Below are 226423 nucleotides of genomic sequence, written 5' to 3'. Positions count from 1 at the left end.
CTTGTCCATCCCGGCGTCCGCGCCGCCCAGCGCGACGCCGGTCCCGTCGCTGCCGTCGGCCCCGCCGAGGACCAGCCGCCAGCGCCGCAGCCGCTCCTCGTCGGTGCCGGGCTCCACCTCGATCCCCGTGCCGGTGCCCGGCCCCACGTCGGTCCCGGTGCCGATTCCCGTGTCGCTCATACGCCCGCGCCCTCCCCCAGCAACAGCCTCACCGTCTCCAGCACCGCGTCCGCCCGCTCCGCGTCGAGCCCCTGGCCGAAGCCCGTGCCCGCCATGCTCCCGCCCGGCACGGCCCGCACGGCTGACGGGCGGCGCACCAGCTCGCCCAGCGAACGGCGCACCCCCGGCTCGTACTCCGCGAACGTGCGCCGCAGCAGCGGCAGGACATCCGTGAACGCGTCGCCCGGCACGCCCGACAGCCAGCCGTCCACCAGCGCGAGCAGCCGCTCGTCGTGGAGGAGGAGCATGCCGCCGCCCGCGAGGAAGCCCTCGATCCACGCCGCCGCGTCGGCGGTCGGCGTGCCCGGCGAGAGGACGAGGCCCATCAGCCGCGCCGCCTCGTCGTCGCTCAACTGTCCGTCGTCCAGCAGCAGCCGCGCGCAGCGGCCACGGAGCAGCCCCGGCATCAGATCGCGCCGCGCCAGCCCGCGCAGCATCGCGCGCCACCGCTCCATCAGCCCGGCGGCCGTCCCCTCGGCGCCGTCCTGTCCGCCCGTCTCCTCATCCGCGCCCGCGCCCGCACCCTCGCTCTCGCCCTCGCCCGTACGCTCGCGGGCGAGCAGGCCCACCGCCTGGTGGGCGGCGTCGAGATGGGCGCGCATGTCGCGCGCGCCCTCGTCGTCCAGGCCGACGCAGGCGGGCGGGAGGCCCACGCACACCCGCTCGGCGAGGCCCTCGGCGACCCTGCCGAGCGCCCGCGCGTCGGTGCCCCGCACATCCCCGTACCGCACGGTGCGGACGAGGGCCGGGAGCGCCTGGGCGAGCCTGCCGACGTCCGACTCCAGGGCCGCGCGGTCGGCGAGGACGCGCATGACGTCCGGCAGCGCCTCGGGCAGCTCCGCGAGCAGGCACAGCTCCGCGAGAGCGGTGACCTCGGCCAGCGGCGGATCCGACTCCAGCACCTGGGAACGGGCCTTGGCGACGGCCGCCTCGTGCACGGTCGTCCCCCAGACGCCCGCCTCCGCGACCCGCACGGACAGCTCCGGCTCCCAGCGCAGCCGCCAGCTCTCGCGGAACGTGCCCGTGCTCTCCGTGCGCGAACGCGACGGCTCGCCCCAGTCGACCCCGAGCAGCCGCAGCCGGTGCAGCAGCCTGCTGCGCGCGGCGTCGGTCTCCTTGCGCAGGTCGAGGTCCAGCTCGCGCTCGGCGGCCTCCGGCTTGAGCCGCACGGAGCGCTGCTGGCGGGCCAGATCGCGCTGGAGCGGCACGGCCGGAGCGGCGTCCGGGACCTCGCCGAGCACATCGCCGACGATCAGCCGGTCCTGGATCAGGCCGAGCGGGACGTCGGAGCCCTCGCACATCACCGCACGGATCGCGTCGGTGGTCTCGGTGAGCCCGGCGAGGGGGCGCCCGCGCATCGCCGCCAGGGTGTCCGCCAGCCGCACGGCCTCGATGACATGGGCCGAGGAGACGCCCCGGTCCTCCTCCCTCAGCAGGCCCGCCACCTTGGTCATCCACCGCTCGACCGGGCGGTCGGGCGCGGAGAACAGATGGCTGTACCAGCCCGGGGAGACGATGCCCGCCCCGTACCCCGAACGGCGCGCGAGGCGGCGGTGCGTCCAGGGCACCCAGGTGATCTCCGCCTTCACCTTGGGGAGGCCCTTGAGGAGCTGCCGGTCGGCCGTCGCCGTCGTACGCGCCGTGAGCGCGGGGACGTGCCAGGCGCCGCAGACGACCGCCGTCGCCGCGTCGCCGAACTCCTTGCGCGCCTCCCGCAGCCGGAGCCGCATATGGGCCTCGCGCACCAGGTCCCGCCGGTGCCCGCCGTCGCCGTGCGCCTCGCGCAGCGCCCCCATCGCCTCACCCAGCGCCGCGAACGGGGCGACGGGGTCCGCCCGTCCCACGCCCCGGTGCTCGACGACGTCCTCCCACCAGCGCTCCGGGTCGTCGTACCCGGCGGTCTCGGCGAGCACCGCGATGGGGTCGATACGGACGGCGTCCTCCGCGCCCTCCTCCGGCTCCGCGCCCTCCTCCGGCTCCGCGCCCGCCTCCGGCTCCAGGTCCGCGTCCGTCAGCGCCAGGGCGTGGGCCGCGGGCAGGTCCATGAAGCGGACCGGCACCCCGCGCTCCAGGGCCCAGCGGATCGCGACCCACTCCGGGGAGAACTCGGCGAGCGGCCAGAAGGCGGCCTTCCCCGGCTCGTTGACCGCGTGGGCCAGCAGCGCCACCGGGGGCACCATCTGCTCGTCGGCCGCGAGCTGGACCACGGCGTCCGCCTCGGGCGGGCCTTCCACGAGGAGGACCTCCGGCTCGCGCGCGGCGAGCGCGGCGCGCACCGCGCGGGCCGAGCCCGGGCCGTGGTGCCGGACGCCCAGCAGCAGCGGGCCGCCCCCGTCCTTCTCCGCCGCCGCTGCCGTCATCCGGTCACCTCACGGCACGCGCGGTAGAAGTCCTTCCAGCCGTCGCGCTCGCGCACGACCGCCTCCAGATACTCCTGCCAGACCACCTTGTCGGCCGCCGGGTCGCGGACGACGGCGCCGAGGATGCCCGCCGCGACATCGCTCGCGCGCAGCACGCCGTCCCCGAAGTGCGCGGCCAGGGCGAGGCCTCCGGTGACGACGGAGATCGCCTCGGCCGTCGAGAGCGTCCCGGAGGGCGACTTGACCTTGGTGCGGCCGTCGGTCGTGACCCCGTCGCGCAGCTCGCGGAAGACGGTGACCACGCGCCGGATCTCGTCGAACCCCTCGGGCACCGCGGGCAGATCGAGCGAGCTGCCGAGCTGGTCGACCCGCCGGGAGACGATCTCGACCTCGGCCTCGGCCGTCTCGGGCAGGGGCAGCACGACGGTGTTGAAGCGGCGGCGCAGGGCGCTCGACAGCTCGTTGACCCCCCGGTCGCGGTCGTTCGCCGTCGCGATCAGGTTGAACCCCCTCACCGCCTGGACCTCTTGGCCCAGCTCCGGGATCGGGAGTGTCTTCTCGGACAGGACGGTGATCAGCGTGTCCTGGACGTCCGCCGGGATACGGGTCAGCTCCTCGACGCGCGCGGTCATCCCGTCCCGCATCGCGCGCATCACGGGGCTCGGCACCATCGCGTCGCGGCTGGGGCCGTGGGCGAGCAGCTGTGCGTAGTCCCACCCGTAGCGGATGGCTTCCTCGGCGGTGCCCGCCGTGCCCTGCACCAGCAGCGTCGAGTCACCGCTGACGGCGGCGGCCAGGTGCTCGGAGACCCAGGTCTTCGCGGTGCCCGGCACGCCGAGCAGCAGCAGCGCCCGGTCCGTGGCGAGCGTCGTCACCGCGACCTCGACGATGCGGCGCGGGCCCACGTACTTGGGCGAGATCACCGTGCCGTCGCTCAGCTCGCCGCCGAGCAGATACGTCGCCACGGCCCACGGCGACAGCTTCCAGCGCTCGGGGCGCGGGCGGTCGTCGGCCGCCGCAAGCGCCTTCAGCTCCTCGGCGAAGGCGTCCTCGGCGTGCGGCCGCAGCGCGGCGGCCTGGTCAGCGACAGGACTCTCGGTCACAACTCCCCCTCTGAGCATGGCGAATGGAGGCGGACCGGCCGAGGGAACCCCCTCGTGGCCCGGCATCGGCCGATCCGTGGAATCCACCATGCACCCCGCCACTGACAATCGCCCTGACCTGCGCCGACGCCCTTGCGGGGGCATACGCAACGGCTTGCGGAGGGCCGTTGTCAGTGGCGCCTCCTACCGTTCTTGTCATGGGTGGACACGCAGTCCGCTGGACAGCGGAGCAGGTAATGGCGCTGGCGCCTGACGATGCGTCACGCCGCGCGGGGAGCAAGCTGTCAGCGCCCGGTCCCTGGTCGGAGGCGGGGACGGGCATCGGAGCGGTGTGGGGGCTGTGCAAGGGCAGCGGCAAGAAGCCGTACCAGACGATCGTCGATCTCGACGGCGGCCAGGGCCCCGGGTACAAGTGCTCGTGCCCCAGCAGGAAGTTCCCGTGCAAGCACGCGGTGGGGCTGTTGCTCCTGTGGGCGGGCGGGGACGCGACCGTGGCCGAGGAGGAGAAGGCGCCGGAGTGGGCCGACGGCTGGCTCAGCGGGCGCCGTGAGCGCACGACGCGCAGAGCGTCCCGTGCCGGGGAGGGCACGGACGGAGGGGAAGCGGACGGCGGCGGAGGCGCCCCATCCGAGCAGCAGCGGGCCGCGGCCCGGCAGCGCGCCGAGCGGCGGCACGCGCGGATCGCCGCGGGCGCCGAGGAGTTGGAGCAGCGCCTCGCCGACCTGCTGCGCGGCGGCCTCGCGGGCGCGGGCCAGGCGGGGTACGCGTCGTGGGACGAGATGGCAGCGCGCATGGTCGACGCGCAGGCGCCCGGCCTCGCCTCCCGCACCCGCGAGCTGGGCGCGATCCCGGCCTCGGGCGACGGCTGGCCGGGGCGGCTGCTCGCCGAGTGCGCACTGCTGCACCTGCTCGACCAGGGGTTCCTGCGCCTCGACGAGCTGCCGGAGCCGCTGGCGGCCACCGTGCGCGGCAGGGTGGGCCTCACCGTGGACGCGGCGGACCTGCTGGCCGACGAGAGCGCGCGGACACGGGACGAGTGGCTGGTCCTCGCCCAGCGGGACAGCGAGGAGGGCCGGCTCACGGCCCGCCGCATATGGCTGTACGGACGCGGGACGGGGCAGCACGCGCTGCTCCTCTCCTTCGGCGCGGCCGGGCGCGCGCCCGAACTGGCCCTGCCGGTGGGCGCCTCGGTCGACGCCGACGTGGCGTACTACCCGGGGGCGCGCCCGCTGCGCGCCGCGCTGGGCGAGCGGCACGGGCCGCCCGTGCCCGGCTTCGTCCCCGAGGGAGGCGCGGTGCCGGACGCCCTCGCGGCATACGCGTCGGCGCTGGCCGCCGACCCCTGGCTGGACTCGTGGCCGTACGTGCTGCGGGACGTGGTCCCGGTGCCTCCGGCGGAGGACCGCGGCGGCTGGACGCTGGCCGCCGCCGACGAGGACCTGGCCCTGCCCCTCGCCCCCGGCACGACCGACACCGCCCTGTGGAAGCTCGCCGCGATCTCCGGCGGAGCCCCCCTCACGGTCTTCGGCACCTGCGGCCACCAGGGGTTCGCGCCCCGCACGGCCTGGAGCGAGGACCGGGCGGTGCCGCTGTGACGGGGAACGTGACGGACGCGACGGCACGGAAAGGGGAGCCGAACGTGGCGGAGGGGACGATGAACACGGCCGGAAAGCCGAGCGCACCCGAGAACCCGGGTACGCCCGGTACGCCCGGTACGGCGTACGCGTGGGACGACTTGGTGAGTGCGGCCCTGCTCGGGGCCGAGCGCAGGACGTTGCCCGGGGGCGGGGTGAAGGGGCTGCTGGACGCGGCCGCGCTGCAGACCGTGCGGCGGCGGGCCGGGGTCCGGGCCGCCGTGCCGGGGCCGCGGCTGGACCCGGCGCCGCCGGACGAGCGTCCGGCGTTGCCCGAGGACGCCGAGTGGCGGCTGACGACGCTGCTGGCCAACCGTTCGCCGGCCGGGGGCTCGTCGGGCGGGCGGCGCGGGCCGGGCCCCGACCTGGGAGAGTTGCTGCCCCAGTGGCTGGCGGCGGCGAACGAGCGGGGGTACCGGGCGCCGTCAGCGGTCCTCCCGGCGCTCCTCGACGCGGCGCGGGCGCGTACCGATCTGCGGGCCGAGACGCTCACGTTCGCGGGGCCGCGCGCCCTGTGGCTGGCGCGGCTGAACCCGGACTGGAAGTTCGCGCTGCGCGACGGCGTACGGCGCAGGGCGCCGGAGGTCGAGTCCGACGAGGCCCGGCGGCTCTGGGAGGAGGGTCTCTTCGCGGAGCGCGTCGCGCTGCTGGGCGCGCTGCGGCAGCGCGACCCGGCCGCCGGGCTGGCGCTGCTGGAGTCGACGTGGAAGACGGAGCGGGCCGAGGACCGGCTGATGTTCCTGGACTCGCTGCGGCAGGGGCTCGGCCCGGACGACGAGCCGTTCCTCGACCAGGCGCTGGCCGACCGCAGCCGCACCGTACGGGCGACCGCGGCCGAGCTGCTCGCGGGGCTGCCGGACTCGGCGCTGGCCCGGCGGATGGCCGAGCGGGCGCGTACCTGCGTCAGCCTCGACCCGATGAGCGGCGCCCGCCCCCGCGTCACCGTGGAGGCGCCGCACGAGTGCGACGCCGCGATGCAGCGCGACGGCGTGATACCGAAGCCCCCGGCGGGCCGGGGCGAACGGTCGTGGTGGCTGGGCCAGTTGGCGGAGGCCGCGCCGCTGGACGTATGGCGGGAGCGGTTCGGCGGGCGTACGCCGGAGGAGATCGTGGCGCTGCCGGTCGCCGACGGCTGGCGCGAGGACCTGCACGCCGCGTGGTGCCGCGCCGCCGTCCGCCAGCGGGCCGAGGAGTGGGCCCGCGCGCTGATGGGCCCGCCGACGGCGCCGTTCGGCGAGGGCCCCGGCGACCCGGCGAAGCTGCTGTCGGTGCTGCCGGGCGAGGAGCGCGGCGCGTGGGCGGCGCGCTTCATCGCGGCGCACGGGCTGTCGGAGGCGTTCCGGATCCTGGGGGTGTGCGCGGTGCCGTGGTCGCTGCCGCTGGGCCGCGCGGTGGTCGACGCACTGGAGATCGCCCGCGACGCGGGCAGCTATCCGTGGAGCTTCAGCGGGGTGATGGGCCTGGCCGAGCGGTGCCTGGACCCGGCGGACGCCGAGCGCCTGGCACCACTGGCCGCGGTTCCCGACGAGGTGGAGGGCGGTTCACCCGGCGCGGGGGCGTACTGGGCGGAGGCGTTCCAACGGCTCGTCGCCACCCTCCGGTTGCGCGAGGCGATGCTCCGCGAGCTGGACGGCGGTCATGCCGGAGGGGAGGTCCCGGCCGGCGCCGCCTCGATCAGGGAGTAGGGGTCGGGGGCGGGGAGCGGGGTGACCGAGGTGACCTCGAAGCCCGCGCCGTGGCACAGCGCCTCGTACTCGGCGCGGGTCCGTTCCCTGCCGCCGTACGTCAGCAGCATGTTGACGTCGGTGAGGTACGGCACCGCACTGGCTTCTCCCTGAACGGTGGGCGGCAGCACCGTCTCGACGACGAGCAGCCGCCCGCCGTCCGCCATCGCCCTCCGGATGTTGCGGAGGATCACGCCGCACCGCTCGTCGTCCCAGTCGTGCAGGACGCTCTTGAGGAGGTAGAGGTCCCCGCCCGCCGGGGCCGCCGCGAAGAAGTCGCCGGGCTCCAGCGCGCAGCGCCCCGTGAGCCCGGCGTCGGCCATCCGGACCCGGGCCCGCGCGAGCCCCTCGGCCGTGTCGTACAGCACGCCGCGCGTCCCGGGGTACGCGCGCAGCACGGCGCTCAGCAGCGTGCCGTCCCCGCCGCCCACGTCGACGACGGTCGCGAACCGTCCGAAGTCGTAGTGCACCGGCACGTCTGCGGCGGCCTGCCGGGCGCTTCCGCCCATCGCCGCGTGGTACTCGGCGGCCAGCCCGGGCCGGTCACGCAGATACGTGAAGATGTCGGCGCCGTACGTCGCCGCGAAGGTGGACCCACCGGTCCTGAGCGCGTCGTCCAGATGCTCCCAGTGCCGCACCAGCCCGGGATCGGTGACCAGCCGGAACACCGCGTGCAGCGACTCCGGCAGATCGGTGCGCAGTTGAGCACCCATCTCCGTGAGCGCGAAAACGGCGTGCGCGACCTCGCCGGGCGCCGTCTCGGCGGACGCCGTCCCAGCGGGCTCTGTCCCCGCGCGCGCCGTCTCGGTCAGTGTCCCCAGTGCGGTCAGGGCGCGCAGCAGGCGGAGGGTCGCGCCGGGGTCGGTGTCCAGTTCGCGGGCCACCTCGTCCGCCGTGCGGGCGCCGTCACCGAGCAGGTCGATGACACCCGTCCGGGTGGCGGTGCCCAGCACCTCCGCGGCGAGCCGTCCGTTGGCGAGTCGCGCCAGTACGGCGCGTGCCGCGGCCCGGCCGGTCCCGTCGTGCTGTTCCTGCGTGTCGTCCCTCGTCCGTGATGCCACGTCGGATCCTCCGTACGCGTCCCGGCCCCTGGGTTACTTAGGTAAGCCTAAGTTGACCCGCCGGGCGGCGCAACGGGCGACAGCGCACGGGAGTTGCCCCGTACGGGAGTCGTACGGGAGCCGCACGGAAGACGTACGCCCTACGCGGCCACCGGGCCCACATGGGTGCGGATCCACTCGACGACCTCGTTCGTCGTCGCGCCGGGGGTGAAGATCTCCGCGACGCCCTGGTCCTTCAGCGGCGCGATGTCGCCCTCGGGGATGATCCCGCCGCCGAAGACCTTGATGTCCACGGCGTCCCGCTCGCGCAGCAGTTCCAGGACCCGCGCGAACAGGGTGTTGTGCGCACCGGAGAGGATCGAGAGGCCGATCGCGTCGGCGTCCTCCTGGATCGCGGTGTCCACGATCTGCTCCGGCGTCTGGTGCAGGCCGGTGTAGATGACCTCCATGCCCGCGTCGCGCAGCGCACGGGCGATGACCTTGGCCCCGCGATCGTGACCGTCGAGCCCCGGCTTGGCGACCACGACGCGGATCGGACCCGACACACCCATCCCTGCCTCCAACTCACACACCTCAGACGGCCCACAACGGCGAAGTGAACGCACGTTATCCCCAGGATCCCGCACCCAGCCGTTTCGCGCTCGGAAGGGAGGGGGAAATCACACCCAGGACAACACGTACGTCTCGCGCCGTATCCGCACTCTTCACCCGGAATCGGCGTGACAGGGGAGAGCCGCACGGTCCGTGAGCGCCGCCGCGCCTTCCTCTCGCGCACCTCGGGAGGTGGCCGCATGCGCGTACCGACCATTCCGTCCCTCCTGCCCCTCCCGCTGTCCCTCCCCCTCCCCCTGCGCGCCACCGCCGTCGACGCGCTGGTCCTCGCCGGGCATCTGCTGCTCTATCCCACCGGGGTGCTCGCGGAGCGCACGCCCGAAGAGCCCACCGGGACCCCGGCCTCGCACCCGCACCCGCGCCCGCATCCCCATCCCACCGACCGCCCGCCGGTGCTGCTCCTGCACGGCTTCTGCGACAACCGTTCCGCGTACGTCCTGCTGCGCCGCTCCCTGCTGCGGCACGGCTGGCGGCACGTCGTCGCGCTCAACCACTCCCCGCTCACCGGCGATGTGCGCGCCGCGGCCCGCCGGTTGGCGGGGCAGGTCGAGGAGGTGCTGGCGCGCACCGGGCACGAGCGGGTCGACCTGGTCGGGCACAGCCTGGGCGGACTGATCGCCCGCTATTACGTTCAACGCCTGGGCGGCGACGCGCGCACCCGCACCGTGATCACCCTCGGGACCCCGCACTCCGGCACGCGGGCTGCGCCCGCACTCCCGGCTCACCCGGTCGCGCGCCAGATGTGCCCCGGCTCGCCGCTGCTCGCGGAGTTGGCGGAGCCGGTCCCCGGGGGATGCCGGACGCGGTTCGTGAGTTTCTGGAGCGACTCGGACGCGATCATGATCCCGCGGGAAACCGCCCGGCTCGACCATTCCGACCTGCGTGTACGCAATATCGCCGTGCGTGGTGTCGGACATATGACGCTGCCTGTCGACTGCGTCGTTTCCGCCCGGATCCGCGCGGAGTTGGGGGCGCGGAGCGGTGCGCGCCCGGCGTCCCCGGGCGCTCCGGCGGATGTCGCCTGAGCCGTAATTCCCCTCGAACTAATTTCGAACTCCGAGCCGACTACCGGTCCGTAGTCCGCCGAAAGGCGGCCGATTGCCCTTTTCTTGAACCCCTAAAACCCCGGGAAGATTGTCGCCGTCGCATACCGCCGGGTACAGTCGCCGCACTGCTCCGCCCCTGTCGCCTAGGCGAAAGAGAAGTTGGTGGTGAACGACCGTCATCCGTCGGGAGTCCCGAGTCCCGACGACCCCGGTTCCGACTTCTCGTACACGGCGTATTCCACCGACTACGGACAGTCGAATTACGGTGCGCCCGCGTATGGCGACGGCGACCCGCTCTTCGGCGCGATGCCGGGCAGTTACGACCCGTACGACCCGCAGGCGGCCGGAGGCCAGTCCGCCGCCTACGCCGAGACGTCCGGTTACGGCTATCCCGTCGTGGACGACGGCACGGGCCAGTGGAACTTCGGCGTGCAGGAGACGACGTCCTGGGGCACCGGCACCTGGGCGGCCTCCCCCTGGGGCGCCGACCAGGCGGGTCAGCCGGGCCAGCCAGGTCAGCCGGGCCAGGCGGCCACCGGCGCGTACGGCTACGAGGGCCAGGGCGGTTACGAGACCGCGTACACGGGCTACGAGCAGCCCTACACGAACCAGGACACCTACGGCGGCGCCGGGTACGACGTCTACGCGGCGGCCACGTACAGCCAGGACGCCTCCGGGCAGTGGAACTTCAGCGCGGCGCACGAGTACGACACCGCCAGCAGCTGGGGATTCCCGGATACGGCCGCCCCCGAGGCACTGCCCGAGCAGCAGCCCGCGGGCCACGCCGCCGCCTACGAGAGCTACGAAGCGCCGTACGAGCACGACGGCTACGGGCACGGCGGCTACGAGCACGAGCGCTACGACCAGACCGACCGCTTCGGGCCCGAGGCCCTGGAGCACGACGGTTACGACGCCGATCACGGCTACGCCCACGAGTCCGGCTACGACTCCGGGTATGACTCCGGATACGAGCCCGACGACGGCGGCCCCGACACCGCCTCCTTCGCCGCCGTCCCGCAGCCCCGCGGACGCCGGCGCTCCCCGAAGCCCCGGCGCCGCGCGCTGCTCACCGTCGCCGTGCCGTCCGTCGCCGTCCTCGGCGTGGCCGGAGCGGCAGCGGCCAGCGTCCTCGGCGGAGGCGGGAGCGGGGGCGACGGCAAGAGCGGCGGCGAGGAGCCGCCCGCACAGGCCGCGGGCGACACCGGGCCGACCGAGGTCAAGCCCTCCCAGGCGAACACCAAGCTCGACACCCAGCTCCAGGGACTCTCCGCCGACGCGGACGACTTCGCGGACCGCGCGAACCGTACCCAGGAGCGCATCGACCTCAAGGAGCGCCAGAAGGCGGAGAAGGAGCGCAAGGCCAAGGAGGCCGCGCGCAAGGAGGCGATGCGCCCCAAGTACGTGATCCCGGTGAAGGACCACCAGCTCAGCGCCCGTTACGGACAGGCGGGCATGAACTGGATGTCGGTCCACACGGGCATCGACTTCCCCGTCAGCTACGGCACCCCCGTGATGGCCGCGACCGACGGAACGGTCAGCACCAAGTACGACATGTCCTACGGCAACATGGCCGTGGTGACCGCCAAGGACGGCACCGAGACCTGGTACTGCCACCTGAGCAGCAACAAGATCCGCTCGGGCGAGGTCAAGGCCGGGGACACCATCGCCTACTCCGGGAACTCCGGGAACTCCACCGGGCCGCACCTCCACTTCGAGGTCCGCCCCGGCGGCGGCTCAGCCGTGGACCCCATCCCGTGGCTCCAGGGCAAGGGCCTGGAGATCAGCTAGCGCCCCGCCCCGTCAGGGGCGCGGGGAACTGCGCGAACAACCACGACGGCGCCGCGGCCGAGAACGCACCGCCTCCCCTGCGGCGGGATGTCGGCTTTCCCCAGCGGAGCGCTAAAGCTTCTCCACAGGCGCGTACCGCAGAAGCAACCGCTTCGGCTTCTCGCCGCCGAAGTCGATCGTCGCCTCCGCCGCGTCCCCGCTGCCCTTCACCGCGACGACGCTGCCGAGCCCGAAGCTGTCGTGCGTCACCCGGTCCCCGACCGCGAGCTGGACGACCGGACGGTCGCCCGCGCGGCGCGTGGCGAAGCCCGAGGGACCACCGCGCCGCGCCGAGGCGCTCGCCGAGGAGGACAGGGAGCTGGTGACGGGGCTGATCCCGCCGCCGTACGACGAGGACGTCGCGGTGCTGCCCGTCCGCTTCCAGTCCAGGAACGTGTCGGGGATCTCCTCCAGGAAGCGGGACGGCGGGTTGTACGACGGCTGGCCCCAGGCGCTGCGCATGGTCGAGCGCAGCAGATAGAGCCGCTCGCGGGCGCGCGTGATCCCGACGTACGCCAGGCGGCGCTCCTCCTCCAGCTCCTTCACGTTCCCCAGCGCGCGCATGTGCGGGAAGACGCCGTCCTCCATGCCGGAGAGGAAGACTACGGGGAACTCCAGGCCCTTCGCCGTGTGCAGCGTCATCAGCGTGACGACGCCGGTGTCCTCGCCCTCGCCCTCGTCCGGGATCTGGTCGGAGTCGGCGACGAGGGCCACCTGCTCCAGGAAGTCGGCGAGGGTGACCTCCTCGCCCTCGTGCTCCTTCTCGAACTCCAGCGCTACGGCCGCGAGTTCCTGAAGGTTCTCGATACGGGTCTCGTCCTGGGGGTCCGTGGACGCCTGCAACTCGGCGAGATAGCCCGTCTGTTCGAGCACGGCCTCCAGCACGGTGGCCGGGCCCGCGCCGGACTCGACGACGGTGCGCAGCTCCTCCATGAGCACGTTGAACCGCTTGACCGCGTTCGCCGAACGCGCCGCCATCCCGTACGCCTCGTCCACCCGGACGAGGGCCTGCGGGAAGGTGATCTTCTCGCGCAGGGCCAGCGCCTCGATCATGGCCTCGGCGCGGTCGCCGATGCCGCGCTTGGGCACGTTGAGGATCCGGCGGAGCGGGACCGCGTCCTCCGGGTTGGCCAGGACGCGCAGGTACGCGAGGACGTCGCGGACCTCCCTGCGCTCGTAGAACCGGACGCCGCCGACGACCTTGTACGGCAGGCCGACGCGGATGAAGACCTCTTCGAAGACACGCGACTGCGCGTTCGTCCGGTAGAAGACCGCGATGTCGCCGGGCTTCGCCTCGCCCTCGTCGGTGAGGCGGTCGATCTCGTCGGCGACGAACTGCGCCTCGTCGTGCTCGGTGTCCGCGACATAGCCCGTGATGCGGGAGCCGGAACCGGCCTTCGTCCACAGGTTCTTCGGGCGGCGGTTCTCGTTGCGCTCGATGACCGCGTTGGCCGCGCTGAGGATGGTCTGCGTCGAGCGGTAGTTCTGCTCCAGCAGGATCGTCGTCGCGTCCGGGTAGTCCTCCTCGAACTGGAGGATGTTGCGGATCGTGGCGCCCCGGAACGCGTAGATCGACTGGTCCGCGTCGCCGACGACGCACAGCTCGGCCTGGCCCTCCGCCGGGCCGACCAGCTCGCGCACCAGCGTGTACTGCGCGTGGTTCGTGTCCTGGTACTCGTCGACGAGGACGTGGCGGAAGCGGCGGCGGTAGTGCTCGGCGACGTCCGGGAACGCTTGGAGCAGGTGGACCGTCGTCATGATGATGTCGTCGAAGTCCAGCGCGTTGGCCTCGCGCAGCCGCGCCTGGTACATCGTGTACGCCTCGGCGAGGGTCTTCTCGAAGCCGTCGGCGGCGCTTCCCGCGAAGTCCTCCTCGTCGATCAGCTCGTTCTTCAGGTTCGACACCTTCGCGCTGAACGCCTTGGGCGGGAAGCGCTTGGGGTCGAGGTCCAGGTCGCGGCAGACGAGGGCCATGAGGCGCTTGGAGTCCGCCGCGTCGTAGATCGAGAAGGACGAGGTGAAGCCCAGCTTCTTGCTCTCGCGGCGCAGGATGCGCACGCAGGCGCTGTGGAAGGTGGAGACCCACATCGACTGCGCGCGGGGGCCGACGAGCTCCTCCACGCGCTCCTTCATCTCGCCCGCCGCCTTGTTGGTGAACGTGATGGCGAGGATCTGGCCCGGGTGCACGCCCCGCGCGCCCAGGAGGTGGGCGATGCGGTGGGTGAGCACGCGCGTCTTGCCGGAGCCCGCGCCCGCGACGATCAGCAGGGGGCCGCCGGAGTGCACGACGGCCTCACGCTGCTGCTCGTTCATCCCCTCCAGCAGCGCGGCGGGATCCACGGCGGGGCGGGGCGCGCCGTCGCGATAGTGCCCGTCTCGGGCGGCGCCGCCGGTGAAGGTGCCCGCGAAGAGATCGTCCGGGATCTCCTCCTCGGGCCCGCCGGGCGCGCCGTCCTCGGGCGGCGGCGGGGGCGCGTCCGCCTCGGGGCCGGTGCCGTCGGTGCTGTCCGCACCGTCGGCGCTGTTGGCGCTGTCGGCGCCGTCGAGGTCCGCCAGGAAGCTGTCGTCGAAGAGGCTGCTCATCGTCGTACGAGTCTAGGCCGCCTCACTGACAGCGTTTCGTCCCCGTGAAAGATAACGAGGAGATATCGGACTAGTCGAACACCAGCCTTCACACGGGCACCACACCCCCGCTACCGTGCCGTGTCAGGCAGCCCGGATCACCAGTCGGCGAAAGCGTCGGCGCGGGCCGCCTCCGCCGAGTCCGGTCCGCGCCTCACCGTGTGCCGGAGCCGGGGACCCACCCGTACGGCCACGCAGCGCGCGGCCCGTGCGACTGGGGTGAATCGGCGCGGCCCGCCCGGCCCGCCGTAGGGCAGCCTTCCGACGCCCGAACCCGACAGCTAACCCGGTAGGCGGTCCACGGAAGGAGTCGCCGGCCTTGGCGTCGCATCGCAAGCCGCGCACCCGAGTTCTGCAGTCCACCGCGACCACGCGGGGCGCCATAGGCGTCACGACGGCCGCGATAGCCTCCGTCACCCTCCTCTCGCAGGGTGCGAACGCCGCCCCCGGCGACCCTTCGGGCGGCGGCAAACGGTCCCTCTCCGAGGTCAAGGAGCGGGTCGACACCCTGTACCGCCAGGCGGGCACCGCCACGCAGAAGTACAACGCGGCCAAGGAGAAGACCGACAAGCAGCGCAAGAAGGTCGACGGCATGCTCGACCAGGTCGCGAAGCGCACGGAGAAGCTGAACGACTCGCGCCGCCTTCTCGGCACCTACGCCGCCGCGCAGTACCGCACCGGCGGCGTCTCCCAGACGGCCACCCTGCTGCTCACCAAGGACCCGCAGGGGTTCTTCAAGCAGTCGCACATCATGGACCGGATGACCGGCCGCCAGAAGGAGGCCGTCACCGACTACCAGGAGCGCGCGAAGTCCGCGGGCAAGAAGCGCTCCGAGGCGAGCAAGCAGCTCAAGACGCTCACCGCCTCGCAGAAGTCGCTGAAGTCGAGCAAGCGTGAGATCCAGTCGAAGCTGTCCGAGGCGCGCGGCCTGCTCTCCAAGCTGACCGCACAGGAGAAGGCGCGGCTGGCGGAGATCGAGCGCCAGAAGCGCCAGGAGGCGCGTCAGAAGGCCAAGGAGCGCGCGGAGCGCGAGCGGCGCGAGGAAGCGCGCAAGGAGCGCGAACGCGAGCGCGAGGGCGGCGGCAACGGCGGCGGCCAGGAGGACGGCGGCGGCTCCGACAACGGCTCAGGCTCGGGTTCGGGATCCGGCTCCGGGTCGGGATCCGGTTCGGGCTCGGGATCGGGCTCCGGTACGGGCAGCTCGTACGCGCAGAAGGCCGAGAAGGTCCTCGCCTTCGCCAAGCAGCAGCTCGGCAAGCCGTACGTCTGGGGCGCCACGGGCCCGAACTCGTACGACTGCTCCGGCTTCACCCAGGACGCCTGGAAGGCGGGCGGCGTCTCGCTGCCGCGCACCACGTTCGACCAGGTGAAGGTGGGGACGAAGGTCGCCAAGTCCGCGATGAAGCCGGGCGACCTGATCTTCTTCTACGACGACATCAGCCACGTGGGCATCTACGTCGGCGACGGCCAGATGATCCACGCCCCCAAGCCGGGCGCGAACATCCGCTACGAGTCGATCGACTACATGCCGTTCCACTCGGCGGTCCGCCCGGCGTAGGGGCTCAGGTCCCGGACCTCAGGTCCACAGAACGGCGATGAAGATGTTGGCCACCGTCAGGAGGCCGACGGCTCCGAAGAGGGGCGGGGAGATCTTCTCCTCGTCCCTCTTCACGTAGACAAGGCCGAGGATCACGACGAGCAGCGCGAGCTTGATCCCGATCTTGACGTTGTTCACCTCGGCGTCGTCCGCCTGGTTGAGGCCGACCAGGGCGACGCCCGTGACCAGCATGGTGAGCGCGCCGTGCAGCATGCCCTTGCCGAAGCTGGCCGTGCCCTCACCCATCGCCTTCATCTGTGAGAAGAACCCGCCGAGCAGCGCGGCGATGCCGATGATGTGAAGGCCGACGAACACATTGATCAGTACGTCCATGCGCGCGAGCGTATCCGGGCACCGCGCGGGCCCTCGTCGGCAGGGTACGGGCGAAAGCGGGCAGTCCCTGTCAACCCGTTACGGCGGCGAGGAGACGGCGCCTAGCGTCCTGCTCCATGGCTTCGCACCGCAAGTCCCGCAGGTCCAAACCGAACCCCCTCTCCCTGGCCACCACTCCGACGGCGCGCGCGGCGCTCACCCTCGCGCTCGCCGGAGCCGCGAGCCTCGCCTCGCTCCAGGGCTCCGCCCACGCACAGCCCCGCACCCCCTCCCCCGGCGAGCAGATCAAGAGCACGGTCGACCGCATCCGGTCCGAGGCCGCCGCCACCGCGTCCTCGTCCCACCTCCCCAACGGCAGTAACGCGGACGGAGCGCGACAGACACGGGACACGGCACCCGCGCAGTCCGCGGATCCCACGGAGCCCGCGCAGCCCGCGCAGCCCGCAGCGTCCCCGCAATCGCCGAAGCCCGCGGAGCCCGCGGAGCCCCCGCAGACGGTGAAGCAGGCGCAGCCGCCGAAACAGGTGCGGCCCGCGCAGCCCGCCAAGTCCCCGAAGCACGCGAAACACTCGAAGCCGTCGAAACCCTCGAAGCCTGCGGCGTCGACGAAGCCCTCGAAACCCGCAAAGCAAACAAAACCTGCAAAACCCACAAAGACCAAAAAACAGGCGAAGCCCGCCAAGACCTCCGTCTCCGGACGTGCCGCCCGCGCCGTCGCGTTCGCGCGGCAGGCGCTCGGCAAGCCGTACGTCTGGGGCGCGACGGGCCCCTCCGGGTTCGACTGCTCGGGCCTGACGCTGGCCGCGTGGAAGGCCGCGGGCGTCACGCTCCCCCGTACCACCTACACCCAGATCAACGCGGGCAAGCGCGTCGCCCGCTCCGCGCTCCGCCCCGGCGATCTGGTCTTCTTCTACAGCTCCCGCAGCCACGTCGGTCTCTACATCGGCGGTGGCCGGATGATCCATGCTCCGCGTCCCGGCGCCTCGGTGCGCGTCGCGCCCATCGACCAGATGCCGTTCGCGGGTGCCACTCGCCCTGGCTAGTTCCCGCCCCCGGAGGTAGCTTCCGCCCCTACGGAACGGAGGCCCGCCCCATGCCCGAGCCCGGACCCATACCCACCGAGCGGCTCCACTTCGCGACGCCGCCCCGGCACGGCTCCCCCGCCGAGGAGCGGCGGCATCGCAAGGAACGCCTCGCCGCCGCGCTCCGCTTGTTCGCGCGGAGAGGGTTCGAGGAGGGCGTCGCGGGCCATGTCACGGCGCGGGACCCGGAGTTCACGGAGTGCTGCTGGGTCAATCCGTTCGGGATGCCGTTCGGCCATGTCTCCGCGAGCGATCTCCTGCTCGTCAACGGGGAGGGCCAGGTCGTCGAGGGCCGCCACCACGTCAACCAGGCGGCCTTCGCCGTTCACTCGCAAGTGCACCGGGCCCGTCCGGACGTCGTCGCCGTGGCGCACTGCCACTCGACGTACGGCCGGGCCCTCGCGGCGCTCGGCGAGCCGCTCGAACCGATCACCCAGGAGGCGTGCGCGTTCTACGAGGACCACACCGTGCTCGACACCTACACGGGCGTGACGGTGAACGAGGAAGAGGGACACCGCATCGCCGCGACGCTCGGCCCGCACAAGGCCGTCGTCCTGCGCAATCACGGACTGCTGACGGTCGGCGACTCGGTGGACGCGGCCGCGTGGTGGTTCCTCCAGATGGAGCGGTCGTGCGAGATCCAGCTGACCGCCAGGGCGGCGGGGAAGCCCGTGCTCATCGGCCACGCGAGCGCCATCGCCACCCGCGAGCAGCTCGGCGCCGATCTCGTCGCGTGGATCAACTATCAACCTCTCTACACGACTATCACCCGCGACGAACCGGACCTGCTGAGCTGACCCCGACCCGTGTAGGGCACAATCCCCTTCCATTGCACGGAAGTTGAGAGGCGGGGTTGCGCAGTGGCCGTGGACACGGCACGGGACGGCTCGACAGGGGCGGGCGGTGAGGCGGACGGCACGGAGAGCACGGACGGCGCGCAGGGCGGAACGGCGCAGGGCGGAACGGCGCGCGGCGGGGTGGCGCACACCGGGAAGAAGCTCCTCGCGCGCGCGGGCGGCGGACAGTCGCGCCGGGCGCGCGGCGGGGCGTACGGCGACGCGTCGAGCTCCTCCTCCAGCAGCTCCGGGTCGGACTCCCGTTCCGGCTCCGGCTCCGGCTCCGGCCACCACTCCCCGTGCACCTGCGAGGACTGCCCCGGCAACGCGCGCGAGGGACACCGCCGCGCCCAGGCCGACTTCCTGCGGCGGCGCGACGAACTCGCCGCGGGTGAGGGCATCCCCGCCGGGCTCACCCACTCCCCCGGCGCCTCCCGCCAGTGGGTCTCGGACGAACTGACCGAGGCCGCGCGCGCCGTGGCCGACCGGGGCCGCGAGGAGGGCTCCGCGTGGCTGGCCCGGCTGTGGCGGCACACCCTGGTCGTCGTCTGGGCCGCCGTGGGCGCGCTGCTGCTGGGCCAGTTGCTCACCGCGCTGGCCGCCGACGGCTGGACCCTCGCGCGCACCGCGACCCTCTGTGCGGCCCTGGCCTCGGCCGCGCTGCTCTCCCTCACCGCCTGGCTGCACCGGGCGCGCGGCGGCGTGCTCGCGCCCGTCATCGGCGAGGACAACCGGCTCTCCACCTCGCGCGCCGTGGCCACCGCCTGGGTACTGCTGGTCGTGTACGACGTGCTCGTGCTGGCCGTCGAACTCGCGGGAGTGGGCGGCGCGGACGAGCGCCGCGCGCTCCTGGAGGGGCTCGACCTGGCGCACGGCGCGGGCGTGCTCACCGTCCTCGCGCTGACGTGCGCCGTCGCCGTGGTGGTGCGCCGCGCGGTGACCGTACGGGTGCAGGGGCGCCGTCTCCAGAAGGTGCGCGCCGACCGTCCGCGCGCCTCCGACCTGCTCACGGACGACGCCGGGCGCGGCACGTTCGCGGACGTGCAGTACGTCCTCGTGAGCGCGGTCGCCGTCGTCTTCGCCGCCGTACGGCTGGCCCGCGAACCCGAACAGTTGCCCGATCTGCCCTGGGGCCTGGCGCTGCTGGTGATCGTCTCGGCCGCGACGTACCTCGCCGGGAAGTACGCGGAGGGCGGGCGCCCCGTCGTCCTCTCCGTCGTACGGGCGCGGGAGATCGGCGATCTGCACGCGCCGATCCGTACGGGCGACGACATCGAGATCCGCGGCGCCGGGTTCGTCCCGACGGGCGCGGGCGCGCCGGACCGGCTGGCGCGGATGGTGGTGCGCATCGGGACCGTCCATGTGCACGTCCCGCTGATCCCGGTCGCGGGCGGCTTCACCAGCCCCGCCGACGCGAGCCTGACGGTGCCGGTGCCCGTGGAGGTCGAGCCGGGCCGGGTCGAGGTGCAGGTCGTCACGGCGGCGGGCGTGGAGACGAACCGCTACCCGATCGACGTCGTGGACTGACCGACATCGGGTGACAGACCGCTGAACCGCACGACGCGCTCCCCCGTACATGGCGGCAGGGGAGGCGTTCCGGCCGTGTACGAGGAAGAATCGCCTCCGCACAGACCGAACGCACTTGCGGAAGGCGGGACGCATGCCTCTGTCAGGACGTATGGACGGCGAGGGCGGCCCGAAGGCCGTCAGCAGCTTCGACGGCCCCGTCGCGGGCGCACCGGTGGGACTGCGCGCCTTGGCCTCGCGCTACGCGCTGCTCCCGCTCCGCCTCTTCCTCGGGATCACCTTCGTCTACGCGGGCATCGACAAGCTCACGGACTCTCAGTTCCTCACCGGCTCGGGCCCCGAGTCGCTGAAGGGCACGCTGGAGGCCGTCCATGACCAGGCGGCGCTGACCTGGATGATCGACCTCGCCCAGAAGAGTCCCCAGGGGTTCGGCACAGCCATCGCGGTCGGCGAACTCACCGTGGGACTCGGCACGCTGCTCGGCCTGTGGGGCCGGATCGCGGCGGTGGGCGGCGCGGTCATCTCGTTCAGCCTCTGGATGACGATGAGTTGGGCGAGCGAGCCGTACTACTACGGGAACGATCTGCCGTACTTGATGGCATGGCTGCCGCTGATCATGGCGGGCACGCCGATGCTCTCCCTGGACGCGGCGCTGGCCCAGCGGAGGCGACGCAGGGGTCAGCAAATCTTCGGCTAACTACCGCTCCCGGCACCGTTCCGCCCGCTGCCGGACGCGTCCGGGGGCGTACGGTCCTCGGGCGCGCTGCCCTCTCTGCCCTCTCTGCCCTGGGGCGCGCTGTCCCGGGGCGCGCTGTCCCGGGCGAAACCGGCGGGGTGCTCGTAGCCGCGGCGCAGGTCGTCGACCGGGAGGTCGCCGAGCGGCGGGGGCGCGGTCTCGCGCTTGCGGTCCAGGAAGCGGCGGGCCAGGAACGTCATCAGCGCGGTGAACCCCGCCATCAGCAGCGCCAGCGGCATCAGGACGAGCAGCACCCAGAAGGGGACCTCCCACTCGCCCGAGGCGTCCATCAGATACGCCGCGGCCGCGAACAGCAGCACGAGGCCGAGCAGCAGCCGCGCGGGCTCGAAACGGTGCCTGATCACCGGACCGTACCTCCCTGGTCCACCGGGACCGCCTCGTCCGAGCGCTCGCCGGACGGCATCTCGCGGACGACCTTCACCTCACCCAGCCCGACGCTGAGGTCCAGTTCCACGACACCCCTGACCTTCCCGGCCTCGCCGTTCATCCCCTTCTTCTGTCCCTTCCCTTTCTCCTTCTCCTTCCCCTTCTCCTTCCCGGTGTCCTCGAAGGGGTACAGGACCTGCTCGCGGTGCTGGTCGATGCCCTCGGAGGAGTCGGTGATCACCGTGCCGTCCCGGTCCGTGCCCGTGGGGACCTCGATGCCGCCCATGCTGACCTGGGCGTCGACCTCGACCCGCGCCGCCGCGGGCACGACGACCGTCAGTTCGCCCGCGCCGACCCGCGCCTCGGCCCGTACCGTCTCGTCCTTGCCGAGCCCGATCTCGCGGAGGTCCAGTTCGCCGGAGCCCGAGCCGAGCGCGTACCGCGGCTTGATCTCCTGCGCGGAGGCCGGGACCCAGCGGGCGTCGCGGACGTCGCTGCTGACGTCCTTGGGCAGCGCGGCGGCGCCCGTCAGCAGCCCCGCCGTGATCACCACCAGGGCGATCGTGCCCGCGCCCACGCGCCCCACGAAGGCGCTGACCGCGAGGCCGAGCCCGAAGACCCCGAGCGCGCAGCTCAGGCCGGTCGCGAGGCTGGTGCCCACCGGGTTGGCGTCCCAGGTGGCCGCCGTGGCGATGCCCGCCGCGATGGCCGCGAGCAGGAAGACCAGGCCGCCGATCGACGCGCCGCCCTGCACCGCGCTCGCCCTGACGCCGGGCCGCGCGCCGTGCGCGCCCGCGTACGGAGGCATGCCCTTGCCCAGCGGCCCCGACCCCGGCCCCGATCCAGGCCCTGATCCCGGTCCCGACCCCGGACCGGACCCCGGTCCCGACCGCTTTCCGGCTCCCGGCCGCGCGGCACCCGGCCACCAGCCCCGTCCCGCCCCGTTCGCCGCCCTGTCCCGTGGCCGCGCGAACTCGACCGCGTCCTCGGGCCCCCAGATGTACGCGGGTCCGGCGCCGCCGTCCTTCCGCGCGCCCGCCTCCTTGGTGAGCGGCTCGCGCCACCAGGGGGAGGTGCCGGGGACCGGGGGCGCCTGGGTCTCGGGGGGCGCGTCCGCGACGGCGTGCGCCGTGGCCGGGTCGACGCCCGCGCCCTCGGCGCCCGCCGCCTCGGCCTGCCGCCGGTGCCGCGACCAGTACGCGGCGCCCGCCACCGCGCCGACCAGCAGCAGGGAGAAGGGGACGCTGCGGCTGCCCAGGGAGGCGAGGAAGAGGCCGCAGCCGACGAGCGCGACGAGGATCGCGGAGAGCGAGCCGCTGTCCACGCGGCCGGAGAGCAGCCGCCGTCCCTCGTTCTCCTTGTGGCCCTCGGCGGGGATGAACAGCCACGCGAAGCCGTAGAAGACGAGCCCGAGGCCGCCGACGACCGAGAGGACGACGAGCGGCACCCGGAAGATGACCGGGTCCAGGTCGAAGTACCGCCCGAGGCCGCCGCACACGCCGCCCGCCACCTTGTGCCGACGGCTGCGGCTGAGCCGGGGCTTGGCGGCGGGGGCGGCCCCGGCCGCCTGTGCGGAGTCCGCGGCCGCCTCCGTGGCCGTCCCGGCGCTCCCCGCGCCCCCGGCGGTCTCCTGTCGTTCCTCGGTCATACGCCTATGGTGGCGCCCGGCGCACGCGCGGGCATCGGGGCCCTACCCGGATCGTTCCCTGAGATCCCCGCGCCCTCGCGCCCCCACGGCAGTACGGCCGCACGTACGGCCGCACGTACGGCCGTACGTACGGTCCGGGAGGCGGGTGGCGCGGACTCGGGGTCGCGTCAGGGACCGCTTCAGGGCTCAACCCTGATGTCCGTACGACCCGGGCATGTGACGATCGGGACATGACCGCCGCCGCCCCTCCCTCTCCGCACGCGCATGCGGGCACCGAGCCGCCCGCCGAGGACCAGCCGCTCCGGAAGTTGTACCGGAGCGCCGAGGGGCGCATGCTCGGCGGCGTCGCGCGCGGGCTCGCGGGGCACCTGGGGCTGCCGGTCTCCTGGGTACGGATCGTCTTCCTCGCGCTGAGCCTGGCGAACGGGCTGGGGGTGCTGCTCTACGCGGCGTTCTGGTTCGTCGTCCCGCTGGGCACCGGCGGGGTGGGCGCGACGCACGGGAAGTTCCCGTTCTCCACAGGGGTGGACACGGGGCCCGACGGGAAGCGCCGCCGGTTCATCCGCAAGCCGGAGAAGGGGCAGCTCCTCGCCGTCGTCGCGCTCATCGCGACCTGCGTGATCATCGCGGACAACCTGCAGTTCGGCACCGCGAACACCTACCTCTGGCCCGTGCTGCTCGTCGGCGTCGGCGTCGCGCTCGTCTGGCGGCAGGCCGACAACGCGCGCCGCGCGCACTGGGCCGAGGTCTCGCGCCGCCGCAGGCTGCTCCCGATCGCGCGCAGCGCGGCCGGTGTCGCGCTGGTCGCGGCGGGCGTCACCGGCATCGTCGTGGTGCAGGGCTCGGTCAGCCACCTGGGCTCGGTCCTGCAGGCCGCGCTGGCCGTGCTGGTCGGCATCGCGCTGATGGCGGGCCCGTATCTCGTACGGATGATGCAGGACCTGTCCGAGGAACGGACGATGCGCATCCGCGCCCAGGAGCGTGCCGAGGTCGCGGCGCACGTCCACGACTCCGTGCTGCACACGCTGACCCTGATCCAGCGCAACGCCGACCAGCCGCGCGAGGTCGCGCGCCTCGCCCGCGCCCAGGAACGCGAGCTGCGCGCCTGGCTCTACAAGCCGGACGGCAAGGACGCCGGGGAGGAAGAGGACGAGCCCAAGACCCTCGCCGAGGCGGTACGCGCGGCGGCGGCCGAGGTCGAGGACTACCACGGCGTCCCCGTCGAGGTCGTCCTCGTCGGCGACTGCCCGCTCGACGAGAAGCTCAGCGCCCAGATCCAGTCGGCGCGTGAGGCGATGGTCAACGCGGCCAAGTACGGTGGCGAGGGCGGCGCCGTCCAGGTGTTCGCGGAGGTGGAGGGCCGCACGGTCTTCATCTCGGTCCGCGACCGGGGCCCGGGCTTCGACCCGGACGCCGTTCCGGAGGACAGGATGGGCGTACGCGAGTCCATCATCGGCCGGATGCAGCGCAACGGGGGCACGGCCCGGCTGCGCACGGCGCCCGGCGAGGGGACGGAAGTGGAGCTGGAGATGGAGAGGGCGGCGGAGTCGTGACCGAGGCAACGAACGAGCAGGCCGACGCGGGCGAGCAGCGCCAGGTCCGGGTGGTCCTGGTCGATGACCACCGGATGTTCCGCGCGGGCGTCCAGGCCGAGATCGGGCGCACGGCCGAGACCGGCGTCGAGGTCGTCGGCGAGGCGGGCGACGTGGACCAGGCGATGACGGTCATCGAGGCCACCCGCCCCGAGGTCGTCCTCCTCGACGTCCACCTCCCGGGCGGCGGCGGCGTGGAGGTGCTGCGCCGCAGCGCCCCGATGATGGCCGACACCGACCGCCCCGTCCGCTTCCTGGCCCTCTCGGTCTCGGACGCCGCCGAGGACGTCATCGGCGTCATCCGCGGCGGCGCGCGCGGCTACGTCACCAAGACGATCACGGGCACCGACCTGGTCGGCGCGATCTTCCGCGTCTCGGACGGCGACGCCGTCTTCTCCCCCCGCCTCGCGGGCTTCGTCCTGGACGCCTTCGCCTCCACCGACGCCCCGCCGGTCGACGAGGACCTCGACCGCCTCACCCAGCGCGAACGCGAGGTCCTCCGCCTCATCGCCCGCGGCTACGCGTACAAGGAAGTCGCCAAGCAGCTCTTCATCTCCGTCAAGACGGTCGAGTCCCACGTCTCCGCGGTCCTCCGCAAGCTCCAGCTCTCCAACCGCCACGAACTGACCCGCTGGGCAACGGCCCGCCGCCTGGTCTGACCCCCGCCGGCCCTCAGAGCCGCTCGACGGCCGTCAGATCGATGTCGACGGCGAACGGCTGGTCGGCGGTGAGCTGCTTGATGTGCGTACCGGTCGAGTCGTAGGTCTTGCTGATGGGGTTGAGCAGGTACGTGCGGACGACGGGGGCGTCCTGCTCGCCCGCCATCTCCACCAGCCAGAAGTGCGGGATCCCCGCCTTCGCGTACTTGTGCGGCTTGGTGTCACGGTCCCGGGCCTCGGAGTCCGGCGAGACGACCTCGACGGCGAGGACGAGGTCGGACGCCTGATACCGCGTCTGCCGAGGGCCGGTCACGGCGTCCGCCCGAACGACGGAGATGTCGGGCTCCGGACCGTTCCTCCGGTCCAGGACAACGGTCATTTCACGCTTCACGCGCAGATCTTCGGGGAGCGTGCTGCGCAGCCCGGCGACCAAGAGGTCGATGACATCGGCATGAAAATTCCTCTGCGGGCTCACGAGGATGAGGCTCCCGTCGATCAGCTCTGTGTGCGGCGGGAGGTCGGGCAGTTCGAAAAGGTCGTCCACGGTGTAACCGTCCTCGGGCGGCACCGGCCATGAGGAAGTGTGGCGCAGGGGCTCGGCAGTCATGGTTCCTCCCATGGACGGGATCCTGGACCGTACGGCCAGCGTAACGGGCGGGAACCGCACTGGTTCGCTCGTTCGAGGGGCGCTTCGAGGGGCGCTTCACGGGGCCCTACGCGCCTGCCGCCAGTTCGCCCGCGAGGCGCCAGGTGCGGAGGCGGGCTTCGTCTCCGGTCAGGTCGGTCTGGGTGAAGACGATCTCGGTGGCGCCCGCCTCGGCGTAGCGGCGGGCCTCGGCGGCGACCTTCTCCTCGTCGCCGACGACGACCAGTTCGGCGGCCTTGCTCGCGCCCTCCAGGGCGATCACGCGCTGGTAGGAGGGGATGCGGTCGTAGAACGCGGTCTGTGTGGCGGCGGCTTCGCGGGCGGCCTCCACTCCGGCGCCGGATGTGACGACGGCGGGTACGAGCGCGACGACGCGCGGGGCCGGGTGGCCCGCGCGCTCGGCCGCGGCGGTGAGCGTCGGCACGATGTGCTCGCCGAGGGTCCTGGGGCCCGCGAGGAACGGCAGGGCGCCGTCGGCCAGTTCGCCCGTGGCGCGCAGCGCCTGGGGGCCCATCGCGGCGACGAGCACGGGGACGGTGGGGTCGGCGCCGGGCACGGACACGGGCAGCGGGGGCGCGGCGGTCAGCAGTTCGCCGTGGAAGTCGGCGGTGCCGGTCTCCAGCAGGGTGCGCAGGGCCGTCAGGAATTCCCGCAGCACCGCGATCGGCCGCTCGTACGGCACCCCGAAGGCACCCTCGACGAGGTCCTTCGCCCCGAGCCCCAAGCCCAGGTGGTAGCGGCCGTGGGTGGCGGCCTGGCTGGTCTGCGCCTGCCCGGCGACGAGCAGCGGATGGCGCGCGAAGACCGGCACGGCCGAGGTCCCGACGTGCAGTCCGGGCACCTCCCTGCCGACCAGGCCGGCGAGCGCGACGGAGTCATGGCTGAACAGCTGCCCCAGCCACGCGGAACGCACCCCGGCCTCCACCGCCTGCCGCGCCTGCGCGACGACGTCGTCCACGAGATTCCCGGAAGCGGGCGGGTTCAGGACCACGCCCCATGTCACCTTGGTCATGCCGCGATCAACCCGGCCCCGCGGATCCCTATTTCACGCCCGCGCCGGTTTTCATACGCCGTTCACACGCCGTCGGAATCGCCTCCGGAAACGGCCTCGGTGACCGCGCGGCCGGGGAGCGGGCTGGAGTAGACGACGCTGGTCGTCACGGCGCCGAGCCCCGCGATACGTCCGGTGACCGTCTCCAGATGGCGCATCGAACGGGCGAGGACCTTCAGCGTGAAGCAGTCGTCCCCCGTCACATGGTGGGCCTCGACGATCTCCGGGGTGGAGGCGAGGAGATCGTGGAACGGCTTGTAGTTCCCCGTCGGATAGCGCAGCCGTACGAACGCGAGGATGCCGAGGCCCAGCTTCTCCCCGCTCACGACCGCCGTGTAGCCGGAGATCACCCCGCTCTCCTCCAGGCGCCGGACCCGCTCGGTGACGGCGCTCGCGGACATCGACACGGCACGTGCCAGTTCGGCGTAGCTTGCACGTCCGTCGCGCTGGAGCGCTGCGAGGATACGGATGTCGGTCTCGTCGACGTCGCGGGATTCATCGGCCATCCCCGAGAAATACCGTGGATTCCCCGGCGGAACAAGTTCAGTGCCGTGGATTCTCTGTTCAGACCGGAAGCCCGCACGCATAGCGTTTCGGCCATGACACAGCTGACCTCCCTCACGGCCGCCGAGGCCGCCGCCTTCTTCGCCGCCCGGCTCGCCTTCCAGACCGACGTGTCCGACGTCCACGCCGGGCTCACCTCCGGCACCCCCGGTTTCGTCCTGATCGACTCCCGTGCCCGCGCCGGATGGGACCAGGCCCGCATCCCGGGCGCCGTCCACCTGCCGACCGCCGAGATCCCGGAGCGCGCTCCCGCCCTGCTGGGCCCCGCCACCCCCGTCGTCACGTACTGCTGGGGTCCCGGCTGCAACGGCGCGACCCGAGCCGCCCTCGCCCTCTCCCGACTCGGCTACCAGGCCCGCGAGATGCTCGGCGGCATCGAGTACTGGATCAGGGAAGGCTTCCCCGTCGACGGCACCCACGGTCCTGGCGCACGCCGCGCCGCCGACCCCCTGACGGCCCCCGCACCTCGCCTCGACGGCGACTCCCTCGCCCCCGCCGTCGCCTGCGGCTGCTGACCCGGCCTCACCCGGCGCGCATACTGGGCGGATGGCCGAGTCGCTGCCCCGCACGCCCCGCTTCCGGGACCCCCGGCGCACGCGCTACCACTTCCTGGACCTGATCCTGGTGCGCTGCCCGCGCTGCGCCGCGCTCGCCCGCGTCGTCCCGGTGCCGTGCGGGCCCGGCGGCCCGGCCGCCGAGCCGTCCCCTGCGTTCGCCGCGCGGCGGCTCGTCTGCCGGAGCTGCGGGCTCTCCCGGGACCGGGCGGCCGGGGGCACGCTCCGCTTCTCGCGGGGCAACGGGCGGGCCACGGACCCCTACTTCGACCAGCCGCTCTGGCTGCAGTCCGAGACCCGACACGGATGGCTGTGGGCCCACAACCTCGAACACCTGGAACTGATCCGGCAGTTCGTCCAGGCCCCGCTGCGGGAGCGGGCCCCCTGGTACGAGAGCGGGCGCAAGATGACGGTCCTCGCCCGGCTGCCCACATGGATCAAGCAGGCCAAGAACCGCGCCGAAGTCCTGCGCACCGTCGAACGGATCAGGGCCTCGGTGCACACCGCGCCCTGAGACCGGGCGCGGCATCAGCACCAGGCGTCAGGCCCGGGGCTCGGCGTCCGGCCCGGGCCCAGCGCCCGTCCCGCCGTCAGGGCGTGACCTCGGCCAGCACCTCGTCGTCCTCCGGCTCGTCCTCCACGCGCAGGGCCGCGGTCCACAGGGGTGCCAGCCGCTGCAGCGCGAACAGGCAGAGTCCCGTCGCCGCCAGCGGAGCCGCCAGCTCGTCCAGGGCCGCGCCCGCGAGATGGGCGACGAAGAACACGATCAGCGCGACCCCCATCGTCCAGCCGGTGATCCGGTGCCCGATCGTGTGCGCGGTGCCGCGCTCGGCGCGCTGCCGCTCGTCGAGCATGCGCGTACGCAGCTCGAACAGGCCGCGCGTCATCGAGTTGAGGAACGCGGTGAGCGGGATCCAGGCGAGGAGCGCGACGACGAGAAGCGCGAGCCACCACGCACTTCCCGTCCCGTACATCGCGATCATGCCCGTCGTCCCGACGGCCGTCGTCACGATGTGGGCGGCGACGATGCGGCGCCGGGAGGCGCGGGTGGCGTGCCAGCGCTTCGCCCGCGGATCGTTCATGGTCTTGAGCGCCCAGGCGTCGTACCGCGAGGCCCTCACGTTCGTGTTCGCCGTCATGACTTGCTCCTCCCCGTGCCGTACACCTCGTCCGTGAGCGGGCGGAATGGCTGGAGGGAGAACAGCGCCTCCAGCGGCAGGTCGAAATACTCCGCGATGCGCAGCGCGAGATCCAGACTCGGGTTGTACTGCCCGCGCTCTATGTGGCCGATCGTCTGATAGTGCGCCCCGACCGACTCGGCCAACTGCTGGCGTGACACCCGACGCTCCGCGCGCACCACCGACAATCTATTGTGCACCCGCTCACTCATGTATAAGAACTTATACGTGCCTGAGCGCGTACGCAACACCTCCGCTAGCGTCCACCCGTATGGGGGACCTCGACACGGCACATGCGGCAACGGGCTCCCGGCGCCGCCGGATGCCCGCCTCGGTGATCGCACAGGCGCTGGTGCTCGTCCTGCTCGCCGGTGGCGCGCTCCTGTGGTGGCAGCAGGGCCAGGAGCGCGGCTGCTGGGACATGCCGGCCAGGACGCTCGACCTCGCCCGGCAGCCCGAGCGCGCGGCCCGCGTGCTCGACCCGGGCACGGACGGCACCGGTCCGGACGACGCGCTCGTACGGCTGCTCGGCGACGAGGAGCACTGGGTCGCCTGCACGTACGGCTCGCGCAACAGCGACATGGGCGACGTCCTCACCGCCGCCACGACGGGCGTGAGCGCGTACGACGAGAGCCCGCCCGCCGTCCGTCACACCCGCCCCATGGCCCGCGTGCTGCGGGCTGCCGTTTCCGTCCTGGGCGCGCGCGGCACGGTCGGTTATGGCGACGGCTTCGCCCCGTACGCCGCCCGCCTGCTCGCCGCCTACCCCTCAGCCGTCAACCAGGGGATCGCGGGCGTCTCCGACGAGGAGAACGAAGCGAACGAAGCGAACGGGAAGAGCGGTGAGGCCATGGTCCGGTTCAGCGAGGACAGCGGCGACGCCGAGGCCCTGCGCACCGTCGTCGAGGACATCGCGGCGGACCCCGAGGCGTACGCCGTGCTCTACGACGCGCTCCGCGCCCATCTCGCCGCCCGTCTGGACACCGCGACCGGCCCGGCCGGGGCCAAGGAGATCTCGTACCAGGCGCTGCCCGCGCTCGCGTTCCTCGCGGGCGCCCGCGACGCGCACCTCGCCTCCGGACGCGTGGCCGACGGCGCCGCCTTCGACCGCGCGGTGCTCAGGGCGAGCCGGGGCGGTTACACGGCCTCGCCCGCCGCCCGTACGGCCGCTCCTCCGCCCCCGGAGGGCGCGGCGGCCCACCGCGCGCCCACGGAGCGCGCCACCGCCTGGGCCCGGCACGGCGCGCGGGCGACGGGGCTCGGCCCCGGGGACGCCGCCCGCTGGTTCATGGATCCGGAACGGCAGTTCATGGCCGCTGTCGACCGGTGGGGCCGCGACCGGGAGATCCCGCCCGCACGGCAGGACCGGGTACGCGGTTTCCTCGCCGCCTCCTGGCTGCGCCAGCTCGACCTGCGCACCCCGAGCACCGCCCCCGGCGACGTCTGACCCGCCACCAGCCCCCGGCCTCGGCCTCGGCCCTCAAAAGAGGCAGCACTGCTGCCGGTTCATGCGCGCCTAGCGCGGCACCTTCAGTCCCGTGCAGCCCCCGCGGCGCACCTGGTCCTTCGCGAAGGCGGTGACGTACGCGCGCAGCCGGTCGCGGTCGGCGCGCCGTTCCGGCGCCGAGCGCGGCTTCGGCTTCTCGCCCTCCTCCAGGTACGGGTAGTCGTAGCCCCAGTGCGCGGCGAAGCCCGTGTTCTCACCGTCGCAGCGGGCCACGGCCCATGCCCTGTGTTCGCTCAGCGCGGGCTGCCACACGCCCCGCGGGCTCATCGGCAGCGGGTCGGGGCCCGAGCCCATCTCCCGTACCCGGCCGCCCCAGTCGCCGCGCCAGCGCGTCAGCTCGACGAGCGGACGGCCGCGTTCGCCCGGCGCGCGCAGGGTGCAGCGCCCGACGAGGCCGCCGTCGGCCATGGCGGCGCGCACCCTGCCGTTCCGTCCGTCCTCGGGCGGGGGCAGGGTGGCGAGCGCGTCGCACACGGTGCCCTTCGCGTCGGCGCGGGACATCGAACGGCCCGTGTCCGGTACGGCGTCCTTCCGGGGCGCGGCCAGCGGCTGGCCGCCGCAGCCGAGCTTCTCGCGCGCCTCGTTCGTCATCCGTACGGCGAGCCGCAGCATCGCCGCCTTCTCCTCGCGGCTCTCGGCGAAGTACGCCCAGGTGCCCACCAGGAGCTTCCGTTCCCGGCCGGAGGGGTCCTTGCCCGCGCGCGGGCAGTCGGGCATCAGGTAGACGCGGCTGTTGTCGTCCTCGAAGCCGGGCAGCCCGCCCGGCAGTACGGCGCGCGGCTGGTACGCGGCGCCCACGCGCGACAGTTCGCTCTCCCTGTCGGACTCGCGCAGGTACGCGTCGACGGCGACGACGACCTTGCCCTCGTCGTTCTCCAGCACGCATCGGTACTGGCCGAGATCCCGGTCGAAGAACTCCCGCTCCTCCCCCAGCCGCGCGTCCGTCCGTACGGTGTCCAGGTCGCCGTCCGGCAGCTTCCCTCCGCACGCCTCGCGCGCCAGCCACCAGTCCTTCACCGGCGCCCGTACGGTCAGTCCGACGAGGGCGAGCACGACCAGCGCGCAGCCCGTGCCCACCAGCCATTTCCGGTACCGCCGCAGCATGTGTCCCCCGATGTCTCTCCCCGTTCCCACCGCCCCTGACGCACGGCGGCGCACCAGTGTGCCACCCGTCGAACAGAGGGCCGCTAACCTCGCACGGTGCCTCTCCGCCACCGCATACGCGCCCTGAAGCGCCCGCAGCGCATCCTGCTGGCCGTCTCCGCCGCGCTCGTCGTGCTCGTTCTCGCCGGGGTCTCCCTGGTCGTCCCCTGGGGCGAGGACGCGACCGCGTGCCGGACCGCCCCGGGCTCCGCGCGCACGCTCGCCCAGGACCCCGCCCGCGCCGCCGCCGCGCTCGACCCGGGCAAGGAGGCGACGCGTACGGCCCCGCTGGAGAAGCTGCTCCGTACGGAAGGGGCGCCCCTCTGTGAGAACGAGAAGGGCACGCGGGTGGCGGGCCGTGCCCTCGTGGCCGCCGCCACGGGCCGCACCGTCGAGGAACAGGACGAGCGGGCACGTCCCCACAAGGCACGCTCCGCGCGGATCGTCCATGCCGCCGTACGGGTCCTCGGCGAGAACGCGGAGGACGGTGAGGCGCGCTTCCCGGCCGCGCTCGCCCCGTACGTCGCACGGGCACTCGCGGCGTACATCGCCGACGTGCAGCGCGACCTGTCGTTCGGAGGGCCGCGCGACTGGGCGCACCCGGCGGCGTCCACGGAGGACGCGCGGTACGAGGACGGGAGCGGCAACTGGGCCTCGCCCTTCCCCCGGCCCGGCGAGTACCACGCCGTGTTCGGCAGGGTCGGCGGTTCACCGGAGCCCGACCTGAAGGCCGTGATCCACCGGCTCACCCTCTCCCCGCAGGCGTACGCGATCCTGTACGACGCCGAACGGGCCCATCTCGCGGGCTACCTGGAACGGCTCGGCGACGACGCCGACGAGCCCGCGGAGAAGCCCCGTACCGCCGCGGAGAGGCGCGAGGCGGAGAAGCGGCGGAAGATCCGCGAGAAGAAGGGCATCAAGGAGTACCGCGAGGACCCGCTGACGGGGACCGAGCTGGAACTGGGCGACTTCGCGCGTCTCACCGCCATCCTCGCGCGGGGCCGCACCGACCAGGTCGAGAACGGCGCCGTCCCCGACCTCGCCGCCTACGACCGCGCCGTCCTGCGTCACACCAAGGGCCTGTACCGCGCGTCCGGGCACCGCGTGAGCGGCACCCCGCCCCCGCAGGGCACCTACGCGCAGCGCCGTCCGGACGCGCCCGCCGGCAAGGGGAACCGCGCGGCGGAACGGCTCATGGACGGCAGGGTGCAGCTCTTCGCCGCCTTCGACGCCTGGGCCCGCGAACGGGACATCCCCCGCGGCACGGCGGACCGTCTGCGCACCGAGGCGGACACCCGGTACGGACTGACGCTCCGCTATCCCTGACGAGCGACGGGTACGGACGAACCGCGCGCCCTACCGCCGTTCCTTCTCCGGCAGAACCTTGACGGGCAGGCGCACCGCGTCGCAGCCGCGCCGTTCGCTCTGGTCGCGGACGAACCCGGACAGCAGGGAGCGCAGTTCCTCGCCCCGCATGTCCTTGAGCTGACGGAGGGACGAGGCGTCGGCGCCGTCGTCCCCGGAGTCGTCCCCGTCGCGCACCCATGCCTCGAAGTTGGCGGCCTGCCCGCCGCAGCGGGCCATCGCCCAGCCGTGGCTCTCCTTCAGCCAGGGACGCGCCCCGTCCTCGGTGAGCGCCCGCGCGTGGCCCGGGGGGGTCTCGTGGTACATGAAGCGCTGCGACCAGTCCCCGTACCAGCCGGTGACCTGGAGGACCGGTTCGTGCGTACGGCCGTAGTCGTCGTGCCCCCTGGGCCGCACGCTGCAGCCGCTCACCGGGCCGTTCCGGGACGTCTGGACGTCGACCGTCCATTCCGGCCCGCGCAGCGGCCCGTCGGCGAGCGCGGCACAGGGCGTCCCGCGGGTCTTCTCCGGCCTTACGGACGCCGCCTTGGTCCCCGGCTCCGGAACGGTCAGCTCCTTGCCGCCGCAGCCGAGCTTCCGCGCGGCCCTGTTGGCGACGCCGACGGCGGCGCGCAGTACGGCCGGGGGGCGTGCCTCGCTCCCGGCGAGGACGGACACGTACAGCTGGCGGTGGCGTCCGGCGGCGTCGCGGCCCAGCGCGGGGCAGTCGCGCAGCAGGACGGAGCCGAATCCGTCCCTGAGCTCGTAGCCCGGCAGGCCCGCGGGCAGTGCCGCCCTGGCGCGCGCGCCCCTGTCCTGGAAGTCGTACGACATCTGGGCGTGGACGTCGTCGCTGCGGGTGTACGCGGCGACCTCGATGACGCGCTCGCCGTCCTCGTTCTCGACCTCGCACGTATAGCGGCCGAGCTGGGACACGGTGGACTCCTCGGACGTCTTCAGATGGGCGCCCTCGTCCCTTGTGGTGGCGCGCAGCTCGTCCATCGCGCCGTCGGGCACCCCGCCGTCGCAGGCGGACCTGGTGACCCACCAGTCGGTCGCCATGGGCTTCAGGGACCAGCCGGTGACGCCCAGGACGACCACGACAGCGGCGGCCCACCACAGGATCCTGTGGCGGCGCCGCCGCTTCCGGTCGCGCTCGCGCGCTCTGTCGAGCTCGGTGTCCCCCTCGTCAGGCATTCCCGCAATCTATCGAACGCGGTTCCGACCATCCGGGGGTCACTCCCACTCGATGGTCCCCGGGGGCTTGCTGGTGACGTCGAGGGTGACGCGGTTGACCTCCGCGACCTCGTTGGTGATCCGGGTCGAGATACGGGCCAGCACGTCGTACGGCAGCCGGGACCAGTCGGCCGTCATCGCGTCCTCGGACGAGACGGGGCGCAGCACGACCGGGTGCCCGTACGTACGCGCGTCGCCCTGGACGCCGACGCTGCGGACGTCCGCGAGGAGCACCACGGGGCACTGCCAGATGTCGCGGTCGAGCCCGGCGGCGGTCAGCTCCTCGCGCGCGATGGCGTCGGCCTCGCGCAGCAGGTCCAGGCGCTCGCGGGTGACCTCGCCGACGATACGGATGCCGAGCCCGGGGCCCGGGAAGGGCTGGCGCTGGACGATCTCGTCCGGCAGGCCGACCTCCTGGCCGACCATCCGGACCTCGTCCTTGAACAGCTTGCGCAGCGGCTCGACCAGCTGGAACTCGATGTCCTCGGGGAGGCCGCCGACGTTGTGGTGCGACTTGATGTTGGCCGTGCCGGTGCCGCCGCCGGACTCGACGACGTCCGGGTAGAGCGTGCCCTGCACCAGGAACGCGACCGGCTCGTCGCTGGGCGCCTCGGCGACGATCTCGGCCTGCGCCTGCTCGAAGACGCGGATGAACTCCCGGCCGATGATCTTCCGCTTCTGCTCCGGGTCGCTCACGCCGCTCAGCGCGGACAGGAAGCGCTCGGAGGCGTCGACGACCTTGAGCTTGACGCCCGTGGCGGCGACGAAGTCCTTCTCGACCTGCTCGGTCTCGCCCTTCCGCATCAGCCCGTGGTCCACGTACACACAGGTGAGCTGGGAGCCGATGGCCTTCTGGACGAGGGCCGCGGCCACGGCCGAGTCGACGCCGCCGGACAGGCCGCAGATGGCGCGCTTGCCGCCGACCTGCTCGCGGATCGCCTCGACCTGCTCGTCCACGATGCTCGCCGTGGTCCAGGACGGGGTGAGCCCGGCGCCCCGGTACAGGAAGTGCTCCAGCTCCTGCTGGCCGAACGTGGAGTGCATCACCTCGGGGTGGTGCTGCACGCCGTACAGCTTCCGCTCGTCGTTCTCGAACGCGGCGACCGGCACCAGGTCGGTCGACGCGGTGACCGTGAAGCCCTCGGGCGCCGCCGAGCAGGCGTCACCGTGGGACATCCACACCTGCTGCCCGGCCGGGGTGCCCTCGAAGAGCGTGGAGGACGGCTTGGCGACGGCCAGCTCGGTGCGCCCGTACTCGCGGCTGCCCGTGTTGTCGACCGTGCCGCCCAGGGCGAGCGCCATGAGCTGGAAGCCGTAGCAGATCCCCAGGACGGGGACGCCGGCCTCGAAGAGCGCGCGGTCGAGGGAGGGCGCGCCCTCCGCATACACGGACGCGGGGCCGCCGGAGAGGATGATCGCCTTGGGGTCCTTGGCGAGCATCTCGGACACGGGCATGGTCGAGGGGACGATCTCGCTGTAGACCCGCGCCTCGCGCACGCGGCGCGCGATGAGCTGGGCGTACTGCGCGCCGAAGTCGACGACGAGGACGGTGTCCGGGGACGTTTCGGACGGGGTGGGAGCCACGGGCGGCCTTTCGGCGGTGAAGCGGGGTGTGGTCCCGATGATAACGGGGCGCACGGGAAGCCCGGACTTGGCGGTGGGACGGGCCCGGGGCATACTGGCCCGCATGTTCACGCAGACGACCTTCTGGTTTACCTATGGCACCGGCCCGTCCGGCTGCCATGGTCGTTCCGTGTGAACCACTGACACGCGACTTCCCAGGCGCCCCGGGCCGCACAAGGCCCGGGGCGTCTGTCGTTCCCGCTCCGGGTCCGTCAGCGGTCCGCGGCTCCCCGACAGCAGGAGCAGCCGGATGGACACCCAGACCGACACCCGCACCGACGTACGGACCGACGTACGGACCGACGTGCGGACCGACACCCGCACCGACGCCGAGACCGTGATCTCCGGGGAGCGGGCCCGTATCGACCAGCTCGACGCCCGCATCCTCGGGCTCGTACGAGAACGCGTCGAGGTCTCGGCCCGTATCCAGGACGCGCGGATCGCGTCGGGCGGCCGCCGGGTGCACCTCGCGCGCGAGAAGGAGATCCTGGACCGCTACCGCGCCGAGCTGGGGCGTCCCGGCACCGAGCTGGCGATGACGCTGCTGGGGCTGTGCCGGGGGCAACGTTGAGCCCCGCCGCCTCACCCGTACGGCGCGTGACCGCCCCGCGGGGGGTTCGTTGGAAGGGGTGTCCCTGAAGCCAGCCGGGCCCGGCGGCGAGGGGGCGGCGTCACCGGAGCGATGAGACGCCCGTGCTTCCCCGTGAGGCGGAGACGGCGGCGTCGTGGGACCTCGCTCCGGTGCTGTGACCGGACAGCAGGGGACAGCAGCCCGGTCACGACAGCGGCCGGTCCCGGGGGACGCCCTGGACCGGCCGCTCCGCGGACCTCTTGTGTCTGCCGAGGTCTACCGAGGTCTACCGAGGTCTACCGGGGTCGACTTTCAGCCGAGCGGTGCGACCGTACTACCGACTCCGTCGAAACGGTTGCGCAGCATGAGGCGCATCCACCACGATGCAGAGAGCAGCAATTCCCCGACAACTCCAGCCATTTGGTGGACCAGGGCAGTCCCTCTGCCATTGGTCGAACCATTCCAGCGGCGCTACCCCCCGGCGCCGCTCCCTCAGCACGGGCGCTGCCCTGACGCCTGTGCTGACCGCCAAGGGCCCCGGATGCCGCCACCCACCCGGCCGGCACCCCGGGGCCCTTCGCCGCGTCGCTACCCGCCGCGCTGCCCGTCCTCCCCGCGCTCGTCCGGGTCCACCACGGTCAGCCGCAGCGCGCCGAACGCGGTGTCCGGGACGGCGGGACGGTGGGGCACCACGGGCTTCAGCCGTACGTACGGCTCGCCCTGTGCGGGACGGGCGTCCGGTTCACCGCTGTTGGGCCACAGGGACATGGCGCGCTCGGCCTGTGCCGTGATGGTGAGCGACGGGTTGACGCCCAGGTTGGCGGAGACGGCCGAGCCGTCGACCACGCTGATGCCCGGGTGGCCGTGCAGGCGGTGGTAGGGGTCGATGACGCCGCTCTCCGGGTCCTCGCCTATCGGGCAGCCTCCCAAGAAGTGCGCGGTCAGCGGGGTGCCCATCAGCTCGCCCACATTGGTCCCCGCGAAGCCGCCGATCTCGTCGGCGATGACCCGCGCGGCCTCCGCGCCCTCGGGGATGTGCACCGGGTTGGGCGCCCCGTGCCCCTGTCGGGCGCTGAGCAGTCCCTTGCCCAGTCCCTTGTCCTTGCGGAAGGTCGTCAGGGAGTTGTCGAGGGTCTGCATGACCAGGCCGATGATGACGCGCTCGGACCATTTGCGCGCGGAGAGGGAGCGCAGGAATTGCGTGGGATGGCGCGCGACGGTCGCCAGGTACGCCAGCGCGCCCGGCAGCCGGGGGCTGGGCGGCACCTGGAGGGTGGTCAGGGCGCTCATCGAGTTCGAGCCCTTGCCGTAACGGACCGGCTCGATATGGGTGTTGGCGTTCGGGTGCACCGAGGAGGTGATGGCGACGCCCTTGGTGAAGTCGAGCTCGGCGTCCTTGCCGTGCACCTTGCGGTAGCGGCGCGGCACCGTCTGGGCGCCCACCAGGGCCTCGGAGTTGGTACGGGTCAGCTCGCCCAGCCGCTCGGACAGGCGCGGCAGGTCGCCCCTGTCGCGCATCCGGTGCAGCAGGGTCTGCGTCCCGTACGTACCGGCGGCGAGGACCACATGACGGGCACGGAGCACGCGCGGCCGGGCTCGGCGCTTGTCGGTCGGCACGGTGGCGACCTCGTACAGCTCCTCGTCCCGTTCGCGTACGCCCAGGACGGTCGTCATCGGGTGGACCTCGGCCCCGGCCTGCTCGGCCAGGTAGAGGTAGTTCTCGTTGAGGGTGTTCTTCGCGCCCCTGCGGCAGCCGGTCATGCACTCGCCGCACTCCACGCAGGCCGTCCGCTCGGGGCCGGCCCCGCCGAAGTACGGGTCGGAGACCGTCTCGCCCGGACGGGCGGTGGGCTCGCCGTCCGCGTCCTTGCCGTCGCCGAAGAAGACACCGACCGGTGCCAGGTGGAAGGAGTCCCCGTAGCCCATCTTGTCGGCCGCCGCCTTCAGATGGGTGTCCGAAGGCGTCATGGTCGGGTTGAGGCGGACGCCGAGCATGCGGCGGGCCTGGTCGTAGAACGGGGCGAGTTCGGACTGCCAGTCCGTGATGTGGCCCCACTGGCGGTCGGTGAAGAACGCGCGGGGCGGCACGTACAGCGTGTTCGCGTAGTTCAGCGAACCGCCCCCGACCCCCGCGCCCGCCAGGATCATGACATTCGCCAGCAGGTGGATGCGCTGGATGCCGTAGAGGCCCAGGGAGGGGGCCCACAGGAAGTTCTTCACGTCCCAGGAGCTCTTGGGCAGCTCGTCGCGGCCGAAGCGGCGCCCCGCCTCCAGGACGCCGACCGTGTAGCCCTTCTCCGTCAGCCGCAGCGCCGAGACCGCGCCGCCGAAGCCCGAACCCACCACGATCACGTCGTAGTCGTACGCCTGCACTGATCCTCCAGTCGGGAAGCGGGACTTCTACGGGCCTTACGGGCCCTCTGCGGGCCCCGTGGACCTCAGCGGGCCCGTTGGACCTCAGCGGAAACGGAACGCCTTCAGGGCCTTGAGGGAGCGCGACATGAAGGCCGCGTAGGAGGCGTCGTCCATGCCCAGGGACGGCGCCATCGGCAGCACGCGCTGGTGCGCGACGGTCTGCGGCTCGGTGTACTTGAGGATGCCCTCGGAGCCGTGCCTGCGGCCCAGCCCCGAGTCGCCCATGCCGCCCATGGGGGCCTGGGCGCTGCCGTAGGCGGACGCGTAGCCCTCGTTGACGTTCACGGTGCCCGTGCGGATCCGCGCGGCCAGGGCGCGGGCACGGCGGCCGTCGGTGCTCCAGACGCTCGCGTTGAGCCCGTACGGCGTGGCGTTGGCCAGCTCGACGGCCTCCTCCTCGTCGGAGAAGCGGTAGACCGAGACGACGGGGCCGAAGGTCTCCTCGTCGCAGACCGCCATGGGTGACTCGACGCCGTCCAGCACGGTGGGCTCGTAGAAGAGCGGGCCGATGTCCGGGCGCGGCCTGCCGCCCGTGAGAACGGTGGCTCCCTTGGCGACGGCTTCCTCGACGTGCCGGGTGACCGTGTCCAGCTGGCGGTCCGAGACGAGGGAGCCCATGTCCGCGCCGTACGCGAGCGCGTTGCCCAGGCGCATCGCGCGCGTACGGGCGACGAAGCGCTCCAGGAAGGCGTCGGCCACGGACTCGTGGACGTACAGCCGCTCGATGGAGATGCACAGCTGTCCGGCCGAGGAGAACGCGCCCCGAACGGCGCCCGCCGCCGCCTTGTCGAGATCCGCGTCCTCCAGGACGAGCAGCGCGTTCTTGCCGCCCAGTTCGAGTGAACAGCCCACCAGACGCGCCGCGGCGCGCTGGGCGACCTCGCGGCCCGTGCGGGTGGAGCCGGTGAACGAGACGTAGTCGCCCCGGTCCGCGACCTCGGGGCCCACCACGGGGCCCTCGCCGATCACGATCTGCCAGACGTCCTCGGGGAGCCCTGCCTCGATGAACAGCCTGCGGGCCCACAGGGCCGTGAGGGCGGTCTCCGTGTCCGGCTTCATCACGACCGCGTTGCCCGCGGCGAAGGCGGGCAGGGCGTCTCCGACGGACAGCTCGAAGGGGTAGTTCCAGGGAGAGATCTGGCCGACGACCCCGCGCGGGTGGCGCAGCTCGGTCACCTTGGTGAGCGTCGGGATGGCGCCCGTGTGCCGCTTGGGGCGCAGGTACGAGGCGGCCTTGCGGCCGTAGTGCCGGGCGGCGACCGCGACGGACTGGATCTCCTCGTGCGCGTGCAGCCGCGCCTTGCCCGTTTCGAGCTGGATGAGGTCCAGGACCTCCGCCTGACGGCTCAGGACCAGGTCGTGGAAGCGCAGCAGGACGGCGGCCCGCCGCCGGACGGGCAGGGCCGCCCAGGCGCGCTGGGCCTCGCGGGCTCTGTCGAAGGCGGCGGCGACGTCCTCCGGCGAGGACTCCGGGAGGTCGGCGAGCTTCTCGCCCGTGAGGGGCGTGTGGCAGGCCGTGGTGCCGCTGCCCCGGAGGCCCCGGGTCAGCTCGGCGACGAGCGCCGGGGTGACCACCTCGGCGGCCGTGCGCGCGCCCGAGGGGGCGGCGGCGACAGGGTTGCCGGAACCGTCGGCCGGGGCGTCGCCGGTCGCCGGTGCCGGGGGCGTGCTGCTGTCCTGCGAGTCCGTCATGCCAGCGAGACTACGACGCGGCGCGCCGGTCGTATACCCGGCGGTAACCCCTTTTCACGGAATCTGCCAGTGAACGCTGGCAGATTCCCACCGCCCTCCCCGGCCTACAGCTTGTTGATCTTCAGGGACTTGGCCGCCTCCTGGTAGATCTCCTCGCCCTTGTGCCCTTCGTCGCCCCTGCGCGGCATGTCGACGACGAGGCGCCAGCGCTGGTCGTCCGGATTGACGTAGATCAGCTCGTGCCTGCGCATCAGCGGGCCCGCTGGATCGCCGTTCTCGTTCGCCTTCCGGTAGGTCGTGACGATCTCGGCGGCCTTCTTGCCCTGGTGCTCGATCTCGTTGACGTCCGCCTTGCCGTCGACCAGGTCGCCCTCGTCGATCTGGTACGAGGGCAGCTTCGCCTCATAAGAGGAGCGCCAGCTGTTCGCCTCGGCCAGAGTGTTCGCCTTCACGCCCTTGGTGGCGCGGTAGAGCCCGATCTCGTAGACCCCGGAACGGTCGCGGTAGACAACCTCGTTCTTGTTCACGGTCCGCCTGTAGTCGCCCGGTGTCGCGACGGAAGCGTCGACGTACTTGTCCTCCTTGTGCACCTTCCAGCCGTCCGGCAGGTTGTCCGCAGTGAGGACGAAGAACAGCGTCAGGGCCGCTCCGACGGCGACCACGACGCCGCCCGTACCGAATTGCCATTTGCGGCTGGTGCGGACGTTGCGGCCGTATCCGCGCAGGGCGCGGCGGAGGGCGGAGCCGCCGACCGGATCCGGGACCGGTACCGGCTTCGGCTGCGGGCGCGCCACGTCGGCCAGGATCTGCCGGATCTCCTGCGCGTCGGGACGCGGCCCCGGCTCCTTGTTGAGCAGCCGCGTGATCAGGAAACTCAGCGCCCCGGAGGCCCGCTTCGCCTGCGCGGGCTGCGGTACTTCGGCGGAGAGCACCGCCTGAAGCGTCGCGGGCGTGTTGGAGCGGCGGAACGGGGACACGCCCTCCGTCGCCGTGTACAGCACCACGCCCAGCGACCACAGGTCCGACTCGGGCCCGGGGCGCTGACCCAGCACCCGCTCGGGCGCCGTGTACTCCGGCGAGCCCACGAACGCGCCCGTCTCCGTCAGCCGCTGCTCGCCCTCGACCGTGGCGATGCCGAAGTCGGTCAGCACGACGCGCTCGTACCGGCCCAGCAGCACGTTGTCGGGCTTCACGTCGCGGTGCAGCACCCCGGAGGCGTGCGCGGCGTCGAGCGCGCCCGCCACGGCCGTGCCGATACGGGCTGCCTCGCGCGCGTCGAGCGTCCCCTCGTGCAGGGCGTCCCCGAGCGAACGCCCCTGGACCAGCTCCATCACGATCCAGGGCTGGTCGTTCTCCACGACCACGTCGTGGATGGTGACGACGGAGGGGTGGTCGATACGCGCGGCCGTACGCGCCTCACGGCGCATCCGCTGGTACATGGTCTGGCGCTCGGCCTCGGTCAGATGGTCCGGCACGCGCGGCTCCTTGACCGCCACGTCCCGGTCGACCACCTCGTCATGGGCCCGCCAGACCGTGCCCATGCCGCCGTGGCCCAGGCGGGCGTTCAGGCGGTACCGGCCGCCGATCAGGCGCCCCGTGCCCGGCACTTCTCCGCCGCCCGCGTGCTGCGTGACCGCGCGCGTCGGCTCGTACGCGGCACCTGGCTGCTGCGGGACTCCGCCGTGCATGCCGTTCATGTCGCTCGCGCCCTCCTGCGCGGCGCCGGGTGCCGGTGCCCCGGGTGGCCTCAGCCCATAGCTCGTCGGCTCGTCCAACCCGTCCCCCTCGTTCGTCATGCCCCACCCTTACCCTCTGGAGCTGGCCTGTTTCCAGCACGTTCACGCACCTGTGACGTCAACGCGGCCGGGTTCTCACGAAGCTCTTCAGCGCCGTGTCGAAATACCGCTCGCCGCGCGACACTTCGGGCAAGGGCGAAGAGACCCAAACGTCGTACATTTTCCCGTTCTCGTCCCAGCTCTGGTCGAACGTGTGCCGTGGCCCTCCGTCGCTCTTCTCACCGTTCCAGCTGAACTCCCAGCGCGCACCCGGAAATCCGTTGTGCTCGCGCGGATGTACCTCGGCGTCGTGGTATCCCGGGTAGCGATCGGGCCCCTCCTTGTGCGAGGAGCGCATCGCCCCGAGCGAGCCGCCCGCGTGCTGGTCCTGGATGTGGATGCCGATACGGAAGCGTTTTCCGGGCGAGTAGTAGAAGACCCGGGGCGGTTCGAGGGAGCGGGTGAACCCCTTGGGCACCGCCATCCGGAAGCCCAGCGGATCGTCGACCGTACGGTAACCGTCGGGGGCGGAAGGGAGCTTCGGCTTCGACGTCGGCTCCGGATCCGGATCCGGCTTCGACGTCGGCTTCCTGGAGGGCTCGTTCCGCTGGGACGGCTCGTGCTCCTTGGCCTTTTCGCCGTCCGTACGGGACCCTGACGCGGCTCCCGGGGCGGACGCCGACGTGTCCGTACGGTCGGTTCCGTCGCGCGAGCTGAGCACCACGCCCGCCGCCACGCCGCCCCCGGCGAGCGCGGCGACCAGAACGGCGGTGACGAGCAGCGGAGTGCGCTTCCCGCGCCGCGCCGCCGGTACCTCGTCCGTGGGCGACTCGGAGGGAACGGCCACGACGGGCGCCGACGGGGGCGGGGGCGCGGGAACGGGAGCGGGCTCCCCGTCCGCGACCGCGCGCAGCAGGCGTTCGGCCTCGTCCACGCCCGTACGCGCTGCCACGTCGCGCGTCAGCAGGCCCCGTACGACCGGCAGCAGCGGGCCGGCGCTCGCCGGGAGGCGGATGTCCTCCAGCGCGACCGCGTGGACCACGCTCGTCAGCGACTCCCGGTGGAACGGCGTCTCGCCCTCGACGGCCGCGCACAGCAGCACCCCGAGCGACCACAGGTCCGCCTCGGGGCCCGCCCGCTCGCCCGACATCCGCTCGGGGGCCATGTACTCGGGCGAGCCGAAGAGGCTGCCCGTCTCGCTGATGGTCGTCAGTCCGGAGACGCTCGCGATGCCGAAGTCCGTGAGGACCGTACGGCCGCTCTCCGCCTCCAGCAGCACGTTGGCGGGCTTGATGTCGCGGTGCTGCACGCCGCGCCCGTGGGCGGCGCGCAGGGCGCCCAGGAGCGCCAGTCCGACGCGGGCGGCCTCGCGCGGTTCCAGCGTGCCGTCCGCCGCGACGCGTTCGGCGAGCGACCTGCCGTCGATCAGCTCCATCACTATCCAGGGGCGGCCGTCCTGCTCGACCACGTCGTGCAGGACGAGGATGTTGGGGTGCCCGAGCTGCGCGACGGCGCGGGCCTCCCGCAGGGTGCGCTCACGCAGCACACGCCGCTCGTCCTCGGACAGTCCCTCGTCCAGGTGGAGTTCCTTGACAGCGACCTGCCGTCCCAGCAGCTCGTCCGTGGCACGCCACACCGTGCCCATCCCGCCGCGCCCGAGCCGCTCCCCGATCCGGTACCGCCCGGCGATCAGCGCGCTCTCCCCGTGTGCCGCCATGTGCACATCATGCCGCAGCGCCCCACGGCGGAGGACGCGGGAGAGATCAGGTCACCCGGTAGGTGTCCGCGACGGCCTCGAAGTGACGGTCGATCTCCGCCTTCTTGCTCTGGGAGCCCTGGACGAGCAGCACGTGGTACCGGCCGTCGAGCAGCACCGCGCGGTTACGGGCGTACAGTTCGCGCCCGCCGCCGTCCTTCCATTTGAACGTGCCCTCGGCCATCGGGGTGTCCCCCACGTCGATACGGCGCAGCCCCGTCGTGCTGGTCCAGTCGGAGGCACGGTAGGCGGACAGTTCGGGCTCGTCGTCGTTCTGGTAGGTGCTCGGGTTCTTGCCGTACTTGTTGGCCGAGTCGCGCCCGCTGACGATGATCATCGTGACGTCGCCGCCGTTGTAGAGCACCTGACCCTTGCCGTTGGTGGACCGCCTGTCCCACTCCTTCGGCACGGCGATCCGGAAGCCCGCCGGGTCGTTGCTGGTCTTGTACCCCTTGGGCGCCTTGGCCGAGCCGGTGCTGGACGGCGGGCGGTCGCCGCCCTTGCCCTTGTCCTGCTCCTTGTCGCCGCCCTTGCCCTTGTCGCCGTCCTTGTCCTTCTCCTGGCCGCCCTTGCCGGAGCCGTCGCCCTTGCCGTCCTTCTCGCCGTCGGCCGCGCCGTCCTCGCCGCCCTGGGGCTTCTCCTCCGGCTCCTCGGGCACGACGACGGAGCCCTTCTGCGCACCGCTGCTCTCGTTGTTCTTGGGCATGAACCACATGGCGTACACCACCGCCGCCGCCATGCCGAGCAGCACCAGGCCGACGATCAGCCGTCCCAGGCGGCGCGGACTGCGCGGGCCGCGCGGCGGCTTCTCGCGGCCGCGCTTGTGCCGCTGACGGCCCTCGGCGACCACGGGACGCTTCTCCGCCTTGCGTCTGCGCACCAGTTCGCCCCTGCGCCGCACGATCGGCAGGCGGCGCGGGTCGGCGGGCGCGGGGGCCTCCAGCGACGGCGGCGCCGTCACCGTCCGCTGCCCCACCTCGGGCTCGGGCGCCGAGCGGACCAGCGAACGGAGCCAGCCCCGCAGCTCCTCGAAGTCCGGCCGCTCGGTGGGGTCCTGGCGCATCAGCGACTCGACGACAGGACGCAGCGGCCCGCAGTCCTCCGCGAACGCGGGCGGCTCGGCGCACACCATCTGCACCAGCTCGGCCGCGCTGTCCTCGGGATACGGAGCGTGCCCCTGCACGGCGCGGAAGAGCAGCGCGCCCAGGGCCCACAGGTCGGCGGCGGGGCCCACGGGCGGGGCCAGCCGCCAGTTCTCGTAGACGGGCCCGGCCTGCTCGGGGGCCCAGCGCTCGGTCACGGGGCCGACGACGGTCATCCGCGTGTGCCGCGCCCGTTCCGCCGCGAGCGCGGTGGCAGGGCCCCGGTAACGCCCCTCCGTCGCCTCCTCGCCGCCCCAGCGCTCCCCGCCGCCGGTCCCGTCGGGGTCGCCTTCGTAGCCGCCGTACTCGTCGTACGAGCCGTACTCGTCGCTCGTGCCGTCGCCCGCGTACGCGCTGTTCTCGTACGGGCCGTTCCCGTACGGGCCGCTCCCGTATCCGGCGTCCCCGTGTCCGGCGCCCGGGTCGTCCTGCCCGTTCCGGAAGATTCCCAGCCCGGAATCACCGGTGTCCTCGCCGCCGCCCGGCGTCTCGGTGCGCCAGGTGGCGCGCACGCTGCGGCTACCGCCCTGGCGCGCGCCGGGGAGCGCGGTCGGGCCCGTGCTCTCGTCCGGGCGCGGGGCGTACGGCCCCGCCGCGCGCGGGCCGTAGATCTCGTCCCGCTCCACCTCCTGCACGCCCGGGCCGCCCATGGTGTCGGGCCGGACCTCGTCCTCGCCCGAGGAGAGCCAGCGCACGTCGTCGTCGAGCGCGCCACCCGTGCCGTGTCCCTCCGCACCGCGTCCGTCCGTACCGCGTCCGTCCGCGTCGGGGCGCGCGCCGTGGCCGGGGCCCGCGGGCGCGGTGGACCACCAGTCGGCGGCGGGGCGCTGCGCGGCGCCCCCGCCCTGCCGCGTGCCGGAGGACGCGCGCTCGTCTCCGCCGTCCCGTGTCTCGGCCGCGGCGCGCTGCGTGCCCGCGCGGTACGCGGCGATGGCACCCCTGCGCGCGGCCCGCGCGGACGCCTCGCCGCCGTCCGGCACCCCGCGCAGTCCGGGTGCGCCCGCCGTCCCGTAGCCGTGCGCGACAGGCGCCTGCCCGCCGTCGCCGCGCACTCCGGGCTGGCCGGGCGACCCCTGCTGACCCGGTCGGCCCGGTCCGCCCGGTCCGCCCGGTCCGCCCTGGCGGGGTATGTCCTGGCCTCCGGGGCCGTATCCGTCGTCCTCGTCCGGCTGCACGCCGTCGAAGCCGAAGATGCCCCTGTCGCGCGCGCCGTCCTGGCCGGGCGGGCCGGGCGGGCCGCCCGGCCGGGCGTCGAACCCCTCGGGCAGCGGCTGTCCCGTCCAGGTCGCGGGCCCGCGCCCGCCCGGGTACGGGATGGTGTCGTGGTACGGGCTCGCCACCGGCTCACGTCCGGGGCCGCCGTCCCCCCGCTCGCCGGGCGCCGTCTCCGGAGCCGCGGGGGCCACCGGGGCCGCGGGGGTCTGCGGAGCCACCGGCTCCGCGCCCCTCTCCCCCGGCCCTCCGGCACCCGGTCCTGGCGTCCCGTCCGGTATGTCGCCCATGGGCGGCGCGGGCACGCGGCCGGGCTCCGGCAGCGGGTCGTAGCCGCACAGGGCCTCCTCGGCCGCGCCGACCGCGAGCCCCGTGAGCAGCGCCCGCCCGTCCTCGCAGATCAGGACGGTGCGGGCGGTGATGTTGCGGTGGGCCCAACCGTGCGCGTGGACGACCCGCAGGGCCGCGAGCAGGTCGGCGGCTATCTCCGCCGCGCGATGCGCCCCCAGCGGCCGTTCGGCCAGTAAGGCGGCGAGCGGGCGCGCGGGGACCAGCTCGCTCACGATCCACAGGCCGTCGCCCTCGACGAAGACGTCGAAAACCTGGTCGAGCCGTGGGTGGTCGGGGATGCGGGAGGCGGCGACGGCCGCCTCGACCGCGCGGCGCACCACCGGGTCGGCGGGCCTGCGGGTGGCGCGGCCGACCGAGCCGCGCAGCCGCCCGGCGCCACCGCCGGGGCCGCCGTCCCGTCCAGGCCCGTAGCTTTCCTCGACGACCTCGGCCTCGATGACCTCGGGCAACGGCACCTGCCGGACGAGGACTTCCTGCCCGCTCGCGGTGTCCCAGGCGAGCGACTCCGCGAACTCGTACTCCTCGGAGGGCGGACGCGGCAGGCGGTAGCGGTCGGCGAGCAACCGCCCCGCGTATCCCGCGAAGTCCTCCACGACGCCTCCCCATAGCGCGTCAGACCGTCAATTCCGCTCCCACTCCGCATCATTGCGGCTGATGACGGACTGCGGCCTTTCACGATACGTGCCAGAACAGACCTGCGTGCCCGTACGGCCCACTCTGTCCGGTCACTTGCACGAACGAGCCGCCGGGACCTTCCTCCCCGCCCTTCCCCCGATGCGACGGTCCGGAACCGTCCTCAGCCGGTCGGCTTGAAGGTCTTGAAGGCGGTCTTGCGGAGCGTGGCGCACTTCTTGTCCTGCCACCCGTCGGCCTTGCAAGTGATCATGATGGCGTAGCCGCGCTTGCCGTCGACCTTGAAGCCGCGGTTGAGCACGTGCACCTTCTGACCGTCCTCCTGGCGGGTGAACTGCCAGTCGGCGACGGTCGGATAGCCGCGCCATTCGGTCTTCTTGATGCCCAGGGGGCGGTATCCGGGGCTGGAGCCCTTCACGGCGGGCTCCAGGCCGCGCCAGGCGCCCGCGGCGTCGGCGAGCGGGCTGTCGTTGAAGTCCACCTGGATCTTCGGGAGGCCGCCGCCGGAGTACTTGCCGCCGGAGTTCTTGCCCGCGACGCCGGTGAGCTTGAAGCCCTTGGGCATCGCCATGCTGAAGTGGAACCGGCCGTCGGACACGGTCTTGTAGCCCGCGGGCAGGGCGCCCTTGCCGTCCTTGCCGTCCTTCTCGCCCTTGTCGTCGCCCTTGCCGGGCTTCTCGCTCGGCTCGGACTTCTCGTCCTTGCCGTCGGAGCCGCCCCCGCCCTTCTCGCCCTCGGCGGGCTTTCCGCCCTTCTCACCCTTGGCGTCGCCGCCCGCGCTGCCGCTCGACGAGCCGCCGTTCTTGGCCTCGTCGCCCCCGTCGCCCTCGCCGCCGGAGGCGGTGGCGACCACGGCGACGACCACGATCACCGCTATGACGACGGCCGCGGCGATGAGGCCGAGCATCCGGCGCGAGATGCCCTGCCGCAGCTCGGGCAGCTCCCGCAGGTCGCGCAGCGAGGTGATCGCGCCGCTGCCGCCGCTCTCGGGCGGCAGCGCCCGGCTCCCCGAACCGCCGCCGGGGCCGGTACCCGCGCCTGTACCCGTACCCGTGCCCGTGCCGCTCGTACGGGCGCCGCCCTCGCCCTCGGCGGGCAGTTCACCGGAGGAGGACGCCGCAGGCGAGCCCTTGTGCGCCGGGGGCACGGTGGGCGACGTCGACGGCTTCGAAGGAGCAGAGGCCCCGGAGGACCCGGAGGCCCCAGGGGACTCAGAAGGCTTCGTGAGGGAGTGCCGCGCGCCGGACGTGGACGAGGCGGCCGCCCCCGCGGCCCCTGCCCCTGCCCCTGCCCCTGTCCCGGAGCCCTTCCGCTGCGTGCCGCCGCTCGTCCCGCGGCCCCGCGCGCCCTCGCCGTCCTTGGGCTTACGAGTGCCCGCACCGGCGCCGCCGGCGGCGTGCGCGCCCCCGGTGCCGGTGGACGCGCCGGACGAGGAGGCGCCGGTCGCGCCCGCCACACCCGAACTCGCCGCGTTCCGCACGGACTTCAGCGCGCCGCGCAGCCGGTCGGCGGAACTGCCGCTCTCCGCGCGCCTCTTGCGCCGTCCGCCGCCGCCCTCGCCGCCGGACGATCCGGGTGAGCCGGACGTACCGGAGGTTCCGGACGGTGTGCCGGGGCCCTGCGACGGCAGCACCGAGGTGCGCGTGGCGTCGGAACCGCCGCTGTCGGCGCCGGAGTCCTTGCCCGAGTTCTTGAACCCGTAGGCCACCGGCTCCAGCAGCACCCGCGCCCCGTCGACGTCGAGCCGCTTCTCGGGGTCCTTCACGAGCAGTCCGGAGATGCACTCGCTCAGCTCGCCGGCCCGCTCCGAGGCGGGCACCGGCTCCGTCATGACCGCGGTCAGCGTGGAGATGGCCGAACCCTTGTCGTACGGCGGGCGGCCCTCCACGGCCGCGAAGAGCAGCCCTCCCAGCGACCACAGGTCGGCGGGCGGCCCCGGCGGCTTGCCGCGGGCGCGCTCGGGCGAGATGTACGAGGGGGCGCCGACGAGCATGCCCGTGGACGTCACGGAGGGGTCGCCCTCGACCTTGGCGATGCCGAAGTCGGTGAGGATGACCCGCCCTGTGTTGTCCTCCAGCAGCACGTTGGAGGGCTTCACGTCGCGGTGGAGGATGCCCTCGCGGTGCGCGGCGCGCAGCACGTCGAGGATCGCGAGGCCGACCTCGGCGGCGCGCTGGGCGGAGAGCGGACCGACGTCCTTGATCTGATCGGCGAGCGAACGCCCCTCGATCAGCTCCATGACGATCCAGGGGCGGCTGTCCTCGTTCACCACGTCGAAGACGGTGACGGCACTGCCGCTGCGGATCCGGGCGATCGCCTTCGCCTCACGCAGGGTGCGGGTGATGAGCCGCTGCTTCTCGTCCTCGTCGACGCTCGACGGGAAGCGAAGCTCCTTCACCGCGACCGTGCGGCCCAGGATTTCGTCCTGACCGCGCCAGACGGTGCCCATACCGCCCCGCCCGAGGACATCCCCGAGCCGATAGCGACCGCCTACCAGCCGTCCCGTGTCCTCGCTCATGAATCCCCTTGTGTCCCCTCTGCGTGAGAGACCGCCCCCGGCAGAGCCTTCATTGTGAACCATCCTCCTGACAAGACGTGTACGGGGGCGGCACAGTTACACCACGGCACTACCACTTCTCACGGGGCTTCACACGGCCAACGGGACTTACGGGACGACCAGTCCAACGGGGTACCGAAGGGGCCGGAACGACCCGACCGTAGCGCTCAGAGCGGGACGATGTCGGGCGCTCCGAGACGCGCCGCGTCCGCCGTCTGGTCGTCGGGCTGCAGCTGCGACTCGCGCTCCGCCTCGACCCGCTTCTCGTAGTGCGCGACCTCCCGGTCGATCTGGTCCAGGTCCCAACCGAGCACCGGCGCCATCAGTTCGGCGCACTCCCGCGCGCTCAACGTGCCCCTGTCGAAGGTCTCGATGGAGATGCGGGTACGCCGTGTCAGCACGTCGTCCAGATGGCGTGCGCCCTCGTGCGTACAGGCGTAGACGACCTCGGCCTTCAGATAGTCGTCGGCGGCGGGGAGCGGCTCGCCGAGCTTGGAGTCGCCCGCGATCAGCTCCAGCACCTCGTCGATCATCGATCCGTAGCGGTTGAGCAGGTGCTCAATGCGCACCACATGGATGCCCGTCTTCTGCGCGATCCTGGCGCGGCCGTTCCACAGCGCGTGGTAGCCCTCCGCGCCGGACAGACTGACCTCCTCGGTGACGCAGTCGGCGACCCTGTGGTCCAGCCCGTGCACGGCCTCGTCCACCGCGTCCTTGGCCATCACCCGGTACGTCGTGTACTTGCCGCCCGCGATGACGACCAGCCCCGGCACCGGATGCGCGACGGTGTGCTCGCGCGACAGCTTGCTCGTCGCGTCCGACTCGCCCGCCAACAGCGGACGCAGGCCCGCGTAGACACCCTCGACGTCGTCGCGCGTGAGCGGCACCGCGAGCACCGAGTTCACATGGTCGAGCAGATAGTCGATGTCCGCGCTGGACGCCGCCGGGTGCGCCTTGTCCAGGTCCCAGTCGGTGTCCGTCGTCCCGATGATCCAGTGCCGTCCCCACGGAATGACGAACAGCACGCTCTTCTCGGTGCGCAGGATGAGCCCCGTCGAGGAGTTGATGCGGTCCTTGGGGACGACCAGATGGATGCCCTTGGAGGCGCGCACATGGAACTGGCCGCGCTCGGCGATCAGCCCCTGGGTGTCGTCCGTCCACACGCCCGTCGCGTTGACCACCTGGCGGGCGCGGACCTCGAACTCGCCGCCCTGCTCCAGGTCCTGCACCTTCACGCCGACGACCCGCTCGCCCTCCCGCAGGAAGCCGACGACCCGCGCGCGGTTCGCGGCGAGCGCCCCGTACTCGGCGGCGGTGCGCACCAGCGTGGCGACATAGCGCGCGTCGTCCATCTGCGCGTCGTAGTACTGGAGGGCGCCGACCAGAGCGTCCTTCCGCAACGCCGGGGCGACGCGCAGGGCGTGACGGCGGGTGAGGTGACGGTGCGCGGGCAGACCCCGGCCGTGTCCGGACGAGAACGACATGGCGTCGTACATCGCGACACCCGTGCCCGCGTACAGCCGTTCCCATCCCTTGTGCTGGAGCGGGTAGAGGAACGGGACCGGCTTCACCAGATGCGGGGCGATCCGCTCCAGCAGCAGCCCGCGCTCCTTGAGCGCCTCGCGGACGAGCGCGAAGTCGAGCATCTCCAGATAGCGCAGCCCGCCGTGGATCAGCTTGCTGGACCGGCTCGACGTGCCCGACGCCCAGTCCCGCGCCTCGACGATGCCCGTGGCCAGCCCGCGCGTCGCGGCGTCCAGCGCCGTCCCCGCGCCCACCACGCCGCCGCCGACGACCAGGATGTCGAGCTCGCTCTCGGCCATCTTCGCCAGCGCCTCGGCACGCTGGTCAGGTCCCAGTGTCGCTGTCCTCACTGCTGCCTCCCGTGGTGCTCGTGTCGGTTGCGTGACACCGCCCCCCGTTTCCCCCTCCCGATGGTCCCCCATTCCCACGAGTTTGGCCGGTCGTCGGCATCGCCACGCCCATAATCCGGCATATCTGTCATATAGGCCCTTAACCTGAATTCGAGCTGTCCGCCACTCACCGCGGCTCCCGGGAGCGACCCGGGACAGCAGGGGAAGGGATGTCCGCCGTCATGCCCGTAGATCTCGCCGTCCTCGGACTCGCCCGTTCGGGTCTTCCGCTGGCCCAGGCCGCCACGTCGGCCGGGATCGGCACCATCGGGTACGACCCCGACACGATCACCCTCGCCGACCTCGCCGCGGGCCGCCCACCGGGCGACACCGCGCTGACGGCCGCCGAGATCCGCCGCATGCTCTCCCGCGGCTTCCGCGCCACCGACGACCCCGCCGTCCTCGGACGCGTCCGTACGGCCGTGATCTGCGCCCCCACGGCCCTCGGGCCCGACCGGGCACTGGACCTCACGCCCGTCCGTACGGCCGCGCAGACCCTGGCCGCGCATCTGCGCCCGCGCACGACGGTCCTCATCGAGTCGGACGTCTACCCCGGCAGCACGGAGGACCTGGTGCGCCCGCTGCTGGAGGCGGGCTCCGGGCTGCGCGCGGGCCGCGACTTCCACCTCGCCTACGCGCCCTCGCGCATCGACCCCGGCAACCGCAGCCACGGCTACGCCACGATCCCGAAGGTCATCGGCGGGCTGACCCCCGCCTGCACCGAGGCGGCGGCGGCCTTCTACGGACGGCTCACCGACAAGGTCGTCCGCGCCAGGGGGCCGCGCGAGGCGGAGACCAGCAAGCTGCTGGAGACCAACTACCGCCAGATCAACATCGCGCTCATGAACGAGATGGCCGTCTTCTGCCACGACCTGGACATCGACCTGTGGGACGTCATCCGCTGCGCCGAGTCCAAGCCCTTCGGCTTCCACTCGTTCCGCCCCGGGCCGGGCGTCGGCGGACCGGGGGTCCCGATCGACCCCAACTACCTCTCGTACCGCAGCCGTTCACTCGGATACCCGCTGCGGATGGTCGAACTCGCGCAGGAGGTCAACGGGCGCATGCCCCGCTACGTCGCACAGCGCGCCGCCGCCCTGCTCAACGAGCACGGCAAGTCGGCGCGCGGCGCGCGCGTGCTTCTGCTGGGCGTCACGTACAAACCCGATCTCGCGCATCAGGAGGGCGCACCGGCGCGCGAGGTGGCGACACGGCTCAAGGAGCTGGGCGCGCAGCTCAGCTATCACGACCCGTACGTCTCCGAGTGGCGCGTGGCGGGGCAGCCGGTGCCGCGCGCCGACTCGCTCTACGAAGCGGCGGCGGCCGCCGACCTCACCCTGCTGCTCCAGAACCACCGCACGTACGACCTCCAGGGCCTGGCCGCCAAGGCGCAGCTCCTCCTCGACACGAGGGGAGCGAGCCCGACGGGTGCGGCGCACCGGCTGTGAGCGCACCGGCTCCGGGCGCCACCGGGCTCAGCGGGAGCGCGCGACCGTGACCTCGACGCGCTGGAACTCCTTCAGCTCGCTGTAGCCCGTGGTGGCCATCGCGCGGCGCAGCGCCCCGAAGAAATTCATCGAGCCGTCGGGAGTGTGCGAGGGGCCGAGCAGGACCTCCTCCAGGGTGCCGACGGCGCCCAGGTCCACGCGGCGGCCGCGCGGCAGCTCCTCGTGCACGGCCTCCATGCCCCAGTGGTGCCCGCGCCCCGGCGCGTCCGTGGCGCGCGCGAGCGGCGAGCCCATCATCACGGCGTCGGCGCCGCAGGCGATGGCCTTGGGCAGGTCGCCGGACCAGCCGACGCCGCCGTCGGCGATGACGTGCACGTACCGCCCGCCGGACTCGTCCATGTAGTCCCTGCGGGCCGCCGCGACGTCCGCGACCGCGGTGGCCATGGGGACCTGGATGCCCAGCACGTTCCGCGTGGTGTGCGCGGCGCCGCCGCCGAAGCCGACGAGGACGCCCGCCGCGCCGGTACGCATCAGGTGCAGCGCCGCCGTGTACGTCGCGCAGCCGCCGACGATCACCGGCACGTCCAGCTCGTAGATGAACTGCTTCAGGTTCAGCGGCTCGGCCGCGCCCGAGACGTGCTCGGCCGAGACCGTCGTGCCGCGGATCACGAAGAGGTCCACGCCCGCGTCCACCACGGCCTTGGAGAACTGCGCGGTGCGCTGCGGCGAGAGCGCGGCGGCCGTGACGACGCCCGAGTCACGGACCTCCTTGATGCGCTGGCCGATCAGCTCTTCCTTGATCGGCTCCGCGTAGAGCTCCTGCATGCGCCGGGTCGCGGTCGGCTCGTCCAGCTCGCCGATCTCCTGGAGGAGCGGCTCCGGGTCCTCGAACCGCGTCCAGAGGCCCTCCAGGTTGAGGACACCGAGACCGCCCAGCTCACCGATGCGGATCGCGGTCTTCGGCGAGACGACCGAGTCCATCGGGGCGGCGAGGAACGGCAGCTCGAAGCGGTAGGCATCGATCTGCCACGCGATGGAGACCTCCTTCGGGTCGCGCGTGCGCCTGCTGGGCACCACGGCGATGTCGTCGAAGGCGTACGCCCGGCGTCCGCGCTTGCCGCGCCCGATCTCGATCTCAGTCACGTTGTCGTTCCCTCGCTGCTCAGTCGGCGAGATAGAGGTCCTCGTCGAACACCGTGACCACGGCGATGACCATCAGACCATGCCCGATCAGATACTCGACGAGGATGCCCGGAGCGGCCTGTGCCTTCCGGTCGTCCTCATGCGTTCCCACCGGCGCCGATGCCTTGTGATACGGGTCGGTGGCCAGCTTGGCCAGACCACGCTCCAGCATCTCACGACGCTCGGAGACCATGGAGTCGACGGTCTCCCGCGCCTCTATGGTGTACGCGACCCGGTACATCAGGGACTACCGGCGCGCATAGTTCGGGGCCTCCGTCGTCATCTGGATGTCGTGCGGGTGGCTCTCCTTGAGGCCTGCCGCGGTGATCCGGACGAACTTGCCGTTCTCCTTCATCTGGGGAACGGTACGGCCGCCGACGTAGAACATCGACTGCTTCAGGCCGCCGACGAGCTGGTGCACCACCGCGCCGAGCGGGCCGCGGTAGGCGACCTGGCCCTCGACGCCCTCGGGGATGAGCTTGTCGTCCCCGCTGACGCCCTCCTGGAAATAGCGGTCCTTGGAGTACGACTTCGCGTCGCCGCGCGTCTGCATCGCGCCCAGCGAGCCCATGCCGCGGTACGACTTGAACTGCTTGCCGTTGATGAACAGCAGCTCGCCCGGCGACTCCTCGCAGCCCGCCAGCAGGCTGCCGAGCATCACGGTGTCGGCGCCCGCGACGATGGCCTTGGCGATGTCGCCGCTGTACTGCAGGCCGCCGTCGCCGATGACCGGGACTCCGGCCTCCTTGGCGGCGAGCGACGCCTCATAGATCGCGGTGACCTGGGGGACGCCGATGCCCGCGACGACGCGGGTGGTGCAGATGGAGCCGGGGCCGACGCCGACCTTCACGCCGTCCACACCCGAGTCGATCAGGGCCTTGGCGCCCTCGCGGGTGGCGATGTTGCCCCCCACGACATCGACGCCCGGGTGGTTCGACTTGATCTTGGCGACCATGTCGCCGACCAGGCGCGAGTGGCCGTGGGCGGTGTCGACCACGACGAAGTCGACGCCGGACTCGATGAGGGCCTGCGCCCTGTCGTACGCATCCCCCGCGACGCCGACCGCGGCGCCGACGATGAGCCGGCCCTCGCTGTCCTTGGCCGCGAGCGGGTACTGCTCGGCCTTGACGAAGTCCTTGACCGTGATGAGGCCCTTGAGGGTGCCGCCCGCGTCCACCAGGGGCAGCTTCTCGATCTTGTGGCGGCGCAGCAGCTCCATGGCCTCGTCGCGCGAGATGCCGACCTGGCCCGTGACCAGCGGCATCGGCGTCATGACATCCCGCACCTGACGGCTGCGGTCCAGCTCGAAGGCCATGTCGCGGTTGGTGACGATGCCGAGCAGCTTGCCCGCGGCGTCGGTGACCGGGACGCCGCTGATGCGGAAACGGCCGCAGAGCGTGTCCGCCTCTTCCAGCGTCGCGTCCGGGCGGATGGTGATCGGGTCCGCGACCATGCCGGACTCGGAGCGCTTGACGCGGTCGACCTGCGCGGCCTGGTCCTCTATCGAGAGATTCCGGTGCAGGACGCCGACGCCGCCCTGGCGGGCCATCGCGATGGCCATGCGGGCCTCGGTGACCTTGTCCATGGCGGCGGACAGCAGCGGAACGTTCACCCGCACATTGCGGGAGACGTGGGACGCCGTGTCGATGTCCTCGGGCGCCATGTCCGACTCGCCTGGCAGCAGCAGCACGTCGTCGTAGGTCAGCCCCAGAGCGGCGAATTTTGCGGGCACTCCGTCGACGTTCTCTGTCATGACACCTTTCCCATGCTTGCCCCGGCGCGGACGTCCATGCTAACGGGCCCGAGAGGGTGCGCGGGCCCCTGTGGAAAACCCGGAAAACCGCCTCGGAAGACGCGTCCGCTCACTGCTCGGCCAGTGCGCGGAGCCTGCTCAGCGCCCTGTGCTGTGCAACGCGCACCGCGCCCGGTGACATTCCCAGCATTTGTCCCGTCTCCTCCGCCGTCAGCCCGACGGCGACCCGCAGCAGCACCAGCTCGCGCAGGTGCTCGGGGAGATTCGCGAGGAGCTCCTTGGCCCACTCCGCGTCGCTGCTGAGCAGCGCGCGCTCCTCGGGCCCCAGCGAATCGTCCGGCTGCTCCGGCATCTCGTCGGAGGGCACGGCCGTGCTGCCCGAGCGCATCGCGGCGCGCTGCAGGTCGGCGACCTTGTGCTGGGCGATGGCCACGACGAACGCCTCGAAGGGCTTCCCCGTGTCGCGGTAGCGCGGCAGGGCGCACAGGACCGCGATGCACACCTCCTGCGCCAGGTCGTCGACGAAGTGGCGCGCGTCACCGGGAAGTCGGGTGAGCCGCGTGCGGCAGTAGCGCTGAGCGAGCGGATGAACGCGCGCCAGCAGATCGTGCGTGGCCTGCTCATCGCCCTCAACTGCGCGCTGGACGAGGGCGCTGACCTCGTCGGCCACGTCCCCCTGGCCGGAAACGGCCTTGGGGGATGGCCCGTTCTCGTCATCGCGCATCGGTCCATGGTGCACCGACGCCGCGCGGTCCGAGGCTCCGCGCTCATAGATGTGCGCCGAAGCGTTATGAGCAGGCGCACTGGCCCTCATGTCCCGCGCCCTCCCCTCACGCCTGACCGACCGGTCCCCGAGGAACTCCATACTCCAAGCATGCGGCACGCGCGAGATTACTGTGCCGGGCCGTAGCGCGCCGCCCGTCTACGAGACCGTCTGCGCCGGTGCGGACGGGCGGCTGTGCGCTGGCTGGAGCGTCAGCGGACGAGGCCCCAGCGGAATCCGAGCGCCACTGCGTGCGCGCGGTCCGAGGCGCCGAGTTTCTTGAACAGACGCCGCGCGTGCGTCTTGACCGTGTCCTCGGAGAGGAAGAGCTCGCGCCCGATCTCCGCGTTGGACCGGCCATGGCTCATGCCTTCGAGCACCTGGATCTCACGCGCCGTGAGCGTGGGCGCCGCGCCCATCTCCGCGGACCGCAGCCGCCGGGGGGCGAGCCGCCACGTGGGGTCCGCGAGGGCCTGCGTGACGGTCGCGCGCAGCTCCGCGCGCGAGGCGTCCTTGTGCAGGTATCCCCGGGCGCCCGCGGCCACGGCCAGTGCGACCCCGTCGAGGTCCTCGGCCACGGTCAGCATGATGATCCGCGCGCCGGGGTCGGCGGAGAGCAGCCGCCGAACGGTCTCCACTCCGCCCAGGCCGGGCATCCGGACGTCCATCAGGATGAGGTCGGAACGGTCGGCGCCCCAGCGGCGGAGGACTTCCTCGCCGTTGGCCGCCGTCGTCACACGCTCGACGCCGGGCACGGTCGCGACCGCGCGGCGCAGCGCTTCTCGGGCAAGCGGGGAGTCGTCGCATACGAGGACGGAAGTCATGACCGCCCTCCGGTGGGGGAACCGCCCCGGCCACAGGGCCGAGGGGGGCAGATGCGCATCACCTTGAGCCTCCAGGCTGCTTTCTCAATCGTCACCTGTGCGATTGACAGCCTCGGACACCAGTGCCCGGACCGATTTCCCGTCAACCGCTTTCGCCCTCTCAACGACGGTCACCCGAAAGAGTTACGGCTTTCCGCCGTCGCCTTCAGCACTCTACGTGAGGGAGCGTGCACAGATCAGCACCATCGCGCACTCGGATCCGCGCCGCGGCCATCCGCCCCGAAGTGCCCTATTTGGATCCATTCCTTCCGTTTTTCTGGATCACTCGCTAGATTCGCAAAGAGTCATATTTACGCATGAGTGGCTCGTGAGTCTCTGTAGCCTCCGAGGGGATACGCAATGGCAGACTTCTCCCGCCTTCCGGGCCCGAACGCCGACCTCTGGGACTGGCAGCTTCTCGCCGCCTGCCGTGGCGTCGACAGCTCGCTCTTCTTCCACCCCGAGGGGGAGCGCGGAGCGGCCCGCAGCGCGCGCGAGGCGTCCGCGAAGGAGGTGTGCATGCGCTGCCCCGTGCGCGCCGAGTGCGCGGCGCACGCGCTCCAGGTCCGCGAGCCCTACGGCGTGTGGGGCGGCCTGACGGAGGACGAGCGCGAGGAACTGCTCGGGCGCGCCCGTAACCGCCTCGTGGCCACGCCGAGCGGCTCGGACGGCTAGCAGAAACGTTTCTCCACGGCGGGGCGCCGCCGGGGCCCCGGGCGTTTCCGGCGGTTCACGGGTGCCCCCGTCTCTGGGCTGGGCAGGGGCTGCCCCGTCCGGTGCGTCGCAGACCGCGGGTCGGCGCTGGCTGCTCGCGCAGTTCCCCGCGCCCCTGAAGCGGCCCCTCCGGGGCCTGCTTCAGAGCGCCGCGCACGGATGAGCCCCGAAGGGGCGCGGGGAACTGCGCGACAAGCCACGACGACAGCCGCGCCCTGCAACACGCCGCACGGGGCAGCCCCTGCCCAGTAGCCACCGCAGGGGCGAGCACAGCTCGCCGGAAGCGCCTAGCGGCGGCCTGTCGCGACCAGGCGGTCCAGCATCGCCGTGACGGCCGGGACGGGCTCCAGGTCGGGCAGGGTCAGCGCGACGACCTCGCGGCGCACCTCGGGGTCCAGCCGGACCGCACGGGCCCCCTTGTGCCGTACGGACTCCATGGCCAGCTCCGGCAGGACGGCGACGCCCAGGCCCGCGCCGACCAGGCCGGCCACCGCCGGGTAGTCGTCGGTGGCGAAGTCGATGCGCGGGGTGAAGCCCGCGGCCTCGCAGACGTCCACGAGGTGGCGGCGGCAGCGCGGGCAGCCCGCGATCCAGGGCTCCTCGGCGAGCGTGCCGATGCCGACCTCGGCGGAGTCCGCGAAGGGGTGGTCCTCCGGGACCAGGCCCACCAGGCGGTCGGTGAGCAGCGGGCGGACGACGAGGTCGTCCCACTCCGGCGAGGGCTCGTAGCGGAACGCGAGGGCGATCTCGCAGTCCCCGGCGCGCAGCATGTCCACCGAGCGCGGGGGCTCGGCCTCGACCAGGGAGACGCGGGTGCCCGGGTGGTCGGCGCGCATCGCGGCGACGGCCCTCGGCACCAGCGTCGAACTGCCGCTGGGGAACGAGACGAGGCGGACCCGTCCGGCGCGCAGCCCGGCCAGCGCGGCGACCTCGTCCTCGGCCGCCGTCAGGCCCGCCAGGATCCCGGCGGCGTGCCGCACCAGCGCCTCGCCCGCCTCGGTGAGCCGCATCTCACGGCCCGTACAGACGAGGAGCGGGGTGCCCGCCGAGGTCTCCAGGGCCTTCATCTGCTGGCTGACGGCGGGCTGGGTGCAGCCCAGCTCGCGTGCGGCGGCGGAGAAGGAGCCGGTGGCGGCGACCGCGCGCAGCACGCGGAGATGGCGGGCCTCGATCATCCCTGAAGCATAAGCCGAGCTTGGAGAAGGCCGGAAATACTCGTTCGCGACTTTGAGTACCGCCTTCTAGCCTCGGGGGGATGAAGCTGCTCTCGGTGAACCTCGGAAGCCCCCGCCACTCGGACCACACCTCCGCGGAGGGAAATCTGACCGGCATCGACAAACGCCCCGTCGAGGGCCCCGTGGCCGTCGCCGCGCCAGGCCCCCGGGGCACCGGCGGCAGCGGGCTGGCGGGCGACACGATCGTCGAGCTGCGCGCCCACGGCGGGAACGAGCAGGCGGTCTACGCGTACGCGCGCGAGGACCTGGACGTCTGGGAGGCCGAGCTGGACGGCCGCCCGCTGCGCAACGGCGTCTTCGGGGAGAACCTGACGACCTCGGGCGTGGACGTGAACGGCGCGCTGATCGGCGAGCGCTGGCGGGTCGGCCCCGCGGACACGGGCCCGCTGCTGGAGGTCTGCTCGATCCGGATCCCCTGCCGTACGTTCGCGGGCTGGCTGGAGGAGCAGGGCTGGATCAAGCGGTTCACGGCGCGGGCGCTGTCCGGCGCGTATCTGCGGGTGATCGAGCCCGGCGAGGTGCGCGCGGGCGACCGCGTGGAGATCGTCCACCGGCCCGGCCACGAGGTCACGGTGGAGATGGTGTTCCGCGCCGTGACGCTCAGGCCGGAGCTGCTGCCGGAGATCCTCGCCGCGGGCGACGCGCTGGACCCGGAGGCCCGCGAGAAGGCGATGAAGCGCACCGCGCGCACCGCCTGAGCTGCGGTTCGCCCCGCCTGCCCCGGGGCCTTCCCAGGGTTGCCCCCGAAGGGTGGGCCGGGGTTCGTTCGGGGGCGGGCCAGGGGATCTCCCGATATCCGGCCGCGGCCGCGCGCCGCGACGCTGTGCGGCATGAAACGGATACTCCTCGTGCTCGGCGCGCTCGTCGCCGTCGTGGCCCTCCTCCTCGGCGGCGGCTTCCTGTGGCTGTGGAACGACGCCAGGATCAGCACCGTGGGCGAGGAGGACTTCACCGACGAGCTGGCGATCCCGCCGCTCGCGAAGTCGCGCGTCGCCAAGGACGGCACGCGGGTCTTCGACCTGCGGATGCGGAAGGGCACGAAGGAGTTCCGCCCGGGACGTCCGACCCCGACCTGGGGGTTCAACCAGTCGTACCTGGGCCCCACCCTGCGCGTCGAGCGCGGCGAGAAGGTCAGGGTCCGGGTGCGCAACGGGCTGGACGAGGCGTCCAGCGTGCACTGGCACGGCATGCACCTCCCGGCCCGGATGGACGGCGGCCCGCACCAGCCCGTACGCGCCGGGGCCACCTGGACCCCGCACTGGAAGGTCGACCAGCCCGCCTCCACGCTCTGGTACCACCCGCATCCGCACGGCAGGACCGAGAAGCACGTCCAGCGCGGGCTGGCCGGGATGTTCCTGCTCGACGACGAGAAGTCACGGAAGCTCGCGCTGCCGAAGCGGTACGGGGTGGACGACCTGCCACTGATCGTGCAGGACGTGAAGTTCGACGGGAACCGCTTCGACCACGGGCACAAGATGATGCGGAACGTCGGCTTCCTCGGCGACCGCACCATGGTCAACGGCACGCTCTCGCCGTACCGGACGGTGAAGGACGAGCGGGTGCGGCTGCGGCTGCTGAACGCCTCCACCGCGCGCTCGTACCACTTCGGCTTCGACGACGACCGCGACTTCGCCCTCGTCGGCACGGACGGCGGGCTGCTGGAGCGGCCCGACCGGATGAACCGGGTGAAGCTCTCCCCCGGCGAGCGCGCCGAGATCGTGGTGCGGATGCGGCCCGGCGAGCGGACGGTGCTGCGCGGCTACGAGGGCGCCACCGGCGGCGACTCCTTCCAGCGGCGGTTCAGCGGGGACGACGACTCCTTCGACGTCCTCCAGCTGCGGGCGGCGCGCACGCTGCGCTCCTCGCCCGCGGTCCCGGCGGAGCTCGGCGCGCTGGAGGTGCCGAAGGGCGAGAACCCGGCGCGGAAGCGGAGGTTCACGCTGCGGATGGGCCAGATCAACGGCAAGGAGATGGACATGAAGCGCGTCGACGCGACCGTGACGCGCGGCACGGAGGAGGTGTGGAGCGTGAGGAACGAGGACATGCCGCACAACTTCCATGTGCACGACGTGCAGTTCAGGGTCCTGGAGATCGACGGCAGACGGCCGACGGGGACGCTGCGCGGGCCGAAGGACACGGTCTTCATCCCGGTGGGCTCGACGGCGAAGCTCGCGATGCGCTTCGTGGGACCGTCCGACCCGAAGACGCCGTACATGTTCCACTGCCATCTGCTCTACCACGAGGACCTCGGCATGATGGGCCAGTTCACGGTCGTCGAGCCCGGCGGCCGGAAGGCGGCGCGCGTGCCCGGCGCGGGCGGCGGGGGCGGGCACGCGCACCATCACTGAGGGCCGGGACGGTCTCAGAGCTTCAGCGTGCGGATCGTCTCGTTCCTGCGGAAGTCGCGGGACTCGACCGTGAGCTTCCCGTCGTCGCCCAGCAGGACCCGGAGGCCCTGGGAGGCCGCCGGGTCCAGGGCCTTCTCGCCGCCCTTGCCGTCGGGGCCGTACATCGTCTCGATCATGCCGGTGTTGACGACGTGGAAGCCGTCGGGGTCGCCGCCGTCCACGACCTTCTTCGCCGCCCAGTCCTGGCGGTTGAGGTCCCAGTGCGTATGGCCGGAGAAGAAGACCACGTTCGGGTGCGCGCCCAGGATGGTGAGCAGCTCGTCCTCGTCCACGAAGTCCTTGTCGTAGAAGCGCGCCGCGTCGTCGCCCGTCGTGCCGGAGACCGTGCCCGGCAGCACATGGTGGCTGAAGAGCAGGACGTACGGCGCGTCCGCGTGCTTCTTCAGGGCGCCGTCGAGCCATTCGAGCTGGGTCTTGCCGAGGGTGACGAAGGGCGGGTTCGTGCCGTTCACGGCGGGTGCCGTCGTGCCGATGAAGAGCAGCGGGAGGTCCCCGGCGGCCGTCTCGCTGTAGACGTCGGGCATGCCCGTGTACTCCAGGAAGCGCTTCACCTGGGTGTCGAACGGGTCGGAGTTGTACTGCTCGTGGTTGCCGAGCGCCGCCAGCACGCGCTCCGGGTGCGGGTGGCCGTCGAGCTTGCCGTACAGCTCCTCGTACTGCTCGACCGTGCCCTGCGCCACCAGGTCGCCCGCGATGACCAGCGCGTCGGCGCCGCCGAGCGCCTTGAGGTCGTCGAGCGCGTCGCCGAGGTCGTCCAGGCCGCCCTGGATGTCGCTGATCACGTCGAGGGCCACGGCGGCAGCGCCGGACGGCCGGGCGCCGTACGCCTGCTGGGCCGCGAGGCCGCCGAGCGGGATGGTCAGCAGGCCGAGACCGCCCGCTGTCAGGATCTTTCTCCGTGTGGGGGGAGTCATGGGCGGAAGGTAACCACTGGGCGGTTGCGCGTCTTTGGACTCCTGGTGTCCGGCGCTTGGACGTTAGCGTTCCGCCATGACGACAGCACTGATTACGGGCGCGACGGCCGGTCTCGGCGCGGCCTTCGCCCGGCGGCTCGCCCGCGACGGACACAATCTGGTCCTCGTCGCGCGCAACGGCGAGCGGCTGCGGGAGTACGCGACCGAACTGCACGACCGGCACGGCGTCGAGGCGTCCGTGCTGCCCGCCGACCTCTCGACGGAGGAGGGCCTCACCGCCGTGGAGGAGCGGCTCGACGACCGCGAGCACCCGGTCGACCTCCTGGTCAACAACGCCGGTTTCGGCAACAAGGGCCGCTTCCTCGACGTCCCGATGGCGGACGAGCTGACCATGCTCAAGGTGCACTGCGAGGCCGTGCTGCGGCTGACGGCCGCGGCCGTTCCGGTGATGCGGGAGCGGGGCCGAGGGGGCGTCGTCAACGTTGCGTCGGTCGCCGCCTTCGTGCCGCGCGGGACGTACGGCGCGTCCAAGGCGTGGGTCGTCCAGTTCACCCAGGGCGTCGCGAAGGACCTCGCCGGTTCGGGCGTACGGCTGATGGTGCTCTGCCCCGGGTTCGTACGGACGGAGTTCCACGAGCGGGCCGGGATGGACACCGGCGACATCCCCGGGTGGATGTGGCTCGACGCGGACCGCGTGGTGGACGCGGGGCTCAAGGACCTCGCGCGGGGCAGGCCGCTGTCGGTGCCTGACCCGCGCTACAAGGTGCTGCTGGGCGCGTCGCGGCTGGTGCCGCGGGCGGTCCTGTCGAAGGCGTCGTCCACGACGGGACGGAAGTACGGGCCCAAGTGACGTCCGTCCCCCGATGACGGCTGAAGGGGCGCGGGGAGATCCCCGCGCCCCTTCAGGCACTACTCGGCGCGCCTCTCGGCGCGTCGGTACGCGTCAGTGCGAGTGACCGTGGCCGTGGCCCGCGGCGGCCTCTTCCTCCTCGGCCGGCTTCTCGACGACCAGGGTCTCGGTCGTGAGGAGCAGCGAGGCGATCGAGGCGGCGTTCTCCAGCGCGGAGCGGGTGACCTTGACCGGGTCGATGACGCCCTGCTTGACCAGGTCGCCGTACTCGCCGGTGGCGGCGTTGAAGCCCTGGCCCTTGTCCTGCTCGGCGACCTTGGAGGTGATGACGTAACCCTCCAGGCCCGCGTTCTCGGCGATCCAGCGCAGCGGCTCGACGGCGGCGCGGCGGACGACGGCGACACCGGTGGCCTCGTCGCCCTCCTTGTCCAGGTTGCCGTCCAGCACCTTGACCGCGTGGACGAGCGCGGAGCCACCGCCGGAGACGATGCCCTCCTCGACGGCCGCGCGGGTCGCGGAGATCGCGTCCTCCAGGCGGTGCTTCTTCTCCTTCAGCTCGACCTCGGTGGCCGCGCCGACACGGATGACGCAGACGCCGCCCGCGAGCTTCGCGAGGCGCTCCTGGAGCTTCTCGCGGTCCCAGTCGGAGTCCGTGGCCTCGATCTCGCCCTTGATCTGGGCGACGCGGCCCTGGACGTCCTCGGACTTGCCCGCGCCGTCGACGATCGTGGTGTCGTCCTTGGTGACGGTGATGCGGCGGGCCGAGCCCAGCACGTCGAGACCGGCCTGGTCGAGCTTGAGGCCGACCTCCTCGGCGATCACGGTGGCGCCGGTGAGGGTCGCCATGTCCTGCAGCATCGCCTTGCGGCGGTCGCCGAAGCCGGGCGCCTTGACCGCGGTGGCGTTGAAGGTGCCGCGGATCTTGTTCACGACGAGCGTGGACAGGGCCTCGCCCTCGACGTCCTCGGCGATGATCAGCAGCGGCTTGGAGCCACCGGCCTGCATGATCTTCTCCAGCAGCGGCAGCAGGTCCTGGATGGAGCTGATCTTGCCCTGGTGGATCAGGATGTACGGGTCGTCGAGGACGGCCTCCATACGCTCCTGGTCGGTGACGAAGTAGGGCGAGAGGTAGCCCTTGTCGAAGGCCATGCCCTCGGTGAAGTCCAGCTCCAGACCGAAGGTCTGGGACTCCTCGACGGTGATCACACCGTCCTTGCCGACCTTGTCCATCGCCTCGGCGATCAGCTCGCCGACCTGCTTGTCCTGCGCGGACAGGGCGGCGACGGAGGCGATGTCCTCCTTGGAGTCGATCGGCCGCGCCGTGGCGATCAGCTCGTCGGAGACGGCCGCGACGGCGGCGTCGATGCCCTTCTTCAGGGCGGCCGGGGAGGCACCCGCGGCAACGTTGCGCAGGCCCTCGCGGACCAGGGCCTGGGCCAGCACCGTCGCGGTGGTGGTGCCGTCACCCGCGATGTCGTTGGTCTTGGTCGCGACCTCCTTGAGGAGCTGCGCGCCCAGGTTCTCGTACGCGTCCTCGACCTCGACCTCACGGGCGATGGTCACGCCGTCGTTGGTAATGGTCGGGGCGCCGAACTTCTTGTCGATGACGACGTTCCGGCCGCGCGGACCGATGGTCACCTTCACGGTGTCGGCGAGGCTGTTGACACCGCGCTCAAGGGCGCGACGGGCGTCCTCGTCGAACTTCAGGATCTTCGCCATGGGAGCTGTTGAGTCCTCTCACACGTCTCGTTCGCGTCTCGCACGAGCCGCGCCCTGGCCCCGGCTACCTCGCGGGAGGGAGCGGGCACCAGGGCGCGGTTCGATGCAGGTCCTTACAGCGTGCTCGCTGCGGTCTGCTGAATTACTTCTCGACGATCGCGAGAACGTCGCGAGCCGAGAGGACGAGGTAGTCCTCGCCGTTGTACTTCACCTCGGTGCCGCCGTACTTGCTGTACAGCACGATGTCGCCGACCTTGACGTCGAGCGGCAGGCGGTTGCCGTCCTCGAAACGGCCCGGGCCCACGGCGAGAACGGTGCCCTCCTGGGGCTTCTCCTTCGCGGTGTCCGGAATGACCAGGCCCGAGGCCGTGGTCTCTTCGGCGTCGAGCGGCTGGACCACGATGCGGTCCTCAAGCGGCTTGATGGCAACCTTGGAACTGGCGGTCGTCACGATCCGACCTCCCCCTTCGGAGATCTCATCACGGGGTCATATGTCTGGGGTGGCGACCTGGTAGATCCGTCGTCGCGGGTGCCGGATCTGCCCGTCGCGTACTTCTGGCACTCCCTTGGGGAGAGTGCCAGGGTTGAGATTATGCCTGGGTTAGCACTCGGTCAAGCGGAGTGCCAGACGCTCGCCGCTTCGGCGATACGCCGACGTCTATGGCACGCCCCCTTTCCGCCCTCTGATGAGGGGGTGCCCCTTGCCGCGCTGTGCAGGCTGCGGGCGCGTTGTGGCCGGGTGCGCAGTTCCCCGCGCCCCTGACGGGGCTCGCCTCCCGTGTTTACTGGGGGCGTGGAGTTGGAGATCTTCGAGCGGCTGCTCGGCGGTGAGGGGCAGGAGCTCCTGGAGGAGCTGCGCGCTTACGACCCCGGGGACGAGCTGGCCGTGGCCACGCGGCTGCGGCAGACGCACGACGCGGCACTCGTCTCGGCGGCGCTCGGACAGGCACGGCTGCGGCAGCGGGCCGCGGGGAAGTTCGGGGCCGACGCCGCGCGGATGTACTTCACGGCGCACGGGGCCGAGCAGTCGACCCGTACGGCCGTCGCCGCGCACCGTGCCGCGCGTATCGCCGCCTCCGGGGTACGGACGGCCGCCGATCTGTGCTGCGGCAACGGCGGCGACGCGCTCGCGCTGGCGCGCGCGGGGGTGCGGGTGCTGGCCGTCGACAAGGACCCGCTGACCTGCGCCGTCGCACGCGCGAACGCCGAGGCGCTGGGCCTCGGCGAGCTGGTCGAGGTGCGGTGCGCGGACGTCACGGAGGTGGACACGGCCGGGTACGACGCGCTGTTCGTGGACCCCGCGAGGCGGGGCGGGAGGGGACGGATCTTCGACCCCGAGGCGTATTCGCCGCCGCTCAGCCGGGCCGTGGAGCTGGCCCGTACGGCGCCGCTCGCCGCGCTGAAGATCGCGCCGGGCATCCCGCACGAGGCGGTGCCGGACGACGCGGGCGCCGAGTGGGTCTCCGACGGGGGCGACGTGAAGGAGGCCGTGCTCTGGTTCGGCGACGGCGCCCCGGCCCCCGGATCCGTACGGGCCACGCTGCTGCCCGGCGGGCACACACTGACGGGACGGGAGCTGCCCCCGCCGGAGACCGGCCCCGTGGGCCGCTTCCTGTACGAGCCGGACGGCGCCGTGATCCGCGCGCACCTGGTCGCCGAGGTCGCCGAGGCGGTCGGCGGGCGGCTGATCGACGAGACGATCGCGTACGTCACCGCCGACGAGCCGCCGCAGGGGACGCCGTACGCCACGGCGTACGAGATCACCGACGTGCTGCCCTTCAACCTCAAGAAGCTGCGGGCGCTGCTGCGCGAGCGCGGGGTCGGCGTCGTCACCGTCAAGAAGCGCGGCTCGGCCGTCGAACCGGAGGAACTCCGCAAGAAACTGAAGCTCGACCCGAAGCGGGACAGGGGCTCGTGCACGGTCTTCCTCACGCGCGTCGCGGGGGCCCCGAGCATGCTGCTGGGCGGACCGGTGCCGCGGCCCTGACCTCTGCCCGGGCGCAGGCTGAGGCGGTTCGCTGTCGTCCTTGGCCGTCCATATCCGTGAGGTCGTGACGTCCCGGCTGCGGAGGAGGGATCCTTCCGCAGGTGTCCACCTACACCACCGCCGTCTTCGGCGAAGCCCCCGTCATCCGGGTGCTGCGCCTCGCGGCCGACGCCCAGTGGTCCGCGGGACGGCTGGACGTCGACGACGAACTCGCCCGCCTGGACCGCACCGTCCGCTTCTCCCCGGAAGCGTCCTGGGCGATGCCCATGTCCACGCTGGCCGCGCTCCTGGAGCTCATCGCCGACATCCTCGAGGCCGACCCCGCGCACGACACCCCGCCCGCCTTCCGTGCCGCCCTCGAACGCGCCACCGAAGGTGCCGAAGGCACCGAAGGCACCGACCCGCCCGGCTACCTGCGCACCCTCGCGGCTCGTATCCGGCGCCGCGCGGACGCGCGCCACGTGGGCGTCCGCGAACTCCCCCTCGTCCGCTGGGAGGTCGAAGCGCTCTTCCCGCGCCTGGAGGCAGTGGCGTGGCAGTGCCGGATGGTCCGCGAACATCCCACGTTCACGGAGTGCGCCCAGGCCGCCATCGAGAGCGAGCACCCCGCCTACTGCCCGGAGTTCCTCTCCACGATCGCCGCGGAGGCCCAGCGTCTGCTGCTCCTCTTCCCTGCGCCCGAGCCGCTCCCCGAGAACACCCCCACGCTCCACTGGGCGGACCGGGAAGTCGCCCGCGAACTGCTCACGCTCGCCACCGACCACATGACCCGACATCACCAGGACTAGCCGTGCACCTCCCCACCGCCGCCGTCTTCGGCGAAGCGCCCGTGATCCACCTCCTCGGCATCGCGGCCGAGGCGCAGGGCCCCGCACGGAGTCCGACCCTCGACGACGAACTCGCCCGCCTGGACCGCACCATCGGCATCTCCAGCACGGCGTCCTGGGCGTTGCCCATGTCCACGCTGGCCGCGCTCCTGGAGCTCATCGCCGACATCCTCGAAGCCGACCCCGCGCACGACACCCCGCCCGCCTTCCGTGCCGCCCTCGAACGCGCCGCCGAAGGCACCGACCCGCCCGGCTACCTGCGCACCCTCGCGGGACTCGTCCGGCTCGACGCGGACCGGCAGTACGTGGACCACCGCGAACTCCGCTGCGCCCCCTGGGAGACCGACGCCCTGTTCCCGCGTCTCCAGCGCTTCGGGAACCAGTGGCTCGACGCGCGCGGAAGCGGCGACGGCGCTGGCGCTGGCCACTTCGCCTACGGCGTACGACAGGGCATCGAACACATCCACGCGGACCTGCACGGCTGCCCCGAACAGCTCGCCGCCCTCGGCGCCGAGGCCCAGCGCATGCTGCTCCTCTTCCCCACCCCCCGGCGCCTCCGCGACAACGTCCGCTCCCGCCTCCACTGGGCCACTCAGGACACCGTCCGCACAGTTCTCACCCAGCTCACCGACCACATGGACCGCCACCATGCACAGCACCCGGACTAGGCTCTCCCCGTGACCTCCCGTACCCGAGCAGCCACGTATCCCGACCATGAGACCGCGCAGTGGTGCACGCAGGAAGTCGTCACCCGTAACGAGCAGTTGATCCACCGCTGGCTCGCACAGGGCACACGGCAGCGGCTCACGATCGAGAGCGAATGGCGGTCGCGTGAGGAGCCGGTCGGCCGGGTGCTGTTGCAGGCGATGATGCTCGCCGGGCGCGAGGCCGTGCCCGTACGGGCGGCACGCGTCGTGCTCAAGCGGGACCCGGAGAGCCCGCACGGCTTCGCCGTGCACGCCACCTTCCCGATCTACCTGTAGCAAAGGACCCTCGGCCATGCCCATGGCACCACTCGTCCACGACCGCAAGTACGGCGAACTGGACCAAGTGATCCGGGCCTACCTCGGCCAGGACGCCGACGACACCGAGGACCACCGCAGCGCGGCGCTCACCGCCTTCCTGCGGCACACCTGGCGCACCCGCCCCTGGACGCTGGGCACCGCCGAGGAACAGCTCCGGGAGTACGCGCGGCATCCCCCGGGCCGGCTGCGCCTGGAACTCGGCGAGTTCTACCCCGTACCCGACGTCGGCCTCCCCGACCACCGTGTCCAGGACTGGCTGCGGCAGCTCGCCGCCCACATCCGGGCCAGCGTGGAGGAGGGTGACGTCCCCCCGCCGCAGCCGATGCCGCAGACGCGCTGGGAGTGGCACGCCCGCTTCCCGGAGCTCGGCCAGCTGCTCGGCGGCTGGTTCTCGCAGGACATGCCGGACGAGTTCGACGACCACGACACCGCACTGGCCGACTATCTCGCCACGACCGACACCACCCTCGTCGCCCACCTCCACGGCGAACTGCGCGAGCTGCTCGCCCTCGACCTGGAGGAGAGCGACTACGCGCTCGCCCTGGCCGAACTCGGCGCCGAGGTGGACCCGCCCCGCCCCTACGCGCCCGGCGCCTGGCTCGCCCTCCTCGCGGACCGCACCGCGTAGGACATGTTCACATCACCTTTCTCCTGAGCCCCGTCGGCTCTAGGCTCGAAGCGCACCACGTGATGCGCCCGAACCGGGGGGAAGGGGCCGCTCATGGAGCGGATCAATGTCAAAGGCGTAGATCTCGATCAACTCGTCGCCGATCTCGACGACATGGAGCGCTATCTCAAGCGCAAGATCGGCAAGATGGACGGGCTCGTCGAAAAGATCGGCACCCGCTGGCGCGGTGACACCGCCCGCGCCTACCGCGACCTCCAGAAAGGCGTCACCGAGGACGCCCGCGCCGTACGCCGCGCACTCATCCTCATCGAAGAAGCCGTGAAACTGGGCCGCGACGGCTTCTCCGACCAGGACATCGACGTCCTGGAGCAGATGACACAGCTCCAGCGATCGGCCGAGGGCCGCGAAGAACTCCTCGGCATGGCCGACGCCAACCCCGTCGCCGGATTACCGAAGAGCAAACTGGACGAGCTGTGAGGTGCCGCCATGTCCGCTGAAGACGAGGAATTAGCCGTCGACTTCGCCACTCTCAAACGGCTGACGGACGACATGGAGGACATACTCTCCGACCTCACCGAGAAACTGGAGACGCTCTACGGACGCTCCAAGAAGGTCGTCCTGAGCTGGGAAGGCGAGACCCGCGAGACCTTCGTGGACGTCCTCGACAAGTGGGACGTCCACATGCAGGACCTCGAAGGCGCCCAGCGCTGGCTCCACGAGGTCGTCACCACCGGCCACATCAACTACGCGGCAGCCCACCGCGCGGTGCTGCGCGGCTGGGGCGCGCGGTGACACGTCTGGACCAGCTCTCGGACGACGCTCCACGGTCCACGGCCCCTCCGAATGCCGGTAACCCGGCGGGACCGGCTGACGGGAACGGTGGCTTCGACGTACAGCCTGTTCATGTCGGCAAGGTCGCCATCGAGACAGCCGAGCAGGCCAAGGAGTTCATCAAGTCCGGGTTCGAGCTGCTGGACGGCTTGGACGCCACGGACCAGGCCGCCGGGAACGGGGACGGCGCCGACGCCTTCGCGGACCGTTACATGGAGATCTCCACGCTGTACCTCCTCGTCTGGGCGGAATCCGCGTGGGCCATCAGCGGGGCCGCGGAAGGCTTCACCACGACGGCCACCACGTACATGGCCGCCAACCACGCGTCCAACCCGTTCGCGAAGGGCAAGGGGTCGCTCGCGAAGGCGGCCCAGCCTCCGGACAAGCCCCGCTACGGCAAGCCTCCGTCCTTGAAATGGACCGGGCGTGGCGACGATTCCGAGTACTCCGTCGTGGCCATCCTCGGCGACATACCCGACGCCGTCGCGACAGTCGTCCAGCCTGCCGTCGAGCACGTCCTGAACCTGGGCGAGCTGCATCGCGTCACCCCCGGCGCCAACGAGCAGGAACTGCACGACGTCGCCATGGCGTGGCGCAGCGCGACGAAGGCCCTCATCGAGCACGCGTATCAGCTCCAGGTCATCGTGTCCCAGATCACCGACCCCAGGAACGGCGAGTGGCAGGCGGCCATGACCGCCTTCTGCCAGACGCTGTGGGGAACCGCCGCCTGGGGCAAGCGGCACCACAGCGCGAACTGGAAGACCGACGCCAGGGTTCCGGCGATACGCCATCCCGTCGTGACCGTTCTGGAGCGCGTGGCTCACGTCATCGCGGAGGCGTGCATCGCGGTGGCCGACGCGCACAGTTCCATGGCGGAGAAGAACCGGACCCTCCTGCGCAGCGCGGCCAAGGAGACGGTGGACGATCTCAAGTCCCCCGATCTCGGCGACCTCTTCGGAGCACTGACCAAGACCCCGGTCGGCGAGGTCATCAGTACGTTCCGCTCCAAGATGGACTCCGCGGCGATGAACCGCGCGGTCGACACCTACGACGATGTCTGCCGCAGGGAAGCGGAACGCCTCAGGCGGAACATCCCGAAGCTGGAGGAGGCGCAGCGCGCGGCTCCCACGTTCCGTTCCCAGTCGGCGAGAGCCCAGGCATTCTCCGCGCGCTCGCTCAACGAGTTCAAGCGGGAGCACAAGTACCAGGTTTCCGGGGAGAACCCGAAGGACCACTACTACCCCATCGACCTGACCACCGAAGAAGGTCTCCACGGAGCGCATTCCGTCGACAAGCACGTCGGCAAGAGAGACTCCCAGCTCGCGTCCCGGCTGCGTGACCAGGAGAACATCGATGCGGCCTCCTCGTACAAGAACCTCAAGGACGCCCAGAAGTACACGCAGCAGGTTCTTGACGACGACGGGAACATGGAGAAGATCGAGAGGTTCATCAACAAGCAACCGCCCCCGGAGGACGGGGCCTACTTCCCCGAGGCGCTGCGCAAGACGTTCACCGACCCGGTCGGCACCAGTGTCTCCCGAAGCGACTACGACAGCGACGGAGTCAAGGCACAGGGCACCTCGGTCCATACGGCCAAGGTGATGCTCCAGTACCGGAAGGGCCTGGATCCCCCCTTCGTCGTCGTGACCTCGATGCCGACCGTGAGATGACCCCCTCTCAGAAAGCAGCGACCGTGTCGTCCATCCACACCGGCGCCGTCTTCAACAGCGGACCGCTGCTGAGACTGCTCGAACTCACCATCCGCAGCCAGGAGTCGCGGGGCATGGTCTCCCTCGACGACGAGATCGCGCGCTTCGACCGTACGAATCACTACTCGGCGGTGGCCACGTGGAACATGCCGACATCCTCCTCCGCGGCCCTGCTGGAACTCGTCGCGGATCTGCTGGAGGAGCAGCCCGGCTATCCGGTGCCGTCCGGCTTCCGGGAGCGTCTCGACCGCGCGGCGGACGGCATGGCCGGTCCTGACTATCTGCGCATCCTGGCCGGTCTGCTCCGCTTCCGCGCCCGGGAGGGGCCGATGAGCTTCCGGCTTCTCCCGCCCGCCGCGTGGGAGGTGGAGTGCCTCTTCCCCCTGCTGCGCGGCTTCGGGGACGTATGGCTGAGCACCGGCGACCACCCCGACCACGCGAGCGCCGTCGACAGCCGTGTCCGTAACGAGCACCCCACATCCTGCTACGAGGATCTCGCGGCGCTGGCCGCCGAGGCGCAGACCGCCCTCTTCCTCTTCCCGGAACCGGAACGGATGGCCGCCGCGCTGAAACCGATCCTCTTCTGGGTCTCGCCCGACCGCCTCCGCCAGCTCCTGGACGCGGCCACCGCGCACATCGCGGAGCACCACAAGGGCAGCCGCCGGGCATGAGCACCCGCACGGAAGACCTCACCGCCAGGACCAGGTTCTCCCCGTGACCTCCCGTACCCGAGCAGCCACGTATCCCGACCGTGAGACGGCGCAGCGGCTCACGATCGAGAGCGAATGGCGGTCGCGTGAGGAACCCGTCGGCCGGGTGCTGTTGCAGGCGATGATGCTCGCCGGGCGCGAAGCCGTGCCCGTGCGGGCGGCACGCGTCGTGCTCAAGCGGGCCCCGGAGAGCCCGCACGGCTTCGCCGAGGAACAGCTCCGGGAGTACGCGCGGCATCCGCCGGGGCGGCTTCGCCTGGAGCTCGGCGCCGAAGTGGACCCACCCCACCCCTACGCGCCCGGCACCTGGCTCGCCCTCCTCGCGGACCGCACCACGACCCCGCCGGTCCGGTACGAGCGGCCCACGGAGAGACAGTGACCGCCACCCCGGCTCCGGACCGCGAGGCGTGGGAGACCGCGGCGCTGCTCCTGTACGAGGACGAGTACGTGTATGTGGCCGTGGGCCCGCGTGCGCATTCCGACTGGGGGCACGACCTTGTCGCCGTGCTCACCCGCCAGACCGGCGACCCGCGCGGGTGGCGCACGCTCGACTGGGACGCCGACGACGACTCGCCGTTCCAGCCCGTCACCCCCTCCGACGCCTGTTCACGCCTGACCGAGATCTCTCGCAGGAGGGCCGAGGGACTCCTCGTCGCTCTCACCGACCCGTGGCTGAACGGCAAACCCACCCCGGAACGCGAGGCCGCGGCCAGGACGCTGGCCGCGCGCTTCGGTCCCGATGCCGCCTTCCACACCAACTCCACGGGACACCGCAGTTGGTCTCCGTTCACCGCCTGCACCCTGGACGTCGGCGTCGTCGCCGTCTCGGCGGAGGAGATCGGGGCATTCTGGCGACTCAACCCCGAGTGATCGGTCCACACCCCGAGGCAGGCATGACGGACGACGACGGTGACGGTTACGCCGCGCACCTCCGGCTCTCAGGGGCCCGCGCGCTTCTCCGCGCCTTCGCGCACACCGGAATTCCCGCCGACCCCGGGGAACGGGCGGAGCGGCTGCAGCCGTATCTCCGGGCGCTGTGGGAGCGGGGCACCCGTGGGGGCCGGGATCTGTACGAGGTCGCTGCGGAGTTGCGGGCCGCCTCGCGCGCGCCGCACGTGCTGGGCCTTCCGGAGCAGCCCGCGCTTCGGGAGCTGACGGACCTCGCGGAGTACGTCGAGCGGTGGCCGGAGGGCGTCGCGGGCAAGCTCGCGGGCGCGGAGCCCACCGCGGACGAGCTGGCGTCACGCTTCCCGCTGCTCTCCGGGATGCTGGTTGACTATTTCGGCCCGGACGGCATCGCCGTCGAGGACGAGCTCGCCGCGGACGACGGGCTGCGGGTGTTCGTCGCCGACCATCACCCGTACTGCCCCTGGTGGCTTCCCGGCCTTGTCGCCGAGTGTCATGAGGCGCTGGCCCTCTTCCACGACGAGGACGCGCTGCGCCGCTTCTTCCAGGACGTGCTCTCCTGCGGTTCCGGCGGTCTCCCCTGGGAGGAGTGGCTTCCGCTGATCTCCTCGACGTTCACGGACCACATGCGGGAGCGGCATCCTTCGCCGCGTTTCGACCGTGCGCGAACGTGAAGGGGTGCTACTCCTCGCCCGCTTCCGTCGCGGCGCGGGTGAATTCGCCGCGGGCGACTCGCGTGGAGAGGGGTTCGTCGCCGAGGGAGCCGTAGCCCGTGGCGGACCAGAGGCTGCGGTCGGGGGGTACCTCGAAGTACGGGACGGAGCGGCCCTCGTGGGTGTCCGTCAGGGCCTCGGGGGCGCGGCGGGCCTGGAGGGTGCGGGCGCACGCCTCGCAGGTGGCGACGCGCAGCGACTCGCGGTGGCCGAGGGGGCGCCAGCGGGTCCAGCTCTTGGCGGGGCCGTGCAGGGGGTCGAAGAAGCAGACGGGGAGGCGGGCGGCGTCGCGCTTCCGCTTGCCCTTACGGCCGCCGCCCTGGCCCTGGGCCTCGTCGAGTTCGCGGAGCGCCTCGCGGCCCTCGTGGACGAGCGCGAGCACGCCCGCGAGGTCCGGGATGCCGCGTGCGTCGTCGAGGACGGTACCGGCCGCCGCGTAGGCGTCCAGGGCGAGCTGGAGGAGGGCGGGGTCGGACTGTTCGTGCTGCTCGTGGGCGCCGACCTGCTCGCCCAGCGCGACGACCTCGTTCTGGGCGCGGCGCCGCAGGTCGCTCTCGCTGGTCCGGCGCGCGGTCGCGAACACGGTGCGGGGCGCGGCGAACGGCCTGCGGACGGCGCCCCGGCCGCGCCCGCGGAGGAACAGGAAGAGCCCCAGGCCCGCGCCCAGCAGGAGCAGCGGGCCGCCGATGAGTACGAGGAGGAAGAGCGGGGACGTGTCGCCGGAATCGCCCTCGCCGGCGGCGCCGGTGGTGGTGGTGTTCCTGTCCCCGGCGTCGTCCTTGAGGTCGGCGGTCGCGCGCTCGTACTGCTTCAGGCCGTCGCCGGACTCGATGATCTCGATCGCGCGCGAGATCCGGTCGTCGAGGCCCTTCTCGCGGAGCTTCTCGATGTGGCCGACCGTGGACGCCGCCCACATCGCCTCGTGCTTGTCGCGCGGGAACTCGTGGCCGTCGAGGTACTGGCCCTGGCTGCCCGTGTCGCTGAGCGTGACGTAGACGGCCTCCTTCTGCCTGCTCTCGCCGAGCCGGTCGCGGACGACGTCGACGAGCTTGGCCGACTCGCCGTTCCAGTCGTCGCCCTTGACGAGCGGGACGATGACGACGCGGATCGGGATGCCGGTCTTCTCGATCTGCCGTACGAGGGCGCGCTGCTGGGACGGGGGCAGCGCCTGCTCGTACGCGCGGTCGACGTAGACCGGCGAGCGGCGGAGCCCGTCGGCGATCCGCTGCCCCGGCGCGGGCTCGGCGGGCGCCGAATGCGCCGCGTGCGCCGCCCCGGCGGGGAGGAGGCAGAGCAGCGTGGCGGAGAGGACGGCCACCAGGGCCTTGCGGAGGGCGCCGCGTGCGGCGTGCGGCTCAGTGGACACCCAACTGCTCCCGTACTCGGCTGATGAGCTGGTCGATCGTGATGCCCCTCCGCGCGCCGAGCGGGCCCGGCAGCTGGTCGTAGGGCTCCCCGGAGGGGGCGAGGCGCAGCACCGTGGCGCGCGCGCCACCGTCGCGCGCCGTCGTGTTCCGCGCGCCCTGGAGGGTGGCGCGGCACTCCTCGCACACGGGGTACGAGGAGGCGCGGGCGCCCTCGACGGGCCAGGTGAAGGTGCGTGTCCCGGTGGTCGGGCCGTGCAGCGGGTTGAGGGCGCACAGGTGGCGGCGGGCGCGGTGCGCCTCGCCGGGGTCGCGCAGGAGCGCGCTCCCCGCGCGCAGCAGCACGATGCCGGTGGCGAGGGTGGCCGCGTCGGCGTCCATGTCGACGACGCTGTCGCCCTCCTGGTCGAGCAGGAGCGTCGCCGTGTCCAGGCAGTCCCACACCCGGGTGCGGCTCGCCTCCGGCAGCGCGTCGCCGCGCTCGCCGAACGCGGTGCCCAGCTCGTCCAGTTCGCGGCGCGCCGTCCGGCGCAGCCAGCCGAGGGAAGGGCGCGCGGGCGCGTCAGGCGCGGCGGCTCCGCCCTGGCCGCCCCGGCCGCCCCCGCCCGTCGCGCCGGGGCGCGCGCCGCCGCCGCGCGCGGCACGGCGCGCGATGCCGAGGCCCGCCGCCGTGAGCCCGAAGACGCCCGCCGCGCCCGCGGCGCCCAGGACCGCGCCGCCCGCCATGTCGCCGGAGAAGAGCGGTTCCAGCTCGTCCTCCTCGACGGGGTCGTCGGCGGGCGACGGCGGCAGGTACGGCTCGCCGGGCGGCCCGGCGGGCGTACGCGCGACCGCGTCCAGCACCGTGTCGAGCCGGTCGCCGAGGGGCTCGGGGTCCTCGCCGCCGGGGCCGTAGCGGAGGTCCTCCGTCTGCTTGTAGAGGCGGTCGTCGTCCAGCTTCGCGCCGTAGTTGACGACGTGGACGCCGTCGCTCTCGCCGGGCGAGGCGACGACGTAGACGGCGTCCTCGCCCAGTTCCTTGTGCAGGCGCTGCGCGAACAGGTCCTCGTCGCCGCCCGATTCGTCCTCGGTGTCCATGGGGACGACGGCGATCCGGACCGGCACGTCCAGCTTCGCCACGCGCCGGGCGAACGCCTCGCGCTCCCCCCGGGAGAGCGCCTCCTCCCCCTCGGGGTCGACGTAGACGGGCGTGCGCTTCAGCTCGTGCGCCACCCGCTCGCCCCGGGCCGCCATGTCGCGCGCCGTGGGCAGCGGGTCGCTGTCGGAGCGGGTGTCGTCGAACGTCCAGGCCGCGCCGACCGCCAGCAGGACCGCCGTCCCGGCCGCGACGGGCACGAGGACGAGCGCCCCGAGGCCGCGGCCGCCGCGCCAGCGGCGCACGTACAGGCCGGTGCCGAGGAGCAGCAGCGGCACCCCGGCGATCAGCACGCCGGAGAGGAGGCTCTGGTTCTCGCGGTCGGTGCGCGTGGTGTGCAGCGGGTCCGGCTCGTTGCCCGCGGTGCTGCTTCGGTCGAGCGCGGCCTCGGCCCGCCCGGCCGCGTCGCCGGAGCGCAGGACCTCCACGAAGTGGGAGAACGTCTCCAGCGGGCCCGCGTCGTAGGGCAGTTCGAACTGGGTCGCCCGGCCCGCGTCCTCGGCGGGCACCTCCACGCCGTACGCCGCGGTCGCCATCGAGGTGCCGGAGCCGTCGAGCAGCACGTACAGGCCGCGCTTGCCGAGCCGGTCGTGGACGGACGCGAGCAGCCCCTCGTCCCGCGCGCGCAGGGAACTGCCGGGCAGCACGAGGACGTACGTGGGAACGCCGGTGCGCCGGGCCTGCTTCGCGTACGCGGGCGCGGCGGAGCGCGGGACGGTGCGCGGGAGCGCGTCGGAGACGTACACGGGCTTCTCGCGCAGGCGCGCGGCGAGATGGGCCGCCTGGCTGGTGGACGCGGACTCGGGCCCGGACTCGGACCCCGCCTTCGCGTGGGCGCCCCCCGTACCCGTGCCCGCGAGGGCGAAGAGCGCGGCGAGCGTCATCGCCGCCGCCCTCGTGGCCCCGCGCCGCCGTCCCCGCACCTGCCTCATGTCCCGGCCCCCTGTCGGCCCCCGTCGGCCCGCCTGATCGTTCCGTGGCGCACCATCCTGCCGGTTCACTCAGGGTGAGGGGATGGGGGCTGGGTTCCCGGTCCGGTACGCCCGGCCCTCAGCTTTTCGCGCAGTACGCGGCATCCGCCACGGTGTGCGCGCTGCCGCCGCCCGCCACGTTGTACTGGAACGCCATGGTCCGCGCGGGCCCCTCGGCCTTCCCTCCGAGCTCCTTCCCTCCGAACTCCTTCCTGCCGAGCGTCGTGCCCACGAACGACGACGAGCCGTGCACGCTGCCCCCGTGCCCCCAGGCCGTGACGCCGCACGAGAACTTGTAGACGAAGACGCCCAGCCCGTACGCGACCCGCGGCGTCTTCGTGTCCCCCGTCGGCACGGTGTCCAGCATCTTCGCCAGCTGCCGCCCGGACAGCAGCCTGCCGCCGAGCAGCGCGCGGTAGAAGCGGGCGAGGTCCTTCGTCGTGGAGATCATGGCGCCCGAGCCCTTCGCCCACGTCGGGCTCATCTCCGTGACGTCCAGCAGCTCGCCGTCCGGCGTGAAGCGGACGTAGCCCCTGCTGTGCGGCGCGGGGAGACCCGGGTCCGTGTGCGGCACGCTGGTGGCCCGCAGGCTGAGCGGCTCGATGACGCGGCGCTCGATCTCCCGCTCGTACGGGCGTCCCGCGGCCTTGTCGACGATCATCGCGAGCAGCGTGTAGTTGGTGTTCGAGTACTTCCAGGAGGTCCCGGGCTCGAATTCGGGCCTGTGCTTCATCGCGACGGCGACGACGTCCTCGGGCTTCCAGCGGTCGTAGCGGTGCTCCAGGAAGGCGTCGGTGCCGTAGACCGCGTCGAAGCCGGGGTCGTACACGAAGTCGTAGATGCCGCTGGTGTGCTGGAGGAGCTGGCGCAGGGTGACGCGGCGGCCGTCGTTGCCGTTGCCGGTGACGAGGCCGGGCAGCCACTTCTCGACGGTGTCTCCGAGGCTCAGCCTGCCCTCGTCCTCCAGTTGCAGGACGACGGTGGCGAGGAACGTCTTGGAGACGCTCCCGATCCGGAACCGGTCGTCCGCGCGGCGCGGCGTGCCCTTGGCCAGGTCCCCGGTCCCCGCCGTGCCCCGCCAGGTGCCGCGCGCGTCCTCGATGCGGCCGATCGCGCCGGGGACGCCGCCGCCGACGGCGGTGTCCATCGCGTCCCGCGCGGCCGCCGCGCCCTGGGGCTCCCCCGCGGCCCCCGGTGCGGCGGCATCCGACGCCACGGCGCCCGCGTGGCCGGTGAGGGCCGTGGCGAACACCCCTGCGACCACTGCCCCGACCAGCACGCCCCGTGCTCCGCGGCCTCCGCGCGCCCGCACCCGCTGTCCCATGTGGTCCGCCCTCCCCTTGTCGTGGCTGGAGTGAAGCAGAGCGTCCGCAGGCGGGCCAGATGATGAGAGCAGCCTCTAATCCCCCTCTGCGAGCAGGCGTTCGGCCTCCTCGGTGCGCCGGTAGTGGACGGCCGCGCCCTCGCGCGTACGGCTGAGCAGCCCGGCCGCGTGCAGCCGCCTGAGGTGGTACGAGACCGTGGCGGGCGTGAGGTGGTGCGCGGCGGCGAGTTGGGTGGTGGTGCGGGGGCGCGCGAGGGCGAGCAGCAGCGCGTACCGGGTGTGCCCGAGCACGGCCCCGAGCGCGCCCGCTCCCCCGGGGGCACGCGGGGGACGGTCCGCACGTGCCGGGTACATCAGCGCGGCGCCCCGCACCCCGCACACGTCGACGCTCAGCGCGCAGCCGGACAGCATCGCCGAGGGGATCAGCACCAGCGCGTCTACGGTCCCGACGTCCCCGTCGTAACGGTGCGGGACGCGCAGCGAATCCCCGTCCCCGGAGAGCCGTACGCCCGGGTGCAGCGAGGCGAGCCCCGCGCCGAGGCCCTGCCGGGCCAGCACCCTCCCCCGGTGCTCGATGTCCGCCTCGGCGGCGCCGCTGAGCCGCGCCCAGTACGGGGCCAGCCGCCCGCGCCAGAACCGCTCCAGCTCGTCGGCGGCGGCCTGTGCGAACGCCCGTTCCCCGCGCTCCAGCGCGTCCCGTACGGCCGAGAGCTGCGGCATCCCCGTACGTCCGCGCTCCGCCGCGCCCTCCAGTACGGCCGCGAGCTCGGCGGCCACCCGTTCCGTGCCCGTGGTCGCCACGGCGTGCAGCTCGTCCCGTACGTCGGGCTGCGGCGCCGGGGGTTCGGGCGTCAGGAAGTCGGGCACGTACGCGCCGCACACGTGCAGCAGCGCGGGCAGCAGCGAGAAGTCGCCCCGCCCCGGCCACGGCTCCCGGTCCGCCTCGCTCCGCGTCCGGCGCACCCATGCCGTCGGCGGGTACGTCCACGCCCCGGACCACGTCTGCCGCACCAGAAAATGTGCCTCCATCAGCGGCGACACGGCGAACCGCGTCCCCGCCAGTGCCCCCGCCCCCAGCCCCACCCGAAACACGGCGCCTCCCTCGTGAGGGATCACCGTCCGGCCGTCCCGCCCGGCAGGTCAAGAAGGCGGCAGGTCAAGAAGGCGGCAGGTCACGGCGTACGAACACCCGTGCCACCGACTCCGCATGGGCCTAAGATCGGCCGCATGCCGACGAGACTTGTGCAGATCGCGATGAAGGCCCACGACGACGAAGCACTCGGCCGGTTCTGGGCGGAGACTCTCGGCTGGAGCATCGAGAGCGAGGAGCCCGGCGTGACCAACCTGGTCCCCGAGGGCCTCCCCTATCCCCACCCCAGCACGCTCTTCATCGACATCATGCGCGTCCCGGACCCCAAGACGGTGAAGAACCGCGTCCACGTCGATCTCGCCACCACCTCGGCGGCGCACCAGGCGGAGCTGATCGCGCGCCTGGAGGCGCTCGGCGCCACGCGCGCGGACGTGGGCCAGCGCGACGTGCGGTTCACGGTCATGGCGGACCCGGAGGGCAACGAGTTCTGCGTGCTGGAGCCCCGGGAGATCTACCGGAACACCGGCCCGATGGCCGCCGTGGTGGTCGACTGCGCGGACCCGCACGCCATGGCCCGGTTCTGGGGCGAGGCGATGGACTGGGTCCTGCACGAGGAGACCGACGAGCACGTGGCGCTGCGCTCCGCCGAGGGCGTCGGCCCGTACCTCGAATTCCTCCGCAACCCCGACGAGAAGACCGGGTGGAACCGCGTCCACCTCGACCTGCGGCCCTACCCCGGGGACGACCACAAGGCGGAGGCGGACCGGCTGCGCGCCCTCGGCGCCACCGACCTCGACATCGGCCAGGGCGACGTCCCGTGGACGGTCCTCGCGGACCCGGAGGGCAACGAGTTCTGCCTCCTCACCCCGCTCTGAGCCCCGCTCTGCACCCCGCTCCGGCGGTCACACCTGTTCGAAGCGCCAGCGGTGCACCGGGCGGGCCGCCAGGTCCCCCGGCGGATCGGGGAGTTCGGGCACGTCCGCGTCGTACGTGCCCTCCCACCAGGTGATGACGAGCACCCGCTCGCCGGGCGCGGTGAAGTGCTCGCGGCGGCCGGGCGCCGGGGAGAGGTCCTGCGCGCGGGCCCACTCCAGCAGGGCCGCGCCCCGCTCCGGCGCCGCCTTGGCCTCCCACATCAGGGCGAGTGTGCTCATGAGGAGTAGAGGTTCTTCCTGCTCAGCTCGTGCACGTGGTCGTGGGTGTGGGAGTGCCCCTCGTGACCGTCCGCCGCGGGTACGTGCGGCTCCGTCACCGGCAGTGACGAGTCCGCCGGGAGGTCCCACGACGAGGCGGCGCGGCCCCGGGCGACCATCTCCGCGCCGAGCGCCGCCACCATCGCGCCGTTGTCCGTGCACAGCTTGGGGCGGGGGACGCGGAGCGTGATGCCCGCCGCGGCGCAGCGCTCCTCGGCCATGGCGCGCAGCCGGGAGTTGGCGGCGACGCCGCCGCCGATCATGAGGTGGTCGACGCCCTCGTCGGTGCAGGCGCGGATCGCCTTCCGCGTCAGGACATCGGTGACCGCCTCCTGGAAGGACGCGGAGACATCGGCGACGGGCACGTCCTCGCCCGCGTTCCGCTTCGCCTCGATCCAGCGGGCGACGGACGTCTTGAGGCCGGAGAAGGAGAAGTCGTACGGGGCGTCGCGCGGGCCCGTCAGGCCGCGGGGGAAGGCGATGGCCCCGGGGTCGCCCTGCTTCGCGTACTTGTCGATCACCGGGCCGCCCGGGAAGCCCAGGTTGAGGACGCGGGCGACCTTGTCGAACGCCTCGCCCGCCGCGTCGTCGATCGTCGAGCCGAGCGGCCGTACGTCCGAGGTGATGTCGGGCGCCAGGAGCAGCGAGGAGTGGCCGCCGCTCACCAGCAGCGCCATCGTCGGCTCGGGCAGCGGGCCGTGTTCGAGCTGGTCGACGCAGATGTGCGAGGCGAGGTGGTTGACGCCGTAGAGGGGCTTGCCGAGCGCGTACGCGTACGCCTTGGCCGCCGAGACGCCCACGAGCAGCGCGCCCGCGAGCCCGGGACCCGCCGTGACCGCGATGCCGTCGAGGTCGCTGGCGGCGACCCCGGCCTCCTTCAGCGCGCGCTCGATGGTCGGCACCATCGCCTCCAGGTGCGCGCGGCTGGCGATCTCGGGGACGACTCCGCCGAACCGGGCGTGGGTGTCCACGCTGGAGGCGATCGCGTCGGCGAGCAGGGTGGTGCCGCGCACGATGCCGACGCCGGTCTCGTCGCAGGAGGTCTCGATGCCGAGGACGAGCGGTTCGTCCCGCGAGTCAGTCATGGTTCGGTGTGCCTCGTTCCTCAGGTTTCTCAGGATCAGGAGGGGTGGGAGGGGTGCGCGGGAGCCGTGGGGACGGCGACCGCCGACGCCGGGTCGGCCAGCCGCATCACGAGCGCGTCGACGTTGCCCGGCTGGTAGTAGCCGCGGCGGATGCCGACGGGGACGAAGCCGAAGCGCTCGTAGAGCCGCTGGGCCGGGGTGTTGTCCACCCGGACCTCCAGCAGGACCTCGGCGCACTCGAAGTCCGTCGCGGCGCGCAGCAGCGTACGGAGGAGGTGGGCGCCCAGGCCCGTGCCGCGGCAGGACGGGAGCACGCCGATGGTCTGTATGTCGCCCATGCCGCCGACGGCCGCGAGGCCGCCGTAACCGACGAGCGTGCCGTCGGCGCGGGCCGCGACGAGGTAGCGGCGGGTGGCGTGCGGGCCGCGGGCGTGCGCCAGCTCGGACCAGAACATCCCCTCGGACCAGGCGTCCTCGGGGAAGAGCTCGTCCTCCAGGGCGAGCACCGGGCCGATGTCCCACCAGCGCATCTCACGCAGCGTGACGCCGTCGGCCGCGTGCTCGGCCGCGGGCACCGGGGCCGCCGGAGCCGCCGGAGTCGCAGGGGCCGCCGGAGTCGCCGAGGCCGCCGGAGTCGCCGAGGCCGACGGGCCGTCGCCGCTCACTTCGCGCTCACTTCGCTCACTTCGGCGTGACCACCTTGTAGTTCGCCGGGACCTTCGCGTCCGGGCGGCGCAGATAGAGCGGGCGGGGCGGCGGCAGCTCCTCGCCGCGCGCCAGCCGCTCCGCCGCGAGCCGGGCCAGCGGGGCGGCGGACAGGTCCGCGGGCAGGTCCTCGTGCAGGGCGGGGAACGCGTCCGCGTACAGCACGGCGCCCGCCCCCACGGCGGGCAGCGCACGCACCCCGGGGTCGATCTCCGCGGGGCGGTCGACGGCGGGCTCGCTCTCCCTCGTACGCGCGTCCGCGTACCGCGCCCAGTAGACCTCCTTGCGCCGGGCGTCGGTCGCGACGACGAAGGGGGTCTCCAGCCCCGAGGCGTACGCGAGGCCGTCCAGGCTGCAGATGCCGTGCACCCGCGCGCTCCCCCCGAGCGCGGCGCCGAACGCCTCGGCCGTCGCCAGCCCGACCCGCAGCCCCGTGTACGGCCCCGGGCCGACGCCGACGACGATGTCGGTGACCTCGGCGAGCTTCCGTCCGGCCGCGCGCAGCACGCGGTCCACGGACGGGAGGAGCAGCTCACCGTGCCGACGGGCGTCGACCTGGTCGGCGGCGGCGAGCGTCTCCCCCGTGTCGGCGTCGTGCAGGGCGACCGTGATGGCGGGTGTGGCGGTATCCAGAGCGAGCATCAGCACCCCACCACCCTACGGCGCCGAACCGGCCCCCTTCTTCGCGTCCTCGGTCTCCTTGACGGAGTTCCCGGCGCCGCCGCCGAACGGCACGTTGACGCCCGTCACCTGGGCGCGGATGCCGTCCTTGGCCACCGAGATCCCGCGCAGCCGCACGTCACCGGGCATCTCCGGCAGCTTCAGGGAGAGGGAGAGCTTGTCGGCGAGCTTCGGCTCCTCGATCTTCTGCAGCCCCGCGACCAGCGCCGGGTCGAGGCCGAGCTTCTTCATCAGCCAGGGGTTCTCCATGACGACGTCGACCATGTTCACCTTCATGATCTTGTCGAGGAACTTCGGCGCACCCGTCACCCGGTGCAGCTCGGCCTCGCTCTGCCGCACCCGCTGGGCCCGCTCGTCCGAGAGCCCGAAGCGCTTGGTGACCGCGCGGACACCGAAGAGCGCCTTGGCCTTGGAGGCGTCGCGCTGGACGCGCTCGGCGAGCGGCCGCGCCAGCCGCAGCCCGCCGTCCGCGCCCTTGCCCGGGACGTACGAGAAGAGGCCGGGGACGTCGAGCCGCATGTCGTCGACGGTGGTGCCGACCCCGTGGTCACCCGTGCGCATGAGGTGGGCGCGGGCCCTGACCTTGACCTCCTTGCCCGCGATCGGCAGCTTGCCGTCGGCGAGCACGGTGTTCTTGCCGCCCGCGGTGAACTTGACCTGCGAGGTGCCGAGTTCCCGGTCGAGGTCGTCGAAGGCGAGCAGCACGTCGCCGCGCATCCGGCCGAGGACGGCGCCCTTGATGGAGGTGGGCGCGTCACCGACGATCTTGACGTCGTTGACGGTGCCGTTGACCTGCGCGACGGAGACGCGGCCCGCGGGCACGTCCGGGATGGTCAGGTCGACGTGGTCGAGCCGGTCGCCCGCCAGCTGCGTGAGGAAGGGGAAGCCCCGGACGTGCACCTCGGGCTCGGCGTGCAGCTTGAGGGCCTTCTGCACCTTCTCCGCCGCCTTGTCCTCGGCGTAGTAGGCGGCGAGCCGGTCGCCCGCGGCGAGCAGCACGCACAGCACGCACAGGGCGATGCCGAGCTTGACCGCCATGGTGAGCCGCGAGCGGCGCCGCCTGCGCACGGCCCGCAGATAGGGCATCTGGTCCTCGTACTCGGGCTCGTCGTAGTCCGAGCGGAGCGCGAAGCCGAGGGGCCCCTCCTCGTACGGATGGTCGTACGGGTTGTCATCCGTGGACGGCTCCGAGGAGAGCGCGTCGTACGGGTTCGGCTTGGGCTCTCCGGCGGGGGGCGGAGCGTCCGGCGGGGCGAGCGAGGCCAGCTCGTCGTAGGGGTTGGACGACGGCGGAGCGGTGGACGAGGGCACACGCGGTATGGGGGTGGTGGAGCTCGGAGATGAACCGTGGGGGGTCATCGCCATATGCGAACACAGGGGCGGCGGTTACTCCAAGTCCCACCGGTGGGCAGGGCTTCGGCCCCTACCCGTCTGTCCGGAATCCTTCCCGCGCTGCTGCTACCGTCGGGAAGACCCCGGCTGTCCCGGGGGACGAACGGGCAGGCACGAGAGGTGGCGGCACACGGTGGCACGCGGCAGCGGGAACAGCGCGGGAGTGTTCGTGACCGGCCTCACCGTGGCCGCGCTCGCGGTGATCGGCTTCTTCGCCTTCCAGGCGAACGCCGCCCAGGACCGCGCCGAGAAGCACGCGCCGAGCGCCTCGGACTCCTCCTCCCCCTCGAAGGACACCTCCTCCGGCAAGGCCAAGGACAGCAAGGCGCTCCCGGACCGCTCGGGCCGCGGCACGCGGGTGGTCTACGCGCTGGGGCGGGAGCGGGTCTGGCTCGTCGGCAAGAGCGGCAAGGTCCAGCGCACGTACCGCGTGATGCCCAGCACGGTCAGCCCCTCGCCGGGCACCTACAAGGTCACGTCGCGCTCCTCGCAGATCACCGGCTCGGACGGCGTCCCGATCGAGAACGTGGTCCGGTTCGCCGACGTCGACGGCGTCACCATCGGCTTCAGCGCGGCGGTCGACGGCTCGATGCCGAACCAGGACCCCGAGCGCAAGACGGGCGGCATCCGCGAGAAGCGGGCGGACGGCGAGGCGCTCTGGGTTTTCGCAACGATCGGACGCCCCGTCATCGTCGTCCGCTGAGCCCTTCGGGGCTGGGCAGGGGCTGCCCCGTGCCGTGCGTTGCAGGCTGCGGCTGCTTCGTGGCTTGTCGCGCAGTTCCCCGCGCCCCTGGAGGTGCGGGGCGCTCTGAAGCAGGCCCCGGAGGGGCCGCTTCAGGGGCGCGGGGAACTGCGCGCCCAGCCACCCACGACCCGCGGTCTGCGATGAGCAGCCGGGGGCAGCCCCTGCCCAGCAGCCACGCGGAGCGCCAGCGCTAGCGCTGGGCCGGAACCGGGGGCTCGGGGAGCGGCTCCGCTTCCTCGCGCGCGGACGACTCCGGGGGCCGGGAGACGGCGTCCGCCGCGGCGCAGGACGCCAGCAGCGCACTCATCGACGGCGTCTTGTACGACTGCGGCTTCTGCTCGGGCTCATGTGCCGGCATGACACCTCCCGGGGCTGGGCACCGACGTGGTTAGGCACACCTAACCGCGCTCTGGCCTCCCATGGGACCACGGCATCAGCCGTGCACGCAACATCTTGCCGACACGCTGTCGACAACGGTACGAGGGTCAGGCGCGGCGTCAGCCCAGCGCCGAGAGGTCCTCGGCCGCCCAGCGCGCGCCCACCCCGGTGAACGTCACGGTCCGCGACTCGTCGACCTCGTCGACCCCGTCGGCCTCGCCCCGCGACCGTTCGATCACGACGTGCAGCCGGTCCTCCGTCAGCTCCTCGACGCGGCCCTCGCCCCACTCGACGACGACCACGGACTCCGGCAGCGAGACGTCGAGGTCCAGGTCCTCCATCTCCTCCAGCCCGCCGCCCAGCCGGTACGCGTCGACGTGCACCAGCGGCGGTCCCCCGCCCAGCGGCGGGTGGACGCGCGCGATGACGAAGGTGGGCGAGGTCACGGCGCCGCGCACGCCCAGCCCCGCCCCGAGTCCACGCGTCAACGTCGTCTTCCCGGCGCCGAGTTCCCCCGTCAGCAGGACGAGGTCACCGGCGCGCAGGAGCTTGGCGAGCCGCTCGCCCAGCTCCCGCATCCGGTCAGACGTGGCGACGGTCAGGCTGTACTGATGGTGCGGTGCTCCCATAGACGCGGAGGATACGCGTCAGCAGGTCGGACATGCTTTCGGAGACGGCCTCGGGGCGCTCCAGCATCAGCAGGTGCCCCGTCTCCTCCAGCACCACCAGCTCGGCGGCGGGCAGCGCGGCGGCGATCCGCTCGCTGTGCTCCAGCGGCGTCAGCAGGTCGCGGTCCCCGGTGAGGACGAGCGCGGGCACGCCGTCGAACGCCGCGAGCGCCGCCGTCTTCTCGTGCGCGGCGAAGGCGGGGTAGAACTCGGCGACGACGTCCACCGGCACCGACTCGATCAGCTTCTCCGCGAACCGCGCGACCCCCGCGTCCACGTCCCGCGCCGCGCCGAACGAGTACCGCTTGACGAGGCCCGCGAAGAGATCGGCGGTGGCCCGCCGCCCCCGCTCGACCAGTTCGGTCTGCTTGACCAGGGCGCGCAGCACCCCGGGCACCACGCGCCGCACCGCCTTCACGCCGACGGCCGGGAGCCCGTACGTCACCTCGCCCAGGCCGCCCGCGCTGGTGCCGAGCAGCGCGACGCCGACGACGCGCTCCTCGACGTCCGCCGGGTACTGCGCGGCGAGCGCCATCGCCGTCATCCCGCCCATCGAGTGCCCGACGAGCACGACGGGGCCCTCCGGGACTGCCGTGTCGAGCACGGCCTTCAGATCGCGGCCGAGCAGGTCGATGGAGACCTCCTCGCCCTCGGGGCCGCGCCCGGAACGGCCGTGGCTGCGCTGGTCCCAGTAGACGGCCCGCACGTCGCCGCGCTCGCGCAGGGCGGCGCGCTGGAAGTGCCAGACGTCCTGGCTGAGGCAGTAGCCGTGCGAGAAGACGAGGGTGAACGGCAGCTCCTCGCCGCCGGGTTCGGGCTCGTCCGTCTCGTAGTACAGCTCCGTGCCGTCCTCCGCGACCGCGACGCCCTCGGCGCCGCGCAGCGTGCCGTACGGGCCTTCGGCGTCGAGCGCGAGGCGCGCCTTGCGCCGCACCGCGCGGTTGACGGTCAGCCGCTCCAGCGCGACCCCGGCCGCGACGACCCCCAGCGCGGCACCCGCGAGCCCCGCCCTGCGCCGTGGTGTGCTCATCGTGCGTCCCCCGTGACTGCCGTGCCCAGTGGTGCGTATCGCCTGTCGTGCACGTTCCCGTCAGGCGCCGACGTACACGCGGGGGACGCGGGGGCTGATACGGGTCACGATCTCGTAGCCGATGGTGCCCGCGGCGCGAGCCCAGTCCTCGGCGGTGGGCTCGCCCCGGTCGCCGGGGCCGAAGAGCACGGCCTCGTCACCGGCCTCGGCCGTGTCGCCGTCGAGGTCCACGACGAACTGGTCCATCGCGATCCGCCCCGCCACCGTCCGCCACTTGCCCGCGACGAGGACGGGGCCCGCGCCCGAGGCGTGCCGCGGGATGCCGTCGCCGTAGCCGACGGGGACGAGGCCGAGGGTGGTCGCGCCCGGCGTCGTGTACGTGTGCCCGTAGCTCACGCCGTGGCCGCCCGGCACCCGCTTGGTCAGGGCGAGGGAGGCGCTCAGCGTCATCGCGGGGCGCAGCCCCAGCCCGGCGGGGACGCCGATCTCGGGGGACGGCGAGAGCCCGTAGACCGAGACGCCGGGGCGTACGAGGTCGAAGTGGGACTCGGGGAGGGTCAGCGTCGCGGGCGAGTTCGCGTGGTGGCGCACCTCCGGGTCGAGCCCGGCGCGCGCGGCGGTGGCCAGGGCCTCGCGGAACGCGTCGAGCTGCGCGGCGATCGAGGGGTGGCCCGGCTCGTCGGCGCAGGCGAAATGCGACCAGATCCCGGTGACCTTCAGCGCGCCCTCGGCCTCGGCGGCGCGGGCCGCCGCCACGAGGTCCGCCCAGTCGGCGGGCTGGCAGCCGCCGCGGCCCAGGCCTGTGTCGGCCTTGAGATGCACCCGCGCCGTACGGCCGCTCGCGCGGGCGGCGTCGGTGATCTCATCGAGGGCCCAGCGGGCGCTCGCCGAGACGTCGATGTCGGCCTCGATCGCCTCGCGCCAGGGGCCGCCCGGGGTCCACACCCAGCACATCAGCCGCCCGGTGTCGCCCGCGGCGCGCAGCGCGAACGCCTCCTCGGGCGTCGCGGTGCCGATCCAGCTCGCCCCCGCCTCGCGCGCGGCGCGGGCGCAGGGAACCGCCCCGTGCCCGTAGCCGTCCGACTTCACCACGGCCATCAGCTCGGCACGGGAGGCACGGGCACGGAGGGCCCGTACGTTGTCGCGCACCGCCCCGAGGTCGATCTCGGCGCGGGCACGGACGGTCGCGTGCGCGAGCGCGGCTGAGGGAGCGGTCAGGCTGTTGACGCTGTTCACCGCTTCAGTGTCGCAGGTGACGGTTTCGTCAGGTTCGGGCGTCGTCAGGTTCCGGCGTCGTCAGGTTCCGGGCCTGCGGCCCCACACGTAGACCCGGTCGCCCTTGCGGAGCGTCGCCCAGAGCCGCTCGGCGTCCTTGTACCGGAGGTTCACGCAGCCGTACGAGCCCGGCGGGCTGTAGATGTCGGCGTAGATGCCGTGGAAGGCCTGGCCCCCGCTGAAGAACTGGGAGAACGGCATCGCCGAGTGGTAGAGCGACGACCAGTGGTCCCGGTGGCGCCAGTAGACCCGGAACCAGCCGGTACGGGTGCGGTACCCGGCCCTGCCCGTACGGACGGGGACCGGCGCGTAGACGATCCGCTGCCCGTCCCGCACCCACATCATCTGCCGCTTCAGGTCGACGCACGCCACCCGGCCGGGGCGCGCGGGGCAGCCCTTGAGCCGGTGCGCGTTCTTGCGCGCCGACTCCAGCTGCATGACGCGCCACGTCGAGGGCCCGGCGAAGCCGCTCGCCGGGCGGATGGCGTGCTCCGTCTGGTAGCGCTGGATCGCGGCGCAGTCGCGCGGGGACTGCCGCCCGTCCTCCGGCAGCCGCAGGTACCGCTCGGCCTGCCGCTGGTACGGGCCCGTGCTGCTGGTGCAGCGCGGCGCCTGCGACCTGGGCGTCTCGGCCTCGCCCCGCGGTACGTACTCGATCACGCCCTGCGCGGCGTGCTTCCCCGTGGGCGTACGGCCCAGGTGGCCGTTCTGGTGGGGCTGCGGGCCGAAGGGCGCGGGGGCGAGCCGCTGGTCGGGGGTGTCGAACGGCTTCCGGCCCTCGGCACCGGGGGAGACGCCGGGGACGAGCCCCGCCTCGGGCACGGGGTCCGAGGCGGAGTCGGGGGCGGAGGCGGCGGGGGCGGCGGAGGCGGGGGCGGCGCCCGTCGCCGCCGAGGGGTCGTTCGGCCCGGGGCCGGGGGCACGGTCGCCCGTCGAGGCGCCGGCACCGGGACCGGCCAGGAGCAGGGGCACGGTGAGGGCCGCGACGAGCGCGGCCGCGAGGTCTCTTCGTCCTGTTCTGAAGTGCACGGCTGAGCCATGACCGCACGCCGCCGTCCCCGCCCGCGCGGCCCGCGAAATCCACTCCCGCGCCGCGCGAGCGCTACCGGAACGGAGTCACGGGCGGAGTCACGGGCGGAGTCACGGGCCCGCGGACGGAGGCCTCAGCGCCCCGTCGCCCCGTCGATCCGCTCCCGGAGCAGATCCGCGTGCCCGCAGTGCTGCGCGTACTCCGCGATCATGCCGATGAGCACCCGGCGCAGCGAGACCGGCTGCCCGCTGGCGAGGTGCGTGCCCGTCGCGTCCAGGTCGGGCGTCGCGGCGACCAGCTCGCGGGAACGGGCGCACTCCTCCCGCCAGGTCGCCAGGTCGGCGGCCGGGTCGCCGCCCTCCCACTCGAAGTCCTGGTCGGGATCCTCGTCCGAGTAGAACAACAGGGGGAGGTCCTGCTCCCCGAACTGGATGCGGAACCACCAGCGCTCCACCCCCGCCAGATGCCGCAGCAGCCCCTGGAGGCTCAGCGCCGAGGGCGCGACGCTCTGCTCGCGCAGCCGCTCGGGCGGCACGCCCTCGCACTTCAGCGCCACCGTCTCCCGATACCACTCCAGATACGCCGTCAGGAGCTCGCGCTCGTCCCCCACCAGCGGCAACGGCGTGCGCGGATCGCCCTCCCACTTGGGCGCGAGGTGCTGCGGCAAGGGATTCTCCCGCTCTTCTCCACTCATGCCCGGAGTCTCCCAGCGCCCACTGACAAAATGACCGGGTGAACTGGATCATCGCCCCGGCCTCCGTCGAGGCCCCCGAGGCGAGGGCGACCGTGCGCGCCTACATCGCCGACATAGCCAGCCGTTACTACGGCCGTCCCGCCACCGATCGGGAGATCGACGAGGCGCTCGACGAGGAGCCCGACACCGAACTGGTGCCGCCCAAGGGGGCGTTCCTGCTCGCCCGCGACGGCGACGGCGGGCCCGTCGGCGGCTGCTCGGGCACCCGCCTGCTGGACCCGGCGACCGCGACGGCCGAGCTCAAGCGGGTCTGGGTGGCCCCGCACGCCCGCCGCCAGGGCCTGGGCTCGCTCCTCGTCGAGGCGGCGGAGGACGCGGCCCGCGCGCTGGGCGCCACCGCGATCCGCCTCGACACCCGGCACGACCTCGTCGAGGCCCGCACGCTCTACGCCGCCCGCGGCTACGCCGAGATCGCCCCGTACAACTCCGGCCCCTACGCGGACCACTGGTTCGAGAAGCGTCTCTAGAGGCCGGCCGCCCGCAGCGCCCGCAGCGCCCGCTTGTCGATCTTGTGCAGGGCCGTGCGCGGCAGCCGGGGCAGGAGAACGGTCTCCCGCGGCCGGTACAGCTCCCCCAGCTCCCGCGCCACGGCGTCGGCCGCGGCGCCGGTGTCCACCCCGTCGCCCACGAGGAACAGCCGTACCGCCTCGCCGAACCGCGCGTCCGGAACGCCGACCCCCGCGGCCTCCCGTACGCCCGGCAGCGAGGCGGCGAAGTCGTCCAGGAGGCGGGAGTAGACGTTGTCGGACCCCTGGCCGGTGACGATGACGTCCCGCGCGCGGTCGACCAGGAACAGATAACCCTCCTCGTCGCGGTGGCCGAGGTCGCCGGTGTGCAGCCACCCGTCCCGCAGCGTTTCCGCCGTACGGTCCGGATCGCCCGCGTAACCGAGCATCGCCACGGGGCTGCGCACCACCACCTCGCCGACCTCCCCGGGCGGCAGCGCGGCGCCGTCCTCGCCGCGGATCTCCAGCTCCGTGCCGGGCAGCGGACGCCCGCAACTGCGCCACCGGGGGTCCTCGGCGGACCGCGGCAGGTCCTGCGGGGGCAGGGCGCAGATGGCCATGCACTCGGACTGCCCGTAGCCCTGGCTGACGATCCGTCCGAACACCTCCACGGCCTGCCGCAGCCGGGCGGGCGCGATGGGTGCGGCACCGGTGCTGATCTGCCGCAGGTGCGGCAGGGCACCGGGGCGGCACCGCGGCTCGTCCAGCAGCTGCGAGAGCATCGGGGGCACCAGCCCCGTCACGCCGATCTCCTCGTCGCGCAGCGCCGTGAACGCCGCCGCCGGGTCCCACTCCGGCAGCACCACCAGCGTGGAACCGCTCAACAGGGCGTGCAGCATGGTCAGATGCCCGCTGCTGTGCGTCAGGCTCGTCGCCACGAGGACCCGCTGCCCGGCGTCGCCGTCGCCGGACGCCGCCATCACGTCGTACAGCAGGCGCCCGTGCGCCGGGAGCTTCGGCGAGCCGAGGGTGCCGCCGGTGTAGAGCACGGTCACCACGTCTCCGGCGGCCGGTACCGGTCCGGGATGCTCGGCGGGGCACGCCGCGGCGAGCGCGGGCAGGCCCTCGGCTTCCAGCGAGAGCAGCGGGGGCGGCGGCGCGGCGCAGCGGGCGCGGGCGCGCTCGGCCTGCTCGTGGTGTTCCGGGGAGACGATCACGGCGCGGGCGCCGGAACGCTCCATGAGCGACGCGAGCTCGCCGGGGCCGGGCTCCGACGGCAGGAACACCAGGCGGCAGCCGATCAGATGCACGGCCAGATGCGTCAGTACGGCCTCGGGCCCGTTGGCGGTGAACGCCCCTACGGCGTCGCCGGGGCGCAGGCCCCAGCGCCGCAGCGCGTGCGCCATCCGGAACAGTTCCCGCCGCGCCTCCCCGCGGCTCATCCGCCGACCGCCGCCCCCGGCCTCCACGAGCGCCTCGGCCTCCTCGTCCTTCTCCCAGTGGGCCAGCACGACGTCGAGATACGTTCCGTGACCGTTCATACGCAAAATGCAACCACGAACAGCCCAACACCCGTAAATCTCCCCGAGCCCCTACCTCTCCCTGCGCGAAGCGTGGGGGCTCTGCGCTTCTCCCTCCACCCCGCTGTGCTTGGGAAGTCTGCGCAAGGCGCAGGGTTGGCAAGCGCAGCCCCCTTCGCCGGGTGCCCCGCGCAACGGGGCCGGGTTCGGGGTGCCCCGGGCTGTGGTTCGCGGGGTGCGGCCGCATCGTGGCTTGTCGCGCAGTTCCCCGCGCCCCTTAGGGCAAAGGAGCAAGCCCCGAGGTGTCGTGACCGGGCGCGCCCACGCGGCGGAGCCGCAGATCAAACACAGGCCCGCGCCCCTGAGGGAACAGGGGCAAGCCCCGACTTCTCGGGGCCGTTAAGGCGTGGCGCTCTGCCAGGCGGTCGGCAAGGCGTGGGCGATGTCCATCGCGGTGAGCGGAGGAGTCGCGTGGCGGGCCGCGAGGCCGTGGAGGTAGGCGCCGACCGACGCCGCGTCACGGGCCGTGAGGCCCCCCGCGAGGAGCGAGCCGGTCACCCCCGACAGGACGTCGCCGCTTCCGGCCGTGGCCAGCCACCCGGTGCCGGTCGCGTTGACGCGTACCGGCACAGCGGGGTCCGGGTCCGCCACCAGCGTCGTGGAGCCCTTCAGCAGCACCGTCGCGCCCGTCAGCGACGCCAGCTCCCGTACGGAGGTGAGGCGCGCGGCCTCGATCTCCTCGCGGCCGCGCCCCAGCAGGGCCGCCGCCTCGCCCGCGTGGGGCGTCAGGACGGTGGGCGCGGTCCGCGCGCGGACCGCGGCCACGTCCATCAGGCGCAGACCGTCCGCGTCCACGAGCACCGGCACGTCGGCGGTGAGGACGTCCGCGACCAGTTCCCGCGCGGCGGAACCGCCGCCGAGGCCCGAGCCGACGGTCCACGCCTGGACGCGGCCCGCACGCCGCACCGGCCCCTCCGTGAGCAGCACCTCGGGGAACGTCCGGATCACCTGTTCGCGGACGTTCCCGGCCTCGCCGAGATAGCGCACGGCGCCCGCCCCGCCCCGCAGCGCGCCCGCGACCGCCAGCACGGCGGCGCCCGGGTACGTGGCCGAACCGGCCGCGACCCCGACGACCCCCCGCCGGTACTTGTCGCTCTCCGCGCCGGGCCGCGGCAACAGCCGTGCCACGTCGGCGTGCTGGAGCGCCTCCGCGTCCGCGACCTGCGGCAGGTGCGCGTCCAGGCCGATGTCGACGAGCCGCACCGCGCCCGTACGCCCGTGCGCCGGGTCGATGAGCAGCCCCGGCTTGTACGTCCCGAAGGTGACCGTCGCCTCCGCCCGGACGGCCTGTCCGTTCACCTCGCCCGTGTCCGCGTCCACGCCGCTCGGCAGGTCCACGGCGACGACCGGCACCCCGGCGTCCCGCACGAGGTCGGTCAACTCCACGGCGGCGGGCCGCAGTCCGCCCTTGCCGCCGATGCCCACGATGCCGTCCACGACGAGGTCGGCCCGGCCGATCAGCCGCGCGTACGGCGCGGCGGGCACGCCGCCCACCACCCGGCCCCCGGCGGCGCGCAGCTCGCGCAGTCCGCCCTCGTGCGCGCGCTCCGGGGAGAGCAGCACTGCCGTCACCCCGGCCCCGCGCCGCGCGAGCAGCGCCCCCGCGTACAGCGCGTCCCCGCCGTTGTCCCCGCTGCCGACGAGCAGGACGACGCGCGCCCCGTACGTACGGCCGAGCAGTCCCCGGCAGGCGGCGGCGAGCCCGGCGGCGGCGCGGCGCATCAGCGTCCCCTCGGGGAGCCGCGCCATCAGCTCCCGCTCCGCCGTGCGGACGGTCTCCACGCGATAGGCGAACCTCATGGGACCAGTGTGGGCTCAGCCCTCCGCCACCACCACCGCCGAGGCCACGCCCGCGTCGTGGGAGAGCGAGAGGTGCCAGCCCCGCACCCCCATCTCCTCGGCGCGGGCCAGCACCGTCCCGCTCACCACCAGATACGGCTGCCCCGAGTCGTACGTACGGACCTCGGCGTCCGTCCAGCGCAGCCCCCCGGGTGCGCCGAGCGCCTTGGCGAGGGCCTCCTTCGCGGCGAAGCGGGCCGCCAGCGACGCGGCCCCGCGCCGCTCCCCGCCCGGCAGCCACAGCTCCCGCTCCACGAAGAGCCGCCCCGCCAGCCCCGGCGTCCGCTCCAGCGACGCGGCGAACCTGTCGATCTCCGCCACGTCGATCCCCACCCCTACGATCACCTTGCTACGCCCCTCACTCCACCGTCACCGACTTGGCCAGGTTCCGCGGCTGGTCGACCTCGTTGCCGCGGGCCGTGGCCAGTTCGCAGGCGAAGACCTGCAGCGGCACCGTCGCGACCAGCGGCTGCAGCAGCGTCGGCGTCTCCGGGACCTCGACCAGGTGGTCGGCGTACGGCACCACGGCCGTGTCGCCGCGCTCGGCGACGACGATGGTCAGGGCGCCCCGCGCGCGGATCTCCTGGATGTTGGACACGATCTTGTCGTGCAGCACCGAGCGCCCGCGCGGCGAGGGCACGACCACGACGACCGGCACCCCGTCCTCGATCAGCGCGATCGGCCCGTGCTTGAGCTCCCCGGCCGCGAAGCCCTCGGCGTGCATGTACGCCAGCTCCTTCAGCTTCAGCGCGCCCTCCAGGGCGACGGGGAAGCCGACGTGCCGCCCGAGGAAGAGCACCGTGTTCCGGTCCGCGAGGCCCCGGGCCAGCTCCCGTACGGGCTCCATCGTGCCGAGCACCTCCTCGACCCAGGCGCTGGCCTCGGACAGCTCGCGCACCAGCTCGCCGATCTCGTCGCCCCACTTGGTGCCCCGCACCTGGCCCAGGTAGAGCGCCACCAGGTAGCAGGCGACGAGCTGCGTGAGGAACGCCTTGGTCGAGGCGACGGCGACCTCGGGGCCCGCGTGCGTGTAGAGGACGGCGTCCGACTCCCTCGGGATCGTCGAACCGTTCGTGTTGCAGATGGCCAGCACCCGCGCGCCCTGCTCGCGCGCGTGCCGCAGCGCCATCAGCGTGTCCATCGTCTCGCCGGACTGGCTCACCGCGATGACCAGCGTCCGGGAGTCCAGGATCGGGTCCCGGTAGCGGAACTCGCTGGCCAGCTCGGTCTCGCAGGGGATCCGGGTCCAGTGCTCGATGGCGTACTTCGCGATCATCCCGGCGTGGTACGCGGTGCCGCAGGCCACTATCACGACCTTGTCGACCTCCCGCAGCACCGAGTCGGGGATCCGCACCTCGTCGAGCGTCAGCTCGCCCGCCCGGTCGATCCGCCCGAGCAGCGTGTCCGCGACGGCCTTCGGCTGCTCGGCGATCTCCTTGAGCATGAAGTAGTCGTAGCCGCCCTTCTCGGCGGCCGAGGCGTCCCAGTCCACGTGGTACGTCCGTACGTCCGCCGGGGCACCGTCGAAGTCCGTCACCGTCACCCCGGCGCCCCGCCGCAGCTCCACGACCTGGTCCTGGCCCAGCTCGATCGCCTCGCGGGTGTGCGCGATGAAGGCGGCGACGTCCGAGGCGAGGAAGTACTCCCCGTCGCCGTCCCCGTCCCCCACACCGACCACGAGCGGCGAGTTGCGCCGGGCGCCGACGACCGCGTCCGGGTCGTCCGCGTGCACCGCCACCAGCGTGAACGCGCCCTCCAGCAGGCGGCACGTCTGCCGCATCGCCTCGGCCAGGTCGCCGCAGGACGAGAAGGACTCGGCGAGCAGATGCGCGACGACCTCGGTGTCCGTCTCCGAGGTCAGCTCGTGGCCCCGGTCGGTCAACTCGGCGCGCAGCACGGCGAAGTTCTCGATGATCCCGTTGTGGACGACCGCGACCCGGCCCGCGTTGTCGAGATGGGGGTGCGCGTTGGCGTCCGTGGGCCCGCCGTGGGTGGCCCAGCGGGTGTGCCCGATCCCGGCGTGCCCGGCGGGCAGCGGCCGTTCGGCCAGCTCCTTCTGGAGGTTGGCGAGCTTCCCCGCCTTCCTCGCCGCCGCGAGCCCGCCGTCGGCGAGCACGGCGGCTCCTGCCGAGTCGTACCCCCGGTACTCCAGCCTCTGAAGCCCGGCGAGCACCACCTCCAGCGCTGACTGCCCGCCCACATAGCCGACGATTCCGCACATAGATACCCCTTCCAACCCGCTGGCCTGCCATGTGTACCGCACACCGCGCGTCAGAACACCTCCCGGGTGCGTACGTCACTCCCGCCCCGCGCACAATGGGCCACGTGTCCACCAAGCCCTACGTCGACCTCAGCCGCGCGGAGTGGAGCGCGCTGCGCGAACGGACCCCGCTGCCGCTGACGGCGGCCGAGGTCGAGGAGCTGCGCGGCCTCGGCGACGTCATAGACCTGGACGAGGTGCGGGACGTCTACCTCCCGCTCTCCCGCCTCCTCAACCTGCACGTCGGCGCCACCCACGGCCTGCGCGACGCGCTCAACACCTTCCTCGACCGCCACGAGCCGAACGGCACCCCGTTCGTCATAGGCGTCGCGGGCAGCGTGGCGGTAGGCAAATCCACGGTCGCGCGGCTCTTGGCGGCACTCCTCGCCCGCTGGCCCGAGCACCCGCGCGTCGAACTGGTGACGACGGACGGCTTCCTCTTCCCCAAGGCCGAGCTGGAACGGCGCGGGCTGATGTCCCGCAAGGGCTTCCCCGAGTCGTACGACCGCCGGGCCCTCACCCGCTTCGTAGCCGACGTCAAAGCAGGCAAACCCGAGGTCACAGGCCCGGTCTACTCCCACCTGATCTACGACATCGTGCCGGACGAACGGCTGACGGTGCACCGCCCTGACATCCTGATCGTCGAGGGCCTCAACGTCCTCCAGCCCGCCCTCCCCGGCAAGGACGGCCGCACGCGCCTCGCCGTCGCCGACTACTTCGACTTCTCCGTCTACGTGGACGCCCGTACGGACGACATCGAGCGGTGGTATCTGGACCGCTTCCGCAAGCTCCGCGCCACGGCGTTCCAGAACCCGCGCTCGTACTTCCACAAGTACACGGCGGTCTCGGAGGAGGAGGCGCTGGATTACGCCCGCAACACCTGGCGCACGATCAATCGCCCCAACCTCCAACAGAACATCGCCCCTACCCGTGGCCGAGCCACCCTCCAACTCCACAAAGGGCCCGACCACAAGGTCGAACGCTTGTCCTTGCGCAAACTCTGAAGGAGGCGGCCCCCGGGCTGCCCCCGCCCGTGCTTCGCCGAGTGCGACTACGTCGTAGCTGATCGCGCAGTTCCCCGCGCCCCTGAGGGGGCACGCCCCACCTCTCCCGCTGCGCTTGGGAAGTCTGCGCTTCTCCCCCCGCTGTGCTTGGGAAGTCTGCGCAAGGCGCAGGGTTGGCAAGCGCAGCCCCCCACGCCGGGTGCCCCGTGCACAAGAGCCGCGCCCGGGGTGCCCCGGACTGTGCTTCGCGGACTGCCGCCGCGTCGTGGCTTGTCGCGCAGTTCCCCGCGCCCCTTAGGGAGAAGGGGCAAGCCCTCTTGAACGGTCAGCCCAAGGCGCGCTTGACGACGTCGGCGAGGCGGGCCGCGACGCCGCGTGCCTGTTCGAGGTCGGCGGCCTCGACCATGACCCGGACCAGAGGCTCCGTACCGGAGGGCCGGAGGAGGACGCGCCCCGTCTCCCCCAGTTCACGCTCCGCCTCCGCGACAGCGGAGACCAGCTCGGGCGCCGAGGACACCCGCGAACGGTCGACGTCCGGGACGTTGACCAGGACCTGCGGCAACCGCTCCATCACACCGGCCAGCTCACCGAGCGGCTTGCCCGTAGCCGCGACCCGAGCCGCCAGCATCAGCCCCGTCAGCGTGCCGTCGCCCGTCGTGGCGTGGTCGAGGACGATGACGTGGCCCGACTGCTCGCCGCCCAGCGAGTACCCGCCGCGCTTCATCTCCTCCAGGACGTAGCGGTCACCGACCGCGGTCTGGAGGAGCGCGAGCCCCTCCCGCTCCATGGCCAGCTTGAAGCCGAGGTTGGACATGACGGTGGCGACCACGGTGTCCTTGCGGAGCTGCCCGGCCTCCTTCATCGCGAGCGAGAGCACGGCGAGGATCTGGTCGCCGTCGATCTCCTGGCCCGCCGCGTCCACGGCGAGGCAGCGGTCCGCGTCGCCGTCGTGGGCGACGCCCAGGTCGGCGCCGTGGTGGACGACGGCGGCGCGCAGCCCGTCCAGGTGCGTGGAGCCGCAGTCCTCGTTGATGTTGAGCCCGTCGGGGTCGGTGCCGATCGTCACCACGTCGGCACCGGCCCGCGCGAAGGCCTCAGGGGAGACGCGCGAGGCCGCGCCGTGCGCGCCGTCGATGACGACCTTGAGCCCGTCGAGGCGGTTGGGGAGGACGCCGATGAGGTGGGCGACGTAGTTGTCGAAGCCCTCGTCGTAGTCGCGCACGCGTCCGACGCCCGCGCCGGTGGGACGGGCCCACGCCTCGCCCGCCGCGTGCTCGCGGTACAGGCGCTCGATGCGGTCCTCCAGCTCGTCGGGGAGCTTGTGGCCGCCGCGCGCGAAGAACTTGATGCCGTTGTCGGGCATGGGGTTGTGGCTCGCGGAGAGCATGACGCCCAGGTCGGCGCCGAGCGCACCGGTCAGGTAGGCGACGGCGGGCGTCGGCAGCACGCCGACGCGCAGCACGTCGGCCCCCGCGCTGGCGAGGCCCGCGACGACGGCGGCCTCCAGGAACTCCCCGGACGCGCGGGGATCCCGCCCGACCACCGCGACGGGCCTGGTCGCCTCGCCGTGCGCGGCGTCGGCACCGGCCCTCGCCTCGGTCAGCACATGGGCCGCCGCGACCGACAGGCCGAGCGCGAGCTCCGCCGTCAGCCCCTCGTTGGCGACGCCACGTACACCGTCCGTACCGAAGAGTCGTCCCACAGTCGTTCCTCCGAGTCCATCGGGTGGGGGCCGCCCTGACGGCCCGACATACACCAGGTATACGCCCCGTTACGCGTACCGCCCCCAAAGACGGATGCCCCGTCGGCACCGAGGTGCCGACGGGGCATCCGAGAAGCGGCTCCAGCCAGCGCGCGCGTCAGCGCTTGCTGTACTGGGTGCCCTTGCGAGCCTTCTTGAGACCGGCCTTCTTGCGCTCGACCGCACGGGCGTCACGCGTGAGGAAGCCGGCCTTCTTGAGGGGACCGCGGTTGTTGTCCACGTCCGCCTCGTTCAGCGCACGGGCCACGCCGAGGCGCAGCGCGCCCGCCTGGCCCGAGATGCCGCCGCCGGCGATGCGGGCGACGACGTCGTAACGGTCATCGAGCTCCAGGACCTTGAAGGGCTCGTTGACTTCCTGCTGGTGCACCTTGTTGGGGAAGTACCCCTCCAGGGTGCGACCGTTGATCTTCCACTGGCCGCTGCCCGGGATGATCCGGACGCGGGCGATGGCGTTCTTGCGGCGACCGGTGCCCGCGGCGGGCTGCGGGTCGCCGAAACGGGACGCCATGGACTCGGAGGTGTACTCCTCCGGCGTCTCAGGGGTCTCGGTGGTGTACTCCTCGACGCCCTCGACGGGGGTCTCGGTCTCCGGAGTGGTCTCGGCCACGATTCTCCTCAGCTTTTCTTCAGTCTTAGGGGGTGGCCGGACTTACTGCGCGACCTGGCTGATCTCGAACGGCACGGGCTGCTGAGCACCGTGCGGGTGCTGGTCGCCCGAGTAGACCTTCAGCTTGGAGAGCATCTGACGGCCCAGAGAGTTCTTCGGGAGCATGCCCTTGATGGCCTTCTCCACGGCCTTCTCGGGGTTCTTCTCCAGCAGCTCGTCGTAGCGGACCGAGCGGAGACCGCCCGGGTACCCGGAGTGGCGGTAGGCCATCTTCTGGGTCCGCTTGTTGCCGGACAGGTGCACCTTGTCGGCGTTGATGATGACGACGAAGTCACCGGTGTCGACGTGAGGCGCGTACACCGGCTTGTGCTTGCCCCGGAGAAGGGTGGCGGCCTGCGTGGCCAGACGGCCCAGGACGACGTCCTGGGCGTCGATGATGTGCCACTGGCGCTGGACGTCGCCGGGCTTGGGGCTGTACGTACGCACGGTCGTAGCCTTCGCTTAGTGAGTGAGTCCTGACAAGGCCACCAGGAGATTCACGACAGACAAGACCGCGTGCGGTGACGCATCCGCACACTGATCGCTGGAAATCGACCGGTAGGCCGGTGTAAGGGCTCCCCACGTGAGATAGGCAAGCCAATACACACAACGATGAAGCAGAATACCGGCCCCCACCCGTACGGGTCAAAACGCGGGCCGCCAGCGCTCCGCCCACCGCCGTCCAGGACAGGGGCACCCCCCTGTCCCTACACCGCGGCCCCGCGGCAGTCACCCCGGGCAGAGACTGCCCCGGACTGTGCTTCGCGGCCCGCGGGTGCGTCGCGGCTGGCCGCGCAGTTCCCCGCGCCCCTGCCTCTCCCTGCAGCGCTTGGGAAGTCTGCGCAAGGCGCAGGGTTGGCAAGCGCAGCCCACTTCGCCGGGTGCCCCGCGCAACGGGGCCGCGCCCGGGGTGCCCCGGGCTGTGCTTCGCGGGCTGCGAGTGCGTCGGGGCTGGGCGCGCAGTTCCCCGCGCCCCTGAGGGAACAGGGGCAAGCCCAGAAGTCTTGGACCCGGCGCGCCCCGCGGCGGAGCCGCAAAACAAACACAGCCCCGCGTCGGCGGTCAGCGGGCCCGCGCGACCCGGCCCTCGTCCCAGACCGGCCCCGAGGTCTCCCTCACCCGGCCGTCCGCGCCGAAGACCAGGTAGCGGTCGAAGAGGGTGCGGGCGAACCAGCGGTCGTGGGTGACGGCCAGGACCGTGCCCTCGTAGGAGTCCAGGCCCTCCTGGAGGGCCTCGGCCGACTCCAGGTCCAGGTTGTCCGTCGGCTCGTCCAGGAGGAGGGCCGTCGAGCCCTCCAGCTCCAGCAGGAGGATCTGGAAGCGGGCCTGCTGGCCGCCCGAGAGGCGCTCGAACGTGAGCTCGGCCTGGCGCGTCAGCTCGTACCGCCGCAGGGCTGACATCGACGCGCCGCGGTCCCGCGCGTGCTCCTTCCACAGGATGTCGAGGAGGGTGCGCCCCTCCAGCTCGGGGTGGGCGTGGGTCTGGGCGAAGTGGCCGGGGACGACGCGCGCGCCCAGCTTCCACGCGCCCGTGTGCGCCACGTCACCGCCCGCGAGGAGGCGGAGGAAGTGGGACTTGCCCGAGCCGTTCGACCCGAGGACCGCGACCCGCTCGCCGTAGAAGATCTCCAGGGAGAAGGGCTTCATCAGCCCCGTCAGCTCCAGGTTCTCGCAGGTCACGGCCCGGATACCGGTACGTCCGCCGCGCAGGCGCATCCGGATGTCCTGCTCGCGCGGCGGCTCCATCGGCGGGCCCGCCTCCTCGAACTTCTGCAGCCGGGTGCGGGCTGCCTGGAGCCGGGAGGCCATGTCGGAGTTGAAGGCCGCCTTCTGCTTGTACATGTTCACGAGCCGCTTCAGCTTGGCGTGCTCCTCGTCCCAGCGCCGCCGCAGCTCCTCGAAGCGCGCGAAGCGCTCCTTGCGGGCCTCGTGGTACGTCGCGAAGCCGCCCCCGTGCACCCATACGTCGCTGCCCGCGGCCCCCGGCTCGACGCTGACGATCTTCTCCGCGGAGCGGGCCAGCAGCTCGCGGTCGTGGGAGATGAAGAGCACCGTCTTCTTCGTCTCGCGCAGCTGCTCCTCCAGCCAGCGCTTGCCCGGCACGTCGAGATAGTTGTCCGGCTCGTCCAGCAACAGGACCTCGTCCGTGCCCCGGAGCAGCGACTCCAGCACGATCCGCTTCTGCTCGCCGCCCGAGAGCGTACGGACCTGGCGCCACTGCGCCTTCTCGTACGGCACGCCCAGCGCGGCGACCGTGCACATGTCCCAGAGCGTCTCGGCCTCGTACCCCCGCACCTCGGCCCAGTCGGAGAGCGCCTGCGCGTACTGGAGCTGGGCCGCCTCGTCGTCCCGCTCCATGACGGCCAGCTCGGCCCTGTCCACGGCCTCCGCCGCGTTCCGGATCTCGGGGTGCGCGACCGAGACGAGCAGGTCCCGGACCGTACGCTCGTCGCGCACCGAGCCCACGAACTGCGGCATGACGCCGAGCCCGCCGCCGACCGTCACGGTCCCCCCGTCCGGCTTCAGCTCGCCCGCGATCAGCCGCAGCAGCGTCGTCTTGCCCGCCCCGTTCGCCCCGACGAGCGCGACGGAGGCGCCCTCGCCGACCCGTAGGGAGACATCGTCCAGCAGGGCCCTCCCGTCGGGCAGGTAGTACTCCAGATGTGCGGCCTCGACGTGTCCCATGAGGGCGATTGTCCGGGTCCGAACACCGCCCGGCCAAGCGAATATCGACCACATAGGATGCGCGCATGAGCTTTGGGCAGGGGGGACCCGACTGGGGTTCCGGTTCCGGGGGACCATCGACACCCGACTGGGCCGCGCTCGCCGAGGAGGCGGAGCGGACCCGCGCTCGCCGCCGTCGCTGGCTGCTCGCGGGCGGCGGGGCGCTCGCCGCCGTGCTCATCGGCGGGATCGTCGCCGTCGCGGTCGTCAGCGAGGGCGGCTCGGGCGACGACGCCTCCGACAAGCCCTCCAGCACGCTGCCCCCGGCCAAGGACCTGCCGGAGGAGAGCGGCGGGGCGAAGCCCACCTTCAAGGACGAGCCGCCGCCCCCGCCCCCGCCGAAGGACTTCATCGCCGACGCCGAGCGCGACAAGGCTCCGCTGACCGCCGCCTCCCTCTTCCCCAGCGAGCGCGTCACGATCAACGGCCGCTCGTACAAGCTGGCCAAGACCGACACCAGCGGCAAGTGCGCCGACGCCGCCCACGCGGGCCTCGGCCCTGTCCTCTCCAAGAACGGCTGCGACGCGCTCTACCGCGCCACGTACCGCCGCGACGGGCTCGCGGTCACGGTCGGCATCGCCACGTTCAAGGACAGCGCGGCGGCGGCCAAGGTGAAGACCCAGTACAAGCCGAACCTCGTCGCCCTCCCCGGCGGCGGCGTCCCCGACTTCTGCCGTACGGTCACCTGCCGTACGACCGCCAACTCCCTGGGCCGCTACGCCTACTTCACCATCGCGGGCCGCACCGACGGCAAGCCCTCCCCCGCCTCCGACAAGCTGGCGGAACGCGCGGGCCTCGACGGCTCGAACTACGCCTACGCCCGCGTCCTCCAGCGCGGCAAGGACCAGTCGGAGAAGGCGGCGAAGCCGGGCTCCTAGGGCAGATCACGTCAAGCGCGTGTACGAACCCCTGTACACGTACGCGCCCCCGTCGTCCTCCTCGTCCCCTCCGTCCTCGTCCCCTCCGTCCTCGTCGTACTCCTCCGCGCCGAGCAGGCGGCGGGTGAGGCGGTCGCTGTCGTCGAGGAGTTCGTCCAGGGCCGCCGTCAGGTCGCCGGCCGAAGGGTCCGCGGTCCCTGACCGCTCCGCGGCGAAGAGGACCGTGCGGCGGACCAGTTCCTTCATGAACGAGGCCGTCGTGCCCTCCGTGCGCCGGACCGCCTCCGCCACCGCGTCCTCCGGGAACGCGAGCCCGTGGCCGTACAGCCGGAAGAGCGCGAGCCGGGACTCCGCGTCCGGGAGCGGGACCTCCACCGCCGTGTCCACCCGCCCGGGGCGCCGCACGAGGGCGGGCTCCAGCAGGTCGGCGCGGTTGGTGGTGAGCAGGAACGAGACGTCGGCGTCGTCGCCGAGGCCGTCCATCTCGTTGAGGACCTGGAAGAGCAGCGGCTGCTCGTCGTCGGTGAGGTCCCGCGCCTCGGCGACGAGGTCGCAGTCCTCCAGGACGACCAGCGCGGGCTGGAGCATGCGCGCCAGGGCGCACGCCGCGCCCACGAAGCGCACCGACGTGCCGGACAGCAGAATCACCGTGAACTCGGGCAGCCGCGAGAGCAGATAGCGCACGGTGTGCGTCTTGCCGGTGCCCGGCGGCCCGTACAGCAGCAGGCCGCGGCGCAGGTGCTGGCCGCGCGCCAGCAGCGCCTCGCGGTGCCGGGCCACGCCCACGACCTGCCGCTCGACGCGCTCCAGCAGTCCGGCGGGCAGCACGATGTCCTCCCGGCCGAGGGCAGGGCGCGCGTGCAGCTTGAACGGGCCCACGCCGTCGGCGAACTCGGCGCCCTCGAACGAGACCACCTTGCCCCGGAACACGTTCCGCTCCCGGATCAGCTCCGCCACCCCGGCGAGCAGCCGCTTGGCGTGCTCGCGCGAGGGGGCGAGGACCTCCAGGCGGACGTCCTCCTCGCCGAAGTTCGGGTCGGGGCCGCGCAGCAGGACGGCGTAGCGGTCGTCGCCCTCGCTGCCGAGGTAGAGGCCGAACGAGACGCAGGCCAGCTCCTCCTCCGGCGCGACCGGCACGTACGCGTAGTCCACGGCGCCCAGCTGGACGTTCCCCATCCGCTGCGCGGCGTCCACCAGTTCGGAGAAGGACTCCAGGCGGCGGCCCTCGCCCGCGACACCGAGCAGTTCGGCACGCCGTCCCCCGGCGGCGAACCAGCGCTCGACGGCGAGGTGCACGTTCGCGTGGTCGTACGCCGCGTAGGCGGCCTTCACCACCGGGACCTCGGCCGGTTCGGCGCCCAGGTGCTCGCGGAGACGGGCGGTCAGCGAACGGGCGGGATCGGGCTGCTCACGCTCGACGACCTGTTCGAGAAAACGCTTGAACAGCCCGCCGAATGCAACGACTTCGTCCTGGTCCATCGACACTCCCGTTCCCCCTGAGTACCTCCTGGTCACCGGGAAAGGTAGTACGGCGCTATGGTCCGTCGCAGACCATTAATCAGGGGTGACCGAGGGGGACGGACGCCGATGCCACCGATGTACCGGGACGAGGCAGTGATCGGCTGTATCGGGGTTCTGGTCGTCGGCACGCGGGGAACCGCGGGGCCGGGCGAAGTGCTCGTACGGATCAGGGGCGGCTCCGAGACCTATCTCGCGTGGTCTCCCGAGCCGCTGCCGACGGGGGCGACCGTTCTCGTGATCGAGTCCCGTGGCACGCGCCAGGTCGACGTCAGCCAGTGGGACGACCCGCTGGACACCGCCTCCTCGCTCCACGCCCGCTGACACGCCCGCTGACACGCCCGCACCGAAGGGGGACCGATGATGTTCGGCTACCGCGTACCGAGTCCGGACCAGGCGATGCTGATCTCCGGCGGCAAGAGAGGGCTGAAGGGCGCCCCGTTCCGGGTGGTGACCGGGCACGGCAAGTTCGTGCTCCCGTTCTTCCGCAAGACCCGCTTCCTGACCCTGGCCATGCACGAGGCCGAGATCACGGAGTCCTGCGTGACCCGGCAGGGCATCGTGCTGACCGTGCGCGCGGTGATCGCGTTCAAGGTCGGCAACGACCACGAGAGCATCGTCAACGCCGGTCAGCGCTTCCTCTCCGAGCAGCACCAGATGACGATCCTGACCGGCCGGATCTTCTCCGGGCATCTGCGGTCCATCATCGGCTCGATGACGGTCGAGGAGATCGTCACGGAGCGGCAGAAGCTCGCCTCGGAGGTGCTGGAGACCTCGAAGGCGGAGATGGGCAAGATCGGCCTGATCGTCGACTCGCTGCAGATCCAGTCGATCGACGACGGCGACACCGGCTACATCGAGGCCATGTCGCGCCCGCACAAGGCCGCCGTGCAGCGCCAGGCCAAGATCGCCGAGGCGCAGGCGGCCCAGGCAGCGGCCGAGGCCCAGCAGGAGGCCGACCGCAACCAGGCCGAGTACGAGCGCCAGACGGCGGTCGTACGGGCCTCGTACCAGTCCGAGGTGGACCGCGCGCAGGCCGAGGCCGCACAGGCGGGCCCGCTGGCCCAGGCGAACTCCCAGCGCGAGGTCCTCGCGGCCCAGACCGAGCTGGCCGAGCGCGCCGCGCAGCTCCGCCAACAGGAGCTGGTGGCCGAGGTCGTCAAGCCCGCCGAGGCGGAGGCCGAGCGGATCAAGACGCTGGCGCTGGCCGAGGCGGAGCGGACGAAGATCCAGGCCGAGGCCGCCGCCTCGTACGACCGGGTCGCCCTCGACCAGGCACTCATCGAGCAGCTCCCGCAGATCGTGAAGGAGGCCGCCACCGGCCTCTCCCGGGCCAACGTCAACGTCCTCAACGGCGCCGACGGCCTGGGCGAACTCGCCGCCGGCCTGGTCGGCCAGGGCCTCACGATCCTGGACACGGTCAAGCACAACCTGAACGGAACCGGCAACACCGCAGGAAACGCCGCCGGGGACGCTCCGCGCAAGGAACTCCCCACCCAGGAGAAGCCCGGGTCCTAGGCCGTCTCTGACGGCTCCCGGGCGGCGGAACGGCTCACACGGGCACCAGCACGGCGGTCGCCGTGCTGGTCAGGCCCGCCGCGGAGAGCACCAGCGAGGACCGGACGAGCTGATGCTTCCGCCATACGACCCGTGACATCGCCACGAGCTGCTCGCTCAGCACCTCCAGCCGGTCCGGGCCGCGCAGCGCGTCGGGCAGCTCGCGGACGTCCCAGTGCCGCAGGGCGCCGAAGTAGACGTAGTTCCGGTGCGGCCGCGTCGTACGGTCCCCGGGCCCGCCCAGCCGCGGCATCACGGCCCAGATGGCCAGCAACGCGCCCAGCAGGATGAGGACGACCCCACCGCCGTACAGCAGGGACGACACCGGTTCTCCGTCGCCCCGGGGGAGGTCCAGCGGGCTTCCCAGCACGGCGATGACCGCGGCGATCAGGGCCAGTTCCGTACTCAGCGCGATCGATGCCTTGGTATCGACTCTTCCTGTCCATTCCGCGAGTGCCATGTGGATATTCCAAGCGGTGAGGACGGCGGATTCCTCTGCCCCGGAAGAGAATCCCGCCCCTGCGCTTCGCCGTATGCTCCGCCGCGGTCCGACCACTTCGATGCCCCCTTCGCCCCTTGTTTCACATTCGTCTCGCGCATATATGCAGCGCCTCCTCCGCACTCCCTTTCTACGACGGAGAAGTCGTGGAGCTACAGGTCAACTGACGCACAAGCGGCGTGAGATGACTCTAGAGTTGAGCCTTCTTGCGGCATCGGCGAAGAGCCGGCGAAGAGCCGCAGCGGGAGGGGAAATGCCACCCAACACGGAATCCGGCCCCGTCCGCGGGGAGACTCCAGGCGCCTCCTTTTCTCCGGAGCACTGGTCCCTGCTGAGCGAGGGCTCTTCCCTGCGGCCCTGGAAGCGGGGCGAGCCGCTCATGCGGCAGGGCGAGCGGGCTCACGAGGTGATCCTGATCGCGGAGGGGCGCGGCAAGATCACCACTGTGACGGGCAACGGCCACACCCGCCTGCTCACCATCCGCAAGGCCGGAGAGCTGGTGGGCGAACTGGGCTGCCTCGACGGCGGGAGCCGCTCGGCCACGGTCACCGCCATGTGCCCGACCCGGGGATACGTCATCCCGGGAACCCGGTTCGCCACGCTCCTCGGGAACGACGGCGAACTGGCACTCGCCGTCATGCGCAGCGTCTGCCGCAAGCTCCGGCACTCCGACAGCCATCGCGCGTCGATGGGCGCCGGGCTCCCCTGCCTCGAACGGGTCGCACAGGTGCTCGCGGAACACTCCGTCGAGCACGGGGAGACCGTGGCGGGCCGCCCGCGCACCCGGCTGGTACGCCTCACCCAGCAGGAGATCGCCGAGGCGTCCGGCGTCGCCCGGGAGACGGTCGTACGGACGCTGCGGAAGCTGGCCGGGAAGGAGTTCGTCGAGAGGCGGCGCGGCGCGGTCCTCGTGCGGGACCCCGCCGCGCTCCTCACCTGGCTCTCCGAGAGGTGAGCGCGGAGCGGGACAGCGGTGGTCTTCTGCGTCATGTGCGGCAGACAGGGGCTCGGGGACGGCTGTACCTCTGTGTGACGCCATCCGTCGCGTGCGTCCGGTGTGAGCGCGGCGGCTGTGCGTCAACACAGCGAACGACAGAAAGACAGAAATGATGAACTGGCCGCGCCACTACTCGATCATGGTGGTGGACATCGAAAAATTCGGCACTCGGCGGGACCCCGAACAGGCACTGCTAAGGCACCGGATGTACACATCCGTCAGCGCCGCACTCTCGCGAACGGGAATCGCGGAAAAGCGCATCAAGGGGACAGAGGACCGCGGTGACGGCCTCTTCTACCTCTTCTCGCCGAAGGTTCCGAAGATCGATCTCACCGGCCCCTTTGTCCAGTACCTGCACGAACAGATCAGCGTGCAGAGCGCTCTTCCCGAAGGCGCACCCCTTCGCATACGGGTCGCGCTCCACGCGGGCGAGGTATTCAAGGATTCCCGCAGCTGGGTGGGAACGGACCTCAACACCGCGTGCCGCCTCGTCGATCTCGATGCGCTGCGCGAGACGCTCGCGGCCACCGACGCCAACAGCGCGGGGCTGGCACTCGCCGTATCGCAGAGCTGGTACGACTCCGTGGTCCGCCAGGACTGGCCAGGCGTGGAACGGGAGACGTTCCGGCAGACCGACTTCCACAGCAAGGAGGTCAGGGAGACCGCCTGGCTCCGGGTGCCCGGATACAGCACACCGCCCGGCCTGAAGCTGAAGGGCCCGGGCGGCGCGAAGGTCCTGGAGGAGAAGCCGTACGGAGAACCGGCTCCCGTCCTCGCCCCCCAGCAGGAGAAGCGAGCCCTCTACCGCCGCCCGGGGCCGATCGCCGGAGTCGCCCTCGCCGCTGTGGCCCTCGGGGGAATCGCCCTGCCCTTCGGCTCAGGGCCGGACCGCTCCGGCCCGGAACCGGAACCGGACTCCACCGTGAGCCCTTCCACACGCCCGGCCCCGCCCGGGACTCCGGCTCCGGACCCCTCGGACTCCACGTCTTCGAAACCCCCCAAGCCTGCGAAGTCCGGATCCGAGAAGCCCGGAACTCCCCCGCCGTCCTCTCCTTCCGATCCCTCCGAACGCCGGCCGGAGCGGCCTTCACCGTCCCCTGCCTCCACCGCCGACCTGACCGTCCTCGACGGCCGCAAGGATTCCTTCGCCGCGTGCCCGCACGGGCGCGCGTGCTTCTTCGAGGGCCGGGACGGCACAGGGAGCATGGGGTTCGCGCCCGGGTGCGGCTGGATCGACCTCGGCCCGCTGCGGGCCATGGTGTCGTCCGTCAAGACGCACGGGAACAACGTCACGCTCTACGACTCCGAGGACAAGGTCGTCGCCTCGGTCCAGGGCTGGTCGGAGACAGTGCTCCCTCCCGACCAGGAGGACCGCCCCGAGAAGGCGTTCGTGCACTGCCTCCGCACCGAGTGACCGAATGACCGAGTGACGCGCTGACGCACCAGGCGGGGGCTGCGCAGGGTCAGCAGCAGCCCCCGCCACCCGGCAGTGACCGCTTGTTCCGGGAGGCGAGGTTGCGGGACTCCAGTTCGTCGTCCGCCGGGTAGCCGACCTCCTCCAGCGTCAGCCCGTGCGGCCGTACGACGTGCACGGCGGAGTCCCGTACCCCCGCCTCCAGCACCTTGCCCGGCCACTCGGGCGGGCGGTGGCCGTCGCCGACGAAGAGCATCGCGCCGACGAGCGAGCGGACCATGTTGTGGCAGAACGCGTCCGCGACGACGGTGGCCTCCAGCACCCCGTCGTCGTGACGCGTCCACTCCAGCCGCCGGAGCGTACGGATCGTGGTCGCGCCCTCACGCTTCTTGCAGTACGCCGCGAAGTCGTGCTCCCCCAGCAGCGCCCCCGCCGCCGCGTTCATCGCGTCGAGGTCGAGCGGCCAGTTGTGCCAGAGCACGTGACCGCGCCGCAGCGGGTCGGCGCCGCCCGGCTGGTCGGTGACCCGGTAGGCGTAGCGCCGCCAGATCGCGGAGAAGCGCGCGTTGAAGTGCGCGGGCGCCTCGGCGACGCGGAACACCCGTACGTCCATCGGCAGCCGCCCCGCGAGCCGCCGCAGCAGCCGCTCACCGTGCTCGGCCCACACCTCGGCCGGCAGGTCGACGTGCGCGACCTGCCCGCGCGCGTGCACGCCCGCGTCGGTACGCCCCGCGACGGTCAGCTCGGGCGTCGCGCCCAGCCGCGTCACGACGCGCAGCGCGTCCTCCAGCTCGCCCTGCACGGTCCGCTGCCCGTTCTTCTGCTTCGCCCAGCCGGAGAACTCCCGCCCGTCGTAGGCCAGGTCCAGCCGGACACGTACGAGCCCCTCGGCAACCTCGTCACTCACACCCTTGATCCTCTCAGAGCAACGGAACGGGCCCGCACCCCGGAAAGGGTGCGGGCCCGTCGGCGACCGTGGACTCAGGCGTCCTTGGACTCGCCCTCGGCCTCAGCCTCGGCGGCGTCCTTCGGCTCGGCGTCCTTCGGCTCGGCGTCCTTCTTCAGGTCCGCGACGGCCTCGTCGCCCGCCGCGTCCTTGGCGGAACGCTTCGTGGCGGCCTCGGCCTCACCGACCGCGGCCTGCTGCACCGTGAGCGCCTCGACCAGCTCGATCACGGCCATCGGGGCGTTGTCGCCACGACGGGGACCGATCTTGGTGATGCGGGTGTAGCCGCCGGGACGGTTCTCGTAACGCGGACCGATCTCGGTGAAGAGGGTGTGCACGACGCTCTTGTCGAGGATCGTGCGCATGACCTGGCGACGGTTGTGCAGGTCGCCCTTCTTCGCCTTGGTGATCAGACGCTCCGCGACCGGACGCAGGCGGCGGGCCTTCGCCTCGGTCGTGGTGATGCGGCCGTGCTCGAAAAGGTTGGTGGCGAGGTTCGCCAGCATGGCCTTCTGGTGCGCGGCGCTGCCGCCCAGACGGGCACCCTTGGTGGGCTTCGGCATGGTGTTTCTCCTTCGTTGTCCCTGCACCGGCCGTATCAGGCACCGGTGGCAGTCCCGGCCGTATCAGGTACCGGGGGATTACGGGGCCCCGGGGATCGGGGCCCCGACGTTCAGCGAGCGGTAAGGATCAATACCGCTCAGCACTGCTCAGTACTGCTCGGTCTCCACGAAGCCCGCGTCCGCGTCGTCGTCGGCGCCGAAGGCGTCCGCGGCGGCGGTCGGGTCGAATCCGGGCGGGCTGTCCTTGAGGGCCAGGCCCATACCGGCCAGCTTCGCCTTGACCTCGTCGATCGACTTCGCGCCGAAGTTGCGGATGTCGAGCAGGTCCGCCTCGGAGCGGGCCACGAGCTCGCCCACCGAGTGGATGCCCTCGCGCTTGAGGCAGTTGTACGAGCGGACCGTGAGCTCCAGCTCCTCGATCGGCAGCGCCAGATCGGCGGCCAGGGCGGCGTCCGTCGGGGACGGGCCCATGTCGATGCCCTCGGCGTCGACGTTCAGCTCGCGGGCCAGGCCGAACAGCTCGACCAGGGTCTTGCCCGCCGACGCCATGGCGTCACGCGGGCGCATGGCCTGCTTGGTCTCGACGTCGACGATCAGCTTGTCGAAGTCGGTGCGCTGCTCGACACGGGTCGCCTCGACCTTGTACGTGACCTTGAGCACCGGCGAGTAGATGGAGTCGACCGGGATACGGCCGATCTCCTGGCCCACCTGCTTGTTCTGCACGGCGGAGACGTAGCCGCGACCGCGCTCGACGGTCAGCTCCATCTCCAGCTTGCCCTTGCCGTTGAGCGTGGCGAGGACCAGGTCCGGGTTGTGCACCTCGACACCGGCCGGCGGGGCGATGTCCGCGGCGGTGACCAGGCCCGGGCCCTGCTTGCGCAGGTACATCACGACCGGCTCGTCGTGCTCCGAGGAGACGACGAGGGACTTGATGTTGAGGATGAGGTCGGTGACGTCCTCCTTGACGCCCGGCACGGTGGAGAACTCGTGCAGGACACCGTCGATACGGATGGACGTGACCGCCGCACCCGGGATCGAGGAGAGGAGCGTACGACGCAGAGAGTTACCGAGGGTGTAGCCGAAGCCGGGCTCCAGCGGCTCGATCACGAACCGTGAGCGGAACTCGTCGACGACCTCTTCGGTCAGGGAAGGACGCTGAGCGATCAGCATGTGATGTGTGCCTCCATGTTTCGGCAACCGCTATTTGATGCCGTTACTGCAAGGGTACGGGCGGCACGGCCGTAGCACAGCCGTACCGCCCTCCCCGAAACCGAGCGGACCCGAAGAACTACTTCGAGTACAGCTCGACGATCAGCTGCTCCTGCACCTGGGTGTCGATCACCGGGCGCTCGGGCAGCGAGTGCACGAGGATCCGCATCTTGGACGGAATCGACTCCAGCCATGCCGGAACCGTCTTCTCGCCCGCCTCCGCGGCCGCCACCTGGAAGGGCGTGAGGCTGCGGGAGGCCTCGCGGACCTCGACGATGTCGTTCACCGACACCCGCGTGGACGGGATGTCGTTCTTACGGCCGTTGATGGTGATGTGGCCGTGCTTGACCAACTGACGTGCGTGGTCACGGGACTTGGCGAAGCCAGCCCGGTACACCACGTTGTCCAGACGGGTCTCGAGGATCCGCAGCAGGTTCTCACCAGTCTTGCCCTGCTGACGGTTCGCCTCGTTGAAATACCCGCGGAACTGCTTCTCCAAGACACCGTAGATACGAGCTGCCTTCTGCTTCTCACGCTTCTGCAGCAGGTACTCGGAGTCCTTGGTGCGCCCGCGACCGTGCTCACCCGGGGGGTAAGGACGGATCTCGATCGGGCACTTCGCGCTCTCGCACTTGCTCCCCTTGAGGAAGAGCTTCTGCTTCTCCCGACGGCAACGCTTGCAGTCGGCCCCGGTGTAACGCGCCATTGTTTAGTTGATCCCTACTTCAGTCGGTTCAGACCCGGCGGCGCTTCGGAGGGCGGCAGCCGTTGTGCGGAGTCGGGGTGACGTCCTGGATGGAGCCGACCTCCAGGCCGGTGGCCTGGAGCGAGCGGATCGCGGTCTCACGGCCGGAGCCGGGACCCTTCACGAAGACGTCGACCTTCCGCATGCCGTGCTCCTGGGCGCGGCGCGCGGCGTTCTCCGCGGCCATCTGCGCGGCGAACGGCGTGGACTTGCGCGAGCCCTTGAAGCCGACGTGGCCGGCGGAGGCCCAGGAGATCACGTTCCCGGTCGGGTCGGTGATCGAAACGATCGTGTTGTTGAACGTGCTCTTGATGTGAGCGTGCCCGTGGGCGACGTTCTTCTTCTCCTTGCGGCGCACCTTCTTGGCGCCGGCCGTACGGCCCTTCGGAGGCATATAGCAAAACTCCCGTGGAGGTGGTCGGTCCTACAGCGCGGACCGCTTGCAGCGTGTCCGGTGCGGACTACTTCTTGCCCGGCTTCTTCTTGCCGGCGATCGCGCGACGCGGGCCCTTGCGGGTGCGGGCGTTGGTCTTGGTGCGCTGACCGTGGACCGGGAGACCGCGCCGGTGACGCAGACCCTCGTAGCAGCCGATCTCGACCTTGCGGCGGATGTCGGCCTGGATCTCACGGCGGAGGTCACCCTCGACCTGGAGGTTGTTGTCCACGTACTCGCGGATCTTGACCAGCTCCTCCTCGCCCAGGTCCCGGACGCGGGTGTCCGGGCTGACCCCGGTCTCGCTCAGGGTCCGCTGGGCCAGGGTGCGGCCGATGCCGAAGACGTAGGTGAGGGCGACCTCGACGCGCTTCTCGCGCGGGAGGTCGACGCCTGCGAGGCGTGCCATGGATGTGGCTCCTGATGGGTTCGTCGGAGGTCTGCAACAGCGCCGCTCCGCTCCTCGTCGGGAACGGTCCCCGGCCTCCGACCGGGGGTGTCGACGCACTCACGCATGGTGAGGCGCCGGGCTCTGCTGTGTTGTCTTGTTGCTCGCTCGCGTCGCGCGAAGAACTGCGAAAGGCAGATCGGTGGTCGTGCGTCAGCCCTGGCGCTGCTTGTGGCGCAGGTTGTCGCAGATGACCATGACCCGGCCGTGGCGGCGGATCACCTTGCACTTGTCGCAGATCTTCTTGACGCTCGGCTTGACCTTCATGTTGTGAGGTACTCCGGGTCCGTAGATCTACTTGTAGCGGTAGACGATCCGTCCACGCGTCAGGTCGTACGGAGAGAGCTCCACCACGACGCGGTCGTCGGGAAGGATACGGATGTAGTGCATCCGCATCTTGCCGCTGATGTGCGCGAGGACCTGGTGCCCGTTCTGGAGCTCCACCTTGAACATCGCGTTCGGGAGAGACTCGACGACGGTGCCCTCGATCTCGATGGCCCCTTGTTTTTTGGCCATGCTTGAGCGCTTCACCTTCCGGGATCGGCTACCTGGGGTCGACTCAGGCATACGGGTACACCTGGGCCGACGAGCCAGTCTACGTCACGGCCCACGGAAAGACGAATCCAGGGATTATCCCCCTCGGCCGTGATCGTTACGCCTGCGGATCGGGAGCGACGACGACGCCCAGCTCGGCCAGCTTCGCCTTCCCCGCGTCCGGCGACGTCAGCACCAGCGGGAGGCGCCTCACAAGCTTCGCGCCGCTGCGCCGGACTCCGTCCGGCGGACCCGGATCAGGTTCAGGCCTGCGGATCCGGCGCCGCGGTCACACCCAGCTCGGCCAGCTTCGCCTTCCCCGCGTCCGGCGACGTCAGGACCAGCGGACCCTCCTCCGTGATCGCGACGGAGTGCTCCCAGTGGGAGGACCAGGTGCCGTCGTTCGTCTTCACGGTCCAGTCGTCCGAGAGGACGTGCGTCTTCGCCGTGCCGAGGCTCACCATCGGCTCGATGGCCAGGCACATGCCCGGGACCAGCTTGGGGCCGCGGCCGCGCCGCCGCTCGACGTAGTTCAGCAGGTGGGGGTCCATGTGCATCTGCGAGCCGATGCCGTGGCCGCCGTAGTCCTCGATGATCCCGTACTTGCCGGAGGCCGGGCGGGGCTGGCGGCGGATGTAGCCCTCGATGGCCTTGGAGACGTCCACCAGGCGGTTGCCCTTGCGCATCGCGGCGATGCCGGCCCACATGGACTCCTCGGTCACCCGGCTCAGCTCGTGCAGCTCCGCCGAGTGCCCCTCCCCCACGAAGACGGTCAGGGCCGCGTCGCCGTGCCAGCCGTCGATGATCGCGCCCGCGTCGATGGAGAGCAGGTCGCCCGCCTTGAGGACGGTCTCGCGGTCCGGGATGCCGTGGACGACGACATCGTTGACCGAGGTGCAGATGTTGCCGGGGAAGCCGCCGTAGCCGAGGAAATTCGGCTTGGCCCCGTGGTCGGCCAGGACCTTGGCCGCGACCTCGTCGAGGTCCTTGGTCGTCGCGCCCGGGACGGCGGCCTCGGCGCACGCCTTGTGCATGGCAGCGACCACCAGCCCCGCCTCGCGCATCTTCGCGATCTGCTCGGGGGTCTTGATCTCCACCATGGCGGATGCCGCCTTCCTCAACTTCCGGGAGCTGTCAGTACTGCCTCAGGGGCCACTGCTTCAAGTCTGCCAGCAAGCGAAAGGGCCGGACTCCTGGTCCGGCCCTTTCACCACCTCGTACTGGGGACTATCCGCGGCCGAGCGCCCGCATCGCGCGCTCGGTCACCTCGCCGACCTCGCCCAGCGCGGAGATCGTGGTAACGAGCCCCTGCGACTTGTAGTGGTCGATGATCGGCTCGGTCTCGCTGTGGTAGACGGCGAGCCGCTTGCGCACCGTCTCCTCGCGGTCGTCGTCGCGCTGGTACAGCTCGCCGCCGCACGCGTCGCACACGCCCTCCTTCTTCGGGGGGCTGTACTCGACGTGGAAGACGTGGCTGCTGTCGCTGCGGCAGATGCGCCGTCCGGCGATCCGCTTGACGACCTCGTCCTCGGGGACCTCCAGGTCCAGGACGGCGTCCAGCTTCTGGCTCTTCTCGTCCAGGTAGCTGTCCAGCGCCTCGGCCTGCGCGATGTTGCGCGGGAAGCCGTCGAGCAGGAAGCCGTCGACGGCGTCCTCCTCTTCCATACGGCTCTCGGCCATCCCGATCGTGACCTCGTCCGGCACGAGCTGCCCGGCGCGCATGTATTCCTGGGCCTGCTGGCCCAGCGGCGTGCCCTGGCTGATGTTGGCGCGGAAGAGGTCACCCGTCGAGATGTGAGGAATCGACAGGTTCTCGGCGAGGAATGACGCCTGCGTTCCCTTGCCCGCACCGGGCGGTCCGACGAGGACGATACGCATCAGCGGAGGAACCCTTCGTAATGACGCTGCTGAAGCTGGCTCTCGATCTGCTTCACGGTCTCAAGTCCCACGCCGACGATGATCAGAATGCTCGTCCCGCCGAACGGGAAGTTCTGGTTGGCGTTGAACATGATCAGCGCGACGGTCGGCACCAGCGCGATCAGACCCAGGTACAGAGAGCCGGGCCACGTGATCCGATTCAGCACGTAGCTCAGGTACTCCGCGGTGGGACGGCCCGCACGGATGCCCGGGATGAAGCCACCATACTTCTTCATGTTGTCGGCAACCTCTTCGGGGTTGAAGGAGATAGCCACATAGAAGAAGGCGAAAAAGACAATCAGCAGGAAGTACGTGACGATGTAGATCGGGTGATCGCCCTTGACAAAGTGCGCTTGAATCCACTGTGCCCAGCCCGCTTGAGAGCCGCTGAACTGCACGATGAGCGCGGGAATGTAGAGCAGCGAGGACGCGAAGATGACGGGAATCACACCCGCCTGATTGACCTTCAGCGGAATGTAGGTCGAGGTCCCGCCGTAGCTCCGGCGGCCGATCATGCGCTTCGCGTACTGGACCGGAATGCGGCGCTGGGCCTGCTCGACGAAGACGACGAGGGCGACCATCGCCAGGCCGCAGAGGATGACGGCGCCGAACTCGATCCAGCCGTCCGCGAGCTTGCCCTGCTTCTTGATGGACCACAGGGCGCCCGGGAACCCGGCCGCGATCGAGACGAACATGAGGATCGACATGCCGTTGCCGATGCCCCGGTCGGTGACCAGCTCGCCCAGCCACATGATGAGCGCGGTGCCCGCGGTCATCGTGATGACCATGGTGATCGTGGTGAAGATCCCCTGGTTCGGGACGATTTCGCTGGCGACGGAACAGTTCTGGAAGAGTGAGCCGCTGCGCGCGGTGGCGACCAGGCCGGTGGCCTGGAGGATCGCGAGCGCGACAGTCAGATAACGGGTGTACTGCGTGATCTTCGCCTGCCCGGCCTGGCCCTCCTTCTTCAGGGCCTCAAGGCGCGGGATGACCACGACCAGCAGCTGGAGGATGATGCTCGCCGTGATGTACGGCATGATCCCCAGCGCGAAGATCGTGATCTGAAGCAGCGCGCCGCCGCTGAACATGTTGACCAGGCCGAAGAGCCCCTGCGAGCCCTTCGCCTCGTCCATGCACGCCTGGACGTTCTCGTAACTGACACCCGGCACGGGAACGTGGGCTCCGATACGGAAGAGCACCATGATTCCGAGCGTGAAGAGCAGCTTCTTGCGCAGGTCGGGCGTCTGGAACGCCCGGGCGAACGCGGTGAGCACGGTGCCTCCTGCGCCCCCCGCGTTCGCTACGCGAGAGGTGACGGTCTTGAGGATCGACAGAATTAACGGTGCCCGCCACCTTACCGGCGACTGCACCGCCCTAGAAACGACCAGCCGTGGAACGACCGACCGGGGATGTCCCATTGGGACATCCCCGGTCGCTTCGTCACCCAGCCAACGAACTCAGAGGAGTTCGGTGACGGTGCCGCCGGCGGCGGTGATCTTCTCCTTGGCGGAGCCGGAGACCTTGTCGACGGTCACCGTCAGCGCCACGGAGATGTCACCCGCGCCGAGCACCTTGACGAGTTCGTTCTTACGAACGGCGCCCTTGGCGACCAGGTCGGCCACCGTGACCTCGCCACCCTGCGGGTAGAGCGCGGCCAGCTTCTCCAGGTTCACGACCTGGAACTGCTTGTGGGCGGGGTTGTTGAAGCCCTTGAGCTTGGGCAGCCGCATGTGCAGCGGCATCTGCCCACCCTCGAAGCGCTCCGGGACCTGGTAGCGGGCCTTCGTGCCCTTGGTGCCACGACCCGCGGTCTTGCCCTTGGACGCCTCGCCGCGACCCACACGGGTCTTGGCGGTCTTGGCGCCGGGGGCAGGACGGAGGTTGTGGACCTTCAGCGGCTTCTCATCCGCCATCTCAGTCGACCTCCTCGACCGTCACGAGGTGGCGCACGGTGTGCACCTGCCCGCGAACGACGTCGCTGGCCTCGCGTACGGCCACGTCGTTGACGCGCTTGAGACCCAGGGTCCGCAGCGTGTCACGGTGGTTCTGCTTCGTCCCGATGACGGACTTGGTCTGCGTGATCTTCAGGCGAGCCATTACGCGCTCACCCCGGCACGCGCCCGCAGCAGAGCGGCGGGAGCCACGTCCTCCAGCGGCAGGCCACGACGGGCGGCGATCTCCTCCGGGCGCTGAAGCCCGCGGAGAGCACCCACCGTGGCGTGCACGATGTTGATCGGGTTCGAGGAGCCGAGCGACTTGCTCAGCACGTCGTGAATGCCGGCGCACTCCAGCACGGCGCGCACGGGACCACCGGCGATCACACCGGTACCCGGCGAAGCCGGCTTGAGCAGCACGACACCCGCGGCCTCCTCACCCGTGATCGGGTGCGGAATGGTGCCCTGGATACGCGGGACCTTGAAGAAGTGCTTCTTGGCCTCCTCAACGCCCTTGGCGATGGCGGCCGGCACCTCCTTGGCCTTGCCGTAACCGACACCCACGGTGCCGTCACCGTCGCCCACCACGACCAGCGCGGTGAAGCTGAAGCGACGACCACCCTTCACAACCTTGGCGACACGGTTGATCGCGACAACGCGCTCAACGTACGCGGTCTTCTCGGCGGCAGCGCCGCCGTCCCGGCCCTTACGGTCCCGCCGCTCGCCGCCACCGGCGCCGCCACCGCGGCGCTGGGGTCCAGCCATTGGAATTACCTCTCTCGTTAAACGTCCGCTTGCAGGACCGTGCTCAGAACTTGAGCCCGGCCTCGCGGGCGGCGTCGGCCAGAGCGGCAATCCGCCCTGCGTACTTGTTGCCACCGCGGTCGAACACGACAGCCTCGACACCCGCGGCCTTCGCACGCTCGGCGACCAGCGCGCCGACCTGCTTGGCCTGGTCGCTCTTGCCGCCCTCGCCGCCGCGGATGGTGCCGTCCAGGTGCGACGCCGAGGCCAGCGTGTGGCCCGCGAGGTCGTCGATCACCTGGGCGGTGATGCCGCGGTTGGTGCGCGTCACCACAAGACGGGGGCGCTCGGGCGTGCCCGAGACCTTCTTGCGGATGCGAATGTGACGGCGCTTGGCGGCGGCGCGCTTGTAGGCGTCGCCCTTAGCGATCTTCACGCCGTATGCCATGGCTTACTTACCAGCCTTTCCGACCTTGCGGCGGATGGTCTCGCCCGCGTACTTCACGCCCTTGGCCTTGTACGGGTCGGGCTTCCGCAGCTTGCGGATGTTCGCGGCGACCTCGCCGACCTGCTGCTTGTCGATGCCCTCGACCGAGAACTTGGTCGGCGACTCGACCTTGAACGAGATGCCTTCCGGCGCCTTGATCAGGATCGGGTGGCTGTAGCCCAGGGAGAACTCCAGGTCGGAGCCCTTGGCCTGGACGCGGTAACCGACACCGCTGATTTCGAGGTCCTTGCTGAACCCGTTGGTCACGCCAGTGATCATGTTCGCCACCAGCGTGCGGGACAGACCGTGCAGGGCCTTGTTCCGGCTCTCATCGTTGGGACGCGTGACGGCGATGACGCCGTCCTCGTCCTTGGCGATCTCGATGGGCGCGGCAACGGTGTGCGAGAGGGAGCCCTTGGGCCCCTTCACCGCGACCGTCTGGCCATCGATGGTGACGTCCACACCGGCGGGAACCGTGATGGGGAGCTTGCCAATGCGCGACATAGCTGTTTCCTCCGTTCCCTTCCGTTACCAGACGTAGGCGAGGACTTCCCCACCCACGCCCTTCTTCTGCGCCTGCTGGCCGGTGAGCAGACCGTGGGAGGTGGAGATGATCGCCACGCCCAGGCCGCCGAGCACCTTCGGCAGGTTGGTGGACTTTGCGTAGACCCGCAGACCCGGCTTGGAGATCCGCTTGATGCCCGCGATCGAACGCTCGCGGTTCGGGCCGAACTTCAGCTCAAGGACGAGGCTCTTGCCGACCTTGGCGTCTTCGGTCTTCCACCCGGTGATGTAACCCTCCTGCTGGAGGATCTCCGCGATGTGCGACTTGATCTTGCTGTGGGGCATCACGACGGTGTCGTGGTACGCCGAGTTCGCGTTTCGCAGACGCGTGAGCATGTCTGCGATCGGATCGGTCATGGTCATGTGATGGCCTTCGGCCTCTCTCGCCGGGGTTTCCCTGTGTGCTCCGTCCTTCTCCCCGTCCGCCCTGGCGGGCGACGGGACGGGTGCGGTGCGGGGGACCTACGGCGTAGTAAGCGACTTTGCAGCTTACCGAGAGTCCTGGTTCATCCCGAAGGGGATTACCAGGAGCTCTTGGTCACGCCCGGCAGCTCGCCACGGTGCGCCATCTCACGGAGGCACACGCGGCACAGGCCGAACTTGCGGTAGACGGAGTGCGGACGGCCACAACGCTGGCAGCGCGTGTACGCACGCACGGCGAACTTCGGCTTGCGGCCGGCCTTGGAGATCAGAGCCTTCTTCGCCATGGTCAGTTCTCCTTGAACGGGAAGCCGAGGTGACGAAGCAGGGCGCGGCCCTCGTCGTCGTTGGTCGCCGTGGTGACCACGGTGATGTCCATGCCCCGGACCCGGTCGATCTTGTCCTGGTCGATCTCGTGGAACATGACCTGCTCCGTGAGACCGAACGTGTAGTTGCCCCGGCCGTCGAACTGCTTCGGCGACAGACCGCGGAAGTCGCGGATGCGCGGCAGCGCGAGCGACAGCAGGCGGTCCAGGAACTCCCACATCCGGTCGCCACGCAGGGTCACGTGGGCACCGATCGGCTGGCCCTCACGCAGCTTGAACTGCGCGATGGACTTGCGGGCCTTGGTCACGGCCGGCTTCTGACCGGTGATCGTGGTGAGGTCCTTGATGGCACCCTCGATCAGCTTGGAGTCGCGGGCGGCGTCGCCCACACCCATGTTGACCACGATCTTGGTCAGACCGGGGATCTGCATGACGTTCTCGTACGAGAACTCCTCGTGCAGCTTGCCCTGGATCTCGGCGCGGTAGCGCTGCTTCAGGCGCGGGGCCTCAGTGGTGGCAGTCATCAGATGTCCTCACCGGTCCGCTTGGCAACGCGGATCTTGTTGCCGTCGTCATCGAAGCGGTAGCCGACACGGGTGACGACCTTGTTGCCGTCCTTCTCCACGACGAGCTGAACGTTGCTCACGTGAACGGGAGCTTCGGTCGTCACGATGCCGCCGGTCTTGGAACCACGAGCGGTCTGGCCGGCCTTGGTGTGCTTCTTGACCCGGTTGACACCCTCGACCAGGACGCGGTCCTCGCGGGGGTAGGCCACGATGACCTTGCCCTGCTTGCCCTTGTCCTTGCCGGTGATGACCTGGACCAGGTCACCCTTCTTGATCTTCATCGGTTACAGCACCTCCGGCGCGAGCGAGATGATCTTCATGAACTTCTTCTCGCGCAGCTCACGGCCCACGGGGCCGAAGATACGGGTGCCGCGGGGGTCGCCATCGTTCTTGAGGATGACGGCCGCGTTCTCGTCGAAGCGGATGTACGAGCCGTCGGGGCGGCGGCGCTCCTTCACGGTGCGCACGATGACCGCCTTGACGATGTCGCCCTTCTTCACGTTCCCGCCCGGGATCGCGTCCTTGACGGTAGCGACGACGACGTCACCGATGCCCGCGTAGCGCCGGCCCGAGCCGCCGAGCACACGGATGGTGAGAATTTCCTTCGCACCCGTGTTGTCGGCGACGCGAAGCCGAGACTCCTGCTGGATCACGTCTATCTCCTGTATGTCTGCCGGTTCCCGCCGGGGTGGCCCCTCCTACGAGGAGAGACACCCCGGCGAGCCTGGCGGAACGAACCTGGGGCCTGGACCGGCCCCAGGAATTACTTGGCCTTCTCGAGGATCTCGACGATGCGCCAGCGCTTGGTGGCGGACAGCGGCCGGGTCTCCATCAGGAGGACGCGGTCGCCGACGCCGGCAGCGTTCTGCTCGTCGTGCGCCTTGAGCTTGTTCGTACGGCGGATGACCTTGCCGTACAGCGCGTGCTTCACACGGTCCTCGACTGCGACGACGACGGTCTTGTCCATCTTGTCGCTGACGACCAGACCCTCACGGGTCTTGCGGAAGCCGCGCGCCTGCTCAGTCTTCTCAGTCACATTCGTCTCGCTCATCAGGCGCTCTCCACCGTCTCGATGCCCAGCTCGCGCTCACGCATCAGGGTGTAGATCCGGGCGATGTCCTTGCGGACGGCCTTCAGCCGGCCGTGGTTCTCAAGCTGCCCGGTCGCCGCCTGGAAGCGGAGGTTGAACAGCTCTTCCTTGGCCTCGCGGAGCTTGCCAACGAGCTCCTCGTTGCCCAGCTCGCGCAGCTCGGACGCCTTGGTTCCGGCCGCCATCACGCGTCACCTGCCTCGCGCCGCACAATGCGGCACTTCATCGGAAGCTTGTGCGCTGCACGGATGAGCGCCTCTTTAGCAACCTTCTCGTTCGGGTAGGACAGTTCGAACATCACGCGACCGGGCTTGACGTTCGCGATCCACCACTCCGGCGAACCCTTACCGGAACCCATGCGGGTCTCGGCGGGCTTCTTCGTCAGCGGGCGGTCCGGGTAGATGTTGATCCAGACCTTGCCACCACGCTTGATGTGACGGGTCATGGAGATACGAGCTGCCTCGATCTGCCGGTTCGTCACGTAGGCGCCGGTCACGGCCTGGATGCCGTACTCACCGAAAGCGACCTCGGTGCCACCCTTCGCCATGCCCTTGCGCTTGGGGTGGTGCTGCTTGCGGTGCTTGACCCTGCGAGGGATCAGCATGTCGGTCAGGCCTCCGTTCCGGTGCTCTCAGCAGCCGGAGCAGCGGCGGGAGCGGCGGCCTCGGCCTTGGGGGCCTCGGAGGCGGCAGCGCCCTGGTTGCTCTGCTGCGGCTTGCGCCCGCGGCCGCCACGCTCGCCACCACGACGGGGGCGGTCGTTGCCGCCGCCACCGCGCGACGGGCGGTTGCCCGCGCGGGCCGCGGCGTTCTCGGCGCGGACCTCGGCGATGTTCTTGACGTCGCCCTTGTAGATCCAGACCTTCACGCCGATGCGGCCGAAGGTCGTACGGGCCTCGAAGAAGCCGTAGTCGACGTTCGCACGGAGCGTGTGCAGGGGCACGCGGCCCTCGCGGTAGAACTCCGAGCGGGACATCTCGGCGCCGCCGAGACGGCCACCGCACTGGATCTTGATGCCCTTGGCACCGGCCTTCATCGCCGTCTGCATGCTCTTACGCATGGCGCGGCGGAAGGAGACCCGGGAGGAGAGCTGCTCGGCGACCGCCTGGGCCACGAGCTGCGCGTCCGTCTCGGGGTTCTTCACCTCGAGGATGTTGAACTGGATCTGCTTGCCGGTGAGCTTCTCCAGGTTGCCCCGGAGACGGTCGGCCTCGGCGCCGCGGCGGCCGATGACGATGCCCGGGCGCGCCGTGTGGACGTCCACGCGGACGCGGTCACGGGTGCGCTCGATCTCGACCTTGGAGATGCCGGCCCGCTCCATGCCCTGCGTGAGCATGCGACGGATCGCGACGTCTTCCTTGACGTAGTCCTTGTACAGCTTGTCGGCGTACCAGCGCGACTTGAAGTCGGTGGTGATGCCGAGCCGGAACCCGTGCGGGTTTACCTTCTGGCCCATTACCGGGTTCCTTCCTTGCTGCTCACGACCACGGTGATGTGGCTCGTCCGCTTACGGATCCGGTAGGCGCGGCCCTGGGCGCGCGGACGGAACCGCTTCAGGGTCGGGCCCTCGTCGACGTATGCCTCGGAGATGAAGAGGCTGTCGGCGTCGGTGTGGTCGTAGTTGTGCGCGGCGTTGGCGATGGCGCTGTCCAGCACCTTGCCCACCGGCACACTCGCGGCCTGCGGGGCGAAACGCAGGACCGCCTGAGCCTCCGTGGCGTCCATGCCACGAACGAGGTCCACCACCCGGCGGGCCTTCATGGGCGTGACGCGCACATAGCGCGCTGAGGCCCTGGCTTCCATGGTTGTCCCTTCGGTGTCAGTCATAGTCTTCACACCCCGCTCATCAGCGACGACGCGACTTGCGGTCGTCCTTGACGTGGCCGCGGAAGGTGCGGGTCGGCGCGAACTCGCCGAGCTTGTGGCCGACCATCGACTCGGTGACGAACACCGGGACGTGCTTGCGGCCGTCGTGCACCGCGATCGTGTGGCCGAGCATGGCCGGGACGATCATCGAGCGGCGAGACCAGGTCTTGATGACGTTCTTGGTGCCCGCGTCGTTCTGTGCATCCACCTTCTTGCCCAGGTGGTCGTCGACGAAGGGCCCCTTCTTGAGACTGCGCGGCATCTAAACCCGCTCCTAGCGCTTCTTGTTCGTCTTGCGGCGGCGGACGATGTACTTGTTGCTGGCCTTCTTCGGCGAGCGAGTACGGCCCTCCTTCTGGCCCCACGGCGAAACCGGGTGGCGGCCACCGGAGGTACGACCCTCACCACCACCGTGCGGGTGGTCGATCGGGTTCATGACCACACCGCGGACGGTCGGGCGAACGCCCTTCCAGCGCATACGGCCGGCCTTGCCCCAGTTGATGTTCGACTGCTCGGCGTTGCCGACCTCGCCCACAGTGGCGCGGCAGCGGACGTCGACCAGACGGATCTCGCCGGAGGGCATGCGGAGGTGGGCCATGCGGCCCTCCTTCGCCAGGAGCTGGATGGAGGTGCCGGCGGAGCGGCCGAACTTGGCACCGCCGCCCGGCTTCAGCTCCACGGCGTGGATCGTCGTACCGACCGGGATGTAGCGCAGCGGCAGGTTGTTGCCCGGCTTGATGTCGGCGCCCTGGCCGTTCTCGATCCGGTTGCCCTGCTCGACGCCGCGCGGCGCGAGAATGTAGCGCTTCTCGCCGTCGGCGTAGTGCAGCAGCGCGATGCGCGCGGTGCGGTTCGGGTCGTACTCGATGTGCGCGACCTTGGCGGGCACGCCGTCCTTGTCGTGCCGACGGAAGTCGATGACACGGTAGGCGCGCTTGTGGCCACCGCCCTGGTGGCGGACGGTCACACGACCGGCGTTGTTACGGCCGCCCTTGCTGTGCAGCGGGCGGACCAGCGACTTCTCCGGCGTGGACCGCGTGACCTCGACGAAGTCGGCGACGCTGGAGCCACGACGGCCCGGGGTCGTCGGCTTGTACTTGCGGATACCCATTTCTCAGTCCTCGTCCGATTCCGGACGATCCGGACCTCCGTCAGGAGGTCGGACCGCCGAAGATGTCGATACGGTCGCCCTCGGCGAGGGTCACGATGGCGCGCTTGGCGTCAGCGCGCTTGCCGTAACCGGTGCGGGTGCGCTTGCGCTTGCCCTGCCGGTTGAGCGTGTTGACCCCGGTGACCTTGACCGAGAAGACCTCTTCGACGGCCTGCTTGATCTGGGTCTTGTTGGCACGCGGGTCGACGATGAACGTGTACTTGTTCTCGTCCAGCAGCGCGTAGCTCTTCTCCGAGACGACCGGCTTGATCAGCAGGTCGCGCGGGTCGGAGAACGTCTTGCTCGGGTCGGCGGGCGCGATCGGGCCCGGGCCGTCCGCCGCGCGGCGGGCGGCCTTGGCGACGCGAGCGGCCTTCGCGGCCTTCGCTGCCTTGGAGGCAATGCTCGGGTGACGCGTAGCCATCAGGCCTCGCTCCCTTCGGTCTCAGCGGCCTTCTGGGGGCCAGACACGAAGGACTCCAGAGCGGCCTGGGTGAAGACCACGTCGTCCGAGACGAGCACGTCGTACGTGTTGAGCTGGCCCGGCTCCAGGATGTGCACCTGGGGCAGGTTGCGCGCGGAAAGCCAGGCGGTCTCGTCGGCGCGCTCGACGACCAGCAGCACGTTCTTGCGCTCGCTGATCTTGCCGAACAGGGTCTTCGCGGCCTTGGTGGAAGCCTCGCCCTCGACCACGCCGGAGACGACGTGGACGCGGCTGTGGCGGGCCCGGTCGGAGAGGGCACCGCGCAGGGCGGCGGCCTTCATCTTCTTCGGGGTCCGCTGCGAGTAGTCACGCGGCACGGGGCCGTGGACGACGCCACCGCCCGCGAACTGCGGGGCGCGGGTCGAACCCTGACGGGCGCGGCCGGTGCCCTTCTGGCGGTACGGCTTCTTGCCGCCGCCGCGGACCTCGCCGCGGGTCTTCGTCTTGTGCGTGCCCTGACGGGCCGCGGCCAGCTGTGCGACGACGACCTGGTGGATCAGCGGAACGCTGACCTGCGCGTCGAAGATCTCCGTGGGGAGCTCGACGGACCCGGTCTTCTCGCCAGCGGGCGAAAGGATGTCAACGGTGCTCATTTACCTTCAGGCCCCCTTGGCCGCGGTACGGACCAGGACGAGGCCGCCGTTCGGACCAGGAACTGCGCCCTTGATGAGCAGCAGACCCTTCTCCGCGTCAACGGCGTGGACGGTCAGGTTCTGGGTGGTGACCCGCTCGTTGCCCATACGGCCGGCCATGCGGGTGCCCTTGAAGACCCGGCCCGGGGTGGCGCAGCCACCGATGGCGCCCGGCTTGCGGTGCACGCGGTGCGCGCCGTGCGAAGCCTTGCCGCCGTGGAAGCCGTGGCGCTTCATGCCGCCGGCGAAGCCCTTGCCCTTGGACTTGCCGGTCACGTCGACCTTGATGCCGGCCTCGAAGGTGTCGGCACTGATCTCCTGGCCCAGCGTGTACTCGCTGGCGCCGGAGGTGCGCAGTTCCACCAGGTGGCGGCGCGGGGTGACGTCGGCCTTGGCGAAGTGGCCCTTGAGGGGCTTGTTCACCTTGCGCGGGTCGATCTCGCCGAAGGCGATCTGAACGGCCTCGTAGCCGTCCTTGTCTGCGGTGCGGACCTGGGTCACGACATTCGGCCCGGCCTTGACGACGGTCACGGGGACAACGCGGTTGTTGTCGTCCCAGACCTGGGTCATGCCGAGCTTCTCGCCCAGGACGCCCTTGATCTGCTTGGTCATCTCTACGACACCCCTCAGAGCTTGATCTCGATGTCGACGCCGGCCGGGAGGTCCAGGCGCATCAGCGAGTCAACGGTCTTGGGAGTCGGGTCGAGGATGTCGATCAGACGCTTGTGGGTGCGCATCTCGAAGTGCTCGCGCGAGTCCTTGTACTTGTGCGGCGACTTGATGACGCAGTACACGTTCTTCTCAGTGGGCAGCGGCACCGGGCCAGCGACCGACGCGCCAGTGCGGGTCACCGTCTCGACGATCTTCTTCGCCGAGTTGTCGATGACCTCGTGGTCGTAGGCCTTGAGCCGGATGCGGATCTTCTGTCCCGCCATGGCTACTTCGTAGTCCTGTCTCTCGTAACGCTCTGGAACCCGACGGCTTCCGTCCCCTCGCTCCACTTCCGACCCACGCGGTCGGGCGTGTCGCGACCCTTCCCGTACTTCACCGCGGACGTGCGTCACCAGGGACACATCTCCGACGGACGGAAGGATTCGGGGGCAGAGGACCCACCGGGTGCCTGGCTGGAAGCCCCTCCCACGCTTCCCGGAAGATTCCCGTACTTCCGCCCCTGATGAGGGGCGACGAATACCTGGGACTCGCTTCCAGTCCTCCCGGCGGGAGGCGCGCGGCATCGGCACTCAACCGAGCAACCTGGACAGTGTGCCACAAGGGGAAAGGCCATCGCCAATCGGGCCTCTATCACACCAGAGGCTCACCTGCGGCGACCGACCCGGGAGCGGGCCGGAGGCCGGGTACTACCGGCGAGTAGGGTCGTACGACCCCAGGAACGGAGTACTCCCCATGCCCCGCACCTTCACGGTCTCCCGCACCGTCCTTGTCGCGGCACCGCCGGAACAGGTCTACGAAGAGGTGAGCCGCCCGGCACGGATGGGCCGCTGGAGCCCGGAGAACCTGGGGGCGACCGTACCAGGCGACGCGGACGGGACCGCGTTCACGGGCATGACCTTCGACGGCCACAACAGGCGCGGCGCCATGCGCTGGACCACGCGCTGCACGGTGACCGCCGCCGAGCCGGGCAGCCGCTTCGCCTTCCGCGTCCACGCGATCGGCCTGCGCCGCCCGCTGCTGCGCGGGCCCATCGCCACCTGGGAGTACCGTCTTGCGCCCCATGGCGAGGGGACCAAGGTGACGGAGACCTGGACGGACGACCGCCGCGCCTGGCCCGACCCCGTCGCCGCCGTCTTCGACAGGGCCGTCACCGGCGGCCGTACGTTCGTCGCGTTCCAGGCCCGCAACATCGACCGCACGCTGCGCAACCTCAAGCGCGAGCTGGAGCGGGCCTCGCGGCCGTAACTCCCAGCGATCACCCGGACACACGTTTGGTAACGTGACGGCTTCATCCGAGGGGCCACCGATGCTGAGGGGGCGGGATGGGACTCCCGGAGGAGATAGCGGCGCTGCGTGGGGGCCGGGGCGATCCCGGGGCGTTGGTGGGCGAGCTGCGGCGGACGGCCGTGCTCGTGCTGACGTCGGGCGAGGACGGGATCGTGACGGCGCCGTACGGCGGGGTCCGCTGGATCCTGGCGTTCACGGACGAGGAGGCGCTGGCGCGGTACGCGTACGCGCGCAGGGCGCGGGTGGACGTGGAGTGGCCGTACGCCGCCGTGCTCGGCGCCCGCCTGCTGGATGCCGTCGTCCCGGCACAGGACGGCCCTACGGGCGTGGCCGTGAACGTCGCGGACGACGACGGCTCGATGCTCTTCCCGCCGGTGAAAGGGATCGTGCCGGACGCGGTGGCCGTCACGGAGGGGGATGAGCAGTGAGCGGCGGAGGCAAGAGCGTCGACGGGGTCGAGTGGGACAAGGAGTCGCTCGATCTGGTCGAGAAGGGCCTCAAGGGCGCCATCGACGAGCTCAAGCAGTCGGGGAGTTCGGCGACGGACTCGCTGCAGGGCGCGGGGTTCGAGGAGCTGTCGCTGACGCAGATGGAGGCCGGGCACGCCGGGCTGGCGGGGGACTTCGAGGACTTCTGCGAGAAGTGGGAGTGGGGCGTGCGGGCCCTCGTCCAGAACGCGAACGGGCTGGCGGAGCGGCTGGGGCTGTCGGCGGGGCTGGGGTACGAGGAGGACCAGTACCGGTCGGGAACGCTCAAGATCGCGGCCAACTCGGTCCTGTTCTCCGGCAATCCGCACGCGAGCGAGGAAGAGGTCGTCAAGCAGAGCTACGGCGACATCCTCACCCCCGACGCGCCGGACTACTCCGCCGACTCCTTCCGGCAGGCCAAGGACGACATCGTCCAGGAGGGCAAGGACACCGGGCGCGCGCTGACCGAGGACGGCTGGGGCGCGGTGCGGGCGGACGCCGCCCAGGAGATCACCGGCGCCAGTGACGAGGAGATCGAGGCGCAGCGCGACCGTGTGTTCGGCCCGTCGGCGGAGGAACGCGCGAAGGCGCAAGGGGCGCAGGGGGCGGAGGGAGCCGAGGGGGCGGGGGGCTGATGGGCTGGGGTGACCTGGTTCCGGACGGGGTCAAGGACAAGTACGAGGACGCCAAGGAGGCCGTCGGTGACGGCGTCGAGGGGATGGGCAACTGGGGCGCCGACCGGCTGGACGACGCGGGCTGGCAGGGCGGCGCCGACTTCGTACGGGACAAGTCCCGCTCCCTGGCCAACCGGCTCGGCGCGGACGTCGCCGAACTCCAGCTCGACGAGTCGGACGAGCCCGACCGGCTGGTCTACGGCAGCCCCGGCAAGCTGCGCGCGACGTCGGAGCATCTGACCGACTTCCAGAAGGCGTTCAACCAGGTCGCGCGCGGCCTCAAGCGGCTGCCCGAGGGGAAGCTGAAGGGCAAGGCGGCGGACGCGTTCTGGGACAAGGTCGGCCTGGAGCCCGCGAAGTGGACCAAGGCGGCCGACGCCTGCGAGAAGGCCGCCGGAGCGCTGGACGACTTCGCCGGAACGGTGGAATGGGCGCAGCGCCAGGCCCGCGAGGCGGTGGCCAAGTACAAGGACGACAAGAAGGACGAGGCCGAGGAGCAGCTGGTCGAGGCCCGCACCCAGCGCAACACGGCCGCAGCACGCGCCCAGAAGGCGGTCAAGGCCGCGGCGGAGGCGGCACCGCCCAAGCCCTCCTACGCGGAGCGCGCGGGGGACGGCCTGGAGGGCCTCAAGCTGGACGCGACGCATGTGGCCGGTGGCGTGGTCAAGGGTGTCGCGGGCACGTACGGCTTCGTACGGTCGGTGAACCCGGTCGACCCCTACAACCTCACCCACCCCGCCGAGTACGCCACCAACCTGGCCTCCACCAACATGGGCATCGTCCGGATGGCCAACGACCCGGTCGGCACCGGCAAGCAGATGTGGGACGGCTTCCAGAAGGACGGCGCGGAGGGCGTCGGCCGCCTCATCCCCGAACTGGCCGGTACCAAAGGCGCGGGGGCCGCGCTGCGGGCCGCGAAGGCGGCACGGACCGCGAAGGGCGCACGCGTCGCGGACGACGTCCCCAAACCCCGCGTCGACCTGGAGAAGAAGGGCCCGGACGACGCGGCCAAGAAGGGCGAGGAGACCCCGTCGGGAGGGACGGACCCGGTCGACCTGTCCACGGGACGGATGTACCTCCCCCAGACGGACCTGACGCTGCCCGGCACCCTGCCCTTCTCCTTCGTGCGCCGAGTCGAGTCCGGCTACCGGCAGGGGCGTTGGTTCGGCCCGTCCTGGTCCTCGACGCTGGACCAGCGCCTGGACGTCGACGCGGAGGGCGTCGTGTACGTGGCGGAGGACGGCCGCCTCCTGGCCTTCCCGCACCCGGCCCCGGGCCTGCCCACTTACCCGACGGCGGGCTCGGCGAGGATGCCCCTGGACCGCGAGGTGGACGGCGGCTACACCCTCACGGACCCGGACACAGGCTGGACCCGCCACTTCGCTCCCCCGCCGACGGGCGAGGACGGCGGGGACGGCACCGCGGTGCTGGAGCAGATCACCGACCGTAACGGCAACAGCGTCACCTTCGAGTACGACGAGGAGACCGGCGCCCCGTCCCGCCTGGTCCACAGTGGCGGCTACGAGATCCGCCTGACGGTCGAGGGCGACCGCGTAAGGACCCTGTCCCTGGGTTCGCGCGAGGTCCTGCGCTACGGCTACGACGAGTCGGGCAACCTGACGGAGGTCACGAACTCCACGGGCGTACCGCTCCGCTTCGAGTACGACGAAGAGCGCCGCGTGATCGCCTGGACGGACACCAACGACCGCCGCTACGACTACGTCTACGACAACCTCGACCGCGTCATCGCCGAGGGCGGCACCGCGGGCCACATGCAGGTCCGTATCGACTACGACGGCGTGGACGAGGCGACCGGCCACCGGGTCACCACCCTGACAAGCGCGGCGGGCGAGTCGACCCGCACCCTCTTCAACGACCGCGGCCAAATGGTCGGCGAAATCGACCCCCTGGGCCACCGCACGAAGACGGAAAGGGACGACCACAACCGCCCCCTCACCCACACGGACGCCCTGGGCCGCGTCACGCGCTATACGTACGACGAAACGGGCCGCTTGGCGACGCTCGTACGCCCGGACGGCACAGGCATCTCGTTGGTCCGTGACGAGATGGGCAACCCGGTGGCAACGACGGCCGCCGACGGCACGGTCTGGCGCGAGGAGTGGGACGAGTACGGCAACCGCACGACGGTCACGGACCCGGCGGGCCACACGACTCACTACTCGTACGACGGCCGGGGCCACCTGACGACGGTGACGGACGCCCTGGGCGCGGTGACGAGAGTGAGCTGCGACGCGGCAGGCCTCCCGGTCGAGGTGACGGACCCCCTGGGCGCGAAGACGGCGTACGAACGGAACGCCTTCGGCCGCCCGGTCGCCGTGGTGGACCCCTTGGGCGCGCGTACGGCCCTGGAGTGGACGGTCGAGGGCAAACTCGCCCGCCGCACGGACCCGAACGGCGCCACGGAACGCTGGGAGTGGGACGGCGAGGGCAACTGCACGCGCCACGTGGACGCGGCGGGCGGCGAGACCCGCTACGAGTACGGCCACTTCGACCTCCTGGAGGCCCGTACCGGCGCCGACGGCGTCCGCTACGCCTTCACGTACGACGCGGAGCTGCGCCTGACCGAGGTCCACAACCCCCAGGGCCTGACGTGGTCGTACGGGTACGACGAGGCGGGCCGCCTGATCGCGGAATCGGACTTCGACGGCCGCGAGCAGCGCTACGCCCTGAACGCGGCAGGCGAACTGACATCGCGGACCACCCCAGGAGGCGAGGAGATCGCCTACGAGCGCGACACGCTCGGCCGTACGACGCGCAAGCAGGTGGCGGACGAGGAGACGACGTACGCCTACGACCCGGCGGGCCGCCTAGTGGAGGCCGTCGGCCCCGAGGCCACGTTGTGCTACCAACGGGACAAGCTGGGCCGCGTAAAGACGGAACTGGTCAACGGCCGAGCCCTCACCCACACGTACGACGCCCTGGGCCGCGAGACACGACGGGTGACGCCGACGGGCGCGGTGACGACGTACGAGTACGACGCGGCGGGCAACCGCACGAGCCTGACGTCGAACGGGCGGACGCTCGACTTCGCGTACGACGAGGCGGGCCGCGAGTCGCATCGCACGATCGGCGAGGAAGGCCTGTCCCTCGCCCACATCTGGGACCCAGCGGGCAGACTGACCCGGCAGTCCCTGAGCGACGAGGGCACACTCCACGAACGGTCCTACGCCTACCGCGAGGACGGCTACCTGCGGACGGTGGACGACTCCCTGACGGGCCGCACGACGTACGACCTGAACGCCGTCGGCCGCGTCACGGCGGTCCACGCCCGGGGCTGGACGGAGCGGTACGCGTACGACGAGGCGGGCAACCAGACGGAGGCCCACTGGCCGGACGAGCACGCGTCCCCGGAGGCGCGGGGCGCACGCACGTACGAGGGCACGCGCATCCGCACGGCGGGCGGTATCCGCTACGAACACGACGGGTCGGGCCGCGTCACCCTCCGCCAGAAGCGCCGCCTGTCGAAGAAGCCGGACACCTGGCGCTACGAATGGACCGCCGAGGACCGCCTCACGAGGGTCGTCACCCCGGACGGCAAGGAATGGCGCTACGCGTACGACCCCCTGGGCCGCCGAATAGCGAAGCAGTCGGACGCCGAACGGGTCGACTTCACCTGGGACGGCCCAAGACTGATCGAGCAAACAACAACATCCGGGGCCCTCCCCCACCCGGTAACCCTCACCTGGGACCACAAGGGCTTCACACCCCTGACCCAGACGGAACGCCTCACGAACGAGGCGACCCAGCAGGAAATCGACTCCCGCTTCTACGCGATAGTCACCGACCTGATCGGCACCCCGACAGAGCTGGTCGACGAAACAGGCACCACGGCCTGGACCGCCCGCACCACTCTCTGGGGCACGACAACCTGGCCGACGGACGCCACGACGTACACCCCTCTCCGCTTCCCAGGCCAGTACCACGACCCGGAAACAGGCCTCCACTACAACTACTTCCGCTACTACGACCCGGAAACGGCCCGGTACGCCAGCCCTGATCCGCTGGGCATGCGTGCAGCGCCCAACCCGGCCGCTTATGTCCGCACACCCCACACTCTTGGTGATCCCCTGGGTCTGTCGCCCTGCAGGGCGCCTGGCGAGGAGCGAGCGGCCCGGGGAGTACGGCAACCGGAAGTAGAGCGCACACTCGACAACGCCCTGGACAAGAACACATATCTGCGCGACGTGGCCGAGAGGTACGGCATCAACCTGCGAGGCTCCGGCAGAGACGTCGACGTCATCTACGATCCGGACCTTCCTTCGGGTCAACTCGGAGTCACGCGTGCCAACGACGGCGGAAACGTCATCCGCATCGGACCGGATGCCGTCCGGGATGACGCTACGGCGGCGAACACGATCGCCCATGAGCTCTCCCACGCCCGCTACTACATGAAGCACGGAACCTTCGATGGAGAAGTGCACGGAAACGCGGACTCCATGGCGGACGGGACGCCGTATGGTTCAGGGAATGCCCTGCAAGACTGGATCGAGGGAAACCGGTGACTCGGAACGACCAATGGCATGAGGTTGAAAACGCGCTCTATGGTGAATGGAATCGCACATTCAACGCCAATTGGGGGCACGTGCAGGTAAGCTCCGCATGCCCCGTCTGCGGACGCACCACGCTGCACTGGTGGTATCTCCAGGAGGACGAGAGGCCAAAAGAACTGGGCGGGCGCCAGTACGTGGGCCGGGGCAAACTATGGGAATGGTGCAGTTCCTGCTACTCCTACGAACACTTCCCGGACGGCTTCGTCCCTGATTGGTGGGAATCACCGTACGAAGTTCCCCACGATTCGCTTCGGATAGATCCCGGCCCCATCGAGCAAGCCCGTCGATCCGCATCCCTGTAATGAATGGGGTCACTGTGCGGCGACCCATAGGGCAGATCTCATGAGCAGAACAGCAGAAATCCGGGTCCGACGATCTCTCCGTATCAAATCCCTCGCTCGCCCTACCGATGAGCGCACCATGCCTGTTGAGGCAGCACCGCTTATCGGATCACGACCCGACAGCATGTCACCTCAAACTCTCATCTACGCGAAGAAGGCACAGACATCTACAGGAAGTCAGGGACCGATAATGGCTGAGTACGCTGATAATTCACCGTACTCCTACCAGGAGTCCCCGATCCCATACCTCAACATCGGCTGGTTGGGCAAGGACACAGGTATCCCTCAATCAGGACCCCTTGCACCGGAATCATGCGTCACGATCTTGCGACGGGAAGCACAGAAGGCGAGAGGCCTGTCGCTGGGGACCCACGAGTGTGAGTTCTGTACACCAGCCGAAGCACCTGTAGGAAACGGCGAGGTCCACTTCTATGGAAGGAGTGGAGAAGCCTATGCGGCGCCAACTCTGGTAGCGCACTACATCGAGCAGCACGGCTACACACCGCCGCCACTCTTCGTTCAGGCCGTCCACGACGCAGGACGAAACGAATGGAATGCGAGCGCCGAGTCCCTCAAGAGGATCGCAGATGACCCCTCACAGGAACTCGCCCGGCGAGTGGACGCTCTCCTGGACCTCCGCTTCTGGAAGGACCCGAGGGCCGAGGAATCCATCCTGGAGGCGGCGAAGGACGACGAGATCTCTCTGATTGCCGAATACGAAATCGCCATGTGCCTGGCGACTGTATGGGCGAGGCACAACACGCTCGACCACACGACCCTGGCCCAGTTCTCTGAGGAGGTAAGGGAGACGGCAGAGAGCGACTTCACCCGCCTCCGCCAAGATGTCATCTGACTCCGCAGTCGCGAACATTCCACGGCGCGGAAGGCAGCCGAGCACCCTGACATGATCAGAATCGACCAGATCGGCCACATCACCGCAGGGCTCGACTCCGGCAAGTACGTGAGAGTCGATGAGCTCCCGGACACTCCACCCAGCTACCTGATCCTCATGGCCCATGACAAGGACTTCGAGAGAGGCTGCGGTGACTACTGGGTGGAGGATCACTCCGCACTGGAGCAGTTCTTCAGCGAGAGCGGCTGGGAGATCTCCTGGGGGATTTCCCCGAACCCGCAGAGGAGGCCGAGCGCATGAGGGGCAGCACCGGACCCCCCGGTTCACCACGTCCGAGTGCGTGCCGGACGTATCGAAGTCTCCTCCTCACTCGCCCGACGACGTCCCTGAAAAGGCTCTACTACGAGCCGGAGCAGGACGACGCCCTGGTCATCGAGCTGACCGGGGAAACCACGCTGGTGTTCAGCTCCGGCACCGACTGGGCCCTCCAGGTCGATCTCGTCCGTGGAGGGCAGCTACCGGCATGGTGCTGGCCCGTCGAGGACTGGACCGTCCGTGCGCTGCCGAGCCCCACCCCCGCGGCGCTCGGAACGTGCCGGGAAGTGATCGAGCAGGTCAACGAGGTCGGCGAGATCGTTGGGGCCCGGCTCGTCTACGGAGCGGGCCTCATAGCGATCGCGTCCGGTGACTGGTTCACACTGACGACAGAGGGGTTCCCCCAGCGCCCCCACGGCTGAACGAGGCCCTGCGGGAACTCGGGGTAGAGCCCCGGCAAGCCGCTCTAGCTGGCCGGAACGGACTGAGGCGACCGCACCAAACCCTCCGCCCCCGGCACCGGCTCCCCCGCATCAGCCCCCAGCCCCACCACCCGGTTCGCGGCATCCACATGCACCACCCGCGGCACCAGCCCCCGCGCCTCCGCGTCATCCACCTGCGCATAAGCGATCAGGATCACCAGATCCCCCGGGTGGACCAGGTGGGCCGCCGCGCCGTTGATGCCGAGGACGCCGCTCCCCCGTTCGCCCTCGATGACGTACGTCTCCAGGCGGGCCCCGTTCGTGACGTCGACGATGTGGACCAGCTCGCCCGGCAGCAGGTCCGCCGCGTCCATCAGGGCGGCGTCGATCGTCACCGAGCCCACGTAGTGGAGGTCGGCCTGGGTCACCGTCGCGCGGTGGATCTTGGACTTGAGCATGGTGCGCAGCACAGTTCGCTCCCGAAGGCAGAAAGGGTCGCGCCCCCGCAGCAGAGAGGTGCGCGCCGACTCGGGAATCATACGACCGCGCGCAAGCGCAAGAGGGCCCGTACGGCTCAAAGCCGTACGGGCCCTCTCAGCGCGTTCCGCGTCAGCTGACGCGTCAGCGTGCGTGCGTCAGGTCACTTAAGGATCTTGGTGACCTGGCCGGCGCCCACGGTCCGGCCACCCTCACGGATGGCGAACTTGAGGCCCTCTTCCATGGCGACGGGCTGGATGAGCTGAACGTTCATCTCGGTGTTGTCGCCCGGCATGACCATCTCGGTGCCCTCGGGGAGGGTCACGACGCCGGTCACGTCGGTGGTACGGAAGTAGAACTGCGGGCGGTAGTTGTTGAAGAACGGGGTGTGACGGCCACCCTCGTCCTTCGACAGGATGTACGCCTGCGCCTCGAACTCGGTGTGCGGGGTGACAGAGCCCGGCTTGATGATGACCTGGCCGCGCTCGACGTCCTCGCGCTTGATGCCGCGGAGCAGCAGACCGACGTTCTCACCGGCCTGACCCTCGTCCAGCAGCTTCCGGAACATCTCGATGCCGGTAACCGTGGTCGTGGTCTTGTCTTCCTTGATGCCGATGATGTCAACGGTCTCGTTGACCTTCAGCACACCGCGCTCGATACGGCCGGTGACGACCGTACCGCGACCGGTGATGGTGAAGACGTCCTCGATGGGCATGAGGAACGGCTTGTCGGTGTCACGCTCCGGAGCCGGGATCGCCTCGTCGACGGCCGACATGAGCTCGACAACCGACTGGCCCCACTTCTCGTCGCCCTCGAGGGCCTTGAGCGCGGAGACCTTGACGACCGGAACCTCGTCGCCCGGGAACTCGTACTCCGAGAGAAGCTCACGGACCTCGAGCTCGACGAGCTCCATGATCTCCTCGTCGTCCACCATGTCGGCCTTGTTCAGGGCGACGACGATGTACGGAACGCCGACCTGGCGGGCCAGGAGCACGTGCTCCTTGGTCTGCGGCATCGGACCGTCCGTGGCGGCGACCACGAGGATGGCGCCGTCCATCTGAGCGGCACCGGTGATCATGTTCTTGATGTAGTCCGCGTGACCAGGGCAGTCAACGTGGGCGTAGTGACGGTTCTCCGTCTGGTACTCGACGTGCGCGATGGAGATGGTGATACCGCGCTGGCGCTCTTCCGGCGCCTTGTCGATGTTCTCGAAGGCCGAAGCCTCGTTCAGGTCCGGGTACGCGTCGTGCAGCACCTTGGTGATCGCCGCGGTAAGAGTCGTCTTACCGTGGTCGATGTGACCGATGGTGCCGATGTTGACGTGCGGCTTAGTCCGCTCGAACTTCGCCTTCGCCACTGGGGTCCTCCTGTGGACTGGTGCTGTACACCCTCCACGCTCTGCGGAGGGGTTCAGGTGGTCTTACCGAACAGGACAGGACCCCGAGGGGGATGCCCTTGACCTGTTCGCTTGGGTGGGCCGGCGGCCGGGGCCCCGGAACAGACCGTAGGACGAGTCCGTACGATCTGTGCCGGAGTGCCCCGAATGCCTTTGCTCCAGCCTAAAGGGTGAGTACGGGTGCCTTACTCGCCCTTGGCCTTCGCGATGATCTCCTCGGCGACGTTCTTCGGAACCTCGGCGTAGGAGTCGAACTGCATGGAGTAGTTGGCACGGCCGGAGGTCTTGCTGCGCAGGTCTCCGACGTAGCCGAACATCTCCGAGAGCGGGACCAGACCCGTGACGAGCTTGGCGCCCGAACGGTCCTCCATGGACTGGATCTGGCCACGGCGCGAGTTGATGTCGCCGATCACGTCACCCATGTAGTCCTCGGGCGTCGTGACCTCGACCTTCATCATCGGCTCCAGCAGGGCCGGGCTGGCCTTGCGGGCGGCCTCCTTGAAGGCCATGGAACCGGCGATCTTGAAGGCCATCTCGGACGAGTCCACGTCGTGGAAGGCACCGTCGAGCAGCGTCACGCGGACGCCGGTCAGCGGGTAGCCGGCCAGCACGCCGAACTCCATGGCCTCCTGGCAGCCCGCGTCCACGGACGGGATGTACTCCCGCGGGATACGGCCACCGGTGACCTTGTTCTCGAACTCGTACCCGTCGCCCTCGAGAGGCTCGACAGCGATCTGCACCTTCGCGAACTGACCGGAACCACCGGTCTGCTTCTTGTGGGTGTAGTCGATCTTGTCGACCTTCTTGCGCAGGGACTCGCGGTACGCGACCTGCGGCTTGCCGACGTTGGCCTCGACCTTGAACTCGCGCTTCATGCGGTCGACCAGCACGTCCAGGTGCAGCTCGCCCATGCCCGCGATGATCGTCTGGCCGGTCTCCTCGTCGGTGTTGACCTGGAAGGACGGGTCCTCCTCGGCCAGCCGCTGGATCGCGACGCCCAGCTTCTCCTGGTCGCTCTTCGACTTGGGCTCGATGGCGACCTGGATGACCGGGGCCGGGAACTCCATCGACTCCAGGATCACCGGGCTCGACGCGTCGGAGAGGGTCTCACCGGTGGTGGTCTGCTTGAGACCCATGACGGCGACGATGTCACCGGCACCCACCGACTCGATCTCCTCACGCTTGTTCGCGTGCATCCGGTAGATCTTGCCGATGCGCTCCTTCTTGCCCTTCACAGAGTTCAGCACCTGGGTGCCGGTCTGCAGACGGCCCGAGTAGATCCGGATGAAGGTGAGCTTGCCGAGGTGCGGGTCGCTGGCGATCTTGAATGCCAGGGCCGACATCGGCTCGTCCTCGGAGGGCTTCCGCTTGATGATCTCCGAGGAGTCCTTCGGCGAGTGGCCCTCGATGGCCTCGACGTCCAGCGGGGACGGCAGGTACCGGGCGATCGAGTCGAGCAGGGGCTGGACGCCCTTGTTCTTGAACGCGGTACCGCAGAACACCGGGGTGACCGTGGTCGTGCCCTCGGCGCCGGTGGAGGCGAGGGTGATCCGGCGGATCGCCGCGATGAGCTGCTCCTGGGTGGGCTCCTGGCCCTCCAGGTACAGCTCCATCATCTCCTCGTCGTTCTCCGCGACGGCTTCGAGCAGCTTGCCCCGCCACTCGTCGGCAGCCTCGACGTGGGTGTCGGGGATGTCGACCGTGTCGTACGCCTCGCCCAGCTTCGTCTCGGCGGACCAGACCAGGGCCTTCATCTGGACCAGGTCCACGACGCCCCGGAAGTCGGCCTCGGTGCCGATCGGCAGCTGCATGACCAGCGGGATCGCGCCGAGGCGGTCACTGATCATGTCGACGCAGCGGTGGAACTCCGCGCCGGTGCGGTCGAGCTTGTTGACGAAGCAGATGCGCGGGACGCCGTAGCGGTCCGCCTGACGCCACACGGTCTCGGACTGCGGCTCGACACCAGCCACACCGTCGAACACCGTCACAGCACCGTCGAGCACGCGCAGGGCACGCTCCACCTCGACGGTGAAGTCGACGTGACCCGGGGTGTCGATGATGTTGATCGTGTAGTCGACATCGTTGAGCGGCCAGTGAGTGGTCGTCGCGGCGGACGTGATCGTGATGCCGCGCTCCTGCTCCTGCTCCATCCAGTCCATCGTGGCAGCGCCGTCGTGGACCTCACCGATCTTGTAGGAACGACCGGTGTAGAAGAGGATCCGCTCAGTGGTGGTCGTCTTGCCCGCGTCGATGTGGGCCATGATCCCGATGTTCCGGACCTTGGCCAGGTCAAGTGAAGTGGTAGCCATAAGGCTTTCGTCTTCTCTCGGTCTCGATGGGGTCTGCGACTACCAGCGGTAGTGCGCGAAGGCCTTGTTGGACTCGGCCATCTTGTGCGTGTCCTCACGCTTCTTGACGGCTGCGCCGAGGCCGTTGGAGGCGTCGAGCAGCTCGTTCATGAGGCGTTCGGTCATGGTCTTCTCGCGGCGGGCGCGGGAGTAACCCACGATCCAGCGCAGCGCGAGCGTGGAGGAACGGCCGGGGCGGACCTCGACCGGAACCTGGTAGGTGGCGCCACCGACACGACGGGAGCGGACCTCCAGGGTCGGCTTCACGTTCTCCAGGGCGCGCTTCAGGGTGATGACCGGGTCGTTGCCGGTCTTCTCCCGCAGGCCCTCCATGGCGCCGTAGACGATGCGCTCGGCGGTGGAGCGCTTGCCGTTGAGCAGCACCTTGTTGATGAGGGAGGTCACCAGGGGGGAGCCGTAAACCGGGTCGATGATGACCGGGCGCTTCGGGGCGGGGCCCTTACGAGGCATGTTTACTTCTCCTTCTTGGCGCCGTAGCGGCTGCGAGCCTGCTTGCGGTTCTTGACGCCCTGCGTGTCGAGGGAGCCGCGGATGATCTTGTATCGAACACCCGGCAGGTCCTTCACACGGCCACCGCGCACGAGCACGATCGAGTGCTCCTGCAGGTTGTGGCCCTCACCCGGGATGTAAGCGGTGACCTCGATCCCGCTGGTCAGACGCACACGCGCGACCTTACGCAGGGCCGAGTTCGGCTTCTTCGGGGTGGTGGTGAAAACACGCGTGCAGACGCCGCGGCGCTGGGGCGAACCCTCGAGTGCGGGCGTCTTGTTCTTCTCGACCTTGTCCTGCCGGCCCTTGCGGACCAGCTGCTGGATCGTAGGCACCGTTTCTCCGGTTTCTGTGTGCCGACTCGGTAAAGCTAACCTGGGCCACGGCTCCGACCCACGAGGTCGGGCGTGTCGAAGACTGCAGAACCCCGCGAAGGCGGTGACTCCTCGTATGGAGAAGCATGCAGATCCGGTGTCACCTTCGGCGCTGGCCCTTTCCGCTCTCGCGGTACGGCAGCAGCGCAGGGGACACCCCAGGCACAAGGTCAGATCGTACCCAGCGCAAGGGCTTGGGTCAAAATAGAGCCCGCGCCACCGTAGCGCCCCCGACCTGCGAGGAGAAGGGCGACCGGCCGGGAGAGATCAGCTTGCCGCCACAGCGATCATGATGACGAGCACCGCCACCCCGATGGCCAGCCATCCCAGCACCAGACCCGCCGTCGCGAGGCCCGTGCCCTCCTCACCCGTTCTGCGGATCTCGGCCTTGGCCTTGTGCCCCAGGATGACGGCCGGGATCGCCGTCAGCCCGTACATGGGCGTCAGGATGCCGCAGACCAGGGCGCCGATCGCGGAGCCGTTCGTCTTCGGCATCGGCGCCGGGAGGAAGGTGCGCGCCACAGGAGGCTGCGGCTGCACGTACTGCATCGGCGCCGGTCCCGGCATCGGCACCGGGCCCTGCGGCAGATCGGCGAGGAGCGAGTGCAGCTCGCCGTACGTCTCCGCGTTCGTCGCGCGGGTCAGTCGCGCCTCGTACTCCTCCTGGCGCAAACGCCCCTCGCTGAACCCCGCCTTCAGGACATCGATGGCACGCTCGCGGTCCGAGTGCGACGCACGCATCGTATTCACGGGCTGTCCTGGCTGCTGCCGCGCCGGAACACCCTCCGGGTTCCATGGACCGTACGACACTGCCCCCACCTCCCAGCCTGGTCTCTCCCCCATCATCCATGACGCGCGGCGTTCCTGGCCGGTTCAGCGCGAGAGGAAGAGGTATTACAGGCCACGGGGCGGCCACCCGGATGGGTGACCGCCCCGTGGCGTGCGTCCGTGTGCCGGACAGCGGATGTCAGGCGTTGTACGGACCGTAGTCGTAGTCCTCCAGCGGGACCGCCTGGCCGGAGCCGGTGCCGAACGGCGAGTAGTCGATGTCGTCGTAACCGACGGCCGAGTACATCGCGGCCTTGGCCTCCTCGGTCGGCTCGACCCGGATGTTCCGGTAGCGGGACAGGCCCGTACCGGCCGGGATGAGCTTACCGATGATGACGTTCTCCTTGAGGCCGATCAGGGAGTCCGACTTGGCGTTGATCGCCGCGTCGGTCAGGACCCTGGTCGTCTCCTGGAAGGACGCCGCCGACAGCCACGACTCGGTGGCCAGCGAGGCCTTGGTGATACCCATCAGCTGCGGACGGCCGGAGGCCGGGTGGCCACCCTCCGCCACGACCCGACGGTTCTCACCCTCGAACTTCGTACGCTCCACGAGCTCGCCCGGCAGCAGCTCCGCGTCGCCGGACTCGATGATCGTCACGCGGCGCAGCATCTGCCGGATGATGATCTCGATGTGCTTGTCGTGGATCGACACGCCCTGCGAGTTGTAGACCTTCTGGACCTCGCCCACGAGGTGCACCTGGACGGCGCGCTGGCCGAGGATACGGAGCACGTCGTGCGGGTTCTCCGTACCGACCGTGAGCCGCTGGCCCACCGACACGTGCTCGCCCTCGCTCACCAGCAGACGGGCGCGCTTGGAGACCGGGTAGGAGGTCTCGTCCGAGCCGTCGTCCGGGGTGACGATGACCTTCTTGGTCTTCTCCGTCTCCTCGATACGGGCACGGCCCGCGGACTCGGAGATCGGCGCGACACCCTTGGGCGTACGGGCCTCGAAGAGCTCGACGACACGCGGCAGACCCTGCGTGATGTCGTCACCGGCCACACCACCGGTGTGGAAGGTACGCATCGTGAGCTGGGTGCCGGGCTCACCGATCGACTGGGCCGCGATGATGCCGACGGCCTCGCCGATGTCGACCAGCTTGCCGGTGGCCAGCGAGCGCCCGTAGCACATGGCGCAGGTGCCGACCGTCGACTCACAGGTGAGGATCGAGCGGGTCTTGACGGTCTCGACGCCGTGCCGCACGAGCTCGTCGATGAGCACGTCGCCCAGGTCGGTGCCGGCCGGGGCCAGCACCTTGCCGTCGACGACGATGTCCTCGGCGAGGCAGCGCGCGTACACGCTCGTCTCGACGTCGTCGTCCTTGCGCAGGATCCCGTCGGCGCCCTTGGTCGCGATCGACAGCTTGAGGCCGCGGTCGGTGCCGCAGTCCTCCTCGCGGATGATCACGTCCTGGGAGACGTCGACCAGACGGCGGGTGAGGTAACCCGAGTCCGCGGTACGCAGGGCGGTGTCCGCGAGACCCTTACGGGCACCGTGCGTGGAGATGAAGTACTCCAGCACGGAGAGACCCTCACGGAACGACGCCTTGATGGGCCGCGGGATGGTCTCGTTCTTCGCGTTGGACACCAGACCGCGCATACCCGCGATCTGACGCATCTGCATCATGTTCCCTCGGGCGCCCGAGTCCACCATCATGAAGATCGGGTTCGTCTTCGGGAAGTTCTCGTTCATCGCCTCGGAGACCTCGTTGGTCGCCTTGGTCCAAATGGCGATGAGCTCCTGCGTGCGCTCGTCCTTGGTGATCAGACCGCGCTCGTACTGCTTCTGGACCTTCTCGTCCTGCGCCTCGTAACCGGCGATGATCTCCGGCTTGGCGTCCGGGACGACGACGTCCGAGATCGCGATCGTGACACCCGAGCGGGTCGCCCAGAAGTAACCGGCCGACTTCAGGTTGTCCAGCGCGGCGGCGACGACGACCTTGGGGTAGCGCTCGGCCAGGTCGTTGACGATCTGGGAGAGCTGCTTCTTGCCCACGGTGTAGTCGACGTACGGGTACTCCTCGGGCAGCAGCTCGTTGAAGAGCGCGCGGCCCAGGGCCGTCCGCAGCCGGAACGGGTCGCCCGGCTGCCACTCCGGCTCGCCCTCCTCCGGCGCCGGCGGGGTCCAGCCCAGCGGCGGGGTGGTCCCGGCCGGGAAGCGGATGTCGACCTTCGCCTGGAGAGAGAGCTCCCCGGCGTCGAACGCCATGATCGCTTCGGCGGTGGAGTTGAACGACCGGTCGTCGCCGATGGTCGTGCGCTGCTCCTCGTCGGTGGTGAGGAAGAACAGACCCAGGACCATGTCCTGCGTCGGCATCGTCACCGGACGGCCGTCGGCGGGCTTCAGGATGTTGTTCGAGGACAGCATCAGGATGCGGGCCTCGGCCTGCGCCTCCGCGGAGAGCGGCAGGTGCACGGCCATCTGGTCACCGTCGAAGTCCGCGTTGAACGCGGTGCAGACGAGCGGGTGGATCTGAATGGCCTTGCCCTCGACCAGCTGCGGCTCGAAGGCCTGGATGCCGAGGCGGTGCAGCGTGGGCGCACGGTTCAGCAGAACCGGGTGCTCCGCGATGACCTCTTCCAGCACGTCGTACACGACCGTGCGGCCGCGCTCGACCATGCGCTTCGCGCTCTTGATGTTCTGCGCGTGGTTCAGGTCGACCAGGCGCTTCATCACGAACGGCTTGAAGAGCTCCAGCGCCATCGCCTTCGGCAGACCGCACTGGTGCAGCTTGAGCTGCGGGCCGACGACGATCACGGAACGGGCCGAGTAGTCGACGCGCTTGCCGAGCAGGTTCTGACGGAAGCGGCCCTGCTTGCCCTTGAGCATGTCGGACAGCGACTTCAGCGGACGGTTGCCGGGGCCCGTCACCGGGCGGCCGCGGCGGCCGTTGTCGAAGAGCGCGTCGACGGCCTCCTGGAGCATCCGCTTCTCGTTGTTCACGATGATCTCGGGCGCACCGAGGTCGAGCAGACGCTTCAGACGGTTGTTGCGGTTGATCACGCGGCGGTACAGGTCGTTCAGGTCGGAGGTCGCGAAGCGGCCACCGTCCAGCTGCACCATCGGACGCAGGTCCGGCGGGATCACCGGCACGCAGTCCAGCACCATGCCCTTGGGGCTGTTGCTGGTCTGCAGGAACGCGGAGACGACCTTGAGGCGCTTGAGCGCCCGGGTCTTCTTCTGGCCCTTGCCGGTACGGATGATCTCGCGGAGCTTCTCGGCCTCTTCGTCCAGGTCGAAGGTCTCCAGGCGCTTCTGCAGGGCAGCGGCGCCCATGGAGCCGTCGAAGTAGGTCCCGAAGCGGTCGCGCAGCTCGCGGTAGAGCAGCTCGTCGCCCTCCAGGTCCTGGACCTTGAGGTTCTTGAAGCGGTTCCACACCTCGTCGAGGCGGTCGATCTCGCGCTGCGCGCGGTCGCGGAGCTGCTTCATCTCGCGCTCGGCGCCCTCGCGCACCTTGCGGCGCACGTCCGCCTTGGCGCCCTCGGCCTCCAGCTCGGCGAGGTCGCTCTCCTGCTTCTTGGCGCGGGCCTCAAGGTCCGCGTCGCGACGCTGCTCGATCTGCTGACGCTCCACGCCGACGTGCGCCTCCAGGGAGGGCAGGTCGCGCGTACGGCGCTCCTCGTCGACGTACGTGATCATGTACGCCGCGAAGTAGATGACCTTCTCCAGGTCCTTCGGAGCGAGGTCCAGCAGGTAGCCCAGCCGGGACGGAACGCCCTTGAAGTACCAGATGTGGGTGACGGGCGCGGCCAGCTCGATGTGGCCCATCCGCTCACGGCGCACCTTGGCGCGAGTGACCTCGACGCCGCAGCGCTCACAGATGATGCCCTTGAAGCGGACGCGCTTGTACTTGCCGCAGTAGCACTCCCAGTCCCGGGTCGGACCGAAGATCTTCTCGCAGAAGAGTCCGTCCTTCTCGGGCTTGAGGGTGCGGTAGTTGATGGTCTCCGGCTTCTTGACCTCACCGTGCGACCACTGACGGATGTCGTCAGCGGTGGCCAGGCCAATTCGCAGTTCGTCGAAGAAGTTGACGTCGAGCACTCTCGTCAATCCCTCTCAGGGTCGTGTGTCAATGGGTCTGAACGGGGTCGCGGGAGGGCCGGAGTGCCGTGCGGGGCACCCCGGCGAACCCGTCAGACCTCTTCGACGCTGCTCGGCTCGCGCCGGGACAGGTCGATGCCGAGCTCCTCCGCCGCGCGGAAGACGTCCTCGTCGGTGTCGCGCATCTCGATCGACATGCCGTCCGAGGACAGCACCTCGACGTTGAGACAGAGCGACTGCATCTCCTTGATGAGCACCTTGAAGGACTCGGGGATGCCGGGCTCGGGGATGTTCTCGCCCTTGACGATGGCCTCGTAGACCTTCACGCGGCCGGTGACGTCGTCGGACTTGATGGTGAGCAGCTCCTGGAGGGCGTAAGCGGCGCCGTACGCCTCCAGCGCCCACACCTCCATCTCGCCGAAGCGCTGGCCACCGAACTGGGCCTTACCACCCAGCGGCTGCTGGGTGATCATCGAGTACGGACCGGTCGAACGGGCGTGCAGCTTGTCGTCGACCAGGTGGTGCAGCTTGAGGATGTACATGTACCCGACCGAGATCGGGTCCGGGAACGGCTCGCCGGAGCGGCCGTCGAACAGCTGCGCCTTGCCGGAGGGCTGGACCATCCGGTCACCGTCGCGGTTCGGGATCGTCGAGTTGAACAGACCCGAGATCTCGTCCTCGCGCGCGCCGTCGAAGACCGGCGTCGCGACGTTGGTCCCCGCGGCGACCTCGTCGGCGCCGATCGCCTGGAGGCGCTGCATCCACTCCTCGGAGCCCTCGACCTTCCAGCCCTGGGAGGCCAGCCAGCCGAGGTGGATCTCCAGGACCTGCCCCGGGTTCATCCGGGACGGGACGCCGAGCGGGTTGAGGATGATGTCGACCGGGGTGCCGTCCTCCAGGAACGGCATGTCCTCGACCGGCAGGATCTTGGAGATGACGCCCTTGTTGCCGTGCCGGCCCGCGAGCTTGTCACCGTCGGTGATCTTGCGCTTCTGGGCCACGTAGACCCGCACGAGCTGGTTGACGCCCGGGGGAAGCTCGTCGCCCTCCTCGCGGTCGAAGACGCGGACGCCGATGACCTTGCCGGTCTCGCCGTGCGGCACCTTCAGCGAGGTGTCACGGACCTCGCGCGCCTTCTCGCCGAAGATCGCGCGGAGCAGCCGCTCCTCGGGGGTCAGCTCGGTCTCGCCCTTGGGGGTCACCTTGCCGACGAGGATGTCGCCCGCCTCGACCTCGGCACCGATGCGGATGATGCCGCGCTCGTCGAGGTCGGCGAGGACCTCCTCGGAGACGTTCGGGATGTCCCGGGTGATCTCCTCCGGGCCGAGCTTGGTGTCACGGGCGTCGACCTCGTGCTCCTCGATGTGGATCGAGGAGAGGACGTCGTCCTGCACCAGGCGCTGGCTGAGGATGATCGCGTCTTCGTAGTTGTAGCCCTCCCAGGGCATGAAGGCCACGAGGAGGTTCTTGCCGAGGGCCATCTCGCCCTCGTCGGTGGACGGGCCGTCGGCCAGGACCTGGCCCTCGACCACGCGCGCGCCCTCGTCCACGAGCACCTTCTGGTTGAAGGAGGTGCCCTGGTTGGAGCGGGTGAACTTGGCGATGCGGTACGTGGTGTACGTGCCGTCGTCGTTCGCCACCGTGACGTAGTCCGCGGAGACCTCCTGGACCACGCCCTCCTTCTCGGCCTTGATCACGTCACCGGCGTCGACCGCGCAGCGGTACTCGATGCCGGTGCCGACCAGCGGCGACTCGGCCTTGATGAGCGGCACGGCCTGCCGCATCATGTTCGAGCCCATGAGCGCGCGGTTGGCGTCGTCGTGCTCCAGGAAGGGGATCATGGCGGTCGCGACCGACACCATCTGGCGCGGCGAGACGTCCATGTAGTCCACGTCGTCGCCCGGGATCAGGTCGACCTCGCCGCCACGGCGGCGGACGAGCACGCGGTCCTCGGCGAAGCGCATGTCATCGGCGAGCGGCGCGTTCGCCTGGGCGATCACGAACCGGTCTTCCTCGTCGGCCGTGAGGTAGTCGACATCGTCCGTGACGGTGCCCTCGATCACCTTGCGGTACGGCGTCTCGACGAAACCGAAGGGGTTCAGCCGGCCGTACGAGGCGAGCGAGCCGATCAGGCCGATGTTCGGGCCTTCCGGCGTCTCGATCGGGCACATGCGGCCGTAGTGCGAGGGGTGCACGTCACGGACCTCGAAGCCCGCGCGCTCACGGCTCAGACCACCCGGGCCCAGCGAGTTCAGACGCCGCTTGTGCGTCAGACCCGAGAGCGGGTTCGTCTGGTCCATGAACTGGGACAGCTGGCTGGTGCCGAAGAACTCCTTGATGGAGGCGACGACCGGCCGGATGTTGATCAGGGTCTGCGGCGTGATCGCCTCGACGTCCTGGGTGGTCATGCGCTCGCGCACGACGCGCTCCATACGGGCGAGACCCGTACGGACCTGGTTCTGGATCAGCTCGCCGACGTTGCGCAGGCGGCGGTTGCCGAAGTGGTCGATGTCATCGGTCTCGATGACGATCTCCTGGCCCTCGGCGGAGGTCGACTCGGTCTCGCCCGCGTGCAGCTTCACCAGGTACTTGATCGTGGCGATGACGTCGGCGGTGGTGAGCACGCCGGAGTCCAGCGGCTCGTCGCCGCCGAGCTTCTTGTTGATCTTGTACCGGCCGACCTTGGCCAGGTCGTACCGCTTCGGGTTGAAGTAGAGGTTCTCCAGCAGCGTCTGCGCGGCCTCACGCGTCGGGGGCTCGCCCGGGCGCAGCTTGCGGTAGATGTCGAGCAGCGCGTCGTCCTGACCCTGGGTGTGGTCCTTCTCCAGGGTGGCGCGCATGGACTCGTACTGGCCGAACTCCTCCAGGATCTGCTCGGTGGTCCACCCGAGCGCCTTGAGCAGGACGGTCACGGACTGCTTGCGCTTGCGGTCGATGCGCACACCGACCATGTCGCGCTTGTCGACCTCCATCTCCAGCCAGGCACCGCGGGACGGGATGACCTTGGCGGAGTAGATGTCCTTGTCGGAGGTCTTGTCGATCGAGGAGTCGAAGTAGACACCCGGGGACCGGACGAGCTGGGTGACGACGACACGCTCGGTGCCGTTGATCACGAAGGTGCCCTTGTTGGTCATGAGCGGGAAGTCGCCCATGAAGACCGTCTGGGACTTGATCTCGCCGGTCTCGTTGTTGGTGAACTCGGCCGTGACGAAGAGCGGGGCCGCGAACGTGAAGTCGCGCTCCTTGCACTCGTCGATCGAGTTCTTGGGGGGCTCGAAGCGGTGGTCGCGGAAGGTCAGCGACATCGACCCGGAGAAGTCCTCGATCGGGGAGATCTCCTCGAAGATCTCTTCCAGACCGGACTTGGTGGGGACGTTCTGTCCACTGTCCAGGGCGGCCTCGACGCGAGCCTTCCAGGCGTCGTTGCCGAGCAGCCAGTCAAAGCTCTCGGTCTGGAGCGCGAGAAGGTTCGGAACCTCGAGGGGCTCCTGGATCTTCGCAAAAGAGATACGCAGCGGGGCAGTGCTTGCGCCGTTGTTCGAATTGGCAGTCGAGGCAGTGCGCGAGGCGGCCAAGAGGGGGTCCTTCCGAGGGCTCGGACTCTCTACACGCATACCGGTGCCCCTGGTGACGGGCAGGGGGCAGCTAAAAGGCAGCGCAAAGGGTCAGTGTAGCCACCAGGCCCACTGATGTCCAGAGCGGATTTCAGGAAACCGGCTCACGCCCCGGTCTCCACCTCCTGCGGTTGTTCTTCTCTTCCGCAGAACCCTCCCGGCGGCCTCGATTCGCCGGGCCGGACTGCGCCTGCCGCAACACTTCCCGCTCCGCCCTCGATCCATGCCTCGGATCCTGGATCGATGTGACGACGCGTCCCGAGAATTGCGCGCTGCGTGCCGTTCGTCAAGGCCCCCTCGGGCAACGAAGATCACCATACCCGCACCGGCGAGCAGGACGGCGCAACCGTCGCAGGGACGCCGAAGGGCGACCACCCGTGTGGGTGATCGCCCTTGGCTGCTTCCCCACTCTTACGAGGGGGGAAGCGGTGACTCAGAGAGTCGTGAGGGTCACTTGACCTCGACGGAAGCGCCGGCGGCCTCGAGGGACTCCTTGGCCTTCTCGGCGGCGTCCTTGGCGACCTTCTCGAGGACCGGCTTCGGCGTGCCGTCCACGAGCTCCTTGGCCTCCTTCAGACCCAGCGAGGTCAGCTCACGCACGACCTTGATGACCTGGATCTTCTTGTCGCCCGCGCCGGTGAGGACGACGTCGAACTCGTCCTGCTCCTCGACGGCCTCGGCGGCGGCACCCGGGGCACCCGGGGCGGCGATCACGGCGGCGGCCGGGGCGGCGGCCTCGACGTCGAACTTCTCCTCGAACTTCTTGACGAAGTCGGAGAGCTCGATGAGGGTCATCTCCTCGAACTGCGCGAGCAGGTCTTCCTGGCTGAGCTTCGCCATGGTGGCGGTCCTTCCACTAAGTCGGCTGGTGCCGGATGTACATAAGAGGCGGGCGTACTACGGGCCCGCTGCGATCCCCGTACGTACGGAGATCAATGCGCGAGCCGAGTTACTCGGCACCGCCCTGCTCGTCCTTCTTGCTGCGAAGCGCCTCCGCGGTGCGGGCGAACTTCACGAGCGGGGCCTCGAAGGTCGCCGCGGCCTTGGCCATGGACGCCTTCATGCCACCGGCAAGCTTGGAGAGCAGCACCTCGCGGGACTCGAGGTCCGCGAGCTTCTTGAGGTCGTCGGCGCCGTACAGCGCACCGTCGACGATGCCGCCCTTGATCACGAGGGCGGGGTTGTCCTTGGCGAAGTCACGAAGACCCTTCGCCGCCTCGACCGGGTCACCGGTCACGAAGGCGACGGCGGACGAGCCCTCGAAGAACTCGTCCAGCTCGTTGATCCCGGCCTCATTGGCCGCGATCTTGGTCAGCGTGTTCTTCACCACACGGTACTGAGCGTTGTCACCGAGTGACCGGCGCAGCGTCTTGAGCTGCGCGACGGAGAGTCCGGTGTACGCGGTGACCACCGCGGCGTTCGAGTTGCGGAACTTGTCCGTGATCTCGGAAACCGCGTCGATCTTGTCGGGCGCGACCTGTTCCCTCGCCATGGGCCTCGGCCTCCTTCCGGGTGATGAGGACCGCTCGGAAGGGGCTGAACAGACGAAACGCCCCAGCGCAGGCGCATGGGGCGGTACTCGACCGGGACGCGATGCGCTCCGGGAGTGCTTCCTCAAATCACCTGCGCGGGCCGTCCGCAGCTAGCGGATCCTTCGGTCACCGTGCCCTCTGTGCGAGCACGACGACGACCAGCGGTCTTTGGCTTCTCGACGAGAGTACGCGAACGGCCCCTCCGGCGCCAAATCCGCCGAAGGGGCCGCAGAAGCCCGAAGGGGCCGCGTTCGCGACTGCGAGCGTCAGGGTCAGCTCGCGCCGGAGCCCGCGCCCGCGCCCCCGCTCATCATCTTCTCGAAGCTGACCGCGCCGGACGGCTCGCTGACGTTCACGTCGGTGCCGTAGTCCGTGTAGTACACCGTGTTGTCCACGCTGGTGGTGCCCTGCTTGTTCTTGGCGGTCTCCCGCTTCTTGACCAGCAGGTCCTTGTCGTCGATCCAGAGGTCGATCCGCTCCTTGGTGAGCCCCTGCTGCTGGAACTGCTGCTCCAGGGCCTGCAGGTCGGACTCGCTCAGGTCCTTCGACTGCATCCGGGTCAGCTCGCTCAGCTTGACGTCGCCCGTGTAGTGCGTGGCCTTGACCCCGCGCACGGACTCGCTGCCGACCGCCTTGACCTTGCCGGTGGCCATGAGGAGCTGGACCGAGCGCGCCGGGTTGTTGTTCTGGATCTGGTCCTTCATGTACGCGCCGGACGGGCCCGCCTTCTTGGCCAGCACGTCGTAGTCGTACTCGATCCACTTGCCCTGGGCCGCGCCCGCGGCCATCTGGATGTACATCGCGTCCGGGAGGTAGCGGGCCTGCATCGGCTTGTTGCCCGCGCCCATCGCGGCGCCGCCCTGCATGGTGATCTCGGCCTTGCCGGTCATGCCGCCCTCCGACCAGTCGAAGGACCCCTTGTTGGTCGAGTTCATGGCCTGGCCCTGGACCGTCTGCTTCTGGTCGCCGTCGACGCGGGCCGACTTCTGCTGCTCGGTCGTCGTGGACGCCGTCTTGAGCGCGGCGAGTGCGCTCTGCGCCGGCGAGCCCCCGGCCTTCTTGCCGCCGCCCTCCCCGCCCTTGTCGCCGCCCCCGTCGCCGTCGCTGCCGCAGGCCGTGAGGCCCGCCATCAGTACGACACCTGCCGCCGCGGCGACTATTCGAGTCCTGCGCACGGGATCTACCCCCCGGTTGGTTACGTATGTCTTTAACCGCACCTTACGTAAAGCCTGAGACGCCTGGGTCGCCGGGACGGGTTCCCGGGGGCACCGCGACGGCGAAAAGGCCGGTGCCCGCCTCCCCGGAGGGAGACGGGCACCGGCCTCACGCTGTGCGCTGCCGCGCGGTCCTGACGGCTCAGACGGCCGCCGGGTCCTCCTCGACGAGGAGGTTGCGGGTGCGGTTGGAGTCGACCGGGATGCCGGGGCCCATCGTGGTGGAGACCGTGGCCTTCTTGATGTAGCGGCCCTTGGCGGCGGACGGCTTCAGACGGTTGACCTCCTCAAGGGCGGCGGCGTAGTTCTCCACGAGCTGCTGCTCGCTGAAGGACGCCTTGCCGATGATGAAGTGCAGGTTCGCGTGCTTGTCGACACGGAACTCGATCTTGCCGCCCTTGATCTCCGTGACGGCCTTGGCGACGTCCGGGGTGACGGTGCCGGTCTTCGGGTTCGGCATCAGGCCACGCGGACCGAGCACGCGGCCGAGGCGGCCGACCTTGCCCATGAGGTCCGGGGTGGCGACGACGGCGTCGAAGTCGAGACGGCCGCCGGCCACCTCCTCGATGAGTTCGTCGGAGCCGACGATGTCGGCGCCCGCGGCTTCCGCGGCCGCAGCACGGTCACCGGTCGCGAAGACCAGGACCCGGGCGGTCTTGCCGGTGCCGTGCGGAAGGTTCACGGTGCCGCGGACCATCTGGTCGGCCTTGCGCGGGTCGACGCCCAGGCGCATGGCGATCTCGACGGTCGCGTCGAAGTTCTTCGTGGAGGTGTCCTTGGCGAGACGGACGGCCTCGAGCGGCGCGTACAGACGCGTCCGGTCGACCTTGGCGTCCGCGTCGCGGAGAGTCTTGCTGCGCTTCACTGCTGCTCCTAGCGGTGATGGAGTCGTGGTGCGGACCAGCGCTTGGCCCTGCCACGGCGGTACGGGAGGTGCGGGACGGGATGCCGGGACCGGATTCCGGTGGACCGGCGACCTGTCGTCGTCAGCCCTCGACGTCCACGCCCATGGAACGGGCGGTGCCGGCGATGATCTTCTCGGCGGCGTCCATGTCGTTGGCGTTCAGGTCGGGCATCTTGGTCGTGGCGATCTCGCGCACCTGGTCGCGGGTGATCTTGGCGACCTTGTTGGTGTGCGGGACGCCCGAGCCCTTCTCCACGCCGGCGGCCTTGAGGATCATCTTGGAGGCCGGGGGCGTCTTGGTGATGAAGGTGAAGGAACGGTCCTCGTAGACCGTGATCTCCACCGGGATCACCCAGCCACGCTGCGACTCGGTCGCGGCGTTGTACGCCTTGCAGAACTCCATGATGTTGACGCCGTGCTGACCCAGCGCCGGACCGACCGGCGGAGCCGGGTTGGCGGCACCGGCCTGGATCTGGAGCTTGATCAGCCCCGCGACCTTCTTCTTCTTGGGAGGCATGTTCTCTCCGGGTCCTGGTGAGAGGTGATTCGTCCTCCGCCCTTCACCCGGGCGGAGGCATACCGCACAACGATAGCCCGTACCGTCGCGCGGATTGAAACCGAGCAGGTCAGACAGTCCCTAGGGGCTGCCTGACCTGGCCGGAAGCGCTGTCTGCGAAGAGGCTGAGAGGCTCAGTTCTTCTGGATCTGGTCGAAGCTCAGCTCGACCGGGGTCTCGCGGCCGAAGATCTCGACGAGGCCCTTGACCTTCTTCGAGTCGGCGTTGATCTCGTTGATCGTCGCCTGGAGGGTGGCGAAGGGGCCGTCGGTGACGGTGACCGAGTCGCCGACCTCGAAGTCGAGGACCTGGACCTCGACCTTGCGGCCCGGGGTACCCGAGGGCTTGCCCTCCTCGTCGGCCGCGGCGGCCTTGGCGGCCTTCTCCTCGGCCTCCGGCGCGAGCATCTTGACGATCTCGTCGAGGGTGAGCGGGTACGGGTCGTAGGCGTTGCCGACGAAGCCGGTGACGCCCGGGGTGTTGCGGACGACGCCCCAGGACTCGTTCGTCAGGTCCATGCGCACCAGGACGTAACCCGGGAGCTTGTTCTGACGGACGGTGCGGCGGTCGCCGTTCTTGATCTGGACGACCTCCTCCTGCGGCACCTCGGCCTGGAAGATGAAGTCCTCGACGTTGAGCGACACGGCGCGCTGTTCGAGGTTGGTCTTCACGCGGTTCTCGTAACCGGCGTAGGTGTGGATCACGTACCACTCGCCGGGGAGGAAGCGCAGCTCCTCGCGGAGGGCGGCCACCGGGTCGACCGGCTCCTCTTCCTCCGCCTCCTCGGCGGCCTCGGCCACCTCTGTCTCTTCTCCCAGAGCGTCGGCGTCCTCGGCGGTCTCCGCGACGGCGTCCGTCTCGACGTGGACAGCGGCCTCCTCGGCCGCCTCCCCTGCCGCGGCGTCGGCAGCTTCCGCCTGGTCAACGCTGGCGTCCGCAGCCTCGACGATGTCGCGCGCGGTGTCATCGCCCTCTGCGGGCTCGACGGCGTCGTTCAGGTTCGGCTCAGACACGGTGGCTGCTTCTTCCTGGCTTCAAGGGGTCGAACATGCGGAAAGCGCCGCCGGAAGGGCGGCTCCGCAGGAGGTCAGCCGAAGACATACTTCATTACTTCGGACAACCCATAGTCAATCACGAACACCAAAGCGATGATGATGACGACGAAGACGATCACCACGGTCGTGTACGTCGAGAGCTGGTTGCGCGAAGGCCAGACGACCTTGCGCAGCTCCGCGACGATCTGGCGGTAGAACAGCGCGAGTCGGGCCAGAGGCCCCTTCTTCCCGCGCTTGCCGCCCCGTCGGGGCTTCTTGCCTTCCGACGACCCTCCGGGTTCGGGGACCTCGGTGGTATCCGTGATCTCCGTCACTCGTCCTCACCTGATCCGGGTCGTGGCCCTGCGGCGTCCGGCCCGGCCGCACGGCGGTGCATTCAGTGCATTTCGTTGACGTACGCAAGCACACACCTGGCGACGTGTGTGTAGCAGGGCCGGAGGGACTCGAACCCCCAACCGCTGGTTTTGGAGACCAGTGCTCTACCAATTGAGCTACGACCCTTTGTGTCTCCCTCAACCTACCGCATCCGCGCAGCCACATGGAGTGCGTACTCCGGGTGACGGTTGAAGGCCAACGACGTGTGAGTGTACGTGCTCCCGGCGCGGGCGTCGAACAGGTACCTCCGCCGTACCCGGCAAACCCCCGTGCCCGGGGTCCGGCGGGTCTGGGAACATGCCTGTATGACCGCTGCGACTCCCCCTGCACAGTCCCCCGCCGAGCGACGCGTATCGGCTCGTGTCGGTGCCATCTCCGAGTCGGCGACGCTCGCCGTCGACGCCAAGGCGAAGGCCCTCAAGGCCGCCGGGCGCCCGGTGATCGGCTTCGGCGCCGGTGAGCCCGACTTCCCCACGCCCGACTACATCGTCGAGGCCGCGGTGGAGGCCGCCCGCGACCCGAAGAACCACCGGTACACCCCGGCGGGCGGACTTCCCGAACTGAAGTCCGCCATCGCCGAGAAGACGCTCCGCGATTCCGGTTACGAGATCGAGGCGTCGCAGGTGCTGGTCACCAACGGCGGCAAGCAGGCCATCTACGAGGCGTTCGCCTCGATCCTGGACCCGGGCGACGAGGTCATCGTCCCCGCGCCGTACTGGACCACCTACCCCGAGTCGATCCGCCTCGCGGGCGGCGTCCCCGTCGACGTCGTCGCCGACGAGTCGACCGGGTACCGGGTCTCCGTCGAGCAGTTGGAGGCCGCACGCACCCCGAACACGAAGGTGCTGCTCTTCGTCTCGCCGTCCAACCCGACGGGTGCGGTCTACTCGCGCGAGCAGATCGAGGAGATCGGCCGCTGGGCCGCCGGGCACGGCCTGTGGGTGCTCACGGACGAGATCTACGAGCACCTGGTCTACGGCGACGCCGAGTTCCACTCGCTGCCGGTCGTCGTCCCCGAGCTGCGCGACAAGTGCATCGTGGTCAACGGCGTCGCGAAGACGTACGCGATGACGGGCTGGCGCGTGGGCTGGGTCATCGGCCCGCAGGACGTCATCAAGGCCGCCTCGAACCTCCAGTCGCACGCGACGTCCAACGTCAGCAACGTCTCGCAGCGCGCCGCGCTCGCCGCCGTCTCCGGCGACCTGGAGGCCGTCGCGAAGATGCGCGAGGCCTTCGACCGCCGCCGCCGCACCATCGTGCGGATGCTCAACGAGATCGAGGGCGTCGTCTGCCCCGAGCCCGAGGGCGCGTTCTACGCGTACCCGTCGGTGAAGGGCCTGCTCGGCAAGGAGATCCGCGGGAAGCGGCCGCAGACCAGCGTCGAGCTGGCCGCCGTGATCCTGGAGGAGGTCGAGGTCGCGGTCGTCCCGGGCGAGGCGTTCGGCACCCCGGGCTACCTGCGGCTGTCGTACGCGCTGGGTGACGAGGACCTGGTCGAGGGCGTCTCCCGGATCCAGAAGCTGCTGGCGGAGGCCCGCTGATCCGCTGACACGTCTGCCGCCGAGCGGTCCCCGGGGCTCTCCCCGGGGACCGCTCGCGTTTTCGGGGGACGGCCCGATCGAGGAACCCGCTACCCCGCGCGCGGGCGGATGCGGCAAGATCTTGGGATGTTGCACGAAAGCGCGAGCGGAAACGGCACGAGACGGGACCTGAGGGCGCTGCCGAAGGCGCATCTGCATCTGCACTTCACCGGTTCGATGCGCCCGGGCACGCTGCTGGAGCTGGCCGACAAGTACGGCGTCCACCTGCCCGAGGCGCTCAAGGGCGGGGAGCCGCCCAGGCTGCGCGCGACGGACGAGCGCGGCTGGTTCCGCTTCCAGCGGCTCTACGACATCGCGCGGTCCTGTCTGCGCTCCCCCGAGGACATCCGGCGGCTGGTGCGCGAGGCCGCCGAGGAGGATGTGCGGGACGGCTCGCGCTGGCTGGAGATCCAGGTCGACCCGACCTCGTACGCGCCGCGGCTGGGCGGTCTGACGCCCGCGCTGGAGATCATCCTGGACGCCGTGGAGAGCGCCTCGCGCGAGACCGGGCTCGGGATGCGGGTGGTCGTCGCGGCGAACCGGATGAAGCACCCGCTGGACGCCCGTACGCTCGCGCGGCTCGCCGTCCGCTTCAAGGACCGGGGCATCGTCGGCTTCGGGCTCTCCAACGACGAGCGGCGCGGCTTCGCACGCGACTTCGACCGGGCCTTCACCATCGCCCGCGAGGGCGGGCTGCTGGCCGCGCCGCACGGCGGCGAGCTGTCGGGGCCGCGCAGCGTGCGCGACTGCCTGGACGACCTGCGCGCCGGCCGCGTGGGCCACGGGGTGCGCGCGGCCGAGGACCCGTGGCTGCTGGCGCGGCTGGCCGAGCAGGGCGTGACCTGCGAGGTGTGCCCGGCGTCGAACGTCGCGCTGGGGGTGTACGAGAAGGCCGAGGACGTGCCGCTGCGCACCCTGTGGAAGGCCGGGGTGCCGATGGCGCTGGGCGCGGACGACCCGCTGCTGTTCGGCTCGCGGCTCGCCGCCCAGTACGAGCTGGTCCGGGAGGCGCACGGCTTCTCGGACGACGAACTGGCCGAGCTGGCACGCCAGTCCGTACGGGGCGCGCGGATGCCGGATGCCGTACGGGACGGGGTACTGGCCGACATCGACGCCTGGCTGGCGTCCTAGGGGCCCTAGGCGGGGAGCAGGCCGGTCAGCAGGGTGCGGACGAGGTCCGTGGCGAACTCCTCGACGGGCTGGGGCGGGGGCATGCCCTCCGTGGCGTCGTAGACGAAGGCGCGCTGCGAGCAGGCACCGAGCAGCAGGGCGGCGGCGGCGTCCGGGTCGGCGCCGGGGCGCAGCGCGCCCCGGTCGCGCTCGGCGCGCAGATAGCGGGCGAGCGCCTCCAGCGGGACGTGCGGGCCCTGGCCGAGTTCCCGTACGCCCTCGAAGTGGCGTTTCTTGAGGGTGGGTTCGGCGAAGAGCGAGGCCGTGATGGGGAGGCTCTGCTCGTAGAAGCGGACGGCGTGCTCGGCGACGCGCGTGAGGTTGTGCTCCACCCCGAGCTCGCCCGGGTCCTTGCTCAGCTCGTCGAGGAGCGGGTTGAGGCGGGGCAGCCGGTCCGTGAGGACGCGGACGTAGATCTCCTCCTTGCTCCGGTAGTGCTTGTAGAGCGCCGCCTCGGAGCAGCCCGCCTCGCGGGCGATCTCCTTGGTGGTGGTGCGGGCGAGACCGATCGTGCGCAGCAGGTGCTCGGCGGCGTCGATGATCCGTTCGCGGGTGGGACGCGTTGACTTCGGGGTGGGCATTCGCTCACCCTAAAGGTGAGTGAGCACTTACCCACCATCGGAGGTACGCGTCATGAGGTTCACGGTCTTCGGGGCGACCGGCGGCACAGGGCAGCAGCTCGTGACGCAGGCGCTCGACGCCGGGCACGAGGTCACGGCGGTCGTACGGAACCCGGACCGGCTGCCCGTACGGGAGCACGAGCGGCTGGAGGTCGTCGTCGCGGACGTCACCGACCCGGAGGCGCTGCGCCCGGCGGTCCGCGGGCGCGACGCGGCGCTCTCGGCGCTCGGCGCGCCCAACAACAAGGCCGCGGGGATCGCCTCCCGGGGCACCCGCGAGATCCTGCGCGCGCTCGACGCGGAGGGCGTGCGGCGCTACGTCGCGGTGAGCGCGCCCCCGGCCGGGGACCTGCCGGAGGGCGAGAGCCTGCTGTTCCGCGCGGTGATGTGGCCGCTGGTCGGGCGGATCTTCAAGGACGTCTACGCGGACCTGCGGATCATGGAGAGCGAGATCCGCGCGAGCGCGACGGAGTGGACGCTGGTCCACCCGCCCCGCCTCACGGACGACCCGCTGACGGGCTCGTACCAGACGAAGATCGGCGGCGCCGTCCCCCGCAGCCACACGGTCTGCCGCGCGGACGTGGCGCACGCCATCCTCGCCCTGGTCGACGACCCGGCGACGCTCAAGCAGGTGGTGGGCGTCGCGTCCTGACCGGCCTCAGCGCGCGGGCGTGAGCCGCACCGGCAGGCTGGCGTGACCGTTCGCGATGAACGACGGCAGGTGCGCGATCTCCCCGGGGGGTACGGCGAGGGCGAGGTCGGGGAAGCGCGCGAAGAGGGCGGGCAGCGCGGTGCGGGCCTCGATGCGGGCCAGCGGGGCGCCCAGGCAGAAGTGGACGCCGTGCCCGAAGGCGAGGTGTTCGGGGTCCTCGCGGCGGATGTCGAACACCGCGGCGTCCGGCCCGTGCCGGCGAGGGTCGCGGCCTACCGCGCCGAAGGTGGCGAGGATCGGCTCGCCCTTCCGGATGGTGAGGCGGCGGGTTCCCCCGCCGCCGGTCAGCTCGATGTCCTCGGTGGCGTAGCGCAGCGGGATGCTGGAGACGCTGGGCGCCCAGCGCAGGGTCTCCTCGATCACGTCCTCCCACGGCACCTCGCCGTTCCGCACCAGCGCGAGCTGGTCGGGGTGGGTGAGCAGCGCGTGCACCGCGTTGCCGATGAGGTTGACGGTGGTCTCGTGCCCCGCGCTCATGAGCAGCAGCAGGGTGGCCCGCAGTTCGGCCTCGGTGAGCCGGTCGCCGTCCTCGTCGCGGGTGGAGACCAGCATGGTGGCCAGGTCGTCGCCGGGGTGCTCGCGCTTGTGTGCGATCAGCCCGTCGAAGACCGACGCGATGTCCCGCATCGTCCGGTCCGCTTCCTCCGGCGTCGTGGTGGTGTCCATGATCCGCTCGACCAGGTCGGACAGGCCGGAGCGCGACTCCTCCGGTATGCCGAAGAGCCCGCAGATGACGAGCATCGGCAGCGGGAAGGCGTACGCGGTGCGCAGGTCGACGGTCTCCCCCGGCGGCACCTCGGCGAGCGCGTCCAGCATCGCCGCGGTGATGCGCTCGACCTCCTCGCGCATCGCCTCGGTGCGACGCCCTGTGAAGGCGGGGGCCACGAGCTTGCGCAGCCGCCGGTGCTCGACGCCGTACGAGGTGAGCATGTTGACCGGCGCCGTCCAGGGCTGGATCCAGCTGTCGTGGTGCTCGCCGCGCTGCCAGGCGGGCCAGTGCTGCCGGGGGTCGCGGGAGACGCGGGGGTCGGCGAGCAGCTTCTTCAGCAGGTCGAACTCGCTGACCGTCCAGGCCACGATGCCGCCCGGCAGCTCTACGCGGGCCGCGGGCCCCAGCTCGCGGAGGCGCTCCGCCTCTCCGTTGACGTCGCGTCCCGCGGGGTCGAGGACGAAGGGCTGCTCCATGGCGTGACTCCTGCCTGGTCGGGGGTGATCGGCGTGAAGCCGGCCGGAAGCTCGACGAGCCCCCGGTGGAAGGGCCCGTGGCGCCAGACCAGCTCGTCGTGCGGGACCGTGAGCTGGATGTCCGACAGCCAGGCCGTGAGGCGTTCGATCGCGGTCGTCGCGATGAGCAGCGCCGGGTTCTGCACCGGGCAGGCGTGCGGCCCGGCCGCCCACGCGAGATGCGCGCCGCCGCCGGAGCCGCCCGCGGCGGCGGACTCGCCGGGGGCCGTACGGCCGTGCTGGGTGCTGGCCGCGGCGTACGAGACGAGGACGAGCTGGCCCGCGCGGAGCCAGGTGCCGTGGAAGAAGACGTCCCGGGTGGGGAAGTGCGGCGACAGATTGGACATCGGGGAGTCGTTCCGCAGCACGTCGTGCAGGGCGTCGCGGGGCGTGAGGCCGCCGCTGGACAGGGTGCTGTAGTAGCGGTCGTCCGAGAGCATCCGGGCGAGCGCGTTGCCGATCAGGTGGGTGGTGGGGTTGTGGCCCGCGGCCATGGTCACCACGATCTCGGAGGCCAGCTCGTCGGGGCTCAGACCGGCCGGGTGGTCCATGAACCAGGAGGTGAGGTCCGCGCCCCGCCTCTCCCGCTTGGCCGCGATCAGCTCCCCGATGTAGGCGGAGAACGCCTCGTTCGCGGCGACGGCCTCCTCCGGCGTCGTGGCGTCCAGCATGCCGCAGAGCGCGGCCACCAGCCTGTCGCTGTAGGAGTCGGGCAGGCCGAAGAGGCGGTTGAACACCAGCACCGGCACCTTGCTCGCGTACTCGGCCATCAGATCGACCTCGCCGCGCGAGCTGAAGCGGGAGATCAGCTCCTCGGCGACCTGCCGGGTGTGCTCCCGCAGCTCGTGCGGGGCGATCAGGGAGAAGCTCTCGGTGATCACCTGCCGGTAGCGCCGGTGCGTCTCCCCGTCGTTGACCAGCGCGTTGGGACGCCAGCCCATCATCGGCAGGACGGGCGCGTCGGGCGGCACGGTCGCCTGCCAGGCCCGGGAGTCCTTGCTCCAGGTCTCCGGGTCGTGCAGCAGTTCCAGCGCCGCGCGGTAGTCGGTGACGAGCATCGCGCCGATCCCCGGGGCGATCTCGACCGGCGCGAGCGGACCGTACTCGCGCAGCCGGTCGTAGACGCTGTACGGGTCGGCGGCGAAGTCCGGCCCGTACAGCGCGACGACCTCGTGCGTCGGCGACGTGGGAACGGGCAGCGAGCCCGCCTCGGGGTGGCCGGAGGCAGGGGTACGGGGTCGGGGCGCGGTCACTCGGTCTCCTGGGGCGTGTGGGCGAGGACGTGGCCGACGAGGGCGATCAGCGCGTCGACCGACTGGTCGGTGTCGCGGGCGTCGCAGTGCACCAGGGGCGTGTCGGGGTGCAGGTCGAGATGGTCGCGGAGGGTCTCGGTGGCGTGCCGCGGGGAGTCGGGGAAGTGGTTGACGGCCACCGCGTAACGCAGCCCCGCCTCCTCGATCATGTCCATCACCTCGAAGGAGTCGGCCAGCCTCCGGGTGTCGGCCAGCACCAGGGCGCCCAGCGCGCCGCGGGCGATGTCCTGCCACAGGGGTCGGAAGCGCCGCTGGCCGGGTGTGCCGAAGAGGTAGAGGGTCAGATCGCCGGGGAGCGTACGGCGCCCGAAGTCGATGGCGACCGTGGTGGCCGCCTTCTCCCGGATCCCGGCGAGGTCGTCGACGAGCGCGCCGCTGCGCGTCATGACCTCCTCGGTGTGCAGGGGCCGGATCTCCGACAGCGACCGGATGAGAGTGGTCTTGCCGACACCGAACGGCCCGGCGACGAGCAGCTTCACCAGCGTCTGCCGGTCGTCCTCCAGATAGCCGGCGGGGGCGCCGCTAGGAGGACTTGAGAGTGCGGAGTCCATCGAGAACCTTCTCCAGAATCTCGCGTTCGGGGAGGCGGTGCGCGGGTACGGGCGGCCGGACACGCAGCAGACCGGCGTCCACGAGATCGGACACCAGGGCCTTCACCACGCTGACCGGCAGCCGCAGATGGGCGGCGGCCTCGGCCAGCGACAGGGACCCGGGGCGCAGCAGCTCCAGCAGCCGCCGCTCCTCCGGGCGCAGCCCCTCGGGACCGCCGGGACCGGCTCCCTCGGAGGAGGGGTCGGCGGGGTTGTGCAGCACGGACAGCCGGTCGAGCGTGTCGCGGCCGGGCCGTCCCCGTCCGGAGGCGGCCAGATAGGCCGGGACCAGCCGTCTGCTGCTCCGGCCGGCGCTCACGCCGATACGTCGTCGCGGGTCGGACTGTTCATGGCCTTCTCCCCCAGCGTCGCGACCTGCACCTGCATCTGATGGGTGACCACGCGCATGTTCACCTCGGGCGTGGCGAAGACGGTGAGACAGGTGTTCTCACCGGCGGGGATCGCGAAGACCCAGCCGCGGTCGGACTCGATGACGGTCTGGCGCAGCCGCACGTCCTCCTCGCCGCTGAACGCCGCCGACGTGGTGCGCGCCGCGCCCTGGAGGGCCGACATCATCGCCGCCACGCCCTCGGCGGCGTCCCGCTCCAGCCCCTCGGAGCGGCCCTCGACGAAGCCGTCGCCGGAGATGACGGCCGCGTGGGCGACGTGGGGCAGTTCCATCAGCGGGGCCAGCACCCAGGACATGTCCTCGGAGACCGGGCGACGGGTGGCGGGAGTCATGACGGGGTGTTCCCTTCCTGGTCGGTGTCGGGCCGGGAGGCGGCCTCGGCGCGGCCGGACTCGGTGCCCCGCTGGAAGTCGCCCCAGCGCTCGGCGCTGCGCTCGGCGTCGGCGTCCGTGTCCGTGTCGGCGTCCGTGGCCGTGGCCGTGGCCCCGTCCCCGGACGGGGATGTCCCGGTCCGGGGCTCCGTCTCAGGCTGCGGCTCCGACTCGGGCTGCGGCTGACGGCGTCGGCGCCGTGGAAGAGGGGCCTCCGCCGTGGGCACGGCGGTGTCCGGGGCGCCCGCGGCCTTCCTGGAAACCATCGTGGACGGAGCCGGGTCCTGGCCCTGGCCCTGGTCCTGGTCCTGGTTCGGACCCGGAGACCGGCGGGGCGCCGGTGTGCCGGAGACGGGCGTGGGCGTCATGGCGGACAGCGGGTGCTCCTCCTCGTCGAGCAGGACGAGCAGCGGCTCGCCGGGGATGTGCACGATGGCGCGGACGCCGCCGTACGGCGAGGTCTCCACATGGGCGCTGAAGCCGTACTGCCGTACGAGCTGGCCGATGGCGGCGAACCCGGACCTCACCGGGTCTCCCAGCTCGGTCAGCAGCGTCTGCTCCTGACCGGACATCAGCCGCCGGGCCCGGCGCAGCTCGTCCTCGTGCATACCGACCCCGGCGTCGTCCACGATCACCGTGGCGCCGCGGTTGCCCTGCTGGACGGTGACCGCCACCGGGAGGTCGGGGTGCGAGTGGTGCAGCGCGTTGGCCATCAGTTCGGTCAGCACGACCGCGACGGGCTCCACGGCCCGTGCCACCACGCCCACCGGGTCACGCAGGCGGCTGGTGACCTGGATGCGCTCGTACCCCTGGAGGCGGGAGGTGGCGCCGACGACGATGTCGGCGACATGCGAGTCCTGGCGGGTCAGCCCCGGCCACGCCCCGCACATCACGGCGGTGGCCTGGACGCGGCGCAGCGCCTGCTCGTTGAGGAAGTCCGCGGCGAGCAGATCCTGGACCAGCCGGGGGTCGTCGTGACGTTCCTGCATCTCCTGGAAGAGGGTCTGCAGCTGGTAGAGCAGCGACTGGATGGTCGTCGAGGTGCCGCGCATCGCGGCCTGTGCCGCGGCGTCGACGCGCAGCCGCTCCTTGTCGAGCATGTCGCCCGCGGTGTCCAGCACGGCGCCCAGCGCCTGGTCGAGCGTGCTCCCGGCGATCTGCGGCTCGGCCGGTCCCCGCACGGTCATGTGAGGGTGGGTGAGCGCCAGCGCCAGGTCGGGCAGCCGCGCGGAGGCCAGGTGCCGGATCTCGGCTTCGGGGACCGGGACGTACGCGGCCATCTCGTCGCGGTTCCGGGTGACGTTCCCGAGCTCGGTCCGTGCCGCCTCGGCCTGCGCTCTCAGACCGCGCAGTTCTTTCTGGGTACGGACCAGACGGAGCGCCATTCCTAGGGCGGCGGCGGTCCCCACGGAGAGGAACACGACCAGAGCCACCGGTATCTCGGTCATCTCAGTCCTTGATCAGCTGGAAGCTGGAATTCGACTCCCGCGCGAAGGCCGCACCCGGCGCAGACCGGAACACCGGTCAAATCACCGCTCACGCACATGAGTTGACCCCAGCCGACGCCCCAGCATCTCCTGCCACAGGAACATCACCATGGTGCCGCAGTCACCGCCGCACCACACCCCTATCCGGGGAGTCCGGGCAGCTTCCGTGGATTCCGCGGAGCCCGCGGAGGGCATCCGTCCGGCTTGTCCGTGTTCCGAGATGTCTCCCGACGCCGCCCTAGAGCGCGCAGCCCACCGTCACCGGCTCGTTCACCAGGGTCACGCCGAAGGCGGCGTGCACGCCGTCGCGGACCTCGCGGGCGAGCGCGAGGAGGTCGGCGGTGGTGGCCGAGCCGCGGTTGGTGAGGGCCAGGGTGTGCTTGGTCGAGATGCGGGCCGGGCCCTGGCCGTACCCCTTGGTGAAGCCCGCACGGTCGATCAGCCAGGCCGCCGAGGTCTTGGTGCGCCCCTCCCCCGCGGCGAAGGCGGGCGGGGCCGCGTCGGCGCCGAGGCGCTCGTGGACGCGCGCGGTGAAGGCCGCGAAGGCGGCGTCGTCCAGGATCGGGTTGGTGAAGAAGGACCCGGCCGACCAGGTGTCGTGGTCCTCCGGGTCGAGCACCATGCCCTTCCCGGCGCGCAGCTTGAGCACCGTCTCGCGCGCGGTGGCGGCGGGCACGCGCTCGCCGGTCTCGACGCCGAGGAGGCGCGCCGTCTCGGCGTACCGCAGCGGTGCCGAGAGCCCGCCCGCGTCCTCCAGTTCGAAGCGGACGCGCAGCACGACGTAGCGCGAGGGGTCGGCCTTGAAACGGCTGTGGCGGTACGAGAAGCCGCAGTCGGCGTTGGAGAGGGTCACGATCTCGCCGCCGCGCCGGTCGTACGCGACGACCTCGGTGAGCGTGGCGGAGACCTCCTGGCCGTACGCGCCGACGTTCTGCACCGGCGTCGCGCCCGCGGAGCCGGGGATTCCGGCCAGGCACTCGATGCCCGCGAGGCCCGCCTCGACGGTACGGGCGACGGCCTCCGACCAGTTCTCGCCCGCGGCCAGCTCCAGGCGGGTGCCGTCCAGCGCGAAGCCGCGGGTGGCGATGCGGACGACGGTGCCCTCGAAGCCCTCGTCGGCGATGACGAGGTTGCTGCCGCCCGCGAGGAGCAGCAGCGGGGTGCCGCTCTCGTCGGCCTCGCGGACCGCCCGGACCACCTCGTCGTCGGTGGTGGCGGTGACCAGGCGCGCGGCGGGGCCGCCGAGCCGGAAGGTGGTGAGCGGGGCGAGGGGGACGCCGTTCTCTGCGTGAAGTTCCTGCACGAGCACAAGCGTACGGGCCCGTACGCGTGGCACGTACGGGCCCGGTGGGGCGGTGTCCCCGTCCGGTCAGACGCCGACCGGGGTACGCGTGCCCGGGCCGGACGGCGTGGTTCCGGTGCCGTCCCCGGTCTCCCCGGTCTCCCCGGTCCCGACGGTCGTCTCGGCCGTCCCGGCCGTCTCGCTGTGCGCGGACGCGGACGCGGAGGCGGCGGCCGAGCCGACGCCGCGCGGGATGAGTACGGCCGCGAGCGCGCCCAGTGCGATCGCCGCCGTGCCCGCCCAGACCGCGGGCCGCAGCCCGTCGACGAACGCCTGCGGGGTCTCGTAGCCGCCCCGGGACGCGAAGACCGCCGAGAGGACGGCCACGCCGAGGGCGCCGCCCAGCTCGCGCACCGCGTTGTTGGCGCCGGAGGCGATGCCCTGCTCGGCGGAGCGCACGCTGGACATCACGACGTTCGCGGCGGGCGCGAAGTACATGGCCATGCCGATGCCGCTGATGATGAAGGCGGGCAGGTACGGGCCGTAGGAGAAGTCGGCGGAGAGCAGCGCCGCGATCCAGCCCATGCCGACCGCCTGGAGCGCCAGTCCGGCGGCGACGACGGGACCGCCGCCGATCCGGTCGGACAGGAGCCCCGCGAGCGGCGCGACGATCAGCGACATGCCGGTCCAGGGCAGCATCCGTATCCCGGCCTCGGTGGGCGAGTAGCCGCCGACGCCCTGGAGGAACTGGCTCAGCAGGAAGACCGAGCCGAACATCCCGACGAACATCAGCAGGCTCGCCGCGTTGACCGTGCTGAACGCACGGCTCCGGAAGAGCCGCATCGGCAGCATCGGGTGCGCCGCGCGCATCTCGTACGCGACGAAGGCCACCAGCAGCACGCCGCCGCCGATGAGCGAGGTGAGGACGGTGCCGCTGGTCCAGCCGTCAGGGTTGCCGCGGACCAGGCCGTAGACGACGCCGAAGAGCGAGACGCTGGCCAGGGCCGTGCCGGGCAGATCGAGCCTGCTGCCCGCGCTGCGGCTCTCGTCGAGGCGCAGCAGGACGAGCGGGATGACGATCAGGCCGATCGGGACGTTCAGCCAGAAGATCCAGTGCCAGGAGATGTGTTCGGTCAGGGCGCCGCCGACCAGGGGGCCGGTGGCGACGGCTATCCCCTGCACCGCGCCCCAGACGCCGAGCGCGGCCCCGCGCCGGGCCGCGGGTACGGCCCCGGTCAGCAGCGTCAGGCTCAGCGGCATGAGGATCGCGGCGCCGACGCCCTGCACGGCGCGGGCCGCGACCAGCGCGTCGATGCCGTCCGAGAGCGCGGCGGCGGCCGAGGCAGCGGTGAAGATGCCGAGCCCGAGCGCGAAGATCCGCCGCCGCCCGAACCGGTCGCCGAGCGCCGCACCGGTCATGAGCAGGACGGCGAACGTGAGCGTGTACGCGCTCACCGTCCACTCCAGGTCCTCCAGGCCGCCGCCGAGGTCCTCGCGGATGTTGGGCAGCGCGGTGGTGACGACGAGGTTGTCGAGCGCGCCCATGAAGCTGGCGACGCTGGTGATGACAAGGGCCCAGACGGCTGTGCCGCGCCGGGCGGTGGATTGCTGTGTCATGGTCTTCCCCTGATTTAGTAATTGACCACTAACTTGCGCGGACACAGAAACGCCCCGGCGGTCGGCGGGCGGGCCGGAGCACCGGCCCACGCGCCTACGCGCCGGGGCCGGGGTCTTCCTCAGCATCGGGGTCCGTGCTGCGGGCCCAGGTGCCGAGGTGGGACATCCCGACGCACGAGACGTCGGGCTTGAGGTCGAACTGGTCCCAGACCCGGTGCCCCTCCGGGAAGCCCAGCGACGCGAGCACGTTGATGAGCATCCCGTAGGCGAAGAACTCGGTCGTCTCGGCCTGGTCGGCACCGAGCGCCAGGTGCGTGCCGTCCCACAGCTCGGACCAGATCGCGCGGACGGTCTCGCCGAACTCGTGGTCGCCCTCGACCTCGGCCGAGGCGACCGCGACGTACACCTGCATCTGGAGGAGCAGCTTCTCGGGGTCTTCGAGCAGCTTCTTGTACGCCTCCGCCATCGCCATGTGGGCCTCTTCGGGCGAGGCCCCGCTCACGGCCTCCGCCATGGCGCGGCGCACCTCCTCCATGCAGCGGGTGGCCGCCGCGAGGAAGAGCTCCTGCTTGTTCTTGAACAGCCGGAAGAGATAGGGCTGCGAGACGCCCACGCGCCGGGCGATCGCCTCGGTGGACGTGCCCCTGTACCCCCCGCGGGCGAACTCCGTGATCGCCGCGCGGATGACGCTCTCGCGCCGCTCCTCCGCACTCATCCTGACCATGCGGCTAAGTTATTGGCCAATCACTAACTCTGTCAAGGCGAGTAAGGGGCGCCCCGCAATGGAGGGCGCCCCTTACCGAAATCCCTGGGTCCGTGCCTCAGGCCAGCCGGACGACCGCCCGGGACATGCCCAGCACCTTCTGGCCCGCACTGGTCGCGGTCAGGTCCACACGGACCGTCCGCTCGTCGTCGTCCAGCTTGGCGGCGACCTTCGCGGAGACCGCGATCTCCGCGCCCCGGTCGTCGTCGGGGACCACGACGGGCTTGGTGAACCGCACCCCGTACTCCATGACGGCGCCCGGGTCCCCGGCCCAGTCGGTCACGACCCGGATCGCCTCGGCCATGGTGAACATGCCGTGCGCGATGACGTCCGGGAGGCCGACCTCCTTGGCGAACCGTTCGTTCCAGTGGATGGGGTTGAAGTCCCCCGACGCGCCCGCGTACCGCACGAGCGCCGCGCGGTCCACGGGGAAGGTGCCGGCCGGGAGCTCGGTGCCGACCTCGACGTCCGCGTAAGCGACCTTGGCTGCCATCTGCGTCACTCCCCTTCCGCCGCGCGGACGACCAGCTTGGTGTGCACGGTCACCACGAGCTCGCCGTGCGCGTCGTGAACCTCGCCACGTACGTCCAGGATGTCGTTCCCCGCGAGGGACTTGATCGACTCGATGGTGGAGGTCACGGAGAGCAGATCGCCCGCGCGCACCGGGCGCGCGTAGGCGAACTTCTGGTCGCCGTGCACCATGCGGCTGTAGTCGAGACCGAGCTGCGGGTCCTGGACCACGCGCGCCGCCTCACCGAAGGTGATCGTGAAGACGAAAGTCGGCGGAGCGATCACATCAGGATGACCGAGGGCCTTCGCCTCGTCCTGATCCAGATATGCGGGATTGGTGTCCCCGATGGCTTCCGCGAATTCGCGGATCTTCTCCCTCCCGACCTCGTAGGGACGGGTGGGCGGATAGGTCCGCCCGGTGAAGGACTGGTCGAGCGCCATCGACGGCACCTCCTGCGGAAGCGTTGGCGGGCTGGAAGCCGGACACGAAGGGTGCCGCACGGAACCAGAGCCGCGCTCGACCCGGTGACCCGGCGGTGCCCAAACAGCATGAGGCCGACCCCGGCTTACGGGGGCGGCCTCATGGCAGAGATGACGTCAGCGCGTCTCGCGGTGCAGCGTGTGCTTGCCGTCGCGCGGACAGAACTTCTTCATCTCCATCCTGTCCGGGTTGTTGCGCCGGTTCTTCTTCGTGATGTAGTTCCGCTCCTTGCACTCCACGCAGGCCAGCGTGATCTTCGGGCGGACGTCTGTGGCAGCCACGTGAGTGCTCCTTGACGAACGGATGGGCTATAACGCAAAAATAGTAGCCGATCGGAGGACCGACCCCACAACCGGCTACTGTCGGTGAAGTAGCGGTGACCGGACTTGAACCGGTGACACAGCGATTATGAGCCGCTTGCTCTACCGACTGAGCTACACCGCCACGATGCGGCGACCTCCGCCAGGTGACGAAAGATCTCTCACATCAGAGCCCCAAAACGGAATCGAACCGTTGACCTTCTCCTTACCATGGAGACGCTCTGCCGACTGAGCTATTGGGGCGAGCGGTGAAGACATTACACGCCTGGCCGCCAAAGGTGAAATCCGTATTGGCGGCGCCCGTGCCCCCCGGTCGGCACCCGCCTCCACCGTGCCCCAACCGGCTCTCGCACCACACCAGTACGACTATTCGCCTCCTCCCCGACCGTACACAGCGCTCCCCCTACGCTCGACACACTCGACGCGAGCGTGGGAGCCCGATGACCGACAGTGAGCCTCAGGAGCCGGGGAAGCGCGCGCGGGATTCCCGCGACCCCACGGCGCCGCGCTCCCTCGTGCTGTGCGGCGCCCGGCTCGCCGACGGCCGCACCGTGGACGTCCGGCTCGTCGGCGACCGTATCGAGGCCGTCGGCACCGCGGGCAGCCTCTCCGCCCCGCACGAGACGGGGCGCGTGGACCTCTCCGGTTACCTGCTGCTCCCCGCGCCCGCCGAGCCGCACGCGCACTACGACACCGCCCTCACCGCCGAGCCCACGGGCCCCGGGCAGCCCCCGTGCCCGCCGTCGGAGGACGTGCAGCGGCGTACGACGGAGGCCGCGCTCCTCCAACTCGGCCAGGGCGCCACGGCGTTGCGCACCCATGTGCACATCGGCGCCGTCGCGGGGCTTCGCGCGCTGGAGGCCGTGCTCCAGGCGCGCCGTTCGCTGCGCGGGCTCGCCGATCTGACGACCGTCGCCGTGCCCCGGCTGCTCACCGGGGTGGCGGGCGCCGAGGGGCTCGCCATGCTGCGGGACGCGGTCAAGATGGGCGCGACCGCCGTCGGCGGCTGCCCCGACCTGGACCCGGACCCGGGCGGGTACGCCGACGCGGTGCTCGCCGTCGCCGCCGAACACGGCTGCGCCGTCGACCTGCACACCGACGGCGACGACCCCGCGCGCCTCGCCCGGCTCGCCGCCGCGGCGGGCGGGCTGCGCCCCGGCGTCACCCTCGGCCCCTGCTCCGGGCTCGCCCGGCTGCCGCACCAGGTCGCGCTGCGCACCGCCGACCAGCTCGCCGCCGCCGGGGTCACGGTCGTCAGCCTGCCGCAGGGCAACTGCGGTGTCCTGGAACGCCCTTCGCCGGGCACACCCTCGCGCGTCGCGCCCGTACGGCTGCTGGCCGCCTCCGGCGTCTCGGTCGCGGCCGGCTCCGGCGCGCTGCGGGACGCCTCGAACCCGGTCGGCAGGGGCGACCCGCTGGAGGCCGCGTACCTGCTCGCCTCCCACGGCGAGGCCCGCCCGGAGGCCGCCTACGGGGCCGTCAGCGCCCGTGCGCGCGCCGCCATGGGCCTGCCCGAGGTCCGCGTCGAGGCGGGCTTCCCGGCCGAGCTGCTCGCCGTACGGGGCACGGAGGTCGCGGGGGCGCTCTCGCTGGCGTACAGCCGGATCGTCGTGCACCGGGGACGGGTCGTCGCGCGGACGAGCGCGGTGCGCGAGTTCTGCGACACGACCGCCTCGCCCGCCGATCTCGGGCTGCCACGCCAGTCACAGGGGTGACGCCGCCACGGGACGCCCGCCGGGGCGTACGGTCGGGGGCATGCGCACAGTAATCGCTGGTGGACACGGTCAGATCGCGCTGCGGCTGGAGCGGCTGCTCGCCGGGCGCGGGGACGGGGCGGCGGGCATCATCCGGCGCCCGGAGCAGGCGGGCGACCTGCTCGCCGCGGGTGCCGAACCCGTCGTCTGCGACCTCGAATCGGCCTCGGTCGACGAGGTCGCCCGGCATCTGGAGGGGGCCGACGCGGCCGTCTTCGCGGCGGGCGCGGGGCCGGGCAGCGGGGTCGCGCGCAAGGAGACCGTCGACCGCGACGCGGCCGTGCTCCTCGCCGACGCCGCCGAGCGGGCCGGGGTCCGCCGCTTCCTCATCGTCTCGTCCATGGGCGCGAACGCCGGGCTGGAGGGGACACCGGACGGCATGGACCCGGTCTTCGCCTCGTACCTGCGCGCGAAGGGCGCGGCGGACGACGCCGTACGGGCGCGGGCGGGGCTCGACTGGACGGTCCTGCGCCCGGGACGGCTCACCGACGACCACGGCACGGGCCTGGTCCGGCTGGCGGAGAGGACGGGCCGCGCGGACGTCACCCGGGACGACGTCGCCGCCGTCCTCGTCGCGCTCCTCGACGAGCCGCGCACGGCGGGCCTGACGCTGGAGCTGGTGGGCGGCGAGACCCCGATCCCGCAGGCGGTCGCGGCAGTGGCCGGCTGACGCCACGCCACGCCACGCCCCGGCACCGGACGCACGACGCGCCCCCGCCCCGGCTCGTGCCGGGGCGGGGGCGCGGCCGTTCCGGCCCGCGGGCTATCCGGCCGTCACAGGTTCCACGGCTTGTCGTCGGGGGCGATGCGCCACAGACGGTCGGAGCTCGGGTACGCCCTTTCGAGGTGGAGCGTGTCCCAGGAGCCGTCGTTGTACCGGTCGAGGGCCAGGGCCAGCTTGTCGTCGGTCTTGGGCGTCCACATCCACCAGCCGGTGTTGTTCCCGCCGCTCCGCTCCGGGTGCCCGACCCACTTCTGCAGGTCCGAGCCGTCGCACTTCTTGATGACGACCCTGGTGCCCCGGTCCGACGCGGCCGACGCGGGCTGCAGGCACTTGTCCGCCGCGACGTTGCGGAACACCCGCGTCGACGTCTTCGTACCGCTGTCCCACCCCGGCCCCTCCGCCCGCCACGCCTCCGAGCGGTACTTCCAGCCGGGAGAACGCAGCGAGATCGCGTTCGCCCCCTCGGCGGCACTGTCACTGAGCGTGGCCAGACGGCTGCCGTCCATCTTGTTGATCACGTCACGGGCGGCAGGTTCGGCGGAAGCGGTCGTACCCCCGGCCACACCCGCCGTGACGAGGACGGCGGCAGTGGCGGCGAGCAGATGGCCGCGGCGTCGAGACATGTCAGGGATCCCCTCTGCGAAGCGTCCCGCGAAGAACGCGGTGAACACGGAGAATCTTGTAGGGAACTCGCATAAGGGGACAATGGGTTGGATATCGGTTCACTCCAAGGAGTTGCCACATCCCGGCGCCCCCCAGTGACTCCCGGTGTCCGCGAGGCCGCACCGAGTGATGATCGTGAGCGCACGGAGGCCCGGCAAGGCGTATTCGGCCAACCGGCCAGGAAATGACTGGTACTTACCGCGCATTCACCCTCGCGCGGGAACAGCGCGGGAGAAACCCATGGAAAAAGCCCCCCTGACTCTGCTCACTCGCAGATCAGAGGGGCTTCTTCTCCTGTGGCGGCGCCAGGATTCGAACCTGGGAAGGCTGAGCCGGCAGATTTACAGTCTGCTCCCTTTGGCCGCTCGGGCACACCGCCTGGGATTTGCCGCCCGGACACCTTCTTGGCGCGGTGCTCCGTGGCAACGGTGTAAACCATACCCGATGCCAGGGGGTGGTTCGCCACCCGGTTGATCAGGAGGTCCGTGCCCCCGAGGCTCGGCCGGTGCCGCACGGCGGGTGGCTAGGCTTGCGGCACGGTCCGACGCGCGGACCGTGCCCTGACGGATCTACGCATGAGGAGCCAACTCACCATGGCCGACTCCAGTTTCGACATCGTCTCGAAGGTCGAGCGGCAGGAGGTCGACAACGCCCTCAACCAGGCCGCCAAGGAGATCTCGCAGCGCTACGACTTCAAGGGCGTGGACGCCTCGATCGCCTGGTCGGGCGAGAAGATCGAGATGCGGGCCAACTCGGAGGAGCGGGTGAAGGCCGTGCTCGACATCTTCCAGACCAAGCTGGTCAAGCGGGGGATCTCGCTCAAGGCCCTGGACACCGGGGAGCCGCAGGCGTCCGGCAAGGAGTACCGGATCGGCGCCACGCTCCAGGAGGGCCTCTCGCAGGACAACGCGAAGAAGGTCGCCAAGGTCATCCGCGACGAGGGCCCCAAGGGCGTCAAGGCGCAGGTGCAGGGCGACGAGCTGCGGGTCACCTCCAAGAGCCGGGACCACCTCCAGGACGTCATCAACCTGCTGAAGGGCAAGGACTTCGACTTCGCGCTCCAGTTCGTGAACTACCGGTAGGCGCGAGGGGCCCGTACGCACACGGGCCCGTACGGACGCTCGTACGAGGGCGCGGTCACTTCTGGGATTCCTGGGGAGTGGCCGCGTCCTCCGCCGTTTCCGGCAGCCGTACGTGGCGCAGGCCGCGGACGCTGAGGACCGCGGCGGCGAGGGTGACGGCGAAGGCGGCGAGTGCCGCGCCGCGCATGCCGTGGGTGAACGCCTCGCGGGCGGCGGACAGTACGGCCTCGCCCGTACGGCCGGGGAGGTGATCCGCCGTGGCGACCGCGCCGCCGAGGGTCTCGTGCGCCGCCTCGCGCACTCCGGCGGGGAGGCCGGAGGGGAGGGAGCCGTCGACGTCGTGGCGGTAGAGGGCCGTTCCGACGCTGCCGAGCAGGGCCATGCCGAGGGCGCCGCCGAACTCCTGTCCCGCTTCCAGCAGCCCGGAGGCCGTGCCCGCCTTCTCCGGCGGAGCCGTGCCGACGACCAGGTCGGTGACGAGGGTCATGACGACGCCGACGCCCAGCGCGTAGACCGAGGCGCCGAGGAGCAGGAAGGCCAGCGGGGAGTCGGCCTGGAGGCGGGTCAGGACGAGGAAGCCGCAGGCGGCGATGGTGAAGCCCGCGCCGATGAGGTACGCGCGGTTCACGCGGCGCGCCAACTGGACGCTCATGGGGGCCGCGACGCCGACGACGAGCGCGGGCAGCACGCTCCACAGGGCGGCACGCAGAGGGCTCATCCCGAGCACCGACTGGAGGTACTGCGTGCTGAAGATGGCGAAGCCGACCATCACGAACATCGCGGCCAGATTGGTGCCGAGCGCCGCGCCGAAGCCGGGGCGGCGGAAGAGCGCGAGGTCGAGCATGGGGTGTGCGACCGTGCGCTGACGGTGCAGGAAGAGCAGCGCGAAGGCCACGCCGACGGCGAGGGCGAGCACGTACGCGAGGTCGTAGCCCTCGGCGGCGAACTCCTTGATCCCGTAGACCGCCGGGAGTATCGCCGCGAGGGAGAGCAGGGCGCTGGGCCAGTCGAAGCGGCCCGCCGCGGGGCTCTTGAACTCCGGGATCAGCAGGGGCCCGAGCACCAGCAGCAGCGCCATCACGGGCAGGTTCACGAGGAAGACCGAGCCCCACCAGAAGTGCTCCAGCAGGATGCCGCTGAGCACCGGGCCGACGGCCACACCGCCCGTCATCACGGCCGACCAGACGGCGATGGCGGTCGCGCGCTGCCGGGGGTCGTGGAAGAGGTTCCGGATCAGCGCCAGCGTGGACGGCATCAGGGTGGCACCGCCGAGGCCGAGCAGGGCGCGCGCGGCGATGAGCATCTCCGGACTGGTGGCGTACGCGGCTGCCGCCGAGGCGAGCCCGAAGGCGACGGCGCCGGTGAGCAACAGCCTGCGGCGGCCGATCCGGTCACCCAGCGCACCCATGGTGAGCAGCAGGCCGCCGAGGACGAAGGCGTAGATGTCGAAGATCCAGAGCTGCTCGGCGGCACTCGGCTCCAGCTCGCGGGAGATGAACGGCACCGCGAAGTAGAGGACCGACACGTCCATGGAGACCAGGAGCAGCGGCAGCAGGAGGACGGCCAGGGCGGTCCATTCCCGGCGGCCCGCGCGGACGACGGCGGGCGGTGTGAAGGGTGCGGTCATGCCCGGACTATACGAACGTCTTAAACGCTTGTCTATGACACATGTATAAGACGGTTGTCTAAGGGCTGCGGTACGGTCGTGGCATGGGACATCGCGAGGATCTGCTGGAGGGTGCGAAGCGCTGCCTCCTGGAAAAGGGCTGGCGCGCGACGGCGCGGGACATCGTGGCCGCCTCCGGCACGAACCTGGCCTCGATCGGCTACCACTACGGGTCCAAGGACACGCTCATGCGGGAGGCGCTGTTCTCCGCGATGGGCGACTGGGGCGACGAGATGCAGCGGATCACCGAGTCGGCGATCAGCAGCACGGCCTCCCCCGCCGAGCGCTTCGAGACCGCGTGGAGCGTCCTGTCGGACCTCTTCGACAAGCACCGCACCCTGTGGGCGGCGAACTTCGAGGCCGTTCAGCGGTCCGACAGCGACCCCCAGCTGCGCTCCGCCTTCGTCGCGGCGGAGCGCGAGGCCCAGGCGGGACTGGTAGCGCTTTTCCACGGGGTGCCCGACGCGGAGGTCTCCCAGGAGGACACCGCGCGCTACGGGCCGCTGTACCACCTGCTGGTGAGCGGAATGGTCGCGCAGAAGACGCTCAACCCCGACTCACAGGTCTCGGGCGAGAACCTGATCGAGGCGATGCGCCTCATCACCGACCGCAGGAAGCCTTAGAAAGCTACTGGTCGCGGGACTCGAAGCCCGCCATCTTCTCCAGGCGGGCGACGCGCTCCGTCATGGGCGGGTGGGTGGAGAACAGCTTGGAGAGGCCCTCGCCCCGGCGGAACGGGTTGGCGATCATCATGTGGCTCGCCGTCTCCAGGCGCGGCTCAGGCGGCAGCGGAAGCTGCTGGGTGCCCGCCTCCAGCTTCCGCAGCGCGGAGGCGAGGGCCAGCGGGTCGCCGGTGAGCTGCGCTCCGGAGGCGTCCGCCTCGTACTCCCGCGAGCGGGAGACGGCGAGCTGGATGAGCGAGGCGGCGACCGGGCCCAGGATCATGATCAGCAGCATGCCGAACAGTCCGGGGCCTTCGTCGTCGTCCGAGCGGCCTATGGGAATCAGCCAGGCGAAGTTGACCAGGAAGAGCACGACCGAGGCCAGGGCGCCGGCGACGGACGAGATGAGGATGTCGCGGTTGTAGACATGGCTGAGCTCGTGGCCGATCACGCCGCGCAGCTCGCGCTCGTCCAGGATCCGCAGGATGCCGTCCGTGCAGCACACCGCCGCGTTCCGCGGATTGCGGCCCGTCGCGAACGCGTTCGGCGCCTGGGTCGGCGAGATGTAGAGCCGCGGCATCGGCTGCCGGGCCGCCGTCGACAGCTCGCGCACCATCCGGTACAGCTCGGGGGCCTCGAACTCGCTGACCGGGCGGGCGCGCATGGCACGGAGCGCGAGCTTGTCGCTGTTCCAGTACGCGTACGCGTTCGTCCCCAGCGCTACGGCCAGGGCGACGACCAGACCGGTCGTCCCGAAGAAGCTCCCGATGACGAGGATGAGTGCGGACAGTCCCCCGAGGAGCAGGGCTGTCCTCAGCCCGTTGTGCCGGCGGTGCACGGTACGCCCTCCAGATGGTGCGGCGGGGGAACCCTGAGCGGGGTGGCCGATCCACCCTCCAGTGTCCAGCGGCCCCTTCCAGTGGACCTTCCCTGCCTGGTCAACGCAGCACGGGCGGGCGCAGTTCCCCCGGGTGCAGTACCGCTCGGGCAGGTGCGCGGGGCCGCGCCGCCGTCAGAAGAGGGCCGTGTCCGCGAAGCGGAGGATGAGCTGGGGCGCGCCCGAGATGGCCACGCCCAGGACGGCCGTCACCGCGATGGTCGCCGTGAGGACGCCGGAGGGCGCGACGCGCGGCACGTCCTCGCGCCCGTCCGTACGGAAGAGGACGGCGGTCCACTGGAGGTAGTAGTAGAGCGCGATCACGACGTTCACGGCCATGACGACCGCGAGCCAGCCCAGGCCCGCGTCGACCGCCGCGCCGAAGACCGTGACCTTGGCGAAGAGGCCGACCACGCCCGGCGGCAGTCCGGCCAGGCAGAGCAGGAAGAAGCCCAGGCAGAGCGCGGCCAGGGGGCGGCTGGAGACGAGGCCCCGGTAGTTGCCGATCCGGTTGGCCGCGCTCGTACGGCCGACGAGGGCGGCGACGGCGAAGGCGCCCAGGTTCACGACGCCGTACATGAGCGCGTAGGCGACGGTCGCGCCGACGGCCCTGTCCCGGTCGTCCGTCCAGGCCGCGGCGGCGATCGGGACGAGCAGATAGCCCGCCTGCCCGACGGAGGACCAGGCGAGCAGCCGTACGGCACTGTGCTCGCGGTCCGGGCGCTGCCGGAGCGCGCCCAGGTTGCCGACGGTCATGGTGAGCGCCGCCAGTACGGCCAGCGCGGGGCCCCACACGTGGTCGTACGAGGGGAAGGCGCGCAGGGTGACGAGGATCAGCCCGGAGAAACCGACGGCCTTACCGACCACCGAGAGGTACGCGGCGACCGGAAGGGGCGCGCCGACGTACGTGTCGGGCACCCAGAAGTGGAACGGGACGGCGGCCGTCTTGAAGGCGAAGCCCACCAGGGTGAGCGCGACGCCCGTGGTGGCCAGGGTGCCCAGGCGGCTGTCCGTGGCGGGCAGGCCCTCGGCGACGGCGTCCAGGTGCATGCTGCCGGTGGCCGCGTAGACGAAGCTGACGCCCATGAGCATCACGGCCGTCGCGGTGACGGACGACAGGAAGAACTTCAGGGCCGCCTCGGAGGAACGGCGCTCCCCTCTGCGCAGACCGACCAGCGCGAAGGCCGGAAGGGACGCCACTTCCAGAGCGACGACCAGAGTGGCCAGATCCCGGGACGCGGGCAGCAGCGCCGCACCGGCCGCCGAGGACAGCAGCAGGAACCAGAACTCGCCCTCGGGCAGCTTGTCGTCCTTCACGGACGTCACCGACAGCAGGGCCGCCACGAAGGCGCCGCCCAGGGCGAGGAACTGGATGACGAGGGCGAACGGATCGGCCACATAGCTGCACGCGCCGGACCCGCCGGACCCGCCGGACCCGCCCGTCAGGCAGAAGGTCGACCTGTTCTCCCCGATGAGCGGAATCAGCGACAGTCCCGCGAGGGCGAGACCGGCGAGGGAGATCCAGCCCAGCAGGGGCTTGCGCCGGTTGTCCAGGAAGAGGTCGGCGACCAGCACGACCAGGGCGACGACGGCGGCGATGACGGGCGGCGCGATGGCTACCCAGTCGACGGACTGGATGGTCTGTGCCGCACCCGCCGTCTGAACCGTCTGGAGGGTGGCTTCGGTCGCGGGCGTCATCGGGTCACTCCTGGCAGGAGGTTCTGCACCGCCGGGTCGGTGAGCCCCAGGAGCGCGGCGGGCCACAGACCGGCGAGGACGGTGAGGACGACCAGGGGCGTCCAGGCGGCGTATTCGTAGCGCCGTACGTCCGGCACGGTCGCGAGCGGCGGGAGGGGCGCGGGGCGCGCCTCCCCCGGGTCGCCCATGCAGACGCGGCGGACGACGACGAGCATGTAGGCGGCGGTCAGCAGGGTGCCGACGGCGCCGAGCGCCATGAACACCAGGTAGGCGGGACGGCTGAGCGCGTCCGCCGGGTGGAAGGCACCCAGCAGGGCGAGCAGTTCGCCCCAGAAGCCCGCGAGCCCCGGCAGCCCCAGGGAGGCGACGGCGCCGAAGGCGACCAGCCCCCCGAACCGCGGCGCCTTCCCGTAGAGGGCGGCTCCGCTCGTACCGGCCAGCGCGTCCAGGTCGGTCGTTCCCGCGCGGTCCTTGAGGGCGCCGACGAGGAAGAAGAGCAGCCCGGTGATGAGGCCGTGGGCGATGTTCGCGAACAGGGCGCCGTTGACGCCCGTATGGGTGAGGGTGGCGATGCCGAGCAGGACGAAGCCCATGTGGCCGACGGAGGAGAAGGCGATGAGGCGCTTCAGGTCGCCCTTGGCGCCGCGCCGGGCGAGGGCGAGGCAGGCGAGCGAGCCGTAGATGATGCCGACGACCGCGAAGGCCGCCAGGTACGGCGCGAAGGTCTGGGCGCCCTCCGGCACGGCGGGCAGCAGGATACGGACGAACCCGTAGGTGCCCATCTTCAGCAGGACGCCCGCCAGCAGCACCGAGCCGACCGTGGGCGCCGCCGTGTGCGCGTCGGGCAGCCAGGAGTGCAGCGGCCACATGGGCGCCTTGACGGCGAGCCCCAGGCCGATGGCGAGCGCCGCGACGAGCTGCGTGGTGTGGCTCAGCCCGGCGCCGTGCTGCTCGGCGAGCCGCACCATGTCGAACGTGGGTCCGCCCTCGGCGTTCAGGCCGACGGCGAGCAGCCCGAGGAGCATCACGACGGAGCCGAGCAGCGTGTAGAGGATGAACTTCCAGGCGGCCTGGGCCTTCCCCTCGCCGCCCCAGCGGGCGATGAGGAAGTACATCGGGATGAGCACCATCTCGAACGCCAGGAAGAACAGCATCAGGTCGAGCACGGCGAACGTCGCCAGGGTGCCGCACTCCAGCACCAGCAGCAGCGCGACGAAGGCCTGGGGGCGCGGCCCGGCGGGCATCTTGAAGTAGCTGTAGAGCGCGCACAGGAACGTCAGCAGCGCGGTCAGCACGAGCAGCGGCAGGGAGACGCCGTCCACGCCGAAATGGAGGCGGATTCCCAGCGCCGGGATCCAGCTCACGTCCGACTCGGCCTGCATGGTGCCCGGGTTGTCGTGGTCGAAGCCGAGCGCGAGCACGACGGTCGCGGCCAGCACCACGCCGGTGACGGTCACGCCGTGGCGCAGCACCGCCTGGTCGGGCCCGCTGCCGCGCAGTCCGGGCGGCGCGGGCAGCAGCGCCGCGGCGGCGCCGAGCAGCGGCAGCACGACGGCGGCCAGCAGCAGCGCCCGCATGACGGTGTCGTCCAGGGTGATCACGAGGTCACGCCCCTCCGTTCCCGGCCGCCGCGACGACGGCGACCACGGCGAGCACGAGGGAGCCCGCCAGCAGCGCGCTCAGATAGGTCTGTACGTTGCCGGTCTGCGTACGCCGCACGACCGCTCCGAGCAGCCGGGGGCCGAGCCCCGCGCCGCTGACGTAGGTGTCGACGACCTCGCGGTCGAGGAATCGTACGAGCTTCGCCGCGCCCTGGACGGGACGGACGACGAGCGCGCTGTAGACGGCGTCCAGATGGAAGCCCGCCGCCGCGTGCCGGTGCAGCGGTCCCAGGAGCAGCAGCCCCGGGTCGGCGTCGGCCTCCGGGTGCGCGGCGGACAGCGCGGTGGTGTGCCGCCAGGTCGCGTACGTGAGGATGCCGCCGACCAGGGCGACGCCGGTGGCGAGGACCGAGGTGGTGAGGGTCGGCGCGAGGGAGCCCCCGTCGAACCAGTCGGGCAGCACGGGGAAAGCGAGGCCGAAGGCCAGCGAGGGGACGGCGAGCAGCCACAGGACGGCGGTCATGACGGCCGGTTCGCGGTGGTGGGTCGGCTCGAAGGTCTCGGGGGCCTGCGGCGGTACGTCCTCGGGCACGTGTTCGGCGGCCTTCTCCGGGTCGGGCCGGAGCGGCGCGGTCGCGTTCGTACCCCGGAAGGCCAACAACCACAGCCGCACCGCGTATGCCGCGGTCAGGACGGCCGTGAGCAGGCCCGCGACCAGCACGATCCAGCCGACGCCCACGGGGACACCGTGCTCGTCGCCGAACGCGGCGTGCTCGGCGGCGCCGAGAACGGCCTCTTTGGAGAAGAAGCCCGCGAACGGCGGGATCGCGGCGAGCGCGAGGAGCGCGACGCTCATCGTCCAGTACGCGTCGGGGGCGCGCTTGGCGATGCCGCCCGTGCGGGCCATGACGGTGAGGGAGTTGGTGCCCGCCGCGTGGATGACGACCCCGGCGGCGAGGAAGAGCAGGGCCTTGAACGCGCCGTGGGACAGCAGGTGGAAGACCGCCGCGCCCCGGTCGGCGACGGCGAGGGCGCCCGCCATGTAGGCGAGCTGACTGATGGTCGAGTACGCGAGGACGCGCTTGATGTCGTCCTGCGCGAGCGCGGCGAGCGCCGAGCCGGTCATGGTGACGGCGGCGACGAGCGCGAGGATCGCGAGGGCCGCGGCCGAGGCGGTGAAGACGGGCAGCAGCCGCGCGATGAAGTAGACCCCGGCGGCGACCATCGTCGCGGCGTGGATCAGCGCCGACACCGGCGTGGGGCCCGCCATCGCGTCGGGCAGCCAGGAGTGCAGCGGGAACTGCGCGGACTTGCCCGCGACCCCGGCGAGCAGCAGCACCGCGATCAGCGTGGGGTGATCGAGGTCGAAGCCCGCGAGCGGCGAGGTGAGGCGGGTGACGATCGCGCTGATCCGGAAGGTGCCCGCGTCGGAGGCGAGCGCGAGGATGCCGATGAGGAACGGCACGTCGCCGAGCTTGGTGACGAGGAACGCCTTGAGCGAGGCGGCGCGCGCGGCGGGCGTCTCCCAGTAGTGCCCGACGAGGAAGTACGAGCAGATGCCCATGATCTCCCAGCCCACGAGCAGCACGATGAGGTCGTCGCTGTAGACGACGAGGAACATCGCGGCGGTGAAGAGGGAGACGAGCGCGGCGTACGAGGGGTAGCGGGGGTCGTCGCGGAGGTAGCCCGTGGAGTAGAGCTGCACGCAGGTGGCGACGGTGCCGACGAGCACGGCGACGAGGACGGCGAAGCCGTCGAGGTGCAGGGCGAGCTGGACGGGCAGCGCCTCGTTGCCGGTCGGGGTCAGCTCGGTCGCGGCGCGCAGCGGGGCGCCGCCGCCCTGGCGGACCGCGACGGTGATCGCGAGGGCGGTGGCGACGAGCGTGGGCAGCACCGCGAGGGGCCGGGCGAAGCCGGGCGCGCTACGGCCGAGGAGCAGCCCGGCGAGGGCGCCGAGGAAGGGCAGGACGGGGACGAGGACGGCGAGGGTCGTGGTGCTCACGCGGGCTGCCTCCCTGCGGAAGTCCCCTGGTCACGCCCGCTTTCGGGGGCGTTGTCAGTGGCGGGTGCGAGACTTTCTTCATCGTCGGACCCGCCGCTGGGATTGCCCCCTGGCGGACCCCCGTCCTCACGGAGGTCCCTGAGTCTGTCGACATCGGAGCTGCCCCGATTCCGGTAGACGAGCAGCACGATGGCGAGACCGATGCCGATCTCGGCCGCGGCGATGGCGATGGTGAAGAGCGTGAGTGCCTGGCCCGCGTGCAGGCTGTCGCGGATCCAGACGTCGAAGGCGACCAGGTTGAGGTTGACCGCGTTCAGCATCAGCTCGACCGACATCAGCACGAGGATGGCGTTCCGGCGCGCGAGGACGCCGTAGAGGCCGATGCAGAAGAGCAGCACCGCCAGGACGGCGGGATAGGCGAGATGCATCAGCGGTCGCTCCCCTTCTGCCGCCGGGAGAGGACGATCGCGCCCACGAGGGCGGCGAGGAGGAGGACGGAGAGCGCTTCGAAGGGCAGCACCCAGTGCCGGAAGAGGGCGATGCCGGTGACCTCGGTGGAGCCCGCGACCGAGTCGTCGAGGTCGATCCAGGTCGAGCGGAAGGCGTCGATGACGACCGTCAGGAGGGTCGCGGCCGCGGCCGCCGCGACGGCGAGGGCGACCCAGCGGTTGCCGGAGTCGGCGTCGGGCGAGCGGCCGATCGGCGCCCTGGTGAGCATCAGTCCGAAGAGGAGGAGGACGACGACGGAGCCCACGTAGATCAGGACCTGGACCCAGGCGATGAACTCCGCGGTGAGGAGGAGGTACTCCACGGCGATGCCGCCGAGCGCCGCCACCAGCCACAGGGCCGCGTGCACGAGCTGCTTGGTGGTGACGGTGACGAGCGCGGCGCCGAGGGTGACGAGTCCGACGAGGACGAAGACGATCTCGACGCCCGTCGGGGAGAGGAAGCCGGGGTGGGAGGCGGCGAGGCCCATCGTCGGGGTCACTCGGGCTCACCTCGCGCTTCGTCCTGCGGAGCGGCGGCGTCCTGCGGGGCGGCGGCTGACTCGGCTGCCTCGGCTGCTTGCTCCGCGGCCTTCTCGGCTGCCTTCTCCGCCGCCTTGCGGGCGGTGGCGATCTCCTTGGGCTCCTCGGCCGCGGGGTCGAGGGCGGGCGGCTCGGGGACCGTCCACATCCATTCGCGGAGCCGGTCGCGTTCGTGGGTCAGCTCGTGGATGTCCGTCTCCGCGTACTCGAACTCGGGCGACCAGAACAGCGCGTCGAAAGGGCAGACCTCGATGCAGATACCGCAGTACATGCACAGGGCGAAGTCGATGGCGAAGCGGTCGAGGACGTTGCGGCTGCGCTCGCGTCCGCCGGGCGCGGCCGGGGGCACCGTCTCCTTGTGGGAGTCGATGTAGATGCACCAGTCCGGGCACTCGCGGGCGCAGAGCATGCAGACCGTGCAGTTCTCCTCGAAGAGCCCGATCACTCCCCGGGAGCGCGGCGGCAGCGCGGGCTGCGCGTCCGGATAGTGGGTGGTGTGCGAGCGCCGCGTCATCGTGCGGAAGGTGACGGCCAGGCCCTTGGCGAGGCCGGAGCCGAAGACGGCGGACGGGCGGGACACGGCTACATCACCACCTTGACGACGCCGGTGAGGGCGATCTGGAGCAGGGCGAGGGGGACGAGCGCCGTCCAGGCCACGCGCTGGAGCTGGTCCTCGCGCAGCCTCGGGTAGCTGACGCGGAGCCAGATGACGGCGAAGGCGAGGACGGCGGTCTTCAGCAGCGTCCAGAGCCAGCCCAGCTGGTCGGCGAAGGGGCCGTGCCAGCCGCCGAGGAAGAGCACGGCGGTCAGCGCGGAGAGGACGACGATGCCCGCGTACTCGGCGAGGAGGAAGAGCGCGAAGCGCAGCCCGGTGTACTCGGTGTACGCACCGAAGATGATCTCGGAGTCGGCGACGGGGGCGTCGAAGGGGGGACGCTGCAGCTCGGCCAGTCCGGCCGTGAAGAAGACGAAGCCGCCGATGAGCTGCCAGGGCAGCCACCACCATTCCCAGGCGTCCAGGATGCCAGGGAGGGAGAGGGTGCCCGCGGCCATGGTGACGGAGGCGGCGGCGAGCAGCATCGGCAGCTCGTACGCCATGAGCTGGGCGGCGGTGCGCAGGCCGCCGAGGAGGGAGAACTTGTTGGCGGAGGCCCAGCCGCCCATCAGCGAGCCGAGCACGCCGACGCCCATGACGGCGAGGACGAAGAAGATGCCCGCGTCCAGCGCCTGCCCGACGCCGCCGTTGCCGGGCGCGGGCCAGACGGGGATCGCGACGAGGACGAGGAGGTACGGGATGAGCGCGACGGCGGGCGCGAGCTGGAAGATACGCCGGTCGGCGCCGTTCGGGACGACGTCCTCCTTCTGCGCGAACTTCACCCCGTCGGCGACGAGCTGGGCCCAGCCGTGGAAGCCGCCCGCGTACATGGGGCCGACGCGGCCCTGCATATGGGCCATGACCTTGTGCTCGGTCTGACCGACGAGGAGGGGCAGGACGAGGAAGGCGAGCAGCACGGCGACCAGGCGGAGCGTGACGTCGAGCGCGTCCATCAGCCTTCGTCCCCTCTCGCGTCGCCGGTGTCCTGGCCGGTGTCCCTGTCGCTGTCGTTGCCGGTGTCCTTGCCGCTGTCACCCTCCGGTTTCTCCTCGAACGCCGGGCGGTCGTGGTGCCAGGGGGCGTCCGTGGAGCGGGGGGCCGCGGCCTCGCCCGCCGACTCCGTCGGCTTCGTCGGCTCGGCCGGTTCGGGGGCGGGGGCGGTGGCGTCGGGGCGCTGGCTCGCCGAGCCCTCGGTCGCCGAGCGGGCGCGGCGCGGCGGGCGCTGGGTGGCGGAGCCGTCGCCCGCCGAGCGGGTGCGGCGGGCCGGGCGCTCGCCGGAGGCCGCGGCGGCGCGGCCGCGGGCCGGGCGGGACGGGGCAGGGGGGAGCTGGCCCTTGAGCGGGCCCCACTCGTTGGGGTCGGGGACGCCGGGCGGAAGCATCGTGCGGCGCTTCGGGCCGCCGTGGCCGGACTCGCCGGGCTCCTTCGCGCCCGGCCAGGTCTTGGCGACGCGCGCGGCGAGGACGAAGTCCTTGCGCAGCGGGTGCCCCTCGAAGCCCTCGGGCAGCAGCAGCGGGGCGAGGTCCGGGTGGTCGGGGAAGTCGACGCCGAACATCTCGTGGGTCTCGCGCTCGTGCCAGGAGGCACCGTCGTAGATCGCGGTGGCGGTCGGGAGCGAGGGGGCCTCGTGCGGCACGGTCGTACGGACGACCAGGCGCCGGAGCGGCTCGCCGGGGGCCGGGAGCGCGGCGACGTGGGCGCAGACGTGGAAGCCCGTGCCGGGTTCGTCGACGGCGCTGAGCCAGTCGAAGAAGGTGCAGTCCAGCGCGTCGCGCGCGACGCGGAGGGCGGAGAGCCAGGACTCGGCGGGGACGTCGACGGTCAGCAGCCCGTACGCGTCCTCGGCGGTGGCGCCCGCGCCGAACAGCGCCTCGACGCCGCCCGGCAGCCACCCGACGGTGCCTGGACCTGCGGGCTCCGGGGCGGGCTCCGGGGCTGGTTCCCCGGCGGGCTCCGGTGCGGACTCCGGAGCGGGATCCGGAGCGGGATCCGTGGGCTCGGTCACCGTTCCTCGCCCTCCTTCTCGCCGCCGCCGTGCGTACCCGGGGACGGCGGGGGTTGCACCAGGCCGCTGGTGAGCGCCGACGCGGAGGCGTTCCCCCTGCCGTTCCCGTTGGGGACGTAACGGTGGGACGTCGACTCGGCGGCGATCTTCTCCTGGAGCTTCAGCACGCCCTGGAGCAGCGCCTCCGGGCGGGGCGGGCAGCCCGGCACGTAGACGTCGACGGGGATGATCTGGTCGACGCCCTTGGTGACGGAGTACGAGTCCCAGTACGGCCCGCCGCAGTTGGAGCAGGCGCCGAAGGAGATGACGTACTTCGGCTCGGGCATCTGCTCGTAGAGGCGCTTCACGGCCGGGGCCATCTTGTCCGTGACCGTGCCGGAGACGACCATCAGGTCGGCCTGCCGGGGACCCGGGGCGAACGGGATCACGCCGAGCCGGATGAAGTCGTGCCGGGCCATCGACGCGGCGATGAACTCGATCGCGCAGCAGGCGAGCCCGAAGTTGAAGACCCACAGGCTGTAGCGGCGGCCCCAGTTGAGGACGACCTTCATGGGCTCCGGGGCCAGCCGGGCGAGCGTGCCCAGCCGGGCCGGGGGCGCCAGGTCGACGGGCCGCGAGGCGCCGGTGTTCGTTCCGCTTACGTCCATTCCAGGACGCCCTTCTTGTACGCGTACAGCAGGCCGACGGCGAGGAAGCCGAGGAAGATGAACATCTCCACCAGGGTGATCCCGCCGAACCCCGGCGCGGCGAAGACCGTCGCCCAGGGGAAGAGGAAGACGGAGTCGACGGCGAAGATGACGTACAGGAAGCTGTAGACGTAGTAGCGGACCTGGGTGTGGGCCCAGCCCTCGCCGACCGGGTCGACGCCGCACTCGTACGTCAGCATCTTCTCCCGGGTGGGCACCACGGGCCGCAGCAGCCGTCCCGCGGCGAAGGCCACGGTCACGAAGAGCACCCCGACCACCGCGACCAGCCCGACGACCGAGTAGCCGTGGAAGTAGTCCGGCACGTCCGCCCCTGTGGTGTGTGTGGTGAGTGGTGCTGTTCGAGGATCTGTACGCACGGGAGTCTAGGCCCTGCCCGCTGCCGCGAGCACCGCCGCGTCACACTCCGTTCGGCTCCGTTCACGCGCTCTTCGGCACACGCTCCCACGCGGGGTGGGGTTAACCCCACCCCACCTCACCAAGGGACCCCATAGCGTCGCCAAAGGCGGCGGGGCAGGCTGGGGCGTATGACCGCGAGTCCCCCGAGTCCCGCCCCCGCCGACGGGCTGCCGCTGCCGCCGCCCCGGGCCGCCCTCTCCGCGCAGACGTGCCGCGAGGTCGTGCACCTGCTGACCAACCCGGTGGTCGACTCGCTCGCCTTCCTCTACGTCGTGACGCTGCTGTGGTCCGGCGCCTTCCTCTCGGTCACCACCGTCGGGCTGCCGCTGCTGGCGGTGGGGCTGATCGGCGCCCGGCAGATCGGCAAGTTCGAGCGGGCGCGGGCACGGCTGCTGCTGCGGGTGCGGATCGACGAGCCGAGCCCGCTGCCCGACACGCGGCGGGGCCCCCTGCAGTGGGTGTGGACGCGGCTGAAGGACCCGGTCGGCTGGCGGCAGATCCTGTACTCGTTCGTGCGCTTCCCGTGGGGCTGGCTGACGTTCTGCGTGACGCTCCCGTCCCTGGTGGTGGCCTGGCCGGTGCTGCCGTGGGTGGCGCGGGGGCTGACGAACGTGGACCGGCTGATGGTCCGCACGCTGCTGGCGCCCTCGGACGAGCTGGAGCGGCGCGTCGCCGAGCTGGAGTCGGACCGGGGTGCGGTGGTGGACACCGCCGCGGCGGACCTGCGCCGTATCGAACGGGACCTGCACGACGGCGCACAGGCCCGCCTCGTCGCCCTCGCCATGGACCTCGGTCTCGCCAAGGAGAAACTCCTCGAAGACCCCGAGGCCGCCGCCAAAATGGTCGATGAGGCCCACGGCGAAGTGAAACTCGCCCTCCAGGAACTCCGCGACCTCGCCCGCGGCATCCACCCCGCCATCCTCACCGACCGAGGACTCGGCCCCGCACTCTCCGCCCTCGCCGCCCGCTGCACCGTCCCCGTCACCGTCACCACCGACCTCACCCACCGCCCCGCCCCCGCCATCGAGGGCATCGCCTACTTCACGACGTCCGAGCTGCTGCAGAACGTCAGCAAGCACAGCGGGGCGCGCGGCGCGGGCGTCGAGGTGTGGCGTTCGGACCAGCGGCTGCTCGTCCAGGTGCGGGACGACGGCGAGGGCGGCGCCACCGCCGAGCCGGGCTCCGGGCTCGCGGGACTGGCCGAACGCCTCGACTCCGTCGACGGACTCCTCGTCCTCGACTCGCCCACCGGCGGCCCCACCACCATCACCGCCGAACTCCCCTGGTGGGATCAGCGGGACCAGGGAGCGACAGCATGAGCGCGACAACCCTCACCTCCTGGCCCGGCGTGGTGCGCGCCGGGCGTGCGGCGCTGCGCGCCCCGTTCGAGCGCCGCGCCCTGCGCGAGCTGCTGTACGTGGTCTCCGGGCTGCCGCTCGCCGTCATCACCTTCGCCTACGCCGTCACGATGCTCTTCACCGGCGCCGGGCTGCTGATCACCTTCCTCGGGGTCCCGGTGCTCGCCGCCGGGCTCGCGGGGGCGCGCGGCCTGGGCCATCTCGAACGGATCCGGGCCCGCGCGCTGCTGGGCCTGGACGTCGCCGAGCCCGAGCCCGTACGGGCGCTCCAGCGGTCGCGCGGGCCGATGGCGTGGATGGGCGCGACGCTGCGCAGCGGGGTCTCGTGGCGGCACCTGCTCTACGCGCTGCTCCATCTGCCGTGGGCGATGCTGAGCTTCACGCTCACCGCGCTGGTCGCGTTCCACGGCTGGCTGATGCTGCTCTTCCCGGCCTGGCAGTGGCTCTTCCACAACCGGGACCGCGACGCCCTCCAGTTCCGCGAGGGGCTGCAGATCGGCGCCCGGAGCGGCCAGGGCGGGGAGGTGCTGGACACGCCGCCGGAGGTGCTGGCCGTCACCGTGATCGGGCTGCTGCTGGTGCTGCTGACGCCGTGGCTGGTACGGGGTCTGAGCCAGGTCGACCGGATGCTCGTCATCGGGCTGCTGGGCCCCTCGCGGCTGGCGACGCGGGTGTGGGAGCTGGAGTCGGACCGGGGTGCGGTGGTGGACACCGCCGCCGCGGACCTGCGCCGTATCGAACGGGACCTGCACGACGGCGCACAGGCCCGCCTCGTCGCCCTCGCCATGGGTCTCGGCCTCGCGAAGGAGAAACTCCTCGAAGACCCCGAGGCCGCCGCCAAAATGGTCGACGAGGCCCACGGCGAAGTGAAACTCGCCCTCCAGGAACTCCGCGACCTCGCCCGCGGCATCCACCCCGCCATCCTCACCGACCGCGGCCTCGGCCCCGCACTCTCCGCCCTCGCCGCCCGCTGCACCGTCCCCGTCACCGTCACGACGGATCTGGGCGAGAGGCCGGTGGCGGCCATCGAGGGCATCACCTACTTCACGGTCTCGGAGCTGCTGCAGAACGTCAGCAAGCACAGCGGCGCCACCCGTGCCGAGGTCGAGCTGTGGCGGAGCAAGGACCGCCTCATGCTCCAGGTGTCCGACAACGGGAAGGGCGGGGCCACCGCGGACTCCGGCTCCGGGCTCGCGGGGCTGGCCGAGCGGCTCGACGCCGTCGACGGACTCCTCGTCCTCGACTCCCCCGCCGGCGGACCCACCACCATCACCGCCGAACTGCCCTGGCGGGACCAGTAGCGGAACGAGCAGCGGAACGAGCAGCGGAATCAGCAGCCGTAGATCCGCCGTATGTCGCGGCGCCCGGCCCCCGGGGAGCGGCGGATCTGGGATGCTGGTGGGAAGGGGACACGCTTCAGGGGGGCCGGGTAGATGGAGAGCGCGGAGGACAGGGTGCGCGTGGTCATCGCGGAGGACTCGGTGCTGCTCCGGGAGGGGCTGACCCGGCTGCTCACGGACCGGGGGTACGAGGTCGTGGCCGGGGTCGGTGACGGGGACGCGCTGGTGAAGACCGTCGCCGAGTTCGCCGACGCGGGGCAGCTGCCCGACGTGGTCGTGGCGGACGTGCGGATGCCGCCGACGCACACGGACGAGGGCGTGCGCGCGGCCGTCCAGCTGCGGGAGACGCACGGGGACCTGGGTGTGCTGGTCCTGTCCCAGTACGTGGAGGAGCAGTACGCGACGGAGCTGCTGGCCGGATCCAGCCGCGGGGTCGGCTATCTCCTCAAGGACCGGGTAGCCGAAGTGCGTGAGTTCGTGGACGCGGTCGCCCGTGTCGCCCAGGGCGGGACGGCGCTCGACCCGGAGGTGGTCGCGCAGCTTCTCGGGCGCAGCCGCAAGCAGGACGTGCTCGCCGGTCTCACCCCGCGGGAGCGGGAGGTGCTGGGCCTGATGGCCGAGGGGCGGACGAATTCCGCGATCGCCCGGCAGCTCGTGGTGAGCCACGGAGCCGTAGAGAAGCACGTCAGCAACATCTTCCTGAAGCTGGGCCTCTCGCAGAGTGACGCGGATCACCGGAGGGTCCTCGCGGTGCTGACGTACCTGAATTCTTAGCGGGGGCGGCGCGGGTCGCGCCGTCGGCCCGTCCCGCGCCGTCCGGGGAAACGGAGAGCTTGAGGAGCACTCCAGGGGGTGGAGCGAGCGTGGCAGTGCACTGCGACAGGGCGTCTCAAAAAGCTGTCCAGCATGGGATCACCTTCGGGAAGGCAACCCTTAGCGACGTACGATGGCTGGCGAGCCGCCGCCTTGAGGGAGGTCCGATCCACCGTGACCAGTCAGGTCAGTAGCCCAGTCGGGCATCAGTCCGGCCCTGAGAGAGGGCAGGACAGCGGGCAGGACAAGGAGGTCAGGCGCCTGGACCGGGTGATCATCCGGTTCGCGGGAGACTCCGGCGACGGCATGCAGTTGACGGGCGACCGCTTCACGTCCGAAACGGCCTCGTTCGGCAACGATCTCTCGACGCTGCCGAACTTCCCGGCCGAGATCCGTGCCCCCGCGGGCACCCTGCCGGGCGTCTCCAGCTTCCAGCTGCACTTCGCCGACCACGACATCCTGACGCCGGGCGACGCCCCGAACGTCCTGGTGGCCATGAACCCGGCGGCGCTGAAGGCGAACATCGCCGACGTGCCGCGCGGCGCGGAGATCATCGTCAACACGGACGAGTTCACCAAGCGCGCGATGGCGAAGGTCGGCTACGACACGAGTCCGCTGGAGGACGGCTCCCTGGACGGCTACAGCGTCCATCAGGTGCCGCTCACCACGCTCACGGTCGAGGCGCTGAAGGAGTACGAGCTGGGCCGCAAGGAGGCGGGCCGGTCGAAGAACATGTTCGCGCTGGGTCTGCTGTCCTGGATGTACCACCGGCCCACCGAGCAGACCGAGGCGTTCCTGCGCTCGAAGTTCGCGAAGAAGCCGACGGTCGCCGAGGCGAACATCGCGGCGTTCCGCGCGGGCTGGAACTTCGGCGAGACGACCGAGGACTTCGCCGTCTCGTACGAGGTGGCCCCGGCGTCCAGCGCGTTCCCGCCCGGCACCTACCGGAACATCTCGGGGAACCTGGCGCTGTCCTACGGACTGGTCGCCGCGTCTCAGAAAGCGGATCTTCCGCTCTTCCTCGGCTCGTACCCGATCACCCCGGCCTCCGACGTGCTGCACGAGCTGAGCAAGCACAAGAACTTCGGCGTCCGCACCTTCCAGGCCGAGGACGAGATCGCCGGTATCGGCGCGGCGCTCGGCGCCTCCTTCGGCGGCTCGCTGGGCGTGACGACGACCTCGGGGCCCGGCGTGGCGCTGAAGTCCGAGACCATCGGCCTCGCGGTCAGCCTCGAACTGCCGCTGCTGATCATCGACATCCAGCGCGGCGGCCCCTCCACCGGGCTGCCCACCAAGACCGAGCAGGCCGACCTGCTGCAGGCGATGTACGGGCGCAACGGCGAGGCCCCGGTGCCGATCGTGGCCCCGTCGACGCCCGCCGACTGCTTCACGGCGGCCCTGGACGCGGCCCGGATCGCGCTCACGTACCGGACGCCGGTCTTCCTGCTCTCCGACGGCTACCTCGCCAACGGCTCGGAGCCCTGGCGGATCCCCGACGCCGACGAACTCCCCGACCTGCGCACGCAGTTCGCCTCGGGCACCAACCACGTGCTGGACGACGGTACCGAGGTCTTCTGGCCGTACAAGCGCGACCCGCACACGCTCGCCCGCCCCTGGGCGGTGCCCGGCACTCCCGGCCTGGAGCACCGCATCGGCGGCATCGAGAAGCAGGACGGCACGGGCAACATCTCGTACGACCCGGCGAACCACGAGTTCATGGTCCGCACCCGGCAGGCCAAGACCGACGGCATCGAGGTCCCGGACCTGGAGGTCAGCGACCCCACGGGAGACGCCGGGCTCCTGGTCCTGGGCTGGGGCTCCACGTACGGGCCGATCACGGCCGCCGTGCGCCGGATCCGGAACGCGGGGGGACAGATCGCGCAGGCCCATCTGCGTCATCTGAACCCGTTCCCCCGGAATCTGGGCGACGTGCTGCGGCGTTACGACAAGGTGGTCGTGCCGGAGATGAACCTCGGGCAGCTGGCCACCCTCATCCGTGCCAGGTACCTGGTCGACGCGCAGTCGTACACGCAGGTCAACGGCATGCCCTTCAAGGCTGAGCAGCTCGCGACAGCTCTCAAGGAGGCCATCACCCATGGCTGAGACTTCGACAGGTCTCGCGGAGGAGGCTCCTCTGACCGAGGAGGCCGACACCAAGGGCCCGGAGGCCCTCTCGCTCGTGCCCCGGGCCGTGGGCAAGCAGACGATGAAGGACTTCAAGTCGGACCAGGAGGTCCGCTGGTGTCCCGGCTGCGGCGACTACGCGGTGCTCGCCGCCGTCCAGGGCTTCATGCCCGAACTCGGCCTGGCGAAGGAGAACATCGTCTTCGTCTCGGGCATCGGCTGCTCCTCCCGCTTCCCGTACTACATGAACACGTACGGGATGCACTCGATCCACGGACGCGCCCCGTCCATCGCCACCGGACTCGCCTCGTCGCGACGGGACCTGAGCGTGTGGGTGGTCACGGGTGACGGCGACGCGCTGTCGATCGGGGGCAACCACCTGATCCACGCGCTGCGGCGGAACGTGAACCTGAAGATCCTGCTCTTCAACAACCGGATCTACGGCCTGACGAAGGGCCAGTACAGCCCGACCTCCGAGGCCGGGAAGATCACCAAGTCGACGCCGATGGGCTCGCTCGACGCGCCGTTCAACCCGGTGTCGCTGGCGCTCGGCGCCGAGGCGAGCTTCGTGGCCCGCACGGTCGACTCGGACCGCAAGCACCTCACCTCGGTGCTGCGCGCCGCCGCCGACCACCCGGGCACGGCGCTGGTGGAGATCTACCAGAACTGCAACATCTTCAACGACGGCGCGTTCGAGGTCCTCAAGGACAAGGAGAAGGCGCAGGAGGCCGTGATCCGGCTGGAGCACGGCGAGCCGATCCGCTTCGGGACGCCGGCCGAGGACGGGCTCGGCTCCCAGGGCGTCGTGCGCGACCCGGCCTCCGGCGAGCTGCGCATCGTCGACGTACGCGAGGAGGGCACGGCGGACGTCCTCGTCCACGACGCCGCCGCCGACTCCCCCGGCACGGCCTTCGCGCTCTCGCGGCTGGCCGACCCGGACACCCTGCACCACACGCCGATCGGCGTGCTGCGCAGCGTCCGCCGTCCCGTGTACGACACGGAGATGGCCGAGCAGCTCGACCGCGCGGTGGAGCAGAACGGCAAGGGCGACCTGGCCGCACTGCTGCACGGGAACGACACCTGGACAGTCGTGGGCTGAGCCCGCCGACCACCCTTGAAGTGCCCGGTTCCTCCTCGGAGGGGCCGGGCACTTTCCCGTGCCACGTCTCCGGGCTGTGGCCGACAGGACCATAACGCAAGACGGAACTGACAGGGGTGCCCGTCTTCCGTTACCGTGCCGGAGGGCACGGCGAGAGAGGGGGCCCTCCATGGGGACGCAGGGGACGCAGAAGGCGGGCCTGAGTTACGGCTTCGCGGCGTACGGGATGTGGGGACTGCTCCCCCTCTACTGGCACCTGCTCCAGGACACCGGGGCCTCCGAGGTGCTGGCCAACCGCATGGTGTGGTCGCTGCCGACCGCGCTGCTGATCCTCGCGCTGCTGCGCCGCTGGTCCTGGATACGCCCGCTGCTGCGCGAGCCGAAGAAGCTCGCCCTGATCCTGCTGGCCGCCTGCGTGATCTCCGCGAACTGGGGGCTCTACATCTGGTCGGTCAACTCCGGCCGGGTCATCGAGGCGTCCCTCGGCTACTTCATCAACCCGCTGGTCTCCATCGCCTTCGGCGTCCTGCTGCTCCGCGAGCGGCTGCGCGTCGCGCAGTGGGTGGCCGTGGGCGTCGGCGTGCTCGCCGTGGTCGTGATGACGTTCGCCTACGGCAAGCTGCCGTGGGTCTCGCTCACCCTGGCCTTCAGCTTCGCCACGTACGGGCTCGTGAAGAAGAAGGTCAAGCTCGACGGGGTCGAGGGGTTCAGCGCCGAGACGATGATGCAGTTCCTGCCCGCGCTCGGCTTCCTGATCTACCTCGGGGCACGCGGCGAGTCGACCCTCACGACCGACGGCGCGGCCCACACCCTCCTGCTGGTCCTCTCCGGCGCGGCCACCGCACTGCCGCTGATCTTCTTCGGCGCCGCCGCCGTACGGCTGCCGCTCTCCACCATCGGGCTGCTCCAGTACATGGCGCCCGCCTTCATGTTCGTCCTCGGCATCACCGTCTTCCACGAGGAGATGCCGCCCGAGCGCTGGGCGGGCTTCGCGCTCGTCTGGGCCGCGCTGGTCCTGCTGACCTGGGACGCACTGCGCACGGCGCGGCGCGGCCGGGCCGCCCTCCGCGCCGCCGCCGCGGAGGCGGCAGCCGTGCAAGAGAGCTCGGCCCCACAGGCCCAGGCCCCTGGCCCGGACTCCGGCCAGCCCTCCGCCGCGCCTACGCGCTAGCCGGACGCCCGCTCGGGGCACGGCCCCGAGCCCTCTTTCCCCGTGCGGAACACGAGCTGCCCCGTCCGGCACGCCACCGACCACAGGTGCGTCGTGGCCGGTCGCGCAGTTCCCCGCGCCCCTTCGGGGCACGGCCCCGAGCCCTCTTTCCCGGTGCGGAGCACGGGCTGCCCCGTCCGGCGCGCGGCCGACCGCAGGTGCATCGTGGCCGGTCGCGCAGTTCCCCGCGCCCCTTCGGGGCGCGGCCCTCGGCGCGCTGGTCGCGCCCGCGCGGCGGAGCCGCATATCGGCACAGCCCCGCGCCCCTTCGGGGCACGGTTCTCGGGGTGCGGTCCTACGCCGTGATGTCGCGGTTCGTGAAGCGGGCCCAGGCGGCGGAGCCGAAGATCGCTCCGTAGAGGGCCTGGAGGCCGAGGTTCTTGATCAAGTCGTCCCAGTAGACGGGGTCGCGCAGGACGTCCGAGAAGCTCAGCCAGTAGTTCGGGAAGAGGTACGGGTGGACGTCGTGCAGCTGCGGGATCGTGTTGACGATCTGGACCGTGATCAGCAGCCCGACGGTCGCGGCCATCGCGGCGATGCCGCTGTTGGTGAGCGTCGAGATGAAGAGCCCGAGCGCCGCCAGCCCCACCAGTGACGCGGCGACCAGGACCGCGATGAAGAGCGCGCGGGCCAGCCCCTCCGCGAAGGAGACGGTCGTACCGGACAGCAGCGTGACCTCGCCGACGGGGAAGAGGAGCGAGCCGACCGCGAGTGCCGAGACCGCGACGACGAGCGTGGCGGCCAGGCAGAACGTCAGTACGGTCGTGAACTTCGCCAGCAACAGGCGCGTACGCCCCGCGGGGGCGACCAGCAGATAGCGCAGCGTGCCCGCGTTGGCCTCGCCCGCGATCGAGTCACCGGCGATCACGCCGATGGCCATCGGCAGGAAGAACGGCAGCGTGGCCGCGAGCGAGGTGAAGACCAGGAACAGGCCGTTGTTGGTGACCTGCGAGATGAACGCGGGGCCCTCGCCGCCCTGCCCGCCGCCCCCGCCGCCGACCGAGCCCCCGTCGCTCGTCTCGATCTTGACGGCGATGCCGACCAGCACCGGCACCAGGGCCAGCACCGCGAGCAGCGCGAGGGTGCGCCAGCGCCGGAAGGTGACGGCCAGCTCGGAGCGGAAGAGTCCCAGCGACCAGAGGGGGCTCGGAGTGCGCGGGTCGGCCTCCGCTGCGGTGCTCTCAGCCTGCGACATCGAAGCCCTCCCCGGTGAGCGAGACGAAGACGTCCTCCAGCGAGGCCCGCGCCACGCCGAAGGCCCGTACGCGCACGCCGTCCCGTACGAGCGCGGCGTTCAGGTCGGCGAGGTCCGGAGGGTCGGTGGTGGGGAGGTCGCCCGTGACCTGGTCCCCGTCCGACTCCAGGTCGGTCACGCCGTGCTCCTTGAGGACGCGGAGCGCGTCGGCGGGGTCGGGCGTGGTGACGGTCAGTCTGCCGCGGGCGCCCGCCGACATCTCGGCGACGGTGCCCTGCGTGACGAGGCGGCCCCGGTTCATCACGGCCGTGTGCGAGCAGACCTGCTCGATCTCGTCGAGGAGGTGGGAGGAGAGGAAGACGGTGATCCCGTCGCCCGCGAGCTCGCGGACGAGGGTGCGGATCTCGCGCATGCCCTGCGGGTCGAGCCCGTTGGTCGGCTCGTCCAGCACGAGCAGCTCGCGCGGCTGGAGCAGGGCCGCGGCCAGGCCGAGGCGCTGCTTCATGCCCAGCGAGTACGCGCGGGCCTTCTTGCCCGCCGCGGCGGAGAGGCCGACCCGCTCCAGCGCCCGGCCGACGCGGGCCGTGCGGGTGCGGGGGTCGGCGGTGGGGTCGGCGGCGTCGAACCGGAGCAGGTTGTCGCGGCCGTTGAGGAACCCGTAGAGCGCGGGGCCCTCGATGAGGGCGCCGACCCGAGGCAGCACCCGGCGGGCGCCGTGCGGCATGGGCTCGCCGAGAAGACGGGCGCCGCCCTCGGTCGGCTCGATCAGGCCGAGCAGCATCCGGATCGTCGTCGTCTTCCCCGAGCCGTTGGGCCCGAGGAAGCCGAAGACGCTGCCGCGCGGCACGGTGAGGTCGAGGGCGTCGACGGCGAGCTGACCGCCTCGGTAGCGCTTCGTGAGTCCCTGGGTCGAGATCACTGATGTCCCGTCGCTACGGTCGGCGGCCGGCTCGGCCATACGGTCCCCCTCTGCCTCGGTGGTTGTTACTTCGCGTCCGCGTCGGCGGCCTTGATCAGGCCCTCCTTGGTGACGGCGCCGACGTAGACCTTCCCGTCGTCCGTCATCAGGGCGTTGACCAGGCGGGTGCTGAAGACGCGGCCGGTGCCGAAGTCGCCCTTGGCCTCGTCGGTGAAGCTGTCGAGCAGCTTCTCCGCCTGGGCCGACTCGCCCTTGCCCAGGCCCTTCATGCCGCCGTTCTCCTTGCCGACGGAGCCCGCGAGCGTACCGGTGTCGAACTTGGCGACCTTGTTCCAGGTGGCGCCCTTGCCCACGATGTCGAGGCCGGAGAGGTCGGGCTTGCCCTGCGGGGCTGCCCTGTCGGCCTTCTTGTCGAGCTTCTCCTCGGTGACCTTCGTGCCCTTCGGGGGCTTGAAGTCGAAGGTGCCGCCGTCGGGCTTGCCGAAGTCGACCTTCTTGTAGCCGATGTCGACGACGGCCTTGCCGCCGCTCTTCGGGGTCAGCGAGAACTTCAGCGGCGCCCCGTTGTCCGCGTCCACCGCGATGCGGATCTCGCCGACGGTGGTGTCGGGTGCGTCCTTCGGGGTCAGCACGAGCTGGTACGCGTCGCGGCCCGCGACCTTCGCCGTGCCGTCGACGGAGGCCGACGTGCCGGACTTCTCGGCCGCCTTCAGCGCCTCCTTCGCCGCCTTCTCCGGCGTCAGGTCCGGCATCTTCTCGTGCTTGGTCTCCGCCTTGCCGCCCTTGACGCCCTTGGGCGCCTTGGCGTGCCAGGCGCTGTTGCTCCCGCTGTCGTACGCCCACAGGTCGCCCGCGTTGTGGATCAGGCTGTACTCGGCGGCGTCCTCGACGATCGACACCCGCTGCTTGTCGGGGCCGTCGGCCGCGACGCGGAGCGTGTGCTCGCCGGAGGCCAGCTCCGTGAGCTTCTTCTGGGGCGCGGCGGACGGCTTCTCGCCCTTGCCGTCCTTGCCCTCCTCGTCGCCGCCTCCGCCGCCCCCGCCGAAGGGGCCGCCCTGGCTTCCGGAGCCGCCGGGGAGGGAGGGCAGGCCGAGGTCCGTGCTGATCTTCACGGTGCCGGAGACCTGGTCGACGTCCGACTTGGCCATCTTGGCCACGAGTTCCTCTGCCGTGATCTTGGGCAGGTCCGGGTCACCGGCGTCGGCGAGCGCGGGCACCAGGCCGACGGTGGCCGCCGCCACGCCCGCGATGGCGACCGGAACGCCGTACCGGAACGCCTTGCGCCGGGACTTGCTCGGTTGGATCTGTGCCATGTGTACGTCCTACCTCCGTCGTCGGCGGCGGTCTTCTCTTACGTCGCAACGTCGCACTCGTCCACCCCTTGCCGCCATTCTCACCCGAATCGGTGCGGGGTGTGTGAGTCCATGGCATCAAATCCAGCCGGACAAGGCGTCAGCCGACGGGGGCAACTCCACGTACTCCCCCGGGATGACAGCCCCTGATGAGAGCTCCCCCGTTCTAGGGGCCCCGTCAGGGGCGCGGGGAACTGCGCGAGGAACCACAGCGCAGTCGCACCCGGCAAAGCACGGCAAGGGGCAGCCCCTGGACCGGCCGAGGCGGGGTCACCCGGCGCGGTGGACGACCGCCTCGCACAGGCCCGAGAGGGCGGCCTTGGCGGCGTTCTCCGGCAACGGGGCCAGCATTTCGCGAGCCGCCTCGGCGTACCGCACGGTGTCACGGCGGGCCTGCTCCAGCGCCGGGTGGGCCCGCAGCCCCGCGAGGGCCTCCGCGTGGCGGGCGTCGTCCGTGAGGTCCCCGGCGAGCAGCGCGGCCAGTTCCCGGTCCTCCGGCGTCGCCTCGGACGACGCGGCGCGTGCCCGTACGTACAGGACAGGCAGCGTCGGGATGCCCTCGCGCAGGTCGGTGCCCGGCGTCTTGCCGGACTCGCGGGTCTCGCTGGAGATGTCGAGGACGTCGTCCGCGAGCTGGAAGGCGACGCCGATCCGCTCCCCGTACTGGGTCAGGATCGACACGATCCGCTCGTCGGCGCCGGACATCATCGCCCCGAAGCGCCCGGCGACGGCGATCAGCGAGCCCGTCTTGCCGCCGATCACTTCGAGGTAGTGGTCGATGGGGTCCTGGCCCTCGGCGGGTCCTGCGGTCTCCAGGATCTGGCCGGTGACCAGCCGCTCGAACGCCTCGGCCTGGATCCGTACGGCCTCGGGGCCGAGGTCGGCCAGTATGTGCGAGGCCCGCGCGAAGAGGAAGTCGCCGGTGAGGACCGCGACGGAGTTGTCCCAGTTGGCGTTGGCGCTGGCGACGCCGCGGCGCACGTCGGCCTCGTCCATCACGTCGTCGTGGTACAGCGTCGCGAGATGGGTCAGCTCGACGACCACGCCCGAGGGCACCACCCCCGGCGCGTACGGGTCCCCGAACTGGGCGGCCAGGGCCACCAGCAGCGGACGGAAGCGCTTTCCGCCCGCGCGCACGAGGTGCTGGGCCGCCTCCGTGATGAACGGCACGTCGCTCTTGGTGGCCTCGATGAGACCTTCCTCAACGGCCGCCAACCCTGCCTGGACATCGGCTTCGAGAGCCTGGTCCCGCACGCTCAGCCCGAAATGCCCGACGACGGTCACGAGGGGTACTCCTGTCTGCGAACGTGGAATGAACGATCACCATGGATCGCGCGGTGTCACGCTGTCTCATATTGGCTCGGTGCCACCATCACCTGGCAGCGTATCCGGTCACATAACGATCACGGTTGGCGCCTGCGCCGCCGACCGCCCTTAGGTGCCCTCGCACCTTCTTACCGCGCCATGGCCGGACATACGGGATATGTTGCAGATCACCCTTTGGCTGCGGTTTGGGGAGCTGGATCGCGGACAGCAGGGGCACTCGCAACCGCTCACCCCCCACGCACCAGGAGCCGTCCCCGTGTCCCGCCCCGACCCCACGTTTCTCGGCCAGCCCCGCGGCCTGCTGCCGCTGTCCGGACTGGAGATCTGGGAGCGCTTCTCGTTCCTCGGGATGCAGGCCATCCTGGTGCTCTTCTTCTCCGCCTCGGAGGCCGACAACGGCCTGGGCATGGAGCCGGGGCCCGCCGCCTCCGTGGCCGCCGGGTACAGCACGCTCGTCTACCTGCTCTCCGTCGCGGGCGGCTGGATCGCCGACCGCATGCTCGGCTCGTACCGCTCGGTGCTCTACGGCGGGATCCTCATCGCCTGCGGTCACTACGCGATGGCCGTCCCGCACCCCGCCTCGACCTGGATCGGCCTCGGCCTGATCAGCGCGGGCACCGGCATGCTCAAGCCGAACGTGGCCGCCATGGTCGGCAAGCTCTACTCCGCCGACGACGACCGCCGTGACGCCGGGTTCTCGCTCTACTACATGAGCATCAACATCGGCGCGTTCCTCGGGCCGATCATCACCGGGCTGCTCGGCGAGGACATCGACTGGCACTGGGGCTTCTCGGCCGCCGCCTTCGGCATGACGCTGGGCCTCGTCCAGTACCTGCTGGGCCGCCGCCATCTGGCCGGGCGGAAGGACGGCGCCGAGTTCCCGCTGCCCCCGGCCGCGATGCGCCACGCGGTGTGGCTGATCTGCGGCGGTCTCGCCGCCGTCGCCGCGCTCTGCGTGCTGCTGGGCGCGCTCGGCGCGCTGACCCTGTCCCGCTTCGTGGACGCGCTGACGTACGTGTCGATGGCGGCGCCCGTCGTGTACTTCACCGTGATCTGGCGGAGCCCCCGGGTGACGGCGGCCGAGCGCGGACGGCTGCGGCCGTTTCTGGTCCTGTGGCTGGCCTCGGTGGCGTTCAACTTCGTGCTGTTCCAGTCGTACACGGTCCTGGTCCTGCTGACGGACTCCCACGTCAACACGAGCGTTCTCGGCTGGCACGTCCCGTCGAGCTGGATCAGCTCCGCGCTGGGCGCCGTCTCGGTGCTCTCCGCGCCCGTGATCGCCTCGGTCTGGTCCCGGATGGGCTCCCGCCAGCCCCACGCGTCCCGCAAGCTCGCGCTCGGCGTGCTGCTGGGCGGGCTCGGCTTCGTCCTGCTCTCCCCGGTCACGCTCGGCAAGTCGGGCAGCGGCTGGGAGATCAGCCTGGTGTGGGTGGTGCTCGCGGTGCTGCTGATCGGCGTCGGCGACGTGCTGCTGGAGGCCACCGGCATGTCGGCGACGACCAAGCTCGCGCCCGCCGCGTTCAGCAGCCAGGGGCTCGCGCTCTGGTTCCTCTCCCTCGCCCTCGCGACGGGCGTCCAGGCGCAGACCGTGAAGTTCTACGGCGACATCGCGGACTCCCTCTACTTCCTGCTCAACGGCGCCGTGGCCGTCGTCGTCGCCCTCGCCGTCTTCGCGGTCGCGCCGTGGCTGCGCCGCACGATGCACCCCGTCCACTGAGTCGTTCCGCTGGTGTCGGAGGATCGGTTTATGCACATTCGTACCGCCGAGGAATTCCCGTACCGCGTCCAGCGCGAGGACGTCCGTATCCCCATGGGGGACGGGGTCCAGCTCTACGCCCGGATCTGGCGCCCCGTGACCGACGAGCCCGTGCCGGTGCTGCTCGAATACCTGCCCTACCGGCTCAGCGACTGGACCGCGCCCCGCGACGCGCAGCGCCACCCCTGGTACGCCGGGCACGGCTACGCCTCCGTCCGCGTCGACGTGCGCGGGCACGGCAACTCCGGCGGCCTGCCCGGCGACGAGTACGACGAGACGGAGCTGGCCGACGGCGTCGCCGTCATCGAGTGGCTCGCCGCCCAGCCCTGGTCCAGCGGCAGGGTCGGGATGTTCGGCATCTCCTGGGGCGGCTTCAACAGCCTCCAGCTCGCGGCCCGCGCCCCCGAGGCCCTCAAGGCGATCGTCACCGTCTGCTCGGCCGACGACCGCTACGACAACGACGTCCACTACATGGGCGGTTCGGTCCTCGCCGTGGACATGCACGCCTGGGCCTCCACCATGCTCGCCTTCGTCTCCCGCCCGCCGGACCCGGCGCAGGTCGGCGACGCCTGGCGCGCGATGTGGCGCGAACGCCTGGAGTCCGTGGACCCGTTCATCCACACCTGGCTCGCCCACCAGACCCGCGACGCCTACTGGAAGCACGGCAGCGTCTGCGAGGACTACGGCGCCGTGCGGGCGGCCGTGCTCGCCGTCGGCGGCTGGCACGACCCGTACCGGGACACGGTGCTGCGCCTCGTCGAACACCTGGACGCGCCGGTGCGCGGGCTCATCGGCCCCTGGTCGCACCAGTACCCGGACCGGGGACTGCCGCCGGGCCCGGCGATCGGCTTCCTCCAGGAGACCCTGCGCTGGTGGGACCACTGGCTCAAGGACCGAGACACCGGTGTCATGACGGAACCCCTCCTCCGCTCCTGGATCAGCGACTCGCACCCGCCCGCCACGGTCTACCCCGAGCTGGAGGGGCGCTGGGTCGGCGACGACGCCTGGCCCTCCCCCGCCGTCACGATGACGCCGTACGAACTCCCGGGCAGCGGGCCCGTGCCCGTACGGTCGCCGCAGCACACCGGCGTCGACGCGGGCCGCTTCTTCCCCTTCGGCAACGACTCCGACCTGCCGCCCGACCAGCGCGAGGAGGACGGGCGTTCGGTCTGCTTCGACTCCGCGCCGCTGGACGGCGGAACGGAGATCCTCGGCCGCCCCCGCGTCCGTCTCCGGGTGACCTGCGAGGTCCCGCGCGGCCAGGTGGTCGCGCGGGTCTGCGACGTCGCGCCCGACGGCTCCTCCACGCTCGTGACCCGCGGAGTCCTCAACCTCGCGGCACGGCACGGCAGGGACCGCGCGGTGGACTGGGAGCCGGGCGCCACGGAGGACGTCACCTTCGAACTCAACGGCATCGGCCACGCGTTCCCCCCTGGGCACCGGATCCGGCTCGCGCTCTCCTCCGCGTACTGGCCCTGGATCTGGCCGCAGCCCGGCAGCGAGGCGGGCTGGACCCTCGACCCCGGGGCGAGCGCCCTCGAACTCCCCGTCCGCGACCCGTCCGGCGACGCGTCCCGCCCCGCGATCCGCTTCGCGGACCCCGAGCAGGCCGAGCCCCTCGGCGTCGCCTACCCCGACTCCGGAGACCAGCGCCCCGAACGCCTCGTCGTCCGCGACGTCGCCACGGGCGAATGGCGCCTGGAGGTGGACCCCCGCTACGGCGGCACCCGTATCTACCCGGACGGCCTGGAGTTCACGGAGGACGCGCTGGAGACGTACGTCATCTCCGAGAACGACCCCCTGAGCGCCCGCACCCGCTCCGACTGGTCGATCCGCCTGCGCCGGCCCGGCCTCGGGTGGGACGCGCGCGTCACGACCCGGTCCGAGATCACCGTCGGCGCCACGGACTTCGTCACGACGAACGAGGTCGTGTGCCACGACGGGGAGTCCGAACTCTTCCGGCGGTCGTGGGAACGACGCATTCCGCGCACGGCGGGCTGAGGTGTTTCGCCCCGACCCGAAACACCTCACCGTACGGGCGGTGCTTGCCCCTTTGCCCTCCAGGGGCGCGGGGAACTGCGCGCCCAGCCACGACGCGGGCGCGGCCCGCGAACCACAGCCCGGGGCACCCCGGGCGCGGCTCTTGTACGCGGGGCACCCGGCGTGGGGGGCTGCGCTTGCCAACCCTGCGCCTTGCGCAGACTTCCCAAGCTTCGCGGAAGGGAGACGGGTGGAGGGAGGAGCTGGGGGCGGGATCAATCGGGGGCGGCTGCTCTTGCTATGCGGGGGGAGGAGTATTCGGTTCCTACTACGAAGCGCATCAGGGGGCCGTACGAGGCCGCCGCCGGGAGGCCCGTGAAGAAGAGGCCGGGGACCGAGGACTGGAAGTCGGGGCCCAGAAGGGGTGCGGGGGTGCGGCCGCTGCGGGCCAGGGAGGCCCGCAGCGCGGGCCCGAGGCAGTCCATCGCGGCGAGGTCCACCCGGTACCCCGTAGCCGCGATGACGTGATCGGCACTCAGCGTCGCACCCCCGGTCAGGTCCAGGCGGACGCCCGCCCCGTCACGCGCCGCGCGCCGCACCGCGCTGCCCTGGGTCACCGAGACCCGGCCCGCGAAGCGGCCGCGCAGCCACCAGGCGCCGAGGGGCCCGAGGACGCGCCGGACCAGTTCGTGGCGTACGGGCGCGGGCAGGCGGCGGTAGGCGCCCGCGTAGTACGTCAGCGCGTACAGCGACCAGGCCCGCCCGAACGGGCTCTCCGGGCGGAAGCGGGGCTGGCGGTCGGGCGGGGCGCCGAAGCCGACGGCGGTCCGCCCGCGCGCCACGACCCGCACCGAGGCGGCGCCCGCCTCCGCCGCGAGCACCGCCGTCTCCAGCGCGGACTGCCCCGCGCCGACCACGATCACCGCGCGCCCCGCGAGCCGCGCCGGGTCCGGGTGCTGGGAGCTGTGCGAGACGGGCCCCGTGGGGGACGGTCCGTCCGGCACGGCCGCGGCCAGCGACGGCGGTACGTACGCGAAGCCGCTGAGCCCCGTCGCGACCACCACGGAGCGCGCCACGCACACGTCCCCGGAGTCGAGCTTGACCTCGAACCCGCCGCCCCGGCGCCGGTCGACGGCGACGACCCGTACCCGTTCGAGGTCCGGGACCAGCCGCCGCTGGAACCACCGCCCGTAACGGGTGAAGGTCTCGACGGGCACGATGTCCCAGTCGGACTCGTACCGCTCGCCACCCGTCGCGAGGCAGTGGTCGAGCAGGCCGTGGCCGGGCTGCGGGGCGTCGATGTTCGAGGCGGCCGGGGTCGACTTGAGCAGCATCCCGGCGGGCATGTGCGCGCTCCAGCTCACCATCGGCTCGCCGAACACCCTCGTCGGCACGTCCCTCGCCCGCAGATGCGCGGCCGTCGACAGGCCGTACGGACCGGCGCCGATCACCACGACGGGCATGTCGTCCCGCCGCTCCTTCGCACTCGCACTCGCACTCGCGCTCGCGTTCACTGGGTCCCCTCCCACCATCGATGTGTCACCTCGTGCGCGTCACCCGTGGCTCCCCCGCCAGTGCTGCCACAGATGCTTGAGCCCCGGGCGCAGCAGCCGTGCCGCCATCAGCGCCGCGGGCACCGGGTCGTCGGCCGCGGCCCAGGCCAGCTCGGTGCCGTGCGCGGCGCGCTCCGGGGCGTGCGGCGCGCGGTACCCGGGGCCGCCGCCGCGGCGGCGGTAGGCGAGCCGGGCGACGGGGTCGATGTTCTCGACCACGTACCGCCGGCCGTCGCGCTGCCCGCCCTCGGGCACCGGGCGCCCGGTCAGATGCAGATGCTGCGCCCGTACGACGTCGATCCCCGCGTCGCTCTCGAAGAGCCGGAACTGGGCGCCCATGCGCGGGTTGAAGTCCAGCAGCTTGTACTGCCCGTCGCGGCGGTCGAAGCGCCAGTCGAGGTCGACGATCCCGGCGAAGCCGATCTGCTTGACGAACCGGGCCGACAGCGCGGCCAGTTCCGGGTTCGCGACGACGTACGCCGCCGCCGTCATCCCCGCGTGCGGCGGCCACGAGCGGACCTTGACGCCCGTGAACAGCGTCAGCGGCTCGCTCCCGGTGCCGAGGTAGGCGTGCACGATCCAGTCCTCGGCGTCCTCCAGCGGCAGGTACTCCTGGAGGATCACCCCGGGCCGCTCGCCCCATCGGCGCGCCAGCGCGAGGAGTTCGCGGGGGCCGTCGATCCGCGTCGTCCCGTTCACGGCCGGGCTCTCCCGCCGTACGAACGCCTCGCGGTTCTTCGCCACCACGGGGAAGCACGCCTCCTCGGCGAACCGCTCCACCTCCGCGTACGTCCGGGGCGAGCTGCCGGCGGGCGAGGGCACGCCGTGCTCGGCGCACAGCTCGTGCAGGCCCTGCTTGCTGGCGACCCGCCGCGGCAGGTCCGGCTCCACGCGCGGGAAGAGGAACCGTTCGCGCAGCTCGCACTGGTGCTCGGCGATGAGCACGGCGGCCTCTTCGTCCGTCGGGATCAGCACGGCGGGCCGCCCGATGCGCCGCCCGGCCCGCAGCAGGCCGTCCAGCAGCCGTTCGCGGGGCTCGCGTCCGCTCGTCGGCCAGACGAACGGTTCGCGCAGATAGCGCGAGCGCGCGGCGGGCGTCCAGCGGTCCTCCGTGATCGCGTACATCGGTACGCCCAGGCGCCCCAGGCTGCGGATCGCCCCGACGCCGCCGTGGTGCAGCGGGTAGTCACCGATCTTGACGATCAGCCCGGGGACGGATCTGTCGATCCCCGTACTGCCCGTACGGCCGGTACGGACCACGTCGGTGCTGAAGCGCGCGCCCTCGTTCGCCACTCGACCCCCTACGGCACGGCGCGGCTCAGTTCCGCTCCGGGCCCCCACGAACGACGCTAGGGCGGACAGGGGCTGCCGCCAAGACCGGCCCTGACCGGGCGCGCGCATCCAGCCATGCCTTTGCTCGGAATTTGCTCCCTTCAGCGGGCGCGCGCGGGGCCTTAACCTGACCGCCATGAGTACACCCGACGACTCCCCCGCCCTGTTCGGCCTGGACAACCTCCCCTACGGCCTCTTCAGCACGGCGGACAGCCCCGGCCACCGCCGCGTCGGCGTCCGCCTCGGCGACTCCGTCCTCGACGCGGGCGGCGCCGCCGCCGCGCTCGGCTCGGCGCACGCCGAGCTGCTGGCCCAGCCCTCGCTCAACCCGCTGATGGCCGCGGGCCGCCCCGTGTGGCAGGCCGTACGGGCCGAGCTGCGCGGCTGGCTCGCGGACGGCTCAGGAACGCCGTATCTGCGGCCCCTGTCCGAGGTGACGCTGCACCTCCCGTTCGAGGTCGCCGACTACGTCGACTTCTACGCGAGCGAGAACCACGCCACCAACCTCGGCCGCCTCTTCCGCCCCGACGGCGCGGCGCTCCTCCCCAACTGGAAGCACCTGCCCGTCGGTTACCACGGCCGCTCGGGGACCGTCGTCGCCTCCGGCACGCCCGTCGTACGGCCGCAGGGCCAGCGCAAGGCGCCCTCCGAGGACGCGCCCACCTTCGGGCCCACCCGGCGGCTCGACATCGAGACGGAGCTCGGCTTCGTCGTCGGCGCGGGGCGGGTGCGGGACGGCTCCGGGGTGCCGCTGGGCGACTTCGAGGAGCACGTCTTCGGGGTGACCCTCCTCAACGACTGGTCGGCGCGCGACATCCAGGGCTGGGAGGGCCAGCCGCTGGGGCCGCACCTGGCGAAGTCGTTCCTCACCTCCGTCTCGCCGTGGATCACGCCGCTGGACGCGCTGGACGCCGCGCGGGTCGCGCCGCCCGCGCGCGACGTGCCGCTGCTTCCCTATCTCGACGACTCCGCGCCCGGCGTCGCGCCCGGTGGGCTCGACCTGCGCATCACCGTCCGGCTGAACGGCCAGGTGATCGCCGAGCCGCCCTTCTCCACGATGTACTGGACGGGCGCCCAGATGCTGGCCCACATGACGGTCAACGGGGCGTCCCTCCGTACGGGCGACCTCTACGGCTCCGGCACCATCAGCGGGGCCGACCGGCTCACGCAGTCCGGCTGCCTCCAGGAACTGACCTGGGGCGGCACCGAGCCGGTTGTCCTGGCGGACGGCAAGCGGACCTTCTTGGAGGACGGCGACGAGGTCACCCTCTCCGCCTGGGCCCCCGGCCCCTCCGACACCCAAATCGCCCTCGGCGCCGTCACGGGCCACATCGCCCCCGCCCTGACCTGACCCCGGCTTCGGGGCAGCCCCTGCAGGGGGCCGGGCAGAGGCTGCCCCGTGCTGTGCCTCGCGGGCCGCGCCCGCGTCGTGGCTTGTCGCGCAGTTCCCCGCGCCCCTTAGCTCTTCCGCTGTGCTTGGGAAGTCTGCGCAAGGCGCAGGGTTGGCAAGCGCAGCCCCCCACGCCGGGTGCCCCGCGCAACGGGGCCGGGTTCGGGGAGCCCCGTGCTGTGCTTCGCGGGCTGCGAGTGCGTCGTGGCTTGTCGCGCAGTTCCCCGCGCCCCTAGAGGGGCAAGCCCCGACGTCTTGGGCCCGGAGCGCCCCGCGGCGGAGCCGCAAAACGAACACGGGCCCGCGCTCCCGCGGGGCGAGCCCGGAAGTCTTGGACCCGAGGGGGCTCACTCCGTCGGGCCGAGTAGGAGGACGTGGCCCGTGGTCGGGGCCGGGCCGGGGAACGGGGCGAGGTTGCCCGCGGGGTCGACGTGGAACAGGGGCTCGTACCCGGTGCGGGCCGCGCCCCCCGCGGCCGCGCGGACCACGATCCGCTCACCCGCCTCGTAACGCCGCGCCACCTCCGCCCCGCTGAGCCCGGCACCGAAGAGCGTCGGGCCGCCCAGGTACGGGGCCACCACGCCCTGTCCCTCCTCCCTCGGGGCGAGCCTGTGGACGGGCAGTTCCTCGCCGCCGGAGAGGACGGCGGCGGCCAGGGCGTTGAAGTCGTCCTCTCCGGTGAGCAGGTAGACGGCCGTGACGCCCTCCAGCTCGGCGCCGGGCCCCGCCGCCGAGGCCAGCAGCTCCCCGGGGGCCAGCTCCAGACCGGCGCTCGCGACGCGCTCGCGCTGCCGCTCGCTCCCGCTCCACAGCAGCGCCTCGATGCCCGTCGAGCGCAGCGCGAGGCCCAGGTCCACCACCCAGGGCTCGTCGCCCACCAGCAGGGGACGCTCGCGACCGGCCCGCGTGACGCGCAGCCTCCGGGCGACGGGCCCCGCCGTGAGCCCGTACAGCGTCACCGTCACGACGATGACGAGGAACGTGGCTGGGAGGATCTTCTCCGCGCCCCGGACCGACCGCTCCACCAGCCCGGCGGCGAACGTCGAGGCCGTGGAGGCGGCGACGATGCCGCGCGGCGCCATCCACCCCAGGAAGGCCCGTTCGCCCCGCGGCAGTCCGGTGCCCGCCGCGGACAGGGCCGCGACGAGCGGCCTGACCACCGCCACGAGCACCGCGACGAGCACGAGGGCGGGCAGCACCACGCCCCGGAGCGACGCCGGGGTCACCGTCGCCGAGATCGACACGAACAGCAGCCCGACGATCAGCGAGACCAGCGTCTCGAAGAACGGCCGCAGCGCCGGGGCGTCGAAGCAGGGCAGCGAGGCCACGGCGATGCCCATGACGATCGCCGCGATCAGTCCGGTGTCCTCGCGCACCAGGTCGCACGCCGCCGCAACCCCGACCACGGTGGCCAGTTGCACCGCGGCGCCGAGCACCTCGCCCGGCCGCATCCGGTGCAGCAGCAGGACGAGCAGCGCCGTGCCGCAGACGCCGCCCGCCAGCCCGGTGCCGGCGCTCGCCAGGAACTCCGCCACGGCGCGCACCGGACCGTCCCGGGTCTTGGTGGTCACGGCGTGGAAGACCAGCGCGCCCAGAATGCCGCCGACGGCGTCGACGAGGGAGCTCTCCCACACGAGGATCCGCCGCACCCGCTCCGAGGGGCGGACGAAGCGCAGCAGCGGCCCGACGACCGTCGGGCCGGAGACCACGAGGACGACCCCGAGCATCACCGCCGCCGAGGGGGACATGCCCAGCAGCGGTGCCGCGACGAGCGCGGCGAGCACGGGCGTCAGCAGCGCGCCGATCCAGACGAGCCGGATCACCACCCGGCGCGCGTCGCCGGTCAGCCGCCGCAGGTCGAGGCCGATTCCCGCCTCGTAGAGGATCACCGCGACGGCCAGCGACACCAGCGGGGAGAACGCCGGGCCGACCAGCTCGTCGGGGTGGACCACGTCGGTGAGCGCCCCGGCGGCGAAGCCCACGGGCAACAGCACGATGATCGCCGGGATGCGGAGCAGTCCGGCGAGGACCTGCGCCCCGACCGCCAGCACGACGACGAGGCCCATCCCGGCGAGCACCCGCTCGGTCGTCACGCAGCCGCCACCGCCCTCCGGTCCAGAGGGCCAGTGGACCCCGGGCGCGTGGGGCCCGCACCCCGCCCGGGGCAGGCGGGTGAACCGGCCGCGGGCCTACCAGCCCAGGTCCTCCGGCTCCTCCGGCTCAGGTCCCGGCTCCGGTTCCGGCTCCAGTTCCGGTTCCGATCCCGGTTCCGGCCCGGGCCCCGTCGGTGCCTCCTGCGCCAGTACGGCCAGTACGCCCGCCCCGTACGTCGCGAGCTTCTTCTCGCCGATGCCGCCCAGTTCGCCCAGCTCCGCGAGGGACGAGGGACGGCGCGCTGCGATGTCGCGGAGGGTCGCGTCGTGGAAGACGACGTACGCCGGGACGCCCTGCTCCTTCGCCTGGGCCGCGCGCCAGGCGCGCAGGCTCTCGAAGAGGGGCTGGGCCTCCTCGGGGAGGTCGGCCACGGGGGCGGCGGTCCTGGAGGACCGGGACTTCGACTTGGACGGGGTCTTGGGACGTACGTCCTTGCGGAGCAGCACCTCCCGCTCGCCCCGCAGGACGTCCGCGCTGGCGTCCGTGAGGGCCAGCGTGCCGTACTCCCCCTCGACCTCGACCAGGCCCTGCGCCAGGAGCTGGCGGACGACGCCGCGCCACTCGGCCTCCGCCATGTCGGCGCCGACGCCGAAGACCTTCAGCGCGTCGTGGTCGAACTGGATGACCTTCGCGGACTTGCGGCCGAGCAGGATGTCGACGATCTGGCCGGTGCCGAACTTCTGGCCGCGCTCCCGCTTGAGGCGGACGACCGTGGAGAGCACCTTTTGCGCCGCGACCGTGCCGTCCCAGGTCTCGGGCGGGGTGAGGCACGTGTCGCAGTTGCCGCATCCTTGATCGGGTTCCTGGCCGAAGTAGGTGAGGATGCGGGTCCGGCGGCAGGTGACCGTCTCGCAGAGGGCGAGCATCGCGTCGAGGTGGGCGCGGGCCCGGCGCCGGAAGGACTCGTCGCCCTCCCCGCCCTCGATGAGCTTGCGCTGCTGGACGACGTCCTGCAGCCCGTAGGCCAGCCAGGCCGTGGACGGCTGACCGTCGCGGCCCGCGCGGCCCGTCTCCTGGTAGTACCCCTCCACGGACTTCGGCAGGTCCAGGTGCGCGACGAAGCGGACGTCCGGCTTGTCGATGCCCATGCCGAAGGCGATCGTGGCGACGACGACCAGGCCGTCCTCGCGCAGGAAGCGCGACTGGTGGGCGGCGCGGGTGCCCGCGTCGAGCCCCGCGTGGTACGGCACGGCCTCGACGCCCTCGCGGCAGAGGAACTCGGCGGTCTTCTCCACCCCGTTCCGCGAGAGGCAGTAGACGATTCCGGCGTCGCCCTCGTGCTCGTCCTTCAGGAAGCGCAGGAGCTGCTTGCGGGGGTCGCTCTTGGGGACGATGCGGTACTGGATGTTGGGCCGGTCGAAGCTCGCGACGAAGTCGCGGGCGCCCTTCATGCCGAGGCGCTCGGTGATCTCCTGGTGGGTGGCACGGGTCGCGGTCGCCGTCAGGGCGACGCGCGGCACGTCGGGCCAGCGCTCGCCGAGCATCGAGAGCGAGAGGTAGTCGGGGCGGAAGTCGTGACCCCATTGAGCGACGCAGTGCGCCTCGTCGATCGCGAAGAGCGACACCTCGCCGCGCGCCAGCAGCGCGGTGGTCGCCTCCAGGCGGAGCCGCTCGGGCGCGAGGTAGAGCAGGTCCAGCTCCCCGGCGAGGAACTCGGCCTCGACGACGCGGCGCTCCTCGAAGTCCAGCGTGGAGTTGATGAACCCGGCGCGGACGCCGAGCGCGCGCAGCGCGTCCACCTGGTCCTGCATCAGGGCGATGAGGGGCGAGATCACGACGCCCGTGCCGCGTCTGACCAGCGCGGGGATCTGATAGCAGAGCGACTTGCCGCCGCCGGTCGGCATCAGCACCACGGCGTCGCCGCCGTCGATGACGTGCTCGATGACCGACCCCTGCTCACCGCGGAAGGAGTCATATCCGAAGACGCGGCGCAGCACGCGCAGCGACTCGCCCTGAGCGCTCTCCTGAAGCATCCCGCCACCTTAGGCCGCCGCACCGACAACGCGCCCCGCACCCGTCACGTACCACTGCTAGGTTGTCGTGACCTGTACAACGAGCGGGAAGGAGCGGTACGTGCGCACGTCAGCGCGGATTTCGGGGGCGGCCGCCGTGGCAGCGGCGGTCGCGCTGCTGGTGAGCGGCTGCGGCAGCGACAGCGACGGCGGGGACGACAAGAAGAGCGCGAAGAAGCCGGATCCCGCGCCCTCCGCCACCGAGACGCCGAAGGAGGAGGCGGGCGGCAAGGCCGCGCTGCCCGGCGTCTGGCAGACCAAGGCCGACGGGAAGCCCCTCGTGCTGACCGTCGTCGGCGAGAACGCCTCGCTCGTACGGGACAAGAAGGCGTGCACCGGTCACGTCATGAAGACCGGCGGCAAGAGCTCCGTGATGTTCAAGTGCCCCGGCGGCACCGGCGAGGAGCGGACCAACGGCGAGGTCGGCGCACTCACCGCGAAGACGATGAACATCACCTGGAACGGCGGTGCCACCGACACCTTCGTCAAGGCCGCCGACGCCCCGGCGAAGCTGCCGAAGGACCCGAACCAGATCCCCGGGCTCAAGGACAAGCTGAAGAAGATCACCGAGGAGCCCGGCAAGGTCCGGGAGTACCCCGCCTCCTGAGCCCTCGCGGACCCCGCAGGCCCCGCGCCCCCGCCCGTACCCACGTCGTACGGGCGGGGGCGCGGCGCGTCACCCCTCCTCGTCGCGGGGGTGGAGCAGATGCACCGACTCCTGTTCGCGCGGATCGGTTCTGGCCACCACGACCGTGACCGGTTCCTCACCGGTGACCGGCATGTGAGGCATGTTGGCGGGGACGTACACCATGTCGCCGGGCTTCAGGACGTCCCGGTTCGAGAGGCCGTCGCCGTGCCATATCTCGTGTTCACCGCTGATGACGTAGATCGCCGATTCGTGGCCCGCGTGCAGATGGGGCTCGCCTTTGGAATTAGGCGGTATGTGCAGTATGTGCATGCACAAGCCTTTCGCCCCTACCGACTCCGCCGAGACCCCCTCGGAAAAGACGCCACCCTGTTTCCCTTCGTACCCGTCTTTTTCTCGACGGAGAATTACACAACCCATGCCTCGAATTCCTACCGGTTCCCCACACCTCTTGTCACTGGGGCCTCAACTGTTGAGACGCAAGCGAGAGTTGGGGAACCGGTGGACACGACCCGGTCAGCGCACGAAGACGCCCGCGTGGCCCGCGAGGTCCAGGAAGTACTGCGGCGCGACGCCGAGCACCAGCGTCACCGCGACGCCGATCGCGATGGCCGAGGTCGTCAGCACGCTGGGGACGGCGACGCTCGGGCCGTCGGGCTGGGGCTCGCTGAAGAACATCAGGACGATGACCCGCAGGTAGAAGAACGCCGCGATGGCCGAGGCGATGACGCCGACCACGACCAGCGCGCCCGCGCCGCCCTCGGCCGCCGCCTTGAACACCGCGAACTTCCCGGCGAAACCGGACGTCAGCGGGATCCCCGCGAAGGCCAGCAGGAAGATCGCGAAGACCGCCGCCAGGAGCGGCGAACGACGGCCGAGACCGGCCCACTTGGACAGGTGCGTGGCCTCGCCGCCCGCGTCCCGTACGAGCGTGACGACGGCGAACGCGCCCAGCGTCACGAACGAGTAGGCGCCCAGGTAGAAGAGGACGGACGAGACGCCGTCCTCCGAGGTCGCGATGACGCCCGCCAGCAGGAAGCCCGCGTGGGCGATCGAGGAGTACGCGAGGAGCCGCTTGATGTCGGTCTGGGTGATCGCGACGATCGCGCCCGCCAGCATCGTGAGGATCGCGACGCCCCACATCACGGGCCGCCAGTCCCAGCGCAGGCCCGGCAGGACGACGTAGAGCAGCCGCAGCAGCGCGCCGAAGGCCGCGACCTTGGTGGCCGCCGCCATGAAGCCGGTGACCGGCGTCGGCGCTCCCTGGTAGACGTCCGGGGTCCACATGTGGAAGGGGACGGCGCCGACCTTGAAGAGCAGGCCCATGATCACCATCGCGCCGCCGATCAGCAGCAGCGCGTCGTTGCCCATGGTGTCGGCGAGCACCGGGTCGGTCGTGGCGTCCGCGTTGGAGATCACGCGGGCGATGCCCGAGTAGTTGACGGTGCCCGCGTAGCCGTAGAGCAGCGCGGTGCCGAAGAGCAGGAACGCCGAGGAGAAGGCGCCCAGCAGGAAGTACTTGACCGCCGCCTCCTGCGAGAGCAGCCGCCGGCGGCGGGCCAGCGCGCAGAGCAGGTAGAGCGGGAGGGAGAAGACCTCCAGCGCGATGAAGAGGGTCAGCAGGTCGTTGGCCGCCGGGAAGATCAGCATGCCGCCGACCGCGAACAGCAGCATCGGGAAGACCTCGGTCGTCGTCCACCCGGCCTTCGTCGCCTCGCGCTCGCCCTCACCGCCCGGTACGGACGCGGGCTGGGCGGCGAAGGAGTCCACCCGGGAGCCGTGCGCGGCCGGTTCGAGCTTCCGCTCGGCGAAGACGAACACCGACACGATGCCCACCAGCAGGATGGTGCCCTGCAGGAAGAGCGCCGGGCCGTCGACGGCGATCGCGCCCATGCCCGCGATCTGCGCCTTGGTGGAGCCCGAGCCGCTGGCGGCCAGCCCGATGACGGCCGCGAAGGCGGCGGCCAGCCCCAGCAGGGAGAGGAACACCTGCGTCACGTACCGCGACTTCCGCGGCAGGAACGCCTCGACGACGATGCTCGCCGCCGCGGCGCCCAGCACGATCAGCGTGGGCGAGAGCTGGCTGTACTCGATGCTGGGGGCCTGCAGCTTGTCGTCCCCCGCGGCGAGCGACCACAGCCCGTGCGCGCCGCCCACCGTCTCTGCCACGCTCACTCGTGGTCACCTCCGCCGTGTCCCGCGGGCGCCGCGGGCTTGTAGTCGAACCATGCCTTTTTGTGCTCGGCGACGGGGTGCTGCGGCTTCGGCTCCTTCACGTCGGTGTCCTTGCGGACGTCCGAGAGCGTGTGCTCGACCGCCGGGTTCACGATCTCGGTGAGCGGCTTCGGGAAGACGCCGAGGAAGATCAGCAGCGCGATCAGCGGCGCGACGACCGCGAGTTCGCGCACCCGCAGGTCCGGCAGCTTGGCGATCTCGGGCTTCTCGACCGGGCCCGTCATCGTCCGCTGGTAGAGCAGCAGGACGTAGAGCGCGGCGAGGATGATGCCCGCCGTGGCCACGATCCCGGCGGCCGGGTAGCGGCTGAAGGTGCCGACCAGGACCAGGAACTCGCTGATGAACGGGGCGAGTCCGGGCAGCGAGAGCGTCGCCAGACCGCCGACCAGGAACGTGCCCGCGAGCACCGGGGCCACCTTCTGCACCCCGCCGTAGTCCGCGATGAGCCGCGAGCCGCGCCGCGAGATCAGGAACCCGGCGACCAGCATCAGCGCGGCGGTCGAGATGCCGTGGAAGACCATGTAGAGCGTGGCGCCCCCCTGGCCCTGGCTGGTCATCGCGAAGACGCCGAGGACGATGAAGCCGAAGTGCGAGATCGAGGCGTAGGCCACGAGCCGCTTGATGTCGCGCTGTCCGACGGCCAGCAGCGCGCCGTAGATGATGCTGACCAGCGCCAGCACCACGATCACCGGCGTCGCCCAGTCGCTCGCGCCGGGGAAGAGCCCGAGGCAGAAGCGGAGCATCGCGAAGGTGCCGACCTTGTCGACGACCGCCGTGATGAGGACGGCGACGGGCGCCGTCGCCTCGCCCATCGCGTTGGGCAGCCAGGTGTGCAGCGGCCACAGCGGCGCCTTGATCGCGAAGGCGAAGAAGAAGCCGAGGAAGAGCAGCCGTTCGGTGTTGGTCGCCATGTCGAGCTGGCCGCTGGCGCGCGCCTCGGCGATCTGCTGGAGCGAGAAGGTGCCCTCGCCCATCTGGTCGGCGGTGACCGCGTAGAGCCCGATCACCGCGGCCAGCATGATCAGCCCGCCGACGAGGTTGTAGAGCAGGAACTTCACCGCGGCGTACGAGCGCTGCTTGGCGCCCTCCGCCTCCCCGGCCGCGTGGGCGCGGTCCCCGAAGCCTCCGATGAGGAAGTACATCGGGATGAGCATGGCCTCGAAGAAGATGTAGAAGAGGAAGACGTCGGTGGCGGCGAACGAGATGATCACCATCGCCTCGACGGCGAGGATCAGCGCGAAGAAGCCCTGGGTCGGACGCCAGCGCGAGGTGCTCTTCTCGCCCTCCACCGGGTCGGCGTCGTTCCACCCGGCGCCGATCACGAACGGGATCAACAGCGCGGTCAGCGCGATCATCACCGCGCCGATGCCGTCGACGCCCAGCTCGTACCGCACCCCGAACTCCGCGATCCAGGCGCGGGACTCGGTGAGCTGGTAGCGGGCGCCGTCCGGGTCGAAGCGGATCAGCACGACGGCGGCGAAGACCAGCGTGGCCAGCGAGAAGAGGAAGGCGAGCCACTTGGCCGCCGTCCGCCTCGTCGCCGGTACGGCCGCCGTGGCGATGGCGCCGAGCGCCGGCACCACCGCTGTGGCCGTCAGAAGGGGAAAGGACATAGAGATCAGACCGCCCTCATCAGCAGGGTGGCGGCGACCAGCACCGCCGCGCCGCCGAACATCGAGACCGCGTACGAGCGGGCGAAACCGTTCTGGAGCCGCCGCAGCCGCCCGGAGAGACCGCCGAAGGTGGCGGCCGTCCCGTTGACCATCCCGTCGACCACCTTGTGGTCGAGGTAGACCAGGCTGCGGGTGAGGTACGAGCCTCCGGTGACGAAGGCGGCGTGGTTGAAGTCGTCCTGGAGCAGGTCCCGGCGGGCCGCGCGGGTGAGCAGCGAGCCGCGCGGGGCCACCGACGGCACCGGGCGGCGCCCGTACTGCGCCCAGGCGGCGCCGACGCCGATCAGCAGGGCGACGACCGTGGCGGCGGTGACCGTCATGGCGGAGACCGGCGAGTCGCCGTGCGACTGCTGGGTGACCGGCTCCAGCCAGTGCACGAAGGAGTCGTTCAGCTTGAAGATCCCGCCCGCGAAGACCGAGCCGAAGGCGAGGACGATCATGGGGATCGTCATGGACTTCGGGGACTCGTGCGGGTGCGGCTCGTTCCCCTCGGCGTCCGGCTGCCAGCGCTTCTCGCCGAAGAACGTCATGATCATCACGCGCGTCATGTAGTACGCGGTGATCGCGGCGCCCAGCAGGGTGACCGCGCCCAGGATCCAGCCCTGGGTGCCGCCCTTGGCGAAGGCGGCCTCGATGATCTGGTCCTTGGAGAAGAAGCCGGACAGGCCGGGGAAGCCGATGATCGCGAGATAGCCGAGGCCGAACGTCACGAAGGTGACCGGCATGTACTTCCGCAGGCCGCCGTACTTGCGCATGTCGACCTCGTCGTTCATGCCGTGCATGACCGATCCGGCGCCGAGGAAGAGCCCGGCCTTGAAGAAGCCGTGCGTGACCAGGTGCATGATGGCGAACGCGTAGCCGATCGGGCCGAGTCCGGCGGCCAGGATCATGTAGCCGATCTGCGACATCGTCGAGCCCGCGAGGGCCTTCTTGATGTCGTCCTTCGCGCAACCGACGAGCGCACCGAAGAGCAGCGTGACCGCGCCGACGACGACCACGACGGTCTGCGCGTCCGGCGCCGCGTTGAAGATCGCCCCGGAGCGGGTGATGAGGTAGACGCCCGCGGTCACCATCGTCGCGGCGTGGATGAGGGCCGAGACCGGGGTCGGGCCCTCCATCGCGTCGCCGAGCCAGGACTGGAGCGGCACCTGCGCCGACTTGCCGCAGGCGGCGAGCAGCAGCATCAGCCCGATCGCGGTCAGCTTGCCCTCGCTCGCCTCGGTGGCACTGGAGAGCACCGGCGCGAAGGCGAAGGAGCCGAACGTCGTGAACATCAGGAAGATCGCGATGGCGAGCCCCGCGTCACCGACGCGGTTGACCAGGAACGCCTTCTTCGCCGCCGCCGCCGCGCTCGGCTTGTGCTGCCAGAAGCCGATGAGCAGGTACGAGGCGAGGCCGACGCCCTCCCAGCCGACGTACAGCAGGAGGTAGTTGTCGGCGAGGACGAGCAGGAGCATCGCCGCGAGGAAGAGGTTCAGATAGCCGAAGAAGCGGCGGCGCCGCTCGTCGTGCTCCATGTAGCCGATCGAGTAGACGTGGATCAGGGTGCCCACGCCGGAGATCAGCAGCACGAACGTCATCGACAACTGGTCGAGCTGGAAGGCCACATCGGCCTGGAAGCCCTCCACCGGCACCCACGAGAAGAGGTGCTGGTGCATCGCGCGGTGCTCGCCGTCCTTGCCGAGCATGTCGAGGAAGAGGACGGCGCCGATCACGAACGAGGCCGCCGCGAGCAGTGTCCCGAGCCAGTGGCCCGTACGGTCCAGTTTCCGCCCGCCGCACAGCAGCACCGCTGCACCGAGCAGCGGCGCGCCGACGAGCAGTCCGATCAGTGAATCCACTGGTGAGACCCCTTACAGCTTCATCAGATTGGCGTCGTCGACCGAGGCCGAGTGACGGGAGCGGTACAGCATCACGATGATCGCCAGCCCGACCACGACCTCGGCGGCGGCGACGACCATGACGAAGAACGCCATGATCTGGCCGTCGAGGTTGCCGTGCATCCGGGAGAAGGCGACCAGCGTCAGGTTGGCCGCGTTGAGCATCAGCTCGATGCACATGAACACCACGATGGCGTTGCGCCGGATGAGCACTCCGGCGGCGCCGATGGTGAACAGCAGGGCGGCCAGATAGACGTAGTTGACGGGGTTCACTTGGTGGCCTCCTGCTCTTCCGGTTCCTCGGCGGCGTCGTCGGCGGAATCGGCGGAGGCGCGCGGCAGCGGCGGCTTCTGGCCGTGGTACTCGGCCGTACGGTTCTCCACCGCCGCGACCGAGGCGAGCTGGTCGGTGGCGACCTCGCGGATCTGGCCGCGCTCCCGGAGGGTGGCGCTGACGCTGATCTCGGCCGGGGTGCCGTCGGGCAGCAGCCCCGGACGGTCGACGGCGTTGTGCCGGGCGTAGACGCCGGGCGCGGGCAGCGGCGGGAGCTGCTTGCCGCCGCGGACCCGCTCCTCGGCCTGCTCGCGCTGGGTCTTGGCCTTCTCGATGCGCTCGCGGTGCGTGAGCATCGTGGCGCCGACGGCCGCGACGGTCAGCAGCGCGCCGATGACCTCGAACGCCACCACGTACTTGGTGAACAGCAGCGAGGCGATCGCCGGGACGTTGCCCTCGGCGTTGGCGGCCTCCAGGCCGTTGAAGCTGCCGATGGACGCCTGGCCGATGCCCGCGATCAGCAGGATGCCGAGCCCGAGCCCGCAGCCGGCGGCCATCCAGCGCTGGCCCTTCAGCGTCTCCTTGAGCGAGTCGGCGGCGCTCACGCCGACGAGCATCAGCACGAAGAGGAAGAGCATCATCACGGCGCCGGTGTAGACGACGACCTGCACGATGCCGAGGAAGTACGCGCCGTTCGCGAGGTAGAACAGCGCCAGGATGATCATGGTGCCCGCGAGGCAGAGCGCCGCGTGCACGGCCCGCCGCAGCAGCACGGTGCCGAGCCCGCCGAGCACCGCGACGGTGCCGAGGACCCAGAACTGCAGGGCCTCGCCCGTGGAGGTCGAGGTGGCAGCGAGGGACGCCGCGAGGGAGGTCATCGGTTCGCCTCCTCGGACGGCGTCTGCGCCGAGGTGCGCTCCTGCGGCTCCGTACCGGGCGCGGCCTCGGTGACCAGGCCCTGGTAGTAGTCCTTCTCCGTCATCCCGGGGAAGATCGCGTGCGGGGAGTCGACCATGCCCTCCTCCAGGCCCGCGAGCAGCTCCTCCTTGGTGTAGATGAGCGATTCGCGGGAGGAGTCGGCCAGTTCGTACTCGTTCGTCATGGTCAGCGCCCGGGTCGGGCACGCCTCGACGCACAGGCCGCACAGGATGCAGCGCAGATAGTTGATCTGGTAGACGCGGCCGTAGCGCTCGCCCGGGGAGTAGCGCTCCTCCTCGGTGTTGTCCGCGCCCTCGACGTAGATCGCGTCCGCGGGGCACGCCCAGGCGCACAGCTCGCAGCCGACGCACTTCTCCAGCCCGTCCGGGTGCCGGTTGAGCTGGTGGCGGCCGTGGAAGCGGGGCGCCGTCGGCTTCTTGACCTCGGGGTACTGCTCGGTCAGCCGCTTCTTGAACATGCCCTTGAAGGTCACGCCGAAGCCGGCCACGGGGTTCTCAGGCACCGTCGGGCCCCCTTTCTCCGGTTGTTCCCTCGCTGGTTCCCGCCGGGACCCGCTCGCGGTCACGGTCGGCGCGCGAGGGGCGCCTCGGTACGGGCGGCAGCGTCTGTCCTGGCAGCGGCGGTACGGGATAGCCGCCCGCCATCGGGTCGAACGGCTTCTCGTGGGCGGCCGGTTCGGCCTCCTCCTCCTTGCCGCCGCCGCGGATGAAGTCGACGAGGAAGGTGAGGAGCAGCAGTCCGAGCGCGCCTCCGGCGACCCAGTAGACGACCTCGCTGTAGTCGTAGCCCTCGTTGCGCATGGCGCGCACGGTGGCGACGAGCATCAGCCAGACGAGCGCGACGGGGATGAGGACCTTCCAGCCCAGCTTCATGAACTGGTCGTAGCGCACGCGCGGGAGCGTGCCGCGGATCCAGATGAAGAAGAAGACCAGCACCAGGAGCTTGGCGATGAACCAGATCATCGGCCACCAGCCGTGGTTCGCGCCCTCCCACCAGGTGGAGATCGGCGCGGGCGCGCGCCAGCCGCCGAGGAAGAGGGTGACCGCGATCGCCGAGACGGTGATCACGTGCACGTACTCGGTGAGCATGAACATCGCGAACTTGATCGAGCTGTACTCGGTCTGGAAGCCCGCGACCAGGTCGCCCTCGGACTCCGGCATGTCGAACGGGGCGCGGTGCGCCTCGCCGACCATCGACACCAGATAGATGAGGAAGGAGACCGGCAGCAGATACGCGAACCAGCCGTCCGCCTGCTCGCCCACGATGGTCGAGGTCGACATCGAGCCCGAGTAGAGGAAGACCGCGGCGAAGCTGAGGCCCATCGCGATCTCGTAGGAGATGATCTGCGCCGTGGCGCGGACACCGCCGAGCAGCGGGTACGTCGACCCGGAGGACCAGCCGCCGAGCACCACGCCGTACGAGGCGATGGAGGCGGTGGCGAGGACGAAGAGCATCCCCACCGGCAGGTCGGTGAGCTGCATCGGGGTGCGGTGGCCGAAGATCGAGACCTCGTTGCCCGGCGGGCCGAACGGGATCACGGCGAAGGCCATGAAGGCGGGGACGGCACCGATGATCGGGGCGAGGATGTAGACGAACTTGTCCGAGCCCTTGACGATGATGTCTTCCTTCAGCATCAGCTTGATGCCGTCGGCGAGCGACTGGAGCATGCCCCAGGGGCCGTGCCGGTTCGGGCCGATGCGCAGCTGCATCCAGCCGACGATCTTGCGCTCGAAGACGATGCAGACGAGGACCGTCACCATCATGAAGGCGAAGATGAAGACCGCCTTGAGCGCGATCAGCCAGAAGGGGTCCTTCCCGAACATCGAGAGGTCCTCGGCGGCCAGTTGCTGAGCGAGCGCGTTCATGCGCCCACCTCCTCGTGGATCGCCGGGGCCGCCTCGGTCGCCGGAGCGATCCGGACCAGGTCGCCGGGGCGCGCGCCGGTGTCGGCGGCGACGCCGCCGCCCGTGGAGTTCAGCGGGAGCCAGACCACCCGGTCGGGCATCTCGGTGACGGCCAGCGGGAAGCGGACGGTGCCGGCCGGGCCGGAGACCTCCAGCTCGTCGCCGTCCTTCACGCCCGTCTCGGCCGCCGTGGCGGCGGAGAGCCGCGCGAGCGCCGCGTGCCGGGTCCCGGCCAGCGCCTCGTCGCCCTCCTGCATCCGGCCCCGGTCCAGCAGCAGCCGGTGCCCCGCGAGGACGGCCTCACCGGACGCGGGCTGCGGCAGCGAACGCGCCCCGGCCTGCGGCGCGGTGGCCCGCTGCCCCTCCCAGGGCCCGAGCCGGTCCAGCTCGCCGCGCACGGTGCGCACGTCGGGCAGGCCCAGGTGTACGTCCATGGCGTCGGCCAGCATGTTCAGCACGCGCGCGTCGGGCTGGACGTGGCGCCGCGTCATCTGGTCGGGGCTCAGCGCGGCCTCGAACATCCGCGCCCTGCCCTCCCAGTTGAGGAAGGTGCCCGCCTTCTCGACGACCGCCGCGACGGGGAGGACCACATCGGCGCGGTCCGTGACCTCGGTCGGGCGCTGTTCGAGGCTGACGACGAAGTCGACGGCGTCCAGCGCCGCGACGGCCCGTGCCGGGTCCGGCAGGTCCTCGACGCCGACGCCGCCCACCACGAGCGCGGTCAGCTCGCCGGAGGCCGCGGCCTCCACGATCTGGCCGGTGTCCCGCCCGTACGCCGCGGGGAGTTCGGCCACGCCCCAGGCGCGCGCCACCTCCTCGCGGGCCCGCGGGTCGGTCGCCGGGCGGGCGCCGGGCAGCAGCGCCGGGATGGCCCCGGCCTCGATCGCGCCGCGCTCGCCCGCGCGGCGCGGGATCCACACCAGCGTGGCGCCGGTCGCGGCCGCGGCCCGTACGGCGGCGGTGAGCGCGCCCGGTACGGCCGCGAGCCGCTCGCCGACGGCGATCACGGCGCCCTCGGCCCGCAGCGCCTCGGCCGCCTCGGTCCCCGCGCCCTCCAGGCCGACGCCGCCCGCGAGCGCGTCCAGCCACTCGGTCTCGGTGCCCGGCGCCGCGGCGAGCAGCGTGCCGCCCGCCTTCTCCAGGCCCCGGGTGGCGTGCGTGGCGAGCGCGAAGGTGCGCTGCCCGTGCTTGCGCCAGGCCTTGCGCAGCCGGAGGAAGACGCCGGGCGTCTCCTCCTCGGCCTCAAGTCCCGCGAGCAGCACGGCGGGCGCGGCCTCCAGCGCGCTGTACGTCAGCCCGCCGCTGTCCAGGTCCCGGCCGCGCCCGGCGACGTGCGAGGCGAGGAAGTCGGCCTCCTCGGCCGAGTGGACGCGGGCGCGGAAGTCGACGTCGTTGGTCTGGAGCGCCACGCGCGCGAACTTCCCGTACGCGTAGGCGTCCTCGACGGTCAGCCTGCCGCCCGCCAGCACGCCCGTACGCCCGCGTGCGGCCGACAGCCCCTCGGCCGCCGCCGCGAGCGCCTCGGGCCAGCTGGCCGGGACCAGCTCGCCGTCCTCGTTCCGCACCAGCGGGGTGGACAGCCGGTCGGGACGCTGCGCGTAGCGGAACGCGAAGCGGCCCTTGTCGCAGTTCCACTCCTCGTTGACCTCGGGGTCGTTGGCCGCGAGGCGGCGCATGACCTTGCCGCGCCGGTGGTCGGTGCGCGTGGCGCAGCCGCCGGAGCAGTGCTCGCACACGGACGGCGAGGAGACGAGGTCGAACGGCCGGGAGCGGAAGCGGTACGCCGCCGAGGTCAGCGCCCCGACGGGGCAGATCTGGATGACGTTCCCCGAGAAGTACGACTCGAAGGGGTCGCCCTCCCCCGTGCCGACCTGCTGCAGCGCACCCCGCTCCAGCAGCTCGATCATGGGGTCGCCCGCGATCTGGTTGGAGAAGCGGGTGCAGCGCGCGCAGAGCACGCAGCGCTCACGGTCGAGCAGCACCTGCTTGGAGACCGGCACGGGCTTCTCGAACGTCCGCTTGCTGCCCTCGAAGCGGGAGTCGGCCTGCCCGGTGGACATCGCCTGGTTCTGCAGGGGGCACTCGCCGCCCTTGTCGCAGACCGGGCAGTCCAGCGGGTGGTTGATGAGCAGCAGCTCCATCACACCGCGCTGCGCCTTCTCGGCGGCGTCGGAGGTGAGGTGGGTCTTGACGACCATGCCGTCGGTGCACTGGATCGTGCACGACGCCATCGGCTTGCGCTGGCCCTCGACCTCGACGATGCACTGGCGGCAGGCGCCCGCGGGATCCAGCAGCGGGTGGTCGCAGAAGCGGGGGATCTCGATCCCCAGCATCTCCGCCGCGCGGATCACGAGGGTTCCCTTGGGAACGGAGATCTCCGCGCCGTCGATCGAGAGCGCGACAAGATCCTCCGGCGGCACCTGGGCCTCCCCTCCTCCGGAGGGAGAGGCGGAAGTGGTGACCGTCATTCATTCACCTCCGGTGGGGGACGAGCTGAGAGCGCCCCGCAGGGGCGCGGGGAACTGCGCGACAAGCCACAGCGGCGCGGCAGCCGCGAACGGCGCGTCCGGGGCAGGATGGCTGGGCGTCGTCTGTGCCACAGGCATCACGCGGGCACCTCCGTCCGGGAGGAGCCCGCGGAGCGATCCGCCCAAGCCGTCGACTTGGCGGGGTCGAAGGGACAGCCGCGCCCCGCGAGGTGCTGCTCGTACTCCTCGCGGAAGAACTTCAGCGAGGAGAAGATCGGCGCGGCGGCACCGTCGCCGAGGGCGCAGAAAGACTTGCCGTTGATGTTGTCGGCGATGTCCTCGATCTTTTCGAGGTCGGCCGCTCCGGCCTTGCCCGCCTCGATGTCGCGCATGAGCTGGACGAGCCAGTACGTCCCCTCGCGGCAGGGCGTGCACTTGCCGCAGGACTCGTGCGCGTAGAACTCGGTCCAGCGGGTGACGGCCCGTACGACGCAGGTCGTCTCGTCGAAGCACTGGAGGGCCTTGGTGCCGAGCATGGAGCCCGCGCCGCCGACGCCCTCGTAGTCGAGGGGGACGTCGAGGTGCTCGTCGGTGAGCATCGGCGTGGAGGAGCCGCCGGGCGTCCAGAACTTCAGCCGGTGCCCGGGGCGCATGCCGCCGCTCATGTCGAGGAGCTGGCGCAGCGTGATGCCGAGCGGCGCCTCGTACTGTCCGGGGCTCGCGACGTGGCCGCTGAGGGAGTACAGCGTGAAGCCCGGGGACTTCTCGCTGCCCATCGAACGGAACCATTCCTTGCCCTTGTTGACGAGGGCGGGAACAGAGGCGATGGACTCGACGTTGTTCACCACAGTGGGGCAGGCGTAGAGGCCCGCGACGGCGGGGAAGGGGGGACGCAGCCGGGGCTGGCCGCGGCGGCCTTCGAGCGAGTCGAGCAGCGCGGTCTCCTCGCCGCAGATGTACGCGCCGGCGCCCGCGTGCACCGTCAGCTCCAGGTCCTTGCCGGGGCCGAGGGCGTCCTTGCCGAGGTACCCGGCTTCGTACGCCTCGCGGACGGCCTCGTGCAGCCGCCGCAGGACCGGCACGACCTCGCCGCGCAGATAGATGAAGG

The 226423-nt window shown here is 71.3% G+C and carries 214 protein-coding genes, 4 tRNA genes, 1 pseudogene and 1 riboswitch (2 of these 220 running past the window's edge); of the genes and pseudogenes, 66 read left to right on the top strand and 153 right to left on the bottom strand.

All coding sequences use genetic code 11. The annotated features are described in order from the left end of the window. The 3 genes in view from ACGF3A_RS01610 to ACGF3A_RS01600 are tightly spaced (each overlapping or abutting the next) and all read right to left on the bottom strand, a layout consistent with a single transcriptional unit that may run on beyond the window. Positions 1-180, bottom strand: partial view of a VWA domain-containing protein gene (locus ACGF3A_RS01610; protein WP_393724642.1) — the 5' end (the start) only. It extends 1053 nt beyond the left edge of the window; 180 of the gene's 1233 nt are visible here — the first part of the coding sequence; its start codon is at positions 178-180; its stop codon lies beyond the left edge, outside the window. Further along, a complete protein-coding gene (locus ACGF3A_RS01605; protein WP_393724640.1) occupies positions 177-2579 on the bottom strand; it encodes a DUF5682 family protein in 2403 nt (800 codons plus the stop codon). Before ACGF3A_RS01605 ends, ACGF3A_RS01610 begins: the two co-directional genes overlap by 4 nt. Further along, positions 2576-3682 (bottom strand): AAA family ATPase, encoded by a 1107-nt coding sequence (locus ACGF3A_RS01600; RefSeq protein WP_393724638.1) that lies wholly within the window; start codon positions 3680-3682, stop codon positions 2576-2578. The genes ACGF3A_RS01605 and ACGF3A_RS01600 overlap by 4 nt, the downstream gene beginning before the upstream one ends. Before the next feature lie 197 nt (positions 3683-3879). Here ACGF3A_RS01600 and ACGF3A_RS01595 point away from each other — a divergent pair, with 197 nt between their 5' ends. Then, positions 3880-5277, top strand: a complete 1398-nt coding sequence (locus tag ACGF3A_RS01595) for an SWIM zinc finger domain-containing protein (protein WP_393724636.1) — start codon at positions 3880-3882, stop codon at positions 5275-5277. A gap of 59 nt (positions 5278-5336) precedes the next feature. Then, entirely contained in the window at positions 5337-7001 is a 1665-nt protein-coding gene (locus ACGF3A_RS01590) for a DUF5691 domain-containing protein (protein WP_393724635.1), read from the top strand. On the opposite strand, the gene ACGF3A_RS01585 is transcribed toward ACGF3A_RS01590, so the two are convergent. Next, a complete protein-coding gene (locus ACGF3A_RS01585; RefSeq protein WP_393724633.1) occupies positions 6953-8101 on the bottom strand; it encodes a methyltransferase in 1149 nt (382 codons plus the stop codon). The two genes, ACGF3A_RS01590 and ACGF3A_RS01585, sit on opposite strands and share 49 nt — an antisense overlap. Before the next feature lie 140 nt (positions 8102-8241). Continuing rightward, the gene (locus tag ACGF3A_RS01580) at positions 8242-8652 is read right to left on the bottom strand and encodes a cobalamin B12-binding domain-containing protein (RefSeq protein WP_393724631.1); all 411 of its coding nucleotides are present in this window, start codon (positions 8650-8652) and stop codon (positions 8242-8244) included. Positions 8653-8892: 240 nt separating this feature from the next. Between ACGF3A_RS01580 and ACGF3A_RS01575 the strand changes: the two genes are divergently transcribed. Both ACGF3A_RS01575 and ACGF3A_RS01570 read left to right on the top strand, forming a co-directional pair. Beyond that, positions 8893-9738, top strand: a complete 846-nt coding sequence (locus ACGF3A_RS01575; RefSeq protein ID WP_393724629.1) for a lipase family alpha/beta hydrolase — start codon at positions 8893-8895, stop codon at positions 9736-9738. A gap of 186 nt (positions 9739-9924) precedes the next feature. Then, positions 9925-11547 carry a M23 family metallopeptidase gene (locus tag ACGF3A_RS01570; protein WP_393724627.1) on the top strand — a complete coding sequence of 541 codons (1623 nt, stop codon included), beginning with the start codon at positions 9925-9927 and terminating at the stop codon, positions 11545-11547. A 111-nt stretch (positions 11548-11658) separates the two neighbouring features. Here the strand turns inward: ACGF3A_RS01570 and pcrA are convergent, their stop codons facing one another. Then, positions 11659-14169, bottom strand: coding sequence for a DNA helicase PcrA (gene pcrA, locus ACGF3A_RS01565; RefSeq protein WP_393724625.1), 2511 nt, complete (start codon positions 14167-14169; stop codon positions 11659-11661). Between the two features lie 179 nt (positions 14170-14348). Continuing rightward, positions 14349-14520: riboswitch (cyclic di-AMP (ydaO/yuaA leader) on the top strand. Positions 14521-14527: 7 nt separating this feature from the next. Between pcrA and ACGF3A_RS01560 the strand changes: the two genes are divergently transcribed. Further along, complete coding sequence (locus ACGF3A_RS01560; protein WP_393724623.1) at positions 14528-15766, top strand: NlpC/P60 family protein; 1239 nt, start codon at positions 14528-14530, stop codon at positions 15764-15766. Between the two features lie 18 nt (positions 15767-15784). Here the strand turns inward: ACGF3A_RS01560 and ACGF3A_RS01555 are convergent, their stop codons facing one another. After that, positions 15785-16138: a hypothetical protein gene (locus ACGF3A_RS01555; RefSeq protein ID WP_393724621.1), complete on the bottom strand. Its 354-nt coding sequence runs from the start codon at positions 16136-16138 to the stop codon at positions 15785-15787. Positions 16139-16254: 116 nt separating this feature from the next. Between ACGF3A_RS01555 and ACGF3A_RS01550 the strand changes: the two genes are divergently transcribed. From ACGF3A_RS01550 to ACGF3A_RS01535, 4 genes are all read left to right on the top strand, one after another. Further along, a complete protein-coding gene (locus ACGF3A_RS01550; RefSeq protein WP_393724620.1) occupies positions 16255-17181 on the top strand; it encodes a C40 family peptidase in 927 nt (308 codons plus the stop codon). Between the two features lie 50 nt (positions 17182-17231). Continuing rightward, positions 17232-18017 (top strand): class II aldolase/adducin family protein, encoded by a 786-nt coding sequence (locus tag ACGF3A_RS01545; protein ID WP_393724619.1) that lies wholly within the window; start codon positions 17232-17234, stop codon positions 18015-18017. A 402-nt stretch (positions 18018-18419) separates the two neighbouring features. After that, positions 18420-19583 (top strand): hypothetical protein, encoded by a 1164-nt coding sequence (locus ACGF3A_RS01540; RefSeq protein ID WP_393727086.1) that lies wholly within the window; start codon positions 18420-18422, stop codon positions 19581-19583. A 133-nt stretch (positions 19584-19716) separates the two neighbouring features. Continuing rightward, complete coding sequence (locus ACGF3A_RS01535) at positions 19717-20280, top strand: DoxX family membrane protein (RefSeq protein ID WP_393724618.1); 564 nt, start codon at positions 19717-19719, stop codon at positions 20278-20280. Here ACGF3A_RS01535 and ACGF3A_RS01530 read toward each other — a convergent pair. Beyond that, positions 20277-20684: a hypothetical protein gene (locus tag ACGF3A_RS01530; RefSeq protein WP_393724616.1), complete on the bottom strand. Its 408-nt coding sequence runs from the start codon at positions 20682-20684 to the stop codon at positions 20277-20279. The two genes, ACGF3A_RS01535 and ACGF3A_RS01530, sit on opposite strands and share 4 nt — an antisense overlap. Then, entirely contained in the window at positions 20681-22354 is a 1674-nt protein-coding gene (locus tag ACGF3A_RS01525; protein ID WP_393724614.1) for a PspC domain-containing protein, read from the bottom strand. The genes ACGF3A_RS01530 and ACGF3A_RS01525 overlap by 4 nt, the downstream gene beginning before the upstream one ends. 230 nt (positions 22355-22584) lie before the next feature. Between ACGF3A_RS01525 and ACGF3A_RS01520 the strand changes: the two genes are divergently transcribed. Beyond that, the gene (locus ACGF3A_RS01520; RefSeq protein WP_393724612.1) at positions 22585-23907 is read left to right on the top strand and encodes a PspC domain-containing protein; all 1323 of its coding nucleotides are present in this window, start codon (positions 22585-22587) and stop codon (positions 23905-23907) included. Beyond that, complete coding sequence (locus tag ACGF3A_RS01515) at positions 23904-24605, top strand: LuxR C-terminal-related transcriptional regulator (RefSeq protein ID WP_393724610.1); 702 nt, start codon at positions 23904-23906, stop codon at positions 24603-24605. Before ACGF3A_RS01520 ends, ACGF3A_RS01515 begins: the two co-directional genes overlap by 4 nt. A gap of 13 nt (positions 24606-24618) precedes the next feature. On the opposite strand, the gene ACGF3A_RS01510 is transcribed toward ACGF3A_RS01515, so the two are convergent. From ACGF3A_RS01510 to ACGF3A_RS01500, 3 genes are all read right to left on the bottom strand, one after another. Beyond that, positions 24619-25212 (bottom strand): Uma2 family endonuclease, encoded by a 594-nt coding sequence (locus tag ACGF3A_RS01510; protein WP_393724608.1) that lies wholly within the window; start codon positions 25210-25212, stop codon positions 24619-24621. Between the two features lie 106 nt (positions 25213-25318). Beyond that, entirely contained in the window at positions 25319-26254 is a 936-nt protein-coding gene (locus ACGF3A_RS01505; RefSeq protein ID WP_393727084.1) for a TIGR03564 family F420-dependent LLM class oxidoreductase, read from the bottom strand. 71 nt (positions 26255-26325) lie between these two features. Beyond that, complete coding sequence (locus tag ACGF3A_RS01500; RefSeq protein WP_393724606.1) at positions 26326-26808, bottom strand: Lrp/AsnC family transcriptional regulator; 483 nt, start codon at positions 26806-26808, stop codon at positions 26326-26328. 93 nt (positions 26809-26901) lie between these two features. Here ACGF3A_RS01500 and ACGF3A_RS01495 point away from each other — a divergent pair, with 93 nt between their 5' ends. Both ACGF3A_RS01495 and ACGF3A_RS01490 read left to right on the top strand, forming a co-directional pair. Then, positions 26902-27381, top strand: coding sequence for a rhodanese-like domain-containing protein (locus tag ACGF3A_RS01495; RefSeq protein ID WP_393724604.1), 480 nt, complete (start codon positions 26902-26904; stop codon positions 27379-27381). 31 nt (positions 27382-27412) lie between these two features. After that, on the top strand, positions 27413-27934 hold the full coding sequence (locus tag ACGF3A_RS01490) for a hypothetical protein (RefSeq protein WP_393724602.1): 522 nt from the start codon (positions 27413-27415) through the stop codon (positions 27932-27934). A gap of 76 nt (positions 27935-28010) precedes the next feature. Here the strand turns inward: ACGF3A_RS01490 and ACGF3A_RS01485 are convergent, their stop codons facing one another. Continuing rightward, positions 28011-28559, bottom strand: coding sequence for a hypothetical protein (locus ACGF3A_RS01485; RefSeq protein ID WP_393724600.1), 549 nt, complete (start codon positions 28557-28559; stop codon positions 28011-28013). Continuing rightward, on the bottom strand, positions 28556-28810 hold the full coding sequence (locus tag ACGF3A_RS01480) for a helix-turn-helix transcriptional regulator (RefSeq protein WP_344528010.1): 255 nt from the start codon (positions 28808-28810) through the stop codon (positions 28556-28558). The genes ACGF3A_RS01485 and ACGF3A_RS01480 overlap by 4 nt, the downstream gene beginning before the upstream one ends. Before the next feature lie 59 nt (positions 28811-28869). Here ACGF3A_RS01480 and ACGF3A_RS01475 point away from each other — a divergent pair, with 59 nt between their 5' ends. Further along, positions 28870-30045 carry a hypothetical protein gene (locus tag ACGF3A_RS01475; RefSeq protein ID WP_393724598.1) on the top strand — a complete coding sequence of 392 codons (1176 nt, stop codon included), beginning with the start codon at positions 28870-28872 and terminating at the stop codon, positions 30043-30045. A 69-nt stretch (positions 30046-30114) separates the two neighbouring features. On the opposite strand, the gene ACGF3A_RS01470 is transcribed toward ACGF3A_RS01475, so the two are convergent. Beyond that, a complete protein-coding gene (locus ACGF3A_RS01470; RefSeq protein WP_393724596.1) occupies positions 30115-31209 on the bottom strand; it encodes a hypothetical protein in 1095 nt (364 codons plus the stop codon). 96 nt (positions 31210-31305) lie between these two features. On the opposite strand from ACGF3A_RS01470, the gene ACGF3A_RS01465 reads away from it, so the two are divergent. Then, positions 31306-32574, top strand: a complete 1269-nt coding sequence (locus tag ACGF3A_RS01465; RefSeq protein ID WP_393724594.1) for a hypothetical protein — start codon at positions 31306-31308, stop codon at positions 32572-32574. Between the two features lie 30 nt (positions 32575-32604). Here the strand turns inward: ACGF3A_RS01465 and ACGF3A_RS01460 are convergent, their stop codons facing one another. Beyond that, on the bottom strand, positions 32605-33789 hold the full coding sequence (locus ACGF3A_RS01460) for a hypothetical protein (protein ID WP_393724592.1): 1185 nt from the start codon (positions 33787-33789) through the stop codon (positions 32605-32607). 39 nt (positions 33790-33828) lie between these two features. Beyond that, positions 33829-35412 carry a glutamine-hydrolyzing GMP synthase gene (gene guaA, locus ACGF3A_RS01455; protein ID WP_393724590.1) on the bottom strand — a complete coding sequence of 528 codons (1584 nt, stop codon included), beginning with the start codon at positions 35410-35412 and terminating at the stop codon, positions 33829-33831. A 289-nt stretch (positions 35413-35701) separates the two neighbouring features. Here guaA and ACGF3A_RS01450 point away from each other — a divergent pair, with 289 nt between their 5' ends. Next, complete coding sequence (locus ACGF3A_RS01450; RefSeq protein WP_393724588.1) at positions 35702-36022, top strand: chorismate mutase; 321 nt, start codon at positions 35702-35704, stop codon at positions 36020-36022. A gap of 588 nt (positions 36023-36610) precedes the next feature. Here ACGF3A_RS01450 and ACGF3A_RS01445 read toward each other — a convergent pair. From ACGF3A_RS01445 to ACGF3A_RS01415, 7 genes are all read right to left on the bottom strand, one after another. Further along, positions 36611-38395, bottom strand: a complete 1785-nt coding sequence (locus tag ACGF3A_RS01445) for a GMC oxidoreductase (RefSeq protein ID WP_393724586.1) — start codon at positions 38393-38395, stop codon at positions 36611-36613. 84 nt (positions 38396-38479) lie between these two features. Beyond that, positions 38480-40129, bottom strand: coding sequence for a succinic semialdehyde dehydrogenase (locus ACGF3A_RS01440; protein WP_393724584.1), 1650 nt, complete (start codon positions 40127-40129; stop codon positions 38480-38482). A 104-nt stretch (positions 40130-40233) separates the two neighbouring features. Beyond that, the gene (locus ACGF3A_RS01435) at positions 40234-41925 is read right to left on the bottom strand and encodes a serine/threonine-protein kinase (RefSeq protein WP_393724582.1); all 1692 of its coding nucleotides are present in this window, start codon (positions 41923-41925) and stop codon (positions 40234-40236) included. A 58-nt stretch (positions 41926-41983) separates the two neighbouring features. Further along, complete coding sequence (locus tag ACGF3A_RS01430) at positions 41984-43621, bottom strand: serine/threonine-protein kinase (RefSeq protein WP_393724580.1); 1638 nt, start codon at positions 43619-43621, stop codon at positions 41984-41986. A gap of 46 nt (positions 43622-43667) precedes the next feature. After that, positions 43668-46958 (bottom strand): hypothetical protein, encoded by a 3291-nt coding sequence (locus tag ACGF3A_RS01425; protein ID WP_393724578.1) that lies wholly within the window; start codon positions 46956-46958, stop codon positions 43668-43670. A gap of 203 nt (positions 46959-47161) precedes the next feature. After that, positions 47162-49516, bottom strand: coding sequence for a serine/threonine-protein kinase (locus ACGF3A_RS01420; RefSeq protein WP_393724576.1), 2355 nt, complete (start codon positions 49514-49516; stop codon positions 47162-47164). Positions 49517-49722: 206 nt separating this feature from the next. Further along, positions 49723-51429: a glycerol-3-phosphate dehydrogenase/oxidase gene (locus tag ACGF3A_RS01415; protein ID WP_393724574.1), complete on the bottom strand. Its 1707-nt coding sequence runs from the start codon at positions 51427-51429 to the stop codon at positions 49723-49725. A 221-nt stretch (positions 51430-51650) separates the two neighbouring features. Here ACGF3A_RS01415 and ACGF3A_RS01410 point away from each other — a divergent pair, with 221 nt between their 5' ends. After that, the gene (locus ACGF3A_RS01410; protein ID WP_393724572.1) at positions 51651-52913 is read left to right on the top strand and encodes a nucleotide sugar dehydrogenase; all 1263 of its coding nucleotides are present in this window, start codon (positions 51651-51653) and stop codon (positions 52911-52913) included. Positions 52914-52940: 27 nt separating this feature from the next. On the opposite strand, the gene ACGF3A_RS01405 is transcribed toward ACGF3A_RS01410, so the two are convergent. From ACGF3A_RS01405 to ACGF3A_RS01385, 5 genes are all read right to left on the bottom strand, one after another. Then, positions 52941-54056, bottom strand: coding sequence for a GuaB3 family IMP dehydrogenase-related protein (locus ACGF3A_RS01405; RefSeq protein WP_393724570.1), 1116 nt, complete (start codon positions 54054-54056; stop codon positions 52941-52943). Between the two features lie 19 nt (positions 54057-54075). Next, entirely contained in the window at positions 54076-54288 is a 213-nt protein-coding gene (locus tag ACGF3A_RS01400) for a hypothetical protein (RefSeq protein WP_344528037.1), read from the bottom strand. 54 nt (positions 54289-54342) lie between these two features. Continuing rightward, on the bottom strand, positions 54343-55848 hold the full coding sequence (gene guaB / locus ACGF3A_RS01395) for an IMP dehydrogenase (protein ID WP_393724568.1): 1506 nt from the start codon (positions 55846-55848) through the stop codon (positions 54343-54345). A 109-nt stretch (positions 55849-55957) separates the two neighbouring features. Then, the gene (locus ACGF3A_RS01390) at positions 55958-56572 is read right to left on the bottom strand and encodes a sigma-70 family RNA polymerase sigma factor (protein ID WP_393724567.1); all 615 of its coding nucleotides are present in this window, start codon (positions 56570-56572) and stop codon (positions 55958-55960) included. 251 nt (positions 56573-56823) lie between these two features. Next, the gene (locus ACGF3A_RS01385) at positions 56824-57435 is read right to left on the bottom strand and encodes a response regulator transcription factor (protein WP_003948568.1); all 612 of its coding nucleotides are present in this window, start codon (positions 57433-57435) and stop codon (positions 56824-56826) included. Between the two features lie 399 nt (positions 57436-57834). Between ACGF3A_RS01385 and ACGF3A_RS01380 the strand changes: the two genes are divergently transcribed. Then, on the top strand, positions 57835-58149 hold the full coding sequence (locus ACGF3A_RS01380; RefSeq protein ID WP_393724565.1) for a WhiB family transcriptional regulator: 315 nt from the start codon (positions 57835-57837) through the stop codon (positions 58147-58149). A 326-nt stretch (positions 58150-58475) separates the two neighbouring features. Here the strand turns inward: ACGF3A_RS01380 and ACGF3A_RS01375 are convergent, their stop codons facing one another. Beyond that, positions 58476-59363 (bottom strand): LysR family transcriptional regulator, encoded by an 888-nt coding sequence (locus tag ACGF3A_RS01375; RefSeq protein WP_393724564.1) that lies wholly within the window; start codon positions 59361-59363, stop codon positions 58476-58478. Positions 59364-59443: 80 nt separating this feature from the next. Here ACGF3A_RS01375 and ACGF3A_RS01370 point away from each other — a divergent pair, with 80 nt between their 5' ends. Both ACGF3A_RS01370 and ACGF3A_RS01365 read left to right on the top strand, forming a co-directional pair. Beyond that, positions 59444-60121 carry an MOSC domain-containing protein gene (locus ACGF3A_RS01370; RefSeq protein ID WP_393724562.1) on the top strand — a complete coding sequence of 226 codons (678 nt, stop codon included), beginning with the start codon at positions 59444-59446 and terminating at the stop codon, positions 60119-60121. A 132-nt stretch (positions 60122-60253) separates the two neighbouring features. Next, positions 60254-61771: a multicopper oxidase family protein gene (locus ACGF3A_RS01365; RefSeq protein WP_393724560.1), complete on the top strand. Its 1518-nt coding sequence runs from the start codon at positions 60254-60256 to the stop codon at positions 61769-61771. 14 nt (positions 61772-61785) lie between these two features. Here the strand turns inward: ACGF3A_RS01365 and ACGF3A_RS01360 are convergent, their stop codons facing one another. Beyond that, positions 61786-62745, bottom strand: a complete 960-nt coding sequence (locus tag ACGF3A_RS01360) for a DUF4073 domain-containing protein (protein ID WP_393724558.1) — start codon at positions 62743-62745, stop codon at positions 61786-61788. 76 nt (positions 62746-62821) lie between these two features. Here ACGF3A_RS01360 and ACGF3A_RS01355 point away from each other — a divergent pair, with 76 nt between their 5' ends. Further along, a complete protein-coding gene (locus ACGF3A_RS01355) occupies positions 62822-63595 on the top strand; it encodes an SDR family NAD(P)-dependent oxidoreductase (protein WP_393724556.1) in 774 nt (257 codons plus the stop codon). Between the two features lie 93 nt (positions 63596-63688). On the opposite strand, the gene groL is transcribed toward ACGF3A_RS01355, so the two are convergent. After that, positions 63689-65314, bottom strand: a complete 1626-nt coding sequence (groL, locus tag ACGF3A_RS01350) for a chaperonin GroEL (RefSeq protein ID WP_393724554.1) — start codon at positions 65312-65314, stop codon at positions 63689-63691. Between the two features lie 142 nt (positions 65315-65456). Continuing rightward, positions 65457-65765, bottom strand: a complete 309-nt coding sequence (groES, locus tag ACGF3A_RS01345; protein WP_393724553.1) for a co-chaperone GroES — start codon at positions 65763-65765, stop codon at positions 65457-65459. Between the two features lie 342 nt (positions 65766-66107). Between groES and ACGF3A_RS01340 the strand changes: the two genes are divergently transcribed. The 12 genes and pseudogenes from ACGF3A_RS01340 (at position 66108) to ACGF3A_RS01285 (ending at position 74611) form a co-directional block, all read left to right on the top strand. Further along, positions 66108-67301: a methyltransferase domain-containing protein gene (locus ACGF3A_RS01340; protein ID WP_393724551.1), complete on the top strand. Its 1194-nt coding sequence runs from the start codon at positions 66108-66110 to the stop codon at positions 67299-67301. 101 nt (positions 67302-67402) lie between these two features. Then, positions 67403-68089, top strand: coding sequence for a hypothetical protein (locus ACGF3A_RS01335; RefSeq protein WP_393724550.1), 687 nt, complete (start codon positions 67403-67405; stop codon positions 68087-68089). Between the two features lie 2 nt (positions 68090-68091). After that, the gene (locus tag ACGF3A_RS01330) at positions 68092-68796 is read left to right on the top strand and encodes a hypothetical protein (RefSeq protein WP_393724548.1); all 705 of its coding nucleotides are present in this window, start codon (positions 68092-68094) and stop codon (positions 68794-68796) included. Between the two features lie 9 nt (positions 68797-68805). After that, the gene (locus ACGF3A_RS01325; RefSeq protein ID WP_393724547.1) at positions 68806-69111 is read left to right on the top strand and encodes an RNase A-like domain-containing protein; all 306 of its coding nucleotides are present in this window, start codon (positions 68806-68808) and stop codon (positions 69109-69111) included. A gap of 16 nt (positions 69112-69127) precedes the next feature. Then, the gene (locus ACGF3A_RS01320) at positions 69128-69781 is read left to right on the top strand and encodes a contact-dependent growth inhibition system immunity protein (RefSeq protein ID WP_393724545.1); all 654 of its coding nucleotides are present in this window, start codon (positions 69128-69130) and stop codon (positions 69779-69781) included. A gap of 93 nt (positions 69782-69874) precedes the next feature. After that, positions 69875-70258, top strand: coding sequence for a WXG100 family type VII secretion target (locus ACGF3A_RS01315; protein WP_393724543.1), 384 nt, complete (start codon positions 69875-69877; stop codon positions 70256-70258). Positions 70259-70267: 9 nt separating this feature from the next. Beyond that, positions 70268-70573: a WXG100 family type VII secretion target gene (locus ACGF3A_RS01310; RefSeq protein WP_393724541.1), complete on the top strand. Its 306-nt coding sequence runs from the start codon at positions 70268-70270 to the stop codon at positions 70571-70573. Next, positions 70570-72282, top strand: coding sequence for an RNase A-like domain-containing protein (locus tag ACGF3A_RS01305; RefSeq protein ID WP_393724539.1), 1713 nt, complete (start codon positions 70570-70572; stop codon positions 72280-72282). Before ACGF3A_RS01310 ends, ACGF3A_RS01305 begins: the two co-directional genes overlap by 4 nt. A gap of 23 nt (positions 72283-72305) precedes the next feature. Beyond that, positions 72306-72992 carry a hypothetical protein gene (locus tag ACGF3A_RS01300; RefSeq protein ID WP_393724538.1) on the top strand — a complete coding sequence of 229 codons (687 nt, stop codon included), beginning with the start codon at positions 72306-72308 and terminating at the stop codon, positions 72990-72992. Positions 72993-73035: 43 nt separating this feature from the next. Further along, positions 73036-73236, top strand: a pseudogene (locus ACGF3A_RS01295) (hypothetical protein); the annotation flags it as partial. Between the two features lie 170 nt (positions 73237-73406). After that, the gene (locus ACGF3A_RS01290) at positions 73407-73901 is read left to right on the top strand and encodes a hypothetical protein (protein WP_393724536.1); all 495 of its coding nucleotides are present in this window, start codon (positions 73407-73409) and stop codon (positions 73899-73901) included. A gap of 23 nt (positions 73902-73924) precedes the next feature. Next, on the top strand, positions 73925-74611 hold the full coding sequence (locus ACGF3A_RS01285) for a hypothetical protein (RefSeq protein WP_393724534.1): 687 nt from the start codon (positions 73925-73927) through the stop codon (positions 74609-74611). Positions 74612-74618: 7 nt separating this feature from the next. Here ACGF3A_RS01285 and ACGF3A_RS01280 read toward each other — a convergent pair whose 3' ends face one another. From ACGF3A_RS01280 to ACGF3A_RS01265, 4 genes are all read right to left on the bottom strand, one after another. Beyond that, positions 74619-76016: a hypothetical protein gene (locus ACGF3A_RS01280; protein ID WP_393724532.1), complete on the bottom strand. Its 1398-nt coding sequence runs from the start codon at positions 76014-76016 to the stop codon at positions 74619-74621. Further along, positions 76006-78081 carry a hypothetical protein gene (locus tag ACGF3A_RS01275; protein ID WP_393724531.1) on the bottom strand — a complete coding sequence of 692 codons (2076 nt, stop codon included), beginning with the start codon at positions 78079-78081 and terminating at the stop codon, positions 76006-76008. Before ACGF3A_RS01275 ends, ACGF3A_RS01280 begins: the two co-directional genes overlap by 11 nt. Positions 78082-78199: 118 nt before the next feature. After that, positions 78200-79399: a serine hydrolase domain-containing protein gene (locus ACGF3A_RS01270; protein WP_393724529.1), complete on the bottom strand. Its 1200-nt coding sequence runs from the start codon at positions 79397-79399 to the stop codon at positions 78200-78202. A gap of 120 nt (positions 79400-79519) precedes the next feature. Then, entirely contained in the window at positions 79520-80455 is a 936-nt protein-coding gene (locus ACGF3A_RS01265) for an ArsR family transcriptional regulator (RefSeq protein WP_393724527.1), read from the bottom strand. A 216-nt stretch (positions 80456-80671) separates the two neighbouring features. Here ACGF3A_RS01265 and ACGF3A_RS01260 point away from each other — a divergent pair, with 216 nt between their 5' ends. After that, positions 80672-81409: a VOC family protein gene (locus ACGF3A_RS01260; protein ID WP_393724525.1), complete on the top strand. Its 738-nt coding sequence runs from the start codon at positions 80672-80674 to the stop codon at positions 81407-81409. A gap of 27 nt (positions 81410-81436) precedes the next feature. On the opposite strand, the gene ACGF3A_RS01255 is transcribed toward ACGF3A_RS01260, so the two are convergent. The 5 genes from ACGF3A_RS01255 to ACGF3A_RS01235 all read right to left on the bottom strand — a co-directional run bounded on the left by ACGF3A_RS01255 (position 81437) and on the right by ACGF3A_RS01235 (position 85509). Continuing rightward, positions 81437-81688: a hypothetical protein gene (locus ACGF3A_RS01255; protein WP_393724523.1), complete on the bottom strand. Its 252-nt coding sequence runs from the start codon at positions 81686-81688 to the stop codon at positions 81437-81439. Further along, positions 81685-82812 carry a tRNA (adenosine(37)-N6)-threonylcarbamoyltransferase complex transferase subunit TsaD gene (gene tsaD, locus ACGF3A_RS01250; protein ID WP_393724521.1) on the bottom strand — a complete coding sequence of 376 codons (1128 nt, stop codon included), beginning with the start codon at positions 82810-82812 and terminating at the stop codon, positions 81685-81687. Before tsaD ends, ACGF3A_RS01255 begins: the two co-directional genes overlap by 4 nt. A gap of 35 nt (positions 82813-82847) precedes the next feature. Continuing rightward, the gene (gene rimI, locus ACGF3A_RS01245) at positions 82848-83342 is read right to left on the bottom strand and encodes a ribosomal protein S18-alanine N-acetyltransferase (protein ID WP_393727082.1); all 495 of its coding nucleotides are present in this window, start codon (positions 83340-83342) and stop codon (positions 82848-82850) included. Positions 83343-83493: 151 nt separating this feature from the next. Further along, positions 83494-84165 carry a tRNA (adenosine(37)-N6)-threonylcarbamoyltransferase complex dimerization subunit type 1 TsaB gene (gene tsaB / locus ACGF3A_RS01240; protein ID WP_393724519.1) on the bottom strand — a complete coding sequence of 224 codons (672 nt, stop codon included), beginning with the start codon at positions 84163-84165 and terminating at the stop codon, positions 83494-83496. Between the two features lie 9 nt (positions 84166-84174). Then, positions 84175-85509, bottom strand: coding sequence for a DUF2993 domain-containing protein (locus tag ACGF3A_RS01235; protein WP_393724517.1), 1335 nt, complete (start codon positions 85507-85509; stop codon positions 84175-84177). A gap of 214 nt (positions 85510-85723) precedes the next feature. On the opposite strand from ACGF3A_RS01235, the gene ACGF3A_RS01230 reads away from it, so the two are divergent. Beyond that, positions 85724-86293 (top strand): hypothetical protein, encoded by a 570-nt coding sequence (locus tag ACGF3A_RS01230; RefSeq protein WP_393724515.1) that lies wholly within the window; start codon positions 85724-85726, stop codon positions 86291-86293. 232 nt (positions 86294-86525) lie between these two features. On the opposite strand, the gene ACGF3A_RS01225 is transcribed toward ACGF3A_RS01230, so the two are convergent. The 6 genes from ACGF3A_RS01225 to ACGF3A_RS01200 form a co-directional block, all read right to left on the bottom strand. Further along, complete coding sequence (locus ACGF3A_RS01225) at positions 86526-86693, bottom strand: hypothetical protein (RefSeq protein WP_393724513.1); 168 nt, start codon at positions 86691-86693, stop codon at positions 86526-86528. Positions 86694-86832: 139 nt separating this feature from the next. Continuing rightward, a complete protein-coding gene (tsaE, locus tag ACGF3A_RS01220; RefSeq protein ID WP_393724511.1) occupies positions 86833-87342 on the bottom strand; it encodes a tRNA (adenosine(37)-N6)-threonylcarbamoyltransferase complex ATPase subunit type 1 TsaE in 510 nt (169 codons plus the stop codon). Beyond that, the gene (locus ACGF3A_RS01215) at positions 87296-88411 is read right to left on the bottom strand and encodes an alpha/beta fold hydrolase (RefSeq protein ID WP_393724509.1); all 1116 of its coding nucleotides are present in this window, start codon (positions 88409-88411) and stop codon (positions 87296-87298) included. Before ACGF3A_RS01215 ends, tsaE begins: the two co-directional genes overlap by 47 nt. A gap of 60 nt (positions 88412-88471) precedes the next feature. Continuing rightward, positions 88472-89647 (bottom strand): alanine racemase, encoded by a 1176-nt coding sequence (gene alr / locus ACGF3A_RS01210; protein ID WP_393724508.1) that lies wholly within the window; start codon positions 89645-89647, stop codon positions 88472-88474. Between the two features lie 60 nt (positions 89648-89707). After that, positions 89708-90715, bottom strand: a complete 1008-nt coding sequence (locus tag ACGF3A_RS01205) for a L,D-transpeptidase (protein ID WP_393724506.1) — start codon at positions 90713-90715, stop codon at positions 89708-89710. Between the two features lie 134 nt (positions 90716-90849). Next, on the bottom strand, positions 90850-91410 hold the full coding sequence (locus tag ACGF3A_RS01200) for a DinB family protein (RefSeq protein ID WP_393724504.1): 561 nt from the start codon (positions 91408-91410) through the stop codon (positions 90850-90852). 38 nt (positions 91411-91448) lie between these two features. Here ACGF3A_RS01200 and ACGF3A_RS01195 point away from each other — a divergent pair, with 38 nt between their 5' ends. Further along, entirely contained in the window at positions 91449-91937 is a 489-nt protein-coding gene (locus ACGF3A_RS01195) for a GNAT family N-acetyltransferase (protein WP_393724502.1), read from the top strand. Here ACGF3A_RS01195 and ACGF3A_RS01190 read toward each other — a convergent pair. The 4 genes from ACGF3A_RS01190 to glmS all read right to left on the bottom strand — a co-directional run bounded on the left by ACGF3A_RS01190 (position 91934) and on the right by glmS (position 97556). Then, a complete protein-coding gene (locus ACGF3A_RS01190; RefSeq protein WP_393724500.1) occupies positions 91934-93457 on the bottom strand; it encodes a class I adenylate-forming enzyme family protein in 1524 nt (507 codons plus the stop codon). The genes ACGF3A_RS01195 and ACGF3A_RS01190 overlap by 4 nt on opposite strands. Positions 93458-93835: 378 nt before the next feature. Beyond that, on the bottom strand, positions 93836-95296 hold the full coding sequence (locus ACGF3A_RS01185) for an NAD(P)H-hydrate dehydratase (RefSeq protein ID WP_393724498.1): 1461 nt from the start codon (positions 95294-95296) through the stop codon (positions 93836-93838). Positions 95297-95311: 15 nt separating this feature from the next. Next, complete coding sequence (locus ACGF3A_RS01180; RefSeq protein ID WP_393724496.1) at positions 95312-95680, bottom strand: holo-ACP synthase; 369 nt, start codon at positions 95678-95680, stop codon at positions 95312-95314. A 13-nt stretch (positions 95681-95693) separates the two neighbouring features. Continuing rightward, a complete protein-coding gene (glmS, locus tag ACGF3A_RS01175) occupies positions 95694-97556 on the bottom strand; it encodes a glutamine--fructose-6-phosphate transaminase (isomerizing) (RefSeq protein WP_393724494.1) in 1863 nt (620 codons plus the stop codon). 95 nt (positions 97557-97651) lie between these two features. Here glmS and coaA point away from each other — a divergent pair, with 95 nt between their 5' ends. Further along, positions 97652-98599: a type I pantothenate kinase gene (gene coaA / locus ACGF3A_RS01170; RefSeq protein WP_393724492.1), complete on the top strand. Its 948-nt coding sequence runs from the start codon at positions 97652-97654 to the stop codon at positions 98597-98599. A gap of 325 nt (positions 98600-98924) precedes the next feature. On the opposite strand, the gene glmM is transcribed toward coaA, so the two are convergent. The 4 genes from glmM to ACGF3A_RS01150 all read right to left on the bottom strand — a co-directional run bounded on the left by glmM (position 98925) and on the right by ACGF3A_RS01150 (position 103692). Then, the gene (gene glmM / locus ACGF3A_RS01165; RefSeq protein WP_393724490.1) at positions 98925-100301 is read right to left on the bottom strand and encodes a phosphoglucosamine mutase; all 1377 of its coding nucleotides are present in this window, start codon (positions 100299-100301) and stop codon (positions 98925-98927) included. 157 nt (positions 100302-100458) lie between these two features. Continuing rightward, a complete protein-coding gene (gene rpsI / locus ACGF3A_RS01160) occupies positions 100459-100968 on the bottom strand; it encodes a 30S ribosomal protein S9 (RefSeq protein WP_393724488.1) in 510 nt (169 codons plus the stop codon). Positions 100969-101010: 42 nt separating this feature from the next. After that, positions 101011-101454 (bottom strand): 50S ribosomal protein L13, encoded by a 444-nt coding sequence (gene rplM, locus ACGF3A_RS01155; RefSeq protein WP_393724487.1) that lies wholly within the window; start codon positions 101452-101454, stop codon positions 101011-101013. 615 nt (positions 101455-102069) lie between these two features. Then, positions 102070-103692 carry an ABC-F family ATP-binding cassette domain-containing protein gene (locus ACGF3A_RS01150; RefSeq protein WP_393724485.1) on the bottom strand — a complete coding sequence of 541 codons (1623 nt, stop codon included), beginning with the start codon at positions 103690-103692 and terminating at the stop codon, positions 102070-102072. A 65-nt stretch (positions 103693-103757) separates the two neighbouring features. Between ACGF3A_RS01150 and ACGF3A_RS01145 the strand changes: the two genes are divergently transcribed. After that, positions 103758-104609 (top strand): hypothetical protein, encoded by an 852-nt coding sequence (locus tag ACGF3A_RS01145; protein WP_393724483.1) that lies wholly within the window; start codon positions 103758-103760, stop codon positions 104607-104609. Between the two features lie 6 nt (positions 104610-104615). On the opposite strand, the gene ACGF3A_RS01140 is transcribed toward ACGF3A_RS01145, so the two are convergent. After that, positions 104616-106088: an AAA family ATPase gene (locus ACGF3A_RS01140; RefSeq protein WP_393724481.1), complete on the bottom strand. Its 1473-nt coding sequence runs from the start codon at positions 106086-106088 to the stop codon at positions 104616-104618. Positions 106089-106205: 117 nt separating this feature from the next. Between ACGF3A_RS01140 and ACGF3A_RS01135 the strand changes: the two genes are divergently transcribed. Together ACGF3A_RS01135 and ACGF3A_RS01130 are read left to right on the top strand one after the other, a co-directional pair. After that, positions 106206-106451, top strand: coding sequence for a hypothetical protein (locus tag ACGF3A_RS01135; protein ID WP_393727080.1), 246 nt, complete (start codon positions 106206-106208; stop codon positions 106449-106451). A gap of 39 nt (positions 106452-106490) precedes the next feature. After that, positions 106491-107645, top strand: a complete 1155-nt coding sequence (locus ACGF3A_RS01130; RefSeq protein ID WP_393727078.1) for a flotillin family protein — start codon at positions 106491-106493, stop codon at positions 107643-107645. Between the two features lie 34 nt (positions 107646-107679). On the opposite strand, the gene ACGF3A_RS01125 is transcribed toward ACGF3A_RS01130, so the two are convergent. Next, a complete protein-coding gene (locus ACGF3A_RS01125) occupies positions 107680-108144 on the bottom strand; it encodes a Pycsar system effector family protein (RefSeq protein WP_393724479.1) in 465 nt (154 codons plus the stop codon). 292 nt (positions 108145-108436) lie between these two features. Here ACGF3A_RS01125 and ACGF3A_RS01120 point away from each other — a divergent pair, with 292 nt between their 5' ends. Together ACGF3A_RS01120 and ACGF3A_RS01115 are read left to right on the top strand one after the other, a co-directional pair. Continuing rightward, complete coding sequence (locus ACGF3A_RS01120; RefSeq protein ID WP_393724477.1) at positions 108437-109138, top strand: Crp/Fnr family transcriptional regulator; 702 nt, start codon at positions 108437-108439, stop codon at positions 109136-109138. Between the two features lie 151 nt (positions 109139-109289). After that, on the top strand, positions 109290-110594 hold the full coding sequence (locus ACGF3A_RS01115; RefSeq protein ID WP_393724475.1) for a hypothetical protein: 1305 nt from the start codon (positions 109290-109292) through the stop codon (positions 110592-110594). A gap of 49 nt (positions 110595-110643) precedes the next feature. On the opposite strand, the gene truA is transcribed toward ACGF3A_RS01115, so the two are convergent. From truA to rpsJ, 32 genes are all read right to left on the bottom strand, one after another. Then, positions 110644-111501 carry a tRNA pseudouridine(38-40) synthase TruA gene (gene truA, locus ACGF3A_RS01110; protein ID WP_393724473.1) on the bottom strand — a complete coding sequence of 286 codons (858 nt, stop codon included), beginning with the start codon at positions 111499-111501 and terminating at the stop codon, positions 110644-110646. A 74-nt stretch (positions 111502-111575) separates the two neighbouring features. Continuing rightward, on the bottom strand, positions 111576-112103 hold the full coding sequence (rplQ, locus tag ACGF3A_RS01105; protein ID WP_393724471.1) for a 50S ribosomal protein L17: 528 nt from the start codon (positions 112101-112103) through the stop codon (positions 111576-111578). A 147-nt stretch (positions 112104-112250) separates the two neighbouring features. Further along, positions 112251-113273 carry a DNA-directed RNA polymerase subunit alpha gene (locus ACGF3A_RS01100; RefSeq protein ID WP_019354927.1) on the bottom strand — a complete coding sequence of 341 codons (1023 nt, stop codon included), beginning with the start codon at positions 113271-113273 and terminating at the stop codon, positions 112251-112253. Positions 113274-113391: 118 nt separating this feature from the next. Beyond that, positions 113392-114018, bottom strand: a complete 627-nt coding sequence (gene rpsD, locus ACGF3A_RS01095) for a 30S ribosomal protein S4 (protein ID WP_393724469.1) — start codon at positions 114016-114018, stop codon at positions 113392-113394. 28 nt (positions 114019-114046) lie between these two features. Further along, a complete protein-coding gene (gene rpsK, locus ACGF3A_RS01090; RefSeq protein WP_016473404.1) occupies positions 114047-114451 on the bottom strand; it encodes a 30S ribosomal protein S11 in 405 nt (134 codons plus the stop codon). 67 nt (positions 114452-114518) lie between these two features. Continuing rightward, the gene (gene rpsM / locus ACGF3A_RS01085; RefSeq protein WP_393724466.1) at positions 114519-114899 is read right to left on the bottom strand and encodes a 30S ribosomal protein S13; all 381 of its coding nucleotides are present in this window, start codon (positions 114897-114899) and stop codon (positions 114519-114521) included. A 192-nt stretch (positions 114900-115091) separates the two neighbouring features. Further along, positions 115092-115205 (bottom strand): 50S ribosomal protein L36, encoded by a 114-nt coding sequence (gene rpmJ / locus ACGF3A_RS01080; RefSeq protein ID WP_003956441.1) that lies wholly within the window; start codon positions 115203-115205, stop codon positions 115092-115094. 27 nt (positions 115206-115232) lie between these two features. After that, the gene (infA, locus tag ACGF3A_RS01075; RefSeq protein WP_003948620.1) at positions 115233-115454 is read right to left on the bottom strand and encodes a translation initiation factor IF-1; all 222 of its coding nucleotides are present in this window, start codon (positions 115452-115454) and stop codon (positions 115233-115235) included. Positions 115455-115735: 281 nt separating this feature from the next. Next, a complete protein-coding gene (map, locus tag ACGF3A_RS01070; protein WP_393724464.1) occupies positions 115736-116572 on the bottom strand; it encodes a type I methionyl aminopeptidase in 837 nt (278 codons plus the stop codon). Between the two features lie 127 nt (positions 116573-116699). Continuing rightward, a complete protein-coding gene (locus ACGF3A_RS01065) occupies positions 116700-117350 on the bottom strand; it encodes an adenylate kinase (protein WP_393724462.1) in 651 nt (216 codons plus the stop codon). Next, positions 117350-118663, bottom strand: a complete 1314-nt coding sequence (gene secY / locus ACGF3A_RS01060) for a preprotein translocase subunit SecY (RefSeq protein WP_393724460.1) — start codon at positions 118661-118663, stop codon at positions 117350-117352. The genes ACGF3A_RS01065 and secY overlap by 1 nt, the downstream gene beginning before the upstream one ends. Positions 118664-118846: 183 nt before the next feature. Next, positions 118847-119302: a 50S ribosomal protein L15 gene (rplO, locus tag ACGF3A_RS01055; RefSeq protein ID WP_393724459.1), complete on the bottom strand. Its 456-nt coding sequence runs from the start codon at positions 119300-119302 to the stop codon at positions 118847-118849. A 1-nt stretch (position 119303) separates the two neighbouring features. Then, positions 119304-119486, bottom strand: coding sequence for a 50S ribosomal protein L30 (gene rpmD / locus ACGF3A_RS01050; RefSeq protein ID WP_344528128.1), 183 nt, complete (start codon positions 119484-119486; stop codon positions 119304-119306). Then, on the bottom strand, positions 119486-120088 hold the full coding sequence (gene rpsE / locus ACGF3A_RS01045; protein WP_344528130.1) for a 30S ribosomal protein S5: 603 nt from the start codon (positions 120086-120088) through the stop codon (positions 119486-119488). The genes rpmD and rpsE overlap by 1 nt, the downstream gene beginning before the upstream one ends. 43 nt (positions 120089-120131) lie before the next feature. After that, positions 120132-120515 (bottom strand): 50S ribosomal protein L18, encoded by a 384-nt coding sequence (gene rplR / locus ACGF3A_RS01040; RefSeq protein ID WP_393724456.1) that lies wholly within the window; start codon positions 120513-120515, stop codon positions 120132-120134. Positions 120516-120518: 3 nt separating this feature from the next. Further along, complete coding sequence (rplF, locus tag ACGF3A_RS01035; RefSeq protein WP_393724454.1) at positions 120519-121058, bottom strand: 50S ribosomal protein L6; 540 nt, start codon at positions 121056-121058, stop codon at positions 120519-120521. 24 nt (positions 121059-121082) lie between these two features. Then, the gene (rpsH, locus tag ACGF3A_RS01030) at positions 121083-121481 is read right to left on the bottom strand and encodes a 30S ribosomal protein S8 (protein ID WP_274040317.1); all 399 of its coding nucleotides are present in this window, start codon (positions 121479-121481) and stop codon (positions 121083-121085) included. A gap of 158 nt (positions 121482-121639) precedes the next feature. Then, positions 121640-121825, bottom strand: a complete 186-nt coding sequence (locus ACGF3A_RS01025; RefSeq protein ID WP_326688570.1) for a type Z 30S ribosomal protein S14 — start codon at positions 121823-121825, stop codon at positions 121640-121642. Positions 121826-121827: 2 nt separating this feature from the next. Next, positions 121828-122388 carry a 50S ribosomal protein L5 gene (gene rplE / locus ACGF3A_RS01020; RefSeq protein WP_393724451.1) on the bottom strand — a complete coding sequence of 187 codons (561 nt, stop codon included), beginning with the start codon at positions 122386-122388 and terminating at the stop codon, positions 121828-121830. Continuing rightward, entirely contained in the window at positions 122388-122711 is a 324-nt protein-coding gene (gene rplX, locus ACGF3A_RS01015) for a 50S ribosomal protein L24 (RefSeq protein ID WP_070008924.1), read from the bottom strand. Before rplX ends, rplE begins: the two co-directional genes overlap by 1 nt. Before the next feature lie 3 nt (positions 122712-122714). Next, positions 122715-123083: a 50S ribosomal protein L14 gene (rplN, locus tag ACGF3A_RS01010; protein WP_019354942.1), complete on the bottom strand. Its 369-nt coding sequence runs from the start codon at positions 123081-123083 to the stop codon at positions 122715-122717. A gap of 110 nt (positions 123084-123193) precedes the next feature. Further along, positions 123194-123481, bottom strand: a complete 288-nt coding sequence (rpsQ, locus tag ACGF3A_RS01005) for a 30S ribosomal protein S17 (protein WP_393724449.1) — start codon at positions 123479-123481, stop codon at positions 123194-123196. After that, complete coding sequence (gene rpmC, locus ACGF3A_RS01000) at positions 123481-123705, bottom strand: 50S ribosomal protein L29 (RefSeq protein ID WP_023531026.1); 225 nt, start codon at positions 123703-123705, stop codon at positions 123481-123483. Before rpmC ends, rpsQ begins: the two co-directional genes overlap by 1 nt. Then, positions 123705-124124: a 50S ribosomal protein L16 gene (gene rplP / locus ACGF3A_RS00995; RefSeq protein ID WP_274040322.1), complete on the bottom strand. Its 420-nt coding sequence runs from the start codon at positions 124122-124124 to the stop codon at positions 123705-123707. Before rplP ends, rpmC begins: the two co-directional genes overlap by 1 nt. 5 nt (positions 124125-124129) lie before the next feature. Further along, positions 124130-124975, bottom strand: coding sequence for a 30S ribosomal protein S3 (gene rpsC / locus ACGF3A_RS00990; RefSeq protein WP_393724446.1), 846 nt, complete (start codon positions 124973-124975; stop codon positions 124130-124132). Then, positions 124975-125322, bottom strand: coding sequence for a 50S ribosomal protein L22 (gene rplV / locus ACGF3A_RS00985; protein WP_393727076.1), 348 nt, complete (start codon positions 125320-125322; stop codon positions 124975-124977). The genes rpsC and rplV overlap by 1 nt, the downstream gene beginning before the upstream one ends. Positions 125323-125365: 43 nt before the next feature. Further along, on the bottom strand, positions 125366-125647 hold the full coding sequence (gene rpsS, locus ACGF3A_RS00980) for a 30S ribosomal protein S19 (RefSeq protein ID WP_344528153.1): 282 nt from the start codon (positions 125645-125647) through the stop codon (positions 125366-125368). A 12-nt stretch (positions 125648-125659) separates the two neighbouring features. After that, entirely contained in the window at positions 125660-126496 is an 837-nt protein-coding gene (rplB, locus tag ACGF3A_RS00975) for a 50S ribosomal protein L2 (RefSeq protein WP_393724444.1), read from the bottom strand. 40 nt (positions 126497-126536) lie between these two features. Further along, complete coding sequence (rplW, locus tag ACGF3A_RS00970; protein WP_393724442.1) at positions 126537-126959, bottom strand: 50S ribosomal protein L23; 423 nt, start codon at positions 126957-126959, stop codon at positions 126537-126539. After that, on the bottom strand, positions 126959-127612 hold the full coding sequence (rplD, locus tag ACGF3A_RS00965) for a 50S ribosomal protein L4 (RefSeq protein ID WP_393724440.1): 654 nt from the start codon (positions 127610-127612) through the stop codon (positions 126959-126961). The genes rplW and rplD overlap by 1 nt, the downstream gene beginning before the upstream one ends. 6 nt (positions 127613-127618) lie before the next feature. Beyond that, positions 127619-128263: a 50S ribosomal protein L3 gene (rplC, locus tag ACGF3A_RS00960; RefSeq protein WP_393724438.1), complete on the bottom strand. Its 645-nt coding sequence runs from the start codon at positions 128261-128263 to the stop codon at positions 127619-127621. Positions 128264-128277: 14 nt separating this feature from the next. Beyond that, positions 128278-128586, bottom strand: a complete 309-nt coding sequence (gene rpsJ, locus ACGF3A_RS00955) for a 30S ribosomal protein S10 (protein ID WP_016473429.1) — start codon at positions 128584-128586, stop codon at positions 128278-128280. Between the two features lie 469 nt (positions 128587-129055). Here rpsJ and ACGF3A_RS00950 point away from each other — a divergent pair, with 469 nt between their 5' ends. The 7 genes from ACGF3A_RS00950 (at position 129056) to ACGF3A_RS00920 (ending at position 137253) form a co-directional block, all read left to right on the top strand. Next, the gene (locus ACGF3A_RS00950) at positions 129056-129568 is read left to right on the top strand and encodes an SRPBCC family protein (protein WP_393724435.1); all 513 of its coding nucleotides are present in this window, start codon (positions 129056-129058) and stop codon (positions 129566-129568) included. A gap of 77 nt (positions 129569-129645) precedes the next feature. Further along, a complete protein-coding gene (locus ACGF3A_RS00945; protein WP_393724433.1) occupies positions 129646-130038 on the top strand; it encodes an SseB family protein in 393 nt (130 codons plus the stop codon). Continuing rightward, entirely contained in the window at positions 130035-130712 is a 678-nt protein-coding gene (locus tag ACGF3A_RS00940) for a hypothetical protein (RefSeq protein WP_393724431.1), read from the top strand. The genes ACGF3A_RS00945 and ACGF3A_RS00940 overlap by 4 nt, the downstream gene beginning before the upstream one ends. Then, complete coding sequence (locus ACGF3A_RS00935; RefSeq protein WP_393724430.1) at positions 130712-135274, top strand: putative T7SS-secreted protein; 4563 nt, start codon at positions 130712-130714, stop codon at positions 135272-135274. The genes ACGF3A_RS00940 and ACGF3A_RS00935 overlap by 1 nt, the downstream gene beginning before the upstream one ends. 468 nt (positions 135275-135742) lie before the next feature. After that, positions 135743-136516 carry a hypothetical protein gene (locus ACGF3A_RS00930; RefSeq protein WP_393724428.1) on the top strand — a complete coding sequence of 258 codons (774 nt, stop codon included), beginning with the start codon at positions 135743-135745 and terminating at the stop codon, positions 136514-136516. Positions 136517-136567: 51 nt separating this feature from the next. Continuing rightward, the gene (locus ACGF3A_RS00925; protein ID WP_393724426.1) at positions 136568-136816 is read left to right on the top strand and encodes a hypothetical protein; all 249 of its coding nucleotides are present in this window, start codon (positions 136568-136570) and stop codon (positions 136814-136816) included. Then, positions 136813-137253, top strand: a complete 441-nt coding sequence (locus ACGF3A_RS00920) for a hypothetical protein (protein ID WP_393724424.1) — start codon at positions 136813-136815, stop codon at positions 137251-137253. Before ACGF3A_RS00925 ends, ACGF3A_RS00920 begins: the two co-directional genes overlap by 4 nt. Positions 137254-137297: 44 nt before the next feature. Here ACGF3A_RS00920 and panD read toward each other — a convergent pair whose 3' ends face one another. The 16 genes from panD to ACGF3A_RS00840 all read right to left on the bottom strand — a co-directional run bounded on the left by panD (position 137298) and on the right by ACGF3A_RS00840 (position 156601). Beyond that, complete coding sequence (gene panD, locus ACGF3A_RS00915; RefSeq protein ID WP_393724422.1) at positions 137298-137723, bottom strand: aspartate 1-decarboxylase; 426 nt, start codon at positions 137721-137723, stop codon at positions 137298-137300. Between the two features lie 170 nt (positions 137724-137893). Beyond that, a complete protein-coding gene (tuf, locus tag ACGF3A_RS00910; RefSeq protein WP_393724420.1) occupies positions 137894-139087 on the bottom strand; it encodes an elongation factor Tu in 1194 nt (397 codons plus the stop codon). 224 nt (positions 139088-139311) lie between these two features. After that, positions 139312-141435, bottom strand: coding sequence for an elongation factor G (gene fusA / locus ACGF3A_RS00905; RefSeq protein ID WP_393724417.1), 2124 nt, complete (start codon positions 141433-141435; stop codon positions 139312-139314). 39 nt (positions 141436-141474) lie between these two features. Further along, positions 141475-141945: a 30S ribosomal protein S7 gene (gene rpsG, locus ACGF3A_RS00900; protein WP_019354980.1), complete on the bottom strand. Its 471-nt coding sequence runs from the start codon at positions 141943-141945 to the stop codon at positions 141475-141477. 2 nt (positions 141946-141947) lie between these two features. Then, complete coding sequence (gene rpsL, locus ACGF3A_RS00895) at positions 141948-142319, bottom strand: 30S ribosomal protein S12 (RefSeq protein WP_003948652.1); 372 nt, start codon at positions 142317-142319, stop codon at positions 141948-141950. Between the two features lie 306 nt (positions 142320-142625). Next, entirely contained in the window at positions 142626-143099 is a 474-nt protein-coding gene (locus ACGF3A_RS00890; RefSeq protein WP_393727074.1) for a DUF1707 and DUF4190 domain-containing protein, read from the bottom strand. A 226-nt stretch (positions 143100-143325) separates the two neighbouring features. Next, positions 143326-147225 (bottom strand): DNA-directed RNA polymerase subunit beta', encoded by a 3900-nt coding sequence (locus ACGF3A_RS00885; protein ID WP_393724415.1) that lies wholly within the window; start codon positions 147223-147225, stop codon positions 143326-143328. 92 nt (positions 147226-147317) lie between these two features. Beyond that, the gene (gene rpoB / locus ACGF3A_RS00880) at positions 147318-150800 is read right to left on the bottom strand and encodes a DNA-directed RNA polymerase subunit beta (protein ID WP_393724413.1); all 3483 of its coding nucleotides are present in this window, start codon (positions 150798-150800) and stop codon (positions 147318-147320) included. Positions 150801-151289: 489 nt separating this feature from the next. Then, entirely contained in the window at positions 151290-151679 is a 390-nt protein-coding gene (rplL, locus tag ACGF3A_RS00875; protein ID WP_393724411.1) for a 50S ribosomal protein L7/L12, read from the bottom strand. Positions 151680-151788: 109 nt separating this feature from the next. Next, positions 151789-152331 carry a 50S ribosomal protein L10 gene (gene rplJ / locus ACGF3A_RS00870; RefSeq protein WP_393724409.1) on the bottom strand — a complete coding sequence of 181 codons (543 nt, stop codon included), beginning with the start codon at positions 152329-152331 and terminating at the stop codon, positions 151789-151791. Positions 152332-152643: 312 nt separating this feature from the next. Next, positions 152644-153546, bottom strand: coding sequence for a hypothetical protein (locus ACGF3A_RS00865; protein ID WP_393724407.1), 903 nt, complete (start codon positions 153544-153546; stop codon positions 152644-152646). Between the two features lie 181 nt (positions 153547-153727). Further along, positions 153728-154450, bottom strand: coding sequence for a 50S ribosomal protein L1 (gene rplA / locus ACGF3A_RS00860; RefSeq protein ID WP_393724405.1), 723 nt, complete (start codon positions 154448-154450; stop codon positions 153728-153730). Positions 154451-154571: 121 nt separating this feature from the next. Continuing rightward, positions 154572-155006, bottom strand: coding sequence for a 50S ribosomal protein L11 (gene rplK, locus ACGF3A_RS00855; RefSeq protein ID WP_344528193.1), 435 nt, complete (start codon positions 155004-155006; stop codon positions 154572-154574). Between the two features lie 173 nt (positions 155007-155179). Continuing rightward, positions 155180-156058, bottom strand: coding sequence for a transcription termination/antitermination protein NusG (nusG, locus tag ACGF3A_RS00850; protein WP_393724403.1), 879 nt, complete (start codon positions 156056-156058; stop codon positions 155180-155182). 74 nt (positions 156059-156132) lie between these two features. Further along, positions 156133-156414 (bottom strand): preprotein translocase subunit SecE, encoded by a 282-nt coding sequence (gene secE / locus ACGF3A_RS00845; RefSeq protein ID WP_344528197.1) that lies wholly within the window; start codon positions 156412-156414, stop codon positions 156133-156135. Between the two features lie 114 nt (positions 156415-156528). Next, positions 156529-156601: transfer RNA gene (locus ACGF3A_RS00840), tRNA-Trp, on the bottom strand. A gap of 179 nt (positions 156602-156780) precedes the next feature. Here ACGF3A_RS00840 and ACGF3A_RS00835 point away from each other — a divergent pair. Continuing rightward, on the top strand, positions 156781-158016 hold the full coding sequence (locus ACGF3A_RS00835) for a pyridoxal phosphate-dependent aminotransferase (RefSeq protein WP_393724401.1): 1236 nt from the start codon (positions 156781-156783) through the stop codon (positions 158014-158016). A 126-nt stretch (positions 158017-158142) separates the two neighbouring features. Next, positions 158143-159186, top strand: a complete 1044-nt coding sequence (locus ACGF3A_RS00830; RefSeq protein WP_393724399.1) for an adenosine deaminase — start codon at positions 158143-158145, stop codon at positions 159184-159186. Between the two features lie 5 nt (positions 159187-159191). Here the strand turns inward: ACGF3A_RS00830 and ACGF3A_RS00825 are convergent, their stop codons facing one another. After that, the gene (locus ACGF3A_RS00825) at positions 159192-159806 is read right to left on the bottom strand and encodes a TetR/AcrR family transcriptional regulator (RefSeq protein ID WP_393724397.1); all 615 of its coding nucleotides are present in this window, start codon (positions 159804-159806) and stop codon (positions 159192-159194) included. A gap of 52 nt (positions 159807-159858) precedes the next feature. On the opposite strand from ACGF3A_RS00825, the gene ACGF3A_RS00820 reads away from it, so the two are divergent. Beyond that, complete coding sequence (locus ACGF3A_RS00820) at positions 159859-160497, top strand: NAD(P)-dependent oxidoreductase (protein ID WP_393724395.1); 639 nt, start codon at positions 159859-159861, stop codon at positions 160495-160497. Positions 160498-160503: 6 nt separating this feature from the next. Here the strand turns inward: ACGF3A_RS00820 and ACGF3A_RS00815 are convergent, their stop codons facing one another. From ACGF3A_RS00815 to ACGF3A_RS00750, 14 genes are all read right to left on the bottom strand, one after another. Next, positions 160504-161742, bottom strand: a complete 1239-nt coding sequence (locus ACGF3A_RS00815) for a cytochrome P450 (protein WP_393724393.1) — start codon at positions 161740-161742, stop codon at positions 160504-160506. Beyond that, on the bottom strand, positions 161652-163034 hold the full coding sequence (locus ACGF3A_RS00810; RefSeq protein WP_393724391.1) for a cytochrome P450: 1383 nt from the start codon (positions 163032-163034) through the stop codon (positions 161652-161654). The genes ACGF3A_RS00815 and ACGF3A_RS00810 overlap by 91 nt, the downstream gene beginning before the upstream one ends. After that, positions 163031-163645, bottom strand: coding sequence for an ATP/GTP-binding protein (locus tag ACGF3A_RS00805; RefSeq protein ID WP_393724389.1), 615 nt, complete (start codon positions 163643-163645; stop codon positions 163031-163033). Before ACGF3A_RS00805 ends, ACGF3A_RS00810 begins: the two co-directional genes overlap by 4 nt. After that, complete coding sequence (locus ACGF3A_RS00800) at positions 163617-164003, bottom strand: DUF742 domain-containing protein (RefSeq protein ID WP_393724387.1); 387 nt, start codon at positions 164001-164003, stop codon at positions 163617-163619. Before ACGF3A_RS00800 ends, ACGF3A_RS00805 begins: the two co-directional genes overlap by 29 nt. Then, complete coding sequence (locus ACGF3A_RS00795; RefSeq protein ID WP_393724385.1) at positions 164000-164425, bottom strand: roadblock/LC7 domain-containing protein; 426 nt, start codon at positions 164423-164425, stop codon at positions 164000-164002. Before ACGF3A_RS00795 ends, ACGF3A_RS00800 begins: the two co-directional genes overlap by 4 nt. Further along, positions 164422-165912, bottom strand: coding sequence for an ATP-binding protein (locus ACGF3A_RS00790; protein WP_393724383.1), 1491 nt, complete (start codon positions 165910-165912; stop codon positions 164422-164424). The genes ACGF3A_RS00795 and ACGF3A_RS00790 overlap by 4 nt, the downstream gene beginning before the upstream one ends. A gap of 277 nt (positions 165913-166189) precedes the next feature. Next, entirely contained in the window at positions 166190-167254 is a 1065-nt protein-coding gene (locus ACGF3A_RS00785) for a UDP-N-acetylmuramate dehydrogenase (RefSeq protein ID WP_393724382.1), read from the bottom strand. A gap of 66 nt (positions 167255-167320) precedes the next feature. Then, positions 167321-168850, bottom strand: coding sequence for a DHA2 family efflux MFS transporter permease subunit (locus ACGF3A_RS00780; RefSeq protein WP_393724380.1), 1530 nt, complete (start codon positions 168848-168850; stop codon positions 167321-167323). A 94-nt stretch (positions 168851-168944) separates the two neighbouring features. Further along, positions 168945-169574 (bottom strand): TetR/AcrR family transcriptional regulator, encoded by a 630-nt coding sequence (locus tag ACGF3A_RS00775; RefSeq protein WP_393724378.1) that lies wholly within the window; start codon positions 169572-169574, stop codon positions 168945-168947. A gap of 97 nt (positions 169575-169671) precedes the next feature. Next, entirely contained in the window at positions 169672-170106 is a 435-nt protein-coding gene (locus ACGF3A_RS00770; RefSeq protein ID WP_393724376.1) for a MaoC family dehydratase, read from the bottom strand. A 5-nt stretch (positions 170107-170111) separates the two neighbouring features. Beyond that, a complete protein-coding gene (locus ACGF3A_RS00765; RefSeq protein ID WP_393724374.1) occupies positions 170112-170564 on the bottom strand; it encodes a MaoC family dehydratase N-terminal domain-containing protein in 453 nt (150 codons plus the stop codon). A 156-nt stretch (positions 170565-170720) separates the two neighbouring features. Further along, positions 170721-170885 carry a 50S ribosomal protein L33 gene (gene rpmG / locus ACGF3A_RS00760; RefSeq protein ID WP_393724372.1) on the bottom strand — a complete coding sequence of 55 codons (165 nt, stop codon included), beginning with the start codon at positions 170883-170885 and terminating at the stop codon, positions 170721-170723. Positions 170886-170975: 90 nt separating this feature from the next. After that, a tRNA-Met gene (locus ACGF3A_RS00755) sits at positions 170976-171048 on the bottom strand. Between the two features lie 46 nt (positions 171049-171094). Next, positions 171095-171167: transfer RNA gene (locus tag ACGF3A_RS00750), tRNA-Thr, on the bottom strand. Positions 171168-171364: 197 nt separating this feature from the next. On the opposite strand from ACGF3A_RS00750, the gene ACGF3A_RS00745 reads away from it, so the two are divergent. Both ACGF3A_RS00745 and ACGF3A_RS00740 read left to right on the top strand, forming a co-directional pair. Continuing rightward, on the top strand, positions 171365-172639 hold the full coding sequence (locus ACGF3A_RS00745; RefSeq protein WP_393724370.1) for an amidohydrolase family protein: 1275 nt from the start codon (positions 171365-171367) through the stop codon (positions 172637-172639). 40 nt (positions 172640-172679) lie between these two features. After that, complete coding sequence (locus tag ACGF3A_RS00740; RefSeq protein ID WP_393724368.1) at positions 172680-173348, top strand: NAD(P)H-binding protein; 669 nt, start codon at positions 172680-172682, stop codon at positions 173346-173348. A gap of 104 nt (positions 173349-173452) precedes the next feature. Here the strand turns inward: ACGF3A_RS00740 and ACGF3A_RS00735 are convergent, their stop codons facing one another. Further along, complete coding sequence (locus tag ACGF3A_RS00735; RefSeq protein ID WP_393724366.1) at positions 173453-174025, bottom strand: RICIN domain-containing protein; 573 nt, start codon at positions 174023-174025, stop codon at positions 173453-173455. A 337-nt stretch (positions 174026-174362) separates the two neighbouring features. Further along, positions 174363-174444 (bottom strand) — tRNA-Tyr (locus ACGF3A_RS00730). A gap of 214 nt (positions 174445-174658) precedes the next feature. Between ACGF3A_RS00730 and ACGF3A_RS00725 the strand changes: the two genes are divergently transcribed. Next, a complete protein-coding gene (locus ACGF3A_RS00725) occupies positions 174659-175147 on the top strand; it encodes a YajQ family cyclic di-GMP-binding protein (protein ID WP_393724364.1) in 489 nt (162 codons plus the stop codon). A gap of 55 nt (positions 175148-175202) precedes the next feature. Here ACGF3A_RS00725 and ACGF3A_RS00720 read toward each other — a convergent pair whose 3' ends face one another. Further along, positions 175203-176774: an MFS transporter gene (locus tag ACGF3A_RS00720; protein ID WP_393724363.1), complete on the bottom strand. Its 1572-nt coding sequence runs from the start codon at positions 176772-176774 to the stop codon at positions 175203-175205. An 83-nt stretch (positions 176775-176857) separates the two neighbouring features. On the opposite strand from ACGF3A_RS00720, the gene ACGF3A_RS00715 reads away from it, so the two are divergent. Beyond that, positions 176858-177436 carry a TetR/AcrR family transcriptional regulator gene (locus ACGF3A_RS00715; RefSeq protein ID WP_393724361.1) on the top strand — a complete coding sequence of 193 codons (579 nt, stop codon included), beginning with the start codon at positions 176858-176860 and terminating at the stop codon, positions 177434-177436. Positions 177437-177440: 4 nt separating this feature from the next. Here the strand turns inward: ACGF3A_RS00715 and htpX are convergent, their stop codons facing one another. The 11 genes from htpX to ACGF3A_RS00660 form a co-directional block, all read right to left on the bottom strand. Continuing rightward, the gene (gene htpX / locus ACGF3A_RS00710; RefSeq protein ID WP_393724359.1) at positions 177441-178313 is read right to left on the bottom strand and encodes a zinc metalloprotease HtpX; all 873 of its coding nucleotides are present in this window, start codon (positions 178311-178313) and stop codon (positions 177441-177443) included. Positions 178314-178487: 174 nt separating this feature from the next. Continuing rightward, positions 178488-180050: an NADH-quinone oxidoreductase subunit N gene (locus tag ACGF3A_RS00705; protein WP_393724357.1), complete on the bottom strand. Its 1563-nt coding sequence runs from the start codon at positions 180048-180050 to the stop codon at positions 178488-178490. Next, positions 180047-181627 (bottom strand): NuoM family protein, encoded by a 1581-nt coding sequence (locus ACGF3A_RS00700; RefSeq protein WP_393727072.1) that lies wholly within the window; start codon positions 181625-181627, stop codon positions 180047-180049. Before ACGF3A_RS00700 ends, ACGF3A_RS00705 begins: the two co-directional genes overlap by 4 nt. 28 nt (positions 181628-181655) lie before the next feature. Then, the gene (locus ACGF3A_RS00695) at positions 181656-183653 is read right to left on the bottom strand and encodes an NADH-quinone oxidoreductase subunit L (RefSeq protein ID WP_393724355.1); all 1998 of its coding nucleotides are present in this window, start codon (positions 183651-183653) and stop codon (positions 181656-181658) included. Then, the gene (gene nuoK / locus ACGF3A_RS00690) at positions 183650-184081 is read right to left on the bottom strand and encodes an NADH-quinone oxidoreductase subunit NuoK (RefSeq protein ID WP_393724353.1); all 432 of its coding nucleotides are present in this window, start codon (positions 184079-184081) and stop codon (positions 183650-183652) included. The genes ACGF3A_RS00695 and nuoK (ACGF3A_RS00690) overlap by 4 nt, the downstream gene beginning before the upstream one ends. Then, positions 184081-184629, bottom strand: a complete 549-nt coding sequence (locus ACGF3A_RS00685; protein ID WP_393727071.1) for an NADH-quinone oxidoreductase subunit J — start codon at positions 184627-184629, stop codon at positions 184081-184083. Before ACGF3A_RS00685 ends, nuoK (ACGF3A_RS00690) begins: the two co-directional genes overlap by 1 nt. A gap of 8 nt (positions 184630-184637) precedes the next feature. Next, positions 184638-185195 (bottom strand): 4Fe-4S binding protein, encoded by a 558-nt coding sequence (locus tag ACGF3A_RS00680; RefSeq protein ID WP_393727069.1) that lies wholly within the window; start codon positions 185193-185195, stop codon positions 184638-184640. A 68-nt stretch (positions 185196-185263) separates the two neighbouring features. Beyond that, complete coding sequence (locus ACGF3A_RS00675) at positions 185264-186232, bottom strand: NADH-quinone oxidoreductase subunit H (protein WP_393727067.1); 969 nt, start codon at positions 186230-186232, stop codon at positions 185264-185266. Further along, positions 186229-187281, bottom strand: coding sequence for an NADH-quinone oxidoreductase subunit C (locus ACGF3A_RS00670; RefSeq protein WP_393724351.1), 1053 nt, complete (start codon positions 187279-187281; stop codon positions 186229-186231). Before ACGF3A_RS00670 ends, ACGF3A_RS00675 begins: the two co-directional genes overlap by 4 nt. Further along, positions 187278-187928, bottom strand: coding sequence for an NADH-quinone oxidoreductase subunit B (locus tag ACGF3A_RS00665; protein WP_393724349.1), 651 nt, complete (start codon positions 187926-187928; stop codon positions 187278-187280). The genes ACGF3A_RS00670 and ACGF3A_RS00665 overlap by 4 nt, the downstream gene beginning before the upstream one ends. Beyond that, positions 187919-188290, bottom strand: coding sequence for an NADH-quinone oxidoreductase subunit A (locus ACGF3A_RS00660; protein ID WP_393724347.1), 372 nt, complete (start codon positions 188288-188290; stop codon positions 187919-187921). The genes ACGF3A_RS00665 and ACGF3A_RS00660 overlap by 10 nt, the downstream gene beginning before the upstream one ends. 222 nt (positions 188291-188512) lie before the next feature. On the opposite strand from ACGF3A_RS00660, the gene ACGF3A_RS00655 reads away from it, so the two are divergent. The 6 genes from ACGF3A_RS00655 to rarD all read left to right on the top strand — a co-directional run bounded on the left by ACGF3A_RS00655 (position 188513) and on the right by rarD (position 196289). After that, entirely contained in the window at positions 188513-189703 is a 1191-nt protein-coding gene (locus ACGF3A_RS00655; protein WP_393724345.1) for a sensor histidine kinase, read from the top strand. Further along, complete coding sequence (locus ACGF3A_RS00650; protein WP_393724343.1) at positions 189700-191043, top strand: sensor histidine kinase; 1344 nt, start codon at positions 189700-189702, stop codon at positions 191041-191043. The genes ACGF3A_RS00655 and ACGF3A_RS00650 overlap by 4 nt, the downstream gene beginning before the upstream one ends. 153 nt (positions 191044-191196) lie before the next feature. Next, positions 191197-191856, top strand: a complete 660-nt coding sequence (locus ACGF3A_RS00645) for a LuxR C-terminal-related transcriptional regulator (RefSeq protein WP_393727065.1) — start codon at positions 191197-191199, stop codon at positions 191854-191856. A 213-nt stretch (positions 191857-192069) separates the two neighbouring features. Next, positions 192070-193998: a 2-oxoacid:acceptor oxidoreductase subunit alpha gene (locus tag ACGF3A_RS00640; RefSeq protein WP_393724341.1), complete on the top strand. Its 1929-nt coding sequence runs from the start codon at positions 192070-192072 to the stop codon at positions 193996-193998. Positions 193999-194101: 103 nt separating this feature from the next. Beyond that, entirely contained in the window at positions 194102-195118 is a 1017-nt protein-coding gene (locus ACGF3A_RS00635; protein WP_393727063.1) for a 2-oxoacid:ferredoxin oxidoreductase subunit beta, read from the top strand. A 169-nt stretch (positions 195119-195287) separates the two neighbouring features. Beyond that, positions 195288-196289 (top strand): EamA family transporter RarD, encoded by a 1002-nt coding sequence (rarD, locus tag ACGF3A_RS00630; protein WP_393724339.1) that lies wholly within the window; start codon positions 195288-195290, stop codon positions 196287-196289. A 334-nt stretch (positions 196290-196623) separates the two neighbouring features. On the opposite strand, the gene ACGF3A_RS00625 is transcribed toward rarD, so the two are convergent. The 4 genes from ACGF3A_RS00625 to ACGF3A_RS00610 form a co-directional block, all read right to left on the bottom strand. Continuing rightward, a complete protein-coding gene (locus tag ACGF3A_RS00625; RefSeq protein ID WP_393724337.1) occupies positions 196624-197523 on the bottom strand; it encodes an ABC transporter permease in 900 nt (299 codons plus the stop codon). Then, on the bottom strand, positions 197510-198481 hold the full coding sequence (locus ACGF3A_RS00620; RefSeq protein ID WP_393724335.1) for an ATP-binding cassette domain-containing protein: 972 nt from the start codon (positions 198479-198481) through the stop codon (positions 197510-197512). Before ACGF3A_RS00620 ends, ACGF3A_RS00625 begins: the two co-directional genes overlap by 14 nt. Positions 198482-198507: 26 nt before the next feature. Continuing rightward, positions 198508-199755 carry a DUF2092 domain-containing protein gene (locus ACGF3A_RS00615; protein ID WP_393724334.1) on the bottom strand — a complete coding sequence of 416 codons (1248 nt, stop codon included), beginning with the start codon at positions 199753-199755 and terminating at the stop codon, positions 198508-198510. A gap of 309 nt (positions 199756-200064) precedes the next feature. Continuing rightward, the gene (locus ACGF3A_RS00610; protein ID WP_393724332.1) at positions 200065-201078 is read right to left on the bottom strand and encodes a polyprenyl synthetase family protein; all 1014 of its coding nucleotides are present in this window, start codon (positions 201076-201078) and stop codon (positions 200065-200067) included. 298 nt (positions 201079-201376) lie between these two features. On the opposite strand from ACGF3A_RS00610, the gene ACGF3A_RS00605 reads away from it, so the two are divergent. Next, positions 201377-202837: a peptide MFS transporter gene (locus ACGF3A_RS00605; protein WP_393724330.1), complete on the top strand. Its 1461-nt coding sequence runs from the start codon at positions 201377-201379 to the stop codon at positions 202835-202837. Between the two features lie 30 nt (positions 202838-202867). Next, the gene (locus ACGF3A_RS00600) at positions 202868-204877 is read left to right on the top strand and encodes a CocE/NonD family hydrolase (protein WP_393724328.1); all 2010 of its coding nucleotides are present in this window, start codon (positions 202868-202870) and stop codon (positions 204875-204877) included. Between the two features lie 254 nt (positions 204878-205131). Here the strand turns inward: ACGF3A_RS00600 and ACGF3A_RS00595 are convergent, their stop codons facing one another. Beyond that, positions 205132-206319 carry an NAD(P)-binding domain-containing protein gene (locus ACGF3A_RS00595; protein WP_393724326.1) on the bottom strand — a complete coding sequence of 396 codons (1188 nt, stop codon included), beginning with the start codon at positions 206317-206319 and terminating at the stop codon, positions 205132-205134. Positions 206320-206409: 90 nt separating this feature from the next. After that, positions 206410-207669, bottom strand: coding sequence for an ATP-grasp domain-containing protein (locus ACGF3A_RS00590; protein WP_393727061.1), 1260 nt, complete (start codon positions 207667-207669; stop codon positions 206410-206412). Between the two features lie 208 nt (positions 207670-207877). On the opposite strand from ACGF3A_RS00590, the gene fahA reads away from it, so the two are divergent. After that, on the top strand, positions 207878-209092 hold the full coding sequence (gene fahA, locus ACGF3A_RS00585) for a fumarylacetoacetase (RefSeq protein ID WP_393724324.1): 1215 nt from the start codon (positions 207878-207880) through the stop codon (positions 209090-209092). 386 nt (positions 209093-209478) lie between these two features. Here fahA and ACGF3A_RS00580 read toward each other — a convergent pair whose 3' ends face one another. Both ACGF3A_RS00580 and recQ read right to left on the bottom strand, forming a co-directional pair. Further along, the gene (locus ACGF3A_RS00580; RefSeq protein WP_393724322.1) at positions 209479-211224 is read right to left on the bottom strand and encodes a cation:proton antiporter; all 1746 of its coding nucleotides are present in this window, start codon (positions 211222-211224) and stop codon (positions 209479-209481) included. A gap of 96 nt (positions 211225-211320) precedes the next feature. Continuing rightward, positions 211321-213258, bottom strand: a complete 1938-nt coding sequence (recQ, locus tag ACGF3A_RS00575; protein ID WP_393724320.1) for a DNA helicase RecQ — start codon at positions 213256-213258, stop codon at positions 211321-211323. Between the two features lie 100 nt (positions 213259-213358). On the opposite strand from recQ, the gene ACGF3A_RS00570 reads away from it, so the two are divergent. Further along, positions 213359-213904, top strand: a complete 546-nt coding sequence (locus ACGF3A_RS00570; protein ID WP_393724318.1) for a hypothetical protein — start codon at positions 213359-213361, stop codon at positions 213902-213904. A gap of 69 nt (positions 213905-213973) precedes the next feature. Here ACGF3A_RS00570 and ACGF3A_RS00565 read toward each other — a convergent pair whose 3' ends face one another. The 10 genes from ACGF3A_RS00565 to nuoF form a co-directional block, all read right to left on the bottom strand. Beyond that, a complete protein-coding gene (locus tag ACGF3A_RS00565) occupies positions 213974-214255 on the bottom strand; it encodes a cupin domain-containing protein (protein ID WP_393724316.1) in 282 nt (93 codons plus the stop codon). Between the two features lie 204 nt (positions 214256-214459). Further along, positions 214460-216118 carry an NADH-quinone oxidoreductase subunit NuoN gene (gene nuoN, locus ACGF3A_RS00560; protein ID WP_393724314.1) on the bottom strand — a complete coding sequence of 553 codons (1659 nt, stop codon included), beginning with the start codon at positions 216116-216118 and terminating at the stop codon, positions 214460-214462. Next, positions 216115-217791 carry an NADH-quinone oxidoreductase subunit M gene (locus tag ACGF3A_RS00555; RefSeq protein WP_393724312.1) on the bottom strand — a complete coding sequence of 559 codons (1677 nt, stop codon included), beginning with the start codon at positions 217789-217791 and terminating at the stop codon, positions 216115-216117. The genes nuoN and ACGF3A_RS00555 overlap by 4 nt, the downstream gene beginning before the upstream one ends. A gap of 5 nt (positions 217792-217796) precedes the next feature. After that, a complete protein-coding gene (nuoL, locus tag ACGF3A_RS00550; RefSeq protein WP_393724311.1) occupies positions 217797-219692 on the bottom strand; it encodes an NADH-quinone oxidoreductase subunit L in 1896 nt (631 codons plus the stop codon). Between the two features lie 12 nt (positions 219693-219704). Next, positions 219705-220004: an NADH-quinone oxidoreductase subunit NuoK gene (gene nuoK, locus ACGF3A_RS00545; RefSeq protein ID WP_344528315.1), complete on the bottom strand. Its 300-nt coding sequence runs from the start codon at positions 220002-220004 to the stop codon at positions 219705-219707. Beyond that, positions 220001-220882 (bottom strand): NADH-quinone oxidoreductase subunit J, encoded by an 882-nt coding sequence (locus ACGF3A_RS00540; RefSeq protein ID WP_393724308.1) that lies wholly within the window; start codon positions 220880-220882, stop codon positions 220001-220003. The genes nuoK (ACGF3A_RS00545) and ACGF3A_RS00540 overlap by 4 nt, the downstream gene beginning before the upstream one ends. Then, entirely contained in the window at positions 220879-221445 is a 567-nt protein-coding gene (gene nuoI / locus ACGF3A_RS00535) for an NADH-quinone oxidoreductase subunit NuoI (RefSeq protein ID WP_393724306.1), read from the bottom strand. Before nuoI ends, ACGF3A_RS00540 begins: the two co-directional genes overlap by 4 nt. Continuing rightward, on the bottom strand, positions 221438-222808 hold the full coding sequence (gene nuoH / locus ACGF3A_RS00530) for an NADH-quinone oxidoreductase subunit NuoH (RefSeq protein WP_393724305.1): 1371 nt from the start codon (positions 222806-222808) through the stop codon (positions 221438-221440). Before nuoH ends, nuoI begins: the two co-directional genes overlap by 8 nt. Beyond that, positions 222805-225315 (bottom strand): NADH-quinone oxidoreductase subunit G, encoded by a 2511-nt coding sequence (locus tag ACGF3A_RS00525; RefSeq protein ID WP_393724303.1) that lies wholly within the window; start codon positions 225313-225315, stop codon positions 222805-222807. The genes nuoH and ACGF3A_RS00525 overlap by 4 nt, the downstream gene beginning before the upstream one ends. Before the next feature lie 137 nt (positions 225316-225452). Next, a protein-coding gene (gene nuoF / locus ACGF3A_RS00520) for an NADH-quinone oxidoreductase subunit NuoF (RefSeq protein WP_393724301.1) crosses the window boundary here: on the bottom strand, positions 225453-226423 show its 3' portion. It continues 385 nt past the right edge of the window; only the last 971 of its 1356 coding nucleotides appear in the window; the start codon falls outside the window, past its right edge; the stop codon is at positions 225453-225455.

It is taken from the genome of Streptomyces sp. NPDC048172 (assembly GCF_043202595.1).
Taxonomy (GTDB): Bacteria; Actinomycetota; Actinomycetes; order Streptomycetales; family Streptomycetaceae; genus Streptomyces.
The sequence above is the reverse complement of the archived record's forward strand: the minus strand, read 5'-3'. Positions and strand labels throughout refer to the sequence as shown.

Bases quoted from the DNA above. Each gene is read 5' to 3' on its own strand.
- ACGF3A_RS00740 (WP_393724368.1), top strand. From the start codon at position 172,680: ATGCGCACAGTAATCGCTGGTGGACACGGTCAGATCGCGCTGCGGCTG.
- ACGF3A_RS01490 (WP_393724602.1), top strand. From the start codon at position 27,413: ATGGCCGAGTCGCTGCCCCGCACGCCCCGCTTCCGGGACCCCCGGCGC.
- ACGF3A_RS00635 (WP_393727063.1), top strand. From the start codon at position 194,102: ATGAAGGACTTCAAGTCGGACCAGGAGGTCCGCTGGTGTCCCGGCTGC.
- fusA (WP_393724417.1), bottom strand. From the start codon at position 141,435: ATGGCTACCACTTCACTTGACCTGGCCAAGGTCCGGAACATCGGGATC.
- rplK (WP_344528193.1), bottom strand. From the start codon at position 155,006: ATGCCTCCCAAGAAGAAGAAGGTCGCGGGGCTGATCAAGCTCCAGATC.
- ACGF3A_RS00555 (WP_393724312.1), bottom strand. From the start codon at position 217,791: ATGTCCTTTCCCCTTCTGACGGCCACAGCGGTGGTGCCGGCGCTCGGC.
- ACGF3A_RS01360 (WP_393724558.1), bottom strand. From the start codon at position 62,745: ATGACTCCCCCCACACGGAGAAAGATCCTGACAGCGGGCGGTCTCGGC.
- rplF (WP_393724454.1), bottom strand. From the start codon at position 121,058: ATGTCGCGCATTGGCAAGCTCCCCATCACGGTTCCCGCCGGTGTGGAC.
- ACGF3A_RS01550 (WP_393724620.1), top strand. From the start codon at position 16,255: ATGGCTTCGCACCGCAAGTCCCGCAGGTCCAAACCGAACCCCCTCTCC.
- rplW (WP_393724442.1), bottom strand. From the start codon at position 126,959: ATGGCTACGCGTCACCCGAGCATTGCCTCCAAGGCAGCGAAGGCCGCG.
- ACGF3A_RS00890 (WP_393727074.1), bottom strand. From the start codon at position 143,099: ATGCGTGCGTCGCACTCGGACCGCGAGCGTGCCATCGATGTCCTGAAG.
- ACGF3A_RS01065 (WP_393724462.1), bottom strand. From the start codon at position 117,350: ATGCGTATCGTCCTCGTCGGACCGCCCGGTGCGGGCAAGGGAACGCAG.
- ACGF3A_RS00680 (WP_393727069.1), bottom strand. From the start codon at position 185,195: ATGACGCGGCGCTCGCACACCACCCACTATCCGGACGCGCAGCCCGCG.
- ACGF3A_RS00720 (WP_393724363.1), bottom strand. From the start codon at position 176,774: ATGACCGCACCCTTCACACCGCCCGCCGTCGTCCGCGCGGGCCGCCGG.
- ACGF3A_RS00615 (WP_393724334.1), bottom strand. From the start codon at position 199,755: ATGGCACAGATCCAACCGAGCAAGTCCCGGCGCAAGGCGTTCCGGTAC.
- tsaE (WP_393724511.1), bottom strand. From the start codon at position 87,342: ATGGGAGCACCGCACCATCAGTACAGCCTGACCGTCGCCACGTCTGAC.
- ACGF3A_RS00565 (WP_393724316.1), bottom strand. From the start codon at position 214,255: ATGCACATACTGCACATACCGCCTAATTCCAAAGGCGAGCCCCATCTG.
- rpsS (WP_344528153.1), bottom strand. From the start codon at position 125,647: ATGCCGCGCAGTCTCAAGAAGGGGCCCTTCGTCGACGACCACCTGGGC.
- ACGF3A_RS01385 (WP_003948568.1), bottom strand. From the start codon at position 57,435: ATGACTTCCGTCCTCGTATGCGACGACTCCCCGCTTGCCCGAGAAGCG.
- ACGF3A_RS00770 (WP_393724376.1), bottom strand. From the start codon at position 170,106: ATGGCAGCCAAGGTCGCTTACGCGGACGTCGAGGTCGGCACCGAGCTC.
- rplD (WP_393724440.1), bottom strand. From the start codon at position 127,612: ATGAGCACCGTTGACATCCTTTCGCCCGCTGGCGAGAAGACCGGGTCC.
- ACGF3A_RS01380 (WP_393724565.1), top strand. From the start codon at position 57,835: ATGGCAGACTTCTCCCGCCTTCCGGGCCCGAACGCCGACCTCTGGGAC.
- ACGF3A_RS01115 (WP_393724475.1), top strand. From the start codon at position 109,290: ATGATGAACTGGCCGCGCCACTACTCGATCATGGTGGTGGACATCGAA.
- ACGF3A_RS01255 (WP_393724523.1), bottom strand. From the start codon at position 81,688: ATGAGCACACTCGCCCTGATGTGGGAGGCCAAGGCGGCGCCGGAGCGG.
- nuoH (WP_393724305.1), bottom strand. From the start codon at position 222,808: ATGAACGCGCTCGCTCAGCAACTGGCCGCCGAGGACCTCTCGATGTTC.
- rplO (WP_393724459.1), bottom strand. From the start codon at position 119,302: ATGGCGGATGAGAAGCCGCTGAAGGTCCACAACCTCCGTCCTGCCCCC.
- ACGF3A_RS00745 (WP_393724370.1), top strand. From the start codon at position 171,365: ATGACCGACAGTGAGCCTCAGGAGCCGGGGAAGCGCGCGCGGGATTCC.
- ACGF3A_RS01485 (WP_393724600.1), bottom strand. From the start codon at position 28,559: ATGACGGCGAACACGAACGTGAGGGCCTCGCGGTACGACGCCTGGGCG.
- ACGF3A_RS00935 (WP_393724430.1), top strand. From the start codon at position 130,712: ATGGGCTGGGGTGACCTGGTTCCGGACGGGGTCAAGGACAAGTACGAG.
- rpsC (WP_393724446.1), bottom strand. From the start codon at position 124,975: ATGGGCCAGAAGGTAAACCCGCACGGGTTCCGGCTCGGCATCACCACC.
- infA (WP_003948620.1), bottom strand. From the start codon at position 115,454: ATGGCCAAAAAACAAGGGGCCATCGAGATCGAGGGCACCGTCGTCGAG.
- ACGF3A_RS01375 (WP_393724564.1), bottom strand. From the start codon at position 59,363: ATGATCGAGGCCCGCCATCTCCGCGTGCTGCGCGCGGTCGCCGCCACC.
- ACGF3A_RS00925 (WP_393724426.1), top strand. From the start codon at position 136,568: ATGATCAGAATCGACCAGATCGGCCACATCACCGCAGGGCTCGACTCC.
- ACGF3A_RS01200 (WP_393724504.1), bottom strand. From the start codon at position 91,410: ATGAGTGGAGAAGAGCGGGAGAATCCCTTGCCGCAGCACCTCGCGCCC.
- ACGF3A_RS00600 (WP_393724328.1), top strand. From the start codon at position 202,868: ATGCACATTCGTACCGCCGAGGAATTCCCGTACCGCGTCCAGCGCGAG.
- rpsQ (WP_393724449.1), bottom strand. From the start codon at position 123,481: ATGAGCGAGACGAATGTGACTGAGAAGACTGAGCAGGCGCGCGGCTTC.
- rarD (WP_393724339.1), top strand. From the start codon at position 195,288: ATGGGGACGCAGGGGACGCAGAAGGCGGGCCTGAGTTACGGCTTCGCG.
- rpmJ (WP_003956441.1), bottom strand. From the start codon at position 115,205: ATGAAGGTCAAGCCGAGCGTCAAGAAGATCTGCGACAAGTGCAAGGTG.
- rplC (WP_393724438.1), bottom strand. From the start codon at position 128,263: ATGACCAAGCAGATCAAGGGCGTCCTGGGCGAGAAGCTCGGCATGACC.
- ACGF3A_RS01190 (WP_393724500.1), bottom strand. From the start codon at position 93,457: ATGAACGGTCACGGAACGTATCTCGACGTCGTGCTGGCCCACTGGGAG.
- ACGF3A_RS00805 (WP_393724389.1), bottom strand. From the start codon at position 163,645: ATGGACTCCGCACTCTCAAGTCCTCCTAGCGGCGCCCCCGCCGGCTAT.
- ACGF3A_RS01390 (WP_393724567.1), bottom strand. From the start codon at position 56,572: ATGCGCGATGACGAGAACGGGCCATCCCCCAAGGCCGTTTCCGGCCAG.
- ACGF3A_RS01320 (WP_393724545.1), top strand. From the start codon at position 69,128: ATGCCCATGGCACCACTCGTCCACGACCGCAAGTACGGCGAACTGGAC.
- ACGF3A_RS00780 (WP_393724380.1), bottom strand. From the start codon at position 168,850: ATGACACAGCAATCCACCGCCCGGCGCGGCACAGCCGTCTGGGCCCTT.
- ACGF3A_RS00725 (WP_393724364.1), top strand. From the start codon at position 174,659: ATGGCCGACTCCAGTTTCGACATCGTCTCGAAGGTCGAGCGGCAGGAG.
- fahA (WP_393724324.1), top strand. From the start codon at position 207,878: ATGAGTACACCCGACGACTCCCCCGCCCTGTTCGGCCTGGACAACCTC.
- rplX (WP_070008924.1), bottom strand. From the start codon at position 122,711: ATGAAGATCAAGAAGGGTGACCTGGTCCAGGTCATCACCGGCAAGGAC.
- ACGF3A_RS00830 (WP_393724399.1), top strand. From the start codon at position 158,143: ATGTTGCACGAAAGCGCGAGCGGAAACGGCACGAGACGGGACCTGAGG.
- ACGF3A_RS01435 (WP_393724582.1), bottom strand. From the start codon at position 41,925: ATGACGAACGAGGGGGACGGGTTGGACGAGCCGACGAGCTATGGGCTG.
- ACGF3A_RS01440 (WP_393724584.1), bottom strand. From the start codon at position 40,129: ATGACGGACTCGCAGGACAGCAGCACGCCCCCGGCACCGGCGACCGGC.
- ACGF3A_RS01120 (WP_393724477.1), top strand. From the start codon at position 108,437: ATGCCACCCAACACGGAATCCGGCCCCGTCCGCGGGGAGACTCCAGGC.
- ACGF3A_RS01580 (WP_393724631.1), bottom strand. From the start codon at position 8,652: ATGGGTGTGTCGGGTCCGATCCGCGTCGTGGTCGCCAAGCCGGGGCTC.
- rplP (WP_274040322.1), bottom strand. From the start codon at position 124,124: ATGCTGATCCCTCGCAGGGTCAAGCACCGCAAGCAGCACCACCCCAAG.
- rpsE (WP_344528130.1), bottom strand. From the start codon at position 120,088: ATGGCTGGACCCCAGCGCCGCGGTGGCGGCGCCGGTGGCGGCGAGCGG.
- ACGF3A_RS00815 (WP_393724393.1), bottom strand. From the start codon at position 161,742: ATGGAGCAGCCCTTCGTCCTCGACCCCGCGGGACGCGACGTCAACGGA.
- rplJ (WP_393724409.1), bottom strand. From the start codon at position 152,331: ATGGCGAGGGAACAGGTCGCGCCCGACAAGATCGACGCGGTTTCCGAG.
- ACGF3A_RS01310 (WP_393724541.1), top strand. From the start codon at position 70,268: ATGTCCGCTGAAGACGAGGAATTAGCCGTCGACTTCGCCACTCTCAAA.
- ACGF3A_RS01495 (WP_393724604.1), top strand. From the start codon at position 26,902: ATGACACAGCTGACCTCCCTCACGGCCGCCGAGGCCGCCGCCTTCTTC.
- ACGF3A_RS01595 (WP_393724636.1), top strand. From the start codon at position 3,880: ATGGGTGGACACGCAGTCCGCTGGACAGCGGAGCAGGTAATGGCGCTG.
- ACGF3A_RS01125 (WP_393724479.1), bottom strand. From the start codon at position 108,144: ATGGCACTCGCGGAATGGACAGGAAGAGTCGATACCAAGGCATCGATC.
- rimI (WP_393727082.1), bottom strand. From the start codon at position 83,342: ATGCGCTGGTGGGACATCGGCCCGGTGCTCGCCCTGGAGGACGAGCTC.
- rpsM (WP_393724466.1), bottom strand. From the start codon at position 114,899: ATGGCACGCCTCGCAGGCGTCGACCTCCCGCGCGAGAAGCGCGTCGAG.
- ACGF3A_RS01520 (WP_393724612.1), top strand. From the start codon at position 22,585: ATGACCGCCGCCGCCCCTCCCTCTCCGCACGCGCATGCGGGCACCGAG.
- ACGF3A_RS01355 (WP_393724556.1), top strand. From the start codon at position 62,822: ATGACGACAGCACTGATTACGGGCGCGACGGCCGGTCTCGGCGCGGCC.
- ACGF3A_RS00775 (WP_393724378.1), bottom strand. From the start codon at position 169,574: ATGGTCAGGATGAGTGCGGAGGAGCGGCGCGAGAGCGTCATCCGCGCG.
- glmS (WP_393724494.1), bottom strand. From the start codon at position 97,556: ATGTGCGGAATCGTCGGCTATGTGGGCGGGCAGTCAGCGCTGGAGGTG.
- ACGF3A_RS01285 (WP_393724534.1), top strand. From the start codon at position 73,925: ATGACGGACGACGACGGTGACGGTTACGCCGCGCACCTCCGGCTCTCA.
- rpsJ (WP_016473429.1), bottom strand. From the start codon at position 128,586: ATGGCGGGACAGAAGATCCGCATCCGGCTCAAGGCCTACGACCACGAG.
- rpsD (WP_393724469.1), bottom strand. From the start codon at position 114,018: ATGGCGCGTTACACCGGGGCCGACTGCAAGCGTTGCCGTCGGGAGAAG.
- ACGF3A_RS01400 (WP_344528037.1), bottom strand. From the start codon at position 54,288: ATGGTCTCCGAGCGTCGTGAGATGCTGGAGCGTGGTCTGGCCAAGCTG.
- ACGF3A_RS00715 (WP_393724361.1), top strand. From the start codon at position 176,858: ATGGGACATCGCGAGGATCTGCTGGAGGGTGCGAAGCGCTGCCTCCTG.
- ACGF3A_RS01365 (WP_393724560.1), top strand. From the start codon at position 60,254: ATGAAACGGATACTCCTCGTGCTCGGCGCGCTCGTCGCCGTCGTGGCC.
- ACGF3A_RS01260 (WP_393724525.1), top strand. From the start codon at position 80,672: ATGCCGACGAGACTTGTGCAGATCGCGATGAAGGCCCACGACGACGAA.
- ACGF3A_RS00595 (WP_393724326.1), bottom strand. From the start codon at position 206,319: ATGCCCGTCGTGGTGATCGGCGCCGGTCCGTACGGCCTGTCGACGGCC.
- ACGF3A_RS00735 (WP_393724366.1), bottom strand. From the start codon at position 174,025: ATGTCTCGACGCCGCGGCCATCTGCTCGCCGCCACTGCCGCCGTCCTC.
- ACGF3A_RS00765 (WP_393724374.1), bottom strand. From the start codon at position 170,564: ATGGCGCTCGACCAGTCCTTCACCGGGCGGACCTATCCGCCCACCCGT.
- ACGF3A_RS00655 (WP_393724345.1), top strand. From the start codon at position 188,513: ATGACCGCGAGTCCCCCGAGTCCCGCCCCCGCCGACGGGCTGCCGCTG.
- ACGF3A_RS00625 (WP_393724337.1), bottom strand. From the start codon at position 197,523: ATGTCGCAGGCTGAGAGCACCGCAGCGGAGGCCGACCCGCGCACTCCG.
- rplV (WP_393727076.1), bottom strand. From the start codon at position 125,322: ATGGAAGCCAGGGCCTCAGCGCGCTATGTGCGCGTCACGCCCATGAAG.
- ACGF3A_RS00920 (WP_393724424.1), top strand. From the start codon at position 136,813: ATGAGGGGCAGCACCGGACCCCCCGGTTCACCACGTCCGAGTGCGTGC.
- ACGF3A_RS01510 (WP_393724608.1), bottom strand. From the start codon at position 25,212: ATGACTGCCGAGCCCCTGCGCCACACTTCCTCATGGCCGGTGCCGCCC.
- ACGF3A_RS01370 (WP_393724562.1), top strand. From the start codon at position 59,444: ATGAAGCTGCTCTCGGTGAACCTCGGAAGCCCCCGCCACTCGGACCAC.
- ACGF3A_RS01225 (WP_393724513.1), bottom strand. From the start codon at position 86,693: ATGCCGGCACATGAGCCCGAGCAGAAGCCGCAGTCGTACAAGACGCCG.
- ACGF3A_RS00835 (WP_393724401.1), top strand. From the start codon at position 156,781: ATGACCGCTGCGACTCCCCCTGCACAGTCCCCCGCCGAGCGACGCGTA.
- ACGF3A_RS00685 (WP_393727071.1), bottom strand. From the start codon at position 184,629: ATGGGCCTCGCCGCCTCCCACCCCGGCTTCCTCTCCCCGACGGGCGTC.
- ACGF3A_RS00540 (WP_393724308.1), bottom strand. From the start codon at position 220,882: ATGACCTCCCTCGCGGCGTCCCTCGCTGCCACCTCGACCTCCACGGGC.
- rplB (WP_393724444.1), bottom strand. From the start codon at position 126,496: ATGGGTATCCGCAAGTACAAGCCGACGACCCCGGGCCGTCGTGGCTCC.
- ACGF3A_RS01430 (WP_393724580.1), bottom strand. From the start codon at position 43,621: ATGGCGGCACACGGGGAGAGCGCGCTGATCGCCGGGCGGTACCGGATC.
- ACGF3A_RS00820 (WP_393724395.1), top strand. From the start codon at position 159,859: ATGAGGTTCACGGTCTTCGGGGCGACCGGCGGCACAGGGCAGCAGCTC.
- ACGF3A_RS01450 (WP_393724588.1), top strand. From the start codon at position 35,702: ATGGACACCCAGACCGACACCCGCACCGACGTACGGACCGACGTACGG.
- ACGF3A_RS01215 (WP_393724509.1), bottom strand. From the start codon at position 88,411: ATGAGCACACCACGGCGCAGGGCGGGGCTCGCGGGTGCCGCGCTGGGG.
- guaB (WP_393724568.1), bottom strand. From the start codon at position 55,848: ATGACAGAGAACGTCGACGGAGTGCCCGCAAAATTCGCCGCTCTGGGG.
- ACGF3A_RS01185 (WP_393724498.1), bottom strand. From the start codon at position 95,296: ATGAGGTTCGCCTATCGCGTGGAGACCGTCCGCACGGCGGAGCGGGAG.
- rplL (WP_393724411.1), bottom strand. From the start codon at position 151,679: ATGGCGAAGCTCAGCCAGGAAGACCTGCTCGCGCAGTTCGAGGAGATG.
- ACGF3A_RS00950 (WP_393724435.1), top strand. From the start codon at position 129,056: ATGCCCCGCACCTTCACGGTCTCCCGCACCGTCCTTGTCGCGGCACCG.
- rplR (WP_393724456.1), bottom strand. From the start codon at position 120,515: ATGGCATACGGCGTGAAGATCGCTAAGGGCGACGCCTACAAGCGCGCC.
- ACGF3A_RS00700 (WP_393727072.1), bottom strand. From the start codon at position 181,627: ATGCGGGCGCTGCTGCTGGCCGCCGTCGTGCTGCCGCTGCTCGGCGCC.
- ACGF3A_RS00795 (WP_393724385.1), bottom strand. From the start codon at position 164,425: ATGACTCCCGCCACCCGTCGCCCGGTCTCCGAGGACATGTCCTGGGTG.
- pcrA (WP_393724625.1), bottom strand. From the start codon at position 14,169: ATGAGCAGCCTCTTCGACGACAGCTTCCTGGCGGACCTCGACGGCGCC.
- rplQ (WP_393724471.1), bottom strand. From the start codon at position 112,103: ATGCCGAAGCCCACCAAGGGTGCCCGTCTGGGCGGCAGCGCCGCGCAC.
- map (WP_393724464.1), bottom strand. From the start codon at position 116,572: ATGGTGGAGATCAAGACCCCCGAGCAGATCGCGAAGATGCGCGAGGCG.
- ACGF3A_RS01145 (WP_393724483.1), top strand. From the start codon at position 103,758: ATGAGCTTTGGGCAGGGGGGACCCGACTGGGGTTCCGGTTCCGGGGGA.
- ACGF3A_RS01535 (WP_393724618.1), top strand. From the start codon at position 19,717: ATGCCTCTGTCAGGACGTATGGACGGCGAGGGCGGCCCGAAGGCCGTC.
- ACGF3A_RS01470 (WP_393724596.1), bottom strand. From the start codon at position 31,209: ATGCTGCGGCGGTACCGGAAATGGCTGGTGGGCACGGGCTGCGCGCTG.
- nuoK (WP_393724353.1), bottom strand. From the start codon at position 184,081: ATGCATCTCGCCTATCCCGCCGTCCTGGCGGTGCTGCTCTTCTGCATC.
- ACGF3A_RS01275 (WP_393724531.1), bottom strand. From the start codon at position 78,081: ATGAGGCAGGTGCGGGGACGGCGGCGCGGGGCCACGAGGGCGGCGGCG.
- ACGF3A_RS00790 (WP_393724383.1), bottom strand. From the start codon at position 165,912: ATGACCGAGATACCGGTGGCTCTGGTCGTGTTCCTCTCCGTGGGGACC.
- rpsG (WP_019354980.1), bottom strand. From the start codon at position 141,945: ATGCCTCGTAAGGGCCCCGCCCCGAAGCGCCCGGTCATCATCGACCCG.
- rpmD (WP_344528128.1), bottom strand. From the start codon at position 119,486: ATGGCTCGCCTGAAGATCACGCAGACCAAGTCCGTCATCGGGACGAAG.
- ACGF3A_RS01100 (WP_019354927.1), bottom strand. From the start codon at position 113,273: ATGCTGATCGCTCAGCGTCCTTCCCTGACCGAAGAGGTCGTCGACGAG.
- rpsH (WP_274040317.1), bottom strand. From the start codon at position 121,481: ATGACCATGACCGATCCGATCGCAGACATGCTCACGCGTCTGCGAAAC.
- ACGF3A_RS00665 (WP_393724349.1), bottom strand. From the start codon at position 187,928: ATGGACGTAAGCGGAACGAACACCGGCGCCTCGCGGCCCGTCGACCTG.
- ACGF3A_RS01575 (WP_393724629.1), top strand. From the start codon at position 8,893: ATGCGCGTACCGACCATTCCGTCCCTCCTGCCCCTCCCGCTGTCCCTC.
- ACGF3A_RS00650 (WP_393724343.1), top strand. From the start codon at position 189,700: ATGAGCGCGACAACCCTCACCTCCTGGCCCGGCGTGGTGCGCGCCGGG.
- ACGF3A_RS01410 (WP_393724572.1), top strand. From the start codon at position 51,651: ATGCCCGTAGATCTCGCCGTCCTCGGACTCGCCCGTTCGGGTCTTCCG.
- ACGF3A_RS01420 (WP_393724576.1), bottom strand. From the start codon at position 49,516: ATGAGCGAGGACACGGGACGGCTGGTAGGCGGTCGCTATCGGCTCGGG.
- ACGF3A_RS00525 (WP_393724303.1), bottom strand. From the start codon at position 225,315: ATGACGGTCACCACTTCCGCCTCTCCCTCCGGAGGAGGGGAGGCCCAG.
- ACGF3A_RS00620 (WP_393724335.1), bottom strand. From the start codon at position 198,481: ATGGCCGAGCCGGCCGCCGACCGTAGCGACGGGACATCAGTGATCTCG.
- ACGF3A_RS01555 (WP_393724621.1), bottom strand. From the start codon at position 16,138: ATGGACGTACTGATCAATGTGTTCGTCGGCCTTCACATCATCGGCATC.
- rpmC (WP_023531026.1), bottom strand. From the start codon at position 123,705: ATGGCGGCCGGAACCAAGGCGTCCGAGCTGCGCGAGCTGGGCAACGAG.
- ACGF3A_RS01605 (WP_393724640.1), bottom strand. From the start codon at position 2,579: ATGACGGCAGCGGCGGCGGAGAAGGACGGGGGCGGCCCGCTGCTGCTG.
- ACGF3A_RS00825 (WP_393724397.1), bottom strand. From the start codon at position 159,806: ATGCCCACCCCGAAGTCAACGCGTCCCACCCGCGAACGGATCATCGAC.
- ACGF3A_RS01500 (WP_393724606.1), bottom strand. From the start codon at position 26,808: ATGGCCGATGAATCCCGCGACGTCGACGAGACCGACATCCGTATCCTC.
- ACGF3A_RS01460 (WP_393724592.1), bottom strand. From the start codon at position 33,789: ATGCCTGACGAGGGGGACACCGAGCTCGACAGAGCGCGCGAGCGCGAC.
- ACGF3A_RS01525 (WP_393724614.1), bottom strand. From the start codon at position 22,354: ATGACCGAGGAACGACAGGAGACCGCCGGGGGCGCGGGGAGCGCCGGG.
- ACGF3A_RS01545 (WP_393724619.1), top strand. From the start codon at position 17,232: ATGCCCGAGCCCGGACCCATACCCACCGAGCGGCTCCACTTCGCGACG.
- groL (WP_393724554.1), bottom strand. From the start codon at position 65,314: ATGGCGAAGATCCTGAAGTTCGACGAGGACGCCCGTCGCGCCCTTGAG.
- ACGF3A_RS01130 (WP_393727078.1), top strand. From the start codon at position 106,491: ATGTTCGGCTACCGCGTACCGAGTCCGGACCAGGCGATGCTGATCTCC.
- coaA (WP_393724492.1), top strand. From the start codon at position 97,652: ATGGGCCACGTGTCCACCAAGCCCTACGTCGACCTCAGCCGCGCGGAG.
- rplE (WP_393724451.1), bottom strand. From the start codon at position 122,388: ATGACTGCCACCACTGAGGCCCCGCGCCTGAAGCAGCGCTACCGCGCC.
- ACGF3A_RS01315 (WP_393724543.1), top strand. From the start codon at position 69,875: ATGGAGCGGATCAATGTCAAAGGCGTAGATCTCGATCAACTCGTCGCC.
- recQ (WP_393724320.1), bottom strand. From the start codon at position 213,258: ATGCTTCAGGAGAGCGCTCAGGGCGAGTCGCTGCGCGTGCTGCGCCGC.
- ACGF3A_RS00945 (WP_393724433.1), top strand. From the start codon at position 129,646: ATGGGACTCCCGGAGGAGATAGCGGCGCTGCGTGGGGGCCGGGGCGAT.
- ACGF3A_RS01140 (WP_393724481.1), bottom strand. From the start codon at position 106,088: ATGGACCAGGACGAAGTCGTTGCATTCGGCGGGCTGTTCAAGCGTTTT.
- ACGF3A_RS01150 (WP_393724485.1), bottom strand. From the start codon at position 103,692: ATGGGACACGTCGAGGCCGCACATCTGGAGTACTACCTGCCCGACGGG.
- rpsK (WP_016473404.1), bottom strand. From the start codon at position 114,451: ATGCCTCCGAAGGGCCGTACGGCCGGCGCCAAGAAGGTGCGCCGCAAG.
- ACGF3A_RS01475 (WP_393724598.1), top strand. From the start codon at position 28,870: ATGGGGGACCTCGACACGGCACATGCGGCAACGGGCTCCCGGCGCCGC.
- ACGF3A_RS01590 (WP_393724635.1), top strand. From the start codon at position 5,337: ATGAACACGGCCGGAAAGCCGAGCGCACCCGAGAACCCGGGTACGCCC.
- ACGF3A_RS00705 (WP_393724357.1), bottom strand. From the start codon at position 180,050: ATGACGCCCGCGACCGAAGCCACCCTCCAGACGGTTCAGACGGCGGGT.
- ACGF3A_RS00930 (WP_393724428.1), top strand. From the start codon at position 135,743: ATGCCTGTTGAGGCAGCACCGCTTATCGGATCACGACCCGACAGCATG.
- ACGF3A_RS01480 (WP_344528010.1), bottom strand. From the start codon at position 28,810: ATGAGTGAGCGGGTGCACAATAGATTGTCGGTGGTGCGCGCGGAGCGT.
- ACGF3A_RS01025 (WP_326688570.1), bottom strand. From the start codon at position 121,825: ATGGCGAAGAAGGCTCTGATCTCCAAGGCCGGCCGCAAGCCGAAGTTC.
- ACGF3A_RS01135 (WP_393727080.1), top strand. From the start codon at position 106,206: ATGTACCGGGACGAGGCAGTGATCGGCTGTATCGGGGTTCTGGTCGTC.
- tsaD (WP_393724521.1), bottom strand. From the start codon at position 82,812: ATGACTGACTCGCGGGACGAACCGCTCGTCCTCGGCATCGAGACCTCC.